A 230,686-nucleotide genomic window follows, 5' to 3' on the forward strand; every position below is an offset into this window, starting at 1 on the left:
CGGGGCCGAAGCCGCCGTCGATCTGGCCGAGCAGCCTCTTCGCATCGGCGTCGTACACGTAGATGCGCCCGTCGGTCATCGACGGCATCGAGATGTCGACGATATAGACCTCGTGCGGATGCCATGGCGGCATCTTCTGCACGACCAGCTCCTCGGGCTGTTCCGTCGCGTTCGCGCTGCCGGCCCACGCCGCCGCGCACGCCAGCGTCGCCGCGAGCGCCGCGCTTCGTCGCCTTGTCCTCATGTCGCCTCCAGTTGGGGATTCACGTAATGTGGGGCGACTGTAGTTCGACAATAAATCCGGTCAGCACCCGGACCGGCAACGCGTGCGTGCCGATTCGGGATATTGGAAATGCGCGTGAAAGCCTCGGCGGCGGGACGCCTTCCGACCCTCTGAAGAATGCGCGCGGAATCGCGCTCCCCCTTATTGCGCCGACCGCTCGGCCGGTTTAATCTTTCGCGGTCCTGCTCGACACCCCCGGAGGCGCTGTGTTCGTGTTTCACGAGATGTTCGACGACGCGGACCGGCATGCCGAGGCGCTGCGCGGCTGGAACCAGCGCTACGACCAGATCGGCCCGGGTTCGTACCGCAGCGCGGTCAAGCATGCGATGCTCGACGGCCTGCAGCTGTTCCAGGAAGCCGCGAACGTGCGCATCATCCAGCGCGGCCGGCTGCCGCCCGGCGATACGGTGTTCGGCATGCCGCTCACCGGCGCCGGCGCGTTCGCGTTCGGCGGCGCACGGATCGAACGCGGCACGATGGTGGTGGCACGCGGCGGCGTCCCGTTCGAACTGCATTCGCCCGACGACATGTCGCTGATCGGCGTCGTCGCCGATGCCGACCTGCTGCAGCAGGTCGAGGATGCCGCCGATGTGCGCCTCGACGAAGCGACGCTGCGGCGCGGCGTCGTCGACATGCCGACGGCGGTGCTGATGCGCGCGAGCGTGCAGATCGCGACGCAGCTCGAACGCGTGCTGTCCTCCCCCGAGACATACGCCGACGCACGCGTGCAGCGCGAGCTGCGCGGCGAAGTCGGCAACGTGCTCGTCGATCTGCTCACGTACCGGATGCCCGAGCCGTCGAACCGGCTCACGCATGCATGCCGCGCCGACATCGTGCGCCGCGTGCACGACTACGTGATCGGGCACCCCGAAGCGCCGGTCGACGTGCTGAGCCTGTGCGCGCAGTTGCGCGTGAGCCGGCGCACGATGCAGAACAGCTTCCAGTCGGTCGTCCAGACGAGCCCGTTGCACTATGTGCGCTCGCTGCGCCTGTCGCAGGTGCGACGGATGCTGCTCGACACGCGGCAGGCCGAGGTGCCGATCAGCGATGCCGCCGCGCGCTGGGGCTTCATCCATCTCGGTCATTTCGCGAACGCGTACAAGGCGCAATTCGGCGAACTGCCGTCGACCACCGCGCGCCGTTCCATGCGCGGCACAAAAACGCGCTGACGCGCGCAAAACCCGCGATAATCTCCCGCTGACCGTTCGGCGCGAGCGAACCGGCGCGACGCAGGCCCGCCCGATCGCCTCCCCGTGCGACGCGAGACGACCACCGGATTCGATCCCCTGCCCCGATGCCCGAGGATTTTCACTTCCTGTTGCTGCCCGGTTTCTCCGCGCTCGGCTTCATGTCGGCGGTCGAACCGCTGCGCGTCGCGAACCGCTTTCGCACCGAACTCTATCGCTGGCACGTGATCAGCGCCGACGGCGCGCCCGTCGCCGCGAGCAACGGCATTCCGGTCGCGGCCGAAGCCGCGTGCGCGGACGTCGAGCAGGTCGACACGGTGTTCGTCGTCGCGGGCTTCGATCCGCTCGTGTGCTACACGCGCGCGCTCGGCGACTGGCTGCGCCGCCAGCACCGCCACGGTGCGACGCTCGGCGGCATCGATACGGGCAGCTTCGTGCTCGCGGAAGCCGGGCTGTTCGACGCGTCGCAACCGCTCACGCTGCACTGGGAAGCGCTCGCCGCATTCCGCGAGCGCTATCCGGGCCTGAATGCGACGCAGGAACTGTTCGAGATCGACGACCGGCGCATCACGTGCGCGGGCGGCACCGCGTCGATCGACATGATGCTCGACCTGATCGGCCGCCGGCATGGCGCCGACCTCGCGGCGGCGATCTCCGAGCAGTTCGTCGTCAGCCGCATCCGGCAGCGCTCGGACAGCCAGCGGCTCGAGATCGCCGCACGCTACGGCGTGCACAACCGCAAGCTGATCCAGGTCATCGGCACGATGCAGCAGCACATGGAGAACCCGCTCGGCTCCGACGCGCTCGCGCAGGATGTGTCGATCACGCGGCGCCAGCTCGAACGGCTGTTCAGCGCGACCTTGAACGACACGCCGACGCACTTCTATCTGAACCTGCGCCTCGATCGCGCGCGCGAACTGCTGCAGCAGACCGACATGAGCATCACGTCGGTGTGCGTCGCCTGCGGGTTCGAATCGCCGTCGCATTTCTCGCGCACGTATCGCGCACGGTTCGGAGTCAGCCCGCGCAGCGATCGCCGCGCGACGCGCTGATCGTCGCGGCTTTTAATCACAATCCGGCGCGGTATTACGCGTTCCGGCAGCGTTTCCCGCCGTTCGCTGAACAATGCCGGCGATTGATCGGCCAACCGAGGCGATCATCGAAAATAATTTGGAATGTCGCTGAAAATATTCTGTAACATACCTCGCAATTAGATAGGCAGCCTAACGAGGCGCGCGACGTGCGCGACGCATCTCGTCCCGCACGGGCCGCCACCGATATCAATATCGATCCGAGGGGTAAGACATGACGATGCTCGATTCGCCGTCGCCGCACCTGCCTGCCGTTCGCTTCTCCATCGCCTCTTCCGCCTGTTTCTTTTCGACCTGACATTTAGGTTTCCTTAGTCAGTCGACACTCCCAACACCGCTTCGCCGCACCGGTTCCATCGAACCGGCGCGCGGGCCGTGTCGTGCCTGCGCGCCACGAGCGCGCGGGCGTGTCCAACCGTTGAGATGAGGATCACGTATGCAGACATCACGCAACGCATTGCCGCTCGCCCTGGGTCTTGCGCTCGGCTTCGGCATCGTCGGCGGCACCCTGGCCGATACGAAGGTGTCGAACCCGCAGGCCGCGAGCCTGCGCGAAAGCCTGACGCGCGGCGTCGCGCCGCCGGCCGCGAAATCCGATACGGCCGGCGGGCAGTTCCGCGCGGACGGCGTCGCCGTCACGCTGTACAACCCGGCCTATCGCGCCAGGAAGGCCGCCGCAACGCCCGCCGCGACCGCACGCGACTTCGTCGCATCGCAGGCGGCGCAACTCGGGCTCGACGCGACCGCGCTCGCGAGCCTCGTCGTCACGTCCGAGCGCAACGACGCCGACTTCACCGTCGTACGCCTGCAGCAGCAGGCCGCCGGACTGCCCGTGTACGGCAGCGACATCGCCGTGACGGTCGCGAAGGACGGCCGCATCCTGTACGTCGCGAGCAACACGATCAACGGCGTGGTCGCGACGACGCGCAAGTCGCAGGCCGTCGACCAGCAGCAGGCGCTCGACCGCGCCCGTGCGTATCTCGGCGTGAGCGGCTTCACGCATCTCGACGCGCGGCTCGTCGCGTTCGTCGACCAGGCCGGCACGCACACCGCGTGGAAGGTGCGCGGCCGCCCGCAGGACGGGCCGAAGGGCGACTGGGAATTGCTGATCGATTCGGGCAGCGGCGAAGTGCTGCGCGCCGAGGACAAGGCGTTCTACGCGACCGACGGCACCGGCTTCGTGTTCCGGCCCGATCCGCTGTCGCCGACGAAGAGCAGCTACGGCAGCACGGGCTACAAGGACAACAACGACGCCGATTCGACGCAGCTCACGGCCGCGCGCGTGCGCGTGACGCTGAAGGATCTCGCGCAGTCGGGTTCGCGCTACACGCTGACGGGCCCGTACGCGGCGTGCATCGATTTCGATGCGCCGCTCGACAAGGCATGCCCGTCGCAATCGACGCCCACGTTCGAGTTCACGCGCGGCAACCTGTACTTCGAGGCCGTGAACGCGTACTACCACATCGACACGTTCCTGCGTTACGTGAACCAGACGCTCGGCATCAAGGCGCTCCCGTACCAGTACACCGGCGGCGTGCAGTACGACCCGCACGGCGAATCGGGCGACGACAACTCGTCGTACTCGTCGAGCAGCGGCCGGCTGACCTTCGGTCAGGGCGGCGTCGACGACGCGGAAGATGCGGACGTCGTGATCCACGAACTCGGCCACGGCATCCACGACTGGGTGACGAACGGCGGCCTGTCGCAACAGGAAGGCTTGTCCGAAGGCACCGGCGACTATCTCGCCGCCGCGTACAGCCGCGACTTCAACCAGTGGAGCCCGTCGGACGCGCAGTACCACTGGGTCTACAACTGGGACGGCCACAACGAATACTGGGGCGGCCGCGTGACCAACTGGAACGTCGGGCGCACCTATGCGCAGGCACGCGGCGCGGAGATCCATACGGCCGGCCAGTACTGGGCGTCGTGCAACCTCGTCGCGCGCGACGCGATCGGCGCGCAGGCGATGGACAAGGCGTTCCTGAAGGGGCTGTCGATGACCAACAGCTCGACCAACCAGAAGGCCGCCGCGCAGGCCGTGCTGACGGCCGCATCCGCGCTCGGCTACAGCAACGCGCAGCTCGCCGCGATCGGCAACGCGTACAACAAGAGCTGCACGTACGGCGTGACCGTCCCGCAGAAGTCGTAATTCCGCAGCAGGCGGGAGTGCGGCGCACGACCTGCGGCGCGCTCCCTTCATCGACATCGACATCGCCATCCTCACGAGATCGAACATGCCTACTCTGAAACCGACCCGCCTGAGCGCCGCGCTGGGCGGCATGCTGCTGACCGCCGCCGCGCACGCGACCCCCGTCTGGATCACGCTCGGCGACACCGCGTTGCGCCAGCTTCGGCGCATCGATGCAAGCGTCACCGTGCAATACAGCACGACCGTCGATGCCGGCAAGACGGCCGACGGCGCCGCGCGCCGCGAAACCGTTCACGTCGTCGAGATCGACGATTCACGGCTCGGCGACCTCGCCCATGCCGTCCACCATACGCGCGGCCACGGGCCCGGCTACGTCGTGCACGATTCGTTCGACGACGCGCGGCAGGCACTGCAGCCGCTGCCCTTGACGCTCGCGAAACAGGCGGCGGCGCCTGTGTACAAGGTGTCGAACGCGCCGCAGATCGGTACCTGGATCCAGCAATTGCAGGCCAGCAACATCGTCGGCACGATCACGTCGCTGTCCGGCTTCACGAACCGCTACTACACGACGTCGCACGGCGTCGCCGCGTCGGACTGGCTCGCGCTGCAGTGGAAACAACTGGCCGGCCCACGCGCCGACATCACCGTCGAGCAGTTCGCGCACACCGGCTTTCCGCAGAAATCCGTGATCCTGACGATTCGCGGCAGCGATCCCGCCGCCGGCACGATCGTGCTCGGCGGCCACCTCGATTCGACGGTCGGCCGCACGACGGAGAACACGCGCTCGCCCGGCGCGGACGACGATGCATCGGGCATCGCGAGTCTCACCGAAGCGCTGCGCGTGCTGATCGCGAACGACTACCGGCCGAAACGGACGATCAAGTTCGTCGGGTATGCGGCCGAGGAAGCCGGCCTGCTCGGCTCGAAGGCGATCGCGAAGCAGTTCCGCACGCAGAACGCGAACGTGGTCGGCGTGCTGCAGCTCGACATGACGAACTACAAGGGCGATCCGAAGGATATCTACCTGATCACCGACTACACGAGCGCGGCGCAGAACACCTACCTGACGAACCTGGCGAAGACCTACCTGCCGGAACTCGCGATCGGCACGTCGCAGTGCGGGTACGCGTGCTCGGATCACGCGTCGTGGAATGCGCAGGGTTATCCGGCATCGTTCCCGTTCGAGGCCGACCAGAACGACAGCCCGTATATCCACACGGTGAACGACACGCTGGAGAACTCGGACCGGCAGGCGAACCACGCGCTGAAGTTCGGCAAGCTGGCGCTGGCCTATGCGGTCGATCTCGGCGGGAACGCCGCAACGACGACCAAGCCCTGACCGATCCGCGGCGCGCGGCCGTTCACCGTCACGCCGGAACGGGTGGCGCCGCGCGCCCCCGTTCCGATGCCGCGGGCCCTTCCGGATAGAATCGCCGTTCGACCACTACCGCACCCCGGTGCTCCGCCATGACCGATTTTTCCCGCTCCGTCGACGATCTGTCGCCCGCGCGCGTCACGACCGCGTTCGACCTGCCCGGCCACACGACCGTTCGTTCGCTCGGCGTCGTGCAGGGCATCGTCGTACGCTCGCGCTCGATCGTCGGCTCGTTCGGTGCGTCGCTGCAGACGATCTTCGGCGGCAACATCACGCTCTATACGTCGCTGTGCGAGAAAGCGCGCCAGCAGGCCTTCGACAAGATGCTGACCGACGCGCGCAAGCTCGGCGCGAACGCGATCGTCGCGATGCGCTACGACTCGACCGAAATCGGCTCGGGTGTCACGGAAGTCATCTGCTACGGCACGGCCGTGCGCGTGACGCAGGACGCGTGACGCCCGTCACGCGTCGCGCTCGAGCGATTTCATGTTCGTGAGCTGCGGGAACAGCCGCATCCACGTGAGCGCAACCGCGATCGTCGCCGCGCCTCCGACGACGATCGCCGTCGGCGCGCCCCACCACGCGGCCGTCACGCCCGATTCGAATTCGCCGAGCTGGTTCGACGTGCCGATGAACAGCGCGTTGACCGCGCTCACGCGACCGAGCATGTCGTCGGGCGTGCGCAACTGCACGAGCGACAGGCGCACGACGACGCTGATCACGTCCGACGCGCCGAGCGCGGCCAGCGCGACGAGCGACAGCGCGAAGTGCCGCGACAACCCGAACACGATCGTCGCGATGCCGAACGCGATCACGCCGCCGAACATCGCGCGGCCCGGCCGCCCTTTCAGCGGAAAGCGCGTGAGCCACAGCGTGCCCGCGAGCGCACCGACCGCCGGCGCCGCGCGCAGCGCGCCGAGCCCCCACGGGCCAACCTGCAGGATGTCGCGCGCGTAGATCGGCAGCAGCGCGGTCGCGCCGCCGAACAGCACCGCGAACAGGTCGAGCGACAGCGCGCCGAGGATCGCCGGCTCGCGCCGGATGAACGCGATCCCCGAGAACACCGAGCGCAGCGTGACCGGCTCGCGGGCAGGCGGCGCGCCGCGCAACGGAATCGTGCTGCTCAGCATGGCCGCGATCGCGAATGCGGCGACGCTCGTCCCGAACGCGACGGGCGCACCGACGCCATAGAGGAGCCCCCCGAACGCGGGCCCGAGGATCTGCGCGGCCTGGTTCGCGGACGTCGACAGCGCGGTCGCGCGCGGCAGGTCGGTGCGCGGCACGACGGCCGGCAGCAGCGACGACACCGACGGCGACTCGAACGCGCGCGCCGTGCCGACGATCGCCGCGAGCGCATACACGGCCGGCGCGGCCAGCCACCCTTGCACGGCGCCGAGCAGGAACACGCCGGCGGCCAGCGCCTCGACACCCTGGCAGATCGTCGCGATGCGCCGGCGGTCGTAGCGATCGGCCACCTGCCCGACGACGAGCGTCAGCGCGAACATCGGCACGAACTGCGCGAGCCCGACGAGGCCGAGCGCGAACGCGCTGTGCGTGAGCGCGTAGACATACCAGCCGATCGCAACCGACAGGATCTGGAAAGCCAGGGAAGACATCACGCGCGTGCCCCAGAAACGCTGGAACGGCGCGTGGCGGAACAGGTTGGCGGGTAACGGAGACGGCGAACTGGAGTCGGGTAACGGGGCGGTCATCGGCGAGACGTCATCGAAGGAAGGCCGGCGATCGCCGATACGCGATGCGGCCAAACCGCGATGATAGCTTCAACCGCCGAAACCCTGCCGCACGCCCGGCCGAGGCAGGCGCGGCCGGCATGCGCCGCGCGACGCCGCATCGAATCGCACCATGAAAAAAAAAGCGCGAACCTCGGTTCGCGCCAAAGAGAGATCTCGCTGAAGACGTCGCTGCCCTGCTCCACCCCGCTCAGAACGAATGCCGCATCCCGATCCGCACGTCGGCCTGCGTCTGCGTCGTCGACGGCGTGAAGCTGTAGCCGACCACCGCATCGACGCCCTGCGACGCGCGCAGGTAGTCGCCGGAGATATACACGTCGGTGCGCTTCGACAGCAGGTAATGCAGGCCCGCCGTGCCCTGGTTCCAGTGATGGCCTTCGAAGCGCGTGTGCTGGTAGCCCGCGATCAGGCTGAGCGCCGGCGTGAACTGGTACAGGCCGCCGCCTTCATACACCTGCATGTGCGACGACTGGCCGAAGCCCTTGATCGTCGTGTACGAGAAGTTGGCGTCGAGCGTCAGCTTGCCGATCGTGTAGCTCGAGCCGATGCCGAACGTGCCCTGGCTGTCGACGTCCATCGGCGTGTTCGCGAACAGGTCGGTGCGCGCGCCGGTCGCCGGGTCGACGGTGACGGTCTGCTGGCCGAGGAACGTGTGCGTGCCGATCATCGCGTACGGGTCGAACGCGTAGATACCGTTCGGGTTGTTCAGGCGCGTGTACGCGGCGCCGATCGAGAAGTCGCCCTTCGTGAAGCTCGCGCCCGCGCTCCATGCGCTGTTGCGATGGAAGTTGCCCGCGACGTTGCCGAACGAGTACATCGCGCCGACCTTGAAGCCGTTGAGGTCGTTCGACAGGAACTTCACCGAGTTCGGCAGGCGGTCGCCGTTGAAGCGGTCGAAGTCGCCCTGGTGGATCGCATAGCCGCTGCCCCACGCCGAGATGTTGTAGATCGACACGAGTTCGTTCGTGATGTCGAGCTGGTTGCCGAACGACAGCGTGCCCCAGTCGTTCTGCAGGCCGACATACGCCTGCCGGCCGAATTCGGCGCCGCCGAAGCCGAGTTGACCGTTGCCGAGGCGGAAGCCGCTCTCGAGCGTGAACACGGCTTTCAGGCCGCCGCCCAGGTCTTCGGTGCCCTTCAGCCCGAAGCGGTTCCCGTACGCGACGCCGTCGTCGAACTTGACGACGTGCGAGCCGCCCGTGTTGTTCACGTACGTGATGCCCGCGTCGAGAATCCCGTACAGCGTCACGCTGCTCTGCGCGTGCCCGATGGCGGGAATGCAGGCCGCGCATGCAAGCGCGGCGGCTACGGCAACTTTCGTGTGCTTCATTGTCGACCACCCTCCCTGAACCGTTCGATGGATAGAATCTCGTCCCGGCGCGTGCCGCGATGCGCCGGCGGATTCGAATTCAGACCGCCAGCTGGCTTCGGCATTTCGTTTTCCGCAATAACGCAGCCATTGGCGAAAAATACAAACCCATATTTCTCGCCACCCGTCTGAAGGCGACACTAAATGGTCACGATGCGACCGGTCGGGAAAACACGTAGACGGGCGGCACGGCGAAAACGGCCGCCCGGCGGGAGGGAATCAGCGGCCGTCGAGGGCCGCGCGCACCGCCGGCAGGCCCGGTGCGCCGGCCGCCGTCGTCACGCCGTCCAGCCAGCCGGCGACCAGCGCCGGGTCGGCCTTCAGCGCATGCTGCGCCGCGAGCGCGGGCGACGTCTTGTTGTCGAGCATGTCGGCGATCATCCGGTTCTCGACGTCGACGGAGAAGGTCATCTGCCGGAACAGGCGTGCGAGGTTCGCGCACTGGCCGGCGAACCCGGCACGCGTGACCGTGTTGACCGTCGCGCCGCCGTAGTTCGGGCCGAAGTACGCATCGCCGCCGGACAGATAGGTCAGATGGAACTTCGTGTTCATCAGATGCGGCTCCCAGGCCAGGAACACGATCCAGCGCTTGTCGCGCACCGCCCGCTCGACCTGCGTGAGCATGCCCGTCTCGCTCGATTCGACGAGCGACCAGTTCGACGGGCCGAGCGCGTGGTCGGTGAGCATCCGCTTGATGTTCTGGTTCGCGGGCGCGCCGGGCTCGATCCCGTAGATCTTGCCGCCGAAGCGGTCCGCATGACGCGCGAGATCGGCGAACGTATGCACGCCGGCGGCCGCCACGTAGTCGGGCACCGCGAGCGTGAACTTCGCGCCGCTCAGGTTCGCGTGCAGCACGTCGATCGACTTGTCGTCGACGAACGGCTTCACGAGCGGCGCCTGCGCGGGCATCCAGTTGCCGAGGAACACGTCGACCTGCCCTTTCTTCAGCCCCTGGTACGTGATCGGCACCGACAGGTTCGCTACCTCCTGCCGGTAGCCGAGCGCCTTCAGCACGACACCCGCCATCGCGTTCGTCGCGTCGATGTCGGTCCAGCCGGGCGCCGCCATCTTCACGTCGCCGCACGTCCGAGGGTCGGCCGCCCGTGCGCCCTGCGTCGTCACCAGGCACGCGGCCGCGGCGAGCGCCGCGCCGATCCGGATTGCTGCATTGCATTGCCGTTTCATCGTCCGCTTCCTCCGTCGTTCGTTCATGTTCGCGAGGCGGGACGCTCAGCGCCCGACCCGCGGAAAACGCGCCATCGCCTCGAGCGTGTCGAGTTCGATGTGATTGCGCATGTAACGCTGGCTCGCGTCGGTGAACGGCTGCCAGTCCCACGCCTGGATGCGGCCCTGCGTCGTCGCCGCGTAATGGAAGCGCCGGCGCCGCTGGCTCGCGCGCACCTGCCGGTCGAGCTCGGGCAGGTTCCAGCGCCCCGCGGCTTCCGCGCGGAACGCGGCGAGCACGTCGGCGGCCTCGGGCACGCCGGCCAGGTTCGTCAGCTCGCGCGGGTCGTCCGACAGGTTGTAGAGCTGGTCGGGATCGAGCGGGCAATGCACGTACTTCCAGTCGCCGCGCCGGATCATCACGATCGGCGCGAGCGCGCCTTCCGCGAGGTATTCGCCGAGCGCGACATCGTGCGCGGGCGTGCCGTGCAGGTGCGGCACGAGGCTCGCGCCGTCGACCGGGTCGGGCCAGCCGCCGGCGGGCGCGGCGCCGGCCAGGTCGACGAGCGTCGGCAGCAGGTCGAGATGCGACACGGGCCCGCGCACGCGCGCGGCGCCGAAGCGGCCCGGCGCATGGACGATCAACGGAACGCGGCAGCCGCCCTCGAAGAACGTCATCTTGTACCAGAGCCCGCGCTCGCCGAGCATGTCGCCATGGTCGGACGTGACGATCACGATCGTGTCGTCGGCGAAACCGCACTGCTCCAGCGCGGCCAGCACGCTGCCGAACTGCGCGTCGACATAGAACGTCGCGCCGTAGTACGCATGGCGCGCGGCGCGGATCTGCGCGTCGGTGGGCGGCGTGCGATCGTTCTCGCAGACGACGCGCAGCCGCTGCGAATGCGGATCGCTTTCCGCCGCATCGAGCCGCACGGCCGGCATGTCGATCTCGTCGTCGCGGTACAGATCCCAGTATTCGCGCGTGATCGCGTACGGGTCGTGCGGATGGGTCAGCGACACGACCATGCAGAACGGCCGCGCATCGTGCCCGGCCGCGCGCTCGCGCGCGACGTCGTAGAGCTTCTGCTTCGCGGCGAACGTGACTTCGTCGTCGAAATCGAGCTGGTTCGTGCGCACGCACGGGCCCGCCTCCAGCACCGAGCTCATGTTGTGATACCAGCTCGGCCGCTCGCCCGGCTGGTCCCAGTCGGGCACCCAGCCGAAATCGGCCGGATAGATGTCGGTCGTGAGCCGTTCCTCGAAGCCGTGCAACTGGTCGGGCCCGCAGAAATGCATCTTGCCGGACAGCATCGTCCGGTAGCCGCCCGCGCGCAGGTAGTGCGCGAACGTCAGCGTTTGCGCCGGCAACTCGGCGGCGTTATCGTAGGCGCCGATCCCCGACGGCAGCTTGCCGGTCAGCAGCGAGAACCGCGACGGTGCGCACAGCGGGCTCGCGCAGTAGGCGGCGTCGAACACCACGCCTTGCGCGGCGAGCCGGTCGAGCGTCGGCGTGCGTGCGACGCGGTTGCCGTAGGCCGGCAGCGCGAACGGCGTCAACTGGTCGGCCATCAGGATCAGGATGTTGGGTGTCGGGTTCGTCATGAGCGGTCGTGGGGAAAGCGGTGTTCGAACGGAGCGGCGCGCCGCTCCGGCGGCGGGACGTCCGGCATGACGGAGACGGCCCGCAGAAACCGCCGCGCACGCGGGCCGCGCTGGCTAGAATCGCGGAACGCATTGCCCGGCGGCCGCGAAGCGCGTGTGCCGCACCGTCCGATGCACTATCGCCCGCCCGAATTCGCGCGGGTAGGCGTCCGGCCCTTATGGGGCCATTAGAGAGACTTATGTCGAAACCGGAACCGTTACCGTCGATGCAGGCGCTGCGCGCGTTCGAATCGGCCGCCCGGCTCGCGAGCTTCACGGCCGCCGCGCGCGAGCTGGGCTCGACGCAGCCGGCCGTGAGCCAGCAGGTGTACCAGCTCGAAGCCGAACTGGGCGTGCCGCTGTTCGAGCGCAGCCCGCGCGGCGTCACGCTGACGGCCGACGGCCAGTGCCTGTACGAAGCGGTGCGGCTGAGCCTCGACACGCTGCGCGGCGCGACCGCCACGCTGCGCGCGCGCCGCGAGCACGGCGCGCTCACGATCGTCACCGACTTCGGCTTCGCGACCTACTGGCTGATGCCGCGGCTCGCCGGCCTGAAGCGCGTGATGCCGGACGTCGACGTGCGCGTCGTCACGTCACAGGATTACGACCCGCAGCGCGACCACGCCGACATCGCGGTCCTGTTCGGCGACGGTCACTGGCCGTCGTGCACGGCCGCACGGCTCTTTCCGGAATCGGTCACGCCCGTGTGCTCGCCCGCGTTCCGCGCCGCGCACCGCGACGTCGCGCGGGCCGACCACCTGCTCGCACTGCCGCTGCTGCACGTGCAGCCGACGCGCCCCGAGCGCTGGCTGTCGTGGTCCGGCTGGTTCGACGCGCATGGCCTCGAGCCGCCGCCCGCCGCGCGCGGCGTGACCTTCAACAGCTACGCGCTCGTGATCCATGCGGCGCTGCTCGGCGAAGGCGTCGCGCTCGGCTGGTCGCCGCTCGTCGACGAGCTCGTCGCGTCCGGCCAGCTCGTGAAGCTCGTCGACGCGCCCGTCGTCACGTCGCGCGGCTACTTCCTGGTGCGCCCGCCGCAGCGGCCCGAGCCGGATGCGACCCACGTGTTCCGGCGCTGGCTGCTCGACGCCTGCGCCGGCGTCTGACGGGCCCGGCCGGCCCGCACGCGCTGGCGCGCCGATACCAGCCACACGGCGCGTTGGTTCTATCCGCCCCGGAATCGTCCTGATTTACTTGAGCCTCCCGCTACCCGCGCGGTGCGGCGCCGTCGTGCGCCGCCGCACGGCCGTGCGCCCATGCCAACCGAGGAGTCTCATGACCGCCGAGCACCGCCCCGATCAATTCGTCCTGACGCTGTCGTGCCCGAGCGCGGCCGGCCAGGTCGCCGCCGTCGTCGGCTTTCTCGATCGCCATCGCTGCTACGTCGATGCGCTGAACGTGTTCGACGACGACCTCAGCAACCGCTTCTTCGTACGCTGCGTGTTTCATCCGACAGATGAAACGCTGCAGATCGACGCGCTGCGCCAGGAATTCACGCCGATCGCCGCGAGCCTCGGCGGCGCGCAGGGCGACATGCAATGGGCGATCCATGACGTGAACGCACGGCCGAAGGTGCTGATCATGGTGTCGAAGCTCGAGCACTGCCTCGCGGACCTGCTGTTCCGCTGGCGGATGGGCGAGCTGAAGATGGACATCGTCGGCATCGTGTCGAACCACCCCGATTTCGAGCCGCTCGCCGCCCAGCACGGGCTGCCGTTCCGGCACTTCCCGATCACGGCCGACACGAAGGCGCAGCAGGAAGCGCAGTGGCTCGACTTCTTCGAATCGAGCGGCGCCGAACTCGTGATCCTCGCGCGCTACATGCAGGTGCTGTCGCAGGAAACGAGCGCGAAGCTCGCGAACCGCGCGATCAACATCCATCATTCGTTCCTGCCCGGCTTCAAGGGCGCGAAGCCGTATCACCAGGCGCACACGCGCGGCGTGAAGCTGATCGGCGCGACCGCACACTTCGTCACCGACGATCTCGACGAAGGGCCGATCATCGAGCAGGTCGTCGAGCGCGTCGATCATGCGCTGCGCCCCGAGCAACTGCTCGCGGTCGGGCGCGACGTCGAAAGCCTCACGCTCGCGCGCGCGGTGAAGGCGTTCATCGAACGGCGCGTGTTCCTGAACGGCGATCGGACGGTGGTGTTTTCGTAGGCATGCGAAACGGCGGCCGGCTCGCCCCGTGCCTCACGCCGAGGCGGAAGGCACGCGCGCCGGCGCCGTGCCGATTCCCCGCGCCCGGCGCCGCAGATACAGGTTGTTGAGAATCAGCGCCGCGCCGGTCAACCCGGCGCCCGCGATTTGCGCGCGAGTGGGCACCACGCCCGTGGCGGCGGACACGATGAACGCGGTGATGGGCAGGACGTCCATGAACAGCACGCCGTTCATCGGCCCCAGGATCCGGTTGCCCGTCATCCACAGCAGGATCGCGCCGAAGCCGGCCACCGGCCCCATGTACGCGAGATGCGGCAGCACCGCGTGCACGGCGCCCCATGACGGCGCCGCGATCCGGTGCGTTGCGACCAGCATCAGATTGACCGTGACGATCGTGGTCAGTCCGAGCCACGTCGTGAAGGTCGTGTATTTCAATGCCGACCAGCCGGAGAAACGCGCCGCGCCGAACGTATAGACGACCCAGCACAACGCACCGACGACGATCAGCGCACTGGCCGCATGGTGCTGCGGTTCGTGCAGCGCGGCCACCACGTCGCCGCGCGTGACGACGAGCGCCACGCCGGTGAACGACAGCACCACGAACAGCACCGACACCGGCGCCGGCGGGACGCGCCGCACCAGCGCGTTGAGCAGCAGCCCCATCATCGGCTGGGTCGCCATCATGATCGATGCGGTCAGCGCGCCTTCGTCGCCGGCCAGCTGCTGGCCCAGGAACACGAACGACCCGAACCCGCAAAAGCCGATCGAGCCGAGCAGCCATGCAAGCGGCACCGATTCGCCGGCCGCGCGGAACGCGCCGGGCCCTTCGACGACCCGCAACAACACGAGGAATGCGCTGCCCGCGATCAGGTAGCGCAGCGACGTGAACGTGAATGGATCGATGTGTCGCAACGCGTCGGTCATCACCGGAAACATCACGCCCATCAGGATCGTCGCACCGACACATGCCGCGATCCCCTTCCCGTACGCGCCCGCGGCCGGCACTGCGTTATTTGCGCCATTCATGACCGATCATTCCCAAATTAATTGAACAATGAGGCCGGTGCGGCTGCGCGCAGCGGCGGCGTTTTTTCAGCTGCTTTTTCGAATCGGCTTGCCCGTCAAGGTTTCGACTGCCGTCCGTGGAACACGCATCATTTGAAACTGATCATTCTCAAAATAATCAAAAAATCAGGTCAGCGCCCGCATCGCGATTTCGACGATCGAAGCCAGTTCCGCCTCCGACGCACTCGATTTGCCCAGCACGCGCATGCCCTGGATCAGGCACAGCAGGAACCGGCCAACCTCTTCCGGATCGAGGTTCCGGTCGAAATCGCCCGATTGCTGGCCGCGTGCGACCGCAAGGCTGAATTGCGTGCCGATGCGCAGCAGCGTCGATTCGATGTACGGTCGCAACACGTCGTCGCCGGGTAGCAATTCGACGGCCGAATTCGTGATGAGGCAGCCGCGGCGCTCCGACAGCCGCACGCCGATTTCCGTGTAGTACAGCAGCGCTTCCCTGAGGGCCTGACGCGGCGGCAAGTCCGCCGCGAGACGTTCCTTGAGCCGCGCGATCGCGCCTTCCGCATAACGGTCGAACGCGGCGACCAGCAGCCCGTGCTTGTCGCCGAACGTCCGGTACAGACTGCCGCGAAACACGCCGGTCGCCTCGCACAGCGTATCGATCGACGTCGCGTGATATCCCTGCGCCCAGAACACGCGCGCCGCGGCGTCGATCACCTCGTCGGTGTCGAATTCGCGTGGGCGCCCCCTGTCACGGGAGCCGGGAGAAGTTGGACTCATGAGCCAGGATATTAGAACCGATCATTCTCAAAATCAAGCGTCGTCGCTCGCGGGCGGGCGCCGTGCACGCCGGCCATGCCGCCGGCCCTGAATGACGGAAGCCCGGCCGGTTGCAGCCGATCGGGCTTCGTTGCGGGCGGCGAGATCGCACCGCCGTATGCGGTTTCCGGGTGATGTGCGCCGTTACACGGCCTGACGCGTCACTTCACCCATGCGAGGTAATACGACAGCCAGATCGTCAGCCCCGCGCCGATCAGCGCGGCATACGGCATCAGGTTCAGCCACATCGCGCGCTTCGGCACTTCGAGCTCCATGTCGCGCTGCATCTGCTCGGGGAAGCGGCCGCGATCCTGCCAGTAGTGGCGATACAGGAAGACCGGCACGATCAGCAGCATCGCGATCAGTCCGTTGCGCAACGTGCCTTCGCCCTGCAGGTTCGCACCCGCGCCGACGTAGACGAGGTTCGCGTAGCCGCAGATCGAGCCTGCGACGAGCAGCCAGGTCGGGCAGCGGAACGGCCGATCCCAGTTGCCGCGATCCATCCGGTGGATCCAGCCCGACTGGAGATTCAGGAATACGAACAGCATGTAGCAGACGTTCGAGATCGACAGCACCGTCATGTAGTCCGACATCATCAGCAACACGAGGTTGAAGCCGAGGTCCGTCCACATCGCGCGGGTGGGCGAGCCGTGCTCGTTCACGTGCGACAGGTACTTCGGCAGCCAGCCGTCGACCGATGCCTGGTACAGCGTGCGCGACGAGCCCATCATCGACGTCATCACGATCAGCAGGATCGACAGCATCAGCATCACGACGACCGCATTCGCGACCCACGCGCCGCCGCCGACGATCTTCGCCATCGCGGCCGCGACACCCGTGCCGTCGCCGATCGACGGATCGAGCATCGCCTGCGTGCCGAGCGCGCCCTGGAACGCCATCGGCACGAGCGTCATCACGACGAGGCACAGCGCGCCCGACCAGAAGATCGCCTTCGCGGTATCGCGGCGCGGATCGCGGAATTCACGCGTGTAGCAGACGGCCGTCTCGAAACCATACGACGCCCAGCCGGCCATGAACATCGCGCCGAGCGCCATCGTGACGCCCTGCCCGTTCCACGAACCGAACGTCGCGGTCGTGAGGTTGCCTTGCGCGTCGTGACCGAGCGGCAGCAGCGGAAGCAGGTTCGACATCGGCACGTCGCCGGTGACGAACGGCACGATGCCGACGATCAGCAGCGGCGTGAGCGACGCGATGCCGAGGATGCGCTGCGTGCGTGCCGCCTTCGATGCGCCGCTGTGCTGAAGCTTGAACGTGATGAGAAGCAGGATCGTCGCGATGATGAACGTCGCATTGATCCGCAGGGACAAACCCGGCTTGATGAAACCGAGATCCGCGATCTTGAGCTGCCATTGCAGCACCGCCGCGTTGGCGGGAAAGAGACTCGTGAGCGCATAGCTCGCCGCGAGGCCGCAGCCGAGCGCAAGCATCGGCGACCACGCGAGCCAGTTGCACCACACGGAAACCGGGGCAATCAGCTTGCTGTAACGGACCCATCCGATCGCGCCATATACGGACGCGCCACCCGATTTATGAGGAAATAGCCCCGAGATTTCCGCATAAGTCGCGCTTTGAATCAGCCCCATCGTGATCGCGGCGATCCAGATCGCCCACGCGGGCTGGCCGATCGTCGCGCATACGCCGCCGATCGTGAACAGCACGCCTGCCGGCACGCCGCTCGTCACCCAAAATGCGTCTTTCCAGGTCAGGCCACGATGCAGCGTGTGGCCCGTCGAATCATGTGAGATGGTTGCCTCAACGTCACTGGTGCGATTCGCACGCAGTCCTGCCTGACTCATCCAATTCCTCCTCTCGATCGGAGTTGGCGCTTTAGCGCTTACTCTGGTTCGATGCAAGCTGTGATGATTTTGCACAAGCGCCGTAGTGTAACAATTTACGGGCTTTTTTGCAGAATCCGAAAAAGAATTCCGGGATATGGCCGCATTGAATCTCGATTATTTCGGATTCCTGCAAACCATTCCCGGCATGTTTTTATGATGATTCGTACGACGTATTGGGTGACGCTTACTGCGCGCCTTCCGTCCACGCATTCACGCGGTCCGGATGCGCGGCAATCCACGCGTCCGCGGCCGCTTCCGGCTTCGAACCGTTCTGGATCGCCAGCATCACGCTGTCGATTTCACCCGGCTTCCACTGGAATTTCTTCAGGAACGCGACGACCGGCTTGGCCTTGGTTTCGAGCCCCGGATTCACGACGCTGTCGACGTGCTCCGCGCCGCCGAACACCTTCTTCGGATCCTCGAGGAAGCGCAGCTTCCACTTCGCGAACATCCAGTGCGGCGCCCAGCCCGTCACGATGACCGGCTTGCTCGCACCGACCGAACGCGACAGCTCGGCCGTCATCGCGCTGCCCGAACTCGGCATCAGCGTGTAGTTCAGCCCGTAGCTCTTGATCGCGTCGTCGGTCTTGCGCATCACGCCGGCGCCCGCATCGATGCCGACGATCCGGCCGCCGAAGCTGGCCTTCTCCGCATTCAGGTCGTCGATGCTCTTCGCCTTCACGTACGCCGGCACGATCAGGCCGATCTTCGCATCGGGAAAATTCGCGCCGAGGTCGACGACCTTGGCCTTGTATTCATCCCAGTAGGAGCCGTGCGTGACCGGCAGCCACGCGGACAGCGTCGCATCGAGGTCGCCGCGCGCGACACCCTGCCACATGATCCCGGCCGCGACCGGCACGAGCTTCACCTCGTAGCCGAGCTTCTTCTCGATGACGCGAGCCGCGACGTTGGACGTCGCGACGCTGTCGTCCCAGCCTTCGACGTAGCCGATCTTCAGCGTCGGCTTCGTATCGGCGAGTGCCGACGTGCTCAGCGCCACCATCGCCGACAGTGCGCCGGTCCACAACAGTTTTCCGAACAGTTTCATGGTCGATCTCCTTGATAAGCGCACCGTGCGCGTTGTCTCTCTAGGTTCTTCAACCACAAATCCGCGGTATCGTTGTTTTCCGACGGATGCTTGTCCGGACGCGACGTGTCCGGACAAGCGCCGACACATCGCGACTACTTGTCGATCACGAGATCCGACAGCGGCTTGCTGCAGCACAGCAGCACCATTCCCTGGTCGATCTCGCGCTGGCGGATGCCGCCGTTGTGCTTCATTTCGACTTGCCCCGACACGAGCTTCACCTTGCAGGTGCCGCACATGCCCTGCGTGCACGAGGCCGGCAGCCGCACGCCCGACTGGCGCGCCGCGTCGAGCACGTGCTGCTCCGAGCCGCACGAAATCTCGCGGTTGCTCTTCGCGAAGCTGACGGTGTACTGCTTCGTGTCGGTGTCGCCGCCTTCGGCCGGCGGTACGAGATCGGCAAGCAGCTCGTCGCTCGCGGTCTGCGCGAGCGTCTCGAACGAGAAGCTTTCCTCGTGATACTGCTTGCGATCGAAACCGGCTTCGTCGAGCAGGTCGCGCACGGCCTTCATGTACGGCGCGGGGCCGCACGTGAAGACCTCGCGCTCCATGAAGTCCGGTGCGATCAGCTTCAGCAGCGGCAGCGTCAGGAAGCCCGTGACACCCGGCCAGTTCGTGCGCGCGCCCACGCGCTCGACGACGAACGACGTGCGGAAGTTCGCATGGTTCGACGCGATCAGGTCCAGCTCGCGCGCGAAGATGATGTCGTCCGGCGTGCGCGCACTGTGCACGAACAGGATGTCGCGATCTTCCGCGAGATCGTGGTGCGCGCGGCTCATCGACATCAGCGGCGTGACGCCCGAGCCGGCCGACAGGAACAGGTACTTGCGCGCCGGATGCCGGGCGCACGTGAACTCGCCGGCCGGGCCGAGCACGCGCACCGAGGCGCCGGGCTGCAGGTTGTCGTGCAGCCAGTTCGACACCTTGCCGCCCGGCACGCGCTTCACCGTGATCGACACCGTGTGCGGTCGCGCCGGCGACGACGAGATCGTGTAGCAGCGGTTGATCGTTTCGCCGTCGATGTCGAGCTCGAGCGTGAGGAACTGCCCGGGCTCGAACGAGAACGTGCGGCCCTGCGGCGAACGGAAGAAGAAGCTCTTCACGTCGTGCGTTTCCTGCCGCACGTGACAGCACACCAGCGTTTCCTCGACGTCGCTCGTCCAGCGCTCGGGCAGGCCGTTCCAGAATGCCGGGCGCGTGACCCGGCTGTCCGTCGGCTCGAAATTGGCCGCGTCTCGCATCATGTCAGCCTCCGCAGGGCCGCCCCAAGGAGGCTGACCGCCCCCGTGGGGGGCAGGGAACGCAGTGAGCGTGGGGATCGTTTCATCAGTTGCTCCGCTTGTCCGCTGCTATGACCTATTCGCCGGTTTTTTCGGCGAGCCGGCCGATGTACCATGCCGAGAATTTTTCGACGAGACCTTCCGTGTACGGCGAATACGGGCCCGGCTCGTACGCGCTGCTGCTCGCGCCGCGCTGCGAGAACTCGACGAGCGCGCGATCCTGGTCGTTGGTCGCGTTCCACACGGCCGTCAGGTTCTTCACGTCGTAGTCGATGCCTTCCTTCGCGTCCTTGTGCACGAGCCACTTCGTGCGCACGAGCGTCTTGCCGGCCGACAGCGGGATCACCGAGAACGTCACGATGTGATCGCTCATGAAGTGGTGCCACGAGTTCGGCTGCGTCCAGAACGACAGGCCGCCGAGGTCGGCCTTGTCGAAGCCGCCGAGCAGCTTCTTCGACGCGACCTTCGCGTCGAGCGTCTGCGATTCGCCGCTGCGGTCGAGCGGCAGGCGCTGCGTGCGGAAACCCGTCACGTCGAGCAGCTTCTCGATTTCGGCGGACGGCAGGCCCATCTCGGCCCACTCCTTGCCGCGCCGCACGCACGTTTCGGCGAATGCGTCCATGCCTTCGGCGTTCGCGTCGGAACGCTGGTAGCCGAAGCCGTATTCGTACAGCGAGATCGTCAGCTCCGGATGGTTCGCGACGCAGTGATAGCACTCGCGGTTGTTCTCCATCGTGAGCTTCCAGTTGCCTTCCTCGATGATGTCGATCTGCGCGGCGATCTTCGTGCTCGGCAGATCGTGCGGCAGCAGGTACGGCTCCATCTCGGCGCGCATCTGCGCGAAGTCGACCGGCGGCTCGTCGGCGAGGCAGATGAAGATCAGGCCCGCGAGGTTCTCGACGTGCACCGACTTCAGGCTGTGCTTGCAGCGGTCGAACTTCTCGCCCATGTGCTCGGCGAACATCAGCTGGCCCGTCAGGTTGTAGGTCCAGCTGTGGTACGGGCACACGATGTTGCCGACCGAACCCTTGTCCTCGTTGCAGAGGCGCGCGCCGCGGTGACGGCACACGTTGTGGAACGCGCGGATCGCCATGTCGTCGTCGCGCACGATCAGGATCGAATCGCTCCCCAATTGGACCGTCACGTAGTCGCCCGGCTCGGGAATGTCCGGTTCGACCGCCACCTGGATCCAGTGCTGGCGGAAAATCGCCTCCATGTCGAGCGCGAAGATGTCCTCGCTCGTGTAGAACGGCGCCTCGAGGCTGTGCCCTTCCTTGCGCCGCTCGATCAGTGCACGAATGTCTGCCGATACTTTCATCGTTTGCTCCGGATTCCTTGCATCCCTGGGTTCTTGCCGACAGGCATCAAAATCAGTAGTCGATGAGCTGATGCTCGCGCAAATACGCGAGGATCACTTGTGCTTTTTCGACCGAACTCCCTTCATTTACGACGTTGCCGCCCCGGCTTTCGGTCGTCGTCGCGGACAGCATCCGGGCATGCCCGGAACGCTTCTCGGCGGCGACCAGCTTGACGGGCTTACGCTCGACCGGGCCGACCGTCCACGCGGCCGCGTCGGCGTCCGCGCCGGGCGCCGCAAGCGCCGGCCGGATCGCGCCGGCGCGCAGCCGCGCATACGCGTAGCGCGGCTCGGCATTGGCGAGCGGATGGACGGCAATCACGGCCGGCAGCGCGGCATCGACGCGCCGCCGCAACCCTTTCGGCAAAAATTGCCGGACAGCCGCGCGGCCGCCTTCGACCGTCACGTCGACGGCCGAGCCGACCAGCGGATAACCGAGCGCCGCGGCGATGCGGTACGGCAGCATCCCGGTGTCGTACGCGCCCTCGGCGCGCGTGCCGGTCAGCACGAGGTCGTAGCCTTCGATACGCGCGGCGAGCGCGTGGACGGCATCGTCGCCGTCGCGGCAGGCCAGCACTTCGACCTCCCGCGCGCCGAGCGCGAGATATTCGGCCAGCGCCGCATTCGCGGGATCGCCGGCATGGATCACGTCGAGCGTCGCGCGATGCTGCTCGGCGAGCTGGCGACCGGTTTCGAGCGCGGCCGCGTCGTTACGGCTGTAGCGCGCGACGCCGCTGACCGGATGCCGGCCGACGGACACGAGCACCGCGATGCGTTGCAAGAGGCGGGGGGCGTTCATGCGGCCACTCCTTCCGGTTCACGGGCGCCGACCGCGGCCGGCGATTCGCCGCGCGCGGCACGCGCGGCCTGTACCTGTTCGATCAGCGCGGCGATCGTCGCCTGCGCGTCGCCAACCACCGTCAGGTTCGCGCGCTTCGCGATCGGCGCACTGCCGTCGAGGTTCACCGCGATCACGTGGCGGCAGTCCTTGATCCCCTGCAAGTGCTGTACCGCACCGGAGATGCCGAACGCGATGTACACGCTTGCCTCGACCGTCTTGCCGGTCGCGCCGACCTGCTTGTCGCGCGTGAAGTGGCCGTTGTCGACCGCGACACGGCTCGCGCCGATCGCCGCGCCGAACGCACCGGCCAGCTGCTCGAACGCGCCGATGTCCGACACGCCGTTGCCGGCCGACACGATGAAGTCGGCTTCCTCGAGCGCGACCTGGGCCGCGTCGATTTCTTCCAGGCCGAGATCGCGGTACGGCTGCGCGGCGTCATGCGCCGGGCGGATGAAATCGGCGGCCAGCCGTTCGCCCGCGCCGACGAACGGCAGCTTCGCGTCGGCCGCGTTCGGCGCAAGCAGGATCACGTCGGGCAGCGCACGCGTGGCAAACGCCCGCCCGGCCTGCGCATATGCGCCGACATGCTTCGCGTCGATCTCGACGACGTGGGTCGCGACGCTCGCGCCGGCGGCCGCCGCGTAACGCCGGCCAAGATCGCCGTCGCCCGTCGCGTTGTCGGGCACGAACACGTGTTTCGGTGCGAGCGCGGCCACACAGGCCTGCAACGCTTGCAATTCGCTTTCGGGATCGAACGCGCGGCGATCGAAGCCGGTCAGCTCGAGCAGCTTGTCGACGCCGAGTTCGGCCGCATCGTCCTTCAATTCGCCGAACGCGAGCAGCGCGACTTCGGTTTGCGCATCGGCGAGCACGGCGGCGGCGGCGATCGCCTGCCGCGCATGGTCGTCGAGCGCGCCGCGCTCACAGTGCGCGACCACCAGCATCACGTGTTTCGGATCCTGCAGCGCGCGGCGCGGCTTCGCGGCCACCGCGCCATGGCCGTGCACGGACCCGTGCGCGGCGTTCGCATCGGCGCTGCCTTCCTCGCCGAGCGTGATGCGCTTCAGGCCGGCGGCCGTGATGATGAACGGCCGGCGCGGATCGATTCGTTTGATCGTATTCATCGATTCACTCCAGCGAGGCGGCGACGAGTTCGGCGACGTCGAGCACGTCGGGGCGCGGGCCCACGACGCCTTCGAGCATGGCCGTGCAGTTCGGGCATGCAACCGCGACCACGTCCGCGCCGATCGTGCGTGCGTCGGCGATGCGGATGTCGGGAATGCGCTGCTTGCCGGGGATGTCGGTCAGCGGCGCGCCGCCGCCACCGCCGCAGCAGCGCCCGCGCATGCCGTTGCGCTCCATCTCGACGACCTGGATGCCGATCGTCTTCAACAGCTTGCGCGGCGCTTCCGTCTCGCCGTTGTAGCGGCCGAGGTAACACGGGTCGTGATACGTCGTGCGCTTTTCCTGCAGCGACTCGACGGCCTTCGGCGCGATCTTGCCGCTGTCGGCGAGTTCGGCGAGATAGGTCGTGTGATGCTTGACCGTCACGCGCAGCCCGAGCGCACGGTATTCGTTGCGCAGGCTGTGCATCACGTGCGGGTCGGCCGTCACGATCTGCTTGTACGACAGCGTGCCGAGCGTGCCGATCAGGCGCTTCGCCATCTGCTGGAAGGTCGCTTCATCGCCGAGCCGGCGTGCGACGTCGCCCGTGTCGGTCTCGGTCGAGCCGAGCACCGCGTAGTCGACGCCCGCCTTGTTCAGCACCTTGACGAACGCGCGCAGCGTGCGCTGGTAGCGCATGTCGAATGCGCCTTCGCCCGCGACGAACAGCACGTCGACCGGCTTGCCCGGCTGCGCGACGGGCGCGCTCAGGTCGACCGACCAGTCGTAGCGCGCGGCCGTGTCGTAGCCGCCCATCGTGCCCGTTTCACGCAGGTTCGCGAGCACTTCCTGGCCCTTGCCGGGCACCGTGCCGTGCACGAGCGTGCGATTGCGGCGCATGTCGACGATCGCGTCGACGTGTTCGATCAGCATCGGGCACTCCTGCACGCACGCGCGGCAGGTCGTGCACGACCACAGCGTCTGCTCCTCGATCAGCCCCGACACGATCGGGCCGTTCGGCTCGCCGCGATGCTGGCCGACCGCGAGGCCCGGCGACGGGCTGCCCGCGTATGCCGCATCGGTACCGCCGGCCATCCCGACGACGAGATCCTGGATCAGCTTCTTCGGGTTCAGCGGCTGGCCCGACGCGAACGCGGGGCACGCGGCCTCGCACTTGCCGCACTGCACGCAGGCGTCGAAACTCAGCAGCTGGTTCCAGCGGAATTCGACCGGCTTCGCGACACCGTATTCCTGATGCTCGATGTCCGGCAGCTTCAGCGCGGTCGGCGGCGTGGCCGTGCCGTTGCCGGTGAACGATTCGCGCGTGGCGGCGAAACGCTCCTGGCGCGGGTGGAACGCGAGGTGCAGCAGGCCGGCGATCGCATGCTTCATCGGGCCGCCCTTCGCGGCGCCGATCGTCATCGTGAACGCGCCGACGCCGATCAGCAGCGCGCAGAGCACCGCGAACGCACCCGACATCGCGCCGGTCGGCACCAGCATGAACAGCACGAGGCCGAGCGCGAACGAGCCGAGCAGCCAGGGCAGCGTGTTCCACGGGCCTTTCGACAGTCGCGCGGGCACGTCCCGGGCCGCGCGGCGGCGCCACACGAACACCGCGCCAACCAGCATCGCGAGCGCCGCGAGGAAAATCAGCTTGTCGAGCCAGGGCGAATAGATCGCGAGGCCGTAGTTGACGAACACCAGCGCCAGCGCGCCGATCGCGCCGCCGGCCGTCGCGACGTGCGTCTTCGCGATGTACGGATCGCGGGCGACCACGTGGTGCAGGTCGACGAAATAGCGCTTCGGAATCGCGAACAGGTTCGCGACGCCGAACGAGCCGGGCGCCGTGGCGCGGCCCAGGCGCCAGTAGGACGAGCGCTTCGCGACCGCGAACGCGAGCCCCGCCACCGACAGCCACAACAGGGCGGTAATGAGGAAGGACGGGTTCATCGTTCAGAAATCCTTCACGAGACGCAGCGAGTCGTAGATTGCCCCGTGGACGTTGTGCATCGAGATGCAGTCGCCGACACGGAACAGCAGGAAACGGCCGTTGCCGAGTTCTTCCGACAGGCACGGCTGCGGCTCGGCCGCGAACAGCGTGTGCGGATCGATCTGGCCGCGGTTCACCGATTCCGGCTTGAGCTTCCAGTACAGCTCGTCGTTCGGCGACGAACCGTTCTCGATCACCACCTGGTCGACGGCGCGCTCTTCCAGTTCTTCCGTGTACTCGTTGCGCAGCACGGCGATCATCTTGCCGTTCTCTTCATAGACGCGGTCGAGCATCGTGTTCGGCGTCGGGATCACGCCGAACGCGTACAGGCGTCGGTAGAAGATCGGGAACGTCGTGCCGCCGCAATCGTCGGCGACCTTCACGTCCGGCGTGACGACCTCGACCTTCGAGCCGCGGCTCGCCATGAAGTCGGCCACGCCCGCACCCGCATGCGTGCTCACGCCGTCGAACAGCAGCACGTTCTGCTTCGGCTCGACCTTGCCGGTCAGGATGTCCCACGAGCTGACGGCGAGCCCCTCGGCCACGCCCCAGCCCGGCACCTGCCACGTGAAGCTCGACCCGCCCGTCGCGAGCACGACGATGTCCGGCTTCTCGGCCATGATCATCTTCTCGTCGGCGGCCACGCCGAGACGGCGGTCGACGCCCAGGCGCTTCGTCTCCATGTCGAACCAGCGGATGATCCCCGACATCTGCTCGCGCTGCGGCGCCTTCGCGGCGATCATCACCTGGCCGCCCACTTCCGCGTTCTTCTCGAACAGCACGACATCGTGGCCGCGCAGCTTCGCGACGCGCGCCGCCTCGAGGCCCGCCGGGCCCGCGCCGACCACCACGACCTTGCGCTTCGGGCCGCGCGACTTCTCGATGATGTGCGGCATCGTCGCTTCGCGCGACGTCGCCGCGTTCTGGATGCACAGCACGTCGAGGCCGTTGTACTGGCGGTCGATGCAGTAGTTCGCGCCGACGCACTGCTTGATTTCGTCTTCGCGGCCGTCGCGGATCTTGATCACCATGTGCGGATCGGCGATCTGCGCGCGCGTCATGCCGACCAGGTCGATCATGCCGGTCGCGAGCAGGCGCTCGGCCTGGCCCGCGTCGCGGATGCTCTGCGCGTGCATCACCGGAATCTTCACGACCGACTTGATGCCGGCCGCGAGGTGCACGAACGGCTCCGGCGGCAATGCCATCGGCGGCATGCAGTTCGCGATCGTGTTGTGCGTGTCGCCGCCCGAGCCGACCACGCTCAGGTAGTCGATCAGGCCCGTCTCCGACATCGCCTGCGCGATTTCCTTCAGCGCTTCGTGATCGAGGCCGTCCTCGTGGAATTCGTCGCCGCACATGCGCAGGCCGACGCAGAAATCCTTGCCGACCGCCTCGCGCACGGCCGTCAGCACTTCGATGCCGAAGCGCAGGCGGTTTTCGAGGCTGCCGCCCCATTCGTCGGTGCGATGGTTCGAACGCTTGCTCCAGAACTGGTCGATCAGGTGCTGGTGAGCGGCCGAGATCTCGATGCCGTCCATGCCGGCCGCCTTCACGCGCTTCGCGGCCGCCGCGAAATCGCCGATGATGCGGCGGATTTCCTCGATCTCGATGATCTTCGCGTTGCCGCGGTGCACGGGTTCGCGCACGCCCGACGGCGACATCAGGTGCGGCCAGTGCTCGCCGTGGAACGACGAGCGGCGGCCCATGTGCGTCGCCTGGATCATGATCTTCGCGCCGTGCTTGTGCATCGTGTCGGCCAGGCGCGTGAGCGGATCGATGATCTTGTCGGTCGACAGGTTCACCGATTTCCACCAGCCTTGCGGGCTGTCGATCGACACCGGGCTCGACCCGCCGCAGATGGCCAGGCCGACGCCGCCCTTGGCCTTTTCCTCGTAGTAGCGGATATAGCGGTCGCCCGGCAGGCCGCCCGGCTCCGCATACACCTCCGCGTGCGCGGTGCTGACGATCCGGTTGCGCAGCGTCAGCTGGTTCAGCTGCATGGGTTTGAACAGGTGGGGATAACGCATCGCTGGCGACCTCTGGCGTTCGAATGTCTCGTGTTGCGGGTGTTGTTCTGCTTCAGTGAAACGAGGCGTCAGTGCGCGATCGGCGACACTTCGAAGACGCAGTGGTCGTGATGCTCGGCCGCGCACTGCACTTCCTTCGACTGCGCGCGCGGTGCACCCTTGCCTTCCGGCGTCGTGTCGTTGACCCAGTCCATCGCGCCCGCGAACCAGCCCGCGAACATGTAGCAGAGCTTGCCTTCCTTGCCCGGCTGCTGGAGCACGAACGACGAGTGGCGCAGCTCGATCTTCGCGCGTGCGGCGGCCGGATCGGCCTCGATGATCGAGAACAGGCCCCAGCCACGCTGCGACAGGCGCTTCAGGTAGTGCTCGAACACGGCCATGCCGGTCAGGCCGTGCAGCTTCGCTTCCTTGTCGCACCAGTGGTAGGCGGATTTGTAGCCGGCCTTGTAGAGGATCTCGGCATACGCGTCGACGCCGAGCGCTTCCTCGACGGCGACGTGGTTGTTCGTGAAGAAGTGGCGCGGCACGTACAGCATCGGCAGCGCGTCGGTGGTCCAGACGCCGGTATCGGGATCGACGTTGATCGGCAGTTGCGGTTGCATCGTGGTGACTCCGTGAGGAAATTGGCCGCGCGGTTCAGCGCGCAGGCGCGACATCGTCCGCGCGCCCGCGCGGCTTGCGCGGGCGCGTCCCGATTTTTCTAATGTTGAATCGCGGGTAGCGGTTCGGCGCGATGCGGCGCTTACGCGCCCCACACGTCCTTGAACACGCGCACCCAGTTCTCGCCCATGATCTTGCGGATCCGCGACTCCTTCCAGCCGTGACGTTCCATCGCCGCGGTCAGGTTCGGGAATTCGCCGATCGTGCGGATGCCGTCCGGGTTGATCACCTTGCCGAAGTTCGTCAGCTGGCGATAGCGGCCCTTGTCATGCGTCAGCATGTCGAAGAACTCCTTCGCGAAATCCTGCGTGAAGTCCGTGCCGATGCCGACCGCGTCTTCGCCGATCAGGTTCACGACGTAGTCGATCGCCTCGATGTAGTCGTCGATGTTCGCTTCGATCCCGCGCTTCAGGAACGGCGCGAACATCGTCACGCCGACGAAGCCGCCCGCATCGGCGATCTCCTTGAGCTGCGCGTCGCTCTTGTTGCGCGGATGCTCCTTCAGGCCCGACGGCAGGCAGTGCGAGTAGCACACCGGCTTCTTCGAGAACGCGATCGCTTCCGACGACGTGTTGCCGCCCACATGCGACAGGTCGACCATGATGCCGACGCGGTTCATCTCGGTGATCACTTCGCGGCCGAAGTCCGACAGCCCGCCGTCGCGCTCGTAGCAGCCGGTGCCGACCAGGTTCTGCGTGTTGTAGCAGAGCTGCACCACGCGCACGCCCATGTCGGCGAACGCTTCGATGTAGCCGAGGTTGTCCTCGAATGCATGCGCGTTCTGGAAGCCGAGGATGATCCCGGTCTTGCCTTCCTTCTTCGCGCGGAAGATGTCGTCCGTCGTGCGCACGAGCGTCAGCAGCTCGCCGTTGTCGCGGATCTTCTTCTTCATCACGCCGATGTTGTCGACGGTCTTGGTGAAGTTCTCCCACACCGACACCGTGCAGTTCGCGGCCGTGATGCCGCCCTTGCGCATGTCCTCGAACACCGGCTTCTCGAACTTCGAAATGTTCAGTCCGTCGATGATGATGCTGTCCTGATGCAGCGTGCTCATATCCGCTCTCGCTCGTGGGTCTGTTCTTGTGGGATCGATCAGTAGATCGGGAAGCGCTCGCAAAGCGCGAAGATCTCGCGGCGCACGCGCTGTTCGGTCGCGGGGTCGCCTTCCGGATTCGCGCGCAGCGCGTCGAACACCTCGAGGATCAGGCGGCCGATTTCGCGGAACTCGGCCACGCCGAAACCGCGCGTCGTGCCCGCCGGCGTGCCGAGACGGATGCCCGACGTGACGGTCGGCTTCTCGGTGTCGAACGGGATGCCGTTCTTGTTGCAGGTGATGCCCGCGCGTTCCAGCGCCTGCTCGACCGGCGCGCCCTTCAGGCCCTTCGGGCGCAGGTCGACCAGCAGCAGGTGGTTGTCGGTGCCGCCCGTGACGAGATCGACGCCGCCGGCCTTCAGCACTTCGCCGAGCGCCTGCGCGTTCGCGAGCACGTTGTCGATGTAGGTCTTGAAATCGGCATGCAGCACTTCGCCGAACGCGACGGCCTTGCCGGCGATCACGTGCATCAGCGGGCCGCCCTGCAGGCCGGGGAACACGGCCGAGTTGATCTTCTTCGCGATGTCCTCGTCGTTGGTCAGCACGAAGCCGCCGCGCGGGCCGCGCAGCGTCTTGTGCGTGGTCGACGTGACGACGTGCGCGTGCTCGACCGGGTTCGCGTGGCGACCGGCGGCGATCACGCCGGCGATGTGCGCCATGTCGACCATCAGCTTCGCGCCGACGCTGTCGGCGATCGCGCGGAAGCGCGCGAAGTCGAGCGCACGCGGGTAGGCCGAGAAACCGGCGATGATCAGGTTCGGCTTGTGTTCGTGGGCAAGCGCCTCGACCTGGTCGTAGTCGATCCGCATCGTGTCGCGGTTTACGCCGTACTGAACGGCGTTGAACCACTTGCCCGACAGCGCCGGCTTCGCGCCGTGCGTCAGGTGGCCGCCGGCATCCAGCGACATGCCGAGCACCGTGTCGCCCGGCTTGGCCAGCGCGAGCATCACCGAGCCGTTCGCCTGCGCGCCCGAGTGCGGCTGCACGTTCGCATAACCGGCGTTGAAGATCTGCTTCACGCGCTCGATTGCCAGCGCCTCGACTTCATCGGCGAACTCGCAGCCGCCGTAGTAACGCTTGCCGGGATAGCCTTCCGCGTACTTGTTGGTCAGTACCGAGCCTTGCGCCTCGAGCACGGCGCGCGACACGATGTTTTCCGACGCGATCAGCTCGACCTGCGACTGCTGACGCTCGAGTTCCTTCAGGATGGCGCTGCGCACCGGCGCGTCGCGCTCGGCAAGGGGCTGCGAGAAGAAAGGCTGGGTGTTCGACATAGTGCGTCCGTGACGAAGAATAAAGGGCTGCAACCGAAGCTCAAGGCCCGCCCTGCCTGGGTTTCCCGCTACGCCAGTGCAAGGCTGCCGACGGCTCTATTCTTGTCGTTCGGATTTTCGGCGGATTGATGAATTTAGACGCGTTCTTTGCCTTTTCCGCCATGCGCGTCCGTTTTGTACAAGTGACCGGTCGTGCTTTTCGGGATGACCAACCCAAACGGTATCGGCCGTTCACCTATGGATACGCACACCGGCAGTGCGTTTGCCGCCCGGTCGGGGTGCGGCATGTCACGGTTACGGTGCAGTGCAGCATGGGCCTGACGCCCAGGCAACGTATGGAGCTAGGGTTTAGCCGTATGGCACGCTTGTTGCGCTCGCTCACACAATACCGCAGCCCGATGCGTGCCCTTCGGGCATAAAGCTATTAGAGATTCTAGGAACGCTCCCCATGTCGCCCGACCGCACAGCGTCGCTGTCCCACTTCGCGTTCATGCCGTTACCGAATTTCACGATGATCGCGTTCACCAATGCGATCGAGGTGCTTCGGATGGCGAACTACCTGAGCGGCCAGCCGCTCTACCGCTGGTCGGTGATCAGCCCGGACGGCGGCCCGGTCACGGCGAGCAACGGCCTGACGGTCGACACGGGCCCGGCCGAATGCGCGGGGCAGCCCGACATCGTGTTCGTGTGCGGTGGCGTCGACGTGCAGCGTGCGACGACGCCGGCCCATCTGTCGACGCTGCGCCGTTTCGCACGCTCGGGCATCCCGCTCGGCAGCCTGTGCACGGGCACCTATGCACTCGCGAAGTCGGGACTGCTCGCGGGCTACGCGTGCGCGATCCACTGGGAGAACATGTCGGCGCTGAAGGAAGAGTTTCCGGACACGCGCTTCCTGAAGGAACTGTTCGTGATCGATCGCGACCGCATCACGTGCACGGGCGGCGTCGCGCCGCTCGACATGATGCTGAACCTGATCGCCGCGCGCGTGGGCACCGCGCGCGTCACGCAGATCGCCGAGCAATTCATCGTCGAACACGTGCGCGACACGAGCGCGCAACAACGCATGCCGCTCGTCGCGCGGCTTGGCTCGGCGAACAAGTCGCTGTTCGAAGTGATCTCGCTGATGGAGAACAACATCGAGGAGCCGCTGTCGCGCGAGGAACTCGCGCGGCTCGCGAACATGTCGCAGCGGCAACTGCAGCGCCTGTTCCGCGAGCACCTCGGCATGACGCCCACGCATTACTACCTGACGCTGCGGTTGCGCCGCGCGCGCGAGTTGCTGCTGCAGACCGACATGTCGATCATGCACATCACGATGGCGTGCGGCTTCCAGTCGGCGTGCCACTTCAGCAAGAGCTATCGCGACGCGTTCGGCGTCGCGCCGACGCGCGAGCGCCGCAAGCAGGTCGCGCCGCTGTCGCAGGGTGCGGCAAGCGGCGGGTCGAGTTTTCCGGTCCATTCGCTCCATGCCTGAAGCCGGAGCCGAGCCGGGTGTGCAATCAGGCGGTTGAACCGGATTTTTCGGACGACATCGAGCGCGCGCTGCCGCCGCGGCTTGCGATGCCGATTACCTTGTCGGTACATCCGGCCGGCCTGCCGCTCCCGCTCAGTTGTACTGGATCACGAAGTTCAGCGTGGCATTGCCGCTGCCTGCGGTGATCGTGCCTGTCGTGGGCGCATACTTCGCCTTGCCCGAAAAGCGGTAGACCTCGCCGTCCGGGCTCGAGCGGTTCCAGTCCATCGTCAGCGCGTCGGCCTGGGTGAATGGCAGCTTCACGCCCTTGTCGCTCGTCAACGCAATGCCGACACCGGCGGCGACACCCGGTGTGCCGCGTCCAGTCAGACGCAACAGGCCCGCAGCCTCCTTGTCGCCTTCGAAGTACACCTTCACCGGAAGCGGATTGCTCGGCTTGTTGGTCCCGCACGCGACTTCAAGCGAGAACGGATGTTCCGCTGCCCGGCCGCCCTTGATCCGTTCGATCGGCTCCTTGTCCATCCGCACATTGGTGACGGGCGTCGTGGTCTGGCAGCCGCCGAAATAGATGTTGTTCGTCACCTGTGTCGTGCCCCTCCCATTGATAAGGCGACGGAGGATCTTGCCGGACGGATCCTTGGCGGCATCGAAGACCGCATTGAACGCGAGCGATACGGTGCCGCCCGGCCCCACATTCTTCGCCGTTCTGACCAGTTCCGCTCTCACCTTGTGCGGCGGATACAAAACGGGCGCACCGCCTCCCAGAATCGTGGATCCACTGGGATAGGTCATCGGCGGAATATCTCCTGCCGCGTTACCGAAGTCGACAAATACAAATCTCACGCCAATGCCGTCCACGCTGGTTTTGTATACGCCTTTGTATCCGGAAACCAGTTGACCATCCGGTACCGTCATCGACAATGTAGCCTTGGTGTCCCAACACGCGGTGCTGATTCCGGTCCCCGCCGCCGCAAACGTAACCTCGGCGCGCGCCAGCACGTCGCCAACAGGCGCCGCCGCGACGTTCATCGTTGCGGGAAACGTCACGTTGTAGGTGCCCCCGGCCCACTCACCGTCGTTGTCACAATAGCCCAACGCGGTCCCCGACCAGATCAACGAGCCGACAACCATTGCCGCTCGAAGCCAGCGAAGCTTTTTATCAAAAATGCCATTCATTTCGACAAAATCCGTGATGTTGAAACGTGCTAAAAACGTCACGCGCCGGTTGGGCCTTGACGGCATGACACCGCAAGGCGACATCGTGTGACGCCTCGGTTTGTCAACGCGGACGAGAGATGAATCAGGTATCACGGGAAAGTCATTGCCGTTTCCCGTTCAGCCTATCTCGCGCGTGGCTTCCAGTCGGCGAGCCATTCCAACAAACGCTGTCGCGACGCGTTCGGCGTCACGTCGACGCGAGAGCGCTGCACGCAGGTCGCGGCGCTCTCGCGGGGGGGCGAACGGTGTTCGAGCTTTCCGGGCCATTCGCTTTATGCCTGGAGCCCATGCTGAGCCGAATGTTCAATCAGGCGGCTGAACCCTATTTTTTCGGACGATATCGCGAACACACTATCGCCGCGGCTTGCGACGCCGATTACCTTCTCGGTACATCCTGCCTGTCAACCACGCTCAGTTGTACTGGATGACGAAGTTCAGCGTGGCATTGCCGCGGCCGGCAGTGATCGCGCCTGTCGTGGGCGCATACTTCGCCTTGCCCGTAAAGCGATATACCTCGCCATCCGGGCTGGAGCGGTTCCAGTCCATTGTCAGCGCATCACCCTGGCTGAACGGCAGCTTGACGCCCCTGTCGCTCGTCAACGCGATGCCGACACCGGCGGCAACACCCGGCGTACCGCGCCCGGACAGGCTCAACAAGCCTGCTGCCGCGTTATCGCCTTCGAAGTACACCTTCACCGGCAGCGGATTGCCCGGCTTGTTGGTTCCACATGCAACTTCGAGCGAGAACGGATGTTCCGCTGCCCGGCCGCCCTTGATCCGTTCGATGGGCTCCTTGCCCATTCGTATATTGGTGATGGGTGTTGTCGTCTTGCAGCCGCCGAAGTAGATGTTATTGATTACCCGCGTCGTGCCTCGCCCGTTGATGTAGAGCTGGGTCATCCCGGCAGCACCGAAGGCTGCGTTGAACGCGAGCGACACGCTGCCGCCGGATGCCACATTCGTTGCCGTTCTGACCAGTTCCATTCTCACCTTGTATGGGGCGATATAATAGGAAGTAGGGTAGTTGGGATTCCCCCGATGGCAGACCACGGCGGAACATATTCTCGCGTTCCTACAAACACGAATCTCACGCCAATACCGTCTACATTGGTTTTATAGACACTGTTGTACCCGGGCACCAGTTGGCCATCCTGCACCGTGATCGTAAAGTCGATCCGATCCGGAGACCAACACGCGACGGTCTTGCTGGCGTCGAGCGCCATGTATTCAATCTCGGAACGCGCCAGCACCCCGCCCACCGGGGCAGCCGCGATGTTCATCGTTGCCGGCAATGTCACGTCGAAAGTGTTCAGCCTCCAAGAACCACTGTATCGGCATTCGCCAAACGCAGCCCCCGCCCAGATCAACGAGCTGGCAACCATTGCTGCCCGCATCCAACGCAGTTTCTTTTCAGACATTCCGTCCCTTTCAATAAATTCCATCACGTGCAGACGTGTGATGTGTGTCATCCGGTGGTCGGTAAGCGACAGCATGGCCGCGCGAAGCAGAACGGCAGCGAGGTTTTGGAAATGGTTCGATGATGCAGCGTCGTTTCCCGTATCTCCGGATGGAGAAGTGCCGTTCGAATGCGCTTCAGCGCGCGCCAACAACCGTACCGGCACGCATGCACATCGCCGCCTGCCGCTCGTAGGCCAGTTCCTTGTTCTGCGTCGGCAATTGATAGGACAGCTTGCAGCTGTTGTCGCCCCACCGCACGTCGATGCTGCCCTTGTCCTCGATGCCGAACACCAGCAACCGCGACTGGTTGTCCACCATGCCCAGCAGCTTGCCCTTCGCGTCGTAGGCTTGCGCGCCGAACGGCACCTTGCCGCCTCCGTCCTGACCCAGCTCGAACTGCACCCGGCGCCCCGATTCCGCTTCGAAGCGGGTCCTCACGATGGCCCCGCGAGTCGGGACCACCGACTTCGCGTTGTCGGTGATCTCGGTCTGCGTGCCGATGCTCGACGGATCGATGTTCAGCCAGTTCTGGCGATACGGTTGCAGATACGGCACGACCGCGTAGCCGCGCCGGTCGGTGCGGATCGTCGACGCTCCGCCGAACGTCACGTCGCGCACCTTCGGCACCTCCACCACCGCGAACGTCTCGCCGAGCGGCTGGCCGAGCGTGATGCCGCCGCCATGCACGACGACGGAGCCCGATACGCCCGCGTCGAAATGGCGGCCCGAACGATCCTGCGTGAAGTTGCCGGTCAGCTTCGCGTTCCGCGTATCCCAGCCCGCGCTCACGCCGCCCGAGCCGCCGCCGCTGCGGCTGTAGCCGGTCTGCACGCCGTAGTTGATGGTGTTGCTGTCGTTCAGGTAACCCGACGCGCCGGCCTGCACGTTGAATTCGCCGCGCGTCGACGACACCGCGTTCGCGTACAGGCGATGCGAACTCGACGCCTTGCCCAGCGGAATGCTCACCGACACGTTGAACTGCGTGTCCGGGCGCCCGAACGGCCCCGACTCCTGGATGTGCGACGCCGACACGCTGTAGCTGACGTTCTTGTAGCTGTTGCTGTAGCCGACCTGCAGGCGCCGACTGTGTCCTTCACCGTTCCAGTAGGTCGTGTCGCCGATGCCGGCGAACATCGAGCCACTGCCGAGCGGCTGGTTGACGTTCACGTCCAGCCGGCTTTTCTGACGCGCGATGCGCGGCCCGTAGGTGCGATCCGTGTCTTCGACGTGCTGGCTCAGCGTGCGGTAGCCATCCGTCGAATAGCGGTAGCCGACCATCGTGAACGTCGTGTTGGTCGAATGGAGCGTCTTCGAATACAGGAACCGCAAGCTCTGCCCTTGCCGGGTGCCCGACGACGTGCGCGACCGGCTCGTCGTGACATCCAGCGACATGCCGCCGATGCGCGTATTCACGCCGATACCGAGAGCGGCCGCCACATAGTTTTCCGCGGCGATGATGCCGCCATAACCGGTGAAGTTGTCGGACATGCCGTACACCAGCGTGCCCTGCGTGAACTTCGGGCTCGACTGGCCCTGGACGCGATACTGACCGGCGGAAAACGCGTACCGCAGGCTGCCGCGCCGAACCATCACCGGCAGGTACGAGTACGGCTGGGTGAACCGGCGCACGCGGCCGTCGGCTTCGGTAATCCGGATCTCGAGGTCGCCGTTCGAACCGCTCGGATAGATATCGGTGATTTCGAACGCGCCAGGCGGCACGGGCGTCGAATAGATCACGTAGCCGTTCTGCCGCACCTCCACGACCGCGTTGCTCTCGGCGATCCCGCGCACGATCGGCGCAAAGCCGACTTCGCTGTCCGGCAACATGCCGAGATCGGTGCCGGCCTGCGCACCGACGAAGCGCACGCTGTCGAAGATGTCGCCCGACGTATACAGTTCGCCGGCCGCCACCTTGCTGCGCAGACGCCGGATGTCGCGCTCGACGTAGGTACGGTTGCTGGTGAAGCTGCTCTTCGCGCCCTTGGTGCCGGTAAGCGTCGATTCGTTGCGGAAGCGCCAGCCGCCGGCATTGAAGCCGCTGCGCAAGCCGACGAAGTAAGACTCGTTGCCGTAGCCGCTGCCATCGTTGCGGCTGTAGTTGGCCTGGTAGTCGGTGTACAGCGCGGGGATGCCGTCGTCCCACAGCGACTGGTCGACGTAGCCGCGCGACGTGCGCGACACGTAGAGCTGCGGAAAGCTGATGTTCAGCGAGAGCGTATTGGACTCGAACTCCACCGAAGCGCCAACCGCCGCGGCGGGCAAGTCGACGATCGTCTCGTCGTCCGCGCCTGCAGCGATACGCCCGTCCTTTTCCAGCCGCGCGATGTTGACGCCGGCCGTGCGCAACAACCCGAGCGTCACCATCGGCTTGACGGTGCCGTCGGCGTCCGCGCGGAACGCGACGTCCTGGCGCTTGGCCAGCGTGTGATTCAGGTAGATGTCGACGTCGTAGCGGCCGGGCGACACCGCGCTGCCCTTCTCGAAGTAGCTCAGCTCGACCGGCCCTTCGCCCTTGCGCAGAAAGGACTCGTTGAACTCGACCGCGTGGCCGGTCGCAGGCAGTACCAAACCGATCAATGCAAGGCACGGCGCGCCGATTTGCGCGGCGGTCCAGACATCGACTTCCTTCCTGACGTTCTCCATACCCTTTCTCTATGTTGATTCACCTCCCGAGTGGCATCGCAGGCGCGAACGGTCCACTCCCCACGGCAAGGGCCCGGGGATGACGAAGTTGAGGAGCAATACGACCTGCGGAACCGGCGATGTCAGCCGGCAGTGCCGTCATGGGCTTCGACGGCACCGTAGTCGTTGATCGATTCGAAGTGGACCTTGACGCCGGTCTCCGCGACGGAGGCCGGCAGGCCCTTGACGGCGAAATGACGCGTGGCGGAAGGCGGCACCATCTCGGCTTGCGCGTCATAGTCGCGACCGCCGCTCTGCACCTTGACCGATGCCAGCGACACGAAGAAGGGCGACGGATTGTTGACTTCGAGTTGTGTCTGGCCGTCGCGTTGAACGACCTTCCAGCGCAGTTGCGCGGGCGCTTCCTCGACCTTGCCGGGCAGTCCGGCGGGCCGGTAGAAGAACTTGATGCGCTGACGCACCGCAATCTGCAAAGTGTTGTCGTCCCTCGCTTTCTGCGGAATCTCCTGCACGTTGAGCCAGAACACCGACTCGCGATCGCCGGGCAGGCCCTGACCGTAGTAAAGGACGCGCAGCGTCTGCTGCTTTTCGCCGCCGAGGCGGTTCAATGCCGGCGTGATCGCGAAAGGCACGTCCCCTTTGCCGTCGCTCGTGTCCATCCACGACTGGATCATGACGTCGGCCGACGCGCGGTTGCGAACCAGAATCGACGCCTCCTTGCTCGGCGCGGCCAGCACGACGCGGGTTCCGTCGAGCGTCACGCCGGCGAGCGAAGCCGCCGAAGACAACAGCAGGGAGCCGGCCAGCGCCAGTCCTGCAAAGTGGAATCGTTTCATGTCGAACAGAAAGTCGTTGATCGGGCGGGAAAGCAGCGCCTCCCCGCCCGGAGGTGGATTACTCGTAGGTCAGCGTGAACGGCAGCGTGCCGTTTGCGGTGCCGGCCACGATGTCGACGCCGTTCTTCACGTAGCCGGCGCGCATCGCCAGGTTCGCCGTGTAAGTCGGCGCCGCATCCGTCCCGCCCTTCACCAGCGGTGCGTCGAACGTCTCGTTGGCGTTCAGGTTCAGCAGCGTGCCGGCGGTGTTGTAAATACCGATGCCGACGCCCGCGGCCGTGCCGGTGGTCTTCAGCAGCTTGTTGTTGGTGCTGTCGACGCCCGAACCGCTGGCCGGGTCGAAACGCACCTTCACCGTGGTCAGGCCCTTCGCGGTCGAGCCGCAATCGAGGACGAGGTTGATCGCGGTGCCGGCCGCGATGCCGCCGCCGGCCGTGCCGCCCAGCGCGTCGGTGCTGACCTTGCCCAGCTTGACGTCGATCGACTGCTCGCCCTTGCCGCCGGTCACCGACGTGCCGTTGCCACCCGTGATGCCGCACGATGCGGCCACGATCTCGCCCGTGAAGTTGATCGTGCCGTCCGCCGCGTGAGCCGCGTTCATCGCCGCGAATGCCAACCCCGCTGCCGACATCATCATTGCAATCTTTTTCATTTCTGGTTCACTCAATCGTTAAATGAGAATCTTGAGCGGCCTCGTTCCGATCGGATACGCGCCGCTCAATCATATGTACAACTAACTTCATGAAGATTTACAATTCCTTCGTTTCCTCCACCGGCTGAAAATGAGTGAATGGAATCCCTACCCGTTTGACAGGGCCCCGCCGCGAACGTACAACTCGCGGATGTCGAACGTGCCGAGCGCCGCGCGGCTCGATCTCGTCATCGAACACGCGTGTGATTGCCGTCGACAAATAATTGTCGACCCATCACTCCAGTGAATCGTCGTGACGATGTGGCCGATGCCGTCGAACTTGCTGATGATGCTCGACAGGCCCCGAGAAAGCGTCGAGCGAACGATCATCCGTTCTCGTTGGTGGCGAGCACGGAAACGCCCTGATTACATTCGTACAGCTCGCGTCAAACCCCATCCCCCATCGTCGTCCCGCTTTCCGGAAGACGTCGCACAGCGATATCGATTTCTTGTATGCAATTTTAGGGATCGCTCTATCTGCGATCTATGGAACTCGAACTATATTTTCTTGAAAATAAATAGTACAAGTACGATATTTGAAATTTCCGGCTGCACTCCCGAGCCATTACGTGAAACGTTATAAACGGAGCACGGTAACCGTCGCCCGCACCCGCTTCGGGCCGTCGGTTCTTGATGCCGGACCTGGTCGTCGTATCCGCTTCGAACAGGTTCCGGCAGATGCGACGCAGGATCGCAAAGTGTCGGGCGGCGTTTTTACGCGAATCCTGCACGGGTCTTCACCGCAGGTCACGATCTCGAAAACAAAAATGCCGTTCAGTTTCATCAACTGAACGGCATCCGGTTTGCCAGACTGATTTCTTCCCGCGCTTACGATCCCCACACCTGCATTTCGTAGAGCGAATAGCCCCACTGCGTCGCGCGCTTCGTGCCGAGCATCCGCACGTAACGACCGCTTCCGTTGAGATTCGGCAGCGTGACGTGGTTATATGAACCGCCGTTGCTCGTCGAATAGAGCGTCGTCCAGTTGACGTTGTCGTTCGATGTCTGGATCTGATAGACGAGCGCGCCCGCATCCCAGTACAGGTCGACGTGATCGATGTGCTTCGTCGCGCCGAGATCGACCGAGATCCATTGCGGATCGACGCCCGCGCCTTCCGGTGAATCCCAGCGCGTGCCCGTCGCGTTGCCGTCGAACGCCTTGTCCGCCGTGAACGACGCGTTGTAGCTCGCCGACGCCGCGGCCGGACGGCCCTGCGACAGCAGCGTCATCTGGGCGGTGGATGGCCCGCCGTAATAGCTCGACCCGAGCTTCGCCTTCGTCGTGTCGGCGTTCACGCCGAACTGCGACAGGCTCCAGCGCTGGCCGGTCGTCACGTCGCCCACATAAAGCTGATAGCCGCCCGCGGTCGTCGACGAGAAGAACAGGTAGTTCGTGCCGCTCGCCGGCGCCGGATCCGAGTTGTTGCTCATGCAGTCGTTGAGCGCCAGCGCATTCGGCACCGACGCCGGGTCGGCCGTCTTCGCATAGATCTGGTCGGCCCCGCCGCTGTCCTTCCAGCGCGCGTAGTACACCATGCCGTCCGCACGCACGATCGGGTAGTACGTCTGCAGCCCGGCCGGATGATCGAACACGGCGGTCGCGCCGGTCGCGATCGTGCGCTTCATCAGCCCCATGCTCGAGCCGGTGCCGGTCGCGTAGTACACGGCGCTCGCGTCCGGCGCGAGGAACGGCATCGAATACTCGGCGCCGGCCGGCGCGTTCGTCAGGCTCACCACCGACGTGAACGCCGGGCCCGCGCTCGTATACGACAGCGTCGCCTGCTTGATGTCGCCGTTCTGCTTGAACACGAGCGTCTTGCCGTCCGCGCTGAACTTCGGGTCTTCGTTGCGCGTGGCGCCCGTGCTGTTCGTCATGTTGACGGGCGGCGTGCCGGCGCCGAGCTGCAGCATGAAGACGTTCCATGCGCCGTTGCTGATGCCCATGAACGCGAGCCACTTGCCGTCGGGGCTGAACACGCCGTTCATCGGATCGGTGATGCCCCACGTGCTCTTGCTCAACTGCGTCAGCGTATGCGCCGAAAAATCGTAGAGGAACAGCTGGCTCGTGCCGTCTCCGTACTTGACATAGCTGTGATAGACGAGCTTGCCGGTCAACGCGGCGGGAAACGTCGCGTTCGGCTGGGCAGCGGGATTGCTGGTACAGGTTGCGGCTGCGGCGCCGCTGAACAGGTTGAGGGCGAGGCCGGCCACGAGACCGGCGACGAGAGTTTTCAATTTCACGCTGGATGCTTCCGAGTAGGGTCAGGATGCCGCGGACGAGAACCCGCGCACGCCACTGGGTCATGGAGCCGCGGCCGTACGGGGTGGATTCCGTCTCGGTCGGTCATCGGGAATGGAACGTGCTGGAGAATGCCTGTTTATCAGACGAAAGAACAGCATCAGAGCACTCAAAAAACGTGCGGATCAGCGATTGGGGGCGCGCTTGCACGCGACGGGTGCCGTGCCCTACTCTGTTTTTCAGCGAGGCTTCGAGCGGCCGGGGGGCAGGCATGAAGCGATATGCGGCGCTGGCACAGACGATCGCCGACGCGATCCGGCGCGGCGACCTGGCAGCCGGTGCGCGCATCCCCACCGTGCGTGCGGCATGCCGCGCGCATCGGGTCAGTCCATCCACCGTGTTTCGCGCGTACTACGCGCTCGAAAGCGAGGGTCTGATCGTCGCGCGGGCACGGTCCGGCTATTTCGTGGCGGACCTCGACGACAAGCACGTGCGGTTCGGCCACGATCCGCCGCGCAAGCCGGGCACCGCGCCAACCGGCGAAAAAGACGTGCTGTTCCGCCTGCTCGACTCCCTCCGACGCGAGGACGTCGTGCCGCTCGGCTCGGCGTTCGCCAGCTATTCGCTGTTCCCGATGAGCAGCCTGTGGCGTCACGTCGCGTCCGCGGCCCGCAACATGGACCTTTCGAAGCTGCTGTCGGGATTGCCGCCCGGCAACGACGCATTGCGACGACAGATCGCATTGCGTTACTTGAACGCGGGCGCCGCATTGCCGATGGACGAAATCGTCATCACGACCGGCGCGCTCGAAGCGCTGACGCTCAGCCTGCAGGCGCTGACGCGCCCCGGCGACCTCGTCGCGATCGAACGGCCCGCGTTCCACGCGGTGCTGCAGACCGTGCAGCGCCTGCACCTGAAGGCCGTCGAGATTCCGGTCGACCCGCGCGCGGGCCTCGACCTCGATGCGCTTGCCGCGGCGCTCGACGCGCATCCGGTACGCGCGTGCTGGTTCATGACGTCGTTCCACAACCCGACCGGCGCGACGTTGACCGACGAACGCAAACGCGCGCTGATCGACCTGCTCGCGTCGCGCGGCGTGCCGCTGATCGAGGACGACGTGTATGGCGAGCTGCATTTCGGCCTGTCGCCGACGCGGCCCGCGAAACTGTATGACGACAGCGGGCTCGTGCTGCATTGCGGGTCGTTCTCGAAGTGCCTCGCGCCCGGGTTCCGGATCGGCTGGGTCGCGGCGGGACGCTTCGCGCAGCAGATCCGGCAGGCCCAGATCACGCGCGTGCCGGCTGCCGACGTGCCTGCGCAACTGGCGATTTCGAGCTACCTGCGCGACGGCGCGTACGACCGCTTCCTGCGCAAGCTGCGACGCAATCTCGCCGCGCACCAGGCGCAGATGCTCTCGGCCGTACGGGCCTATTTTCCGGCGGACACCGAAGTGTTCGCGCCGCGCGGCGGGTATTTTCTATGGATCGAACTGCCGCCGCACGTCGATGCGATGCACCTGTTCGACGCTGCCATGGAAAGCGGCGTCAGCATCGCGCCGGGGCCGATCTTTTCCGCGACCGGCGGATTCCGCCGCTACCTGCGGCTCAACTACGGCCGGCCGTGGACGCCGGCCGTCGAGCGCGCGATGGAGACCGTCGGAACGCTCGCGGCCCGGCAACGACACGACGGTTAGCGCGAAACATGCGGCCCGCGACGACCGACATCGTCCTTGCGTTTCGCGTGCAACCGGCCAAGAATGAACGTCGGGTAGCCGCGGACGAACGGGTTCCACAAGTCCGATGTTATGGAGAATCGCATGAACACCGACTGCGAGCGACGGCCAGCATGTGCTCCGGCGGCGGCGCCCGCCCGCCGCTGACGATGCGCGTCCTGCCCAACCGGCACGTTCGCGCGCGCGATGCGTGGCGCGCCGTGCTGAATGCGCGCGTCGAATCGCGACCGTGCACCGCTTGCCGCTGCAGGGAATGCGGTTTCGTGGCTCTCCACGCACTCGAGCATTGCCCCGTCTGCGGCCAATGGGACTGGCCGTTCGATCCGGTTCGCAGCACGCCCCGCCACGCACACGCGATGCATGCGCGGCGATCCTCACACACGTGGCCGTCGCGCATCGCGCGTACGTTGCGCGACGCGGCCTTCCGGCAGCCGAGCGCGTCGAGCACACCGATCCTGAGCATCGTGACACTCGTGCTGCTGGTCGGCGGTTATGTGATGGTCGACCGCACCTGCAAGACCGATCCCGTCTGTAAAGGATCCGGCGCACCGTCCGCGTCGGCGACCGAGACGCATCCGCTTGCGGCGAACGATCCGGTGCTGCCCGTGTTGCCGGCGCCGGCCTATCCGTTTCATTCGACTGACGGCGCGCAGCAGGCGGCCATTCCGCCCCGCGGCGACGCGAACGCCACTCCGCCGGCAAGCAAGATGCAGGTTGCACAAGCCGCGCCGTCGATGCGCGCCCCCGACCGGAAACGCGCCGACACGGTTCGCGTGGCGGACTGGAAAAGCAGCCGCGATGCCGCGCATCGCACGCATCCGATGCGTCGCGTGAGCCTGCCTGTTCGCCACCGACGGTACACCGCATCCGGCCACGCCGAGATCGCGAAACTCTATCGCGGCCACTGAGCGCGGGCCTCGCCGCTCGCGCTGGACGATTCGCGTTCCGAACCGATCTTCCGCCCCCCTCGATCGCCTCGGGCCCGCAACAAAAACGGGCGGCCCGTTTCCGGAGCCGCCCGTTTCCTTCGATGCGCAGCGAACGAACGCTAGCGCATCAGGCCGCCAGCAACCCGTGCGGGTCGATGACGAATTTGCGCGGCGCGCCGCCGTCGAACTTCTTGTAGCCTTCCGGCGCCTGGTCGAGCGAAATCACCTCGACGTTGACGATCTTCGCGATCGGCAGCCGGTCGAACAGGATCGCCTGCATCAGGTTGCGGTTGTACTTCAGCACCGGCGTCTGGCCCGTGAAGAACGAGTGCGACTTCGCCCAGCCGAGGCCGAAACGGATGCTCAGGCTGCCGTGCTGCGCGGCCTTGTCCTTCGCGCCCGGATCGTCCGTCACGTACAGGCCCGGGATGCCGATCGCGCCGGCCGGCCGCGTGATTTCCATCAGCGAGTTCAGCACCGTCGCGGGCGCTTCCTCCGCGTGGCCCGACGAACCGTGGCCGTGCGCCTCGAAGCCGACGCAGTCGACCGCGCAGTCGATCTCGGGCACGCCGAGGATCTGCTCGATCTGCTCGCCGAGCGATGCGTCCTTCGACAGGTCGACCGTCTCGAAGCCCATCGCGCGCGCATGCGCGAGCCGTTCCGCGTTCATGTCGCCGACGATCGTGACGGCCGCGCCGAGCAGGCGGGCCGACGCCGCAGCGGCCATGCCGACCGGGCCCGCGCCCGCGATATAGACCGTCGAGCCCGGCTTCACGCCCGCGCTCACCGCACCGTGATAACCGGTCGGCAGAATGTCGGACAGGCAGGTCAGGTCGCGGATCTTCGCCATCGCCTGGTCGCGGTCCGGGAATTTCAGCAGGTTGAAATCGGCGTACGGCACAAGCACGTACTCGGCCTGGCCGCCGATCCAGCCGCCCATGTCGACGTAGCCGTAAGCGCCGCCGGCGCGCGACGGGTTCACGTTCAGGCACACGCCCGTATGCGTGTCCTTGCACATCGCGCAGCGGCCGCAGGCCACGTTGAACGGCACCGACACGAGATCGCCGAGCTTCAGCGTCTCGACGTCGCGGCCCACCTCGACCACTTCGCCGGTGATCTCGTGACCGAGCACGAGGCCGACCGGTGCGGTCGTGCGGCCGCGCACCATGTGCTGGTCGGAGCCGCAGATGTTCGTGCTGACGACTTTCAGGATCACGCCGTGGCCGATCGCGCGGCCGCTCGGGTCGACCATTTTCGGATAATCGATTTTCTGGACTTCGACCTGGCCCGGTCCAAGATAGACGACACCTCGATTGCTGCTCATCGTATTGTCTCCATGTCTCGTTGGATGACGCCGCGGCGCGCCGGCTCGTGCGGCGCACGCGCGACGTGCTGTTCGAGAGTAGTCCCGGAGGCAGGGGCGCCGATGTCTCAAACGCGACATGCGTTTGATCGACGCCGACATCGATGGCGGAAATACGAAAGTCGGACGGGAACCGCCGGGCAGGATCCGGACCGGACGCGCGGGGGTCGGACCGGCCCTCGCGGCCGGCTCTACCCCTTTCCGCGACGGGCGCTACCCGCCCAGATTCTCGCGGACGATCGAAGCGGCCGCCGCCTCCGCGTCGCTCGCGACGCCATCGTGCACGCGCGTGCTGACGGCCGGCGTCGGCGGCTCGCTGTCGAGCGCATGGCCGTTGCGGTCGTGCGTGTCGACCGTCGCACGCATCGACAGCCCGACGCGCAGCGGATGCGCGGCGAGATCGCGGGCATCGAGCGCGATCACGACCGGCACGCGCTGCACGACCTTGATCCAGTTGCCGGCCGCGTTCTGCGACGGCAGCATCGAGAAAGCGCTGCCCGTACCGGCCGAGAAGCCCTGCACGCGGCCGCGATAAGTGATCCGCGAGCCGTAGAGATCCGACACGACCTCGACCGGCTGGCCGACGCGCATGTGGCGGATCTGCCCTTCCTTGAAATTCGCCTCGATCCACAGCCGGTTGAGTTGCACAATCGACATCAGCGGCACGCCGGGCCCGACCTGCTGGCCGACCTGTACCGAGCGCTGCCCGATCGTACCGTCGACGGGCGCGACGATCGTCGTGCGCTTCAGGTTGCGGTACGCGAGCTTGAACTGCGCGGCCGCCTGCACGACGGCCGGGCTTTCGTCGACGGGCAGCTTGCTGCCGAGCGCGCGCGCCGCGTCGAGCTGGGCCTGCGCGGCCGCGAGGTTCGCCTGCGCGCCGGCCACCGCCGCGCGCGCACGCGCGAGTTCCTCGGGCGCGACGATCTCGACCGACGCGCCCGAGCGGGCGGCAAGCGCGCGCTGCGCGAGCGACAGATCGGCGCGCCGCGCATTCACGGCCTCGACGTACATCGTGTTCGAAATCCTCGCGTTCGCAACCTGCCGCACGGCCTGCGCGAGCTGCGCCTTCGCCTGCGCGAACGCGACGGACGCTTCGGTGTCGTCGAGCTTCACGAGCGTCTGCCCGGCGCGCACGGCCTGCGTATCGGCCACCAGCACGTCGGTCACCGCGCCCGGGATCTGCGCGGCAACCTGCACGATGCTGCCCGCGACGTATGCGTCGTCGGTGTCTTCGTAGTAGCGGTCGCTCAACAGCCAGTAAGCGATCCACGCGATCGCGGCCAGCAGCACGATCGCGAAGAACACCGTGAAGCGCTTGCGGCGCGTCGCGCGGCGCGCATCGAGTGCCGGATCGGTCGGTTCAGCCGGCGGCGCGGCGGTATGAAGGTTGTCGTGGTGCATCAGTCGCTTTGCGTGACGATCAGTCGATCGTGCTGGAACAAGGGGATCGGCTGGGTAACCGACGGGGCCGGCGCCGCGTTCGTCGCTGCCGTGCGCGCCAGAACCGGCGTGCCGCGCAACGCCGCGTCGTCACGCCGCACGGGTGCGGTTGCAGGCACGGCCGCGACACTTGCGACGGTAGCGGCCGGTGACAGGGACGCGCTCCCCGTACGCGCATCGCTCGACGGTGCGCCCGCCGCGGCGCGGTTCGCCGCGGCAGACGCCACCGGAGCCGGCGCCCCGCGCCTGGCCGCCCCGCTGCGCGCCCGATGCTCGGCCGGCGCCTGCGCCACCGTTGCGCCCGCATCGAACCCGCCGCCGAGCGCGCCGATCAGACCGACGCGCAACGCCCGCTGCCGGCCGAGCAACGCGATCATCTGCGTGCGCTCGTCGATCAGCGTGAGATCCGCGACATCGACGTCCTTCTGCATCAGCACGCCGCGCCGGTGGCGGTCAGCCGCGATCTGCACGATCTTCTGCGCGGCCGCGACCGCGTCCTGTTGCTGCGCGACGAGCGTCTGCGACGTCTGCAACGACGTGACGAGCTGCGCGACCTGCCCGAGCGCGTCGTCGACGGTCTTGTTGTACAGCCCGATCGCGACGTCGGCCTGCGCGACGTCCGCGCCAAGCTTCGCCTTCAGCCGGCCGCGATCGAAGATCGGCAGCGAGATCGCCGGGCCGACGGAGCCTGCGAGCGAATCGCGCGAGAACAGCGACGCGGGCGTCAGCGCGAACACGCCGCCGAGCGCGACGAGGTTCACGTCCGGATAGAACTGCGCGCGCGTCGAATCGGCATTCGCGAACGCGGCTTCGACGCGCAGCCGCGCGGCGACGATGTCGGGCCGGCGGCCGAGCAGATCGGCCGGCAGCCTGGCGGGCACGGCGCCGCCCGCGAACGCGCCGACGCGCGGCCGCTGCAGCGCGAGCCCGCGCTCCGGGCCGCGGCCCGACAACACGCCGAGCTGCAATTGCGCGAGCTTGATCTGCTCGTCGTTCAGCGCGATCTGTTCGAGCAGGCGGCTGCGCTTGATCGACGCGTCGCTCGCGTCGTACGCGTTGTCGAGGCCGCGCGCGGTGCGCTCGCGCAGCACGGCCGTCACGCGCTGGCTGATCGCGAGCTTCTGCTGCAACAGGTCGCGCACCGCGTACGCCTGGTCGAGCTGGCAGTACACGGTGACGATCGCGACGGCGAGCGTCAGCCGCACCTGCTCCGCTTCGACGCCGGCCGCGTCGCGCAGCGACATCAGGCTCCTGGTCGCCGCGCGGTTCTTGCCCCACAGGTCGAGCTGGTAGTTCAGGCCGACGAAGATCGACGACGGCGATACGTTCGGATCGCCGAAGATCTGCACCGGCACGCGATAGCCGCCGGCCGTCACGTCGGCGATGTCGCCCGGCTTCGGCATCCGCGCGCGGCTGATCGTGGCGCCGGCCGTGCCCGTCAACCCGGTCAGCGAATCGAATTGCTGAAGCTGTGCCTGTGCGATCCGCAACCGCGCCTGTGCGACCTGCACATCGGGACTGTTCCGCGACGCCTCGGCCACCAGCTCGTCGAGCTGCGGATCCTGGAGCTGCTTCACCCAGTCCGGTGCCGGCCATGCGCCGTTCGCACCGGGCCCGGCCGTATGCGCGAGCGCGTCGTCGGCCGGCGCACGCAGCGACAGCGAAGGCAGGAACCCCGACGGCACGCATCCGCTCAACGCGAGCAGCGCGGCCGCCGCCGCGATCGTCGCGCCGCCCCTCACGCCGCGCGCCGGCCCCGCCGCTTTCCTCGAACGCCGCATCGTCACCCCTGCCGAACGCGCTGCGCACGCGCGGCCAGACGCGGCCGCGTGCGTTCGAGCGGGCCGAGCCGGCCGAACAGGCCGTCCGCGACGCCGAACAGGATGCCGGCCAGCTTCGCGCGCTTGTCGCGCTCGACGAGCGCGATCTGCACGACCTGCCACACGGTCAGCAGGTTCGGCACGATCGCCACCGGAAAGCGCAGCCCGTACTGCATCCCGAGCTGCACCGCATTGCGTGCGCTGTAGTAGCGCCGTTGCCACGAATGATTCATCGACGTCATTTCAAAAGGGCCGATCGCGTGCCGCTGCTTCGCGCCGATCCGGTGCGGCAGCACCAGCGACGGCACGACATAGAGCGGCACGTTGCGCGACAGCGCGCGGAAACTGTATTCGGTGTCGACGTGATCGATGAACAGCGTCTCGTCGAAGCGGCCGAGCAGGTCGAACGCGTCGCGCGACACGACGCAGCCCGACGAGATCAGGAACGCGCAGCGCTGCAGCGGCGCGCCCGGCTCGATGCGCAGGCGGCGCAGACCGATGCCGTTCGTCGCGAGTTCGGGCAGGAAGCTGCGCGCGTTTTCGTCGAAGATGCGCGGGCCGGCCAGGAACGCGCGCCCCGCGAGCCCCGCACAGACGTCGCGCATCACCGGGAAATAGGCGGCCGGCACCGACGAATCCTGGTCGAACAGCGCGACGGCGTCGATGCGATCGCGAAACAGCGCCGCGAGCCCCGCGTTGTACGCGCCCGCGATCCCGCCGCGATTGCCGTGATGCAGCAGCGCGATGCCTTCCCTGTCGCACAGCGCGCGCGCCCGCGCATCGGGCCGCGGCGTGTTGTCGACGACGAGCAGCGCATCGCACGCGTGCCGCCACGCACGGAGCGCGTCGAGCTGCGCATCGCTCGGGTGATACAGGATCACGAGTGCGCCGAGTGTCGTCATGGTCTTCTCCTCAATGCCCGAACGACGCGGCTGCGCCGCGCTTCGGCCGCGTCAGCCACATCATCGCCGCGAGTGCGAGACACGTCATGCTCGCCATCCAGAACATGTCGTTGGTCGCCATCATGTACGCCTGCTGCATCACGACGTGGTGCAGCGTGGACAACTCGCGCACGCCGTCCACGCCCATCGCGTTCAGCGCGTGCACGAAGCGCTGCGTGTTCGCCGACGCGTGCGTGACCGATTGCGACACGGTGTCGTAGTGATAGGTCGCGCGGTTTTCCCACAGCGTGACGCTCATCGCGGTGCCGAACGCGGCGGAGAGCGTGCGCAGGAAGTTCGACAGGCTCGACGCGGCGGCGAGCCGGTCGTCCGGAATGCGCGACAGCGTCGCCGCGGTCAGCGGAATGAAGAAGCACGGCAGCCCGATCCCCTGGATCAGCCCCGGCGCCGCGATCTGCGCGAACGTCATCTTCAGCGTGAAGTGCGCATCCCACGCGAGTACGGCCGCGAACACGAGGAAGCCGAAGGTCGCGAGCACGCGCGCGTCGAAGCGGTGCGCGTGAATCCCGACGAGAATCGAGAACACGAGCGCGAGCACGCCGAGCGATGCGGTCGCGAGCCCCGCATGAAACGCGTTGTAGCCCATCACGGCCTGCATCCACAGCGGGAACACGACACCGACCACCGAGAAGCTCATCATCCCCAGCGAGATGATCAGCACGCAGAACGAGAACGTGCGGTCGCGAAACAGGCTGAGATCGACGACGGGGTGCGCCTCGCCTGCTTCCCAGATCAGCAGCGACACGATCGCGAGCGTCGCGACCACCGCCAGCGTGACGATCAGCGGCGAACCGAACCAGCCGCGGTCGTGGCCGAGGTCGAGCATCGCCTGCAGCGAACCGACGCCGATCACGAGCAGCACGATGCCCGGCACGTCGATCGGGCCGGCCGCGCCGCGTTGCGCGTCGGGGCGCAGCATCGCGGTGCACACCACGAACGAGAACAGCCCGATCGGCAGGTTGATCAGGAAGATCCACGGCCACGAGAAGTTGTCGACGATCCAGCCGCCGACCACCGGCCCGAAGATCGGCGCGAGCAGCACGGTCATCGCCCACAGCGCGAGCGCGATCGTGCGCTTGTCCGGCGGGAACGTGCGCAGCAGGATCGTCTGCGACAGCGGCACCATCGGCCCGGAACACAGCCCCTGCAGCGCGCGGCAGATCACCAGCACGTGCAGGTCGCGCGCCAGCCCGCACAGCAGGGACGTGAGCGTGAACAGCAGCACCGCGCCGACGAACAGCCGCAGCTCGCCGACGCGGCGCGCGAGCCAGCCCGTCAGCGGCACCGCGATCGCCGCCGCGACCGAGTACGAGCTGATCACCCACGTACCCTGGCTGTTCGATACGCCGAGACTGCCGGAGATCGCCGGCACCGCGACGTTCGTCACGGTCGAATCGAGCACCTCGATGAAGGTCGCGAGCGACAGCGCGAACGTCAGCAGCGCGAGGCGGATGCCGCGCACCGGCTGCGCGGCCGGCGCGGGCGCGGGCGTGTCGAACGCGGACGGCGCGACCGGCCCGTCTTGAAGCGGCGACGCGGTGCTCATGCGCCGGCCGCCGCGAGATCGGCCCGCGCGGCCAGCCGGCCGCGCTTCGGCACGAATCGTTCGATGAAATCGGCGGCCGCCTCGCAACCATCCGGCGCGGCCGCGAGCAGCGCGCGCATGCGCTTCGCATGCACCGCGAACGCCGGTTCGTCGAGCGCGCGAGCGAGCGCCGCGCCGAGCCGCGCACCGTCGACCGGGCCGTCGACGCGCACGCCGCAGCCGTTCGCGACGACGCGTTGCGCGTTGTCGAACTGGTCGTGCGCGAACGGCGTGACGACCTGCACGATCCCCGCCTCGCACGCGAGCGCCGCGGTGCCGATCCCGCCGTGATGCACGAGCGCGCGGCAACGCGGCAGCAGCGTACGCATCGGCACGAAGCGGCGCACGAGCAGCCGCTCGTCGCCCGGCGCCGCATCGTGCGGCGTCAGCAGGATCCCGCGCGCGCCGGTCGCGCGCAGCGCGTCCGCCACCGCGCGCGCGTAGGCCGCGTGATCGACGCGGGTCGAACCGGCCGTGAACACGACCGGGGGCTCGCCGGCCGCGAGAAACGCATCGAGTGCCACATCATCGTCGGGCGTCGCAATATCGTTGAACAGCGGAAAACCGCTCTGCAGATGGTTCGACGGCCAATCGGGCTGCGGCGGCGCGAACCAGGCCGGAAACAGGCACAGCACGCCGTCGGTGGAATGCAGCCAGCGGCCGAGCACGCGCCGCGCGGGCGCGAGCCCGAGCTCGCGGCGCACCGCGTCGAGCGCCGGGCCGCACACACGATCGAGCACTTGGCGCTCGATCAGCGTCATCAGCGCCGATTTCACCGGCAGCGGCCAGCGTGCGGGAATCGTCAGGCGCGGGTGCGTCGGCGGCGCATGCGCGGACAGCAGCGTCGACGGCGACACCTGCACCGACACGTAAGGCGTGCCATGCAGTTCCTGCATGAAGCGCGCGGAGAACGCCCACAGCGTGCCGACGAGCACCGTGTCGGCATCGGTCAGCGCATGCAGCGCGTCGTAATGCGGGCGCAGCGTCGGCGCGATCACCTGCCACAGCGTGCGGAACGACGTGCGCGGATCCCACAGTGCCGGGTTCTCCATCGCGGCGTCGTATTCGGCCGCGGTACCGACCGGCACGAACGCGAACCCGCAGCGGCGCACGGCCGCCTCGAACGGCGCGTGCGTGCAGAACACCACGTCGTGACCGCGCGCCGCGAGCGTGCGCGCGACACCGAGCAGCGGATGCACGTCGCCCGCCGAGCCGATCGCGGTCACGATCATCTTCGCCATCGCGCGCCTCGCGGAGGTCAGTAGAAACCGGGGATCAGCGCCGCCACTTCGCGGCGGTACTGCGTGTACGCCGGCCCGAAATGACCGGTGAGCCAGCTCTCCTCGACGCGCACCTTGTACGCGAGCGACGCGAACACGAGCAGCACGCCGACCGCGCCGCGCCATTCGCCGCCGATCAGCGCGGCGCCGGCGAGCGCGACCAGGCAGCCGGTATAGATCGGGTGGCGCACCAACGCGTACGGCCCCGTGCGGACGAGCTCGTGGTTCTCCTTCAGCGTGACCGACACGCTCCAGTTGGTGCCGAGATGCAGCCGCGCCCACACCGAGAACAACAGGCCGGCGGCCAGCACCGCAAGCCCGCACTGCGCCTGCAGCCCGAAGCGCTGCCAGTCGGGCACGAGCGCCTGCCACGATGGATCGGGCAGGATGATCAGCGCGCCGCCGACGATCAGCGGAATCGACTGCAGCGTGCGCGAGCGCGACGCTTCCTTGCGCACGGTCGTCTTCACGCCCTGCGACGTGGCGATCCAGTAAGCGAGCCATGCGGCCCACGGAACGACGATGGCGATGGTCTGAACGATATTCACGGCTGGCCTGCCTCGTTGGGATGGGAATTCGGATGTGCGGGGCGAACCCGGTGCACGACGGTTGGCGTCACGACGACAGCGCGTGCATCGGCGCGGGCACGCACGCATGCGCGGCGGCGCGCGCCATGCCGGCCGCGACGCTGGCCTCGCCGCAGAAGAACTCGAGCAGCGCCGTGCGCGTGCATTCGCGCTGCGCGCGGCCTTCGATGTCGAGGAAATGGCCGGCGTCCGGCACCGTCGCGAACCGTGCGCGCGACACGTGCGCGCCGAGCTGGCGCACGTCGGCCGGCGTCGTGTATTCGTCGCGCTCGCCGTTCAGGAACAGCAGCTCGCAGCCGATGTTCGAGAACTCGCTGAAGTAGCGCTCGGGCCGCAGCGACAGGATCTGGTCGACGTGGAACGCGACCTGGTCCTGCTCGTCGCGCGGCAGGCGCGTGAGATACCGGTAGTTGTACAGCTTCATGATGCGCGGCAGGTAGCGGCCGACGGTGTCGTTCAGCAGCTGCGCGGCCTTCAGGTTCTCGCCGGCCGCGATGTGATCGCGGGCGCGCGTCACGTAGTCGACCATCGCGTCGTTCAGGAACGGCGAGAACGAGCAGATCGCCGCGCGACGCACGCTCGGGCAGCCGCGCGCGAGCGCGAACAGCGACGCGACGCCGCCCCACGACACCGACACGAGGAACGCCGGCGCGAAATGCTCGACCAGGTACTGGAGGATCGCGGCTTCGTCGTCCTTGGTCAGGATGCAGCAACCCGGGTTGTACTGACGCGACTGGCCCGCATACGGCAGATCGAAGCAGATCGTGTTCATCCGCTCGCCGAGGTACTGGACGGTCTGCCCGAACGACGCCGTCGTCGCGAGCGCGCCGTTGACGAGCATCGCGGTGTCGAACGCCGGGTCGAACACGTTCCGTTCGACATAGACCTTCAGGCCATTCGGTAGCGGGACTACGTGTTTTTCGGTCGGCATCGTCGTTCTCCGGTGGATGCGGCGTCTCGACGTCGCGGCATGCTGCAGGTGCGCAATGACAGGTGACGGCCCCGTGCGCGATCCGTCATCGCGCCCATTGCCGACGCACCGCGGCAAATGCCGGCGGCGCTCATTGATTCCTGATGGTGCGGCGCCATACTAATACGGTCGATATTACTTACTCAAGTCATTCCAACGATCCCCTCTACTCTGTTAGAAAATGCCCATGATTCAAATTTTTTCGTCAACTTCTATGGTATGCGGATTCTCCACGCGGGCGGACGCAATCGTTTGCGAGCAATCTGGAGAAGCGCTCAAAAAATCGATATTCTTGTTTTAATTCAAATACATAATATGTTTTAATCGACTGATTAAAACGATTTCATGAAAGCTGCACGCATTCACGATCCGAATTGACGATTTCACATTGCGAATAATCTTACATATTTCGACACTCTTTCGTTTTGTAATGTACCGGAAGTGGAAATTTTCCCTCGCATTGCGTCATCTTTTCGGAATCCGTTTTAAACAGATTTCAATTTAATTAACCTTCTTTCAATGCATTTTTCCGCACCTGCACATGACCGCGGAGGCGACGCGGCACCCGTCGCGGTGTGCTGTTTCGCCGTCGGACCCCGATTTTTTGTTGATTGAACGATCAATAAAAAACCGCTAAGCTTTCGACTTCCATGAACGGCCCCGTCCGGGCGAAGGGAGTCGCGATGCCGAAAGTCGGAATGCGGGAGATCCGTCGCGCGCAGTTGATCGATGCCACGCTGCGCTCGATCGACGAAGCGGGCCTGCCCGGCACGACACTCGCCTCGGTCGCGCAACGCGCGAACATCTCGACGGGCATCGTCAGCCACTACTTCGGCGACAAGGACGGCCTGCTCGAAGCGACGATGCGGCACGTGCTGCGCGACCTGTGGTCGGCCACCACGCGCCGCCGCACGGCCGCGCGCAAGGATCCGCGTTCGCGGCTGCGCGCGATCGTCGCCGCGAACTTCGACGATACGCAGGTCAGCGCCCCCGTGATGAAGACGTGGCTCGCGTTCTGGTCGCAGAGCATGCACGACCCGATGCTCAAGCGCCTGCAGCACGTCAACACGCGGCGCCTCCATTCGAACCTGTGCGCCGAGTTCGCGAAGGCCTTGCCGCGCACGAAAGCGCGCGAAGCCGCCAGCGGCCTCGCCGCGCTGATCGACGGCCTGTGGCTGCGCGGCGCGCTCGCCGGCGGCCCGATCGACACCCGGGCTGCACTGAAGCTCGCCCACGATTACATCGACCTGCTGCTCGCGTCCGCCTGACGCGTCACGCAGTCGCCTACCAGGAGATCCTCATGTCCGTATACGGTTTGCAGCGCCTCTACATCGGCGGCGGTTACGTCGACGCCACGAGCGGCAAGACTTTCGACACCTTCGATCCCGCCACCGGCGAACTGCTCGCCCAGGTGCAGCAGGCAAGCGCGGCCGACGTCGAGCGCGCCGTCGCGTCCGCGCAGGAAGGCCAGCGCGAATGGGCCGCGATGACCGCGATGCAGCGCTCGCGCATCCTGCGCCGCGCGGTCGACCTGCTGCGCGAACGCAACGACGAACTCGCGGCGATCGAAACGCGCGACACCGGCAAGCCGATCGGCGAGACGCTCGCGGTCGACATCGTCACCGGCGCGGACGTGATCGAGTACTACGCGGGCCTCGCGACCGCGATCGAGGGGCTGCAGGTGCCGCTGCGCGCCGAGTCGTTCGTCTACACGCGCCGCGAGCCGCTGGGCGTGTGCGCGGGCATCGGCGCGTGGAACTACCCGATCCAGATCGCGTGCTGGAAGACCGCGCCCGCGCTCGCGGCCGGCAATGCGATGGTGTTCAAGCCGAGCGAGGTCACGCCGCTGACCGCGCTGAAGCTCGCGGAAATCTATACGGAAGCCGGCGTGCCGGCCGGCGTGTTCAACGTCGTGCAGGGCGACGGCTCGGTCGGCGCGCTGCTGACGGGCCACCCGGACATCGCGAAGGTGTCGTTCACGGGCGGCGTCGAGACGGGCAAGAAAGTGATGTCGCTGGCCGGCGCCTCGTCGCTGAAGGAAGTGACGATGGAACTCGGCGGCAAGTCGCCGCTGATCGTGTTCGACGATGCGGACCTCGATCGTGCGGCCGACATCGCCGTGACCGCCAACTTCTTCAGCTCGGGCCAGGTCTGCACGAACGGCACGCGCGTGTTCGTGCACCGCTCGATCAAGGATGCGTTCACGCAAAAGGTGCTCGAACGCGTGAAGCGCATCCGCGTCGGCAAGCCGACCGATGCCGACACCAACTTCGGCCCGCTCGTGTCGGCCGCGCAGCTCGACAAGGTGCTCGGCTTCATCGAGAGCGGCAAGGCCGAAGGCGCGAAGCTGCTCGCGGGCGGCACCCGCCTGACCGACGGCCACTTCGCGAACGGCCAGTACGTCGCGCCGACCGTGTTCGGCGATTGCCGCGACGACATGAGGATCGTGCGCGAGGAAATCTTCGGGCCGGTGATGAGCATCCTCGATTTCGAATCGGAAGACGAAGTGATCGCCCGCGCGAACGACACGCACTACGGCCTCGCGGCCGGCGTCGTGACCGAGAACCTGTCGCGCGCGCACCGCACGATCCATCGCCTCGAAGCCGGCATCTGCTGGATCAACACGTGGGGCGAATCGCCGGCCGAAATGCCGGTTGGCGGATACAAGCAATCCGGTGTCGGACGCGAGAACGGCATCACGACGCTCGAGCACTACACTCGAATCAAGTCGGTGCAGGTCGAGCTCGGCCGCTACAACCCGGTGTTTTGAGGATCACGAAAGGAGATTGACCGTCATGACGACACGCGAATACGACTACATCATCTGCGGCGCCGGTTCCGCGGGCAACGTGCTCGCAACGCGCCTGACGGAAGATCCGGACGTCACGGTGCTGCTGCTCGAAGCCGGTGGCCCCGACTACCGCTTCGACTTCCGCACGCAGATGCCGGCCGCCCTCGCCTACCCGCTGCAGGGCCGCCGCTACAACTGGGCGTACGAGACCGACCCCGAGCCGCACATGGACAACCGCCGGATGGAATGCGGCCGCGGCAAGGGGCTCGGCGGCTCGTCGCTGATCAACGGGATGTGCTACATCCGCGGCAACGCGCTCGACTACGACAACTGGTCGACGCACAAGGGCCTCGAGAACTGGACGTATCTCGACTGCCTGCCGTACTTCAAGAAAGCCGAGACGCGCGACGTCGGCCCGAACGACTATCACGGCGGCAGCGGCCCCGTGTCGGTCACGACCAGCAAGCCGGGCGTGAACCCGCTGTTCGAGGCGATGGTCGATGCGGGTGTGCAGGCCGGCTATCCGCGCACCGACGACCTGAACGGTTACCAGCAGGAAGGCTTCGGCCCGATGGACCGCACGGTCACGCCGAAGGGCCGCCGCGCGAGCACCGCGCGCGGCTACCTCGACCAGGCGAAGGTGCGGCCGAACCTCGAGATCGTCACGCATGCGCTCGCCGACCGCATCCTGTTCGACGGCAAGCGCGCGTCGGGCGTCACGTACCTGCGCGGCAGCGAGCGCGCGAGCGCGCATGCACGCCGCGAAGTGCTCGTGTGCAGCGGCGCGATCGCGTCACCGCAGCTGCTGCAACGCTCGGGCGTCGGCCCCGGCGCGTGGCTGAAGGAACTCGACATCCCCGTCGTGCTCGACCTGCCGGGTGTCGGCCAGAACCTGCAGGACCACCTGGAGATGTACATCCAGTACGAGTGCAAGGAGCCCGTCTCGCTGTACCCGGCGCTCAAGTGGTGGAACCAGCCGAAGATCGGCCTCGAATGGATGCTGAACGGCACGGGCCTCGGCGCGAGCAACCACTTCGAGGCGGGCGGCTTCATCCGCACGCGCGACGACGACCTCTGGCCGAACATCCAGTATCACTTCCTGCCGGTGGCGATCAACTACAACGGCTCGAACGCGATCGAGATGCACGGCTTCCAGGCGCACGTCGGCTCGATGCGCTCGCCGAGCCGCGGCCGCGTGAAGCTGCGCTCGCGCGACCCGAACGACCATCCGAGCATCCTGTTCAACTACATGGCCGAAGCGCTCGACTGGCGCGAGTTCCGCGACGCGATCCGCGCGACGCGCGAGATCATGCGCCAGCCCGCGCTCGACCGCTATCGCGGCCGCGAGCTGAACCCGGGTGCCGACTGCAAGAGCGACAAGGAACTCGACGCGTTCGTGCGCGCCCGCGCGGAGACCGCGTTCCATCCGTCGTGCTCGTGCAAGATGGGTTACGACGACATGGCCGTGGTCGATGAAGAAGGCCGCGTCCACGGGCTCGAAGGGCTCCGTGTGGTCGATGCGTCGATCATGCCGATCATCACGACCGGCAACCTGAACGCGCCGACGATCATGATCGCCGAGAAGATTGCCGACAAGATCCGCGGCCGCCAGCCGCTCGCGCGGGTCGACGTGCCGTACTTCGTCGCGAACGGCGCGATGGCGAGGAACGTCGCGAAGGCCGTGCGGCAGCCCGAGACGGTCTGACGACGACGGGCGCGCTGCCCGAACCTGGATGGTGTCCTGATGAAACGCCGCCGATCGCGATGGTCGGCGGCATCACATACTGCGTCCGGTCGATGGAGCGCGGAACTGAGGCGTTGCGCGGCCGGTCGGCGCGGCAGTCGTGCGGTCGCACGACGCGGCCCATGGCGTGACGCCGCGCCCGCACGTGCCAACGCGGCCCGGGATGTCGCCCCGGGGCGAGCGCCTGCGCGCGAGGCGGTGCGGGCCGTTTCATCCCGGCCAAGCCCCCCGTCAGCCGGCCTTGCTCCCGTCTTCGCCTGAGCGGGAAATCGTCACGCCCCGCGTGCGCACCCGCTTGCCGCGGACGATCGGATTCCAGCGCGACGTCAGGCTCATCGCGTCGCGCAGGCGGTCGAACGCGACATCCTCCGTCGGCCCGAAGCGGCTGACCGCCGGCCACGCGAGCACGTGGTCGAGCCACGCCTGCCAGGTATCGCCGTGGAAGCGACCGCCGATTTCCCGCACCATATCCGGTGCGGCGATCGCGATGCCCGCCAGCAGGTAGCAGGCCCAGAAGCTGCCCGCGCCGACGAGTCGATCGAGCCGGCAAACGGCGAGCGCGGCAAGCAGCCCGTCCATCGACGCGAGATCGGCGCGATGCGTACGGATCGCCCGCGCGACGAGATTGTGCTGCCCGCCGTACGCCTGAACCGACACGCCGTTGCCGGCCGCGAGCCCGGCCGAGAACATCGCGAGCGCGGCCATCTCGTCGATGCGCGCCGCGTCGTCTCGCGGGCCGCATGCGCGCAGCACGATCGCGTCGATGACGGCACCGGGGTGGGTCGGCGTTTCTCCGTTCGCTGCCGCGATAGCGGTCAGCCTTTCTCTCAGGTTCTTCGCAGGCGGCATCTCGCGCGGCCCGTCAGGTGGGTTCGCGACGCGTTCTCGCGCGTCTTCGCCGTGGCGTTCGACGCCGCCGACAATGCGTTCGAGCGCGGCCCAGCCGATGTCGGGATCGTCGAATGCGCACACCTCGATCACGCCGTGCGCGGAGTCGAATACGGCACGCGAGCCCGGGCAGCAACGTTCGGCCTCAGCGAGTTGACGGACGGAAGGCACATGCGAGCACGCGCCGAGCGGATCGGCCGGGTCGCACGCGCAGCCGCCGCCGTCCGACGCGCTCCACGGGACGAGCCGGTGGAGCGCGGCCGCCGCTTCACGCGACAGGCGCGCGACGGTTCCCGCGCGCGTCGTGTACGACGCGGCGACGGCCGTGTCGCCGGCATCGCGCGCGGTCATCGTGCAGGACGCCGTGTCGAGATGGTCGATCAGGTATTGCAGCCACGCGGCGGTGCGCAGCCGGTCGAGCGTCGCGTCGCGGGCATCGCCATACTTTGCTGGATCGGTAAGCATGGTTCCGGCCAATTGGAATCGTTTTGTTTCGATCGAATCGGGGAAGCGCAGTACGTCACGCCCGCCCCGCGGGTCCGCCCATGCCGGATCGCGACACGGGCGGCTCGGCCGGCACGCGGATAAGCGCGACGACGCGAATACATCGAGGAAGCGAACATGGCCGCGTGCGAACTGCACGATCCTCGCGCACGGCTGGCGCTCCGGGACGGTTACTGCACGTGGAGCTTCGGCGACGCGACGAGCGTGCCGGCCAACCTGCAGTCCGGCGCCCATTCGGCCTGGTTGAAGGTCAGCGACGCGTTCGAATCGTTCCACGCCGCCACAAGCTTGTCGGGACCGCAAGAACCCAGCAGCGTGAAGGTCACCTGCGCATCGTTGATCGACAGCTGTGTCGCGCCGTCCACCTGCCCCGTCCACGGCGTGGCGCTGCTCGCCGTACTGCTGATCAGCGGGCACCAGTTGCCTCCGCCGAACTGCGCCGACGTGATGCGGATCACGCCCGCCGGCGTGATCGTTCCGTTGAACGTCACCGCGCAGTTGGTGTTGATCGCCTTCTTGCCGAGCGTGGTCATTCCCGTCGCGGAGAACGGTTCGCCGTTCGGATTCATCGGCTGACCGTCCGCGCGAGAAACCGTCACGGCAAAGGCGGGCGCGGCCAAAACCGCGGTGAATACCACGGCAGCGACACGCGATGCGATTGGACGAATGTTCATCTGCATTGCCCTCTCTCTTTTTTGATATGAATGGCGGCACACCGGCAGAAACGACCGCGCCACCGAATGAATCCGGCCGCCGCGCCGATACACGCGACGGCACGAACCCATCGAAGCCGCGGAAACCCGCCGCACATGCCGCGCGGCCCTCGTGCGCGGCGGGTTCCGCTTCGATCGCCCGGCGTTTACTGCACGTGGAACTTCGGCGACGTGGCGACCGTGCCGCTCACCGTGCAATCCGGCGTCAGCGCGGACTTGTCGAAGGTCAGCGACGAGTTCGAATCGCTCCACGCCGTCACGACCTTGCTCGGCCCGCAGGTACCGAGCAACGTGACGTTCACCTTCACGTTGTTGATCGACAACTGCGTCGTGCTGTCGGCCTGGCCCGTCCACGGCGACGTGCTGCTCGCGCTGCCGCTGATCAGGCCGCACGTCGCGCCGCCCGAGAACGTCGTCGACGTGATGTTGACGATGCCGGTCGACGTGATCGTGCCGTTGAAGGTCGCGTTGCAGTTCGCGTTGATCGACCCCTTGGCCAGCGCCGTCAGCCCCGACGCCGAGAACGGCTCGCCGTTCGGATTCATCGGCTGGCCGTCGGCACGCGAAACGGTGACGGCGAAAACAGGCGCGGCCGAAGCCGCGGTGAAAGCCACTGCAGCAACAAGCGATACGATTTTGCGAATGCTCATTTGAACTGCCCCCTCTCTTCACAAATGGCGGCACGCCGCCAGGAACGCGACCTTCCGGCCGGAACGATCCGGCCAGCCGGGCGCAGGAAACCGCCGGCGCGCGTCATGCGCGCCGGTCGGCTCAGAACTTGTAGGAAATCCCGACGAACGTGATCAGCGGATCGGCCTTCAGCCGCGTGCGCGTGGTCGCGAGCGTCGACCCGTCGGCCGCCTTGATCACGAGCGACGAGTAGGTCTTCAGCGGCATATAGGTCAGCGTCGCCGTCAGCCCCCAGTGCTTGTCGATCGCATAGCTCGCGCCGACGTTGTAGACCGGCGTGAACGACGACGACGCCTTGCCCTCCACCGACGTCGCGCCCGGCTTGCCGGCGCCGGCCGCGAGCACGCTGCCGAGGTTCTCGTTGATGTCCTTCGCGAAGTTGCCGTTCAGTTCGATGTTGCTGAACCAGCTGTAGGCCACGCCGATCCCGACGAACGGGCGGAACTTCGCCGTCGGCGCATTGAAGTAGTACTGCAGGATGATCGTCGGGCTCCACTGCCGCGCGTTCTTCACGGCCGGCTGGTTCGCCGACTTGTCCATGTCGACGTTGCCGAGCGCGCCGGCCGGGCCCGGCGGCTTGATCACGCCGTGGCCGGTCAGCGTGAACTCGGGCGGCACGCCGAGCACCGACGTCACCGCGATGTGGTCGGTGAAGAAGTGCGTGAGCGTGAGGCCGACCGTATCGGCATTGTTGACCGTCAGGCTCGTGCCCGGCGACGTGAACGAGCCCGGCAGGCGCAGCGGCCCGTTGATCGGCATGCTCGCGAGATTCGTCGTCAACCCGTTGGTCGAATCCTGCGGCATGATGTGCAGCCAGCCCAGCGTCGCGACGTTGTCGCCCGCCTGCTGGGCCGATGCGAGCGTCGACGCGACTGCGGCGACACCCGCGACAATCAGCTTCTTCATGAAGTCTCCCCCTCGTTCTGTCGGGGCGCCGCGCATCCGCGCGCGGCGCCACCGTGTCTCCATCCAGGCGTGCGTCACTGCACGAACGCGCCGACCGTGAAGTACGGGTTGCTCGTATCGGCCATGTCGAGGAACCCGAACACGCCGCCGGTGAACACGAACTTGCCGGTTGCCGGCCCCGACGCCGCATCCGCGTGCACGGTCGTCACGACGCCCGGCACCTTCTGCGTGTAGTCGAGGTTCAGCGCGCGCGTGAGCGCGGCCTGCGACGCGTTGAACGGATCGAGCAGCGTGGCCTGCGCGCCGACGAGCGCGGTCGCGCGGTAGTTGAACGCGCTGTCGACGCCCGTGTACTCGCCGTCCTGCGAGCCCTGCGCGATCGCCGTCTGCGGGCTCAGGAACGAGATGCCCGATTCGTCGTCCGCGCTCGGCGGGCCTTGCGTGAGGTCCGCGTTCGCGGCGCCGGTGCGGATGAAGATCGGCACGAGCTGGTTGCGCAGCTTGCCGACGATCAGGATCCCCTTGCCGGCCTTCGCCGGATCGAGCGCGGCGAGCGTCGGCGGAATCTGCGGCTGGTAGTTGAGCGACTGGAACGCCGGCGCATCGGGGCGCAGCGTGAACGGCTGGTTCACGGTCGCGCTCGACGCGAGCGGCAATCCGCCGTTCTTCTTGCCGAAGTTGTCGGTTTCCGTATAACTGCCGTCCGCGTTGATCGTCACCTTCTGGTCGAGCGCCACCGGCTGGAAGTTCTGCGACGGCACCTGGTGATAGCCGAGCTGGTTGTACGTGCCGGCGATCTTCGTCAGGTCGGTTTCCAGCGACGAGAAGCTGATGAACGGGTAATACGGGAACGTCGTCTTCGGGATCTTGCCGACGCCGATCACGCCGTCGAACTGGATCGTCGCGCCGGGAATCGCGCCGCCCAGCACGCCTTCGCCGAGGAACAGCCGCGCGGGCCGGCTCGGGTCGAGGCTCGCGTTCTGCATCCGGAACGTGCACTGGTTCAGCTTCACCGTCGGCAGCCCCGTTTCGTCGGCCAGCGTGCCGTCGACCACATTGGCGGGCGCCGTGTCGCGCGTCGGCTGCACGGTGCCGGTGGTGGTCGGCACCGGCGACGCGAGGTAGGTCATCCGGTACGTCATCTTCGTCGTGTCGAGCTGCACCTTCACGAGCTCGCCCGACCCCGACCCGCCGATGAATACCGTGTTGTAGTCGATCGTCTGCGGACACAGCCGGACCACCGGCGCGGGGGGCGGGTCGCCGTCGCCGCCGCATGCGGCCAGCACGGGCGCGAGCGATGCCGCGGCCATCCATTGCTTCACATTCATAGGAATCCTCTTGAAATTCGATTCGCCGGCGGCGACGCATGCGCCGCCGGTGTTACGTGTTCAATGCAGGGTTACTGGACGAACGCGCCGACCGTGAAGAACGGGTTGACCTTGTTGTTGTTGACGACCATCGCGTAGACGTTGCCGGCCGTCACGAGCCAGCCGGTGTCGCCCTTGCTGAAGATCGCCACGTTGCCGTTCGCGCCCTTCGCGTTGAAGTCCTGCGTGGCGGTCACCTTGATCTTGCCGGGCGTGGCCTGCGTATAGTCGAGCGCGAACTGCGAGGTGACCGACGACGTCTGCGGATCGATGAATGCCGCGGTATTGCCCTGGAACAGCGTGGACGTATAGTTCGCAGCCAGCGTCGACACGGCGGTACCGTCGTTGCAGGTGCCCGCTTCCGTCAGGAAGGTGCCGTTGACGAAACTGCCGGGCAGCTCCGGATGCGGCACGTTCGGATTGAAGCTCGGGCCCGCCGTCGGGAAGAAGGTCGTCGTGCCGGGAGACGTCACGATGCCGCAGGCGGAGGCGCTGGTCGCGCCGATGTAGCCGCCTTTCAACGAATTCGCGGCGATCGCGGTGGTCGACGACAGCATCGAGATACCAACTTCGGCATCGGCGACGGAGGCGAGCAGATTGGTCGCATCGACATACGTGTAGCCGACGCGAATCACGACCGGTATCCGTACGCCATTCAGCTTGCCGACGATCATGATGCCTTTGGCCTGGCTCGACGCAAGAAGGATGAGCGACGACCCCTGCCCCGCGATCGGATACGAGAGCACGCCAAACGCGTTCGGCAGCCCGTTGCTCACGAACACGTTGTCGGCCGACCCGTCCGCATTCTTGCGCAGCGTCCACGGCGTCCCGGTCGTCTGGCACGAGTAGTCGCTGCCCGGGGTGATCGTGCACGAACCGTCCGCATTGAGCGTCTGGTTCCAGTTGACGACGTCCGGTTCCCAGCCGATTGGCCCGGGCGCGCTCTGCCCGCCCCCGCCGAGCGGCGACACATGGATGCCTACCTCGTTGTAATTGCCCGCAACCTTCGAAAAATCGGTTTCCGTTTCGATGAAGCCGATGAACGGATAGAAATCGAACGTGCGCGACGGCACGTAGCCGATAGGCAACGGAGCGCCGAGGTCGATGCCCTTGAACGCGATCGTCGCCCCCGGAATCCCGCCGCCCACGACACCATTGCCGACGAACAGCATCGGCGGATCGGCGCGATTGATCGTCACCGCATACGCGCCGTCGCTCGTCGCGCCGCTGTCGAGCACGAACGCGCAGCGGTTCTGCTCGGCCGTCGGAAGGTTGGTCGGATGATGGAACGCGCCGCTGATCGTCAGGCCCGCGCGCGTGTTGTTGACTTGCCCTGCCGACGTCGGCACCGACGATTCGATGAACTGCATCTGGTAGGTGAGCTTCGTCGTGTCGAACTTCACCTTCACGTACTCGCCGCTGCCGGCGCCGCCCGTATACGTCGTCGTGTAATCGAGCGCGTCCGGACACAGCTTCGCCACGACGGGCGGCGTCGTTTCGGCGCCGCTCGGCCCGCAGGCGCTGCCCGAGCACTGCGGCACGTTGATCGGCCCCGGATCGTCGCCGCCGCCGCAACCGGCGACGAACGGCAGCACCAGCACCGCGCACGACAGGATCGCCTTCCGCCATTCAGGAATGCAAATCATCAACCCCTCCTTTTGAGGTACGACAAGTCTCGTCCGGCCAAGCTGCATGGCCCGCCGGTTGGTATCGCGCCGCCGCCCGAACGCGCGGCGCATGACAATGCGCGCCAGACGGCCGCGATGCCGGTCAGGCATGTGCGGCACACGCCGCGGCGGCAGACAAGCGCGGTCCCGCAGCGCCGTCTGCGGCACGGCGCCGTCGGAACGATCGGAACGGAAAGTGGTTCGCCGCGCTACACGGCGAGGTGACGACGCAGGCACGCGACCTGCGTCGCGCCTGCATGCAGCGAAAAATCGGGAAACGGCAGTCCGGCTGGCCCCGCGGATGGGCGTCTCATGGTGTGGTCTCCATACGTACGCTTGATTCGTTATCGTGATGCGTCGTTTGTCGAGACTATGATCGGACCATTCAAACAAGTAAATGGATGCAGAGTTCCAAACGAATGAACCCGCGCGATCCTAGCGTTTACACGGTATTTAACAGATTTTCAAACAGCCTTCATTTTATTTGCTCAGACAAATACCCGGGCTGTGGAACACGCGTTTGAACGGCACTCGCGCAATCCGCGCCGAGCCAGGCCAGGCGGCCTTCAGCGGCCCGCACGCATGTTGCGGCGCAACCTCATACGTCGATGATCGCGAGCGTGCCGTGGCTGCCGGGCAGCACCGCGTGACGTATCCCGGCGCGCGCGAGATACATCTGCCCGGCCCCGACCACCACCGTCCCACCGTCAACCTCGAGCATCAGCGTGCCGTCGAGCACCAGCAGCCCCTCGTTGTAGTCGTGCACTTCCGCGTCGTACGGCTGCGCATCCATGCGCAGCACCTTGATCCGGGCCGGCCCGACCTCGCCGACGATCGTGGATTTCCATGCGGCGGCCTGCGCGGCGGCCACGGACTTGAAATCGACCAAAGACATGCGCCCGCTCCATGAACGATGAAAGGAACGCATTATCGCGAGCGCGATGCGTGCCGTCCCGGTACGGCGCAAGGGTCTTCCGGCAGCACAGTCGAGGTGCCGCAACGGCGGAACCACGGTCGCGGCGGGAATCATGAGAAATGCGGCAAATTGTTCGCTCAATTTAAATAAAGCACGTATTTGCTGATCGATGCACGGCCGATTCATGCAAATCCGGCGCCGGCAATACGCGGCCTTTCCACCGGAATGCATTTCGATCTACCGATTGCTAATATGGCGGTCCTGCGATCCCGCACCACAACGTCGTTCGACATGACGCCCGACCGCCATGCCGTCCCCGGTCCCGGCCGCTTCGCAGCGGCGGCGACGCCGGGCACGCGCGGCGCGGCGTCGCGCCGGCCGGCCGTACCATCCGTGAGCATGCAACCGATCCTTTCCGTCTCCGACCTCTCCAAGACTTACGCGTCCGGCTTCCAGGCGCTGAAGCACGTGACCCTCGACATCCGCCCCGGCGAGATCTTCGCGCTGCTCGGGCCGAACGGCGCCGGCAAGACCACGCTGATCGGCTCGATCTGCGGCATCGTCACGCCGACCGAAGGCCGCGTGACGGTCGGCGGTCACGACATCCGCGATCAATACCGCGCGGCCCGCGAAATGATCGGCCTCGTGCCGCAGGAGCTGACCACCGACGCGTTCGAAAGCGTCTGGGCGACCGTGTCGTTCAGCCGCGGGCTGTTCGGCAAGGCGCCCGATCCCGCGTATATCGAGAAGACGCTGAAGGCGTTGTCGCTGTGGGACAAGCGCGACAACAAGCTGATGACGCTGTCGGGCGGCATGAAGCGCCGCGTGATGATCGCGAAGGCGCTGTCGCACGAGCCGCGCATCCTGTTCCTCGACGAGCCGACGGCCGGCGTCGACGTCGAGCTGCGCCGCGACATGTGGAAGCTCGTCGATTCGCTGCGCGAAAGCGGCGTGACGATCCTGCTGACCACGCACTACATCGAGGAAGCCGAAGAGATGGCCGACCGGATCGGCATCATCCTCGGCGGCGAGCTCGTGCTCGTCGAGGAAAAACGCGAGCTGATGCGCAAGCTCGGCAAGAAGCAGCTGACCGTGCAACTCGAGCACCCGCTCGCGGAGGTGCCGCCCGCGCTCGCGCCGTTCGGGCTCGAACGCGCGGACGACGGCGCCGCGCTCGTCTACACGTACGACTCGCAGCGCGACGACGCGAGCATCGCGAAACTGATCGGCGCGCTCGGCTCGGCCGGCATCGGCTTTCGCGACCTGCACACGACGCAGAGCTCGCTCGAGGACATCTTCGTCAGCCTGATCGACAACCGCCGCAACGGCGTGCAAGGAGCCTGACGCATGAACTGGCATGGAATCCGCGCGATCTACCGCGCAGAAATGGCCCGCACGCGCCGTACGCTGATGCAGAGCATCATCGCGCCGGTGATCTCGACGTCGCTGTATTTCGTCGTGTTCGGCTCCGCGATCGGCTCGCGCATCAGCGACGTGAACGGGATCGGCTACGGGTCGTTCATCGTGCCGGGGCTCGTGATGCTGTCGCTGCTGTCGCAGAGCATCTCGAACGCATCGTTCGGCATCTACTTCCCGCGCTTCACCGGCACGATCTACGAGATCCTGTCCGCGCCCGTGTCGTACTGGGAGATCGTGATCGCCTACGTCGGCGCGGCCGCGTCGAAGTCGATGCTGCTCGGCGTGATCATCCTCGCCACGGCCGGCCTGTTCGTGCCGCTGCACATCCTGCATCCGTTCTGGATGGTGCTGTTCCTCGTGCTGACGGCGATCACGTTCAGCCTGTTCGGCTTCGTGATCGGCATCTGGGCCGACAGCTTCGAGAAGCTGCAGCTCGTGCCGTTGCTGATCATCACGCCGCTCACGTTCCTCGGCGGCAGCTTCTACTCGGTCGACATGCTGCCGCCCGCATGGCGCGTCGTCACGCTGTTCAACCCGATCGTCTACCTGATCAGCGGCTTCCGCTGGTCGTTCTACGGGCTGGCCGACGTGCACGTGTGGATCAGCCTCGCCGCGACCGGGCTGTTCCTCGTGATCCTGCTCGCGATCGTCGCGTGGATGTTCCGCACCGGATACAAGCTGAAGAATTGACGGCGCACGCGCCGCCGCGCCGATGACGCATTTGGGCAAGCAGGCGGCGTTTTTCCTCTGATGCGGCAGTTTGTGGTCGCGTCTACTGAACGTGAAGCATCGGGGCCCTGGAGCATGCGCTGCGCGGCCCCTTTTTCATTTCAGAGGACGCCATGCCCGCCGCCACCGCTCCCGTCTCCGCCGCCGCCCGGCTCGAACGCCTGCCGTTCTCCGGCTATCACAAGCGCATCTTCTTCATCATCGCGATCGCGTTCTTCTTCGACTCGGTCGACCTCGGCACGATGACGTTCGTGCTCGGCTCGATCCGCAAGGAGTTCGGGCTGTCGACCGCGGCCGCCGGCCTCGTCGCGAGCGCGAGCTTCTTCGGGATGGTGCTCGGCGCGGCCGTCGCCGGCCTGCTCGCCGACCGCTTCGGCCGCCGGCCCGTGTTCCAGTGGAGCATGGTGCTGTGGGGTGCCGCGTCGTACCTGTGCTCGACCGCGCAGAGCGTCGACGCGCTGATCGTCTACCGCGTGCTGCTCGGCATCGGGATGGGCATGGAATTCCCGGTCGCGCAGACGCTGCTGTCCGAGTTCGTGCCGACCGAGAAGCGCGGCCGCCTGATCGCGCTGATGGACGGCTTCTGGCCGCTCGGCTTCATCACGGCCGGCGTCGTCGCGTACTTCGTGCTGCCGCAGTTCGGTTGGCGCACCGTGTTCGCGCTGCTCGCGATTCCCGCGGTATTCGTGCTCGTCGTGCGCCGCATCGTGCCCGAATCGCCGCGCTGGCTCGAGCACGCGGGCCGGCACGCGGAAGCCGACACGGTGATGCACGCGATCGAGGCGAAAGTGATGCGCTCGGCCGGCGTCACGACGCTGCCGCCGCCGTCGCGACTCGCGGAACCGGTCGTCGCACGCGGCCACGGCGCGCTGCGCGAGATCTGGAGCGGCGTGTACCGTCGCCGCACGGTGATGGTGTGGCTGCTGTGGTTCTTCGCGCTGCTCGGCTTCTACGGCCTCACGTCGTGGCTCGGCGCCCTGCTGCAGCAAGCCGGCTTCGAAGTCACGAAATCGGTGTTCTATACGGTACTGATCTCGCTGGGCGGCGTGCCGGGGTTCCTGTGCGCCGCATGGCTCGTCGAACGCTGGGGGCGCAAGCCGACCTGCATCGCGTCGCTGATCGGCGGCGGCGCGATGGCGTATGCCTACGGCCAGAGCGCGCTGTACGGCGGCAGCACGACGCTGCTGATCGTCACGGGCCTCGCGATGCAGTTCTTCCTGTTCGGGATGTGGGCCGCGCTGTACACGTACACGCCCGAACTGTACGGCACCGGCGCGCGCGCGACGGGGTCGGGCTTCGCGTCGGCGATCGGACGCGTCGGTTCGCTGATCGGGCCTTACGTGGTCGGTGTCGTGCTGCCGATCTTCGGCCAGGGCGGCGTGTTCACGCTCGGTGCGCTGTCGTTCGTCGCGGCGGCGATCGCCGTGTGGACGCTCGGGATCGAGACGAAGGGCCTCGCGCTGGAACAACTGGCGGCCGGCGACGCGGCCGGGGGCAGCGGCCGGTATCCGGCGGCGGCGGCGGATAAGGTGTCGTGATCGCCGGGGTTCGCTTTCAGGCCGGGAACGCGTTCAGCGCCGTTCCCGGCCGCTGCGTCAACCGTCAGGCTTCGCGCCCGTGGCCGGTCATCCTCGAATCGATCCGGCGCCCGGACGACCTGCCGTCGCTCGCGCACGTGGCGAACGCGCCGCGGCGGATCCCGACACCCGATCTCGGCCTCTTCCTGCCGATACCCGGCGCGACGATCGCGCACTGCGAAGCCGCCGCCGCGTAAGCCGCGGAGGCGGCAATTCAACGATGAGGGCGCGGCCGGTGCCGGTCAGGCACCGGCGACGACGAACTCTTCGGCCGCCTTGCGCTGGACCGCGGCCATCACGGCCAGTTCGCGCTTGCTGCGCGTGTCGCCGGACACGACACCGGTCGCGTGCTTCGCCTTCGCACCCAGCGGGAAAAACACAAACGACGCGCCGGCCGGCGCGGCCGGTTCCGCACGCAGGCGCTTGTTCAGGATCTTCAGGTACTTCTTCTTCGAGACTTCCTTAGCAGCCATGGCACCCTCCGCGTCAACGTGGTGAAGATCAGCATACCAGTTTTGGCGATGCGCTCCGCGGCGGCGGCCGCCAGTTCGCCCTTCGCGGAAAATTCTTCGCGCGCGCTGTCGATACGCGTCCTTCTCGTACGTCGTGTTGTCGTAACCGATCGTTTTGCCGTCGATGCGGCCGGCGGTTCCCTCATTCATTTTTCAGGAGATACGACAATGCGCGTCATGGTCATCGTCAAAGCCACCGCCGATTCCGAGTCCGGCCGGATGCCCGACACCGAAAGCATGGCCGAAATGGGCCGCTTCAATGAGGAACTGGTCAAGGCCGGCATCCTCCTCGACGCGGACGGGCTGCGCCCCAGCAGCCACGGCAAGCGTGTGCATTTCTCCGGCACGCATCGCTCCGTCGTTGACGGCCCGTTCGCCGAAACGAAGGAACTCGTCGCCGGCTACTGGCTATGGCAGGTGAAATCGATGGAAGAAGCCGTCGAATGGGTGAAGCGCTGCCCGAACCCGATGCCGGGCGACTCCGACATCGAGATCCGCCCGCTGTTCGAAGCCGAGGATTTCGGCGACGCGCTCACCCCCGAACTGAAGGAACAGGAAGCGCGGATGCGCGCGGAAGTCGACGCGCGGCAGAAATCCTGAGCAGCAGGCGGGCACGCGCCTCGCGCGTGTCCGGAGACGCCGGTTGACGAGCACCCGATTGGTAACGTATCGTTTTGATACGTTACCAATCGAAACCCGTTCGTCATGCATTCCCGTTTCGACCGTTTCCGCACGACCGCGCTCGGCGCCCAGCTCGAAGCGTTGATCGAACAGCCCGAGCGCTATCTCGAGTTCGCCGCGCTGTCGCGCGTCGGCGTCGCCGCGATCGGCGCGATCCAGGACGAGATCGCGCGCAAATTCCCCGAAATCGAAGCGGACACGACGGCTCGCCAGTTCTGCGGCGCGATGGTCGCGGAAGTCATGCGCCGTCACGGTCACGAGGTCGTGCAGGCGCGCGGGCGGCTCGGCGGCGCGCTGTTCAGCTACGGTGCGGTGTTCAGCCCGTTTCCGCGGCGGCTGCCGGTCGCCGACGTCGTCGCCGCGCTGGCCCGCATGCCCGACCGGCTCGCCGCGTATGCCGCGCGGGTGCCGGTCGCGCTGCGCACGCGCCGCCCGACCGGTACCGGCTTCTCGCTCGTCGAACACGCGTACCACCTGCGCGACCTCGACGCCGTGTTCGCCGAGCGCATCGACGTCGTGCGTACGGCCGAATTGCCCGTGATCGAGTCGGTCGACGGTACCGCCCTCGCCGCGCAGCGCGACTATCTTGCGCAGCCGCTCGCCCCCGCGGTCGACGCATTCCGATCGGGTCGCGCCGCGCTGTGCGCCACGGCCGCCGCGCTGGAACCGTCGCAACGCGCGCGCTGCGGGCTGCGCGACGGGATCCGCCGGATGTCGCTCGACGAACTCGTGCGCGAACTGCTCGACCACGACCGCACGCACATGCTCGAACTCGACGAACTGCTCGCCGAACTCGCGTTGCCGCCCCTGCCCTCCGTATCCGCCGAATGACCCAGCCCGCGCCCGTCGTCTTCATTCACGGTTTCATCGGCACGTTCGACGTGCGCGGATGGAACGGCCCGCATCTCGCGCCCGACCTGCTCGGCTACGGCGCGCATCGCGCAACCCCGTTCGATGCGATCTCGCTTGCCGCACAGGTCGAACACGTGCGCCGGACCGTCGCCACGCATTTCGGCGCGCAGCCGGTCGATATCGTCGGCCATTCGGTCGGCGGCGCGATCGCGATGCTGTTCGCGCATGCACATCCTGAATGCGTGCGGCATGTCGTCAACGTCGAAGGCAACTTCACGCTCGACGATGCGTTCTGGTCGGCGGCGGTCGGCCGCATGACGCCCGACGAGGCCGACGCGATGCTCGACGGCCTGCGCGCCGCCCCGCTCGACTGGCTGCGCGGCGCGATCGACGCACCGTCGCCGAGCCAGCTCGACGCCGCACGCCGCTGGCTCGCGCATCAGCCGGCATCGACGCTGCGCGCGATGGGCCGCTCGGTGGTCGCGACGACCGGCGCTCCCGGCTACCTGCAGGCGCTCGCGCAAGTCTTCGAGCGTCACGGCGTCTGGCTGGTCGCCGGCGAACGCTCGCGCGCGGGCTGGCACGTGCCCGACTGGGCGCTCGCGCGCTGTGCGGGCTTCGACACGATCGCAGGCTGCGGTCACCTGATCGCGGCCGAGCAGCCCGATGCGTTTCGCGCCGCCATCGAGCGCATCGTCGCCGCGCCGCCCACCTGACAACCCGTAGGATTCACCGAAATTTGTCTGAAAGGCACGGTTGCTAGAGTCGCCTGAACAGGGTTTTCCCGGTGCCCGGCGCCGGACCGAGTCGACACATGCGAGGATCGATGAACCTGGCACGTACCTTCTGGCTGCTTCTGCTGCTCGCCGTCACGAGCCCTGCGTTCGCGTTTCACGCGCGGGTCGTCGCGATCCCGAGCGCCGCGATGCACGAGACGCTGAAGGCGACCGTCGTGCTGCCCGACGATTACACGCACGGCAACCGCGGCGACGAACGCTATCCGGTCGTCTATCTGCTGCACGGCTCCGGCGGCGACCATACCGACTGGACGTCGAACACGCGCATCGCCGCGCTGGCCGACCGCTATCACGCGATCCTCGTGATGCCCGACGGCGGACACGAAAGCTGGTACATCGACAGTCCGTTCGATTCGGGCAGCCGATACGAAACCTTCATCGGCGACGAAGTCGTGTCCTACGTCGATCTGCATTTCCGCACGATCGCGACGCAGCACGCGCGCGCGATCACGGGGCTCAGCATGGGCGGCTTCGGAGCGCTGCGCATCGCACTCGACCGGCCCGACACGTTCGGCGCGGTCGGCAGCATCAGCGGCGCGGTCGATCCGCGCTGCTGCGCGGACGAGCCGGGCATCGACCACGTGTTCGGCGATCCCGTGCGCCATCCGTCGTTCTGGAACAGCAACGTGATCGTCGAAAGCGCGCGCGCGTTCGTCCGTGCGCATCTCGACCTGACGATCGATTGCGGCCGCGACGATTCATTCGTCGACTCGAACCGCACGCTGCACGAACGGCTCGTCGCGCTCGGCGTGCCTCACGACTATACGGAACGGCCCGGCGGTCATACCTGGGATTACTGGGCGAACGCGATCCGCTACCAGATGCGGTTCTTCGCGACGTCGTTCCAGCATCGCGGCTACGCGTACCGCCCCGCGCCTGCCGCGCCGGGCATGACGCGCGCGGGCTGACGCACGCGCCGAGCGACAACCCGGCAGACCTGCCTGTCTTCGGCGCCGTCGCGCGCGAGCCCAGCTTCACGCGTGCGGCCGCCCGACTCGGCGTGCCGCAATCGGCACTCGGTTACACGATGATGGATTGACAGGCCGGGCAACCCGCTCGCATGAAGCGGTACGCACGCGGCCCGGCGTGCGAAGACAACGGCGGAGACGAATCGGTCAGTTGCCGTGCGTGGCGTGCGTGGCGTCCGCGCCGACGACGCGATCGAAGCATTCCTGTGCACGCGCCAGTTCGTCGAGCGCGCGATCGAGGCGCGACATCGCACGTGCGTATTCGGCCGACGAACCGTCGTCGTCGCTTTCGCCGCGCACCGCGCGAAACGCCTGATCGACGTTGCGCGTGGCTTCGACGAAGCGCTGTGCGGCCTGCGCTTCCCGCGAACAGATGTGGGTCGACATCGACACTCCTCCCTCAGGATTGCAGTGTGAAGCACGCCGACGCTCAGTGTACGTGGTGCGCATGTCGGCGGCGTGAACCACGACCCATCGCGTATCGACGCATCGGCCGCCGCGCAGCGCGCTTCGTGCCGATTGTCCCTCTGCGCTCGCCGATCCGCCACGGCGAGATTGCAACAAATTCTTGCGCGGCCTGCCGCGCGCCTGGCGTCACGCGCGCCCGATACGCGGATGCGCAAGCCCTGCAAACGCAGCCGCGTCGCCCGGCGACAGGTCGAACAGATCGCCGGTGAGATCGCGCGGATGCTCGACGGCCGGCCGGTTGCGCATACGCGCCACATGGGCGGGCGCAACATACGCGGCCGCCGTTTCGATCGGCGGCACGTCGAACAGATCGCGCGTGACGCCGCGCACGGCGTCCGTCGGCGAACGGCCGCGCAGGCGCGCGACGAGCTCGACGAAGCGATCGAAATCGCCCGCGCGCGTGGCCTTGTTCACTTCCGCGAGATCGCGCGCCTTCAGCACGCACGGCTGCGCGAGCCGCACGAAATACGGCGCTTCGAGCTCGACCGACAACGCGAGCGGATAGCTCTTGCCCGTCTGCTCCCTCGCCCGCCCGACGCAATCGACCACGGCCGCACCCTGTGCGGCGCCGAGCGGCTTGCCGGTGCTCACGCTGCGCAGATGATCGGGAAACACGCGCAGCTGCGTGCCGACCGTCAGCGCGGTGGACGACGCACACACGAGTGCGTAGTGCTGTTCGCGGCGCCGGCCCGACGGCAACGTCGAGCGGCTGGCGATGAACGTATGCGGCGGCAACGGCCGCACCTGCCCGCTTGCGTCGACCCATGCATTCCACAGCAGCGCGTCCTTGCGCTCGCCCGCGCGCGGGCGCGACGCGACCGGCGAAAACAACGCGAGCAACGAGCCCGTGCGATGCGCGGCGACTTGCGCGCTGCTGCCGAGCGGCTGGTTGATGCCCCACAGAAACGCCCGCCCCCGAGCCGGCGCTCCCATTCCTTGCGGAGCACGACGGTCGGCAGTTCCTCGCCGGACTCGGTACCGATCTTGGTCCAGCAGAACGTGGGAGGGAGGTGTTTCAGTGTCATCAACTTTCTCGGGATACAGCCTCGCTGGTGACAGCAAGCCCATTCAACAGCCGTAACTGTATAGGTATAATGCATCGCATGGAAGCCCCGGACCAAGATTTTCCCGTTCAAGACCTGTTGCGCCGCCTGCTGGCAGACACACGCTCGTCCAGTGAAATAGCGCGACTTTCCGGGGTCAGCCAGCCGACCGTGTCGCGCCTGCGGCTGTCGAACGGACGGCGGCTGCGCCGCAGCGCGCCATTCAACAAGCTATGCAGTTTCTATGGCGTCGATACGGAGCCGTCGCGCCGGCGCTACAACGACCTGCTGCGCGACGCGATCGTCGACGCGTGGGACGGGTCGGACGAGCACGGACGCGCGCTGCTGGTCGTGATCCAGGGGCTGAAGGATTTGCAGGCGAAGGCGGATGACGGGTGATGTCGCCAGAGTGCCCGGTCATTCATCGAGAGTGAACGTGATCGGCACGCGCGCCCGCATCGGCAGCGGCGTGCCGTTCTCGACCTGCGCAGCGCAGCGGCTCTCCAGCACCGCGTCGCGCGCCGCCGCATCGAGGCGCGGAAAACCGCTGCCGGTCACGACACGCGCAGCGACCACCCGGCCGGCCGCATCGGTTACCAGTTCGACGAGTACGGTGCCGTGCTCGCCCGTACGCAACGACTGCGGCGGGTAGCCGGGGGTGGCCAGCGCACAGTCGGGATGCGCGACGAAGCGCGGCGTCGCGGGCGCCGGTGAGGTCTGCGATTCGGATCGTGCCTGCCTGGTGTCGGGATGCGCGTCGTCGTGCGGCGTGACGCTTCGCTCGCTTGCCGTCGCGGACGGCACGGGCGGCGACGGCGCCGCCGCATCGCGTGCCGGCGGCCGGGTTCGATCCGGTGCGGCGGGTTGGATCGTCGGCAGCTTGCTGCTCATCGGCGAGCGAGGCGCGGACACCGTGCGATGCGTCGCGTGCGACGCAGCCCTCGAATTCGCCGCGGCAGCCGCCGCCGTCGGCACTGCCGGTGCCGGCGCAATCAGCGTCGCCACCATCACCCGGCGTTGCACGGTCACGCCGCGCACGGCCGGTTCGCGGGCGAGCAGGATCAATACGCCCACATGCAGCACACAGGTCGCGGCGATCGCCAACGCGATACGCACGCCGCCAGGGTCGACGCGATCGGGGAGGGCGCCGCGCGCCCCGTTCATCCTTCGCATACGCGCATCAGCCGCACGCATCACGCACTCCGTCCCGCGTTCAGCCTTCGTTGCGCGCGAAATTGCGCCAGATATATCCGGAGGACTGCGTATCGATCGTTCAGACATCCATTGCGTCGCGCTGCCTCACCCGCGCTCGTCCTGACCGCGCCCCGTCAGCCGTCGCACGCCGCGCCGCCTTGCGCAAGCGAATTCTCCTTGCTGCGAAACACCAGCGGTCGTTCGTCGCGCGGCGCGCGACGTCGCGCGAACTGCACGGCCTGTTCGACCTGGCCGTGATGGGCGGACTTCTCGCACACCGGATCGGCCTCGTTCGGATCGCCCGTCAGCAGGCATGCCTGACACCGGCAACCGCCGTGATCCGCATGCCGCTCGTCGCACGTGCGACACGTTTCGCGCATCCAGTCGTCGCCTCGAAACGCGTTGAACGCGTCGCTGTCGTACCAGATTTCCCGCAGTGACCGGTCACGCACGTTCGGCAACGCGAGCCCCGGCAGCGACCGCGCGGCATGGCACGGCAGCGCGGTGCCGTCCGGCGCGACGCCGAGAAACACCGAACCCCAGCCGTTCATGCAGGCCTTCGGGCGGCGCTCGAAATAGTCGGGCACGACGAACAGGATCTTGCAGCGCTCTCCGATCAGCTTGCGATAGCGGTTGACCGTATCCTCGGCCTCGCGCACCTGCTCGACGGTCGGCATCAACTGGTCGCGATTGAGCATCGCCCAGCCGTAGTACTGCGTGTTCGCGAGCTCCAGGTAATCGGCGCCGAGGTCGAGCGCCATCTCGATGATCTGTCCCACGTGCGGCAGGTTGTAGCGATGCAGCACGCAGTTGAGCACCATCGGGTAACCGTGCGCCTTGATCAGCCGCGCCACGTCGCGCTTCAGTTCGAACGTGCGCGTGCTGGTCAGGAAATCGTTCAGCTCGCGCGTCGAATCCTGCAGCGACAACTGGATGTGGTCGAGCCCGGCGGCCTTGAGCCGCTCGATGCGCGCGACGTTCAGCCCGATGCCCGACGTGATCAGGTTCGTATAGAAGCCAAGCCCGCGCGCATGCGCGACGAGCGTCTCGAGGTCGCCGCGCTGCAGCGGTTCGCCGCCCGAGAACCCGATTTGCGCGGCACCGAGCGCGCGCGCATCGCTGATGACCGTGCGCCACGTGTCGGTGTCGAGTTCCGCGCCGTGCGTCGCGAAGTCGACCGGGTTGTAGCAGAACGCGCAGTGCAGCGGACAGCGGTACGTGAGTTCCGCGAGCAGCCACAGCGGCGCGGACGGACGGGAGGTGTCGGACGTCATGTCAGTCGAGCCAGCCGCGCAGTCGCGCATGATCGAGGAAACGGTAGACGTCGGTCGCGAGATCCGATTGCATGAACAGGCGCTCGAGCTCGCCGATGATGTCGTCCAGTTCGCGCGTGCCGTCGCAGCGCGCGAGAATCTCGCCCGCACTCGGGTTCAGCTTGACCATGCCCTCCGGATAGAGCAGCACGTACGCATCCTGGGCCGCCTCCCATTGCAGGCGGTACATGCCCCTGAGGCAGGGGCGCAGCGGCACGCCGCTGGCGGCTTCGATCGCATTCATAACGGGTAGGCCTTTTCGACGGCGTCGAGCATCGACCACAGGATGTCGAGCTTGAATTGCAGAATGCCGAGCGCGCGCTGCTGCGCTTCCGGTGTCGTGAAATGCGCGAGCGTGACCGCGAGCCCGTGCTCGACGTCGCGCTGCGCGAGCGGCACGCGACTGCGGAAGTAATGCAGCCCGGCCGGCTCGATCCACGGGTAATGCGACGGCCAGCCCGCGAGCCGGTCGAGATGGATCTGCGGCGCGAACATCTCGGTCAGCGACGAGCACACCGCCTCCTGCCATGGCGCGCGCCGCGCGAAGTTCACGTACGCATCCACCGCGAAACGCACGCCGGGCAGCACGTGTTCGAGCGACCACAGTTCGTCTCGCTCGAGACCGCATGCCTCGCCGAGACGCACCCACGCCTCGATGCCGCCTGCGTTGTCGCCCTGCCCGTCGTGGTCGATCAGCCGCTGGATCCAGCGGCGCCGCGTCTCGCGATCCGGGCAGTTCGACAGGATCGCCGCATCCTTGAGCGGGATGCAGATCTGGTAGTAGAAGCGGTTCGCGACCCAGCCGCGAATCTGCGTGGGCGAACAGGCGCCGCCGTTGAGCCGCCGGTTGAACGGATGATGGATGTGATAGCGCGATTCGAGCGCACGCAGGCGCGCCTCGAATTCGGTCGCGGTCCAGGGCGTCGCGTGCAACGCCGTAGCGGGGATCGGTGCGTTCATCGTCAGACCTGGAATTGCATGCCGTCGTGCGCGACATCGATGCCATGCGCGCGCAGGTGCGCGTGTTCGACGGAATGCGGATCGAGAATCGGGTTCGTGTTGTTGATGTGCGTGAGCACCTTGCGCGTTCGCGCGGGCAACCTGTCGAGCCAGTCGATCATGCCGGGCCGCCCGTGTTCCGCGCACTGCGCGAGATGTCCCATGTCGGACGCGTGCTTGCCCGACAGGCCGAGATCGATCATCTCGGTCCCGGTCCAGAAGGTGCCGTCCACCAGCACGAGATCGGCGCCGTCCATTGCCGCGCGTACGTCGTCGGTGACCGACGCGAGCCCCGGCGCATAGAACGCGCGCCGCCCGCTCGCGACGTCTTCGATCGACAGCGCGATGTTGTCGCCGGGCGCGGCCGACGCGCGCCGCGGCGAATAAGGCGGCGGCTTGCTGTCGACGGCAATCGCGGTGAAACGGATCCCGCTCGCCGCCGGCACCGCAAACGGCTCGCCGGGCACGATCGTGTGCGCGGCAACGCCGCAGTAATGGCCGAGCAGCGGCACGAGCGGCAAGCCGGTCGACAGGTCGTCGAGTACCGGCGCGCTCGCGTAGAGCGGCAGCGGCGTCGAGCGCTCGCGCAGCATCAGCAGGCCCGTCACGTGATCGATCTGCGCGTCGCACAGCACGACGGCGGCGATGCCGCTGTCGCGGATCGCGCGCGCCGGTTGCAAGTCCGGCGCCGCGCGCAACTGGGAAAGGATGTCGGGCGACGCGTTGACCAGAACCCAGTCGATGCCGTCGTCGCTGACCGCGATCGACGACTGCGTGCGCGACAGCACGTGGCCGCTTCCGCTGCGCGCACGGCGGCAGTTCGCACAATTGCAGTTCCATTGCGGCAGGCCGCCGCCGGCTCCCGAGCCGAGTATCTTGATCTTCATGGGCGTCAGCTCCCGAGACCGCCCGCGCCGACCACGGCGAAGCGGGCGGCACGCGCGGCGATCAGCGGTTGGCGATGTACATCGTGATTTCGAAGCCGAAGCGCAGGTCGGTGTAAGACGGTGTCGTCCACTGCATGGTGTGTCTCCTGTCGAGTTGAGGATTGATGCGTTGCTGGATGAGTCGAACAACCGCGGCAATCGAGCGGTCGGTTACTCTTCAGCAAGGAGCGTGCCGAAGCCGTATTTCGGCGGTGCGGTGGCGGCAGACGGCCCTCGTCCGGGGATCGGGGCGCAATCCTTACGAATGGCCGACACGATTCGCGCGAATGCGGGCCGCCACCCCGGCGGCGCGATGTCCGCGAGTGGTGACAGGTGTTGAATCGTTGAACACCGGTGTTGCAACTTGACACACCGGCTGTGACAGGCCGCGCCCGGCGCGACGGCTGCGCGTCAGCTTTCGTCCGACGGCGGGCGCCCCGCGTCGGCTGCCGGCATCTTCCGGTAGATCGTGTTGCGCGAGACGCCGAGCGCGCGCGCCGCGGCGGACACGTTGCCGCCGTGACGGGCGAGCGCGGCGGCGATCGCGGACGCGGCGACGTCCTGCAGCCGCGCGTCGGCGGCCGGCAACGCATCCGCGATACAGGGCCCGGCGCCCGCCGCGGCGGACGAATCGGGCGCGGCCTGCACGGCCTGCGCATCGCCACGCCGCAGGTCGTCGAAGAAGTCGTCCGGCAGGTGCTCGCGGCGGATTTCGCCGTCGTCGTCGACCATGGCCGCCGCCGTACGCAGCAGGTTGCCGAGCTGGCGGAAGTTGCCAGGCCACGTGCAGCGCACGAACAGCGCCATCACGTCCGGCGCGACGGACAAGGGCGGACGCCCCGGGCCCGCGAACGCTTCGCGCTGCAGCATCTTCTGCACGACGACCGCGAGATCCGTGCGGTCGCGCAACGGCGGCAGGCGCACCACGAGGCCGTTCAACCGGTAGTAGAGATCCTCGCGGAAACGGTTATGCGCGATCATGTCGCGCAAGTCGCGGTGCGTCGCGCAGATGATCGCGATATCCACGGCGATCGTCTTCGTCGAGCCGAGCGGGTTGACGAGGCGCTCCTGCAGCACGCGCAGCAGCCGCACCTGCAGCGGATACGGCATGTCGCCGATCTCGTCGAGAAACAGCGTGCCGCCGTTCGCCTGCAGCAGCTTGCCGATCGCCCCCTTGCGGCGCGCGCCGGTGAACGCCCCCTCCTCGTAGCCAAACAGCTCGGACTCGATCAGCGTCTCCGGAATCGACGCGCAGTTGACCGCGACGAACGGCGCGTCGCGGCGCGGCGAGTCGTTGTGGATCGCCTGCGCGAGCAGTTCCTTGCCGGTGCCGGTCTCGCCGGTGATCAGGATCGGAATGTCCTTGCCGATCACCTTGCGCACTTTCGCGATCACGCTGGCGACCTGCGCATCGCCGGTGTCGAGATAGTTGAGCCGCGACAGGCCGGCCGACGTGCCCGCCGCCGGCGCGGGCACCGCGTTCGCGCGCGCGGCCGGCGCCCCCGCATCGTGAACGTCCGTCGGCCGGCTGCCTTCGGCGAGCGTCGCGCGGCGAAAGTGCACGCGCGCGCAGACCACCGCGCCGTTGCCGAGATTGAGCATCAGGTGCCGGTCGGTGCTCGCGCGCATGCGGTCGATCAGCTGCGCGCTGGTGACGTCGAACAGCGACGACAGCGTGTGCGCGCGCAGCACGGCGAGCGGCATGCCGAGCTGGAACTGCGCGCTGCGATTGGCCGACAGGAAGCGCCCGTCGGCGGTAAACGCGACGATCCCCTCCATCAGCGTGCCGAGGAACTCGGGGCGGCCATGGAACGATACCTGCAGCGTTTCCTGAAACGTCGTCGTAAACAGGTGATTCTCGATCATCTGCACCGACATCTTCGCGAGCGCCATCGTGTGCTGGTGATAGCTGCGGTGATCGCCCGTCACGTCGAGCACGCCGATCGCATCCCCGTACGGATCGAGAATCGGCACGCTCGAACAGGTCAGGAAGCGGTTCGCGGCCAGGAAGTGCTGGTCGCCGTGGACGACCATCGGGCACAGCTCGGCCAGGGCCGTGCCGATCGCGTTGGTGCCCTGCCGGTTCTCCGCCCAGTTCGCGCCCGGGCGCAGCGCGACCTTTTCCGCGCGGCGCAGGAAATCGTCGTCGCCGATCGAGTGCAGGATCAGCCCCTCCGCATCGGTGAGCACGATCATGCTCTGCGTATTGACGATCTGTTCGTGCAGCGTCTCCATCACCGGCATCGCGTGCACGCACAGCACCCGGCTCTGCTCGCGCTTGAGCACCAGCGCCGAGGTCGACAGCACGTCGTAATCGGGCCGCGCCGATACCTGCAGGCCGAATGTCTCCGAGCGCTCATGGGCCTTCTGGATCGACGGCGCGGGCCAGCCAGCGGGATGCACGGCCCGTGACCCGGCCGCCTGCTCTACGTCATCGCGCATTGTCTCCTCCGGGGGATCCTTCCGGTCAACTGCCGGACTCTTTGCCGTCATTGCAAGCAAGCATCGGGCCACGCCGACGCCGCTCAACTTCGTGAAAGGACAATGTAATCAGTCGTCCGGGCACGGCCGGGCGTGTCGCGTCGCGCGACGGCCTGCCTGCGTGATACCGTGATTTCCCGCCGCGTGACTACCCGTGCGAATCCGGATCTTCGCGGCCGGCGCGCCGCTGGCTCGCTTCTCGCTTGGTCGCAGGGCAGGCCCGGCGACTGCCCGGCCGCCGACGGTTACCGTTCCTATTCCGCGCGAACCCCATCGACATGACACGCCGCCCGCTTCGCTCCACGCCATCGCCCGCCTCGCCGGCCATGCCCGTTCGCCGGCGCCTGCATCGCGACGCGCAATCGATCGCGTTCGCCGTGGCCGGCGCCCCGCAGGGCCACCCGGTCGTCGTGCTGCACGGCGGGCCCGGCAGCGGCAGCCAGGCCGGCATCCTGCGGCTGTTCGACCTCGCGCGCATGCGCGTGGTGCTCGTCGACCAGCGCGGCGCGGGCGCGTCGGGGCCGCGCGGCGGCACGCGTCACAACCACACCGCGCGGCTGATCGCGGATCTCGAGGCGGTACGCGCGCAGCTCGGCATTGCACGCTGGGGCGTCGTCGGCGGATCGTGGGGCGCCGCGCTCGCGCTCGCGTATGCGGGCACGCATCCGGAGCGGGTGACCGGGGTCGTGCTGCGCGGCCTGTTCCTGACGTCGCGACGCGAAGTCCGCGGCCTCTTCGTGACGTCTCGCACACGTGCCCCGCGCGAATGGCGCCGCCTGCATGCGGCAGCCGGCGGCGGCCAGCCGGAACGCCTGCTGGCGCGCTGCGCGCAGCGGCTGCGCCGCGGCGCAAGCGCGGCCCGACAGCGCGCGGTGGCGCTCGCGTGGCACGCCTATGAAAACGCCCTCCTCGCATCGGTGCGCACGCGCCGCTCGCCCGTCCGCACGATCCGGTCGAACGAGACCGTCGGGCGGCTGATCGACAAATACCGGATCCAGGCGCACTACCTGCAACGCGATTGCTGGCTCGGCGAGCGCCGCGTGCTCGCGCTCGCGCGACGCGCCGCCCAGGCCCAGGTGCCGCTGTTCGCCGCGCACGGGATACACGATCCCGTTTGCCCGGTCCGCAACGTCGAGCGCCTCGCGCGGGCCGTACCCGAGGCGAAAATCGAACGCGTGCGGGCCGGGCATCTGGCCAGCGATCCGGCACTGGCGCGCAGCGTCGCACGCGCCGCGCATGCGATGTTCGCGACGGTGCCGTTGACCTGACGGCCCCGCGCCCGCTCGCGGCATGACGCCGCGCGACGACACGAGCGAACGCGCCGCGCTCAATCCCACGCGTAGCGCACGCCGACCCATGCGCCGCGCGGTGCGCCGGGCCCGACGAACTGCTCGTTCACCGGATTCGCGCCGTCGAAGGTGTGGTTCGGCCCGTTGAAGAAATTCTGGCCCAGTGCGCCGAAGCTCGCGTAGCGCCTGTCGAACAGGTTCGTCACGCTCGCGAACACCTCGAACCGCTTCGTGATCCGGTAACGCATGTCGAGATCGACCAGCACGTAACCTGCGATCCGGCCGTTGACGTCCTCGTTGTTCTCGTCGCCGCGCGCATACACGCCGCTGCGCCACGTTACGTTCGTACCGATGTCCCACGCGGACGTCGCCGCGTAGTCGAGCCGCAGCTTCACCGTATGCGCGGGAATGCCGGGGATGCGGTCGCGCGGCTTGACCGTCACGTTGCCGTTCGCGTCGGCCGCCGAATTCGCCGGGCTGTGTTCGGTCCACGAAGACCGGTAGGTCGCCTCGACATGGCTGTACGACAGCCCGACACCGAGCGGGCCGAACCGCGTGCGGCCGGCGAGCTCGATCCCCTGCCGCCGCGTATCGCCGACGTTGCGGAAATAGCCCTGCGCGCTGGCCGGGCTGCTGATGAACTGAATGTCGTCGCTCAGTGTCGTGCGATAGGCCGCGGCGCTCCAGGTCGTCGCCACGCCGACGCGGCCGCGCACGCCGGCTTCGAACGTCTTCGAAATCACGGGCTTGAGCGCCGGGTCGGCGATGAAGTCGTTCGGCAGCGAACACGGCGCGGACGGGTCCGCGCACGCGAGCTCGATCGCGGTCGGCGAACGCATGCCCTCGTTGTAGGTTGCATACGCGGTGAATCCCGCGACCGGATTCCAGTTGAGCCCGACTGCCGGGTTGAAGCGCGAGAACACATGGTTGCCGTCGAGCAGCGGCTGCACGCCGCTCTCGTCGCCGATTCGCGCTTTCGACCAGTCGTAGCGGCCCGACAGCGTGAGCGTCCAGTGCGGCGTCAGCGACAGCGCATCGCTCAGGTATGCACCGACGCTCGCGTTGCGCGTCTTCGCGCTGGTCTGCCGGACGAAATCGCCGATGCCGATCGCCTCGCGCGCATCGGTGAACGATGCGTCCTGCGACGACGCGACGTAGCTCGAGTTCGCGACATCGGCCGAGACGCCCGCGACCAGCCGGTTCGCCATTCCGCCGAGCTTGCCGAGCAGCGTGAGCTGCACGCTGCCGCCGTAGCTGTCGGTGACGATCGTCGATTGCGCGTTGCTGCCCTGCACCGTGTCGACCGTGCCGTCGTCGTTCACCGAACCGTAATCCGTATTGTTGTTGCTGCTCGTGTTCGCGTTGCGCAGGTGCCGGTAGTATGCGTTGCCGCTCAGCTCGACGTTCTCGCCGAAAAAGCGATCGCCCGACAGCGTCAGGTAGCCGGCGCTGTTGTGGTTCCGGTCCGGATACGTATACGCCTGCTTCGGGTTGTCGACGAACGAGCGCGGGATCGTCTGGGTGCCGGACAGCGTGTTGTCCGCGCCGCCTGCGGCGATCGACAGCGTCGTGTCCGCATCGGTGTAGCGCAGCTTGCCGAACGCCTGCCGCACGCGGCTCGCGTTATGGTCCGCCCAGCCGCCGTCGTTCGCGAGGTTCGCGGTCGCATAGTAGTCGAGGTTCGGGCCGATCGTGCCGCCCTGCTCGATGCTCGCGGTCTTGCGGCCCCACGCGCCGCCCGACACCTCCGCCTCGCCTCCCGGGCTCGATTTGCCGTTCTTCGTCGTGATCGCGAGCGCGCCGCCGAGCGTGTTGAGCCCGTACACCGGGTTGGAGCCCGGAATCAGCTGCACGCGGTCGATCGCCTGCACCGGCAGGATGTCCCAGTTCACGACGTCGCCGAACGGCTCGTTCACGCGCACGCCGTCGACGAACACCGACAATCCCTGCGGCGTGCCGAGGAGCGGCGACGCGGTGAAGCCGCGATAGTTGACGTCCGTCTGATACGGATTGCCCTGCGCATCCGAGATCGTCACGCTCTGCAGGTTCGCGGCGAAGAAATCGGCGAGCGTCGCGCGGTGCTGGATCTCGAGTTCCGCCGCGCGCACCGTCTGCACGTTCGCCGGCACCTTCGACAGCGGCGTGCCGATCCCGAGCAGCGGCGTGGTGCCGACCACCACCACCGCAGGCAGCATGACGGCCCGCGCGGGCGGCACGATCGCGGCGGCGTCCGGCTGCTGCTGCGCGCGCACGCCGCCGGGCGGCAAACCGAACAGCGCGAGCGCGCCGAGGGTCGAGCCGACGCATCGCGCACGCCGGCCACGTCGTGTCGCGCCGTCACACCCGGCGGCCTTTGGTCTCCTGATCATTTACGTTGTCTCCGCATTCCTATTCCGCCGGCGCGGGCGATGCACCGCGCGGCGACGAGTTGTCGCGAAGCGGGCGTGCGAGAACCGTGCCAGCGCAGCGCGGACGAGCGCAGCGTGCCGCGCCGCGCATCGCTGCGGAACGGCATGCGTGCAACCGGCGGCCCGCTGCGCCGCGGACTGCGCCACCTGTCATGTTTGGCAACACTTCGCGCGCGACGGTGTACCTGAATGCAACACCTGCGTCGACGTCATGGCACGTCTCGCCGATCGGCACATCACCCGCGATCCGCCGGTGCACCGCGCCGCACCGGCATCCCGCCGCGATGGCATGCGACTTGCGTAAAGGGCAGTGCACTCGGCCCGGACACCCCAACCGTGCCGGCGCGACGAATCGTTCGCGGCGGTGCGACCACAATGACTCAGGAGACAACCATGAAGAAACTCTCGGCTTCAGCGAGCCGGCTGGCGACGACCGTAGTCGCGGTGGCCGCCGCCATCGCACTGAACCCCGGCCTCGTCGAAGCGGCCGCGGACTACCCGGCCGTGACCTACCAGCGCCTGACCGATGCACACGGCGACCCCGGCTGGCTGACCTACTACCGCACCTACGACGGCCGCTCGCATTCGCCGCTCAAGCAGATCGACACGTCGAACGCGAAGGATCTCAAGCAGGTCTGGGCGTACAAGTTCCCCGCCGACCTGAAGCAAGGTTTCGAAGCCACGCCGATCGTCAACGGCAACTATCTGTTCGTGACGACGCCGAAGGACAACGTCTACGCGTTCGACGCGAAGACGGGCCGCCAGCTGTGGAAATACGAGCCGAAGCTCGGCGCGGCCTCGTTCAAGACCGCGTGCTGCGACGTCGTCAACCGCGGCGTCGCGCTGTACGGCAAGAACGTCTACATCGCGATGCTGAGCGGTGAAATCGCGGCGCTCGACGCGCAGACCGGCAACCTCGTGTGGAAGAAGCAGATGTTCGAGCCGGGCCTCGGCTACGCGTTCTCGCTCGCGCCGCTCGCGATCGACGGCGCGATCGTCGTCGGCACGTCCGGCGGCGAATACGGCATTCGCGGCTACATCGCCGCGCTGAACCCGGAGGACGGCTCGCAGGTCTGGAAGCGCTACACGATTCCCGCCGCCGGCGAAAAGGGCGCGGAAACCTGGCCCGACGGCATGCAAAGCCACGGCGGCGGCGCCGCGTGGCTCACCGGCACGTACGACGCCGCGTCCCGCACGCTGTACTGGGGGGTCGGCAACCCCGGCCCGTGGCTCGCCGCGCTGCGCCCCGGCGACAACCTGTATTCCGACTCGCTGCTCGCGCTCGACGCGAAGAACGGCAACCTGAAGTGGCACTACCAGTACACGAACAACGACACGTGGGACTACGACGGCGTGAATGCGGCCGTCCTCGCGGACATCAAGTACAAGGGCAAGGACTACGACGCGATCATCCACGCGGACCGCAACGGCTTCTTCCACGCGATCGACCGCACGACCGGCAAGCTGATCTACGCGACGCCGTTCGTGAAGGCGTTGTCTGTCACCGGCTACACGGCCGACGGCAAACCGATCCAGGACGCATCGAAGTTCCCGAAGGCCGGCACGACGATCGAAACGTGCCCGAGCTTCCTCGGCGGCAAGAACTGGTGGTCGATCTCGTACGACCAGGAACGCAACATCGCGGTCGTGCCGGCACTGCACGCGTGCATGAGCCTGACCGGCAAGTCGGTCAGCTACATGGAAGGCCTGCCGTATCTCGGCGAAGGCTTCGAGATCAAGCCCGAACCGGGCAGCGAAGGCTACGGCGAACTGACGGCCATCGATGTGAACACCGGCAAGAAGCTGTGGAGCCACTGGTCGAAGAAGCCGTGGAACGGCGGCGTCGCGACCACGGCGAGCGGCCTCGCGTTCAGCGGCTCGCTCGACGGCCACCTGTACGCATTCGACACGGCGACCGGCAAGGTGCTGTGGGAAAGCCCGCAACTGGCGAGCGGCATCATTTCGCAACCGTCGGTGTACGAGGTCGACGGCAAGGAGTATGTCGCCGTGCTCGCCGGCTACGGCGGCGCGAACCCGATCTGGGGCGGCCCGATGGCCGACATCGCGAAGGACGTTCCGCGCGGCGGCACGCTCTACGTGTTCGCGCTCGACTGAACGCGCGCCAGCCCCGAGTCGCGCCCGCATGCGCCCGATGCGGGCGCGACGCCCCACCCGCTTCAACCGGACACACGACCATGAATACTCGTCTCACCTCCGTTACCGTCGCCAGTCTGCTCGCCGTGGGCGTGGCGCTGACACCGGCAGCCGCGTCGGCCGGCGTGCGCGTCTGCACGCTGCCCGGCAGTCCGACCACGGCGCTCGACCGCGCCGTTGCGCGCGAAGTGTTCCGCACCGCGGGCATCGCCGCGACCTTCAACAAACGCGGTGTCGACGACAATGGCGACGACGACGGTATCTCCGCCAGCGAGCTGACGAAGTCGCTCGAACGCGACTGCGACGTGATCGCCGGCTTCCCGCGTTCGGCGATCGCCGATGCGTCGGGATCGAAAATGACGTTCTCGCAGGGCTATCTGCGCTCCGGCTACGTCAGCGTGTCGCTGCGCGATGCGCACGCACCGGCCGGCACGAAGGAAACGATCGCGGCCACGTACGGCAGCCCGTCGCAGCTGATCGCCGCGCAGCAGGCGAACGCCCGCTTCGACCTCGAGAACACGAGCGAGCAAACGATCGGCGCGCTCGCCGCCGGCCGCGCGCAGCGCGCGATCGTCTGGTATCCGAGCGTCGTCGCCTACGCGCACGCCCATCCGAAACAACGGTTCCAGGTTGCGGCGACGTCGTCGCCGTATTCCGACTGGCAACTGTCGTTCGCCTTCGGGCCGGGCAAGGACGCGCTGCAGAAGCGCATCGACGCCGCGCTGTCGCAGATGAGCGGTAACGGTCGTCTCGCGTCGCTCACGCGCGGCTGGACGCTTCCCGACGACATCGCGCAAGCCGCTGCCACGACCGCGCCCGGCCGGTTTCTCGACGGCGCGCTCGCGTCCGCGCAGCGGCCGGCAAGGAGCGGTTTCATCAAGGTGTCGACGGGCGAAGGCAGCGGCGTCCCGTCGTTCGACCAGACGCAGGTGCAGCACGGCAAGAAGCTGTACGCCGATGCGTGCGCGAAATGCCACGGCGACCAGCTCGAGGGCAATACCGCGCCCGCGCTGAGCGGGGAGGCGTTCGCTCCCGAGGGCAAGTCGCACATCACCGTCGGCGGCATCTTCCTGTACATGTCGAGCAACATGCCGGCCGATCGCCCCGGCAAGCTGACCGCGGAGGAATACGAGGACCTGATGGCGTTCCTGCTTTACTCGAACGGCTACGACACGTCGAAGAGCAAGCTGACCGCCGATATCGCCAACGCCTCGAAGGCGCCGCTCATCGCCGGGCCGCGCAAGTAAGCTCCCCGCCCACCTTCGCTTCGATCGACCGTCGCGCCGGGATGCACACCCGGCGCGCGGGCCGGACTTTTTTCCTTCATTTCATTCAGGACGACATCATGATCTCCCGCCATCGCCGGACCTTCTTCGTTCAGGCTGCCGGCCTGTGCGCCGCGCTCGCGGCCGGCACGCGCGCATTCGCCGCCGCACCGCCCGTCGACGAAAACGACGCGACAGCGAAGACGCTCGGCTACCGCGCAAAGGCGACGACCGTCGACGCAGGCAAGTTCCCGAAGTACCAAGCCGGCCAGACGTGTTCGAACTGCCGCTTCTACAAGGCTGCCGCGGGCGAATCCTTCGGTACGTGCCCGATGTTCGCGGGCAAGGCGGTTGCCGCCGAAGGCTGGTGCAACATCTATGCAAAGCTCGCGTGACGCCGGGCCCGGGCGCGACGGCGCGCCGCGTCGCGGCACGGACGCCGAATACGCGGTCCGTCTGCATGCGCTGATCGCGCTGGGCATCGACCGCGGATACGTGACACGCGGCGAAATCGCCGATGCGTCGCCCGGCGACGCGGCCGACGGTCCGGATTTCGATGCAGCCGCGTCGATTCTGCGCGAGCTCGGCATCGACGTGCGCGAGCATGCGGACGCGCGTACCGCATGGACGCTCGACCGCCATTTCGCGCGGGTGTCGGAAGTCGCGGCACCGCTCGCCGACGCATCGACGCCGCTCGCGGCCGACGACCTGCCCGCGGGCCGGACCAACGACCCGATCCGGCTCTATCTGCGGGAATTGAGCGCGACGCCGCTGCTCGAACGCGACGAAGAAATCGCGCTCGCGCTTCGCCTGGAAAACGGCCGCGCGGCATGCATCGGCGCCTTGAGCCGCGATCCGGCGGCGCTCGCCGTCATCGCGGCGATCGCGGACGACATCCGCGCCGGCAAGGTGGCGGCGTCGGTTTACGTGACGGGGTTCGTCGGTGATGCCGAGCCGTCAGCGCGTGCGCCGACGATGTTGCCGGGCGATCCGACCGTGGCATCGCCGGTTTCCGACGACGGCGCCGGTCTTGCCCTCGACAGCCCGGCGTGGCGCGATACGATCGTCGACGCGCTCGAGCGCGCCGCTGCGCCGGCATCGGCGATGCAGCACGCGTTGCATGCGAACGGTTTCGCGTCGGCCGCTTACCGGGCACTGCTGCGCGACGCAGCCGCATCGACCGGCAGAATTCGCTTCACCTCGCGCGCGATCGAACGTATCGCGCAAGCGAACGGCGCGCGCGCGACTCAGGCGCGCACGGTCGAAAAACGGCTCGCCGATACGCTGGCCGCCTCGGGCATACGGATCGAATCCGCGCGCCACGATTTGTTCACGCGATGCGACGACGTACGCGCATGGCTACACGCATGCAGCACCGCGCATCCCGGCTGCGCGGCCGCCCTCGCCCGTCATGCGCCGGCGCTGCTCGAAGCGCGCAGCGCGCTCGCTCGCCTGGCTGCCCAGTCGACGCTGCCGCTCGACATCGCGATCGCGCTCGATGGGAGGCTTTCGCGTATCGAGCGTGCGATGCAACCCGCGAGAACGAAGCTGTTCCAGAGCAATCTGCGGCTCGTCGTCTCGGTCGCCAAACGCTATGCCGATCGCGGCCTGCCCTTCTCCGATCTGATCCAGGAAGGCAATATCGGCCTGATGAAGGCAGTCGATCGCTACGATCACCGGCGCGGCTTCAAATTCTCGACGTATGCGACGTGGTGGATCCGCCAGGCGATCACGCACGCGCTCGCCGAGCTCGGACGCACGATACGCGTGCCCGCGCATACGGTCGATTCGCTCAACAAGCTGTCGCGGCTCGCACGACTGCACCGGCAGCGGACCGGCGACGTCGCGGACGCACGGTCGCTCGCCACGCAGATGCGGCTGCCCGTCGACAAGGTGCGCGAACTGATGAGCATCGTGCGGGAACCGATCTCCGCCGACCTGCCGGTTTCGCCCGATCACGACCTCACGCTGGGCGACGTCACGATCGACGCGGATGCGCCGACGCCGGAAGAAGCGGCGAGCGCCGGCCAGTTGCGCACCGCGGTTGCCGCGCTGATCGACTGCCTCCCGGTACGCGAAGCGTGGATTCTTCGCCTGAGGTACGGCATCGATGTCGAAAGCGAGTATTCGCTGCGCGAGATCGGCCGGCAACTGAACCTGTCGGCCGAACGCGTTCGTCAGCTCGAGGTATCCGCGCTCGAACGCATCCGGCAATTCCGGCACGCACCGGCGCTGCGCTCGCTGATCGCCTGACGCGGCGGCGCCGGGCGACCATCATTCTGCTCGCACGAAAACTGATCAGGACTGCAACACGATCTGCTGCATTTCTGAACGCTTCCTCGTGTCGCGTTACCGTCCGCGATGTCGCTGGGTCGACCAGGTGGTTCGCCACGCGCCCGGCTGTCGCGGCTTTCCCCGCCTGCACGCACCGGTCGCGCGCCTGGCATGCATGTTGCATTTTCCCGAGCGCCGTCAGGAATCACATTTGCGCCGGCAACAAGCATCGCCGTGCGTTCCCCGACGGCACGGCATGCAGGCGGCTCACATCGATTCCGTTACGGCGCTTTTAATTAGTAATACGTATTACAACACTCAAAAAAACGGAGACAGACGATGAAGAGTAGGACATGGACGATTTGCGCGGCGCTGCTCGGCGCGGCGGCAAGCACGAGCGGTTTCGCGCAGAGCAGTGTCACGCTGTACGGCGACCTCGACGCCGCCTTGCTCTATACGAGCCGATCGCTCGATTCGGCAACCGGCGGCAACGCCGGGCGCCAGTTCGCGCTGACCGACACGGGCATGACGCCGACCAACTTCGGCATCACCGGAAGCGAGGATCTCGGCGGCGGGCTGCACGCGAAGTTCAAGCTGGAGAGCGGCTTCAACGTCACGGATGGCGCGTTCGGGCATTCGAACGGAAACTTCTTCGGCCGCCAGGCGTGGGTCGGGATCGACGGCGGATTCGGCGAAACGAAGGTCGGCCTGCAGTTCTCGCCGTTCGTGCTCGCGATACTCGGATCGGACCCGCGCAACGTCTCCCACTTCGGCGCCGCACTGGTGCCGTACGTCGACAACGTGCTCGTCACGGGCCTCTTCAACCCGAACGCGATTTCGTATACGAGCCCGACGATCGCCGGGCTGACGGCCAGCGCGATGTTCGGCTTCGGCGGAAAGGCCGGCGACTTCCAGGCGGGACGCCAGTATTCCGGAAGCGTCACCTATACGAACGGCGGCTTCATGCTCAACGCGGCGCTCTACGACGGCAACGGCGGCACGTCCCCGACGCCGGTTGCGAGCACGGTCGCGTTCGTCGGCCGCACGATCGGTGCCGCCTATACGTTCGGCCCCGTGACCGGCAAGGCGTCGTTCACGAGCTACAAGGTCGCCGGCTCGTTCAGCAACAACGTGTATAGCGCCGGCCTCGACTATCGCGTCACGCCGGCTCTCGACCTGAATACCGGCGCGTGGTACACGACCGACCGCAACGATTCGCACAATCACTCGCTGCTTGCCGCGGTCGGCGCCGACTACAGCCTGTCGAAACGAACGGGCCTGTATGCGCAGGTCGGCGTCGTCAACAACCACGGCGCGATGAATACCGGCCTCGGCATCACGGGCGGCGCGTTGTACGGGTTGCCGGGCACGACGGTCGGCGTCAACGCCGGCATCCGCCACGTGTTCTGACGCAGCGCTCGCGAACGGGCGGCCGGCACGCGCCGCCCGTTCGGCTGCGCAAGTCGGCAAGGCCGGCACGGCAACGCGGCGCAAACCCGACGCAAACGCGCCCCGCCCGGCGCCGGTCCGGTCGTCCGGCACGCCGATCTCGATGTTTACCCGACCTCAAGTCCGCGACCGGGCGGCCGTCAAGTCAGGAACGCACGCCCAACCTCCGCCGGGAACCCGGCGCGCGTGCCTTCAAGGAGACCCACCCACGTGAACTTCTTCGGAATCGGCCGCGGCCGCCGTTCGACGAGCGCGCTCGTCGGCGACATCGCCGAACAGGCCGGCAGGCTCGGCATCGAGATCTGCGACGTATCGGGCCACGTCGAGGAAGTCGCGGCCCGCGTCGCCCGGCAGGCCGAGGTATGCCATACGCTGCGCGAATCGGCCGCCCTCACGCTGCGCGGCAACCACCGGATCGCCGAGGCCGCGCAGCAGGTGCGCGACGTCAGCGCCAATGCGTCGAATGCGGTCCGGCAGTCGCAGCAGACGATCGAGGCATCGCTCGCGGACATTCACGGCCTCGTCGAGGGCGTCACCACGATCGGCGACCAGATGGGCGCGCTGCGCGACGCGCTCGATCACGTGCGGGCCGTGTCCGAGGAAATCTCCGTCATCGCGCGCCAGACCCACCTGCTCGCGCTGAACGCCGCGATCGAGGCCGCGCGGGCCGGCGAGTCGGGCCGCAGCTTCGCGGTCGTCGCGGCCGAGGTCAAGAACCTGTCCGCGAAAACCGGGCAGGCGACGGCTCAGATCGAGACGACCCTCGCGCGGCTCGCCGAGCAGACCGAGCGCCTGCTCGCGGAAGGCACCGACAACGCCGCGCGCGCACATCGCGTGCGCGAGGGCACGCGCACGATCGGCGAGGTCGTGCACGCGACCGGGCACGCGATCACCGAGCTTGCCGGCGGGGCCGAACAGATCGCGTCGCTGACGGACGAGATCGAGGCGCAGTGCCACCGACTCGACGAGCAGGTAGGCGAGATGGCGTCCGGCGTCGAGAACTCGGCCGACAATTTCTCGCAGGCCAAGGACCGGCTCGGCAATCTGCTCTCCGTTTCCGAGACGCTCATCGAGCTCACCGCCGCAACCGGCATCGAATCGCCCGACACGCGCCTGATCGGCACCGCGCGGAGCACGGCCGCCGCGATCGGCAAACTCTTCGAGGAAGCGGTAAGCCGCGGCGATATCGCACTCGACGCGCTGTTCGACACGCACTACGAGCCGATTCCGGGCACCGACCCGCAACAGTTCATGACACGCTTCACGGCATTCACCGATCGCGTGCTGCCGGCCGTCCAGGAGCCGGTCCTCGCCCTCGACGAACGCATCGTCTACTGCGCGAGCTTCGACCGGCAGTGCTACCTGCCGACCCACAACCGGAAGTTCTCGCTGCCGCAGCGCGCGGACGCCGCCTGGAACGCCGCGAATTGCCGGAACCGCCGGATCTACACGGACCGGACGGCGCGCATGTCGGTATCGCATGACAAGCCGTTCCTGCTGCAGACCTATCGCCGCGACATGGGCAACGGCCAGTTCGCGCTGATGAAGGACGTCTCCGCGCCGATCGTCGTCGGCGCACGGCCGTGGGGCGTCCTGCGAATCGGCTACAGCGTCTGAACCGGGGCGTGCGGGCCGCGCCTATTGCTCCAGCCCCACTCCCAGCGGCCGCTGATCGCTGCGCCCGTGATCGTCGACCACCCGCACCGTATAGCTGCCGGCCGTCCCCGGCTGCCAGAACAGCGCGTCGCCCGGCGTACTGCGGCCGACATACGCATCGTTGACGAACCAGTACAACGCATGCGCGCTCGCATCGGCCGTCGCGTTGAACGCGATGCGCGTCTCCCCGGTGCGCGTCACCCGCATCGCATACGTACTGCCGCGCAGCGGCGACGTGATCCGCGGCGGGTCGCCCTCCACCTGCCCCGCATCGCGGCAGTCCGCATTCTGCGGCGGCCGCCTGCGTGGAATACCGGCCTGCGCGAACACCTGCTGCAGGTCCGACGGCCAGAACTCGAAGATCTCCGTATGCGTGCGCTTGCCGTCGTACGGCGGACACGCGGCCTTCCCCGTCGCATCGTCGATCACGACGGGCCGGTGCACGTTGCTCACGCGAATCGGCGACGTGCCCGGAATGAACCACGTCCAGCCCTGTTGCGGACACCATTCGTTCGGCAGATCGCCGCTCGCGAGACAGATCCGCACGCGCTTCAGCCGCGGCGGCATCGCGCGCGGCGGCTCGGCGAGCGGGCGCTCGGCGTTCATCGCATCGACGACCTGGAAGAACAGCGGCGCGGCCGCATCGACGCCGACGAAGGCCGTATTGGCCGAATTGTCGAAATTTCCGACCCACACGACCAGCACGTACGGGCCGAACACGCCGGCCGTCCACGCATCGCGGAACGACCATGACGTGCCGGTCTTCCAGTACACGGGCACGCTCGACGGCTGCGCGCCGCTCGTCTCGTCGGGGCGCAGGTGCTGGCGCAGCATGTCCATCGTCATGTAGCTCGCGTCGGCGCTCAGCAGGCGCCGGGCGGGCCGCGCCGGCTCGTCCGCGCGCAATCGCAGCGGCCGGAACTCGCCGCGATTCGCGAGCATCGCGTACAGCGCCGCGAGATCCTGCATCGTCACTTCGCCGCCGCCGAGCACGAGCGCGAGCCCGTAGTGCTGCGCGCTCGCGAGGCGGCGCACGCCGGCTTCCTGCAGGAACCGGTACAGATCCGGCGACTTGAGCTGCGACGCGACCCATACGGCCGGCACGTTGCGGCTGCGGTTCAGTGCGTCGGTCGCGGTGATCGGCCCGAGGAAATGGCCGTCGAAATTCTCCGGCGCGTACGGGCCGAACGACGTCGGCACGTCGCGCAGCACCGTCTGCGGATGCAGCACGCCCTGGTCGAAGCCGAGCGCATAGATGAACGGCTTGAGCGTCGAGCCCGGCGAGCGCCGCGCGAGCGTGCCGTTCACCTGCCCGTCGATCGTGCGATCGAAGAAGTTCGCGGAGCCGACCAGCGCCTTCACGCCCATGTCGCGCGTATCGACGAGGATCGCCGCCGCGTTGCGCACGCCGCGCGTGTCGTTGCGCGCGACATAGCGTGCAACCTGTCGTTCGAGCGTGCGCTGCAGGTCGAGATCGAGCGTCGTCACGAGCCGCGCGCCGGCCTCGCTGTCGTCCGCCGCACCGCCCGACGTCGTGCGCCACGCGCCGCGCGCGGCGAGCGCCTGGTCGACCGCATGCGGCGCGTCGAACGGCAGCGCGGACAGCGGCCGCATCGCGAGCGGCAACGCGAACAGCGGCTTCAGCGCTGCATCGCCGGGATGCGTCGTCAGCCAGCGCGCAAACAGCCGGTTGCGCGACGCGGCCAGCGCGCGGTTGATTTCGTCCTGCCCGCCGCGCACGCGCCGCGCCGGGTCCTGCGGAATCACCGCGAGCGCGAGCGCTTCGGGCAACGTCAGCGCATCGGGCATCCGGTCGAAATAGACGACGCTCGCGGTGCCCGCGCCTTCGACGTTGCGCCCGTATGGCGCGTCGTTCAGATAGGCTTCGAGGATCTGCCGCTTCGAATAGAACAGCTCGAGCTGCAGCGCACGCGCGACCTGCGCGAGCTTGCCGGCCGGCGTGCGCGTGTTCAGCTTCCACAGCGAGCGTGCGAGCTGCATCGTCAGCGTCGACCCGCCCTGCGGATTGCCGCCGCGCACGTACGTGATCCACGCGCCGCGCGCGAGCCCGTACGGGTTGAAACCCGGATGCCACCAGAACCAGCGGTCCTCGTGCAGCATCACGGCTTCGACGAGCTGCGGCGACATCCGGTCGAGCGGCACCCATAGCCGGTAGCGCTCGTCCTTCGCGAGCGTCAGGCGCAGCAACCGGCCCTGCGCGTCCGTCACCGCGACCGACGACGGCTTCCAGTCGCGCAGCGGCGGATGCGGCCACAGCCGGCACGCAACCAGCGCGCCGACCACGAGCAGCACGCCCACGAGCCAGTTCTGCCAGCGGTGCAGCCAGCGGCCGGCGCCGTGCAGCGCGCGCCGGACGGCAGAGGCTTCAGCCACGCGTGAGCACTCCCCGCTTTCGACGTGGCGCGCAACGCCGCGGCATCCGCCTCGTCATCGCACGCGCTCCACCGTCAGCGCCGTGCCGCCCGGCGCCTGCGCCTGCACCCGGCGGTCGTACATCGACTCGCCGTACGCGGGCGGCGCGACGAAGCGGCCCGCGTTGCTCGCCTTGATCCGGTAGACGAATTCGCGCACGTCGGTCGTCGCGGTGCCGTAGATCACCACACGATCCTCGCGCACATCCGCGAACTGCGGCTGCCAGGTCGACCCCGTCACGCCGATCGGCGACCGCCACGGCGCATCGGCCACCGGCGCCGACGCGCCGCCGTTGCCGTCGCCATCCTGCGTGTCGGTCGCGGGCGGCGGCGCGATCACCGGATCGAAGCCGCCCGGCAGCAGGTCGACGATCGCGATGTTGCCGACGTTCGCCGAACCCGTCGCGCGGATCTTCAGGTGCACGTCGATCTCCTGGCCGAGCGTGATCCTGTCGAGCGGCTTGCCGTTCGTGTCGGTGTAGTCGCGCACGATCTCCAGCCCGTTCCTGATCGCCTTCGTCGACGTGCCGCGGTCGTAGCCGGACTGGCTCGCGACCCACCACGCCGGCAGCGTGCTGCCGTTCACGAAGTCGACGCGCGACGCGCCGGCCGCCCACGTGCCCGAGCGCACGAGGCCCGCCTGGATCGACGACACGTCCTTCGCGCCGGCACCCGCACGCACCTCGTCGATCGCGAGCCGGTCGAGCTGGCCCGCGTTCGACGCCGCGTATGCGTCGAGCGCGAGAATCGTCATCGCCGACGACAGCGTGTTGTAGCGGTTGTCGACGAGCGGCGCGGCGAGGTTGTCCATCGCGCGCGGCGACAGCTTGCTCACGCGTTCGGGGAAGTGCTTCGCGAGCAGGTACAACACGCTCGCGTCGCGCGTCAGCGGGTCGATGTAGTAGCCCGTCACGTAATCGCCGTCCGACGCGCGCTTGCGTTCGAGCAACGCCTGCGGGCCCGCGATCAGCGCGGCGGCTTCCTTGTCCTGCTTCAGCAGCTGATACGACGCGGCGAGCCATGCGGCCGCGAGATCGTTGTTCCAGTCTTTCGGGTACGCCTCCTGCAACCGTTTCTGCACGGCCGCGAGGCTGTTGGTCGTCACGTTGCCCTGGCGCGTCAGCAGGTACACCGCGTACGCGCGCTGCCGCAGCAGGTCGAGCGAGCCGAGCGCGTCGTTCGCGGCGAGCTTCTGCAGATAGGCGTTGCCGGCATCGAGCATGTCCTTCGGCACCGCGATGCCGCGATCGCGCGCATCGAGCAGCACGTGCATCGCATACGCGGACACGAACGGATCGGCGTCGGGCGTCGCGCTCCACAGCCCGAAGCCGCCCTGCGCGTTCTGCCGGCCGCGCAGCACGCCGAGGAACTGCGCGATCGCGCTCGCGTTCGCCGCATCGGCGCCGGCTTCGGGCGCATGCATCGCGCTCGTCAGCGCGCGCACCGACAGCCACTTCGCCGTGAACACGCGCGGCACGACCGCGCTGACCATCTGCTCGCTGCAGGCGTGGTCGAAGTTCACGAGATACGACGACAGCCCCTCGGACAGCACGAGCGGCGCGGTCGAGATGCTCGCGTCGCGCGACGCGTACGCGTCGTACATCGACCGCAGGTTCGGCACGCTCGCCTTCTTGCCCGGATCGACGCGCGCGATGTCGAGCTGCGTGCGGAACGCGGCGGCCGGCCGCACCGACACGTCGACGCGCTGCTGCGCGCCCTTCGCGCCGTAGCGCGCGCCGAACGACAGCGCGCCCGAACCGAGCGTATCGGTCGCCTTCACACGGAACATCGCGACGCCTTCGTGCTGCGGCGCGAGCGCGACGCTCTGCGTCGCCGGACCGATCACCTGCAACTGCGGGCTCGTCTTCAGCGTGACCGCCACCGGCACCGGCTGGTTGCCCACGCCCGTCAGGTTGTTCGCGACGCCGACGCTGACATCGGCCTCGTCGCCCGGCGCGAGCGTCGTCGGCACGTTCGGCGACAGCACGAAATCGCCGCGCACCGTCGTCGCGCCTTCGAACGTGCCGACCAGGTCCGGCGACACCGACACGGCCATCACGCGCAGCTTGCCGTTGAAGTAGTCGGGCACCGTGTAGCTCAGGCGCGTGTCGCCGTTCACGTCGACGATCCCCGACCAGTAGACGACCGGCTTGTCGCGCTTGCGCTTGAACGGGTTCAGCTGCCGGCCGATCGCGTCGTCGGCGTCGCCGCCGGGCGCGGCCATCGCCATCAGCTTCTCGAAGTCCGGCAGGATCAGGTCGAGGATCTGCGACGTGCCGACTTCGAGCATCCGCTTGCGGAAGAAGAACTTCAGCGGATCGCCGAGCTTGTAGCGCGCGACCTGCAGGATGCCTTCGTCGACCGCGAACACGACGACCTTTGCCGGCTTCGCCGAATGCACGGTGAAGTTGACGGTATCGCCCGGCTTCACCAGCGCCGGCGCCTCGACGCTCACCGCGTTGCGGCGCGCGTCGAGATTCACCGAGAACGGCACGACGCCGTAGCTCAGCGGGCTCATGAAGATCTCGTCCGACGACGGATCGCGGATGTACTGCACGTTGATGTAGCCGTTGCCTTCGAAACCGGCCGGCACCGTGATGTGCTGGATCGAGCTCGTCGTGTCCGCATGGAACCATGCATGCGCGTACACCTTGTCGCGCTCGATCGTGATCAGCCCGCTGCCCGCATAAGGCGCGCGGATCGCGATCTCGACCTGCTCGCCCGGCCTGAAGTCGTGCTTCGCGAGGCTCACCTGCAGCTCGGCGTTGCGGTCGAGCGAGCGCGTGACGTTCGCGGCACCCGTGACCGAATACTCGATCCGGTTCACCGCGGTGCCGTCCGCGCGGCGGATCACGAGCGCGTAGCTGCCCGGCTTGTCGGTACGCAGCGCGAAGTCGAGCCCCGCGGCCGGAATCGACAGCGGCTTCTCGTCCACCGGCACTTCCTTCAGCCGCGAATCGTATTTGTATGCGCCGGAATCCTGCTTGGTCAGCACCGACACGTAGCGCTCCTCGACGAGCTGCGCACGCAGGTCCTTCACGTCGATCGCCTTCGCGCCCGGATCGATCGCGACGAGCCGCACCGAGCGCGGGCTGCCGCGCTTCACGTAGCCGAGATCGTCGACCGACTTGTAGCCGACGAGCCAGTCGTTGTTCGACACGAGCGTCTGCGCGTTCGCCGCGACGTTGCGCCCGCCCTCCGCTTCGTATGCCTTCGCCTGGAAGTACAGCTGGTAGGTCGCGTCCGCGTACTTGTCGAGATCGAGGTCGAACTCGGCATGGCCCTTGTCGTCGGTCGTGCCGTCCTGCAGCGTCGTCGTGTAGCCCTCCTTCGCGCGCCGCGCATCGAAGAAGTGATAGCCCTGCCAGCTGCGGAACGACGGCCATACGGGGCGCAGCGTCAGCGTCGCCGCGACGCGGCGCTTCTCGGCCGGCGTGCCGAACAGGTTCTGCGCATCGACGATGCCCTTCAGCCCCTTCGGCTTCACCCACCCTTCGACGACCTGCTGCGACAGCTTCGCGTCGACCTTCATCCGGTCGGGCAGGAACTCCTTCACCTGGACGGTCGTGCTGCCGATCGGCTCGGCACCCGGCTGGCCGTCCTTCACGATATACAGGTTGACCGTCCACGTGCCGGTCGGCGCCGTTTCGGCGGTCGTGTAGCCGAGTTCGGTGAAGCCCGTCGCATCGACGGTCACCGGCTTGCGCTCGACGGTGATCCCGCGCGGGTCGACGATTTCCGCCTGCAACGGCACGCCGGCCGGGCTGCGCGCCCAGCTGGCCGCGCGCACGATCAGGCCGATGTGGAGCGGATCGCCGGGCCGGTACAGGCCGCGATCCGAGAACAGGTACGCCGACAGTTGCCCCTGGCCCGTCGCGTTGCGCTCGCCGTCGACGTCGAAGCGCGAGAAGTCGAGCTGACGGTCGCGCCCGGCCACCGGCAGGAACGACAGGTCGGTGTCCTTCTTCACGACATACAGTTGCGGACGCTTCTCGCGGTCGAGCCCCTTGAACGCGGGAAAATGCACGACGCCGTCGGCGCTGGTCGTCTGCGTGAACAGTGCCTGACCGTTGACCGCGAGCACCGATACGGTTGCGCCCGCAACCGGCTTGCCGGTGCGGATCGACTGGATGAACACGTCCTGGCTGCCATCCAGCGCCTTCTTGACCAGCATCCCGAGATCGGTCACGACGATCAGGCGCGTGTCGCCGAGCGCGCTGTCGCCATCGTCGCCATTGCCGCTGCTGTCGCCCGCATCGGCGTTGTCGGACTGATCCTGGCTGCCGTCGGCGGACGATGCATCGTCATCCTTCGCGTCGTCGGTCTGCTTCTTCGCGGCCGCCGGATCGAACTTCGACAGGTGCAGCAGGAACACGCCGCGCTTGCCGCCCTTCAGGTACTGGCCGAGATCGATGCCTTCGTAATGGGCCTTGCCGGGCTCGCCGGCCGGGAACGCGCGCGTCTGCACGAAGCGCTCGACGATGTGATCCTCGCTGAACGAATAGGACAGCTCGGGCCGCGCGTACGTGCCGTTGTTGAAGCTCACGAGATGCTGGATCTGGTCGGGCAGCACGCGGCCGATCTCGACCTTCATCCCCGGCAGGTTGCGCGACACGACCGACAGCCGCTTGCTGCCGCTCATCGACAGCAGCGAGCCGTCCGCCATGAAACGCAGCAGCTTCGGATAGTCGGGCACCGTGAACGCGCTCGTCACGGGCTTGCCGAGCAGGTAGCCGCCGGCCGACTTCAGGTCGCCCTCGACCCGCACGACGACGCGCTCGCCCGGCGTCGCGTGGTACTTGAAGCTCTGCAGCATCGCGAAATCGTTCTCGGTCGGCACCGCTTCGAGCGGCAGCGGCTTCGACTGCTTCAGCACCGCGTCGCTGATGTCGGCCACGTTCCATTCGTACGGCGGATCGTCGTCCGACTGCTCGACGCCCGGCTTGCGCTTCGGCAGCACCCACGCCTTCGCGCGCGCGGCGAGATCGGCGCTGCGCACACCGTCGGACGTTTCGGCGACGAGCACCTGCTCGGGCTCGTAGCGCTCGTTGTCGACGAGGGTCGGCGCGACGTTGCCGATCGACAGGCTGTACAGCCCCGGCACGCCGACCGACGCATGCAGCACGTCCGGCGTGCCGTTGCCGCCGCGCGCGCTCTTCACGCCCTTGTCGACGTCCAGCCGCACCGACAGCGGATCGCGCGGGATCTCGAGCGGCTGCGAGTAGACCCACGCGCTCGTCTTCATCTTGTCGTAGTTGACCGTGTAGCGCAGCGGCGACGCGCTCTTGCCGTCGCGGCCGACCAGCACGAGGCCGATGCGCTTCTCGAACTCGGCCGGATCGACCGGGTAGTTGAAGCGCAACTGCAGCAGGGCCTGCTTCTCCGCCGGGTTGTCGGGGTTCTGGTAGAACTCGTTGTTGCCGAAGGTGGCGGCGAACGCCGGCAGGTCGAACGCGAAACGATCGTCGCGCATGATCACCTGCGGCGCGAACACGCGGTGCACCGCGAAACGCACCTCGACGTGCGCGCCGACCGGCCAGTCGGCCGCCGGCGTGAAGCGCAGCGTCTTGTCGTCGACCCACTCCCACGCGCCCTTCAGCGCGGGCGTCATCTCGATGCCGTCGCCGGCCGGCTTGCCGACCCGCTCGATCGGCGCGGCCGACTGCGCGAACGCCACTTCGAGCGGATGCACGGTGATCTTCGGCTTGTCGGTGTCGTCGACCTCGTAGGTCGTGATCGCCGGCGCCTTCACGGTGAAGCCGACGGTTTCGGGCTCGGGCGGCTTCGGACGATGCTTGAACCAGTAGCCGCCGTAGCCGAGCGCGGCCGCGAGCAGCACCAGGCCGCCGGCGTGCCACGGACGGCGGCGCACGGCCGCCGCGGTGATGCCCATCCACGCGGGCGCCGTCCACGACACGTCGCCGACCAGCGGCCGCAGCGCGCAGCCGAGCAGCCACCAGACGAAGCCCGCCACGCGAATCGGCAGGAGCAGCAGGAAGCGCAGCAAATCCATGTTGTTATTTCCTTGTTCAAGGACGTGCGGCCGGCTTCGGCGGCGTTCCCCGAGATTTATCGGTCTGTGGCGGCGCGGCCCTGGTTGCGCCGTAATGCTTGGAATGTTGTGTTCGACCGGATGCTGGCCGCCATTATCGATCAGACCCGAAAGGATGGAAATATCGGTGTGCCGGCGCGCAACGCCGCCCGACGACCGGCCGGACGGGCAGGTTTCGGCTCTCCGCCCCGACCTCGGGACACGGCCGCGCCGCGTTCGCTAGAATGCGCGGCTCGGCAGGATCGAATCGAAATGAAAGGAAACCGCTTGAAACTCCCGTTCGAATGGCAGATCGGGCTGCGCTACGCACGCGGCGGCCGGCGCTCGGCCGGCGACGGCTTCGTGTCGTTCATCGCCGGCGCCGCGATGGCCGGCATCGCGCTCGGCGTCGCCGCGCTGATCGTCGTGCTGTCGGTGATGAACGGTTTTCGCACCGAGGTGCGCGACCGGATGCTGTCGGTGCTCGCGCACGTGGAAATCTTCTCGCCGACCGGGTCGATGCCGGACTGGCGGCTGACCGCGCACGAATCGCTGCGGAACCCGGCCGTGCGCGCGGTCGCGCCCTATGTCGACGCGCAGGCGCTGCTGACGAACGCGGGCAGCGTGACGGGCGTCGCGCTGCGCGGCATCGACCCCGTGCTCGAACCGCGCGTGTCCGAAATCGCGCGCAAGCTGAAGACCGGCCGCCTCGACGCGCTCGTGCCGGGCGAGATGGGCATCGTGCTCGGCGCGGCGCTCGCCGATGCGCTGCACGTGAAGATCGGCGACCGCATCACGTTCTTCGCGCCCGGCCACGGCGCGCGCATCGGCGAGGCGCTGCCGCGGTTCCGCCAGTTCAACGTGGTCGGCACGTTCGAGTCCGGCCATTACCAGTACGACAGCGCGCTCGCGTACATCCACATCCACGACGCGCGGAAGCTGTTCAACGTGCCCGCGCCGACCGGCGTCCGGCTGCGCGTCGACGACCTGCAGCGCGCGCCGGAGATCGCGCTCGCGCTGTCGCGCACGCTGTCGGGCGACCTGTACATCCGCGACTGGACGCGGCAGAACCGCACGTGGTTCGAAGCCGAACGGCTGCAGAAACGGATGCTGTCGCTGATCCTGATGCTGATCGTCGCGGTCGCCGCGTTCAATCTCGTGTCGTCGCTCGTGATGACCGTCACGCAGAAACAGGGCGACATCGCGATCCTGCGCACGCTCGGCGCGCCGCCGCGCTCGATCATGAAGATCTTCGCGATCCAGGGAATGACGATCGGCCTCGCCGGCACGCTCGCGGGCGTCGCGTCCGGCTGCGCGATCGCGGTGAGCATCCCGTGGGTGCTGCCGGCGATCGAGCAGGTGCTCGGCATCCGCTTCCTCACCCCGTCCGTGTACTTCCTCAGCTCGCTGCCGTCGAAGCTGTCGGCGATCGACGTGATCGAGATCGCCGCGGCCGCCTTCCTGATGTCGTGCGCCGCGACGCTGTACCCGAGCTGGCGCGCCGCCCGGGTACGGCCCGCCGAGGCGTTGCGCGACGAATAGGCCGCGCGTTACGCGGTCTCGTGGAAGCCGACGCTGTGGCTGCCGTCCGGCGTGTAGGCGGCGAGCACGTCGAGGCCGACGTCGACGAGTTCCGCGCGCATGCCGGCCGTCTTGTGGCCTGACGGGTCGACCAGGATCGCGGTGCCCGACGACAACTGGCGCACGGTATTCAGCAACGCGAGCGTGCCGCGCGCGGTGCCGGCCGACTGCCCGACCGTCAGCGGCGTGCCGTCTTCCGCGACGAGGCGCTGGCCGGACGTCAGCGGCTGGTTGCGCGCGACGGACGCGTTGAGCAGGCTCATGAAATGAAAACGCGCATCGGCGTTCCGGCCGGCCGCCGCGCGGTCGCTGTCGGTGAACGTGTCGCCGCGCACGGCCGCGCCCTGCGCGGCGAGGTCGACCGCCTGGTCGTGAAACGCGTTCACCGCGGCCACGAGGCCGGCATTCGCGTTCAGCGTCGACTCGATCCACGCGCGGTCGCTCTCCGGCAGGCTCGTCGAGTCGACCTTGATCTGCCCGTTGTCGGTCGTGAAGTCGAACGACGCGTCGGCCAGATCCGGCCGCTTCGCGACGATCTCCTGCATGCTCGCCGCGAGCGGGTCGGTCACGCCGCGCAGCTTCATCGTCAGGTCGCCGACCATCGACAACTGTTTGGTCAGCGCCGCCTGCATCGCTTCAGGATCCAGCGCCCTGACCGTGAGCGGCTGGCCGGGCGGGTTCCCGGAATCCGCCGTATCCGTGCCCTGGCGCCCGTCGAGCGCCGCCTGTGCCATCTGCGCGAGCGACAGGCCGCCCGCAGCCGTAACCGAAATCGTCATTGCCCTCTCTCTCCTTTCAGACTGTTTTTCACGGTTTACGGACGGATTCCACGAAAGTTGAGACGGTATCGCGTCGACACATACAAACTTTGTTTGACTCAAGCTAAAAAAGTTTGACACGGACATTTCACTGAGATAACTTTTGCGCAAGCTTCCGGAAAGCAATCCGGCCCGCCGTGCCGGCTCGTTTCGCGCTTTCCTGCCATTGCCGCACCGCCGTTCGCAACATTCCCGCGTCACCGCATCGCGCCGTTCCGTTTCATCCGAAACCTGAAGGAAGCCCGGTCATGCCTGCGTTTGATTCGCATTCCTGCATTCATTCCGTGCCGCCGCCGCGCTGACGCGCCATTCGCGCTCCGTTCGGGGCGAGACGCCGGTGCGCGTCGCCCGCCGCTTTTGATGGTGCAGTTCCGCTTCATCCGATGCAGTACCCGGCCAGGCCGCAGGGGGCGTATCGCGAGCCGCGCCGGTTCCAGACAATCACAAGAGACGAGGTCGATCCAATGAACATTCATCGAACCGGATTCCGGCGCGCGTGGCTGCCCGCGCTCGTGGCAGCCGCGACGCTCGCCGCGTGCGGCGGCGACGACGGCGGCAGCGCGGCGGGGGTATCCGCACTCGCGCAGGGCCAACAGGAGGGGGCCGCCGCAGCGGCGGCCGATGCGCAGTCGCTGGCGTCGCACGTGTCGCCGTCCGGTGTCCCGTACGCGAATCCGGCCAGCAACGGACGCTACAAGCCGGTGATCAGCAACGGCCAGGTGCAGCCGTCGCTGTCGGGCGGCACGATCGAGGAAAACGCGTGGGTCGACACGCCGGTCGATTCCGACGGCGACGGCACGCGCGACCGCATCCACGTGCGCATCGTGCGGCCGTCCGAAACCGCGAACGGCGCACGCACGCCCGTCATCGTGCTCGCGAGCCCGTACTACGCGGGGCTCGCCGACAGCCCCGACCACGACGTCGACGTCGAACTCGACGGCACGCCGCATCCGGCCGCGAACGCCGGCGCACCGGCCTCGGCATCCACGCGCATTCTGGCCGCCGCGCCGCAGTCGCGGATGCTGCAGCAGGTCGAAGCGGCCGCCGCCGGCCGCTCGTGGATCGAGAGCTACTTCGTGCCGCGCGGCTTCACGATCGTCTACGCGGATTCGCTCGGCACCGCCGGCTCGGACGGCTGCCCGACGATCCTGACGCGCGACGAATCGGTCGCGATGGCGTCGGTGATCCGCTGGCTCGGCCGCGACGCGACCGCGAAGGACGCGAACGGCAAGACGGTCGTCGCGAACTGGTCGACGGGCCACGTCGGCATGTACGGCGTGTCGTACGACGGCACGCTGCCGAAGATGGTCGCGAGCCTGCGCACACGCGGGCTCGACGCGATCGTGCCGATCGCCGGGCTGACGAACATGTACGGCTACTACCGCTCGGGCGGGCTCGTGCGCGCGCCGGAAGGCTATCAGGGCGAGGACGTCGACGTGTACATCAAGGCGTTGCTGACGAACGCGCATCCGGAACGCTGCACGCATCTGATCGACGAAGCGTTGCAGCAGGAAGACCGCAAGACCGGCGACTATTCGCCGTTCTGGGCCGCGCGCGACATCCCGACGGGGTTCGCGGTCGCACCGGCACTCGTCGCGCAGGGGCTCACCGACGACAACGTGCGCGTCGACCAATCGACGTCGTGGTATCTCGCGATGCGGCGCCAGGGCGTGCCGACGCAGCTGTGGCTGCACCGCCTGAAGCACACCGACCCGACGCGCGTGCCGGCGATGGGCGAAGCGTGGACCGCGGAGGTGAACCGGTGGTTCACGCGCTACCTGATCGGCTACAGCAACGGCGTCGAGCGCGATCCGCGCGCGGTGATCGAGCAGGCCGACGGCACGCTGCTGAAGGAAGCCGACTGGGCCGCGCGCCGTGCGACGCCGGTCACGTACTTCGCGGGCGGCGACGGCGCAGGCACCGGCACGCTGCTGCGGCTGCCGAGCGGCGGCCCGCTCGCGCGCTTCACCGACGATGCGCGCATTCCGGCGCTCACGCTGGCGAACACGCCGACGGGCGAAAACCGCAGCCGCTTCGAAACCGCGCCGCTGACGGCCGCGGCGCGCCTGTCCGGCACCGCGACCGCACGCGTCAGGCTGACCTTCACCGGCGTCGCCAACGTGACGGCGCTGCTGGTCGATCGTGCACCGGACGGCACGGCCACGATCGTCACGCGCGCCTGGACCGACCCGCGCAACCGGCTGTCCGAGTGGCTGACGGAACCCGTGCTGCCCGGCCTGCCGTACGACCTGAAGCTGACGTTCATGCCGCGCGACTACAAGCTGGAAGCCGGCCACCGGCTCGGGCTCGTCGTCCTCTCCAGCGACTACGAGGCGACGCTGCGGCCGACGCCCGGCACGGGCCTGACGCTCGATCCGGCCGGCACGTCGGTGACGGTGCCGCTGGCTTCGACGTCGGCGGGCGTGTAGTCGCACGCCGGCTGCCGGCATGACGGCACGGCCGCCCCCGCCTGCGCGCCCGTCGGCGCGGGCGGGGGATCGCTGCAGGAACGGCACGCCTGCGCCAGGCTGCGAAAATCGAACGCCAACGGTGCCCTCCCATGATCCCCCTCAGCGCGAAAGCGATCGTCCGTGACGGCCGCTCGGTCCTGCTCCTGCGTAATCCACGCGACGAATGGGCGTTGCCGGGCGGCTGGCCCGAAGCCGGCGAATCGCTCGAGGAAACCGTCACGCGCGAAGTACGGGAGGAATGCGGGATCGTCGCCTCGGCGATCCGCCACGTGGCGAGCCGCTCGTGCGAGGTCGTGCCGGGCAAGCGCGTGCTCATCGTGTGCTTCGAGTGCCGGGTCGATCGTCATGAAATCGTCCTGAGCGACGAGCACAACCCGTTCGGCTGGATCGACCTCGATGCCGACAAACCGGCGAACCTGCCGGATTTCTATCGGGCATTCCGCAGGCAGGCGGGCTGATTCGCGCCCGCCCTTCGGCACTCACACCGGCGTCAACACCGGCTGCCCCGCGAAATGCCGCGCCGCGTTGTCGAGAAACTGCTGCACCGACCGATCGAGCGCCTCGGGCGACCAGCCGCCCATGTGCGGCGTCAGCACGACGTTGTCGAGATCCGTCAGCGCGCGCGGCGGCTCCGGTTCGCCTTCGTACACGTCGAGCCCCGCACCGGCGATGCGCCGTTCGCGCAGCGCGTCCGCCAAAGCAGCCGTATCGACAACACTGCCGCGCGACACGTTGACGAGAAAACCGCCGGGCCCGAGCGCATCAAGCACGGCGCGGTCGATCAGGTACCGCGTGCCCGCGCCGCCGGGCGTCGCGACGATCATGAAATCGGCCCACTGCGCCAGCGCGTCGACCCGGTCGAAATAGCGGTAGGGAACGGGCTTCTCGGACCGGTTGTGATAACCGATCTCGATGTCGAAGCCGGCCGCACGGCGCGCGCACTTCTCGCCGATCTTGCCGAGCCCGACGATGCCGAGCTTCCTGCCCGACACGTTCGGCGGCATCGGCAACCCCTCGCGCCACACGCCCGCGCGGGTTTTCGCATCGAGCTGCACGACGTTGCGCACCGCCGCGAGCAGCAGCGCGAACGCGTGATCGGCGACACAATCGTCGTTGGTGCCCGCGCCCGTGACGACCGTGACGCCACGCGCCTTCGCATGCGCGACGTCGATGTGCTCGTAGCCCGCGCCGAGCGCGCTGACGAACGTCAGTTGCGGCAGCCCGTCGATCTCGGCGGCGGTGAGCCCCGTGCTGCCGTTGGTCAGCACCGCGCGAATCGTGCCGCCGTGTTCGGCGATCGCGCGTGCGCGTTCGTCGGGCGTCGGAGCATGGCGCACGTCGAACGACGCGGCGATCTTGCGCTGCGCGTCGCCGCGCAATGCGATGAGGACCAGCAACTCGGGCTTCATGTCGGCAAGTGTCCGCAGGCAGGGAACGAATTTCAGTGTAACAAGCGCACGCGACGGATGCGGGTTATCCCCACACGGGCTGTGGACACACCGCCGCACGCGGTTTGCCAAAGCCGGCTCAGTCAAGTAACTTTCGGCGTACGCCCCCGTCCTGGAGATCGGCCCAATGAAGCTCGCCCTGCCCGCCCGGATCCTGGGCCTCGTGTTCGCCGCCGCCGTCGTCGCGCCCGGCGCGCACGCCGACACGCCCGTCGTGGTGTCGTCGAAGATCGACACCGAAGGCAACCTGCTCGGCAATCTCGTCGCGCAGGTGCTGAAGGCCCACGGCATTCCGGTCACCGAAAAGATCGCGCTCGGCACGACGCCGATCGTGCGCAAGGCGCTCACGAGCGGCGAGATCGACATCTACCCGGAATACACCGGCAACGCCGCGTTCTTCTTCAACAAGGCCGACGACCCCGTGTGGAAGAACGCCGCACAAGGCTACGACACCGCGAAGAAGCTCGACTATGCGGCGAACCACCTCGTGTGGCTCGAGCCGGCGCCGGCGAACAACACGTGGGGCGTCGCGCTGCTCGCCCCCGTCGCGCAGTCGCAGCACCTCAAGACCCTCTCCGATTTCGGCAAGTGGGTGGCCGGCGGCGGCAAGGTGAAGCTCGCGGCATCGGCCGAATTCGTGAACAGCGCGTCCGCGCTGCCGTCGTTCGAGAAGGCGTACGGCTTCAAGATGAAGCCCGAACAGCTCGTCGTGCTGTCCGGCGGCGACACGGCCGCGACGATCAAGGCCGCCGCGAACCAGACCGACGGCGTGAATGCCGCGATGGTCTACGGCACCGACGGCGGCATCGCGTCGAGCGGCCTCGCGGTGCTCGACGACGACAAGCACGTGCAGCCCGTCTACGCCCCGGCGCCCGTGATCCGCGAAGCCGTGCTGAAAGCGCATCCGCAGATCGCCGACTACCTGAAGCCCGTGTTCGCGAGCCTCGACCTGAAGACGCTGCAATCGCTGAACGCCCGCATCCAGATCAACGGTGAACCGGCCGCCGGCGTCGCGAAAAGCTACCTGAAAGCGAAGGGCTTCGTTAAATGACGGATCGCGCGGCCGCATCCGCGCGGCGCGTGACACTCGACAAGGTCGGCATCCTGATCGGGGTACTGACGATCGTCGCCGTGTTCGGCCTGTCGTTCGCGGTGCTGCGGCCGAACCGGATCGCGGCCGGCACCGGGCTGTCGGTGTTCGCCGCGCTGCCCGCGATGCAGGGCGCCGCGCTCGCCGCGCTGTGGACCGCCGGCGCGTTGTGGGCGATGACGGCGAGCCGCCCCGCCTGGCGGCTCGCGGCCGGCTGCGCGGGGCTCGCGACGCTGGCGTATGCGGTCGGCGCGGCCGCGCGGCATGTCGTCGCGCCCGACGACATGCTGGCCCGCGTGTCGCCCGACGCGGGCGTCTGGCTGCTGCTGTTCGCGTGGGCCGTGCTCGTCGCCGACGCGCTCGCACGACTCGCGTTCGGCCCGTGGCGGCGCCTCGTCGCGCTCGTCGTCGCGATAGCGGCGATTTCGGTGCCGCTCGCCAGCGGCTGGTGGGACGGCCTCTCGGTGATGCGCGAATACGCGGTGCGCAGCGACGATTTCTGGCGCGAGGCGATCCGTCACGTCTCGCTCGCGGGCGGCTCGGTGGCCGCCGCGCTCGTCGCGGGCCTGCCGCTGGGCATCGCATGCGCGCGCGTCGCGTCCGTGCGGACCCTCGCCATGCCCGTGCTCAACGTCGTGCAGACGATCCCCAGCATCGCGATGTACGGGCTGATGATGGCGCCGCTCGGCCTGCTCGCCGCGCACGTGCCGCTCGCGGCCGCGCTCGGCATCCGCGGGATCGGCGTCGCGCCGGCCGTGCTCGCGCTGTTCCTCTATTCGCTGCTGCCGATCGCCTCGAGCGTCGTGGTCGGGCTCGGGCAGGTGCCGCCGCACGTAACCGAAGCGGCACGCGCGATGGGCATGACGCGCGCGCAGCGGCTGCTGCGCGTCGATCTCGTGCTCGCGCTGCCGGTGATCCTGAGCGGCGTGCGCATCGTGCTCGTGCAGAACATCGGCCTGACCGCGGTGGCCGCGCTGATCGGCGGCGGCGGGTTCGGCACCTTCATCTTCCAGGGGATCGGGCAATCGGCCGCCGATCTCGTGCTGCTCGGCGCGATCCCGACGATCGCGCTCGCACTGGCGGCCGCCGTCGTGTTCGAAGCCGCGACATCGCTCGCGAAGGGGCGTGCAGGATGATCGAGATCGAACGGGTCGGCAAACGCTTCGGCGACGTGATCGCCGTCGACGACGTGTCGCTGACGATGCAGCGCGGCACGATCACCGCGCTCGTCGGTGCGTCGGGCAGCGGCAAGTCGACGCTCCTGCGCATGATCAACCGGCTGATCGCGCCGACCAGCGGCACGATCCGCATCGACGGCGTCGATACGGCGACCGTCGCGCCCGAGCAACTGCGGCGCGGCATCGGCTACGCGATCCAGGGGCACGGGCTATTTCCGCACTGGAGCGTCGCGCGCAACATCGCGACCGTGCCGCGCCTGCTCGGCTGGCCGCCCGGGCGCATCGACGCGCGCGTGAACGAACTGCTCGACCTGTTCCATCTCGCGCCGGCCGAATTCGCCGGCAAGCTGCCACATGAACTGTCGGGCGGCCAGCAACAGCGCGTCGGCGTCGCGCGCGCGCTCGCGGCCGAGCCCGCAATGCTGCTGATGGACGAACCGTTCGGCGCGCTCGACCCGATCATTCGCGGCAAGGCGCAGGACGACCTGTTCGCGCTGCAGCGCCGCCTCGGCATCACGGTCGTGATCGTCACGCACGACATCGAGGAAGCGCTGAAGCTCGGCGATACGATCGCGGTGATGGACGGCGGCAGGCTGCTGCAGGTCGCGCCGCCGGCCGAGATTCTCGGCAAGCCGGCGGCCGGTGTCGTCGAGCAGCTCGTCGCGGGGGTCGACCGGCCGCTGCGCCTGCTCGCGCTGACGCCGATCGATACGGTGGCCGAACCCGGCCACGCCGACGGCGAGCCGATCGCCGCGACGCGCACGCTGCGCGATGCGGTGTCCGAGCTGCTGTGGCGCGGCGTCGACGCGCTGCCCGTCGACGACGGCGGCGAGCGCAATGCGCGCCGCATCACGCTCGATGCGATCCGCGCGCATGCGAGGAAGCCCGCATGACGGCGCATGGCAGCGTGCGGCCGACGCGTTCGGCACTTCCCGCGTACGTCGCCCGCGCGGCCGCGCTCGCGCTGCTGCTCGTGCTGCTGTTGCGCCCCGCGTGGCTGCAGGGGGTATTCGCGCCGTTCGCGGACAACGGCGCGCCGGTCATCTACGATCGTGCGAGCCTGCTCGATCTCACGCTCGCGCATCTCGGCACGGTCGCGCTGTCGAGCCTGATCGGCACGATCGTCGCGGTCGCGGCCGGCATCGCGGTCACGCGGCCGGCCGGCGCGGATTTCCTGCCGGTCGCGCGCAGCGTCGTCGATATCGGCCAGACCTTCCCGCCGGTCGCGGTGCTCGCGCTGGCCGTGCCGGCCGTCGGCTTCGGCCTGAAGCCCGTACTGATCGCGCTCGTGCTGTACGGGCTCCTGCCGATTTTCGAAAGCACGATCGCAGGGCTCGAGGACGTGCCGCGCGACGTCGTCGACGCGGCGCGCGGGATGGGGATGAGCGGCTGGCAGCAACTCGTGTCGGTCGAACTGCCACTCGCGTTTCCGGTGATCGTCAACGGGATCCGGCTCGCGGTCGTGATCAATCTCGGCACCGCGACGATCGGCTCGACGGTCGCCGCGCGCGGGCTCGGCGACGTGATCATCGCGGGCCTGCAGACGTCGAACACCGCGTTCGTGCTGCAAGGTGGCGTGATCGTCGGGCTGCTCGCGGTGCTCGTCAGCGATGCGATCGGGTCGATTGCGCGAGTGGCGAGCGCGCGGCGCGCCTAGAAAACACGGCGACATTTTTCGAAGGAGAAGCCATGGGCGTCCTGGACACCGGCCCGTTTTTTCATGGCACGAAAGCGGATTTGCGGATCGGCGACTTGCTCACGGCGGGCTTCAGATCGAATTATCGGGATGACGTCGTGATGAATCACGTTTATTTCACGGCCCTGCCCAAGGGCGCCGGCCTGGCCGCGGAAATGGCCAAAGGCGACGGCAACCCGCGGGTCTATATCGTCGAGCCCACCGGGGCATTCGAAAACGACCCGAACGTCACGGACAAGAAATTCCCGGGCAATCCGACGCGCTCGTATCGAAGCACATCGCCTTTGAAGATCGTTGGCGAACTCGATCACTGGGAACCGTACGATCCGGCGTTCATTCAGCAGCTGAGAATCCGCATCGAAACCGGCATCGGCGAGATCATCAACTAGCGGTCATCCGGACTCCGATGCGTGTCCGCGCAACGATTGCCGCAACGATTGCCGCGTCGATCGCCGCGTCGATCGTTGCGAACGTCACAAGCCTACACATCGCTTTCATTCGAGCCGGCGCTCGACCGTCTTGCGCGATTGGCCGATATACTGTGCGCCTCCCATTTCCCCGCACTCGACCATGCGACGACGGTTTTTCTGGCTGATCGTGCTCTCGCTCGGCATTGCGCAACAGGTATCGGCCGAGCAAACGCCCGCTATGCCCGCCTCCGCGCCCGACGTGCTGGCATCGGCGCCGGCTGTCGCCTCCGCGCCGCTCGCGAACGCCAACGATCAGCCGAACGAAGCAAACCGCCGCATCACGTCCTACCTGACGAAGAAATTCGGCGTCGCAAGAGAAAAGGCCGCGAAGCTCGCCGATATCGTGAGCGTCACCGCGACGAAATATTCGCTGCCTCCCGCCCTCGTTTACGCCATCATCTCGATCGAATCGCGCTTCCAGGAAAAGGCGCGCGGCCAGCACGGCGCGACCGGGCTGATGCAGGTCGTGCCGTCCGCGCACCGCGGCATGCTGCGCAACGTGAAGGACCTGACCGAACCGAATGCGAACGTCGAGGCCGGCTCCCGGATTCTCTCCGGCTACGTGAAAGCGGCCGGCGGCAACGTCCAGGCCGGGCTGAAGAGCTACAGCGGCGGATCCAGCGCGTATGCGGCGAAGGTCATGCAACGGGTCGATTCGTTCCGGTTCGTGCTCGAACCCGATGACGATGCGAAAGCCGCGAATACCGCGAACGACGGGAAGGCGCAGATGGTGCCGGTCAGCGATCCGTCCGGCCCTGCGCCCGCCGCGAACCGCAACGCGAAGTAAGCAATGCGCACCCGCGTTCGCGCGTCGACGGTCCGACATATTGCGATTCACAGGCCGAACCATCAATTGTTCCGGTATTTCAGGAACACAAGCGCCAATGGGCGGCAACGTCACATTCTTCGCATATTTCAGGAACGATAAACGCGTGCGGCGGCGCATTCGCGCCGCCGCCCCGTGGAGTCTCCGGATCACCTCCCTCGTGCCTTGATCCAGCCCCCTTTGATCAAAGCTGCCCGGCCGCCCCGGTCCACCGCAAGTAATCCCCCCGCGTCCAGTCGAGCGACACGCCGACGCGTTTCGTCCCCGGCCGGATCTTCGGCTTGTACACCGACAGCGTGAGCGACTCCAGCGCCGGCCACTCGCGGAACGACAGCACCGCGATATCGGCGACGAGCGTCTCCAGCAGCCGCGTATGCGGCTTGTGCGACAGGAACGACGCGACACGCGCGCAATAACCGTCGTAATCGATCCACTCGCCCTGCTCGCTCGGCTCGCAGCGATACCCGAGCCGCGCGTCGATCACGATCGGCTGCGGCGCTTCATGCTCGTGCGCATGAATGCCGATCCGCGCGGGCACCTTCAGTTCGTCGACGAACACGCTCCAGCCGCGCCCGCGCAGGCGCGGCGCGTCGATCGCCACGAACGGTTCGTCGAACGGCTTCATGACACGAGCGGCGCCGCGGCGTCGAGCATGATGCGCACGAAATAGTCCGCGAAGCTGCGACGCAAGACGATCTCGAACGTGTCGTCGCCGGTCGGGATCAGCGTGATCGGCGACTTGAAGTAGTGCGACTGCGCGCACTGGCCCGGCTTGAACACGCGCGGATGCAGATCGAGCGGACAGCCGCGCGCGATCACGTCGCGCACGCGCTCGCCGCTGATCTCGACGACCGTATAACCGCTGCCGACATCGACGGCCGCCGCATACGAACCCTGCACGGCTTCCGCGAGCTTCGCCTCGAGCACGCCGGCCGGCACGGGCCCGTTCGAGCGCACGAGCCACTCGTCGGGGCCGAGCCACAGCACGTCGTACTCGGCGCCGCGCGCAACCGTGTTCGGCTCCGCGGGCGGCCGGCAGCCGACCACGCGCTCGAACGCGGCGACGAACGCCGGATCGCTCAACTCGCCGCGCACGTTGACGAGATCGAGGAAGGGCCGCTCGCGCAGCGTGAACTTCTTCGATGCGCGCGCCTGATGCGGCTTCAGCACATCGGCCGCGCCGACGAACGGCGATTCAAGCGTCACGCCGCCCGCGCCCGCCACCTGCGTCTGGTTTCTCGTTTCATTCCACATGCTGGCGCACCCCTTCGGTATCGTAGAAAACCGGGCTCGAGATCGTCGCGGTGATGCGCTTGCCGTTGGCCAGCGGAATCACGACGCTCTCGCCCATCTTGTTCAGGCCGCCCTTCACCACCGCGAGCGCGATCGAGCGCTTCAGGATCGGGCTGTAGTAGCTCGACGTCACGTGACCGATCATCGGCGTCGGATCGACCGCCGACACCTGCGTGTCCTTCGCGATGATCTGCGCGCCTTCCGGCAGCACGAACTGTTCGTCTTCGGTCAGCAGGCCGACGAACTGCTTGCGGCCTTCCTTCGCGGTGTCCGACCGCGCGAGCGAGCGCTTGCCGAGGAAGTCCTTCGACTTCGCGACGACCCCGCCCATCCCGAGGTCGTACGGCGTGATCGACCCGTCGGTGTCCTGGCCGACGATGATGTAGCCCTTCTCCGCGCGCAGCACGTGCATCGTCTCGGTGCCGTACGGCGTGATGTCGAACTCGGCACCGGCCGCCATCAGCGCTTCCCACACCGCGCGGCCCGCGTTCGCCGGCACGTTCACTTCATAGGCCAGCTCGCCCGAGAAGCTGATCCGCATCACGCGCGCCTTCGCGCCCGCGACGGTACCGTTCCGGTAGCTCATGAACGGGAATGCCTCGTTGCCGAAGTCGATGTCCTGGCACACCTTCTGCACGACCTTGCGGCTCTTCGGGCCGACCACCGCGAACGTCGCCCAGTGGTCGGTGACGGACGCGAGCCGCACCTTCATGTCGGGCCATTCGGTCTGCAGCCAGCGCTCGAGCCACGTGAGCACGCGCGCCGCGCCGCCGGTGGTGGTGGTCATCATGAAATGCTGGTCGGCGAGGCGCACGGTCACGCCGTCGTCGAACACCATCCCGTTTTCGTCGAGCATCAGCCCGTAGCGGCACTTGCCCACTTCGAGCTTGTTCCACGGGTTCGTGTACATCCAGTTCAGCAGCTTCACCGCGTCGGGGCCCTGGATGTCGATCTTGCCGAGCGTCGATGCGTCGAGGATGCCGACGCTGTTGCGCACCGCGAGGCATTCGCGCTTCACGGCCGCATGCAGGTCCTCGCCGTTCTTCGGGAAATACCACGGCCGCTTCCAGTTGCCGACGTCCTCGAACAGCGCGCCGTGCTCGACGTGCCATTCGTGCACGCAGGTCTTGCGGATCGGGTCGAGGAAATCGCCCGTTTCGCGCCCCGCGAACGTGCCGAACGACACGGGCGTGTAGTTCGGGCGGAACGTCGTCGTGCCCGTTTCGGGAATCGTCTTGCCGAGCGCGCCCGCGAGGATCGCCATCCCGTTGATGTTGCCGAGCTTGCCCTGGTCGGTGCCGAAGCCCATCGCCGTATAGCGCTTCACGTGCTCGACCGACTCGAAGCCTTCGCGCGCGGCGAGCAGGATGTCGGCGGCCGCCACGTCGTTCTGGAAGTCGACGAACTGCTTCGGCCCGCGTGCGGCTGCCTCGCGGCTGCCGACGAGCCACAGCGGCTGCAGTGCGCCTTCGACGGTTTCCGCGACCTGCGGCGCGACCGGGCGCTGCGCGGCCGTGAAGCCCGCGGCCTTCGCCGCTTCCACGCCCGCATCGACCGCGAGCCGCAATGCGCGCGCCAGCCCGAATTCGCCGGCCGCCGCGCCGACGCTCGCTTCCGCCTGCACGGGCTTGCCCGGCAGGAAGCAGGCCTTCTCGTCGTTCCAGCAAGCCTTGCCGCCCGACTGCGCGAACAGGTGCAGCACCGGGCTGAAGCCGCCCGACATCGCGACGAGGTCGCACGGGATCGTCTGCAGCTTGCCGCCCACCTGGCCGTTCGTGAGGGACGCGACGTCGACCGACGATACGCGCCACTTGCCCGACGCGGCCGTGACGACCGCCCCGCTCATCACCGTCACGCCCTGCCGCTTCGCGGCGGCCGGCAGCGCGCCGTTCGACGACGCGCGCGAATCGACGACCGTCACCTTCGCGCCGCACGCCTTCAGGTCGAGCGCGGTCTGGTATGCGCGGTCGTTGTTCGTGAACACGATCGCGTTGCGGCCCGGCAGCACGCCGAAACGATGCACGTAGGCGGACACCGCGCCCGCCAGCATCACGCCCGGCAGGTCGTTGTTGCCGAACACGATCGGACGCTCGTGCGCGCCGGTCGCGAGGATCACGCGCTTCGCGCGGACCTTCCACAGCAGCTCGCGCGTGCCCTTGCGCATCGACACCGGCAGGTGATCGGTCAGGCGCTGCGTGACCGTCACGAGGTTGTGGTCCTGGTAGCCGAACGCGGTGCTGCGCGACAGGATCGTCACGTCGGGCAGCTTGCGCAGCTCGGCCTCGATCTTCTCGACCCACTGCAGCGCGGGCTTCGCGTCGATCTCCGCGCGGCACGACAGCAGGCTGCCGCCCAATTCCCGCTGGTCGTCGACGAGGATCACGCGCGCGCCGGCCGTCGCGGCCGCATGCGCGGCGGCGAGGCCCGACGGGCCACCGCCGACCACGAGCACGTCGCAGTGCGCGTAGCACTTGTCGTAGCGATCGGCGTCGAGCACGTCGGGCGCCTTGCCGAGGCCGGCCGCTTCACGGATCTTCTCTTCGTATTTCGGCCACATGTTGCGCGGCCACATGAACGTCTTGTAGTAGAAGCCGGCCGGCATGAAGCGCGAGAACTTCTGGTTGATCGCGTACTTGTCGTTCTCGAGCGTCGGCTCGGCGTTCACGCTCGTCGCGACGAGGCCCTGATACAGCTCGATCTCGGTCGCGCGCGCGTTCGGCACGGTATACGGGCCGGACTCCAGTTGCACGACGGCGTTCGGTTCGGCCACGTCCGCCGTCACGATGCCGCGCGGACGGTGGTACTTGAAACTGCGCGCGACGAAGTGCACGCCGTTCGCGAGCAGCGCGGACGCGAGCGTGTCGCCCTGGAAGCCCTGGTACGTGCGGCCGTTGAACGTGAACGTCAACGGAATCGCGCGATTGATGCGGCCACCGGTGCCGAGGCGGTCTTTCTGGCTCATTTGCTCGTGCCCTCTTCGTGTGCGTTGCCGGCAGCGGCGCCGCTGATGGCAGCCCCACCGAATTTTTCGTAGCCCTTGATATCGTAGGTCACCGTGTCGCGCGTGACCTTGAACCAGCGGCGGCAACCCTGCGTGTGCAGCCATTGCTCCTTGTGCAGCCCGCGCTTGTTCTCGCGCATGAACACGTACTCGCCCCATTCGCGGTCGGTCAGGTTCTCGTTGTTGACGGGGCGCACGATGTCGGCTTCACCGCCGCACGAGAATTCGGATTCGGCGCGCGGCCCGCACCACGGACATTCGATCAGCAACATGTTGTTTCTCCTCGTTCAGTGCGCGACGGCGGCAGCGCCGTGCTCGTCGATCAGGTGGCCCGTGTAGAAGCGGTCGAGCGCGAACGGCGCGTTCAGCGGATGCGGTTCGTCGCGCGCGATCGTGTGCGCGAACACCCAGCCCGAGCCGGGCGTCGCCTTGAAGCCGCCGGTGCCCCAGCCGCAGTTGAAATAGAGGCCCTTCACGTCGGTCTTGGTGATGATCGGGCACGCGTCCGGCGACACGTCGACGATGCCGCCCCACTGGCGGTTCATCCGCACGCGCGAGAACACCGGGAACATCTCGACGATCGCCTGCAGCGTGCTTTCGATGATGTGGAAGCTGCCGCGCTGGCCGAAGCCCGTGTACTGGTCGATACCCGCGCCGATCACGAGGTCGCCCTTGTCGGACTGGCTGATGTACGCGTGCACCGCGTTCGACATGATCACCGAGTTGACGACCGGCTTGATCGGCTCGGACACCAGCGCCTGCAGCGGGTGGCTTTCGATCGGCAAGCGCACGCCGGCCATGTCGGCGAGCGTCGTCGTGTTGCCGGCCGCGACCACCGCGACCTTCTTCGCCTTGATGAAGCCCTTCACCGTATCGACGCCGACCACCGCGCCGCCCTCGCGGCGAATGCCCGTCACCTGGCAGTTCTGGATGATGTCGACGCCGGCGCGGTCGGCGCCGCGTGCGAAGCCCCACGCCACCGCATCGTGGCGCGCGACGCCCGCACGGCGCTGGATCGATGCGCCGAGCACCGGGTAGCGGCTGTTCAGGTTGATCGTCGGCTCGATTTCCTTGATCTGCGCGGGCGTCAGGAATTCGGCGTCGACGCCGTTCAGTCGGTTCGCATTCACGCGGCGCTCGGTGTCGCGCACGTCCTGCAGCGTGTGGGCCAGGTTCATCACGCCGCGCTGGCTGAACATCACGTTGTAGTTCAGGTCCTGCGACAGCCCTTCCCACAGCTTCATCGCCTTCTCGTACAGCGCGGCCGACTCGTCCCACAGATAGTTCGAGCGCACGATCGTCGTGTTGCGCGCGGTGTTGCCGCCGCCGATCCAGCCCTTCTCGAGGATCGCGACGTTCGTGATGCCGTGTTCCTTCGCGAGGTAGTACGCGGTCGCGAGGCCGTGGCCGCCGCCGCCGACGATCACGACGTCGTATTCCTTCTTCGGTTCCGGGCTCTTCCACTGCTTTTCCCAGTTCTCGTGATACGAGAGACCGTTGCGGAACAGGCTGAATATCGAGTAGCGGCTCATGTTGTGGTCCTTCGTTAGCATTCGATGACGTTCACGGCGAGACCGCCGCGCGACGTTTCCTTGTATTTCGTCTTCATGTCGGCGCCGGTCTCGCGCATCGTCTTGATCACGGAGTCGAGCGACACGTAGTGCTGGCCGTTGCCCTTGAGCGCCATGCGCGATGCGTTCAGCGCCTTGATCGCGCCCATCGCGTTGCGCTCGATGCACGGGATCTGCACGAGCCCGCCCACCGGATCGCAGGTCATGCCGAGGTTGTGCTCCATGCCGATCTCGGCCGCGTTCTCGACCTGGTCGGGCGTGCCGCCCATCACGGCGGCGAGCGCGGCGGCGGCCATCGAGCAGGCGACGCCCACTTCGCCCTGGCACCCGACTTCCGCGCCGGAGATCGACGCGGTTTCCTTGTAGATGATCCCGATCGCCGCGGCCGTCAGCAGGAATTCGACGATGCCGGCTTCGTTCGAGCCCGGCACGAATTTCACGTAGTAGTGCAGTACCGCGGGGATCACGCCGGCCGCGCCGTTGGTCGGCGCGGTGACCACGCGGCCGCCGGCCGCGTTCTCTTCGTTCACGGCCATCGCATACAGGTTGACCCAGTCGAGCATCGACAGCGGGTCGCGCAGCGACTCTTCCGAACGCGCCCGCAGGCGGCCGTTCAGCTCGGCCGCGCGGCGCTTCACGCGCATCGGGCCCGGCAGGTCGCCCTCGACCTTGCAGCCGCGCTCGACGCAGGCGGCCATCGTGCGCCAGATCGCGAGCAGCCCGGCGCGCACTTCGTCGGCGGGGCGCAGCGCGCATTCGTTGCGCATCATCAGCTCGGCGATCGACAGGCCGTGCTCGCGGCACTGGCGCATCAGGTCGTCGCCGGTGCGGAACGGGTACGGCACCTCGACCGCCGCGCGCACGCCGTTCACGCGATCGCCGTCGCGGTTCACGACGAAGCCGCCGCCGACCGAGTAATACTCTTTCTCGACGAGCAGCTGGCCGTGCTCGTCGAATGCCTGGAAGCGCATCCCGTTCGGGTGCACGATGCTCGTGCCGCTCATCAGCTTGCGATAGAAGCCGATGTGCTCCTTTTCGTCGAAGCGCACCGTCTGCCTGCCGAGCAGCGACAGCGTCTTCTCCGCGCGGATCACGGCGAGGCGCGGCTCGATCAGGTCGGGATCGATCGTGTCGGGCAGGTGGCCCTCGAGGCCGAGCAGCACGGCCTTGTCGGTGCCGTGGCCCTTGCCGGTCGCGCCGAGCGAGCCGTACAGCTCGACCCGCACGCGGCGCACGAAGCCGAGCAGGTTCGCGTCCTCGACGTGCGACGCGAAGCGGCACGCGGCGATCATCGGGCCGACCGTATGCGAACTGGACGGGCCGATGCCGATCTTGAACAGGTCGAACGCGCTGACGTTCATCTGGCTTCCTCTGGATGGGCGGTCGTGAAATGTCGTTGGGCCTCAGTACATCAAAGCGTAAAATCGGCCGATAGAACAAAAACGGCATCGGCGTGGGATACCGCCGCCAAGCGCCGCGCCGGCTACCCCGAAAGTGCGTTTTGGCGATGGTTGGCGACGAAAAACCACAAGTCCGGCCGCGGCCGATCGGCGACGCTGGCTGCATCCGCGTCGCCTCCGGCAGCCGCAACCCGCAAACAGTGTGAAACGAGTGAGACCGCCCGCCCGGCGTGACGAGATTGGCCGCGATGACCCCCGACGTACCCGCTTCCCCCTCGCAGAACCCGCGCCGCGGCGCATCCGCTTCGGCATCGTGCTGCTGCCGAACTTCACGCTGACGGCCTTCTCGGGCTTCGTCGACATGCTGCGTCTGTCGGCCGACGACGGCGACTACAGCAAGCCCGTGCGCTGCGCGTGGAGCGTGATCGGCGAGACGCTCGCGCCGGTGCGCGCGAGCTGCGGGATCCAGATCACGCCGTGGGAGACGTTCGACGCGGCCGAGCCGTTCGATTACGTGGTGGTGGTCGGCGGGCTGCTGCATTCGGGGCCGCAGGCCGGCCCTGAAACGCTCGACTTCATCCGCCGCGCGGCGGCCGGCGGCGCGACGGTCGTCGGCATCTGCACCGGTGTGTTCACGCTGATGCGCGCCGGCGTGCTCGACGGCTACCGGACCTGCGTGAGCTGGTTCCATTACTGGGATTTCATCGAGCGGTTCCCCGCGGCCGATCCCGACCTGCTGATCGCGGACCGCCTGTTCGTGATCGACCGGCGCCGGATCACCTGTTCGGGCGGCCGCGCGTCGATCGATGTCGCGGCGGCGATCCTGCTGCGCCATTTCGATCACGCCACCGTGCAGAAGGCGCTGCGCATCCTGCTCGTCGGCGAGATGCAGAAAGGCAACGCGCCGCAGCCGCACCCGCCGGGCCTCGAACCGGCGACGCACCCGAAGGTCAAGCGCGCGATTCTCCTGATGGAACAACACGTGGGACGCGCACTGCCGCTCGAGGAACTCGCGTGCAAGCTCGACCTGTCGACACGGCAGCTCGAGCGGCTGTTCAAGGCCGAGACCGGCAAAAGCCCGCAAGCATTCGCGAAGCAGGTGCGGCTGCGCACCGCCGCGTGGCTGCTGACGAGTTCGGACCGCACGGTCGCCGATATCGCGTCGAGCTGCGGATTCGCCGACGCATCGCACCTCGGGCGCGAATTCCGCAAGCAGTTCGGCGTGCCGCCGGCAGCCTATCGCGAGCGCGGCGGCGAAGGGGTCGAAGCCGGCGAGCTGGCCGCGGCCGATCCGGTCGAAGACGTCGCCGACTGACGGCGACGCACACCGCCCCTCTTTCCAATCGACCACGCAACCCCACGCGTTCGGGTCGGTTTAGGCGGCGTTGGAACCGGTTTCAGTCAACTTAGCCGAAGTTGGTCGTCCAAAATCGAGGGTTATCCCGGATGCTGATGCTCACTCAAATTTGTATGATGACCACATCACCTTACAAACCAGAGTGTCATGTTCGAGAAAATTCCCGCCCGTGCGATGAGCGACCACGTCGCGCAGCAACTGCTCAAGCAGATCGAAGTCGGCAGTTTCTCGGCCACCGGCAAGCTGCCGACGGAAGCCGTGCTCGCGCAGGAGTTCGGCGTGAGCCGCACGGTGATCCGCGAGGCGATTTCGCGGCTGAAGAACGAAGGCGTGGTCGAGCCGCGCCAGGGCAGCGGCGTGTTCGTGAACCAGCACGGCGCGATCCGGCCGCTGCGGATCGACTACGCGGAAGCGGTCGAAGCCACGTCGCTGCCGCACCTGCTCGCGGTGCGCCGCGCGATCGAGGCCGAAGTCGCGGCCGAAGCGGCGCTGCGCCACAGCGATGAAGACATGGCCGACATCGACGACGCGCTGCGCAAGATCGACGATGCGGTAGCCGTTGGTCGCGACGGCGTCGCGGAAGACGTCGCGTTCCACCGCACGATCGCGGCCGTCACCGGCAACCCGTATTTCCTGAAGACGCTGCAGTTCCTGAACCAGTACCTCGAAGCCGGCGTGAAGGTCACGCGGCGCAACGAAGCGACGCGCGAGGACTTCTCGCGCCAGGTGCGCGACGAGCATGCGGCGATTGCCGACGCGATCCGCGCACGCGACCCGATGGCCGCGCGCAACGCAGCGCGTACGCACATGTACAACGCCGCCCGCCGTCTCGCGGAAGCCGGCATCTGCTGAAGCCGGCGGCCGCTGCCCGCACGGGCGCCGCCGCCGTCACGAACCTCTCCCGAATCGATCAAGGTTGACCATGTCACGAAATGTTGGAGTCATCGGCCTCGGCGCGATGGGCCTCGGCGTCGCACGCTCGCTGCTGCGCGCCGGCCTGCGCGTGCACGCATGCGACGTGCGCGACACCGTGCTGCAGGCGTTCGCCGCCGAAGGCGGCGTGGCCTGCGCGACGCCGGCCGAACTCGGCGCGCAGTGCGACGTCGTCGTCACGCTCGTCGTCAATGCCGCGCAAACGGAAACGGTGCTGTTCGGCGAACACGGCGCGGTCGCGGCGATGAAGCCGGGCGGCGTCGTGATCGCGAGCGCGACCGTCGCGCCCGAGTTCGCCGTCGCGCTCGGCGCACGCATCGAGGCCGCCGGCCTGCAGATGCTCGACGCGCCCGTGTCGGGCGGCGCCGCACGCGCGGCCTCCGGCGAGATGACGATGATGACGTCGGGCCCGGCCGCCGCGTACGCGGCATGCGAAGACGTGCTGGCCGCGATCGCCGGCAAGGTCTACCGTCTCGGCGACGCGCACGGCATCGGCTCGAAAGTGAAGATCATCAACCAACTGCTGGCCGGCGTGCACATCGCGGCGGCGGCCGAGGCGATGGCGCTCGGCCTGCGCGAAGGCGTGGACGCCGACGCGCTGTACGACGTGATCACGCACAGCGCCGGCAATTCGTGGATGTTCGAGAACCGCGTGCCGCACATCCTGAACGGCGACTACACGCCGTTGTCGGCCGTCGACATCTTCGTGAAGGATCTCGGCCTCGTGCTCGATACGGCGCGCCGCAGCAAGTTCCCGCTGCCGCTGTCGGCCGCCGCGCACCAGATGTTCATGAGCGCGTCGAGCGCCGGCCACGGCGGCGAGGACGATTCCGCCGTGATCAAGACCTTCCCCGGCATCACGCTGCCGCCCGCCCGCTGATTCGAACGACGTTCCTGCCATGACCGCTTCCGCTTCCCGTCCCCTGCTCGGCTGCATCGCCGACGATTTCACCGGCGCGACCGATCTCGCGAACATGCTCGTCAAGAGCGGCATGCGCACCGTGCAGACGATCGGCGTGCCCGCCGGCGCTGCCACGCTCGACGCCGATGCGATCGTCGTCGCGCTGAAGTCGCGCACGATCCCCGCGGCCGACGCCGTCGCGCAATCGCTCGACGCGTACGCGTGGCTGCGCGCGCAGGGCTGCCGCCAGTTTTTCTTCAAGTACTGCTCGACGTTCGACTCGACCGACACGGGCAACATCGGGCCGGTGGCCGACGCGCTGCTCGACGCGGCCGGCGGCGGCTTCACGATCGCGTGCCCGGCGTTCCCGGAGAACGGCCGCACGATCTACCGCGGTCACCTGTTCGTCGGCGACGTGCTGCTGAACGAATCGGGGATGGAGAACCACCCGCTCACGCCGATGAAGGACGCGAACCTCGTGCGCGTGCTGCAGCGGCAGACGAAGTCGGCGGTCGGCCTGATCCGCTACGACACGATCGCGCTCGGCGCGGCCGCCGTGCGCACGCGGATCGAGCAATTGCGCGCGGAAGGCGCCCGCTTCGCGATCGCCGACGCGCTGTCGGACCGCGACCTCTACGTGCTCGGCGAAGCGTGCGCGGGCCTGCCGCTCGTTACCGGCGGCTCGGGCATCGCGCTCGGCCTGCCGGCGAATTTCCGCCGCGCGGAGCAATTGCCCGAGCGCGACAACGCGGCGTCGCTGCCGCGTCTCGACGGGCTGTCGGCCGTGCTCGCCGGCAGCGCGTCGAAAGCCACCCACGCGCAGGTCGCCGCGTGGCGCGCGACGCGGCCGAGCTTCCGCATCGATCCGCTCGCGGCGTCACGCGGCGAGCTCGTCGTCGATCAGGCGCTCGCCTTTGCACGCTCGCACCTGCCGCAACCCGTGCTGATCTACGCAACGGCGACGCCCGACGAAGTGAAGGCCGTGCAGCAGGCACTCGGCGTCGAGGCCGCCAGCCATCTCGTCGAAAGCACGCTCGCGGCGATCGCACGCGGCCTGCGCGCGCTCGGCGTGCGCAAGTTCGTCGTCGCCGGCGGCGAAACGTCCGGCGCGGTCGTGCAGGCGCTCGACGTGAAATCGCTGCAGATCGGCGCGCAGATCGATCCGGGCGTGCCGGCCACCGCCACCATCGACGCCGAGCCGCTCGGCCTCGCGCTGAAATCCGGCAACTTCGGCACGACGGACTTTTTCGACAAGGCGCTGCGCGCGCTGGATGGAGCCGCACGATGAGCGACGAAGCGAAACTGCGCGAAGAGATCTGCGTGGTCGGTGCGAGCCTGTATGCGCGCGGCCATGCGGTCGGCAGCGCCGGCAACATCAGCGCGCGCCTGCCCGACGGCTGGCTGATCACGCCGACCGACGCCTGCCTCGGCCGGCTCGACCCGAACGACATCGCGAAGGTCGGCCCGGACGGCCAGCCCGTCTCGGGCGGCACGCCGTCGAAGACGCTCGCGCTGCATCGCGGCATCTACGCGCGCAACGCGGCAGCGAACGGCGTCGTCCACACGCATTCGACGCACCTCGTCGCCCTGACGCTCGCGGGCGTGTGGCGCGACACCGACGTGCTGCCGCCGATCACGCCGTACTACGTGATGAAGGTCGGCCACGTTCCGCTGATCCGCTACCGCCGCCCCGGCGACCCGGCCGTCGCGGCCGAGGTCGCGGCGCTGGCCGACCAAGTGCGCGGCGTGCTGCTCGACCGCCTCGGCCCCGTGATGTGGGGGCCGTCGGTATCGCAAGCGTCGTACGCGCTCGAGGAGCTCGAGGAGACGGCGCGGCTGTGGCTGATGACGAACCCGAAGCCCGAGCCGCTGTCCGACGCGGCGCTCGACGCGTTGCGCCAGCGCTTCGGCGCACGCTGGTAACGCCGCGCACCGCGCGCGTCACGCACCGATTCCCATGCCCGCCGTGTGCGCGGGCCTTTCCGTCAGCACACACACGATCCGGCGGCGTACGCGCCGCCGGCACACGACATACATGGAGACGACGATGACTGCTCTCGACGCGGCCGCAAGCCGCTCGCCCGCCGCGCCCGCCCAGGCGGCCGAACTCGACCGCACCTACAAGAAGGTGTTCTGGCGCATCGTGCCGTTCCTGATGCTCTGCTACGTGGTCGCGTATCTCGACCGCGTGAACGTCGGCTTCGCCAAGCTGCAGATGTCGCAGGATCTCGCGTTCAGCGAAACCGTGTTCGGGCTCGGCGCGGGCATCTTCTTCCTCGGCTATTTCCTGTTCGAGCTGCCGAGCAACCTGCTGATGCACCGCATCGGCGCGCGCATCTGGATCGCGCGGATCATGATCACGTGGGGCCTGCTGTCCGCGCTGTTCGCGTTCGTGAAGACGCCGACGCAGTTCTACGTGCTGCGCTTCCTGCTCGGCCTCGCGGAAGCCGGCTTCTATCCGGGGGTGATCCTGTACCTCACGTACTGGTTCCCGTCGCACCGGCGCGCGAAGATCATCGCGGTGTTCATGTCCGCGATTCCCGTGTCGGGCATCTTCGGCAACCCGCTGTCGGGCTGGATCATGGAGCGCTTCCACGGCGGCTCGGGCTTCCACGGCTGGCAATGGATGTTCATGATCGAAGCCGTGCCGGCCGTGCTCGTCGGCATCGCGACGATCCTGTATCTCGACAACAGCATCCGCGGCGCGAAGTGGCTCGACGAGCGCGAGAAGCAGCTCCTCGAGGACGAAATCGCCGCGCAGCCGCAGGAACGGCAGCAGCACGGCCATTCGCTGAAGGCCGTGTTCTCGGACCCGCGCATGTGGTGGATGTCGCTGATCTATTTCGCGTTCGTCACGGGCCAGTACGGCCTCACGTTCTGGATGCCGACGCTCGTGAAATCGACCGGCATCACCGACACGCTGCAGATCGGCCTGCTGTCCGCGATTCCGTTCGTCGTCGCGATCGTCGTGATGAACCTGTTCGGCCACAGCGCGGACAAGCGCCGCGAACGCCGCTGGCACCTGATCGTGCCGGCGCTGATGGGCGCGGTCGGGTTTGCGGTCGCCGCGTCGTACTCGCACAATACGGCGGTGTCGATCGTGTTCCTGTCGCTCGCGGCAGGCGGCGTGCTGACCTGCGCGCCGCTGTTCTGGTCGCTGCCGACCGCGTTCCTCGCGGGCTCCGCGGCAGCGGCCGGGATCGCGATCATCAACTCGGTCGGCAACCTCGCCGGGTTCGCGAGCCCGTACGTGATCGGCTACCTGAAGGACGTCACGCACAGCACGTCGTCCGGCATGTACGTGCTGGCCGCGATGCTCGTGATCGGCGCGCTCGCCGTGTGGCTCACGCCCGCGAAACTCGTGAACCGCTGATCCGGCTGCCTTCATTCGACGCGGGGTGCCTGGCGCCCCGCCCCAATCATTCACAGGACCCGCTGCCATGCCACGCTTCGCCGCCAACCTCTCGATGATGTACACCGAGCATGCGTTCCTCGAACGCTTCGCCGCTGCCTCGTACGACGGTTTCAAGGCCGTCGAGTACCTGTTCCCGTACGACTTCGCGGCAGAGGACATCCGCGCGCGTCTCGACGCGCACCATCTCGAACAGGCGCTGTTCAACGCGCCGCCGGGCGACTGGGCCGCGGGCGAACGCGGCATCGCGTCGCTGCCGGGCCGCGAGGACGAGTTCCGGCGCGGCATCGACCAGGCGCTCGACTATGCGCGCGTGCTCGGCAACAAGAAACTGCACGTGATGGCCGGCATGGTCGCGCCGGGCGCCGACCGCGCGCGCCATCGCGACACCTACCTCGCGAACCTGCGCCATGCGGCGCAAGCCGCCGCCGCGCACGGCATCACGGTCCTGATCGAGCCGATCAACCAGCGCGACATGCCCGGCTATTTCCTGAGCCGCCAGGACGACGCGCAGGCGATCCGCGCGGAAATCGGCGCGCCGAACCTGAAGGTGCAGTTCGACTGCTACCACTGCCAGATCGTCGAAGGCGATCTCGCGATGAAGCTCAAGCGCGATTTCGCGGGCATCGGTCACATCCAGATCGCCGGCGTGCCCGAGCGCCACGAGCCGGATGTCGGCGAACTCAACTACCCGTACCTGTTCGCGCTGATCGACGCGCTCGGCTACGACGGCTGGATCGGCTGCGAATACCGCCCGAAGGCCGGCACGTCGGAAGGCCTCGGCTGGCTCAGGCCGTACCTGTAATTCACGCATTCCTCAGAGGGCAACGAACATGAAAGTACTGATCACCGGCGGTGCCGGCTTTCTCGGCCAGCGTCTCGCGCGCAAGCTCCTCGAGCGCGGCGAGCTGACCGGCCCGGACGGCCGGACCGGCAAGATCGACGAGCTGGTGCTGCTCGACGTCGTCAAGGGCAGCGATTTCGGCGATGCGCGCGTGACGTCGATCGTCGGCGACATCGCGGATCGCGCCGTGCTCGAAAGCGCGATCGACACGCGGACGGGCGCGATCTTCCACCTCGCGGCGATCGTCAGCGGGCAGGCCGAAGCCGATTTCGATCTCGGCATGCGGATCAACCTCGACGCGTCGCGCGCGCTGCTCGAAGTGTGCCGCGCACGCGGCCACCGGCCGCGCGTCGTGTTCACGAGCTCCGTCGCGGTGTATGGCGGCACGCTGCCCGACGTCGTGCAGGACGACACCGCACTGAACCCGCAATCGTCGTACGGCGCCGAGAAGGCGATCGCCGAGCTGCTGCTGTGCGACTACGCGCGGCGCGGCTTCGTCGACGGCCGCGTGCTGCGGTTGCCGACCATCAGCGTGCGGCCGGGCCGGCCGAACGCCGCCGCGTCGTCGTTCGCGAGCGGCATCATCCGCGAACCGCTGAACGGCGAGGAAAGCGTCTGCCCGGTGCCCGGCTCGACGCGGCTGTGGCTGCTGTCGCCGCGCGGCGCGATCGACGCGCTCGTCGCCGGTTGCGAGCTCGACGGCGCGGCGCTCGGCAACAAGCGCGTAATCAACCTGCCGGGCCTGTCGGTCTCGGTCGACGAAATGATCGAAGCGCTGCGCGAGGTCGCGGGCAACGAGGTCGTGAAGCTGATCCGTCATGCGCCCGACGAACGCATCGAGAAGATCGTCGGCAGTTGGCCGGGCCGCTGGGACACGTCGCGCGCGGAAGCGCTCGGGTTGAAGGGCGATACGTCGTTCGCCGACGTGATCCGCGGTCATATCGCCGACGCGCAGCGCTGACTCGCGCGTCGCGCCTCATGCGGCCGGGTCAGCGCGGCCGGGCGGATTCTCCGGCGGGCAACGACGCGGGTGTCGTGCCGCCCGGCCGGTTCGACGAACCGGCCGCCCATTGCCACGCCAGCAGGCCCGGCAGATAGAACAGCAAGTCGCGCACGCGGCGGGCGCCGGCCAGCGCCAGGCAGGTCGGCGGGTCGAACCCGAGCAGCCCGCCGATCAGCACGAACCCGCCCTCCTGCACCCCCAGGCCGCCCGGCATCAGGAACGCGATGCTGCTCACCAGCTGGATCAGCGCCTCGATCGCGAGCGCCTGCGCAAACGTCGGATCGGCGCCGAGGAAATACAGCGCCAGCCAGATTTCCAGCGCGTAACCCGCGAACTGCAGCGTCTGCCAGATCGCCAGGTAGCGCACGACGACGCCCGTCTTTCTCCAGATCAACCGGATCGACTGATCGGTCCGCGCCGATTCGCCGACCAGCGCCACCACCTTGCCGCTCATGACACGGTTGAGTACGCGCATCGCGCGCTCGAACGGCCGCGCATGCTGCACCAGCGCGAACAGCAGCAGCACCGGCACCAGCGCGGCCATCCCGATCGCGAGGTGCGCGGCCACCCGCGCGGCATCGGACGACACGCGTTCGAGCACGTAGCCGATCGCGACCAGTGCGAAGACCAGCTGACTGATCAGCGTCAGCTGCATGTCGGCGACGAGGCTCGCCACGACGGTCGCCGGACGCACGCCGGCCTGCCGCAGCAGGCCGAACGACACGATCTCGCCGCCGATGCGCGCGACCGGCAGCAACCCGTTGACCGATTCGCGGATCCACACGAGCTTCAGCATCGTCACGAACGACGGCCGGCGCGGGCCGCGGATCAGCATCCGCCAGTCCCACGCATTCGCGAGCATCGGCAGGATGTGCGCGAGCGCGGCGACCAGCAGCCCCGCGCCGGCGATCCGCAGGCGATGCAGGATATCGAGCGGATGTTCGCGCCAGATCAGCCACACCGCGAGCGCCAGCCCGCCGAGCGCGGCCGCGCGCCCCGCCTGCCGCAGCCGGGCGTCGCCGCGCACGGCGCCCGGTTCCGCACGGGCGGCGTCGGTGTTGGTGCCGGTGGTCACGATTCAGCGGCCGGCGACAGCAGGCCTTCCCGGTCGACGTGAAAGCGCGTGCCACGCCACACGACATGCGACGAAAAGAAGCTCGATACGAACACGACGAACTGGAGCAGATCGACGAACGGCAGCTGGAACGCGCCGCGCAGGCCCGCGCCGGTCGCGCGGCTCGTCTTCACCATCAGCAGCACCCGCGCGGCGAGTGCCGCGATCGTCAGCGCGCATGCGGCGGCCGCGCCGCCCGAGAACAGCAGCGCCAGCAGCGCGAGCGGCAGCGGGTGCATCAGCACCGACCCCGCATGACCGAGCCGGTCGGCCGCGCGAATCGTGCAGCTCCAGCGCAACTCGTGTGCGTACAACCGCGCGAACGTCTCCTCGACACACGCGTGCCCGACGACGAACGGCGGAATGACGACCTGCGCGCCCGCCTGCCGCACCGCCTCGCCGAGTGCGTGATCTTCCGCCAGGTGATGCGCGAAACGCGCCAGCCCGCCGATGCGTTCGAGCGTCTCGCGCGTGATCGCAATCGTCTGCCCGAAGCACGGCCGCGCGCGCCCGATGACGAGCCCGGTGATCACGCCCGGCAGGAAATGGTAGTTCGTCATCGCGACGGCGACGCCGGGCCAGAAGCCTGGCGACGCGACGCCGCGATACACGCTCGTCACGATGCCGACATCCGGCTGCTGTAGCGCGCCGACGACGGCGCGCAGATAATCGCGCTCGACCACCACGTCGCTATCGGCGAGACAGAGCACCGCATGCTCCGCATGTTCGAGCATGTTCACGAGATTGGCGATCTTGCGGTTCGGCCCGTACAGCCGCGCATCGGCGACGACCTTGATGTTCGCGTCCGGGTAGCGTGCGCGCAGCGTTTCGACGGCCGCGAGTGCCGCGTCGCCGGCATCGTGCACGCCGAACAGGTGCTGGATGGGCCCCGGATAATTCTGCACGAAGCCGCTTTCGAGATGCTGGACGAGATTCCATTCGTCGCCGTGCAGCGGCTTCGCGACGGTGACGCCCGGATACGCGCGCGGCTCCGCCGCCGCCCGGGAAAAGAACCGGCCGACCAGCACGCTGGCCGTGATCGTATACGCAATGCCCAGCACCACGCCCAGCCCGCAGACGATCGACATTGCCCCGGCCAGCGCGTGCAGCACATGCAGCAGAATCATGCTTCTCCCCAGTGGTGACCCGTACGACCGCGACGCCCGGGAACGGCGGCGCGCACGCGGGCTCACCCGTGCACGCCGCCGTATCGGTTCCCGTTGAGCCGGATATGAAGGACGACCCAGCGACGGTACGCGCAATCAGATGACACAACTACCGTGCGGCGATCGATACCCGTCATGCGCACATCGCCACATGCCAGCGCGGACCTGAACGCCGCGCCGGCGAGCTTGCGAACCGAAAGAATGGCGGCGGCGAGCGCCACGACGATCGAGAGGCGAAACGTCATCGTGGTAAAAAACGCTTCCGGTACGCGCCATGCAAGCAACGAGACCAGCACGAAACACTGGATGAACATGCCGGCCAGTGCGGCGATCAGCAGGTAGGCACGCCATCGCTCGATCGTCGAGGATGCCATCAGGATTGAACCTCCCGTACGGGCGACACGCATCGACCGTAGGTCGATCGAAAGGATCGCGGATTGACGGGCGGGTGCGTCCGGCTCGCGCCGCACGCACCCGCCCGGTTCGGGATCTGGGGAAACGGAGAACCGCCCGAGAAATGTCGTGGCCGATGGTAGCGGGATTAACGGCGCCAAACCTTAAGCGTTCTTCAGAATCGCGCGACATTCGCACGGGGTCCGATTACATTCCATTGCACGGCGCGCGTGGTCAGGCTCGTACAATCGCGCATGTCCGTACACGAATCGACCATGCGACTCCTCCTTGTTGAAGACGACGACCTGATCGGCAGCGGCCTCGAGATCAGCCTCAGCCAGGCCGGCTATCACGTCGACTGGTTGCGCGACGGTCATGCCGCCGCCACCGCACTCGCGACGACGCGCTTCGCGCTCGTCGTGCTCGATCTCGGCCTGCCCGGCAAATCGGGAACGGAACTGCTGCGCGCGCTGCGCGAGGCGGGCGAGACGGTCCCCGTGCTGGTGCTGACCGCGCGCGGCACCGTGGCCGACCGCGTGCGCGGCCTCGACGACGGCGCGGACGACTATCTCGCGAAGCCGTTCGAGCTGTCCGAAGTGCTCGCCCGCTGCCGCGCGCTCGTGCGACGCTCGCAGGGCCGGGCCGGCGATGAAATCGTGTGGCGCGACATCACGATCGACCTGACCGCGCATACGGTGACGCGCGATGCGGCGCGCATCGCGCTCACGTCGCGCGAGTGGGCGATCCTCGTTCAGCTCGTCAGTCACCCGGGCGTTCCGCAGTCGCGCGCGCACCTCGAGGACAGCCTGTACGGCTGGCAGGAAGGCATCGAAAGCAATGCGATCGAGGTTCATGTTTCGAACCTGCGCAAGAAGCTCGGCGCGGAACTGATCCGCACCGTCCGCGGCATCGGCTACGTCGTCGACCTCCGATGATCGCGCGCTCGATACGACGCCGCGTGTCGCTGATGGCGATCGGCTGCGTGACCGTCGTCTGGCTCGTCGCCGTGTTCGACAGCATCCACTACGCGACGCGCGAGATCGGCGAATGGGAAGACGCCCGTCTCGCCGAATACGCGTCGCTGCTGGTCAATCTCGCGCCGGCCGACCTCGACCGCCTCGCCCGCGTGCCGCCCGACGCACGGGTCGAACTCGCGTTCGGCGCGTCGGCGCACGGCGCCGCCAACGACGGCGATCGCTTGCCGCGCGACGTGCTGTTCGATGTGCGCGACGCGCAAGGCAACGTCGTTGCGTCGAGCCTGCCCGCGACCGCGGCAGCGTTGCCCGATGCGCGCGACCCGCTCGGTGCGCCGCGGACGATCGTCATCGGCGATACGCCGTGGCGCACGTACGCACTGCGCGACAGCACGTCGGGGCGCCGCGTGCGCGTGATGGAGACCGTCAATACGCGCAGCGACCTGGCGACCGGCATCGCGCGCGGCATCGTCCTGCCGTTGATCGTCGCGTTGCCGGTGCTCGCGCTGCTGCTCTGGGTCACGATCGCCCGCAGCCTCGCGCCGTTGAAGACCCTGTCCGCGCTGATCGGCGCGCGCGATGCGCGCTCGCTCGAACCGCTCGGCATCGCGACCGTGCCGGACGAAGTGCGCACGCTGGTCGACGCGATCGACCGCCTGATGGCGAGGCTGCGGCAATCGATCGTGCGCGAGCGCGCGTTCACGTCCGACGCCGCGCACGAACTGAAGACGCCGCTCGCCGCGATCAAGGTGCAGGCGCAGGTGGCGATCGCGACCGACGATCCGGCGCACAAGCAGCTGGCGATGCAGCGCGTCGTGCAAGGCGTCGACCGCAGCGCGCGGCTCGCCGAGCAGTTGCTGCTGCTCGCCCGGCTCGACGAGTATGAACGCATTCCGACGCGCGCGGTCGTCGTGCGCGAACTCGTCGACGCCGCCATCGACCGCCATCTGGCGAAGGCCGCCGACAAGGACATCGCCATCGCGGCCGGCGGCCTCTCCACGCGCGCAATCGGTGCCGATCCGATCCTGATCGGCATCCTGCTCGACAATCTCGTCGACAACGCCGTCAAGTACGGCCGCCGTGGCGGGCGCATCGACATCGGCGTGTACGACGACGGCGCATGGCAACGCATCGTCGTGCGCGACGACGGGCCCGGTGTCGCGCCCGGCGAGCACGAACGGCTTGGCGACCGTTTCTATCGCGGCAGCGGTGCGCAGTCGCCCGGCAGCGGGCTCGGGCTGTCGATCGTCACCCGCATCGCGCAGTATTTCGGCGGCACCGTGCAGTTCGAGTCCGGCATCGGCGGGCAGGGCCTCGGCGTGGCGATCGCGCTGCCGTCGGCGGATGCGGGCGGATCGACGCCGCGTGCTTAACGTTTCGTTAAGGATTCGACCGTAAAATCCCCCCGAAACCGTGTCCCTTTCATCCGTCCGGAGTCTCCATGTCCGCACCCGCCCGTTATGACGCCGTCGCCCGTTTTCTTCACTGGCTGATCGTGGCGCTGATCGTCGCGCAATACGCGATCGGCTGGACGATGCCCGACGTGCATCGCGACACGCAACCGGTCGGCCTGATCGCCGCGCACCTGATCGTCGGCACGGCACTGCTCGCGGCGATGGCATGCCGCGTGCTGTGGCGCGCGACGCATCGACCGCCTGCCAGCGACCTGTCGCCCGCGATGCGCGTGCTGTCGGGCGCCACGCATGGCGCGCTCTACGCGCTGCTGATCGCGGTGCCGCTGCTCGGCTGGATCAACGCGTCGTCGCGCGCGTGGGCCGTGACGCTGGTCGACGTCATTCCGTTGCCGGCGCTGTCGGCGGCCGGCTCCGGATTCGGGCACGCGATGGGCGACGTGCACGGCGTCCTCGCGTGGGTATTGTTCGCCGGCATCTGCCTGCACGTGGCGGCCGCGCTGTTGCACCGCTTCGTGCTGCGCGACCAGGTCGTGCAGCGCATGATGCCCTGGTGATCGACCTGCCGGCTCATCGGAGCCGGTCGACCCGCTGATCGCGACGCCGCGCGAAGCGGCGTGCAATCAGCGGCACGACAACCGGCGCCCTTCGGCCACGTCGCGTGGCGCGCAGAAGGGCATGCGGCTTGCCGCCCCGTGAACACGACGGCCGGACCTCACACACGATCACGTCGGCACCTAGTTGCTGGTTTGCACCGGCATGCCGGCAGCCGGCGCATGCGCGGCGGACGCCGCCATTCGCGCGCGATCCTGCTCGGCGAGCTTCGCCTCCGCGGCCTGGATGTCCGCCGGATACTCGCCGTCGTCGCCCTTCGCCGGGTCGTACCCGGCCGCTTCCAGACGCATCAGTTCGTCGCGAACCTGCGCGCGCGTCAGCGGCGCGGCCGCTTGCGCGAATGCCGACTGACCGACGATCGAGCCGATTATTGTCAGTAGTGCGATATATGTTCTCATCATGAACTCCTTCGATGTTGCGTATCGATCAACCGCGGGGAATGCGTGACCTGCGGAGGCAGGCCGGTCAGTCAGCTGCCGAAATAGATCGTGCAGAAGCTCGCGGGGCCGACGCATGCGGCCGCGCGCGGATGCGACAGCATCGTCGCCGGCCTGCCGGCTTCGGACGACACGGCCGGATCGCCGCCGATCGCGGTGCTCGCCTGGCGCTGCGGCATCCGTTCGGCCTGTTGCCGGAACAGCGGGCTCACGTCCGGATACGACGTATCGGTCACGAAGCGCAACCCGTTGTGTTCCGCGTCGATCAGTTGTTGCGTGACCTGCGCGCGCGTCAGCGCCTGTGCCGACGCTTGCGTCGCGACACCCGCGACGGACATCGCCACCACCGTGGCGGCCACCAGCCAATGCGTATTCATGTTTCACTCCTTCAGAAGTCAACGAGACGACGTGCTACACCCGTATGACGACGGCCGGGCTGCGTTTATTCCCTGCCGGTCGATCCGCGCGACGGGCGTCCGTCAAACTGTCATTCATTCGTCAGCCGGCGTAACCTGACGTAACGCAGCGCCCGTTGCGGATCGGGCAGACTGACGTCACCTTCTGCGGATCGCACCCCGATCGACCATGTCCGTCGCTTACGACTATGCAGCCGGCCTGCTGCGCACCCTGTACGACCGCCATCTCGATGGCGGCGCGGTGCTCGACACGGCCACGTTCCCGGACGCCGAACGTTTCGTGCGCGCATGGCCCGCGATCCGGGCCGAAGCGCTCGCCGTCGCGCGCGACATGCCGCGCATCCCGCGCTTTCACGAAATCATGCGCGAGCAGTACGACATCTCGGCCAACGATGCACGCGACTGGCGGATGTTCATCATGCAGGCGTACGGCCAGCGATTCCCGCGCAACCTGGCGCGCTGCCCGACCATCGCATCGATCGTCGCGGCCTCGCCGGACGTGCTGTCGGCGTCACTGTCGTTCCTCGCGCCCGGCAAGCACATCCCGCCGCATCGCGGGCCGTTTCGCGGCATCCTGCGCGGCTATCTCGTGCTGTCGATGCCGAAGCGCGCGGACGGCTCGCCGGCCGCGGTGCTGAAGGTCGACGGTCGCGAATACCGGCTCGACGAAGGCCGCTTCCTGCTGTGGGACGACACGTTCACGCACGAGGTGTGGAACGACAGCGAGGCAGTGCGCATCGTGCTGCTGCTCGACATCCGCCGGCGCGGCATGCCGCGCCTGCTCACGTGGCTGTCGAATGCGGTGATCGGCGTCGTGCGGCTCGGGATCCGGATCCGCGGGCGGTCGATTCCGGTCTAGTTCCAGCGCGCAAGCGGCGCGCGCATGCCGGCGCAGCGCCCCCTCCCCCGACTTTCGGCTTCCTGCGGATCGCCTACACTACAGACCGTCCCTTCCGCACGGCTCCTGACAGCCACCGCCATGGCGCACCTCTTCTTCGCCGCGTCGATCCAGCGGCATATCGAAACGCCCGAACGCGACCTCGACGCGCGCACGGTCGGCGAAGCGTTCGACACCGTTTTCAGCGAGCAGCCGCGGCTGCGCGGCTACATCCTCGACGACCAGGGCGCGCTGCGAAAGCATCTGTCGGTGTTCATCGACGGCCAGCCGATACGCGACCGGCAGCGCCTGTCCGATGCGCTCGACGACGCCAGCCGCGTGTATGTCGTCCAGGCGCTGACGGGCGGATAAAGGGACGGATGCATCGAACCGGACCCGGCGCCCGAACGCCGGGCCGCCCGCTCAGGAGACATCGCACATGAACGATCGACTGCTCGTCGCCACCCGCAAGGGCCTGTTCATCCTGCATCCCGACGGGGGCGGCGGCTGGACGCCCGGCGAACCGCACTTCATCGGCGAACCCGTCAGCATGGTGCTCGCCGACCCGCGCGACGGCACGCTGTATGCGGCGCTCAACCTCGGCCACTTCGGCGTGAAGCTGCATCGGCTGCGCGCCGGCGCCGCCGACTGGGAAGAATGCGCGGTCCCCGTCTACCCGCCGCGACCGGCCGACGCCGTGCCCACCGGCACCGGCGACGCGGACGACGAGCCGTCCGGCACGCCGCAGCCGCCGTGGACGCTTCAGCAGATCTGGTCGCTCGAAGCCGGCGGCGCGGACGAGCCGGGCGTGCTGTGGGCCGGCACGATTCCCGGCGGGCTGTTCCGCTCCGACGACCACGGCGATTCGTGGGTACTCAACCGCGCGCTGTGGGATCGCCCCGAGTGCGCCGAATGGGGCGGCGGCGGGTACGATGCGCCGGGCATCCACTCGGTGATGGTCGATCCGCGCGACAGCCGGCACGTGACGGTCGGCATCTCGTGCGGCGGCGTCTGGCAGACCGCGGACGGCGGCGCGACGTGGCGCGTGACCGCGCAAGGCATGGAAGCCGACTACATGCCGCCCGAGCGGCGCGGCGAGCCGAACGCGCAGGATCCGCACCGCGTCGTGCAATGCGCGGCCGATCCGGACGTGCTGTGGACACAGCACCACTGCGCGATCTTCCGCTCGACCGACGGCGCCGAGCACTGGCGGCGAATCGACGCGCAACCGTCGAGCTTCGGCTTCGCGGTGGCCGTGCATCCGCGCGAACCGGACACCGCGTGGTTCGTGCCGGCCGTGAAGGATGCGTGCCGCATTCCGGTGAACGGCCGGCTCGTCGTCACGCGCACGCGCGACGGCGGGCAAAGTTTCGAAAGCCTGTCGAACGGATTGCCGGCCGCGCCGGCCTACGACCTCGTGTACCGGCACGGGCTCGCGGTGGACGATACCGGCATGCGCCTCGCGATGGCGTCGACGACCGGCGGGTTATGGACCTCCGCCGACGGCGGCGACCACTGGCGCCAGGTATCCGCGCATTTGCCGCCGGTCTATTGCGTCAGCTTCGGGTAACGACGCGACGGTCGCCGGGCGCCATCCGCGCGACCGCCGCGCGCGTCTGCGCGATTTCCGCGTCGAGCCAGTCGAGAAACCGCGCGATCTGCGGCTCGCGCTCGCGCCCGGGGCGGCACAGTGCGACGAAACGCGCGCCGTCGAGCCGCACCGAAGGCTCGATCGGCATCAGCGCACCGCGCTCGACGTGCTCGGCGGCCAGCACCGAACTCAACAACGCGACACCCTGCCCGTGCAGCACGGCCTGCAACGCGTAATGCTCGTCGTCGTAATGGCGAAACACCGCGCGTTCGAGCCACGTTTCGCGGCCGGCCGCGCGACACCACGACGCCCAGTCGACCGACACGGGCAGCGGGGTATCCCACACGGTCTCGATCAAGTCGAGCGGCTCGTCGGTGCGATGCGCATCGAAGCCGGTGGCCGCAAACGCGCCGAAATACTCGTCGATCAACGCGATCTCGTGCAGCGCGGGAAACGTGCGCGACGTCGCGCGAATCGCCAGATCGATCCGCGCCTCGCGTTCGAGATCGACGAGCGTGTTGCCAGTCTCGACCTTGATGTGCAGCTGCGGATCGATGCGGCGAAACGCGCCGAGACGCGGGATCAGCCACATCGCCGCGAAGGCGGGCGTGGTGGTCAGCACGAGCGGGCGCTCGCCGGCGGTATCGGGCCGCAACGCATCCAGCCCGCGGCTGAGCGCGAGCAACGCATCGTGGCTCGCGCGAAACAGTTGCGCGCCTTCCTCCGTCAGCCGTACGCCGCTCGCGCCGCGCTCGAATAGCAGCACGCCGAGCCGGCTTTCGAGCGACTTGATCTGATGCGACACGGCGGCCGGCGTCACGGACAGTTCGTCCGCGGCGGCCTTGAACGTGCCGAGCCGCGCCGACGACTCGAATACACGCAATGCGGTCAGGGGGATTTTCGAGAACACGGGGCCTCGCGGGCCGGATACGGCCGGGTTGAATTCGATTCAATCCGGGTGAGATTAGGTGAATTGAAGCGGGTGTGCAACGCGGCTAGCCTTGCGGGACGTCGCGGCACACCGCCCCGACGATTACCGTCCAACCGGAGAAACACCGTGCAAGGCCTACCGCGCAGAATCACGCAGGCGGTGCTCTACGAAGCGATCGCCATCTCCTGCATCTCGCCCGCGATCGCGGCGATCTTCAGGCAGGACCTCGTCTATTCCGGCGCGCTGTCGGCGACGATGTCGGCGATCGCGCTGCTGTGGAACATGATCTTCAATGCGCTGTTCGAGCGCTGGGAAGCGTCGCGCCGACAGCCGTCGCGTACGCTCGGGCGGCGGCTCCTGCATGCGACCGGATTCGAAGGCGGGCTCATCTTCATGCTCGTGCCGGTCGTGTCGTGGTGGCTCGACATCTCGTGGTTCGACGCGTTCGTCGTCGATATCGGGTTGTTCGCGTTCTTCTTCTGCTACGCGTTCGTGTTCCAGTGGGCGTTCGATCGCGTGTTCGACGTGCCGGCGGCGACGAAGACGTCGTGAGCCGGACGCTTACGCACCGGCCGCGATTTTCGGCAGTTGCCAGCCGAAGCGCACCGCCGCCATCCGCAGCGCGAAACAGCCAAGGCCGCCGAGCACGGCCGCCACGACGGGCGGACACCCGAGTCGCCTGCACGACACGACGACGACCGCGCCGAGCAGTGCCGCGCTCGCATAGATATCCGTAACCAGTACGACCGGTATCCGCGCGAGCAGCACATCGCGTACGACACCGCCCCCGCATCCGGTCACGGCGCCCATCAGCGTCGCGATGAACGGATGGACGCGGAATTCGAGCGCCTTCACCGCGCCCGCGACCGCGAACAACGCCAGGCCGGCCGCATCGAGCGTCGTGAGCAGCGACGGCGAGAACGCGGCGACCCGCGCATGAAAGACGAACGCGACCAGCCCGGACGCGAACGCGAGGGCCGGATAACGCCAGTCGCTGACGGCGCTGGGCGGCCGTGCGCCGATCAGCAGGTCGCGGATCACGCCGCCGCCGAGCGCGACGACGAGCGACAGCACCATCACGCCGAACAGGTCGAGTCCCGCGCCGATCGCCGCATTGGCGCCCTCGATCGCAAACACCGCCGTGCCCGCGAGGTCGGCGGCGAGCACGATGTGCTCGATGCGCTTCATGCGAGTGCCTGGCCGCGGTGCGGCATCGTCCGGCTGCACCCTGCGTCGAAACCTGCCGACGCGCCGTTCGGCCGCCTGCGGGCTTCCTGCCGCCATCCGGATACCTCATGCGCACTGCGGATCATGGCCGTCTCCTCGATCGGGATCGAGCAGTCTAGCGCATCGTCCGTTCACCGGCGGCCCGACCGTGCAGTGGAATGCAAAAAAGCCGGCGGAAGCAGGATGGGCGTCCTGCTTCCGCCGGCCCGGAAAGCGCGTCAGGTCTCCGGCCGAAGCCGCGAGTCTGGCGCGTCAGCGTCAATGCACGCCGAGATACGCCTTCACCGCCGGCAGACCCGGCTTGCCGTCGAGCGTCGTCACGCCGGCGAGCCACTTGTCGAGCGCCTGCGGGTTCGCCTTCAGGTACTCGGCGGCCGCCTTGTTCGGGTCTTCCTTGTTCATGATCGGCAACATCACGTGGTTCTCGATCGTCGTCGTGAACTGGAGGTTCGACACGAACTTCGCGACGTTCGGGCAGCGCTGCGCATAGTCGGGCGGCGTGGCCGTCAGCACCTTCGCTTCGCCGTAGTTCGGGCCGAACACGTCGTCTCCGCCGCTCAGGTAGTCGATCTTCATCTGCACGTTCATCGGATGCGGTTCCCAGCCGAGGAACACGATCCACTGCTTGTCGCGGATCGCACGATTCACCTCGACCAGCATCCCGGCCTCGCTCGACTCGACCATCTTGAACTTGCCGAGGCCGAACTTGTTGCCGTCGATCATCTTCTTGATCAGCAGGTTGCCGTCGTTGCCCGGCTCGATCCCGTAGATCTTGCCGTTGAGCTTGTCCGCGTACTTCTGGATGTCCGCGAACGACTTCAGGCCGCCCTGGTACACGTAGTCGGGCACCGCGAGCGTGTATTTCGCGCCGGTCAGGTTCGGCGTCGACAGCACCTTGATCGTGCCGGCCTTCGTGAACGGCTGGATGATCGGGTCCATCGTCGGCGACCAGTAGCCGAGGAACACGTCGATCTGCTTGCTCTTGATCCCGGCGAACGTGATCGGCACCGAGGCGATCGTCTTCGTCGGGTTGTAGCCGAGGCCCTGCAGCATCGTCGACGCGAGGCCCGTGGTCGCCGCGATGTCGGACCAGCCGACATCCGCGAAGCGCACGTTCTTGCATACGGGCGGATCGGCCGCATAAACGGCCGACATCGGCGCGGTTACCCCGATTCCGCACACCGCTGCGATCAATAGGCGCTTCATCTTGCTTCTCCTCAAAGTGATGTCGTTTGCTTGAATGCGGGATCGTTTATTGAAGCCGCGCGCCGCGATCCCGGCGACGTCGCGGACCGAATGTTGCGTGGCGGCGCCGTTCAGCGCCCCGGCAACCGTCTCTCGTAGCTCGGCGCATGGCCGAACTGCGCACGGTAGGCCTTGCTGAAATGACACGGCGAATGAAAGCCGCAGACCATCGTCACGCGCGCGATCGACGCGTCGGTCGTGCGCAACAGGTCACGCGCGCGCTTCAGGCGCAGCGTCAGGTAATAGTGGGTCGGCGACACGTTCAGGTACACCTTGAACATCCGCTGCAGGTGCCGCTGCGACAGCCGCACGAGCCGCGCGAGTTCCTCGAGCGACAGCGGCTCCTCGATGTTCGCCTCCATCAGCCGCACGACCTCGATCAGCTCCGCGCGCGAGAAGCCGACGCGCGCATCGACCGGAATCGGCTGCGTGTCGGTCGAACTGCGGATGCGCTCCAGGATGAACTGCTCGGACACCTGCGCGGCCAACTGCTGGCCGAAGCGCATGCCGACGAGGTTCAGCATCAGGTCGAGCGGCGCGGTGCCGCCCGTGCAGGTCAGCCGGTCGCGGTCGACGACGAACAGCTCGTCGGCGAAACCGACCTGCGGAAACTCCGAATGCAGCGCGGACAGGTTCTCCCAGTGCACGGTGCAGCGATAGCCGTCGAGCAGCCCGCTCGACATCAGTGCGTACGCGCCCGTGCAGATGCCGCCGAGCGGCAGCCCGCGCTCGGCAAGCGCCGCGAGCGTATCGCGCGCGCCCTCGTCGACCACGTCGCGGATGCGGATGCCGCCGCACACGATCATCACGTCGGGCAGGTTCTCGTAGTCGAGCGCCTGCGTGGGCCGCACCGCGATGCCGTTGCTGGCATGCGCGGGCGCGCCGTCGAGCGAGTAGATCGACCACTGGTAATGGTCGGCACGCCCGACGTAGTTCGCCATCCGAAGCACCTCGACCGCGCTCGAGAACGCGATCATCGAGAAGTTCGGCAGCGTCAGGAAGCCGAAATGGGCGAGGGACGAAACCGGTGAAACGCAGGCGGCGGGCGCCACAGCGACGGCAGACGTCACATCGGTCTCCTGGCGAGGAGGTTGCAGGGGGCCAGCCCCGCGGCTCGGGCCGCGGAAGCCGTCATCTGTTCAGGGTAAGCGGCCGGCGGGTGTACCGGCCGCCGGAGATCAGGCCTGTGCGGGCGCGGTCTTCACGCGAAAGAGCTGCTTGAGACCGGCGAACAGCGGCGCCTTCACCGTGCCCGGCGCACGGCCGAAGCTTTCGGTGATGCGGTCGAGAATGATCGCGAGCAGCACGACCGACAGACCGCTTTCGAAACCGAGGCCGATGTCGAGGCGCTGGATACTCGCGAGCACGTCGTTGCCGAGACCGCCCGCGCCGACCATCGACGCAATGATCACCATCGACAGCGCCATCATGATCGTCTGGTTCACGCCCTGCATGATCGACGGCAGCGCGTTCGGGAACTGCACCTTGTACAGCAGCTGCCAGGGCGTGCAACCGAAGGCCTGGCCGGCTTCGACGATCTCGCGGTTCACGTGGCGGATACCAAGGCTCGTCAGGCGCACCGCCGGCGGCATCGCGAAGATCACCGTCGACAGGATCCCCGGCACGCGGCCGAGACCGAACAGCATCGCGGCCGGAATCAGGTAGACGAAGGCCGGCATCGTCTGCATCAGGTCGAGGATCGGGCGCACGATCGCGGCGACCCACTTGCTCTTCGCGGCCCAGATGCCGAGCGGGATGCCGAGCACGAGGCTGATGATCGTCGACGACAGCGTGAGGCCGAGCGTGATGATGGTCTGATCCCAGAAGCCGGTGGCAAAGATCAGCAGCAGCGACGCGGTGGTGAACAGCGCGAAGCGCCAGCCCACCCGCCACAGTCCGACGCCGATGAAGATCGCCATCATCAGCCACATCGGGATCGCCTGCAGGCCATGCTCGACGAATGCGGCGAGCCCCTCGATCGCTTGACCGATCGCGTCGAACGTCTTCGCGTCGTGGTCGAGCAGGTAGTGAACGGACTGGTCGACCCAGGTACCGAGCGGAATCATTTCAGACATGGGAACCTCGCGAACGCGTGATGGCTTTCAGGATGAGCGCACGATCGACCGAGCCGCAGTAGCAGCCGTCGTCGTCCACGACGGGCAGCGCATTCGGGCTCGCGACCACACGTGCGACGACATGTTCGAGCGACGCGTCGTGCCGGATGCTTTCGATCGGCCGCACCGACGGCGTGTCCTGGCCGATCGCTTCGCGCGTGACGAAGCCGCGGATCTTGCGCTGGGCGTCGAGCACGAACGCATAGTCGGCACTGCCGTTCAGCGTCGCCGCGACGTTCGCGGCATCGCACTTCGACACGATCGGCACGGCGCCCGTCTGCATCAGATCGCCGGCCGTCAGGTAGCGGCTCGTGTCGATGCCGTCGAAGAACGCGCGGACGTAATCGTCGGCCGGGTTCGCGATGATGTCCTGCGGCGTGCCGACCTGCACGAGCCGGCCGCCTTCCATGATCGCGATGCGGTTGCCGATGCGCAGCGCTTCCTCCAGATCGTGCGACACGAACATGATCGTGCGGCGCTGTTCCTTCTGCAGTTGCAGCAACACGTCCTGCATTTCGCGGCGCTTGAGCGGATCGAGCGCGGAGAACGCCTCGTCCATGATCATCAGCGACGGGTTCACGGCCAGCGCGCGGGCCAGGCCGACGCGCTGCTGCATCCCGCCCGACAGCTCGGACGGCAGCTTGTGCGAGAACGGCGCGAGGCCGACCTGCTCGAGCACTTCCATCGCCCGGCGCTCACGCTCCTTCTTGCCGACGCCGGCGACCTCCAGGCCGAATGCGGCATTCGACACCACGGTGCGATGCGGCATCAGCGCGAACGACTGGAACACCATGCTCATGTCCTTGCGGCGCAGCGCGGTCAGCGCCGAGCGGCGCGCCGATGCGACGTCGAGCCCGTCGATCATCACCTTGCCGGCGCTTGGATCGACCAGCCGGTTCACGAGGCGAATCAACGTGGACTTGCCGGAGCCGGACAGGCCCATCAGCACAAAAATTTCGCCTTCCTGCACATCGAAGGAGACGTTGTGCACGCCGACGACCTGACCGGTGCGCTTGAGCACATCGTCTTTCGTCGCGCCGGCGGCGAGCATGTCGAGCGCCTGCTGCGGGTTGCTTCCAAACACCTTGCACAGACCTTCGACCACGACCTTGGGGGCATCCATCGAAACCTTCTCCTCGTGTAGCGGGGACTCGCGCTTGTCATAGCGTGCCTACATAGTTGCCAGAAAAAACCCCGACCTGCCGACGAATTACGACAAACGCTTGCGCAAATACGACACACCCTCCAGCCCCGCCTGGCGGGCCGCGCCGCGCGGCGGCACCCGATTGCGGCGGTGCAATACGCGCACACCCAGCAACGACGGGCATCCCCCGCCGGACTTGTGCGCAGCAGCGCGGCACGCATCGCATGAGTTTTTGCGCCAACGCGCCTCGGCCGCGCGTCGCTTTGCGACAAATCCGCGTCCGATCCGGCGGCGCTCTGTTCAGACGAAAACACCCATCGCATTCACCGGTAAAAAGCACGACCGTGCAAAAAGCCGCGCGACGACACCGGACGGCGCACGCCGCGATACCGCGCCCACCCCGGAAATCCGCGACGGTCCGCTGTGTTACATTCCCCGCAAGCACGTTGAGCGCGACGTCGCCGCGGGCCTTTCGCACGAGAGGCCACCCACGCGGCACGCGCCTGCCGGTTCGCCTGCCGGCCGTGCTGAAACCGCCTCGATCCGGTGCGATCCGCGATCGAAGGACGATAACGATAGCGAGAGGGAGCAAGGCGTTGAACTGGGCATTCGCCGTAATCGGTTTCGTCGTGGGCGGCATCGCCGCCTTGATCGGGGATTTCTCGGCCGCGAGCGGTGCGCTGCTCGGAGCCGCCGCCGGGTTCGCCATCGGTCGCGCACTTCAGCAACGCCATCCCAGGAACACGCCCGCCGCTCGGGATGCGTTCGCGCTGTCCGCGACATCGCCCTCCGCGCCCTTGCCGCTCGCCGATCGCGTCGCGCGCCTCGAGGCGACCGTCGACACGCTCACGCGCGAACTCGACTCGCTGCGCGCCCAACTGGCCGGCGCGAAGGCCGGTGCGGCGACCGCCGGAAGCGTCGCGCAAACGGTGCCGGCCGGTGCGGCAACCGCGCCGCCGTGGACGCCCGTCCCGCCACCGCCGGTACAGTCCGCACAACCTGCCGCCGCACGAGCAGACACATCGGCCGCCGCCTCGATCCCGGCGCCTGCCGCGACGCCCGCGCCGGCCACCGCGGCGCGTCCGGCCGTACCCGCGTCGGCTCCCGTCGGCCCGACGGCAAGTCCCGCCGCCGCACCCGCCCGCCCTGCCCCGCCCGCGCCGCGCGAACCCGGCCTCGTCGACCGCGCATTCGGCGCCGCGCGCGACTGGCTGCTCGGCGGCAACACGGTCGTGCGCGTCGGCATCATCGTGCTGTTCTTCGGCGTCGCGTTCCTGCTCAAGTACGCGGCCGACAACAACATGCTGCCGATCGAATTCCGCCTCGCGGGCACCGCGCTCGCCGCGGCCGCGTTGCTCGCGATCGGCTGGCGCGTGCGCGCACGCCGCGCCGCGTACGGCCTCGTGCTGCAAGGCGGCGGCATCGGCATCCTGTACCTGACGATCTTCGCCGCGACCAAGCTTTACGCGCTGCTTCCGGTCGGCGCCGCGTTTCCGCTGATGGTCGCGGTCTGCGCGCTGAGCGCGTTCCTCGCGGTGCGGCAGAACGCGCTGCCGCTCGCGTTCATGGGCAGCGCGGGCGGCTTCCTCGCACCGGTGCTGCTGTCGACGGGCCAGGGCAACCACGTCGCGCTGTTCAGCTACTACGCGCTGCTGAACGCGGGCATCTTCGCGATCGCGTGGTTCAAGGCATGGCGTCCGCTGAACCTGCTCGGCTTCGTCTTCACGTTCACGATCGGCTCGGCCTGGGGCGTGACGGCCTACCGTCCCGCGCTGTTCGCGAGCACCGAACCGTTCCTGATCCTGTTCTTCCTGATGTATGTCGGCATCGCGCTGCTGTATGCGCTGAAACGCGAAATCGCGTTGCGGCACTACGTGGACGGCACGCTCGTGTTCGGCACGCCGATCGTCGCGACCGCGCTGCAGGCGTCGCTCGTGAAAGGCATGCCGTTCGGGCTCGCATGGAGCGCGGTCGCGCTGTCGGCGTTCTACGTTGCGGTCGCGGCCTGGCTCGCGCGGCGCCGCGACCGCCTCGGGCTGCTGTTCGAATCGATGCTCGCGCTCGCGGTGATCTTCGCGACGCTGGCCGTGCCGCTCGCGTTTTCGGGGCCGACAACGAGCGCCGCGTGGGCGATCGAAGGCGCGGCCATCGTGTGGCTCGGCGTGCGCCAGAAGCGTCTGCTGCCGTTCGGCTTCGGGTTGTTGATGCAGATCGCCGCGGCCGGCGCGTTCTTCACGAGCCTGCTCGGGCCGGCCGACGCCACCGCGCTGCCGGTGCTCAACAGCCCGTACATCGCGATGCTGCTGATCGCGCTCGCCGGGCTGTTCACCGGCTGGTGGCTGCACGGGCGCGACGAAGCGCGCGCGTGGCACGCGTGGATGCCGGAAATCGGCGTCGCGGCCGCTGCATGGGGGCTGCTGTGGTGGGTCAGCGGCGGGCTGCACGAGATCCTCGTCCATGCAAGCCGCCACGTCGATCTGCATGCCGACCGCTTCGTCGTCGACACGACCGCGCTGTTCGCGGCCGGCACCGCGTGGCTCGCGCACGTCGCGCGCCGCAAGCTCGCGTGGCCGTTCGCCGAATGGCCCGCGCTCGCGCTCACGCCGGTGCTGGCGCTGCTCGCGCTGCGCGCGTTCGATGCGCATGAAGCCCCGCTGTCGGGTATCGGCGCATTCGCGTGGCCCGTTGCCGTCGGCGCGGGGCTTGCATTGCTGTGGCGGCAGGCGCGCGGCCCGGCTCGCGCCGATGCCGGGAGCGGCACGGTGCCATCGATTGCCGCCGGCATCGTCGCGCCGCTGCATACGCTGATGTTCTGGACCCTGTGCGGGCTGCTGTCGCTCGAAGGCTTCTGGCGCCTGCGCGCGTTCGTCCCCGAAGGCGCATGGAGCTGGAGCGCATGGGCATACGGCTTCGGCGCGCTGCTCCTGCTCGTGTCGGGCCCCGGCGCGCGGCTGCGCTGGCCGGTCGCGGCGTTCCCGCGCGCGTACCAGGTGTGGGGCGCCGCGCCGCTCGCCGCGCTGCTGTGGTTATGGAGCATCGCGAGCACGGTCAGCGACGGCAGCGCGGCCCCCCTCTTCTGGCTGCCGCTGCTCAATCCGCTCGACATCGCGCAGTGTCTCGTCTTCGTCGCGTTCGCCGCGTGGCTGCGCCGCCTGAAAGCGCTCGGCATCGCGTGGCATCCGCGCGTGGTCGACTATGCGGCGATCGCGACCGTGTTCCTGTGGTTCAACGCGCTGATGCTGCGCACGCTGCATCACCGCTTCCACACCGGTTACGACCTCGACACCGTGCTGTCGTCGTTCGGCATCCAGCAGGTGTTCATGGTCGGCTGGAGCCTGTTCGCGTCCGCCGGGATGTGGCTGACGCGCCGCGACGGCATCGCCCGTATCTGCGCATTCGCGTCGCTGCCGCTGATCGTCGTGATGTGGATGTGGACCTTCTATGCGAACTTCACGCAGGACGGCGGAAGCTGGGCGCGCGTGCCGCTCTTCAACCCGCTCGATCTCGTGCTAGCAGTCGTCTATGCGCTCGCCGCGTCGTGGTTCATCCGCGCGCGCAAGCTCGGCGGGTCGTTCGGCAAGTATCGCGTCGCGCTGCTGAGCGCGGCCGGCGCCACCGCGTTCCTGTGGCTGAACGCGATCCTGCTGCGCACGCTGCATCACTGGGCAGGCGTGCCGTACGAATTCGGCGCGATGGCGGAATCGACGCTCGTGCAGGCCTCGGTATCCGTGTACTGGACGCTCTGCGCGCTCGCGATCGCGATCTGGGCCACGCGCCGCGGGCTGCGTCCGCTGTGGTTCGTCGGCGCCGCGCTGCTCGCGCTCACGGTCATCAAGCTGTTCCTGTTCGACCTGTCGCACGTGACCGGCATCGAGCGCATCGTGTCGTTCATCGGCATCGGCGTGCTGCTGCTGTTGATCGGCTATTTCTCGCCGCTGCCGCCGAAAGCCGCCACACAACAGGACGAGCAGCCATGAAGCGACTCGCCGCCCTGCTCGGACTGGGCCTGCTCGCGTCGTTCGCGGCGGCCGACGGCATGCCGGACGTCGCACGCGTGACACAACGCTTCGCGCTCGACCTCGACGGCAGCGCCGCGTATTACCAGCTCACCGTGCCGCAGCTCGTGTATGCGGCGAGCCGGCGCGACGATCTCGGCGACGTGCGCATCTTCAACGGTGCGGGCGAACCGGTGCCGTATTCGCTCGACGCCCCCGTCGCGGCCGCGCTCGCGGTACCACCGACGCGCACGCCGGTGCACTGGTTTCCGCTGCCGCCGGCCCGCACCGACAACGGCGGCGCGCCGCTCGGCGTGACGGTCGGCCCGGACGGCGCGCTGCGCGCGGCAAGCACCGCGCCGGCGCGCACGAAACATGGCGCCGATCTCGTCGACCTGTCGCATACGGACGGCACCATCGACGCGCTGCTCGTGCATGTGGGCGACGACCGCTACCAGGGACGTGTCGCGATCGAAGCGAGCGACGACCTGCGCAGCTGGTGGTCGCTCGGCAGCACGCAACTGCTGAAAGTCGGCCACGGCGACGACATGCTGGTGCAGGAGCGCATCGCACTCGAAGGCGCGGCGCCCCGCTACCTGCGGCTGGACTGGCTCGACGACGCACCCGCGATCGCGTCGATCGACGTCGAGACGCATCCGCGTGACGCTCGCGGAACCGACACCGCATCCGTGCCGCGTCAGTGGCGCGAGGCCGTACGCGTGCGTGCCGGCGGTACGGCCGGCGAGTATCTGTTCGACACCGATGGCGCCTATCCGGTCGATCGCGTGCGCATCGACCTGCCGCAACCGAATACGGTTGCGCGCGCGACGTTGCAGAGCCGCTCCGACGCGCAGGCGCCGTGGCGCGACGTCGCGGGCGCCGTGCTGTTCCGGCTGCAGGGCAAGGCCGGCGAGCAGCGCAATCCGCCGCTCGAGTTCGCGGCGAATACGGACCGTGCATGGCGCATCGTCGTCGACATGCGTAACGGCGGGTTCGGCGGCGGGCAGCCGGCCGTCGCGATCGGCTGGCATCCGGCCGCGCTGACCTTCGTCGCGCGCGGCACGCCGCCGTTTACGCTCGGTGTCGGCGACGCGTCGCTCGTGTCGTCGGCGGTGAGCCGCGAGGCGCTGCTGGTCGGCATGGCGCCCGAAGTGCGGCCCGCACGGGTCGGCGCGGCACTGCCGGTATCGGCGGTCGCGCCGGCGCCCGCCGATACCGACGCGACTCGCCGCTTCGTGCTGTGGGGCGCGCTGGTCGTCGCGGTCGGCGTGCTCGGCACGATCGCGTGGCGACTCGCGAAAGGCGGCGGCGACTCGCGCGGCCGCGACGCGTGACGCCGCGCGTCTTTATGCAGCGTTTATTAGGCACGCCCGTTTCTTTCGACGCTCGCAACGCGTAACTGCGTACAGTCGTCGCATCGGAACCACGACGCGACGACATGCAGGAAACCTATCCATTGCACGACCGGCCGGCACTGCGCACGCGTCCGTGCCCGACGCTGCCGTTGAAACGGCTTGCGCTGCTTTTCCCGTTCGCGCTGTCGGTCGCGCTGCCCGCGCACGCCGACGACGCGCCGGCCGTGCCCGTGACCGCCGCCAGCACGCCCGCCGCGTCGCCGTCGCCCACCCTCGACACGATCGTCACCGCACTGCGCAACCGCTTTCACGTCGCGTATGCCGAAGCCTGCACGATCGCGCGCGCGGTGCAGACCGAATCGGACCGCTACGGGCTCGCACCGGCGCTGCTGCTCGCGATCATCGCGGTCGAATCGGGCTTCGATCGCCACGCGACCAGCGTCGCGGGTGCGCGCGGGCTGATGCAGGTGCTGCCCGCCGCGCACCGCGACCTCGTCGCGCATGTGAAAGACCTGTCCGATCCGGCAACCAACGTGCGGATCGGTGCGGCGATCTTCCGCGGCTATCTCGACGATGCGGACGGCGACATCGAAACCGCGCTCGTGCGCTACAACGGCGGCACGAAACGCTATGCGCAGCGCGTCGCGCTGCGCGTGCAGCAATTCGATGCTCAATTGCGCCGGTCGAACGGCACCCCGGCCGATGCACTGCGGACGGCCGCTAATCCCTGAACGCGACGCGCGACACCAGGGGGCGCCGAAAGCGTCTTCGCGGCCCCGCCGTGTTTCGCGCTGTGCGGTAATGCAGCCGGCGCTTCGACCTGGATGAACAGCGCGGCGCTCCGAGCAAGCGTCGGCGGGATGCTGCCGACGTACGTGCAAAACATCACCGGATGGCGGAACAGCGCACGCGGCGCGAGTCATGTCACATGAGCCACATGAGCGAGAGGCATGGTGGGCGTCCTCTTGCCGGTGCGTCGCGCGACGGCTGCCTGCGTGCAACCGCACGAGCCGCGTCCGGGTTCCATACGACCATCTTATGAAGGTTCGCGTGAAGACCGCGGCAAAGGATCACGCCAGCGCATAAAAAGCGCGTAAACGTCCGTTCGCCGCGACGCGGCGGGGGTGTATCGAGGGCCGTACACGAGCGGGAGCGCCACACTCCGCTCACGTGACGCCTACGCGGCAAAAACCGGAAAGGGAGCCGGGGCGCGGCGCTCAGCCGAACGTGTAGCGCCCGTGCTGGCGCGGCCGCCACGGCGACGAGCGGCAGCTTGCGGCGCCGGCCGCACGACGCGCGGCCCAGCCCGCGCCGCGGCGCACGTGCAGATCGCGCCGGGCCACCGCGGCCACGCGCGACGGCAACCCATACGCAAGACGCCGCACGGCCGCGACCCGTGCGGCCAGCCGCGACACCGGCGACACACGCCGCGCAACGTGCGCGACGGGCCGCTTGCAGAGAATCGCGCTGTCGTAGCGCTTGCCGGCAAAACGCATCACGTCGACGACCTCGAAGCCCTGCGCGCCGTAGAACGCCAGCAAGTGCGCGGCGGGATGCGGCGTATCCAGTGCGAGCAGCGTGTAGCCGCGCAACGCGGCCCACTGCTCCGCGAACGACAGCAGCAACGCGCCGATCCCGCGGCTTTGACAATCGGGGTCCACCGCCACCTGGCGCACGCTCGCGACGCCTTCGCGCCGGTACAGCGAGCATGCCGAGGACGGATCGGTCGCATACAGCGTCGCGGTGCCGACGACGCGCCCGCCACGGACGGCGACGTAGCACTCGCCGGCTTCCGCGCGGCGGCGCGTGACGTCCTCGTCCTGATCGACGCACGTGCAGTTCAGCCCCATCGCGCCGAGCCGCGCGAAGGCGCGATGCAGCATCGGCGTGAGTTGCGCATAGCTGTCGAATGCCGGATCGAAACGCCGTACGACCACCCGGTCGGCGCTCACGAAAGGCGGCGCGACGGAAGGACGTTCGGCGATCGCGTTCCAGGGTATCGACATGGCCATGCTCCGTGATGGGGATGCCCGAAGTCTATGAGCGCGCCAGCCGCTGTCGCAAGAAAAAATGTCGTAAAAGTTTGGGGAAGCGGGCGTGGCGGACGCGATGAAAACGGTACGTCCCGCAACACCGCACGTGTCGTTGCAAACCCCTGAAATCACACCGATCGTTGTTCGCGCAAGCACCCCGTCACGCGGCGATATCGATGCCGGGCACGCATGCCGTTGACACGTGCGGCGACGCGCTCCAGACTCGCTGCTCCCATACCGCAATGCGAGTGTTCATGGTCACCTGCTTCCTTCGCTACGTCATCGATCCGTACAAGCTCGCCGAGTTCGAAACCTACGGCAAGATGTGGATTCCGCTCGTCGAAAAGTTCGGCGGCACGCATCACGGCTACTTCCTGCCGTCCGAAGGCGCGAACGACATCGCGCTCGCGATGTTCTCGTTCCCGAGTCTCGCCGAATACGAGCGCTACCGTGAACGCTCGATGGAGGATCCGGCCTGCCAGGCCGCGTTCCGCTACGCGGAGGAAACGCGCTGCATCGTCCGCTATGAGCGCAGCTTCTTCCGGCCGGTATTCGAATAACGCGTCACGACCGAAAGCATCGCGCCCCGTTTTCCGGCCATCCTCGATGAACCAAAAAAAAGCCCCGCCTGCATCCGCGCGGCGGGGCCAACCCATGTCAGTAGAGACATCATGGAGGAGACGGATTCATCTTATCGACCTTGGCGCACCGTCCCAACCAAGCATTTCTGCTATCGATTTGCGCGGCCTCGCACACGTTTGCCCCGTCGCGCGGCATATCGATAGAACGAAAAGTCGTTTTCAGAGTGGCGGCGGGGTCGTTACCATCTGGTTTTAAGCCTGTGCTTAGCCGGGCAAGCCATCCCCCAGGAGCGCCCCTTGACTGCATTCGATCAACACCGCCGCCCGTTCGTCGTCGGTATCGGCGGCACCACCCGAGCCGCGTCGTCCACCGAACGCGCGCTGACGTTCGCGCTGCGCGGTGCACAGGCTGCCGGCGCACGAACGCGCCTGTTCGACGGCCCGTTCCTGCATACGCTGCCGCACTACGCCCCCGAACACAAAACGCTGACCGACGCGCAGCGCGAACTGATCGACGCCGTGCGCCAGGCCGACGCGATCATCATCGCGACGCCCGGCTATCACGGCGGCGTCTCCGGTCTCGTGAAGAACGCGCTCGACACGCTCGAGGAACTGCGCGCCGACGAACGCCCCTATCTCGACGGCCGCGCGGTCGGCCTGATCGTCACCGCTTACGGCTGGCAGGCGGCCGGCACCGTGCTCACGTCGGTGCGGTCGATCGTCCATGCGCTGCGCGGCTGGCCGACGCCGTTCGGCGCGACCGTGAACACGCTCGAAACACGCTTCGAAAGCGCCGACGACTGCTCGGATCCGAAAGTCGCCGCGCAGCTCGAGACGGTCGGCGCGCAAGCGGCCGAGTTTGCGCTCGCCTTCGCATCGCATCGGGCGGCGTCGCACGCGGCATCGGTCGATGCGCTCGCCCCCGTGCTGAAGATCGCCAACCAGTAATCTCCGCCGCCTTACGTCGCGCGCGCCCGGCCGACAAGGTTCGACGGGCGCGCGCGGCGCGTTTTCCGATGCGCGACCGCCGGCCGCGCACGCCGTCGTCTCCCCTGCGTCGCCCTTCCCCCGCGTCCCCCCTCGATAACGATTCGGCCTGCCGCGTGATTAGCATTGGCCGAAAGATTGGTTCACGGCGCCGGCAGGTTTTCGTACGCTGAAAGTCCGAACTTTCTCCGCGCATGCCATGAACCGTACGATCCGCTACAAGGGCTATGAAGTCGCTCCCGCCGCTGCCCGGTTGCCGAACGGGCTGTTCGCCGCCAACCTGACGATCGAGCGGGCGAGCGGCGGGCCGTCGCCGCGCTCCGTGTCGTTCGATGCAATCGATTTCTTCTTCGAGGAGGAGCACGCGCTCGCCTATGCGTCGCGCTGGGGCCGCCTCTGGGTCGACACCAACGCGTGACGTCCGCCGGGCCGGCGTGCACATGGCCACTCGAAAATACGCGATTACGGAAGCTGTGCAAGAATCTTTCGATCCGCAATCGCATAACAATAGCCATGAGTGACACGCTGCAGGAAGAGCACGCAGCCGCAGATCACGCAATGCGCAACTGGACCTTCGAGAGGCAAGGTCCGGTCCGGATCGGTTCCGATGCGCACATGCAGATGTTCTGCCGCATGCTGCTCGACACACACAATCCGTACAAGCCGGCCGTGATCGACTGGCCGCCGCTCAAGCCCGACGAACTTCGGCGGCTCACGTCGCTGCCGATCTGGGACATCGCGGTGCAAACCGAAGGCCGTGCGTCGATCCGCGTCGCGACCTACGCGGCGACGGTCGGCGATCCGCTGCTGCGCCGCGCGCTCGAGATGGACGGCAACGAGGAAGCCCGCCACAAGGTCGTGCTGTCGAAGCTCGTCGAGGCTTACGGCATCCGGCTCGCGCCGGAGCCGCCCTACCCGGCGCCGACCGATCCCGAATGGTCGTGGATGATGACGGGCTTCAGCGAATGCATCGACAGCTTCTTCGCATTCGGCCTGTTCCGCTCCGCGCAGCGCTCCGGTTATTTCCCGCCCGAGCTCGTCGACACCTTCGAGCCCGTGATCCAGGAAGAAGGCCGCCATATCCTGTTCTTCGTGAACTGGTATGCGTGGTACTGGCGCACGATGCCGTGGTGGCGCCGGCCGTGGTTCTTCGCGCGTGTCGCGGCGGTGTGGGTGCAATTGATTCGCGACCGCATGAACATCGCGCGCGGCATCGATGCGAATGGCGCCGCGCGCGACGCGAACTTCCCGGCGACCGGCACCGCGGATATCGGCGACGCGCTGAACCCGCGCGAGCTGATCGAGCTGTGTCTGGCCGAGAACGACCGGCGGATGGCCGGGTACGACGAGCGCCTGCTGCGCCCGATGTTCGTGCCGCGCATGGCGCGGTTCGCGCTGCGGTTTCTGAAGAAGTAAGACCGGAGGATTGCCCGGTTGCCGGGTCCGGCAACCGGCGATCGCCGCGTCTGCGGAACACCGTCACAGGCACGCTCGAGGTTCGCAAATGCCGCCCCTCGGCCGGCACTCGCTACCGCTACGACCGAATCGCTTTCAGGCCCTGCATTTTCTTGACATGCGTCGTCACGCCAACGTACGTTATGTTGCGCGATGACAGGCCGGCGCTGGCCGTACCGGGGATGTCGCCGCACGCGTCGCGACAGGGCTGACGGTTCGTGAGTCAGGCCATGGCGCGGCCGGATCGTCAAGCCCCCCCTATACTACTCAGGATTCCAAATGAAATCGATTTCCCATGCCGTGGCCGGGATCGTCCTTGCCGGCGCCGCCGGCACCACATTCGCCGCCGGCTCCTCCATCTCGTTGCAATGCAGTTCGCCCTCCGGTGGCCAATGCACCGCCACCGGCACGACAACGCCTTTGAACATCCCGTCGACGAACCTTGTCTTCATGTGGCAAGGCCGCAATATCACGATGACTCCAATCGACGCGCATACGGTCAACGTTCAGTGCCTGACCAATCAGGCCGGGTTGCTGACCGCGCTGGCCGGATCGAGTGCGACGCAGGGGCCGTCCGCCACCGTGGCCATCGACTGTACGCCCGCAGTGAGACCGTGACGGCGGCCACGCTCGTTCGGCAAGTCGGCATGTAGACACAAAGGATCGCCCGTGCTTCCGGGACGGGGCACGGCATCGAACCCGCGTTGTTCCGCCTTGGCCAGCAGTTGTCGGTTTGAAGCTTCGACGCGTCGAGCGCGCGTAGCCGCCATCTGTCGCGTCCCCGACACAGGTGTACCCGCCCTTTTTTATGCGGCACACGGGCCAATTGTCACCCCTGATCTGACAATTTGGGGGGCCCTGCCGACATGCCCTGCCGGCGCGTTCAACAATCTGTCGTTACCCGACAGGAGACCGCCACAGGGCGGCCTCCCGCCGATTGTCCCGCCCATCCCGCTCCACTTACACGCCGATATCGTCAATAGGACAAATCCGAAAAAGAATGCTTGGGCGCTGATCAATTGCTCCGTAGCACTTTTTTACAACTTTGGCGAACCTGCCGGCCCGGAACGCCCGTCAGACGGGCACCGGCGTCGGTCAGGATGCGCAATTCAGCACAGTCGGATATTCAATATTTTCAATTAAATTGATTTTCACGAAATCAATTAAAATAAAAATCAATTTGAGATAAATCTCAAATTAACAGGTTAACAAGATTTCAAAGACATTATCCATCGGCCGGCAAATAAACCTTACATTGCTGAAAGAATTTGCCGATGCGCAAACGTTTGCTATTTCATTTGTCTTACTTTTGAGGCGTTCGCCTGTGTAACCCAGCCCACACAACAAGTGTAAGTACATGATTTTCATAAAAAAATAATGATAACCCCAAGCAAGCCAGAACCCAACGAGACACATTCTTACATCTTTCAAAATCATTCTTCATTGACACACGGAAACACGGTTCATTAACCATCTTTTAACTTTCAAAACCGCCTATTTATCACTTTTTATCAATCTATAAAAACCACCTCCAATAAACTCCGCCCATCAATTTTGAGATTCGCGCGAGCGCACGGAGCATTCCTCTAACAAAAGAGACCGGTGTGTGGCGTGCACATTTGGAGGTAGCAGGACATGAATCGCACATACCGCTCGATCTGGAACGAAGCTCTTGGCGCCTGGGTCGCGGCATCGGAACACGATTCGGCCCGGGGCAAGCCGAACAAGTCGGCCGTCGTGAAGGCCGTTGCAGCCGCCGTTCTCGTCGCGGGGGCGGGCGTCGGCAACGTCGCGCATGCGCAGTACAGCGCGGGGGGCGGTAATGCGACCAATGCAACCTCGATTGCCATCGGCGCCGGATCCAGCGGGGTGACCGTTCCCGGCCAAAGCCCGACCGCCTCCGCCGCCGGCGCGGTCGCCATCGGCGCGAACTCATCGACCAACACGGTCGCCAGCGGTTCGAACGCGACGGCATTCGGCACCGGATCCTCGGCGACCGCAACGGCTGCATCCGCGTTCGGTCAAGGTACGTCGGCTACCGGCCAGTTCGCGACCGCAGTCGGCAGCGGCACGAAGGCGACTGCAAACTATGCGACCGCCGTCGGTAGCACCAGCGCGGTCAACGGTATCCAGACGCAAGCATCGGGCGTCGGGTCCACTGCGATCGGCAGCAATGCCACGGCAGGCGCTCAGGCCGCCGCACAGGATTCGATCTCGATCGGTGGTCAATCGTCGGTCGCGTCCGGCGCAACGTCCGGCATCGCCATTGGTCGAGGTGCGACGACGAGCGGCGCATACGGCATCGCGCAGGGCGATGGCACGACATCTGGCTCGACCGGACAGAACGTCGCGATCGGTTCGTCCGGCACAACGGCGAACGGCGGCTCCTCTTCCGGCGGCGCAGTGGCCATCGGCCGCGCGCAGACCGTTAGCGGCGACGGCGCAGTCGCAATCGGCAACGGCAATTCGGCAAGCGGCACGGGCTCCGTCGCGCTCGGCAACAGCAGCACGGCAACCAACAGCTCTGTTGCACTCGGGAGTTCGGCGACGGCAACGGGCACGAATGGCGCGGTTGCGGTCGGCAATGCAGCCACTGCGACGGGCACCGGCGCAATCGCACTCGGCAACGTCGGCAGCTTCGCCGCCAAGTCGCTGGCCACCGGTACCGATGCGCTCGCACTCGGCAACGGCTCGACGGCCAGCGGCAGCGCAGGCGCAGTCGCCGTCGGCGCAGCCGCCGTGGCGTCGGGCACCTACGGGACGGCGCTCGGTTCGAATTCGACCGCAAGCGTCGCAAACTCGGTCGCCCTCGGCTACAACTCCCTGACGACCAGTGCGTCGACGTCGACGTCCGGCGGCACCACTACCGTCAGCAGCGCCACGATCGGAGGTCAGACGTTCGGGAACTTTGCGGGCTCCACTTCGGCGGGCGGTGTCGTCAGTGTCGGGCAGGCTGGTTCGGAGCGCCGCATCCAGAACGTTGCGGCAGGCCTCGTCACCTCTACCAGCACCGATGCGATCAACGGCAGCCAGCTCTACTCGGTTGCAAGCACGACGACGTCGAGCATCACAAGCCTGTCGACGTCGACGTCAACCGGTATCAATTCGTTGTCGACGGGTCTGTCATCGGCCAATAGCTCGGTTGCGTCGCTTTCGTCGTCCACTTCGACCGGCCTCTCGTCGGCCAACAGCTCGATCGGCTCGCTTTCCACCGGCCTGAGTTCGGCTCGAAGCTCGGTTACGTCGCTGTCGTCGTCCACGTCGACGGGCCTGTCATCGGCCAACAGCTCGATCACTTCGCTGTCGACCTCGACTTCGACCGGCATCAACTCGTTGTCCACGGGCATCAGTTCGGCCAATAGCTCGGTCACGTCGCTTTCGTCATCCACTTCGACGGGTCTGTCATCGGCCAACAGCTCGATCACTTCGCTGTCGACCTCGACTTCGACCGGCATCAACTCGTTGTCCACGGGCATCAGCTCGGCAAACAGCTCGGTCACGTCTCTGTCGTCGTCCACGTCGACCGGCCTCTCGTCGGCCAACAGCTCGATCACTTCGCTGTCGACCTCGACTTCGACCGGCATCAACTCGTTGTCCACGGGCATCAGCTCGGCAAATAGCTCGGTCACGTCTCTGTCGTCGTCCACGTCGACGGGCTTGTCGTCGGCCAACAGCTCGATCACTTCGCTGTCGACCTCGACTTCGACCGGCATCAACTCGCTGTCCACGGGCATCAGCTCGGCCAATAGCTCGGTCACGTCTCTGTCGTCGTCCACGTCGACCGGCCTCTCGTCGGCCAACAGCTCGATCACTTCGCTGTCGACCTCAACCTCGACCGGCATCAACTCGTTGTCCACGGGCATCAGCTCGGCAAACAGCTCGGTCACGTCTCTGTCGTCGTCCACGTCGACGGGCCTCTCGTCGGCTAACAGCTCGATCACCTCCCTGTCGACCTCAACCTCGACCGGCATCAACTCGTTGTCCACGGGCATCAGCTCGGCCAATAGCTCGGTCACGTCGCTGTCGTCGTCCACGTCGACGGGCCTCTCGTCGGCCAACAGCTCGATCACCTCCCTGTCGACCTCAACCTCGACCGGCATCAACTCGTTGTCCACGGGCATCAGCTCGGCCAATAGCTCGGTCACGTCGCTGTCGTCGTCCACGTCGACGGGTCTGTCATCGGCCAACAGCTCGATCACTTCGCTGTCGACGTCGACTTCGACCGGCATCAACTCGCTGTCCACGGGCATCAGCTCGGCTAACAGCTCGGTCACGTCGCTCTCGTCGTCCACGTCGACGGGCCTGTCGTCGGCCAACAGCTCGATCCTGTCTCTGTCCACGTCGACCTCGACTGGTATCTCGTCGCTGTCCACCGGTCTCAGCTCCTCCACCAGCTCGATCACCTCGCTGTCCACGTCGACCTCGACCGCGATCGAAGCCGCCAAGACGCATTACTACAGCGTCAACGACGGTGGTACGCAACAGGCCAACTACAACAACAACGGCGCGACCGGCGTCAATTCGCTCGCCGCCGGCGTGGCCGCCAGCGCCGCGGGTACGAGCAGCGTCGCAGTCGGCGACACCGCGAACGCGAAGGCAAACGGTGCAGTCGCAATCGGCCAGAACGCGACGGCCAACAACGCCGGCGACGTTGCACTCGGCAGCGGCTCCACGACGGCGGCGCCGAACCCGACGCCGACCGGCACTGTCGGTGGCGTGACGGCGACGTTCCAAGGCGGCAATCCGACCAGCGTGGTCAGCGTGGGTGCGCCTGGCGCCGAGCGTCAGGTGACCAATGTCGCGGCCGGTCGGATCGCCGCGAACAGCACCGATGCGATCAACGGCTCGCAACTCTACGCTACCAATTCGGTCGTGGACTCGCTGTCGACGACGGTGTCGACGTCGGGCAGCGCCATCGCGTCGCTGTCGACCGGTATCACGTCGCTGTCGACGGGCCTCAGCTCGACCAACAGCTCGGTTACCTCGCTGTCGACCTCGACGTCGACGGGCCTCTCGTCGGCCAACAGCTCGATCACGTCGCTGTCCACCTCGACCTCGACCGGCTTGTCGTCGGCCAATAGCTCGATCACCTCGCTGTCCACCTCGACGTCGACGGGCCTCTCGTCGGCCAATAGCTCGATCACCTCGCTGTCCACCTCGACCTCGACCGGCTTGTCGTCGGCCAATAGCTCGATCACCTCGCTGTCCACCTCGACGTCGACGGGCCTCTCGTCGGCCAATAGCTCGATCACTTCGCTGTCGACGTCGACGTCGACGGGTCTGTCCTCGGCGAACAGCTCGATCACGTCGCTGTCGACCTCGACGTCGACGGGTCTCTCGTCGGCCAATAGCTCGATCACCTCGCTGTCGACTTCGACCTCGACTGGCCTCTCGTCGGCGAACAGCTCGATCACGTCCCTGTCCACGTCAACGTCGACGGGCCTGTCGTCCGCGAATAGCTCGATCACGTCGCTGTCGACCTCGACCTCGACCGGTCTCTCGTCGGCTAACAGCTCGATCACCTCGCTGTCGACTTCGACCTCCACCGGCCTGTCCTCGGCGAATAGCTCGATCACGTCGCTGTCCACCTCGACTTCGACCGGCTTGTCGTCGGCAAACAGCTCGATCACTTCGCTGTCCACGTCGACCTCGACGGGTCTGTCGTCGGCTAACAGCTCGATCACGTCCCTGTCGACCTCGACCTCGACCGGCCTCTCGTCGGCTAACAGCTCGATCACATCGCTGTCCACGTCGACCTCGACGGGCCTCTCGTCGGCGAACAGCTCGATCACTTCGCTGTCCACATCGACCTCGACGGGCTTGTCGTCGGCCAACAGCTCGATCGATTCGTTGTCGACCTCGACGTCGACTGGCCTCTCGTCGGCGAACAGCTCCATCACTTCGCTGTCCACCTCGACCTCGACAGGCCTGTCGTCGGCAAATAGCTCGATCGATTCGCTGTCGACTTCGACCTCGACGGGTCTGTCGTCGACGAATAGCTCGATCACTTCGCTGTCGACCTCGACCTCGACTGGCCTCTCGTCGGCGAACAGCTCGATCACCTCGCTGTCCACGTCGACCTCGACCGGCTTGTCGTCGGCCAACAGCTCGATCGATTCGTTGTCGACCTCGACGTCGACGGGCCTCTCGTCCGCGAACAGCTCGATCACGTCGCTGTCCACCTCGACCTCGACGGGTCTGTCGTCGGCGAACAGCTCGATCACCTCGCTGTCCACGTCGACCTCGACCGGCCTGTCCTCGGCGAACAGCTCGATCACCTCGCTGTCCACGTCGACCTCGACCGGCCTGTCGTCGGCAAATAGCTCGATCACTTCGCTGTCGACGTCGACCTCGACGGGCCTGTCCTCGGCGAACAGCTCGATCACTTCGCTGTCCACCTCGACCTCGACCGGCCTGTCGTCGGCGAACAGCTCGATCACGTCCCTGTCGACCTCGACCTCGACCGGCCTCTCGTCGGCTAACAGCTCGATCACGTCCCTGTCGACCTCGACCTCGACCGGCCTCTCGTCGGCTAACAGCTCGATCACGTCCCTGTCCACGTCGACGTCGACCGGCCTCTCGTCGGCTAACAGCTCGATCACGTCCCTGTCGACCTCGACCTCGACCGGCCTCTCGTCGGCGAACAGCTCGATCACCTCGCTGTCGACTTCGACCTCGACGGGCCTCTCGTCGGCGAACAGCTCGATCACGTCGCTGTCCACCTCGACCTCGACGGGTCTCTCGTCGGCGAACAGCTCGATCACTTCGCTGTCGACCTCGACGTCGACGGGCCTGTCCTCGGCCAACAGCTCGATCACTTCGCTGTCCACCTCGACCTCGACGGGCCTCTCGTCGGCGAACAGCTCGATCACTTCGCTGTCGACTTCGACCTCAACGGGCCTCTCGTCCGCGAATAGCTCGATCACGTCGCTGTCCACGTCGACCTCGACCGGCTTGTCGTCGGCCAACAGCTCGATCGATTCGCTGTCGACTTCGACCTCAACGGGCCTCTCGTCCGCGAACAGCTCCATCACGTCGCTGTCCACGTCGACCTCGACCGGCCTGTCCTCGGCGAATAGCTCGATCACGTCGTTGTCCACCTCGACTTCGACCGGCTTGTCGTCGGCGAACAGCTCGATCACGTCGCTGTCCACATCGACCTCGACCGGCCTGTCGTCCGCGAACAGCTCGATCACGTCGCTGTCCACCTCGACCTCGACCGGCCTGTCCTCGGCAAATAGCTCGATCGATTCGCTGTCGACCTCGACTTCGACCGGCTTGTCGTCGGCGAACAGCTCGATCACGTCGCTGTCCACTTCGACCTCGACCGGCCTGTCCTCGGCAAATAGCTCGATCGATTCGCTGTCGACCTCGACTTCGACCGGCTTGTCGTCGGCGAACAGCTCGATCACGTCGCTGTCCACCTCGACCTCGACCGGCCTGTCGTCCGCGAACAGCTCGATCACGTCGCTGTCCACTTCGACCTCGACCGGCCTGTCCTCGGCAAATAGCTCGATCGATTCGCTGTCGACCTCGACTTCGACCGGCTTGTCGTCGGCGAACAGCTCGATCACGTCGCTGTCCACCTCGACCTCGACCGGCCTGTCCTCGGCAAATAGCTCGATCGATTCGCTGTCGACTTCGACCTCGACTGGCCTCTCGTCGGCAAACAGCTCGATCACGTCGTTGTCGACCTCGACCTCGACCGGTATCAGTTCGCTGTCCACCGGCCTGAGCAGCACGAACAGCTCGGTGTCGTCGCTGTCGACTTCCACGTCGACGGGCCTGTCCTCGGCAAACAGCTCGATCACCTCGCTGTCGACCTCGACCTCGACCGGCATCAACTCGCTGTCCACCGGCCTGAGCAGCACGAACAGCTCGGTGTCGTCGCTGTCGACTTCCACGTCGACGGGCCTGTCCTCGGCGAACAGCTCGATCACCTCGCTGTCGACCTCGACCTCGACCGGCCTTTCGTCGGCAAACAGCTCGATCACGTCCCTGTCGACCTCGACCTCGACCGGCCTCAACTCGCTGTCCACTGGCCTGAGCAGCACGAACAGCACGATCCTGTCGCTGTCCACGTCGACATCGACCGGCATCGGCTCGCTGTCCACCGGCCTGAGCAGCACGAACAGCTCGGTGTCGTCGCTGTCGACCTCGACGTCGACCGCGATCAACGCAGCGAAGACGCACTACTACAGCGTCAACGACAACGGCACGCAGCAAGCCAACTACGACAACACGGGCGCAACCGGCACCAACGCCCTCGCCGCCGGCGTGAACGCCAGCGCGGCGGGCGCCAGCAGCGTGGCCGTCGGCGACGGCTCGAACGCGCAGACCGCAGGCTCGGTCGCGATCGGCCAAAACGCATCGGCAACGGGCGGCAAGGCAGTGTCGATCGGCTCCGGCAACACCGCGTCCGGCGACGGCGCGGTCGCGATCGGCGATCCGAACGTGGCGACGGGTACCGGCGCGGTGGCGATGGGTGCGAACAACACGGCGACCGGCGACGGCGCGGTGTCCCTCGGCAACCAGAACACCGCAACCGGCGCCAGCGCGCTCGCCCTCGGCAGCTCGAACCAGGCCACCGCGGACAACACGATCGCGCTGGGCAACCAGGCCACGGCCAGCGCCACCGGCGCCCAGGCCTACGGCTCGGCCGCCAAGGCCACGGCCGCCGATGCGCTCGCCTTCGGCACGAACGCCCAGGCGAACGTCGCGAACTCGATCGCACTGGGCGCCAACTCGGTCACGGCCGCGGCCGTCGGCACGTCGAGCGCCACGATCGGCGGCGTCCAGTACTTCTTCGCGGGCAGCTCGCCGGTCGGCGTGGTCAGCGTCGGTGCACCGGGCGCGGAACGCCAGATCACGAACGTCGCCGCCGGCCGGATCTCGGCCACGAGCACGGACGCGATCAACGGCAGCCAGCTGAACGCGACGAACAACGCGATCAACACGCTGTCGACGTCCACCGCGTCGAACGTCGCGTCGCTGTCGACCGGCATCAACTCGCTGTCGACCGGCCTGAGCACGACGAACAGCAACGTGGCATCGCTGTCCACGTCGACCTCGACCGCGATCAACTCGCTGTCGACGGGCCTCAGCACGACGAACAGCAACGTCAACTCGCTGTCGACGTCGACCTCGACGGGCATCGGTTCGCTGTCCACCGGCCTGAGCACGACGAACAGCAACGTGGCCTCGCTGTCGACCGGCGTGACGAACATCAACAACACGCTGAACTCGCTGTCGACGTCGATCAACAACAACACGACGCGGACGGCGAACAACAACGGCGTCGCGGCCGACATGAACGGCAAGGGCACCGACGTCCCGACCGTCACCGCCGGCTCGAACTCGGTGGCGATCGGCGCGAATTCGAACGACGGCGGTCGCTCGAACGTCGTGTCGGTCGGCAACGACCAGCAGCAGCGCCAGATCACGAACGTCGCGCCGGGTACGCAAGGCACCGACGCGGTGAACGTGAACCAGTTGACGCAGGTGCAGACGACGCTGTCGACGGCACTGTCGGGCCAGCAGGCGCAGATCAACTCGCTGGGTTCGCAACTGCAGCAGACCGACCAGATGGCGAAGCAGGGTATCGCGGCCGTCGGCGCGATGGCATCGATCCCGCAGCTCGATCGCGACGCCAACTTCGGGATGGGCGTGGGCACGTCGACCTTCCTCGGCCAGAAGGCGATGGCGGTCAACATGCAGGCGCGCATCACGGAGAACCTGAAGGCGTCGATCAACGGCGGCTTCAGCGGCGGTCAGAAGGTGATCGGCGCCGGCATGCTCTATCAGTGGAAGTAACGCGTCGCGCCACGCGGCCGTCCGGCTCGCCAGCCGGACGGCCCGTGGCGGCCCCGACGGCCAGACGAACCCGCCGCGCAACCCGTGGCGGGCTTCAGTCAACCCAAGCATTGAGGATGTAACCGTGAACAAACTCGCTCTTGCGCTCGCGCTCTCCGCAACGGCCCTCGCCGCATGCTCGACCGCATCCGGCCCGACCTTCAGCGCCTCCGAACTGCAGCCGCGCGACGGCGTGCGTACCTTCCAGGTGGACTGCCACGGCTTGCTGTCGGGCCCGCAGACCTGCATGAAGGCCGCCCGCAAGATCTGCGGCGAAGAGCCGGTACGCGCCGTCGACTCGGCCCGCGCGCTGCGCGACAAGTCCGATCCCGCGACGCTCGTGTTCCAGTGCGGCGCCGCACCGGCCGAAGCGGCCTCGGCCGCCACGCCGGCCACCGCCGCCGTTGTCGAACAGGTGAACCTGTCAGGCGACGCGCTGTTCGCCACCGACCACGCAACGCTCGCACCGACGGCGCGCGAATCGCTCGACCGCCTGCTGAACGAGCGCAAGGACCACACGTACTCGCAGGTGACGGTCACCGGCTTTACCGATTCGGTGGGCAGCGACGACTACAACCTCGCGCTGTCGAAGCGCCGCGCCGAATCGGTCGCCGCCTATCTGAAGGCACACGGCCTGAAGGCCGACTCGATGACGGTGTCGGGCCGCGGCAAGGCCGATCCGGTCGCGTCGAACGCGACGCCCGAAGGCCGCGCGAGCAACCGCCGCGTCGAAATCCGGCTGCAGCACTGAGCAGCCGGCCGCCGCACGTGCGGCGGCCCGGTCCGGCAGGCCGCCAGCGCCGCGCCGGGCAACGCGGGCGCCGCTTCGCCGGCGCCCCGCCCCCGTGGGCCGGCGGGTATGTCAAAGTTCGTCACGGCCTGCCAAAAACGGCGATTTCCATGCCACAATCGCCGCAGACAGTCGCCGGGGCAGCCTGCCCGAATCGCGCGCCGTGCCAGGCGTGCCCGACGACACGCCGGAATCCGGCTGCCGCCCTCGCGAACCACGTCGCCCGATTCGCGTGCCGCGGCGCACCGGCGCGAATCCAACCATGACAACCCACGGCGCGCCGCTTCCAGGCCAGACGCTCGACGCGATGCCCGGACGCACGACGCCGCAGAGGAAACCAACCGGTGACGGACATCAATGAAGCCGCCGCGCGCGGCACCCGCAAGCAACGGCCGGCGGTCGGCATCTCGCTGTTTGCGCGCGACGGCCAGGCGATCTGGGAAAACGGCATTCACCAGAACATCGCGTTCCTCGCGATGATGCTCAAGCGCTCGGATCGCGTCGGTCCCGTCTATTTCCTGAACGGCGGCGACGCGAACGCTCTGCCGGCCGGCCTCGAACTCGACGGCCTCGACATCCCGCTCGTGAAGCCCTCCGACGTCACGCACGAACTCGACGTCGTGATCGAAATGGGCGCGCAGCTGCCGGTCGAATGGCTCAGGCACATGAAGGCGCTCGGCAAGAAGATCGCCGCGTTCTTCTGCGGGCACGTCTATGCGGGCCTGTGCGAAACGCCGATCTTCGGAAAACCGTCGGGACACGTGTTCAACGGCGCGCCGTTCGACGAAGTGTGGCTGCTTCCGCAATACGACAAGACCGCGGCGCCGATGCTGCAGACGATCCTGCGCGCGCCCGTCCACCTGATGCCGCACATCTGGTCCCCATACTTCCTGGAGCGCCGCGCCGCCGTGCTCGCCGGCGAAGGCGCATCGTTCGGCTATCGGCCGGGCCAGCGCCCGTGGCGCCTCGCGATGCTCGAGCCGAACATCTCGGTCGCCAAGTCCTGCCACTACCCGATGCTGACGTGCGACGCGTTCTACCGCGCACGGCCGGACGCGGTGCAACACATGTTCGTCGTCAACTCGATGCACATGAAGGAACATCCGACCTTCGTGCACTTCGCGAACAGCCTCGACCTCGTCCGCCAGCACAAGGCGACGTTCGAACCGCGACTCGACCTGCCGGGCTTCATGGCGCGCCACGCGGATGCGGTCGTGTCGCACCACTGGGAAAACGGACAGAACTATCTGTATTACGACGTGCTGTACGGCGGCTATCCGCTGATCCACAACTCGACGCTGATCGGCGACGCCGGCTATTACTATCCGGACTTCGACGCCGCCGCGGGCGGCCGCGCACTGCTCGAAGCGTGGCTGCATCACGACGAACGCCTCGACGATTACCGCGCGAAAGCCGGCCGGCTGCTGCAATCGGTCTCGATCGACAACCCCGCGAACCTCGACGCGTTCGTCTCGCGTCTGGTCGCCTGAACCGGAGCATACGCATGTCGGACTCCAATGCCCGTCAAGCGCCCGGCGAGGGCAAGCGTCTCGTCGTCGGCGTGTCGCTGTTCGTGCGCGGCGCCGGCCAGTCGCTATGGGAAAACGGCATCTTCCAGAACTGCCTGCTGCTGATCCTGCTGCTGCGCCAGTCGCCGCTCGTCGCACAAGCCGTGATGGTGAACGGCGGCGAACAGGTCGCCGATCCGCAAATGATGCTCGGCGAGTGGGACGTGCCGCTGCTGTCGATGGACGAAGCGCTGGAACGCTGCGACGTGCTGATCGAAATGAGCGCGCAGTTCGGTGCCGACTACCTGCGCGCGTTCCGCGACCGCGGCGGCAAGGTCGTCACGATGCGGGTCGGAAACGACTACGTGATCGACATCGAACGTGCGATGTTCAACAAGCCGTCGGGCTTCCTGTTCTCGGGCGCGCCGTACGACGCGGTCTGGACGATTCCCGAGTTCGAGCGCTCGTGCCTGCATTATTACCAGACCGGCCTGCGCGCGCCCGTCACGATCGTCCCGCACATCTGGCATCCGATGCTGTTCGACAAGGCGCGGGCGACGCTCGGCGCCGGCCTGACGTTCGGTTATCAGCCCGGCAAGCCGCGCTGGCGCGTGACAATGTTCGAGCCGAACATCTGCATGGTGAAGACGAGCGTCATCCCGATGCTGGTGACCGAGGAGGCATATCGCGCGAAGCCCGATTTCCTCGAGTTCGTGCGCGTGTGCAACACGATCCACCTGAAGGAACATACGACGTTCGTCCACTTCGCGAAGAGCCTCGACATCGTGAACCACGGCATCACGACGTTCGAAAGCCGCTACGCGGTGTACGAATTCATGGCCGCGTACGGCGATGCCGTGGTGTCGCACACGTGGGAAAACGCGCAGAACTACCTGTACTACGAGCTGCTGTACGGCGACTATCCGCTGATCCACAACTCGCCGTTCCTCGGCAAGGCCGGGTATTTCTATCCGGACTTCGACTGCCAGGCCGGCGGCCGCGCGCTGCTGCAGGCGTTCGCCGAGCACGACGCGAATCTCGACGCGTACCGCGAGCAGTCGAAGCACGTGCTCGACTCGGTCAGCATCTACAACCCCGAGAACGTCGCGGCCTATACGGACGCGATCGCCACCCTCTACCGCGACGCGTGACGCGCCGCCCTTTCCGGACTCCGACATGAACGCACGCCTGCCTCTTACCCGCGCCAGATGGCTGATCGGCTGCGCCGCCGCTTCGATCGCACTCGGCGCGCACGCGCAATCGGCCGGCGACTCCGCCGACGCACTGCTCCGCGATTCGGATGCCGTGTTCAAACAGCTCGACGCCGGCCAGTACGGCGCGGTGTGGACCGACGCCGCCGCATTCGTGAAGGCGCGCATCAAGCAGGATCAGTTCGCGGCCGAGTTGCAGCACGCACGCCAGTCGGTCGGCACGGTCAGCCGTCGCGGCTGGGCGCAGGTCACGCGAATCCGCTACACGAATGCGTCGACGACGCCCGATGGGCTCTACGCGAACGTCGACTACACCACCACGCTGACGAGCGGCGCAACGGTCTACGAGAAGCTGAGCTTCCGCCTCGAAGACGACGGCCGCTGGCACCTGACGGGCTACGTGCCGCGCCAGTCGCAGAACTTCGCGCAATAAGCCGCCCGCCCCACGGAGCCGCCCCGATGAAACTCAATGTCGCGATTACGATGAACGTGCAGCGCGACGCAACGCAGTCGATCTGGTACAACGGCGCGAACCAGCACTGCGTGTACCTGTACATGCTGCTGAAGCAGTCGCCGCTGATCGGCGAAGTCTGGCTCGCGCACGACAACGGCATCACCGAGTATCCGCAGGCGTTGATGATGGACGCGTTCGGCGACGCGCTGCGGCCGCTGTCGGCCGTCGTCCACCAGACCGACCTGCTGATCGAGATGAATGCGTTCGTCGATCCGTCGCACACGGACGCCGTGCGCCGGCGCGGCGGCAAGTGCGTGTCGTACCGCTTCGGCAACGACTACGTGATCGCGGTCGAGACGATCAACTTCGAGAAGAACGACTGGAAGCCGAACCCGCACCGCGTGCAGTTCGACGAGATCTGGACCAACCCGCAGCACATGCACACGTGCGCGGCCTATTTCCAGGCCGTGTACCGCGCGCCGGTGATCGAGCTGCCGCACATCTGGTCGCCGTATTTCATCGAGCGCAGCCTCGACGCCGATCCCGAACTGAAGGCGCGCTTCGGCTACCGCAATCACGGCACGGCCAAGCGCATCGCGTTCTTCGAGCCGAACCTGAACGTCGTGAAGAGCGCGATCGTGCCGATGCTCGCCGCGAACGCGTGCTACGTCGCGCATCCGGAGCTCGTCGAGCACGTGTACATGACCAACACGTTCGACAAGAAGGAAAACGTCGCCTTCAAGCATCTCGCGCTCGGGCTCGAGATGGTGCGCGACGGCAAGGCGACCGCCGACGTGCGCGCGCCGTTCGTCGCGTGGGCCGCGCATCACACCGACATCGTCGTGTCGCACCACTGGGAAAACGGCCTCAACTACCTGCTGTACGACGCGCTGTACGGCAACTACCCGCTCGTGCACAACTCGCCGTTCCTGCGCGACGTCGGCTATTACTATCCGGACTTCGAGATCTTCGATGCGGCGCGCGCGATCGCGACCGCCGCGCAGACGCACGACGCGCATCTCGACGACTACGCGGCGGCGGCGCGCCGATGCCTGCACCAGGTCGACGCGCTCGCGGAGCACAACGTCCGCGCGTACTCGGAGCAGATCCGGAAACTGTTCGCCGACCGCGCACTCGGCTGACCGCCTTCGCTCGCGTTCACGTCCATGAACCAGACCATCCGCAACTTCGTCGTGATCGATTCGATCCACGGCCCGTTTCTCATCAACCGGCACTGCGCGCTGCAGGCCGAGGCATTGATCAAGACCGGCCGGCCACATATCCAGGGCGAACTCGACACGATCCTGCACGTGATCGAGCAACTGCCCGACGGCGCGATCGCGGTGGACGGCGGTGCGAACGCGGGGCTCGTGTGCGTGCCGGTCGCGCACCGGCTGCGCGCGCGCGGCGGCCGCGTGTACGCATTCGAGCCGCAGCGCACGCTGTTCCATGCGCTCGGCGGCACCATCGCGCTCAACGAGCTCGACAACCTCCACCTGCTGAACATGGGGCTGGCCGCCGCCAACGGCACGATGAAGGTGCCCGATGTCGACTACGGGCAGGATGCCGATTTCGGTTCGGTGTCGCTCGTCGACGGGCAATCATCGGGCGGCACGCCGACGCCGGTCGTCCGGCTCGATTCGCTCGGCCTGCCGCGCCTGGATTTCCTGAAGCTCGACATCGAAGGGATGGAGATCGACGCGCTGCGCGGCGCGCGGCGGCTGATCGAGACGCATCTGCCGTGGTGCTGGATCGAATACTGGAAAGTCGGCGAGGCGCCGATCATCGATACGTTCGCCGGTCTCGACTATACGTTCTACCGGATCGACGGACTGAACATGCTGTGCGTGCCGAACGCACGCTGGGACCGGCAGCGCCTGCTGATCTCGGGCGACCCGCTCGCCGTCGGATCGGCGACCGGAAACGGCGCGGATCGCGCGGCGGCCGCGCCCGCCGACGCCGACGCGCCCGAAACGAACTGGAACCGCGCACTCGACCACGAGTCGCGCGGCGAGTGGGGACATGCGATCGATCGCTGGCAACGCGCACGCGGCCGCGGGCTCGACGACGATGCGATCGCGTTGCAGCTTGCGTCGTGCTACGGCTTCGCCGGCGCACCCGAGGCCGGGCTTGCGGCACTCGACCATTTCGGGGACCCGGCCGCACTGCCCGACGCGGTGCGCGGGCGCATCGAACTGGCGCGCTCGGCACTGCTGCTGCGCGCCGGCCGGCGCGACGAGGCCGCGCGCGCCACCATCGACAGCGAAAACGTGCTGACGTCCGCACAGTTCGGGCTGCCGACGGAGCGGCTCTACCAGGGCCAGCCGCTGCACGGCAAGCGGCTGCTCGTGCTCAGCTACGGCGGCATCGGCGACCAGCTTCAGTACGCCCGCTACCTGCATGCGCTCGACGCGCTCGGCTGCGCCGGCGTGACCGTGGTCGTGCCCGACGCGCTGGCCGGCCTGCTGCGCCATACGTTCCCGCGTATCGAATTCGTCGGCGCGCACGGCGCGTGGGTCGACACATCGCAGATCGCACACGACTACTGGTGTTCGTTCCTGATGCTCGCCGCGCAGTTCGGCTACGCGCCGGCGCCGGAAGGTGCGCCACCCGCTTACCTGGCGTGTCCGCCCGCGCATGCCGACGCATGGCGCGAGCGCGTGGCGCGCGACGGCCACGCAGCCGGTACGCGCCGCATCGGGCTCAACTGGCGCGGACGCGACGAAAGCGACGCACGCTTCCATCGCGCGGCCAGCCTGCGCGACTTCGCCCCGCTTGCCGGGATGCACGGCTACGCCGCGTACTGCATCAACCGCGACCTGTCCGCACAATCCGAACAGTCGGACCTGCCGGTCACCTTCCCGCATCAGGCGATCGGCGATTTCAGCGATCTGGCCGCGCTGATGCTCGCGATGGACGCCGTGGTGACCACCTGCACCGCGCACATCCATCTCGCCGGCGCGCTCGGCGTACCGGCCGTGCTGCTGCTCAGCCCGAAAGCCGACGCCCGCTGGGAAACCGGTTCGCGCAGCGCGCTCTATCCGGGCATCCGGATCGTGCGCGCCGCGCACGTCGGCCGATGGGACGATGCAGTCGACCGCGCGATGGCGCTGGTGCTGGGCGGTTTCGGAAAGGATTGACCGGCTTGACTGGCCGCGTGACCGAGCCGCCGCGGCGCAGCGGGCCCGCACGCGCGGCGGCTGCCCTACACCGGCACGCGATCGCCGCTTTGCGCGGCGAACACGCGGCCATGCCGCCGCCCCATGCGGGCGAGCACGGCAAAACAACGGACCGCCTGCCCGCTTGCACTGCCGGATTGCCTGGCGAGGCTGTCGGACACGCCGCGCGCGATCGCCGAATCGTCGCCGCACGCGCCGGCGATGACGCCCGCGTAATAGTGCCGCGCCGCCAGCTCGCGGCCGTTGGCATCGATCGGTTTCATCCGCTGAATGCGACGCGCGACGGCCTTCAGGCCGTCGAGGTACGGCGCGACATCGATCGGCACATCGGTCGACTCGGCGCCGAGTTGCCACAGCATGTCCGCCAGTTCGGCGATCGCGACCAGGTCGCGCGCATCGGTTGCCTGCGTGCCCGTTCCGGCTCCGGCCTTCGTCCCCGCCATGCCACACCCCTTTGCGATTCGTCTCACCCTCGCCCGGCACCGGCGCGTCGTGCGCGCCGCCCCGCCCGTTCCCGCGCCGTCACACTGCGGCCGGCGACCGCCATGAAAAGCGGATGCCCTGCGCCCAGGCGACACCGGCATCCACGATGATCTGCCGGTCGATCTCGCTCTCCACGCCTTCGACGACGACGTGCCGCGCGCCTTCGTGCGCGAACGCGATCAGCCTGCGGAACTGGTAACGCCCGATCGCGTTGCGCTTGATCATCGACAAGACCGACCGGTCGAGCTTCACGATGTCGGGATTGCCGACCACCAGATTGTTCAATGCGCTGAAACCGACGCCGAAATCGTCGATCGCGATCCGGCAACCGGCCTGCCGGAAGCGGTTCACGAACGACCGGCCCGCGACGGGGTTCAGCGGCCCCGTCTCCGTGATCTCGACCACCAGCCGCGCCGCCACCGACGGCTCGCGCTCGAGCCGCCTGAAAATCGCCAGCCACGCGTCGTCGACGACCGCGCTCGCCGCCGCGACGTTGCAACCGAGCACCGCGGCCGGATCGGCGCGCAGCGCGTCGATCGTCCGGCCGACCACCAGCCGGTCGAACCAGCGCATCAGCCCGAGCGCCTCGAGGCGCGGCAAGAATGCGAGCGGCGGCAGCGCATCGCGCTCGCCCCAGCGCAACCGCGCCAGACGCTCCTGATACAGCACACCGCCCGACAGGTCGGCCCGGCACACCGGTTCGTGCGCGAACCCGAGCCGGCTTTCCACGAAACTGCGTACCGACGCGAGGTCGGCATGATCGTCGGGGGCGCCGAACACGAGATCGATTTCGTCACGATTCGCTTCCCGATTCGCCTCCAGGCGAGCTTCGACCGCATTCATCCGGCGCTCCGGCAAATGGCGAGCCGCCGATCGCGGCTCGACCTCAACAAACACGCGGAGCAAACCTACCCTGACGCGCTCCGCCGCCTACCCGGCCCATCCTGTTATGACGATTTTTTCCGGGAGCGTACTTTTCGCTTCGGCGCGCCGTCAAATTCGATATTTTCAGTGATATTCAACTACTGCCAATACACCATGCACGCATCATGCCGACAGTGCGACAGGTTACACAACACAAAATACGGAACCTCGAATCCAGCTCGCTTATCTTCATCGCCCGGACAGTTTTATCCGAATCGATTTCTTTCACGACATTACGGGACTGCAAATCGAAAAATCGTTAATTGATCAGACTAAAGCAGATGCACGAATCACCGTTTTCCATTGATGCACGGGCCCGCGACGCAGGCCCTCGACCCGGGCAGCCATCCGCCGGAAACCGGCCGCCGCGCATCATTCGATCACCGCAGCATTCAATTTTCTCGCTGCAAACGACATTATTTAATCTCGAAACAGAATTCACCGCGTCAAATCAATAATATCAAGTTTTATTTATATGATGATTATGAATTGAACCATATTTAACAATCTTAAAGACTTGTTAACCTATAAAATTGTTTCCGACGGACTTCCCTCGGAGCCGTCAATTTCGTGCCTTCAAAACCGTCGAACCGATCGGGTTCGGCGGTTTCTTTTTTAACGGCACCATTTCGTCAGACATTAGGGCGGGACAACCCCGATGGCGGCCGACGGCGTCATGAAAGTACGCCGTGGAAAATCGGGCCTTATGCGGCCGGCGTGCCGATCAGGTTCGCGAGCAGCGCGTCGTACTCGGCGACGAGCGCCGGATTCGCCGACGTGTAGCGGCCGAGGATCTCCCGTTGGCGCCGCGTGTATGCTTCCCAGTCGTCGTCGTGCGTATGCAGCGCACGCAGCAGCGCGTCGGCGCCCTGCTGCACGTCGTTGTCCGGATAGTAGTAGCCGAGGTCGGGCGCGAGGCTCGCGTTGTGCACGAGCGGATAACCCTGCCAGCACACGTCGAAATAGAAGTAGTTCAGCGGGTTCGACCATTGGTGCGACACGACGATGTCGGTCAGGTCGGCCAGGAACACCGGCGTGTCGAAGCGACCGACGAAGCTCGCCTTGCCCGCGCGCACGATGTCCAGGTAATTCATCAGCATCACGAACTCGGGGCTGTCGTGCGCGAGGCGATCGGCGTTCGTCACGTGCGTGAAGCAGATCGCGTCGGGGTCGCGCCGATACGCTTCGTCGATGATCAGCATCGGATACACGCAGAACTTCACGACGTTGTGGTTCGGCTCCATCACCGTCAGCCGCTTGCCGGGCTCGCTGCGTGGCCGGTATTCGCCGTGCTCGGGCAACGTCTGCGCGCGTGCGGTGAGGAACATCGGATCCCACACGAACGGCACGACGCGCCCCGGGCAGCGGCGCAGCGACTGCAGGAACGGCAGCGACGAAGGCGCGATCTGCGGAATCGCCCATACCTCGTCGTAGCCGCGGTTGATGAACAGCGAATCCCACAGCCGGCGGCCGAACAGCATCGACTCCATCGCGTTGATGTACTCGACGCCGCAGCAATAGCTGACGAGCTTCGCGCCGCGTGCTTTCAGGTAGGCCGTCTGCTCGCCGTCGATCTGGCCGCCGAGCTCGATCACCACGTCGAGCGCATCCTTCATGTCGGCGAACGCGCGCGTGTCGTACACGTTGCGGTCCCACGGCAGCGCGTCGGTGAGCGGCACGTCGGTGGTGTTGACCAGCGTCACGCGGTAGCCGTGCGGCGACGCCATCAGCAGCTTCGCGAGAAACAGCGCGTTCTGCTTGATGCCGTTGATCCACAGGCTTTCGTCAGGGGCACGCAGTCCGATCGTGATACCGATGCGCAGGCCGTTCAGGACAGGAGACGTCATCGTCGGCAGGATGGAAGGTTGAATGGGAGCGGCATGGCGCAGTGTAGCGCGCGGAGCGCCGCCCGCGTCAAGCGGCGGCGGCCAACCCGGCATTCTAGCGGAGCGCCGTCCGCACACTGTCAGACATGGTCAGCGCCCGCCGCGGCCGTGCAAATCCGCCGGATCGTTATGCGATACTCATGCCACCCGCTGCGCCACCGGCCGGCAGGCTTTTCCGGGGTATTCGAGCGGGCACGCACACGACCACGCCGCACCTCGATGACAAGAAAGGCTGACAGAATGGACCACGATGCCGCGCAAGTCTTCCAGAAGATCCACGACGAACAGGGGTGGCACTCGCAGGAAAGCGTGTCCGGGTGGGGTTCGGAGCTGAAAAACACCGTGCAGGTCATTCGCGAGCTGCCGGGATTGCTGCGCCGCTTCGGCGTGCGTTCGATGCTCGATGCGCCGTGCGGCGATTTCAACTGGATGCGCCATGTCGACCTCGACGGCATCGACTACATCGGCGCCGACATCGTGCAAAACCTCGTGGCGGCCAACCAGGCAACGTGGGCGGCGCCGAACCGCCGGTTCGTGCATCTCGACCTGTTGCGGGATCCGTTGCCGGATGCCGACCTGATCCTCTGCCGCGACTGCCTGTTCCACTTTTCGCACGCCGACGTGTTCCGCGCGTTCGAGCGTTTCGCCGCGACCCGCGCGCGCTACCTGCTGACCACGACCTTCATCTATCGCAGCTATCCGCGCAACGCGGCAATCGCGACCGGCCAGTGGACGCCCATCAACCTCGAGATGCCGCCGTTCGACCTCGCCCCGCCGCTGACGCTGCTCGTCGAAGGCAGCAACGAATGCATCATCTACGGGGGCGACATCGGCACCGTGCCGATGTCCGATCGCTGCCTCGGGCTCTGGAACATGGAGAGCGTTCGCGAACGCTTGCGGCGCAGGCCGCTTCCCGGCCTGCGGAGCGCGCGATGATCGTCCTCAGCCATTTCAGCCAACCCGCGCCCGCCAGTCTCGAGAATCACCGCTGGTACGCGCAGGCGCACGGCTATCGTCACGAGATCGTCGATGCGTCCGCGATGCCGCAGGCGCTGCCGTTGCGGCCGCTGTATCGCTACGAATCGCTGCTCCACGTACTGCGCGGCGCGCAGCCCGACGCACTCGTGCTGCTGCTCGGCGAAGACGCGGCGATCATCGAGCCCGTCGCGCTCGAACGCCTGATGGCCGGGCGCGACATGCTGCTGGTCGACGCGTTCGCGCCGCCGCTGCCGCAGGTCGACGTGCAGATCTGGCGCAACACGGCGGACGTGCGCGCGATCGTGATGCAGCTCGTGCAGCGCTGCAAGCTCGGCAGCGAGCCGAAGCTGACGTCGGAGGCCGCGCTGTTCGACGGGCTCGACACGCATCGCTACCTGGAATTGATCGACGGGTTGTACGCCGTCATGCCGTGCGGCCCCCATCTCGATCCGATGTGGAGCCGCGAGCCCACCTTCGCGATCAGCATCGACGACACGCCGCACGATCCCGCGCGCAAGGGCGCGACGCCACGTTTTCGCGACACGCTCGTCGCGTACGTCAATCGCTGCCGCGCCGCAGGCCGGCCGATGTTCTCGTTCGATCATGCCGCGGCCGCACCGGACGAAGCCGCCGAGCGCTGCACGTACAATCCCGGCCGGCCGATCGCGCTGATGATGCTGTACACGCCGAACATCGGCAGCTACGCCCGCGTCGCCGAACGCAATTTCCGGCGCTACTGCGACACGCACGGCTACACGCTCCACGTGCATCGCGACATCCCCGCGGAGATCGGGCTGAACGCAACGGGCAACTGGTTCAAGCCGTGGCTGCTGCACGCGTACCTGCAGCATCATGAATGGGTCGTGTGGCTCGATGCCGACGTACTGATCGCGAATCAGCAGCAGCCGCTGGAACCGTTGCTCGACGGGCGCGACTGGCTGCTTGCGCAGGATATCGGCCAGTGGGCGTTCAACTCGGGCGTGATGGCGTTCCGCCGCACCGAACGCAACGACGCGATGCTGCGCGACCTGATGACGACGATCGCCGCGCTGCACGACCGGTCGAGCGTCTACGCGAGCGACGGCGACCAGCTGCATTTCATTCGCGCGATGGAGCGCGACGGGCAGCTGCACGGCGAAGGCGTGGCCGATCTCGTCAGCCTCAACACGCCCTGGCTGTTCCGCCGCGCGGACAGCTACATCGTGCACTACTACGGCATGTGGTCGGCGATGCGCGCGCTGATGATGGCGCATGACGACGGGCTGCCGGGCTGACACCGCCGCTTCGGCATCGAACCCGCAAGGACGACGCACCGGATACCGTCAGATCGGCGTGATCGTCGGCGCGACGGCCGCCGGATCGGTGACGCTGGCCCTGCCGGTTTCGACGTGCCCCGCGATGCGGCGCGTCCAGCCCGCGTTGCCGGCCACCGCGAACTGCAGGTCGTACCACTGGCTGCTGCACGACAGGTCCCAGCGCGCTTCGATGCGCTGCCCGGCGGGAATCGTCAACGTGCGCGCCGCGCCGCCGTACGCGACATCGGTCGCCGTGACCGTGAGCGTGCCGGTGCCCGCATTGGCGATCGTGACATAGACGTCGCCGTTCGCCACGTCGTAGCACGGCGTGATTTCAGGCTTCGCGGCGGCATCCGCGGCGGCCGAACCCGCAAAGCGCCGGAAATAGCCGTTCGGCCCCCACACGCTCACCAGGTAGTTGCCGTTCGCGTCGAGCGCCCACGTGTCGGTCAACTGCTTGCCGGCCTCGACCGTATAACGGCGCGGCATCGCGGTCGGATCGCCCGTATAGACCCAGAAGTGCGCGCCCTGCGTGCCCGAATTGGCGAACGTCACCGCATAACCTTGCGCCTGGAGCCGGCCCGTCACGTGCAGCTCGTACGGCAGCGCGCGAGCCGGCCGCGTGCCGGGTTCCTGCGCCGTCACGACCTGCTGCGCGGTGCTGGCCGGCGCCGTCTGCGACGACGCGCGCGAGCATTGCAGGTCCGCCTGCGCGACATATGCCTGCGTACTCGGCAACGTCGGCAGCGTGGCATCCGATCTGGAGAAATCGAGCGCCGACGTCAGGTCGCCGCAGATCGCGCGGCGCCACGGCGAGATGTTGGTTTCGATCACGCCGAAGCGCTTCTCGATGAATTGCAGCACCGACGTGTGATCGAAGACCTGCGAGCACACGAAGCCGCCCTTCGACCACGGCGACACGACGAACATCGGCACGCGCGGGCCGAGGCCGTACGGCAGGTTGTCGGCCGTATACGTGCCGGCCTGCGTCGACGTCACGACATTGTGCCGCTCGAGCGACACGTCCACCGTGCTCATGCCCGAGCCCGGCAGCGTCGGCGCCGACGGCGGCACGACGTGGTCGAAGAAGCCGTCGTTCTCGTCGTACATGATCAGCAGGACGGTCTTGCTCCATACGTCCGGGTTCGACGTCAGCGCATCGAGGATCGTCGACAGGTAGTACGCGCCGTACAGCGGCGTGAACTTCGGATGCTCCGAATACGCGGCGGGCGGCAGCAGCCACGAGACCTGCGGCAGCGCGTTGGCCTGCACGTCGGCCTTCAGCTGCGTGATCGGGCGCGTGCTCATCCCGCGCGTCTGCAGCGACGAACCGGCCGGCGCATTCACGAAGTTGTTGAAGCACGCGAGCATGTTCGTGCCGTAGTTGCCGGTGAAGTTGTCGAACCCGGTGCCCTGCTGGTAGATCTGCCACGAGATGCCGGCCTTCTCGAGCCGCTCCGGGTAGGTCGTCCAGCTGAAGGGCGGCAACTGGACCTTGTCGAACGGGTTGTCGATGTAGTCGGTATTGTCGAGCAGCGGGCCGCCGCCCGTGCCGAGCGGATCGACCATGCCCGTCATCAGGTACATGCGGTTCGGGTGCGTGTTGCCCGGAATCGAGCAGAAGTAGTGGTCGCACACCGTGAACGCATCCGCGAGCGCGTAATGGAACGGGATGTCGTCGCGAACGTGATAGCCCATCGTCATGTTCGACTTCTGTACGGCCCACTGATCCGCGCGGCCGTTGTCGATCGCGCCGTGCGTCGTCGCCCACGTATGCGGCAGGCCGCCGATACATTGCGCGTTGACGCCCGGGTTGGTCGTGTCGTAGCGGAACGGCGCGATCACGCTCGTCTTGTCCTCCTGCCGCGGCTGGAACCACACCGGCTTGCCGTTCGGCAGCGTGACGGGGAAGCGATCGTTGTAGCCGCGCACGCCGCTCAGGTGGCCGAGGTAGTGATCGAACGAGCGGTTCTCCTGCATGAACACGACGATGTGCTGCACATCCTGGATCGTGCCCGTCACGGAATTCGGCTCGATCGCCAGCGCCTTGCGGATCGACTCGGGAAGCAGCGCGGTGGCGGCGGTCGCGCCGGCGAGACCGGCGGAGAACTTCAGAAAATCGCGTCGCGAATGGTTGGCCATGCTGGTTGCTCGTGATTGGATTTCTGGTGAAAACAGCCGGTATCAGGAAGCGGGCGACGATGCCGGTGCGGTGAAACCCGGCGGGCAATGCATCTGCGCGGTGGCGACGACGGCGCCGCCGCACGCGGCCTTCTGCTGCGCGACGGGCGCGGCGGGTGCGGTCAGGTCGTCGTTGCAGGCGCCGAGGAGGGCTGTCAGCGCGATCAGGCCAACGACCGCGAAAGGCCGCAGGGCCGACTTTCGCATAACGGTTCTCCGTGGGGGTGATGACGTGACACGGACGCGAACCCGCGTCGGTCATATCGACGCCGAGATGCTATGTTCGACTTGTTACACGACGGTGTCGAGTAAAGGGAGATCGACGCGCACGCGGAGCGCGGCACGTGGTGGCCTGGCCGGAATGACGCGATTCGTAAGTCGTTCGAAAGATTGATGTTGGCTGAACGTGCGGCTTCGCGGGCCGACGACATCGGGGCGGCGCGGCCTAAACGGCGCGCGCACCGTGATTCGAGAAGCATTCTTGTGCGGGCCGGCCGCAGCGCGGCCGGCTTGCACACGGCGTGCAGACTGGCGTCAGCCTTCCGCCATCATCAGCAACTGCGCGCCATCCGCGACCTGGTCGCCGACGCCGTACAGCACTTCCGCGACGACGCCCGCGCTCGGCGCGCCGATCGTGTGTTCCATCTTCATCGCTTCCATCACGATGAGCGGCGTACCGGCTTCGACCTTCTGGCCCGGTTCGACCAGCACCGCGATCACCTTGCCCGGCATCGGCGCGGTCAAACGTCCGCCGCCCTGCTCCGCATCGCCCGCATGCGCGAGCAGGTTGCGCCATTCGAACGTCTCCGAGGTGCCCTGCGTGAACACATGGAACGTGTCGCCGTCCGCATACACGCGGCCGCTGCCGCGCACGCCACCGAGTATCACGTCGAAATCGAGCGGCGTGGCGCCGCGCGTCCATGCGAACGGTTGCGCGGCGTCATCGCCGGTCGCGAGTCGCGCGCCGGCGCCGTCGTCCTCGTAGGTGACCGTCACGTCCGCTTCGCGATCGGCCGCATGCCATTCGAGCGTGCGGCGATAGCCGCCGTTCAGCCGCCAGTCCGGCAAGGCGCCCCACGGCGATGCACCTTGCGCGGCCGCGCCGCGTTCGCGCGCGAGCAATGCCGCGCACGCAAGTGCAAGCGCCGCGCGCGGCGGCTGTTGCGGCGCGAACAGCGCATCGTGGTTGCGCTCGATCAGCCCCGTGTCGAGATCGGCCGTCGCGAACGGTTCGCACGCGACGATCCGCTGCAGGAACGCGGCGTTCGTATGCAGGCCGACCACCTCGCACGCACGCAGTGCACGCAGCATCAGGCCCAGCGCTTCCGCACGGTCCGCGCCGTGAACGATCAGCTTCGCGATCATCGGATCGTAGAACGGCGTGATCGCATCGCCTTCGCGCACGCCGCTGTCGACGCGCACCGCCGCGCCGATGTCGAACTCGACGCCTGCCGGCAGCCGCAGGTGCTTGAGCGTGCCCGTCGACGGCAGGAACCCGCGCGCCGGATTCTCCGCATAAAGACGCGCCTCGAGCGCATGGCCCCGCACGCGCAGATCGTCCTGCTGCAGCGGCAGCGGCTCGCCGGACGCGACGCGCAATTGCCATTCGACGAGATCGAGCCCCGTGACCATTTCGGTGACCGGATGCTCGACCTGCAGGCGCGTGTTCATTTCCATGAAGTAGAACGCGTCGCCCGTCATGATGAATTCGACGGTGCCCGCGCCGACATAGCCGACCGCGCGCGCCGCCGCGACGGCCGCTTCGCCCATCGCGCGGCGCACGTCGTCGGGCAGGCCCGGCGCCGGCGCTTCCTCGAGCACCTTCTGGTGACGGCGCTGCACCGAGCAGTCGCGGTCGAACAGGTACACGGTATTGCCGAGCGTGTCGCCGAACACCTGCACTTCGACGTGACGCGGGCGCGTCAGGTATTTCTCGATCAACACGCGGTCGTTGCCGAAGCTGCTCGCGGCCTCGCGCTGGCACGACGCAAGCGCCGCCGGGAAATCGTCGGAGCGCTCGACCACGCGCATCCCCTTGCCGCCGCCGCCCGCGCTCGCCTTCAGCAGCACCGGATAGCCGATTTCGTCGGCTTCGCGATGCAGGTTGCCGGCATCCTGGTCGTCGCCGTGATAGCCGGGCACGAGCGGCACGGCAGCCGCATGCATCAGCGCTTTCGCGGCGGCCTTCGACCCCATCGCCGCGATCGCGTCGACCGGCGGCCCGATGAACACGATGCCGGCCGCTTCGCACGCGTGCGCGAAATCTTCGTTTTCCGACAGAAAACCGTAGCCGGGGTGAATCGCCTGCGCGCCGGTCGCGCGCGCGGCTTCGATGATGCGCTCGATGCGCAGGTAGCTGTCTGCCGCGGCCGATCCGCCGATGTGCACGGCTTCGTCGCACGCGGCCACGTGTTTCGCGTTCGCGTCCGCGTCGGAATAGACGGCGACGCTCGCGATCCCGAGACGTTTGCACGTCGCGGCGACGCGGCACGCGATTTCGCCGCGGTTGGCGATCAGAATCTTGTCGAACATGGCTTCGATGTCGTCCGGAGAGTGGGGGTCACGCGATCATTCACGCCACGACGGCGTGCGCTTTTCGAGGAAGGACGCGATCCCTTCGCGCGCTTCCGCGCCGGCACGGGTCCGCGCGATCCAGTCGGCGGTCTGCTCGATCAGCGTCGCATCGAGCGGGCGGCCGGCCACGTCGGCGACGAGCCGCTTGCACGCCTTCACCGCGTCGGGACCGTTCGCGACGAGCGTCGCGGCCAGCTTCGCGACCGTTTCGTCGAGCGTATCGGCCGTTACCGCGTCGTGAATGAAGCCGAGCGACGCGGCCCGCGCGCTGTCGAACACCTCGGCCGTCGTGAAATAACGGCGCGCCGCGCGCTCGCCCATCGCCCGCACGACGTACGGCGCGATCGTCGCGGGGATCAGCCCGAGCCGCGCTTCCGACAGGCAGAACTTCACGCCGTCGGCGGCGATCGCGATGTCGGCCGCCGCGACGAGGCCCACGCCGCCCGCATAGGCGTCGCCGTGCACGCGCGCGATCACCGGCTTGCCGCAGCGATGGATCGCCTCGAGCATCCGCGCGAGCTTGCGCGCATCGGCACGGTTCTCGTCGTCCGAGTAACCGGCCATCTTCTTCATCCAGTTCAGGTCCGCGCCCGCGCAGAACGCGGCGCCTTCCGCCGCGAGCACGATCGCGCGCACGCCTTCGTGCGCATCGAGCCATTCGAACGCGGTGGTCAGCTCGGCGATCGTCGTCTCGTTGAACGCGTTGCGCACGTCGGGGCGTGCGAGCGTGACGGTCGCCACGCGGCCGGCTTCGCTTACCTTGATCGTTTCGTATCGCATCGGTCGGTCCTCCCGGGCGTTACATGCGGAACACGCCGAAGCGCGTGTCTTCGATCGGCGCGTTCATCGATGCGGCCAGGCCGAGGCCGAGCACGTCGCGCGTCTGCGCCGGGTCGATCACGCCGTCGTCCCACAGCCGCGCGCTCGCGTAATACGGATGGCCCTGGCGCTCGTACTGGTCGCGGATCGGCTGCTTGAACGCTTCCTCTTCGTCGGTCGACCACGACCCGCCCTTCGCCTCGATGCCGTCGCGACGCACCGTCGCGAGCACCGACGCGGCCTGCTCGCCGCCCATCACCGAGATGCGCGCATTCGGCCACATCCACAGGAACCGCGGGCCGAATGCGCGACCGCACATCCCGTAGTTGCCGGCGCCGAACGAGCCGCCGATGATCACCGTGAACTTCGGCACCTTCGCGTTCGACACGGCCGTCACCATCTTCGCGCCATGCCGCGCGATGCCTTCGTTCTCGTACTTGCGCCCGACCATGAAGCCCGTGATGTTCTGCAGGAACACGAGCGGGATCTTGCGCTGGCAGCACAGCTCGATGAAATGCGCGCCCTTCACGGCCGATTCGGAGAACAGGATGCCGTTGTTCGCGACGATCCCGACCGGATGGCCCCAGATGTGCGCGAAGCCCGTGACGAGCGTCGTGCCGTAGCGCGCCTTGAATTCGTCGAATTCCGAATCGTCGACGATGCGCGCGATCACCTCGCGCACGTCGAACGGCTTGCGCGTATCGACGGGGATCACGCCGTACAGGCTCTTCGCATCGTAGCGCGGCGGCTTCGGCTCGCGCAGCGCCACCGGCGACGCGATCTTCGGCGCGAGATGATCGACGATGTTGCGCGCGATCGACAGCGCATGCGCGTCGTTCTGCGCGAGATGATCGGCCACGCCCGACAGGCGCGTGTGCACGTCGCCGCCGCCGAGATCCTCGGCGCTCACTTCCTCGCCCGTCGCGGCCTTCACCAGCGGCGGGCCACCGAGGAAAATCGTGCCCTGGTCCTTCACGATGATCGACTCGTCGCTCATCGCCGGCACGTAGGCGCCGCCGGCCGTGCACGAGCCCATCACGACGGCGATCTGCGCGATCCCCGCCGCCGACATCGTCGCCTGGTTGAAGAAGATGCGGCCGAAGTGGTCGCGATCGGGAAACACGTCGTCCTGGTTCGGCAGGTTCGCGCCGCCCGAATCGACGAGGTAGACGCACGGCAGCCGGTTTTCCGCGGCGATTTCCTGCGCGCGCACGTGCTTCTTCACGGTGATCGGGTAGTAGGTGCCGCCCTTGACCGTCGCGTCGTTGCACACGATCACGCATTCGCGGCCGGCGATGCGGCCGATCCCGGTGATGACGCCCGCGCCCGGCGCGTCGTCGTTGTACATGCCGTTCGCCGCGAGCTGCGACAGCTCGAGGAACGGCGCACCCGGATCGAGCAGTTGCGCGATGCGATCGCGCGGCAGCAGCTTGCCGCGCGACAGGTGCTTGTCGCGTGCGGCCTGGCCGCCGCCCTGCGCGAGCTGTTCGATCTTCGCGCGCAGGTCGGCGACGACCGCCTCGAGCGCGGCGGCATTCGCGCGGAAGTCTTCCGAACGCGGGTTCAGTTTCGATTCGATGATCGGCATCGACGAGGCTCCGTTCGCGTGACGTGGGGCGTTACATCGTTTCCGCGAACAGCTCGCGGCCGATCAGCATCCGGCGGATCTCGCTCGTGCCGGCGCCGATCTCGTACAGCTTCGCATCGCGCCACAGGCGGCCGACCGGATATTCGTTGATGTAGCCGTTGCCGCCGAGGATCTGGATCGCCTCGCCGGCCATCCACGTCGCCTTCTCGGCCGTGTAGAGGATCACGCCCGCGCAATCCTTGCGCACCTGGCGGATATGGTCGCTGCCCGCCGAGTCGAGATGGCGGCCGACCGCGTACAGGTACGCGCGGCACGCCTGGAACGTGGTGTACATGTCGGCGACCTTGCCCTGGATCAGCTGGAATTCGCCGATCGACTGGCCGAACTGCTTGCGGTCGTGGATATACGGCACCACGGCGTCGAGGCACGCGGCCATGATGCCCGTGGGGCCGCCCGACAGCACCGCGCGCTCGTAGTCGAGGCCGCTCATCAGCACCTTCACGCCGCCGTTCAACTGGCCGAGGATATTCTCTTCCGGCACCTCGACGTCCTGGAACACCAGCTCGCCCGTGTGCGAGCCGCGCATGCCGAGCTTGTCGAGCTTCTGCGCGACCGAGAAGCCCTTCATCCCCTTCTCGACGATGAACGCGGTGATGCCGCGCGAGTGGGCTTCGACGTCCGTCTTCGCGTAGACGACGAGCGTGTCGCAATCCGGGCCGTTGGTGATCCACATCTTCGTGCCGTTCAGCACGTAACGATCGCCGCGCTTGTCGGCACGCAGCTTCATGCTGACGACGTCGGAACCGGCGTTCGGCTCGCTCATCGCGAGCGCGCCGATGTGTTCGCCCGACACGAGCTTCGGCAGGTATTTCCGCTTCTGCGCTTCGGTGCCGTTGCGGTGGATCTGGTTCACGCACAGGTTCGAGTGCGCGCCGTACGACAGGCCGATCGACGCCGAGGCGCGCGAGATCTCCTCCATCGCGACCATGTGCGCGGTGTAGCCCATGTTCGCGCCGCCGTATTCCTCGGCGACCGTCATGCCGAGCACGCCGAGATCGCCGAACTTCTTCCACAGATCCATCGGAAACTGGTCGGTGCGGTCGACCTCCGCCGCGCGCGGCGTGATTTCCTTCGCCGCAAACGTCGCGACGGCGTCGCGCAGCATCTCGATGTCTTCACCGAGCATGAATTGCACGCCGGGCAGGTTGATCATGTCTCCTCCGTCTCCAGAAAGTGTGTCGCACTCATCCATTTCTGAGTTTCGCTCAAATCGAATGAATGCACCAATTCATTAACCAATAAAGCGGAAATTTTGCACAGTTTCGCGCCTCGCCGGGTTCGGCGTCAATAGTTTTTTGAGTGACACTCAGATATCATGTGGACATGACAGCCGCTCCCGCCGACACCATGACCGACACCGCCAAAGCCGATCGCGCCGACGCGCCGCGCGCGCCCGCCGGGCGCAAATCCCAGCAGCGCGTGCAGGACATTCTGCGCGCCGGCCGTGAAGTGTTCGCCGAAAAAGGTTACGAGCATGCGACGGCCGCCGAGATCGCGCAGCGCGTGGGCGTGTCGGAGGCGACGGTGTTCAGCTACTTCCGCGGCAAGCGCGAGCTGTGCGCGCGCGTGATCGCGGACTGGTACGACGAAATCATCGCGGCGTTCGAGCACGGCATGCCGCGGGATGCATCGGTGCAGCAGCAGTTCGCGTTCATCGTGCGCACCCACCTGCGGCTGATGCTGGTGAACGGCACGGGGCTGTGCGCGCTGGTGCTGTCGGAAGGCCGCGCGAAGCAGCATGCGCTGAGCGACGAGCTGACCGCACTGCAGCGCCGCTACACGGCGCCGCTGATGGACGTGCTCGCGCGCGGCCAGGCGGCCGGGCAGGTGCGTGCGGACCTGCCGCTGAGCCTGTTGCGTTCGATGGTGTTCGGGCCGATGGAGCACGTGCTGTGGGATGCGATCCTCGGGCACCGCAAGCTCGATACGGAAACGACGGCCGCGCAGCTGATCGACATGCTGTGGGCCGCCATGCAGCCGCCGGCGCCGGAACAGGCGGCGCTCGTGCGTTTCAGGAATGAAGTCGCGGAAGCCGTGCGGCGGCTGGAAGACGAAAACGCGCGCGCGTGACGCGCGGCGGGCGGCGCGCCCGCCACCCCGGTGCCGCGCGCTGCCGGGCGAGCTCGGCGCCGCTACGACTCCTCGCCGACGCGCAGCGGCGCGCGGCTTTGCTCGTTGTTCAAATGGACGAATTTGCGCAACAGGCGCATCAGTTCCTGCGAATCGTCCTCTCCCATTCCGTCGAACAGGCCGGCCCGCAGCTCCTTCACCGACGGAATCAGGTGCGTGAGCAGTTCGACGCCCGCCGGCGTCAGCAACAGGCGGCGCTGACGTCGCGGCAGCACTTCGCGCACGATCAATCCTTTCGCTTCGAGCCGGACCGCGAGATCCGCGGTCGTCGACGTATCGAGCGCCACCCGCTGCGCGAGCGTCACCTGATCGAGCCCCGGGCTTTCGTAGAGCATCCGCAGCACCGCGTACTGCACCGGCGTCACGTCCCGGCCCAGCTTCTCGTAGAACATCGCAACCGCGATCTGGTGTGCGCGCCGGATCAGGTGCCCGGGTTCGTCGTACAGATCGAGCGGGAAAGCCGGCGCGACGGCGGGATTCGTTTTTTCCATGAATGAGTCGATGACATAGGCGACGCGCGCCGGTTGCGCGCGCCGACGGCATGGCGCTGCCTCGCGCCATTTCCCGGGAAAACCAGTATACCGCCCGCCTTGCTCCAGCCAAGCTCGATGAGTACACTGAATCTCATTCAGTACACGGAATGAAGAGATGCCGCGTACCGGCGGCATCGACCTGAAGGAGACGACGAACGTGTTTCTCAAGAATGCTTGGTACGTGGCGTGCACGCCCGATGAAATCGACGGCAAGCCGCTGGGCCGCACGATCTGCAACGAGTCGATGGTGTTTTACCGCGCGGCGGACGGCCAGGTCGCCGCGCTCGAGGATTTCTGCCCGCACCGCGGCGCGCCGTTGTCGCTGGGTTTCGTGCGCGACGGGGTGCTCGTGTGCGGCTATCACGGGCTGGAAATGGGCTGTAACGGCAAGGCGGCCGGCATGCCGGGCCAGCGCGTCGGCGGCTTCCCGCCGATTCGCAGCTTTCCGGCGGTCGAGCGGTACGGCTTCATCTGGGTCTGGCCGGGCGATGCGGCGGCGGCCGATCCGGCCAAGCTGCCCGCGCTGGCGTGGGCCGAGGATCCGGCCTGGGCCCACGGCGGCGGCCTGTATCACATCCGTTGCGACTACCGGCTGATGATCGACAACCTGATGGACCTCACGCACGAAACCTACGTGCATGCGACGAGCATCGGCCAGAAGGAAATCGACGAAGCGCCGCCGAAGACGACCAGCCACGGCGACGAAGTCGTCACGAGCCGCTTCATGGAGAACGTGATGCCGCCGCCGTTCTGGCGGATGGCATTGCGCGGCAACGGGTTGGCCGACGACGTGCCGGTCGACCGCTGGCAGATCTGCCGCTTCTCGCCGCCGAGCCACGTGATGATCGAAGTCGGCGTCGCGCATGCGGGCCACGGCGGCTACGACGCGCCGGCCGACCTGAAGGCGTCGTCGATCGTGGTCGACTTCATCACGCCCGAGACGGACACCTCGATCTGGTACTTCTGGGGCATGGCGCGCAACTTCCGGCCCGACGACCCCGCGCTGACCGCCGAGATCCGCGAAGGCCAGGGCAAGATCTTCGCCGAGGATCTCGAGATGCTCGAGCGCCAGCAGCGCAACCTGGAGAAGTGGCCCGATCGCAAGCTGCTCAAGCTCAACATCGACGCCGGCGGCGTAATGTCGCGCAAGGTGATCGAGCGGCTGCTCGCCGACGAGAACGCGTCGAACCCGCAGCGGCCCGTGATCCCGGTCGCGCCCGTCAAGGCGGCGTCATGAGCGCCGCGACCCTGACGGTGCGCGTCGCGCGCAAGTGGCAGGAAGCGCGCGACATCTGCGGCTTCGAATTCGTCAGCGACGACGGTGCGCCGCTGCCCCGCTTCGACGCCGGCGCCCATATCGACGTGCATCTGCCGGGCGGCCTCGTGCGCCAGTATTCGCTGTGCAACCACCCGGAGCACGGTGATCGCTATCAGATCGCCGTGCTGCGCGACGCCGACGGGCGCGGCGGGTCGCGCGCCATTCACGACGCAGTCCGCCAAGGCGATATCGTACGGATCGGCGTGCCGCGCAATCAGTTTCCGCTCGCGCCCGACGCGCCGCACCACCTGCTGCTCGCGGGCGGGATCGGCGTCACGCCGATCCTCAGCATGGCGGAACGGTTGTTCTCGTCGGGCCAGCCGTTCGACATGCACTACTGCGCGCGTTCGACCGATCGCATGGCGTTCGTCGCGCGAATCCACGCAGCCGGGTTTCACGATCGCACCCGCTTCCACGTCGACGACGGCGACCCCGCGCAACGCTTCGATCTGGCCACCGTGCTTGCCGCCGCGCCGGAAGGCACCCACCTGTATGTATGCGGCCCGCGCGGCTTCATGGACGCGGTACTGAACGCCGCGCGCGCGCGCCACTGGGACGAAGCGCGGCTGCACTACGAGTTCTTCGGCGGCACGGTTGCGTCGTCCGGTGCGGACCGCGCGTTCCGGGTCCGGATCGCGAGCAGCGGCCAGGTGATCGACGTGCCGGCCGAATGCACGGTCGTCGCGGCGCTGGCGGCGAACGGCGTCGACGTGCTGACGTCGTGCGAGCAAGGCGTATGCGGCACCTGCGTGACGCGCGTGCTGCAAGGCGAGCCCGATCATCGCGACTCGTATCTGACCGAAGAGGAACAGGCGGCCGGCGACCAGTTCATGCCGTGCTGTTCGCGATCGCGAAGCGACCTGCTGGTACTCGATCTGTAGACGGACCGCCCGATCCGCGGCGGCCAACCACAATACTGGAGACGATCCATGGAGCAACGTGCCCGGCCACCGGTCACTACCACGCCCTTCCCGCTCGACCGATGGTGGGTCGCCGCGCTGTCGTCCGAACTGACGGACCAACCCGTTGCCCGCACGCTGCTCGGCCGTCCGGTCGTCCTGTTCCGGTTGCCGTCCGGGGAAGTCGGCGCGCTGGAGGATCGCTGCTGCCACAAGTCGCTGCCGCTGTCGTGCGGCTCGCTCGAAGCACGCGGCCTGCGCTGCGGCTATCACGGCCTGCTGTTCGACCGCGGCGGTGCATGCATCGAGATCCCCGGCCAGGACCGGGTTCCGGCGAAAGCGTGCGTGTCGTCGTATCCGGTGCAGGAGCAGGATGCGATCGTGTGGATCTGGATCGGCGCCGACGCGCACGCGAAACCGGCCGGCGCACCGCCGCGCTACGCGTTCCACGCGGATCCGCAATACCGGTTCGGCGGCGGCAACTACCATTACGATGCGCCGTATCAACTGATTCACGACAACCTGATGGACCTGAGCCACCTCGGCTATGTCCATCTGAAAACGATCGGCGGCAACGCGTCGCTGCACATGGGCGCGGAAACCCGCGTCAGCAGCGACGGCGACACGGTGACGCTGGTTCGCCGGATGCCGGATTCCGACCCGCCGCCGACCTACACCGCCGCCTGGCCGTTCGCGGGCCGCGTCGATCGCTGGCAGGAAATCGAGTTCCACGTGTCGCACATCCGGATCTGGACCGGCGCGATGGACGCCGGCACCGGCGACCTGCACGATCCGGCGCGCGGCGGCTTTCACATGCGCGGCTTCCACGGCATCACGCCCGAGACGGAAACGACGACGCACTACTTCTGGACCGTCGCGACCAACCCGCAACACGACGTGGAGCGCGTCGCGCAAACGGTCATCGAGCAGTCCGCGGCGACGTTCGACGAAGACAAGACCGTGATCGAAGCGCAATACCGGAATCAGCTGCGCTTTCCGGGCAGCCGCCAGATCGACATTCATGTCGACGCGGGCCCCAATCGCGCGCGGCGCGTGATCGAGCGGCTGCTGCAACCGGAACCCGCGTAAGCGTCGCGCCGGCGCGCGAATCACACCTACCGGACACAACGGGCGTTCGCCGGAAGGCTCGTCCGCCCAGGCATTCGCTTTCGTCCCATTCGTTGCCGCCGGTTTCGATTTCATCCCATTTAATTAGTCATACTATTTTTCAAGGATCTTTGACGTGAGCGCAAGTATCCGCAATACGATCGACGAATCCCCGATGAGCGTGTTCCAGACGATGGCGGTCACGGCCTGCGTCGTGCTGAACATGCTCGATGGCTTCGATGTGCTGGCCATCGCGTTTGCCGCACCGCATCTGGCGGCCGAATGGAAACTGAGCGGCAAGGAAATCGGCCTGCTGCTGAGTGCCGGGCTGGCCGGCATGGGAATCGGCTCGGTGCTGATCGCGCCGTTGGCCGACCGCGTCGGCCGCCGCCGCATCATCCTGCTCTGCCTCACGGTGATCTCGACCGGGATGCTCGCCTGCGCGGCCACCCACAGCACGCTGCAGCTCGCCGTCGCGCGCGCGTACACGGGGCTCGGCATCGGCGGCATGCTGGCGAGCCTGACCGTCATCAGCGGCGAGTACGCGTCGAACAAGTGGCGCAGCGCCGCGATCGGCATGCAGTCGACCGGTTATGCGATCGGCGCCACCGCCGGCGGCGTCGTCGCCGGCTACCTGCTGTCGACGTGGGGATGGCGCAGCGTGTTCGCGTTCGGCGGCATCCTGACCTTGCTGGCGATCCCGATGGTGCTCGCGATGCTGCCGGAATCGCTCGACTTCCTGCTGGCGCGGCGTCCGGACGACGCGCTGCGGAAAATCAACCGCATCCTCGCGCGAATGAAGCGCTCACCGATCGCCGCGCTGCCGCCCTCGTCCATCGACACGGCAAGCCCCGCGTCGGGCTGGACCGCCGTGCTGCGCGCACCGCTCGCGCGCCGCACGATCGCGTTGTGGATCGCGTTCTTCCTCGTGATGGGCAGCTTCTACTTCGTCGTGAGCTGGACGCCGAAGCTGCTGGTCCAGGCCGGGCTGTCGACATCGCAGGGCGTCACCGGCGGCGTCCTGCTCAACCTCGGCGGCATTGCGGGCGCGTCGCTCTTCAGCCTGCTGTCGACAAGGTTCGGCCTGCGCAACCTGCTCGCCGCGACCCTGCTGCTCGGCGGCGCGCTAATGGTCGTGTTCGGCGCGAACACCGGCTCGCTCGGCATCGGGATGATCGTCGCGGTGTTCCTCGGCGCCGTGATCAATGCGTGCGTGGCCGGCATGTATGCGCTGTCGCCAACGCCGTACCCCGCGGAAATCCGCACGACCGGCATCGGCCTCGCGGTCGGCATCGGCCGCCTCGGCGCGATCCTGTCGCCGATGACCGTCGGTGCGCTGCTGGACGACGGCTGGGCTGTCTCCCATCTCTACCTCGCGTTCCTCGTACCGATGGCCGGCGCGGCGATCGCCGTCGCCGTGGCGGGCACGCGCGCCGCGGCACCACGCCGGCAACGCGACCCGGCGCTGTCGTAACACGGAACGCCCGCAGCCCTGCCGATACCCGTCGGCCTCCCGGACACGCCCGGGGCACTCAAAAAAATCGATAAGCATATCTACATACTGTTTGGAGACAGCCATGAAAACGAAACTGGGCGTCGCACTCGCGACGGTGATGGCGCTGGCCGGGCCGGCCTGCGCGCAAAGCAGCGTCACGCTGTACGGGATCATCGATACCGGTGTGTCCTACTACAACAACGCCGCGCGCGGCGGATCGTTCACGGGCATGCCGACGCTGACCGGCGAGGTGCCGTCACGGTGGGGGCTGAGAGGCACCGAGGATCTCGGCGGCGGCTACCAGGCCTTCTTCGTGCTCGAGAACGGTTTCCAGCCCGGCACCGGCGCGCTGAATTACGGCGGGCGCCTGTTCGGGCGACAGGCGAACGTCGGCGTGAGCGGTCCGTTCGGCGCGCTGACGCTTGGCCGCCAGATGAACATGTCGATGATCGTGCTGACCAATGCCGACGTGATCGGCCCGTCGATTCACTCCATGGCGGATTTCGACTCCTATCTGCCGAACGCGCGCAGCGACAATGCGATCGGCTACAAGGGCACGTTCCACGGCGTGACGCTCGGCGCCACCTACAGCTTCGGCCGCGACGCGGCCGGGCCGGCAGGGCCGTCGGCGACAGGCTGCGCCGGGCAGGTGCCCGGCGACATCGTCGCCTGCCGCCAATACACGGCGATGCTCGCGTACGACGCGAGCCATTTCGGGCTCGCCGCATCGCACGACGTGATGCGCGGCGGCGGCGGCGCACTCGCGCCGCTGAACAATCCGGCGTACACCGACACGCGCGACATCGTCGCCGGCTACGTGAAGATCGGCCCCGCGAAACTGGGTGCCGGGTGGATCCGCCGCAACCTCGCGGCGGCCGAGCACCTGCAGGCCGATATCGTGTTCGCCGGCGGGACGTATTACGCGACGCCTTACCTCGCGCTCGATCTCCAGGGCGTACGCTACCTGCAACGCCGCGAAAACAGCGAAGGCGGCACGAATGCCACGCTGCTCGTCGGCCGCGCGAACTATTTCCTGTCGAAGCGGACGACCGTCTATACGTCGGTGGGCTACATGTTCAACAGCGCGCTGGCCGCGAACGCGGTCGCCGCCGGCGGGACGGTCGGTACCGGAATGAACCAGCTCGGCGTGATGGCCGGCATCCAGCAGAAGTTCTGAACGCCGGACGCCGCACCGGCGCCTCGTCAATCGGCGAGCCGGCAGTGCGAGAGCTTCAACCCCGGCAATACGGGCGCATCGATATAGCCTTCGTTCACGCAGCTGAACCGGAACGCCGCCGACGTGACGAACGGCTTGATCTCCCCGCCGGGGAATTTCGGCTTCAGCGCGGCCTGGTCGGCCACGTCGAAATGCGTATCGAACTGCTCGCCGTCGGCCGTCAGCGCGCCGAAGTACGTGCCGGCCGGGTCGCTGCCCATCCGGATCACGGCGCCGACGAACACGAGGCGCCGGCCGTCGTATTTCGTCTTCGCGGCGGCCATGTCCTGCGTATAGGCCTCGATCACGGCGCCGTAATGCGCATCGATCGCGGGTTCGGCGGCCGAAGCCGCGCAAGCGACCTCGTGAACGCCCGCCAGCAGCGCGCAGGCCGCAAGCGCGGCCGCCGCAAACGGCGCGGAAATCTTCTTCATCGGTGGTCTCCCGTCCAGCGTGGTGGTTGAAGTCGTCGAAGCCCGGCGCTTGCGCCGGTTGCATTCGCTTTCGTTGCTTTAATCGTTCGAATGGCGGAACACGGCTGCGATCACTTCATCACGCGCAGGGTCGTGCGCGGTGCACGGCGCCGCGCGGAACGCGACGTGACTGGAAGATGACATGGTGCGGCCCCCGGCTCTCTCGTTGATTTTTACTGCGTCTGATTTTGGCCGCTACGGTAGCAGACGGTCGATGGCCCGGCAACTGGGTCCCGTGCATTGCCGGCCATCCCATTACAATTGCAAATGATTCTCATTAAATATATCATGCGCAACCTGGCCGCAACCAAATGCCGCGGCCCGCAACACGATCCTTGGTATTCCTCCTGCCTCGATTCATGCCATCCCGTCGAACGCCTCGCCGTGCCCGGACCCAGCGTCCGTGGCGCACCCGCCTGCCTGCCCTGCTCACCCTTTGCGTCGCGAGCGGCGTGCATGCGGCCAACGCCGAACCCGTCACGCCCGCATCGACTCCCGCGACGCCAACCGAACATGAACTCCCGGCGATCAGCGTCAGCGCGTCGGCAACGGCCGATCCGACGGTCGGCTATCAGCCGCGCACCACGCGCATCGCGGGCGGCGACGACCGTTCGCTGAAGGAGATTCCGCAATCGGTCGCGGTGGTCAGCAGCAGCGTGATGCAGGACCAGCAGGCGCGCTCGCTCGACGACGTGCTCGGCAACATCAGCGGCGTCACGCAGACGAACACGCTCGGCGGCACGCGCGACGCGTTCATCAAGCGCGGCTTCGGATCGAACAACGACGGCTCGGTGCTCGTCGACGGCGTGCGCACGCCGGTGCTGCACAGCTATCTCGCGACGATCGATCGCGTCGAAGTGCTGAAAGGGCCCGCGTCGCTGCTGTACGGGATGCAGGATCCGGGCGGCGTGATCAACCTCGTCACGCGCAAGCCGGAAGACACGTTCGGCGGCTCGATCTCCGCGTCGCGCACGAGCCATGGCGGCAGCAGCGCGCAGTTCGACCTCACGGGCCCGCTCGGCAAGCCGGGCCAGGTCGCGGGCGGCACGCTCGCGTTCCGGCTGACCGGCGAATACGACACGAGCCGCTACTGGCGCAGCTTCGGCCGCGAACGCAATGCGCTGATCGCGCCCGCGCTGTCGTGGCACGACGCGAACACGTCGATCGACGTCAGCTACCAGTACGTCGACTACACGACGCCGTTCGATCGCGGCACCGTGCTCGTGAACGGCCAGCTCGACGATACGCTGCGTTATCGCCGCTACGAGGAAGCGTGGTCGCAAAGCAGCGGCATCCAGGAAACGCTGCGTACGCGCATCGAGCACCGCTTCTCCGACGCATGGCGTGTACGCGCGACCTACGGCTGGGGCCGCGACCGCTACGATCAGTACATTACGCGCGCCACCGCGTTCAACAGCAGGACCGGCGCGCTGACGCGCTCGTCCGACGCGAACCTGGGGCGCAACGATTCCGACCAGATCGCGACGCTCGGCCTGCTCGGCAACGTGACGCTGGCGGGGATGAACCACGCGCTCTACATCGGCGGCGAATACGAGCGGCAGCGCAGCTTCCGCGGCGACACGATCCGCGGCAAGGCGACGACCGGTTTCAATCTCTACGATCCCGTGTACGGCCTGCTCGCACCGGGCGGCACGCCCAACGCGAAGCAAAGCGATTCGCGCTCGGTCGTGCATGCGTATTCGACGATCGTTCAGGATACCGTGAAGATCACCGACCGCCTCACGGCAGTGGGCGGGCTGCGCTGGGAAAACTGGCAGCAGGAATCGGGCATGGGGCGCCCGTTCGTGTTCGCCGACCGGTCGCGCGGCAGCGTCTGGCTGCCGCAGTTCGGGCTCGCCTATGCGCTCACGCCCGAGCTGACCGCGTATGCGAACGTGAGCCGTTCGTTCAAGCCGAACGTCGCATCGAACGTCGCGGCACCGCTCGCGCCGGAATACGGCCGCGTGCTCGAGGCCGGGCTGAAGTTCAGCCTGAAGCCCGCGATCACCGGCACGCTCGCGGTCTACCAGATCGACAAGCGCAACGTCGCGGTCACGGTCGGCGACCTCACGTCGACGATCGGTACCGCGCGCTCGCGCGGGATCGAGCTCGACGTCGCCGGGCAGATCACGCGTCACCTGAGCGTGATCGGCAGCTATGCGTATACGAACGCGAACGATCGCGACAGCAACACACCGCTCGTCAACGTCGCACGCCACACGGGCAGCCTGTTCGCGGTGTACGACACGGCCATCGCGAACCTGCCGGGCCGCTGGCGCTTCGGCGGTGGCGCGCGCCTCGTCGGCGCACGCCCCGGCGATACGGCGAACAGCTTCACGCTGCCCGGCTACGTGACCGTCGATGCGTTCGCCGCCTACGAAACGACGATCGGCAAGTTCCCGACGCGCTTCCAGCTCAACGTGAAGAACCTGCTCGACAAGACCTACTACCCGTCGAGCAACAACAACCTGATCGTCGCGGTCGGCGAACCGCGGCTCGTCACGTTGACGACGACGGTATCGTTCTGACGCAACGGGATGGCCGGCGCGGTCACGGGCGCCAGCGATAAACGACGATGTTCGACCCGTTGTAGTTGTCCTTCGTGATCACGTACTCGCCGGTCGAGCGCAGGTAGGCACGCACGCCGTACATCGAATCGACGTCGTTGCCGACGTCCATCGCCGACGTGTTCGAATTCGTCAGCGTCGTGACGAGCGCGCCGGTGTTCAGGTCGAACACGTCGATGTTCGGCACCGTGTGCACGTAGCCGACGAACAGATAGTGGCCGGCCGCCGCGATCGATTTCGGGTTCGCGCTCGTCAGGTTGATCACCGGGTTCGGCGCGCTCGTGTTGCCGCTCTTCCAGCCGTGATAGACCTCGATGTGCCCGTTCATCGCGGTCCAGTCCCAATTGCCCGCGAGGCCCTGCGCGAGGATCATCGTGTCGCTGTCGGCCTGGTAGATGATGCGCGTGACCGGCGCGACGCCGGTCGGCACGGGCGTCGTCGTCGGCTTGCCCCACGACGGCTTGCCGGTCGCGTCGAAGCCCGTCATCGGGTAGCGCGCGATCACGTTCGATCCGTTCAGCCCGGCCCACACGTCGCCGTTGCCGTCGATGTCGAAACCGGCCGTCACCTGCAGCGTCGTGTTGAACGGCTTGCCCGGCAGCGAACCGGCCGGGATCGCGATGTAGCCGCTCGCGGTGTTGAAGTAATAGAAGTTGAAGTTGCCCGGGTTCTGGCCCGACGCGACGAGGATCCGGTTGCCGCCGACGTTCACGAGCTGGCCGAAGTGCTGGCCGCGCTGATAGTCGTTCATGTCGAGGCGCGGGTCCTTCGGGTAGGTGAACGGGTCGACCGTGTTCGCGACGAACGCGCCGCCCGCGGTGCCCGTGTACACGTTGTTGCCGCTGAAGAACAACGTGCCGTCCGTCACCGGATCGGGCGCGGCGATTCCCTCGAAGTTCAACGCCTGCAGCTTCCATTGCAGCGTGCCGACCGGGCTGTACGAATGCAGATCGGTGCTGCCATTGCGGCCGAGATCCCAGCCGCCGCCCCACGCGTTGTTCAGCACGTACAGGTTGCCGGCCGCATCCTTGCCGAGCGCCGCGACGCGCGTGAAGCGCTTGTCGCCGACCTGCCCCTTGATGCCCGTCGTCGTGTCGAGATAACCGCCCTGCACGCCGAACGTGCCGACCTGCACCGGCATCCCGGGCAGCCCGCCGTACACCTTGATGTTCATGTCAGGCCCTTCGTCGCCCACCATCAACTGGCCCATCGACGCATCGAAGTACAACGACGCCGGCCGCGCGCCGGCCGCCATCTGAAGCGTGTTCATCGCCGCACCGGCCGCGCTGAACTGCGCGACGACGCCCGCGCTCTTGCGCGCGACCCACAGATTGCCGGCCGCATCGAGCGCCAGCGCGCCGGGACCCGTGACGCCGATGTCGCGCTGCCATACGCCGTCGGTCGTATAGACGCGCACGCGGTTGCCGTAGAAGTCGCTCACGTACAGCAGGTTGCCGCCCGTCGCGAGGCCCGTGATCACGTCCGCGTACTGGATGCCCGTCCACGTGCTGACCGGGATGCGCAGGTCGCGCTGGTTCGAGCTTCGGTTGTAGCGCCCCACCGAGCCGCTGCCGAACGTGCGGTTGTAGCCGAGCGCGACGAACAGCGACGTGGCATTGCCGGTGATCGCTCCGCCCTGGAATTCGTCGTGGATGCCGATCGTGCCGAGCGGCTGGCCGTTCTGGTAGATCGCGACGCCGCCCGCGTTCTCGTCCCAGCGCGACGCCGTGTAGATCACGCCTTCGGGCGCGACCCACATCGAGCGTGCGCCGTTGCCGACGTGGGCGGCCAGCGTGCCGTACGTGTTCGCAAGCCAGTCGGTCGAGTATTGCGCCTGCGCGTGGCCCGCCGGCGCCAGCAGCGCCATGCACATTCCCAGCAACGCCGCGCGGATTTGTTTCATTGACATGAATAATGCTCCCAGACGAACAATGGTCGACACTGTAAATCGCGGCGCATGAAATATTGGTGATTCAGAATGGTCGACACTGTAAATCGCGGCGCATGAAATATTGGTGATTCAGGCAAATGCGCATTCGCCGTTACTCCGAATTATTCACTCCACGCCTTTTGCCGTCCGGCGCTTTTTCGTCAACGATCGCAAAATCTGCAAAACCGCGCCACGACGGCCTGACGGTCACGCGATCTCGACGTATACGCCGGCATTTTCTTCCGAATCACCCGATACAAATGCGTCATTTTTCCTTATATGACCGCATTGCCTTTTCATCCCGGAATTCTTTTCGATTATTACAAATAGAAATCAAAATGAAAGGAGAAAAATATTATTCGATGCGATCGGCTGTTCGCGATTTCGCGCGCGGAAGGGAAAACGGGAGGGAAAGGAGGAATGCGGCGGGAAAAACCGCGCGCGGCCGGACCGGCACGCGGCGGCGATCGCTCAACTTGCCGGGTCGAGCGTCGGGCCGCCCCAGCCGTCGACGTATTTCGGCAGCGCGTCGGCGACGTCGATCACGCGTGGCCCGTAGAACAGGGGCATCGACGGTTGCAAGTGGTCCGGCAGCGGCCCGCCATGCGCACCCGCGGTCAAGCTGTTCGGCACGACGCGCATGCCGGGCCGGTTCGTCCCGAACACGATCTCGCCGCGCGATGCGCACCACGCCCGTGACATCGACATCGACGGATGCGGGAACGTCGCGTGACCGCCGTCGATCGTCACCTGCTCCGGCGGCCATGCAGTAGCCGACAGCATCGGCGTGCCGTAAAAATCGCGGCACGTCGCGCAATGACAGTTCGCGCGCGCCGCCCGCTCGCCGCGCAGCGTGACCGTCACGGCACGCACAGGCAGCGCGCGGAAAGCGTTCGGGTCATGTCGTCTCCTCGAAAAGGGAGGCGACGGTATAGGAGCATGCCGGCAACGATGCCCGCAGCAGCAGTGGGCCCCGTTGCCCGCGCAACGATCGCCGCGTCAGAACTTCTGGCGCAGCCCGAGGCTCACGATCGCCTGCGATCGCGAATCGGACGAATGACCGTTCGCCTTGTCCGACACCGACGCGGTCGCGGCCACCGGCCGACCGAGTGCGTCGAGCGTCGTGCCGGACGCATGCTGGTACGCGCCGAGCAGGTACACGCTGGTGCGCTTCGACAGGTCGTACACGGCGCCGAGCGTGACGTTGTGATACTGCGCACGGTTGTCGATGCCGTCGACGTCGCTGCCGCGCGTGTAGCTGTAGCCGGCAAACAGCTGCGTCTGCGGCTGCACGTTCCAGCGCGTGAACACGCCGGCGACGTTGAACGTCGCATGCCCGGAGAACAGCGACTGCGCGCCGCCGCGGTACTGCACGTTGCTGTAGTTCACGCCGACGACGGCCGGGCCGAAGTCGTACGTCGCCCCCGTCGCGATCACCTGCTGCGATTGCGCGCTTGCATAACCTTCGTTGATCGACGAATTGAACAGGCCGTCGTCGGTGCTCTGCCACTTGCCGGCCGTCGGGTCGGTCGCGCCCGTCTTGCTGTTGTCCGAGCGCTCGTAGCCGACGCCGACGCGCAGCGGGCCAGCCGCGTACGCGGCGCCGACGCTCCACGTGTTGCGCTGCTTCATGCTCCCCGGCTGGCCGCCGAAGCCGTACAGCGCGCCGAACGTGAAGCCCGAGTAGTTCGCGCTCGTGTACTTGATCGAGCTGTCGACGCGGGCGGTCTGGTCGAGATCGTCGATGTCGCCCGGGTGCGCGCCGAAGCCGCCGATGAACGACGATGGGCCGACCGGGCTCACGAAATCGTCGAGCGACGTGTACTGACGGCCGAGCGTGATCGTGCCGTAGCGGTTGCTGCCGACGCCGACGAACGCCTGGCGGCCGAACTGGCGGCCGCCCTGGCCCGACGTGCCGTTCGCGATGTCGAAGCCGTTCTCGAGCACGAACAGCGCGCGCATGCCGCCGCCGAGATCCTCGGAACCCTTGATGCCCCAGCGGCTGCCGGACAGGTTGCCGGTCGTGAGACCGACGCTCGAATGGCCGGTGTACGCACCCGCCGAGCCAACCCGTTCGTTGCTGCGGTAGGTCACGCCCGCGTCGACGATGCCGTACAGCGTGACGGAGCTTTGCGCGGCGGCGATACCCGCGAGCGAGAGCAGCAGCGGCGCTGCGATCAGTTGCTTGTTCATGATGTTATGTCTCCGGGCGTCGAACCCGTTGTTCTGGCTGACTGTTGCGAGTAGCGCGCACGGGCGCCGACATCCGCCGGCGGTGCGAGGCCGGCCGCGTCCGCGCGCGACGACGCGGCGGGCATGCCCGCTGCGGCCGCCATGGTAGTTGGAACCGGTTCCGACCCAAAGCGGAATAATGACAACAGTTTTTTGCCAAAATCGAGATAGTCGCGACACGGCCGTCGTTGATCGCTGCCGCGCCTGTACAGCATGGGGCGGCGCCCCCGATAATCGAACGCACCCTTTCCCCAGGAGTGCCGTCATGCATGAAACGACCCTGCTGATCTTCGCCGCCGTCGCGTTCGTCGGCATCGCGACACCCGGCCCGACCGTGCTGCTCGCGCTGACCAACGGCTCGCGTTACGGCGTGCGCCGCGCGGCCTATGGCTTCGCGGGCGCGATGCTGTCCGACGTCGTGCTGATCGTCGCGGTCGCGCTCGGCCTCGGCGCGCTGCTGATGGCATCGGCGTTCTGGTTCTCGGTGGTGAAATGGCTCGGCGCCGCGTACCTCGCGTATGTCGGCATCCGGCTGCTGATGTCGAAGGGTTCGCTCGACGTCGCCGCCGCGTCCGCCGGCGCGGCGCCCGATCGCAACGCGTCGATCTTCGCGAAGAGCTTCCTGACCGCTGTCACGAATCCGAAGGGCTATCTGTTCTTCTCCGCGTTCCTGCCCCAGTTCCTCGATCCGTCCGCGCCGCTCGCGCCGCAGTACGTCGCGCTCGCGGTCACGTTCGCGCTGCTCGACGGCGCGGTGATGTTCGGCTACGCGCTGCTCGGCGCCCGCGCGGTGCGGCTGCTGAAACGCGCGGGTGCGCTGTGGCTCGAACGCACGTGCGGCGCGATGCTGCTCGCGCTCGCCGGGTCGCTCGCGCTGTACCGGCGCCATGCGGCATAGAAGCCGGTTGCGATGAAAATCGATCGACCGCCCCGCTCCGGCTTCCCCGGCCTGTCGCTCCGGCAACTCGACCGCGCGGACCTCGACGCGTGGTACGCGTACCTGTCCAACCCCGACGTCTTCCGCCACACGAGCTGGAACCTGCGCGCACCCGACGATCTGCTGCCGCTGTTCGACAACATCGAATCGGCCGACCCGGATTCGATCCGGCGTCTCGCGATCGTCGACACCGCATCGGGCACGCTCGCCGGGACGGTCGGGCTGCATACGGTGTCCACCGTGAACCGCTCGGCGGAGATCGCGTACGACCTCGCGCCGTCGCACTGGGGGCGCGGCATCGCGAGCGCCGTGTGCGAAGCCGTCACCGCATGGGCGTTCACCACGGGCGGCTTCATGCGGATGCAGGCCGTCGTGCTGACCAGCAACGCGGGCTCCGCGCGCGTGCTGCAGAAGTGCGGCTACCGCTACGAAGGACTGTTGCGCGCCTACAAGATGGTGCGCGGCACGCCGGGCGATTTCGCGATGTACGCGCGCCTCGCGACCGACTGACGCACCGTACGCGGCATCGCGCGCCGGTGCCATGATGCGATTGTTGGACGACCCGCACCGAATTGGCGACAATCGCCGTTCCCCTCATCGACGCTCCGCCATGAAGATCGCCGCGCTTTCCGACATCCACGGCAACCTCGCCGCGCTCGACGCGGTGCTCGACGACGTCCGCCGCCGCGGCGCCGACGTGATCGTCAATCTCGGCGACATCGTGTCGGGCGCGCTCCATCCGGCCGAAACGGCCGACCGCCTGATCGCGCTCGATCTGCCGACCATCAAGGGCAATCACGAGCGGCAGTTGCTCACCTGCGACCGCGCAGCGATGCGGCTGTCCGATCGCTGGGCGCACGACACGCTGCGCGACGACCAGCTCGACTGGATCGCCGCGCTGCCCGAACGCATGATGCTCGACGACGACGTATTGATGGTGCACGGCACGCCGGCCAGCGATCTCGTCTACTTCCTCGAGACGGTCACGCCCGACGGCTGCCGCGCGGCCACGCCCGACGAAGTCGCGCGGCGCGCGGGCCACGAAGCGGCGTCGCTGATCCTGTGCGGCCACACGCACGTGCCGCGTACCGCGAAGCTCGACGACGGCCGGCTGATCGTCAACCCGGGCAGCGTCGGGCTGCAGGCGTACGAGGACGACCTGCCGCATCCGCACCGCATCGAAACAGGCTCGCCGCATGCGCGCTACGCGATGGTGTCGCGCACGGCGGCCGGCTGGAGCGTCGAATTCCATGCGGTCGAATACGACTGGCACACGGCCGCCGTCACCGCGGCCTCGCGCGGGCGCGACGACTGGACCGTCGCGCTGCGCACCGGCCGGTGCTGAGACGCACGCGCCGCGCCGCCGCCCCGCTTCACGTCCCTTTCAGGAAAACCGAACGCCATGCCCGTTCCGTCGCAACTGCTCTTCCTGCCCGGCGCATCGGGCAGCACCGCTTTCTGGCAGCCGCTGGCCGGCCTGCTCACGCATCCGGCCGAACGGCGCATCGTCGCCTATCCGGGCTTCGGCGACACGCCGCGCGATCCGGCCGTCGACGATTTCGACGGCCTCGTGCGCGATGTCCTCGAGAAGATCGACCGGCCGACCGCCGTGATCGCCCAGTCGATGGGCGGCGTGATCGCGATGCGCGCGGCGCTCGACAAGCCCGGGCTCGTCACGCACCTCGTGCTGACGGTCACGTCCGGCGGGCTCGACATGGAAGGGCTCGGTGCGCAGGACTGGCGGGCCGGCTTCGCCGAAGCGAACCCGCAGTTGCCCGACTGGTTCCTGACGTTCCGCGCGGACTTCTCGCGGGACATCGGCCGCATCGCACAACCGACGCTGCTGCTGTGGGGCGACGACGATCCGATCAGCCCCGTCGCGGCCGGCCGGCGCCTGCTCGAACGGCTGCCCGATGCGCGGCTGCATGTCGTGGCGGGCGGCCGGCACGACCTCGCGGCCGTGCATGCGCAAGCGCTCGCCCCGCTCGTCGACGCGCATCTGCAGCGCACGTAACGTCGCGCGCGCCGGCATCCGCTTCCATCCACGCTTCAGCTTCGGCGCGCACCCGGCACCGCGACGCTCACGCGCCGCGTCGGCTCACCCCGCGCGCCTCAGCGTGAGCCGTGCTTCGAGCCCGCCGCCATCGGGCCGGTTGTTCAGCGTCAGCGTGCCGCCCATCGCGAGCGCGAGTTGCTTCGCGATCGCCAGACCCAACCCCGTGCCGCCCGTGTCGCGGTTGCGCGACGTCTCCACGCGCCGGAACGGCTCGAATACCGCGTCGAGCTGATCGGCCGGAATGCCAGGCCCGCGGTCGAGCACGGCAATCACCGCGCCGCCGTCCGGCGCGGCCTGCACGTCGATCTCGGCCGCGCCCGCGAACTTCAGCGCGTTGTCGACGAGGTTGCCCACGATGCGGCGCAGCGCCTTCGGCCGCGTGACGAGCGCGAGCGGCGCGCGGCTGTGCAGCGCGACGTCCTGCCCCGCATCCGTGTAGTCGCACACGATGCTGTCGAGCAGCGCGTCGAGATCGATGCGGCGCGCGGCTTCCTCGGTGCCGTGCAGCGTCCGCGCGTACGCGACGCCCTCCTTCACCAGGTGCTCCATCTCGATCAGGTCCTGGCGCAGCTTCGCGCCCTGCGTGTCGTCGTCCATCACGTCGACCCGCAGCCGCATGCGCGTGATCGGCGTCTGCAGGTCGTGCGAGATCGACGCGAGGATCTGCATGCGCTCGGCCATGTACTGCGCGATGCGGTCCTGCATCGCGTTGAATGCCCGGGCGGCACGCGCGACCTCCGACGGCCCGCCTTCGTCCAGCCGCTCGCCCTTCAGGTCCGGGCCGAGCGCGTCGGCGGCCTGCGCGAGCTGCTTGAGCGGCCGCGTCGCGAGCCGCACCGCGAGCCAGCAGCACGCGGCCAGCACCGCGAGCTGCAGCACGAGCACGACCGGCAGCCAGCCCGACAGCGGCACCGTCGACATCGGATGAATGTCGATCGTCAGCGGCGACCCGTCGGTCAGGCGCAGGTGCACCTGCAGATGTTCGCGGTCGCCGGGGATCGCGTTCGCGGTCAGCGGGTAGTCGCCGCCGATGCCGTCCGAGATCGAACGCTCGACGCGCGCCGACAGCCGCGCTTCCGGCGGCGTGCCCGTCTCGCCGGGCCCGAGGATGAACGCATAGCTGCGCCGCGCGAGACGCGGCAGCCACGCGGCGCGCTCGGCCGGCGGCAAGTGGTCGAGCAGCGCGACCGAACTCGCGACCTCGCGCTCGATATAGCCCATCATCAGGTTGGTGGTCGCCTGGTCGCGCTCGGTGACGGTGAGCCAGAACGACAGCGTCTGCGCGAGCGCGAGGCCCACGCACAGGATCAGCGCGAGCCGCGCGAACAGCGAGCGCGGCCAGTGCCACGGCGTACGCGCGCTCATGGCGTACCGTCGACGGCGGTCACGGCCGACGAGAACACGTAGCCCTCGTTACGCAGCGTCTTGATGTAGCGCGGTTCGCGCGCGCCGTCGCGCAGCCGCTGGCGCAACCGGCTCACGAGCAGGTCGATCGAGCGGTCGAACGGGTCGGACTGCCGCCCCTGCGTGAGGTTGAGCAACTGGTCGCGCGTCAGCACGCGCTGCGGGTTGTCGAGGAACACGCGCAGCAGCCGGTATTCGGCGCCGCTCAGCGCGACCAGCGTGCCTTCGGCGTCGAGCAGGTGGCGCCCGGTCGTGTCGAGCCGCCATTCGCCGAACGCGAGCATCTCGGCCGTTTCCGTCACCTGCATGCCGGGCGGCAGCATGCGCGCGCGGCGCAGCACCGAGCGGATCCGCGCGAGCAGTTCGCGCACCGCGAACGGCTTGGCCAGGTAATCGTCGGCGCCCATCTCGAGGCCGATGATGCGGTCGGTTTCCTCGCCGCGCGCGGTCAGCATCAGCACGGGTACCGTGCGGAACTTGCCGGCCCGCAGGTCGCGGCACAGCGTGAGACCGTCCTCGCCCGGCATCATCAGGTCGAGCACGATCAGGTCGGGCGCGCCGTCGTCCAGCACGTTGCGCATCTCGCGGCCGTTCGCGGCCAGCGACACGCGCATGCCGTTCTTCTCCAGGTAGTCCGCGATCAGTTCGCGGATCGCGCGATCGTCGTCGACGATCAGCACGTGGTCGATCTTGTCCATGAGTCGTGGTCGGTGTCGTGGTTCGGGCAGGCGATGTCCGCTGTTATACCGCATGGCAGGCGCGCGTTTGTATCCCAATGTATCGCGCGGCCGCGGCGACACACAACATTGCACACGCGCCGCCGGCCGGACACATCGCGGATACGTCGGCGCCGCCTAATGGGGCCTGTCGAAACCCGTCCGGCCGCCGCCGTCCAGCCGCGGCCACCCCGCTCAGGAGAACGCCATGCTGCCCCGACTCAAGACCGCCGCCATCGTCATCGCCCTCGCCGCCACGGCCGGGCTCGCCGCCTTCGCCGGCACCCGCGACGATGCGGGCATGCCGGCGTCGCTGGCCGGCACGCCGGCCCCCGATTTCACCGGCATCGACCGCTGGCACAACAGCGCGCCGCTGACGCTCGGCCAGTTGCGCGGCAAGGTCGTGCTCGTCGATTTCTGGACGTACTCGTGCATCAACTGCATTCATACGATTCCGTACGTGAAGGAATGGGACCGGAAGTATCGCGACCAGGGGCTCGTCGTGGTCGGCGTGCACACGCCCGAATATCCGTTCGAACGCGATGCGAAGAACGTCGCCGAGGCGGTCAAGCGCTTCGGCATCTCGTACCCGGTCGCACAGGACAACCGCTACGACACGTGGCGCGCATACGGGAACCAGTACTGGCCCGCGCTGTACCTGATCGATGCGAACGGCAAGGTCGTCTATACGCGCTATGGCGAAGGCGGGTACGACAAGACCGAGGCCGCGATCCGCGGGGCGCTCGCGCAGACCGGCACACCGGCGAAGGATGCGACGCGCACGCAGTGACCGGCGCGGCGGGCGCGGCGCGCATCTGCACATGCGTGCACGCCCGTCATGCGCTCACTCGCTCACGTGCGTTTCGCGTCCGCCGCCGCGAGCATCGCCTCGCCGATCGCGAGGTTGCCGTCCGCGACCAGCGCTTCACCGGCGCCCCGGATATCGGCCCCGGCCTTGTTCTGCCCGAGCTTGCGCTTGCCGACGAGCCGCGTGATCTCGATCCGCAGCCCGACGATCGACTGCACCATCGTGTCGATGTAGTCCTTCGGCGCGTCGCCCATCTTCCACGGCACCGGCTGCGACGCCTCGTGCGTGCGCGTCAGCCGCGCGACCACGCCGCGCACGAACTTCTCGTCGTCGCGCACCGTGATGCGGCCGTGCGCATGCACGACCACGTAGTTCCACGTCGGCACTTGCCGGTGCGCGACGTGCTTGCTCGGGTACCAGTTCGGCGAGATGTACGCGTCGCCGGCGCGGAAAATCACGAGCACTTCGTCGCCGTCCGCGACGTCCCGCCAGACCGGATTCGCGCGGGCGACGTGCGCATGCAGTTCGCCGAGCCCGCCATCGTCGGGCAACAGCTCGAACGGCAGGTGGTTCGCGTCGAGCCCGTTCTTGCCCAGCGTGATCAGGCTACCGAACGGATGCTGCACGATCAGCTCGCGCAGCGCGTCGGGATCGGGCTCGTTGAAATCGGCGGGGACGTACATGTCGGCTCCACGGTCGAACGGGATGGGAAATGGCGCGGGCGCAGGCCCGTCATGCGGCGATTGTGACCCCAAACTGGTTTATGCTGTAGAGCCGGTTTGGAACAATTTCAGCAGACCAGAATCATGGCAAGAACGGCCCGGATCGTCGAAATCCCGTCACTCGGCACGCTCGACCGCGCGGCCGGCGACCTGAGCCGTCAGCTCGCGCAGGCGCTGCGCGACGCCGTGCGGCGCGGCGACGTCCGGCCGAGCGACGCGCTGCCGTCCACGCGACTGCTGGCGGCGGCGCTGCAGCTTGCGCGCGGCACGGTGGTCGATGCGTATGCCCAGCTCGTCGCCGAGGGCTTTCTCGAGTCGCGCGGCGGCGCGGGCACGCGGGTCGCGAACGCGCTCGCGGAACCGCCGTCCGGCGACGCGCCCGCACCGCCCGCGCGACGCCAGCGCCCGGCGCACGCCGGCCTGCCCGAGCCCGCCGCCACCTTCGCGCGGATCGCCCGCGAATTCAGCCCGCTGCCGGCCATGCCGTTCGCGATCTCGGTGCCGGTCGGCCTCACCGCCCCCGACGACATCTGGCGCCGGCTCGGCAACCGCCTGCGCGCCCGCGGCGCCGGTGCGCCGTCCGGCTATGCCGATCCGCAGGGCGCGCTGCCGCTGCGCGAAGCGATCGCCGACTACGTGCGCCGGTCGCGCTCGGTGCGCTGCGATGCCGGCCAGGTCGTGATCACGAGCGGCACGCAGCAGGGGCTGCATCTCGCGCGCCAGGTGCTGCTCGGCGACAACGACCGCGCATGGGTCGAGAATCCCGCCTATCGCGGCATCACCGCGCTGCTCGAAAGCACCGGGCGGCGCGACGCGATGGTGCGCGTGCCGGTGGACGCCGACGGCCTCGACGTCGACGCCGGCATGCGGCTCGCGCCGGAGGCGCGCGCCGCGTTCGTCACGCCGTCGCACCAGTACCCGCTCGGCATGCCGTTGAGCATGGCGCGGCGCAACGCGCTGCTCGCCTGGGCGCGCGCGCAGCGCGCGTGGGTCGTCGAAGACGACTACGACAGCGAGCTGCGCTATGAAGGCTACCCGTTCCCGTCGCTGCAAGGGCTCGCCCCCGATCGCGTGATCTACCTCGGCACGTTCAGCAAGATCCTGTTTCCGTCGCTGCGGCTCGGCTACGTGATCGCGCCCGAGGATCTCGTGCCCGCGTTCTGCGGCGCGCGCGTGCTGATGGATCGCCATGCGCCGACGGCCGATCAGCACGTGCTGGCCGCCTTCATCGCGGAAGGCCATCTCGACCGCCACATCCGCCGTGTGCGCGGCGTGTATGCGGAACAGCGCGCGCTGCTGATCGACACGCTCGGCGCGCGGCTGCCGCGCGAACGCGCGTGGGTGCAGCCGGGCGACCAGGGCATGCACGTCGTGCTGTGGCTTGCCGAAGGTATCGACGATCTCGACGTGGTCGCCCGTGCCGCGCAGGCCGGCGTCGCGGTACGCGCGGTGTCGCCGATGTTCGCGCCCGGCACGGCCCGCCCGGGGCTCGTGCTCGGCTTCGGCGGGTTCGACCGCGCGCAGATGGAAGCCGCCGCGCAACGGCTCGCGGACGTGGTTTCGTCGGCGCAATCGCGGCCGCGCGCACCTTAAAAGGTTGTCGGCGGGCAACAAACGTAATCGTCTGTAAATCCTGCAAGCAAACGGCCGTTTCTGCCGCCGGTGTGCGGGCGCCGTTTGCTAGGATCGCGCGTCTTCCATCCGCCCTTGCCGCCTTGAATCGCTTCGTGCCGTTTCTCCGAGATGCGTGGCTCCGCTACCGCGCCCGTGTCGCACCGCTCGCCGCCGCCTGCCGCGCGCGCCTGCGCACGCTGTGCGCGGCCGTGCTGCAGCGCCTGCGCCATCCGACGCGGCGCGGCGTGGCGCTGACGCTCGCCGCGATACCGGTGCTGGGCCTGCTGGGCCTGCTCGCGTTCGTCCCGTTCACGCCGAGCATCGGCGACATCCGCAAGGCGCGCATCGACCGCCCGGCGCGCGTGCTGTCCGCCGACGGCCAGCTGATCGCCGAGTTCCGGCCCGTGAACCGCGAATGGGTGCCGCTCAAACAGATCTCGCCGCACATGGTCGACGCGCTGATCGCAACCGAGGACCATCGCTTCTATTCGCATCACGGCATCGACTTGCGCCGCACGCTCGCCGCCGGGCTGCATACCTTCTCGGGCAACCGCCAGGGCGGCTCGACGATCACGCAGCAGCTCGCACGCAACCTGTATCCGGACGAAGTCGGCCGCGCGCCGACGCTCACGCGCAAGGTGAAGGAGCTGATCACCGCGTTCAAGATCGAATCGGTGTACAGCAAGGACGAGATCCTCGAAACCTACCTGAACACGGTGCCGTTCCTGTACAACGCGTACGGCGTCGAAATGGCCGCGCGCACCTACTTCGGCAAGTCGGCGGACCAGCTCGACATCGCGGAAAGCGCGACGCTCGTCGGGATGCTGAAGGGCAACAGCTACTACAACCCGGTGCTGAATCCGGAGCGCGCGGTCCAGCGGCGCAACATCGTGCTCGGCCGGATGGCGCAGATGGGCATGCTCACGCCGCCGCAGCTCACGAAACTGCAGCGCCAGCCGCTGCGCGTCGACTTCGAACCGCAGACGGCGCAGCCGAGCCTCGCGCCGCACTTCGCGGTACAGCTGCGCAAGTGGCTGATCGCGTGGGCCGACCGCAACAACTACGATCTCTACGCCGACGGCCTCGTCGTGCGCACGACGCTCGATGCGCAATTGCAGGACATGGCCACGCAGGCGCTGACGCGGCAGACCGAGCGGCTGCAGGCGGTCGCCGACGGCGCATGGCGCGGCCCGTCCGGCTGCGGGTTGCGCAACGACCTGTTCCGCGGCTTCATCCGCCAGACGCCCGAGTATCGCCAGGCCCGCGACACCGGGCTCGCCGACGTGCCGGCGCTGAAGCAGCTCGGCGCCAACCGCGCGTTCATGCGCGCGCTGTGCGAACGCAAGACGCAGGTGCAGGCCGGTTTCGTCGCGATCGATCCGCGCAACGGCGCGATCCGCGCGTGGGTCGGCAGCCCCGATTTCGGCAGCGAGCCGTTCGACCACGTCTTCCAGGCGCGGCGCCAGCCGGGTTCGACCTTCAAGCCGTTCGTCTATGGCGCGGCGTTCGCGGACGGCATGCGGCCCGACGATACGTTCGTCGATCGTCCCGTCGCGATTCCGGTCGACGGGCGCGCCGTGTGGCGCCCGACCGATGCGGAACCGCCGACCGGCGAGCCGATGACGCTGCGTGACGCGCTCGCGCTGTCGCGCAACCGCGTCACCGCGCAGGTGATGCAGCACGAAGGCGCCGCGAAGGTCGCGCAGCTGGCGCGCGCGATGGGCGTGCGCGACAGCCCGCTCGATGCGGTGCCGTCGCTCGCGCTCGGCACGAGCCCCGTGACGCTGAAGGAGATGGTGTCCGCATACGGCACGATCGCGAACCGCGGCGTGTACGTCGCGCCGCAGATGATCACGCGCATCGAGGACCGCGACGGCAAGGTGCTGGCCGCGTTCGGCAGCGCGCCGCCCGAACGCGCGCTGCCGGCGCCGGCCGCGCAGACGCTCGTCGACGTGATGCGCGACGTCGTCGATCGCGGCACCGGCGCCGACATCCGGTCGCGCTACGGGATCCGCGTCGACGTCGCCGGCAAGACGGGCACGACGCAGGACAACGCGGACGGCTGGTTCATCCTGATGCATCCGCAGCTCGTGGCCGGCGCGTGGGTCGGCTTCGACGACGGCAGCGTGACGCTGCGCAGCGACTACTGGGGCGCGGGCGCGCACAGTGCGCTGCCGATCGTCGGCTCGTTCTACGAGGCGGCGCTGCGGGCGCGCGCGATCGATCCGCACGCGCAGTTCTCGCCCGATTTCCGGCCACGCAGCGCGCCCGCGCCGAGACGGCGCGTGCAGCATCCGGGCCTGTTCGACTGGCTGAGATTCTTCCGCTGATCGCGGCGCCCGCGGCCCGTTTTACCGGCGCGTCGTCAGCGCCCGGCGACCGGCGTCACGGCGCCGGCGGCGACTCGCCGCTGCGCGCGACCGGATGAAGCTCGATGCCGTCGACCTGAAAGCCTTGCACGATCAGCAGCAGGACGCCCGTGGTCGAATGCTTCGTCGTGAAACTGCTGCCGGTGATCGACGTGACCTGATAGGGCGAGCCGATCGGCATCCGGATCAGTTGGCCGCCCGGCACGTCGAGCACGCACGCGTCGGCGGGCGGCTTCTCCGGACCGTCCATGTCGAGCTCCGCCACCTGCGCCGGGGCCGTTTCGACGCTCCAGCGGCCGGCTTCACGCGCGCGCAGCACGAAGTCGTCACCCGCCTTCTCGACGCGCAGGGTCGCGGGTTTGCCGGCGGCCCGCGCGTAATCGCCGAGCAGCCCATCGCAGGCACTGCCGGCTCGCGCGGACAGCGAGACGCACAACATCAGACAGAAAACGGGAATGCGCACGGCGGGCCTCTCAGCGTTCGTATTGTTGTCGGAATGCCGGCGCGGGCGCGCGCGGCGGCGGCGACACGATCGGGCGCCGCCGGGCGCCAATATAGCGAACGCGACCGAGGTATGCCAGCCCGCGGCGCACAGCGGCCCGGGAAGACGCCGGGACACGTGCGCGGCATCCTGCTTCGGCCGGGCACGGCCTGAACCCATCCGGACGAAGCGCCGACCGGTCGAGCTACCGGCCGAACAGCGTGCGCGCGCGTACTCAGCCCGCCGCGAGCGTGGCGGCCAGCGCGTCGAACTCCGGCGCCCATGCGGCGCGCCACGCAGCCTTCGTCACGTCATCGACCCACGCGCCGTCGATCCCGTTCAGCATGAACTGCTTCAGGTCGGCCACGGTGAAGCCGAAATGGCTGAGCATCAGTTCCCACGCTTCGCTCGGATTGACCTTGTGAAGCGTCGGGTCGTCGGTGTTCGGATGGATCTTCAGCCCGAGGCCCGGCATCTTGCGCATCGGATGCCGTTCCGCCCATTGCTCCGGCGGCAGCGTGCGCAGATAGTACGAATTCGTCGGCACGACGGTGAAGACGATCCCGCGCTCCGCATAGCGCGCACACAGGTCGGGGTTGTCGACGATCGTATAGCCGTGATCGACGCGATCGACCTGCAGCAGATCGACGGCCGTCTCGACGTTGCGCCACGGCATCCCGAACTCGCCCGCGTGCGCGGTCGTGCGGAAACCGGCCGCACGTGCATTGCGGTACGCCTTCCAGAACAGTTCCGGCGGCCGGTCGTTCTCGCGATAGTCGATGCCGATCCCCGCGACTTCGTCCGCGCGATTCGCCTTCATCCACTCGACGATTTCGACCGCCTCGTCGGGATCCTGCTCGCGGTCGATGCTCGGGATCAGGCGCGCGCCGATCCCGAAATCGCGCGCGGCATCGCGGATCGCCGTCACGATCGCGGCCTGCGCATCGGCATACGCGATGCCCGACACGCGCACCGTACCTGTCGGATTCCAGAAGAATTCCGCATGCCGGACATGGTGCGCGGCCGCATCTTCCAGATACTCGTAAGCGATCCGCCGCAAATCGTCGGGCTGCGTGAGCAGATACTTGTCGAGCGCCCGCAGCACGTGCAGCACGCCGACCGGCTTCTCGCCGCGTGCGTAGAACGCATCGATCTCCGCGCGCTCGATCGGCGCGCCGCTGCGCGCCGCGAGCGCGACGAACGTGTCGTGCCGCACCGCGCCGAGCAGGTGGCAATGCAGCTCGACCTTCGGCAGCGCGTGGAAGAAGGCCCGGTGGGCCGGCGTGATCTCGATGCCCGTGCGCGCGGGCGGGACGTTGCCTGGTGTTCCCTTCATGTCAGTCTCTTTTTTCGGTAGTGCCTGTGCGTCGCGAAAGCCGTCCCTCAGTGCGGCTTCACGACGGTCCAGAAGTAATAGCCGAGCGGAATCGCGAGCACGACGAGCCCCCACGACACGTCGCGCCAGCGGCCGGCCAGCAGCTTGACGAGCACGTAGCACAGCAGCCCGCCCGCGATGCCGGTGCCGAAGCTGTTCGACATCAGCGTGAGCAGCACCATCGACATCACGGGCAGCGTATCGGTGAAATCGTCGAAATGCGTATGGCGGATCGTCGCGAACATCGACAGCCCGATCAGGATCAGCGCCGGCGCCGTCGCCTCCTTCGGGATCGCGAGCGCGACCGGCACGAACAGCAGCATCGCGGCGAACAGCACGGCCGCGGCCAGCGACGACAGCCCGCTGCGGCCGCCGGCCTCGACGCCCGCGGCCGATTCGATCAGCGCCGTGAGCGCCGGGATGCCGAACACGGGCCCGAGCGTCGCGGCGAGCGAGTCGACGAGGAACGGCCGGTTGATGTTCGGCAGGTTGCCCTGCTCGTCGAGCAGGTTTGCCTTCGCGCCGACCGCGAGCGCGGTGCCGAGCGTCGAGAAGAATTCCGCCGCGAAAAACGCGAACAGGTACGGCGCGGCCGCAAGGCTCAACGCGCTGCCGATATCGAGCTTGAACGCGATCGGCGCGATGCTGTGCGGCAGCGACACGAACGACGCGGGCAGGTGCGTGACGCCCAGCGGCACGCCGGCCGCGGCCGCGGCGAGGATCGCGATCAGGATCGCACCGGGCACCTTGCGCGCCTGCAGCACGATCGCCACCGCGAGGCCGGTCAGCGCGACGAGCGCGCCCGGCCGCGAGAAGTCGCCGAGCGCGAACGCGTTGGTCTTCGCATTCGCGACGACCATCCCCGCGTTGCGCAGCCCGAGCATCGTGACGAACAACCCGATCGACGCGCCGAGCCCGAGCTTGATCTGCACCGGAATCAGCCGCACCACCACGCCGCGCGCGCCGAGTATCGTCAGCAGGAAGAACAGCACGCCCGACACGCATGCGATGCCGAGGCCCGTCTGCCAGCCGACATGTTCCGTCGTCGCGAGCGTCACGCCGATGATCACCGAGCCGCCGATGCCGGGGCCGACGAGGAACGGCAGGTTCGCGTAGAGCCCCATCAGCGTCGTGAACAACACGAACACGACGATGGTCGCCGTCGTCGCCGCGCCGCGCTCCATCCCGCCGGTAGCGAGCAGCGACGGAATCACGACGAGCAGGTACGCGGCCGCGAGGAACGACGTGACGCCGGCGATCGTCTCGGTGCGCACGCTCGTGCCGCGCGCGGCGAGCGCGAAGCGGCGTTCGAGCCAGTTGGCCGGCGCGCGCGCCGGGATCGTGTCAGTCGCTGACATGGTGGTTCTCCTGTGATTCCGAATATTGTCCTGTGTCGGTTCCCGCGGCGCGGTCTTATACTGCCGCGTACCGCATCCCGACCGTTATTGCCCGATGTCGTCCGACCGCTCGTCGCTGCTGCCCGCGCTCACGCTGCGGCAGGTCCAGCACTTCGTCGTGCTCGCCCACGCACGCAGCTTCACGCAGGCCGCGCAGGCGCTGTCGCTCACCCAGCCCGCACTCACCGCGTCGATCCGCCAGATCGAATTCCTGCTCGGCGGGCGCCTGTTCGCGCGTACCGCGCATCGCCTTACGCTCACCACCGCGGGCGAAGCCGTGCTGCCGCTCGCCGAACGACTGCTCAACCAGGCCCGCGGCACCTTCGACGACATGACGCGGCTCATCGGCGAACGCATTCAGACCGTGCGCATCGCGTTCATCCCGTCGGTCGCGGGCCGCCTGCTGCCCGCGCTCAACACGCTGCGCGGCACGCGTCCGACGCTGCGCTTCACGCTCACCGACCTGCCGAACAGCGCGCTCGTCGAAGCCGTGCGCGACGGCGTCGCGGATCTCGGCATCGGCGTGCGCGAGCCGGACAGCGACGACGGCACGCTGCGCTACCAGCAGCTGTTCGAGGACGAGATCGTGATCGTCGTGCGGCACGACGATCCGCTCGCCCGCGCGAAGAGCGTCACGTGGGCGAAGCTCGTCGATCGCGAGCTCGCGGTGTTTGTGCGCGGCAGCGTCAGCGAATCGCTGCATCGCACCGGCGGCGCCGGCAAGTTGCGCCTGAACGTCACGTACCGGATGGAATACACCGAACCGCTCTACGCACTTGCGCGCAACGGCCTCGCGACCGCCGTGCTGCCGAGCCTCTACACGATGCATCTGCACGATCCCGAACTCGTCGCGCTGCGCGTGGACAAACCGCGCGTCACGCGAGCGATCTCGCTGATCTCGCTCGCCGCCGACGATCGCGGCCCGCATGTGCGCGCGTGCCGCGAGTGGATTGCGAAGCACATCTGATCGCGTTCACCGCGCGGCGCCCTGCGCGCTGGGCTCAAGGCAGCTTCGCGATGCGCTCGACGAGCGTCGCGTAGAAGCGGTCCGCATCGACCTCGTTGATCCACGTTGCATTCGCCGCACGGCCGCTGCGCCCGTTCCAGTCGACGATCGTCTCGCCGAGCGTCCACTGGCCGGTCGTCTCGACCACCACGTTCACCTTGCGCCCGCCGAACAGCGTCGGATCGACGAGATAGCCGACGGCCGTCGGGTCGTACATCGGCGCCTCTTCGACGCCGCGCCGCTTCTTGTTGTATGCGAGCTCGGCATCCATGATGTCCGCGACGATCGCGCCGCAGCGGTTGCCGAGCGCGCGGAACGGCGCGACGCGCGCCGGCGTGATCGGCGCCTTCACCGCGACGTCGCGCGGCAGCACGACGATCGGCACGCCGCTGCCGAACACGACTTCGGCCGCCTGCGGATCGACGTAGATGTTGAACTCGGCGGCCGGCGTGATGTTGCCGCGCTCGAAAAACGCGCCGCCCATCAGCACGATTTCGCGCAGCGCGCCGCGAATCTGCGGCGCCTCGACCAGCGCGGTCGCGAGGTTGGTCAGCGGACCGAGCGCGCACAGCGTCACGCTGTTCGGCGCCGCGCGGCTCAGCGTATCGACGAGGTACGACACGGCGTGGCCGGCAGCAAGCGGCGCGCGCGGCTCGTGCAGTTCGACGCCTTCGAGCCCCGTCCTGCCGTGCACGTTCGCGGCCGTCACGAGATCGCGCACGAGCGGGCGCGGGCAGCCCGCATAGACCGGCAGCGTCTTCGTGCGGCCGGCCCAGTCACGGATGATCCGCGCGTTGCGTTCGGTCAGGTCGAGCGGCACGTTACCCGCGACGGCCGTCAGCGCTCGCACGTCGAGCCGGTCCTGCGCGCCCAGCGCGAGCAGGATCGCGATGGCGTCGTCCTGCCCCGGGTCGGTATCGATGATCACCGTGCGGCGCGCAGCGTCGCCGCCGGCCGCGAACGCGCCCGCCTCGGGCAGCAGCGCGGTGCCGGCCAGCGCGGCGGACAGTTTCAGGAAGGTGCGGCGGGATGCGATCGGATGAGTCATGGTCGGGCTCTCGAGAAAACGCCGGGCCGCCCCACGTTTTCCTGCCTCCGGGGGGCCAGGCGCGAGGCGGCAGGATTGGGGGCGCTCAAAATACGTGCCGGACGCCGAGCGTCGCCATCATCTGGCGCGTGCCGGTCGAGCGCGCGTACGCGAAGATCTGCGCGTGGTCCGCGTCGCCGGCCGCCTGCTGCGCGATCACCGTCAGCGCGACGTCGGTGCGTTTCGACAGGAAGTAGTCGGCCTGCAGGTTCACCTGATGCCATTTCGGACGCTTGTCGATCACGTCGTACTTGCCGTTCGTGAACGCGTACGCGGCGCCGAGGAAGAGCTGCGGCGTCATCGTGTAGACGACGTTCACCCCCAGGTTCTGCAGGTGCAGATGCGAATTGTCGAGGTAATCGTAGCGCACGTCGGTGAACATCGCGGCGAACTGCGCGCGGCCGATCGTGTAGAAACCGCCCGTGCCCGCGATCCGCTGCCGGCTGGCATACGCGGCCGGCGACATCGCGCTCTTGCTGAAGATCAGCAGCGGCGACGCATAGTCGTTCGCGATCGCGCCGTCCTGGTTCGTCGCGCTGTACGGATGGTTGTACTGCGCATAGACGGCGCTCCAGCGCAGCGCGCCCTGCTCGTAGCCGAGCCCGAAGCTGTACGCGCTGTTGTTCGCGAAGCCGGTCGCGTTGCTGAAGCCGTACAGCGCGGTGAATTTCAGGCCGTAGTAGACGGGACTCACGTACTTCACCGAGTTCTGCACGCGGATGTCGTTGTAGCCGTTGTCGTTGTCGCCGATGTTCACGCCGTTGCTCGCGATGATCACCGGCCCGATGTAGTCGTGGATCGCATCGTACTGGCGGCCGAACGTCAGCGAACCGTAGGTGCGGTCGGCGAGGCCGACATAGGCCATGCGCCCGAACTCGCGGCCGTTCTGCGCGGCCGTGCCCGTCATCACGTTGAAGCCGTTCTCGAGCTGGAAGACCGCGGACAGCCCCTGCCCCAGATCCTCCTTGCCCTTCAGCCCCCAGCGCGGGTTCTGGTTCGTGCCGGACAGCGCCTGCCAGGCGTTCTTGCCGCCCTGGTTGGTCGCGAACCCGACGCCGGCCGAGATGAGACCGTACAGCGTGATGCTGCTTTGCGCACCGGCATGGGTCGCGAAGGCGCCGAGCATCGCGAGCGGAGCGAGCTTGTAGAGAGTTTTCATGCGGGTCGTGTGGTCGGTGGTGGGCCAGGCGCGGCAGGGTTCCGCGAAACTGGACTCGACTATACGAACCCGGATCGGACAATAAAAGTTTGCTTTTCTTATGTATCAATAAAACGGATTTATTCTCATCCCTGCATTCCCTCCGCGTTCGGCGGCCGGCGATCAGTCCGCCGTGTCGCCGCCCTTCGGCACCTTCGACCATGCGTTGCGCCCCGGCATCGGCGCCCAGGCCGGGCGCGCCTTGCGCGCGCTGTCGATCACGACCAGATAACGACCCGCGATCGGCGTGATGTCGCGATCGCGCGGCAGCACCCACAGCGACTTGCCGGCTTCGACACGCGCCTGGTAATCGTCGTCGAGCAGGCCGTGGTGGTCGAAAAATGCGTTCAGCGACGCGGGAATCCGCACGCAGCCCTTCGAATGCCGGATGCCGAGCAGCGCTTCGAGGCGGTCGGGATCGGTCGCATGCATCTGGAAGCGCATCGGCGACACGCCGCCCTTGCCCCAGCCGCGTTCTCCGTCCACCCAGCCGAAGTCGTAGATGCGCATGTCGCGGCGGCCATAACCGCGAATGCCGTTCTCGTTCGTCGTGCCTTCGGCGCGGAAATCCATGTTGTCGGGCGAGTGATGGAACACGCCGAGCGGCGTCAGGAAATGGTCGTACTTGCCCGGCAGCCCCGTGCCGACCGGCGAGGCGCCGATCATCAGCCACGCATTGGCCGGCGTGGCGCGGAAGTAGATGAACAGCGCCTGCACGTTCGGTGCGCGGTCGACCATCGCGACGTATTCGCCGGCGAGGTCGCCGAGGTCCGCGTCGACGAGCGCCTTCTGGAGCCGCTCGCCGTAGGCGCGCTGTTCGCTCGCGGGCACGTTCAATCGGCGGGTGACTTCCTGCGTGAAGCGCTTGCGCATGTCGACGGCGCGCGCCGTCGCGTTCTTCGCTTCCTCGGCCGATAGGGGCGGATGCCGCCGCGGCGGGGTCGGCGCGGGGGCTTCGGCCTCGCTGGCGGTGGTGGCGGATGCGGCCGATGCGGGTTCGGCTGTAGAAGCTGCGGAAGAAGCGCCGGAAGCGGCCGATGCCGCGCTGGCCGGCGCTGCATGATGCACGTGCGATGCCGCGGGGGCGGACGGTGCGGGCGATGCACCTGGCAACGCATGCACGGACGAGCCCGGGTGCGCATGAGAAGCCGTCGACGCGGGCGATGCCACTGATGAGGATGACGGAGCAACGGACGACGAAGCGTCGGATGCGGCGAAGGCAGGCAACCCGGCAAGAATGGAAACGGGCAGCACGACAGCGAGCGACGCATACGCGGCGACTGTGCGGGTACGACGGCGCGACTTCGAAATTCGCCGCGACAAGCTGGAAAGCATCATACGTTCGAAGCCATCGGCCGATCCGGCCGCCGCGTGGTGCTGTTGCGAGCGGCGCATCTTCCGCGCAAGCCATCGACACGTCTGGCGCATCATGCGCGCCCGGCGCCGACGCCTCTTCGCGGCGGAGCCGTTCGCTGATGCAACGCGTGCGGTCCGATGGCGGCTAATGAGTCGTCAGGCCCTTCATTTTACGCGCCGACGGAAGAATCGGCAGCGACGGAAGTCGTGGTTTGGCGGTGGATTTGCGCTTCGTCACGCTTTGTTTCAACTCGTTGCCGTTTGCGGCTTCGTTGCGTGTCACGCTTGTGGATTCGGCGGTTCGGCGCGTTCGATATGAAACGACTCCCCGTCAAATCAATTTGCATGCCAAATCATCCCGGCGACGCGTTGTCCCCATCGAAACCGTATTGCACGCATGTCGCACAAACGAAGCGACACGCGTGCGTACCTGCCGACTACTTCGAAATGGTTTCGAGCGCGACGCCCTTCGTGCGCGGGCCCATGAACCCGATCGCGACCATCACGATCACCATCGCGCCCGCGATGAACGCGAACACGCCGAACGTGCCGAAGCCTTTCAGCACGGCCGCGATCACGAACGACGAGAAGATCGCCGAGAAGCGGCTCCACGAATAGACGAAGCCGACTGCCCGTGCGCGGATCGACGTCGGGAACAGCTCGGCCTGGTATGCGTGGAAGCTGTACGACATGATGTTGCTCGCGAGCGTGAGGCCGATGCCGAGCACGATCAGGAACGCGCCCACCGTCGTCTGGCTGAACAGCAGCCCGCAGACGACGATCGCCGCCGCCATCGCGACGATCACCGACTTGCGCTCGAAGCGGTCGGCGATCACGAGGCCGATCAGCGGGCCGATCGGCGCCGCGAGCGCGATCACGCTCGAATACATCAGGCTCGACGTGATCGTGATGCCTTGCTTGATCAGCAGCGTCGGCACCCAGTTCGCGAAGCCGTAGAAGCCGACCGTCTGGAACACGTTGAAGATCGTCATCATGATCGTGCGGCTGCGATACGGCTGCACCCACATGTCGCGGAAGCTGCCGCGCGGCGGCACGGGTTCGGCCGGTGCGGGCGGTGGAAGCGGCCGCCCGTATTCGGCTTCGACCTTCGCCTCGAGCGCGCGCATGATGCGGTCGGCTTCGTCGACGCGCCCCTGCTGCGCGAGCCAGCGCGGGCTTTCCGGCAACTCTCGGCGAATCCACCACACGAACAGCGCGCCGTGCGCGCCGATCAGCACGACCCAGCGCCAGCCGTCGAGGCCGAGCGGCGCATGCGGCACGAGCAGGTACGCGAGGAACGCGACCACCGGCACCGCGACGAAGCCGACCGCCTGTTCGCACGCGAACGCGCGGCCGCGGATCTGCTTCGGCACGAGCTCGGAGATGTACGTGCCGATCGTCACCATCTCGACGCCGAGGCCGAGACCGACGACGAAGCGCCAGAAGTTCAGCCCGGCCGCGGTGTCCTGGAATGCCATCACGACGTTGGCGGCCGTGTACCACAGCAACGACCACGTGAAGATCGCGCGGCGGCCGAAGCGGTCGGCAAGGAAGCCGCATGCGATCGTGCCGATGAACAACCCGGAGAACAGTGCGGCGATGAAGCTCGCGACGCCCGTGGTGCCGAACAGGCCGTGCGTCGTCGCCGACAGGATGCCGCTTTTCACAAGGCCCGGTGCGACGTAGCCGCTGTACAGCAGGTCGTAGAGTTCGAAGAAGAAGCCGAGGCTCAGCAGCACGACGAGCTTCCAGACGCTGCGGGTCGGCGGCAGGCGGTCGAGGCGCGCCGAGATGGAGCCGGGGTCGATCGCCGCGGGGCGGGCGGTGCCTGCTGCCGTGAGCGGGTCGGGCTGGGTGGATGCCATGGTGGCGAGTCTCCGGATTCTTGATTGTCGTTGGCGCCAGCAGAGGGGAACTGGCGAGCGGCTTCGCGCATTTTAGCGAGGCGGGGGGCTGAGCACATCAATCAATTGACGCACGGGCGCATCGGCCGCATTGGAACAGATGTAGCGAGCCGGTTCGTTATAGCTGGCTGACCGGGCACAACGTCGAACAAGATTCCCTATCGTCCAATCGACGTTGCCAGAAGCGGCCGCGCCGTGAGGCGCATGGGCGCCAGTACGGGCGGAAATGGAATCACGCCGATCAGGTTGATCGCGAGTCCGAGATAGTCGAGCAGTTCGCCGCCTCGCTTGCGGATGATCGAGACGATGTCGGTGAGCGCATCGGCCAGCGCCATCAGGTTGTTGAGCACCGGAATCATGCTCGCGACCGTTTTCAATCGATCGACGTCCACGTAGCCATGCGTCACGCTGATCAGCCACGCGTTGAAACCTTCACCGGATGCGACGACGTCGTCCGGATGAACATCGGTCAGCCATGCTCTCAGGATTTCTTTTCGTTGTTCGTTTTTCGCCGCGCGGCAGGCGGCCCACCCTTCTCATGTCCCGGACGCCTGCCAGCGACCCGCGGCATTTTACCGACGATGAAGCGACAGGGAAATGAAAGCTCAGCATCGGCAGCGTATGCCGCCATGACTCGCGCCCCAATTAGCACGAACCGCCGTCGGGCCAACTTCATGTAAATTTCGTAACCATCTGTCCGGCCGCCTGCCGCGGCTGAACGACAACATCGCGCGGTTTCGGACGCGATTCGGTCGGCACACCCTTAACAAGACAGGGGCGAGCAGGATTTCCCGCGGTCGGCCCCTCCTGCCCGGCGCCGAAACGTCGCCCATGCGGATTCGGAAATCGATGGCCCGCGCCCCGGTAACATGCAGTCGGGCCAACCACCGGCTTCCGGCTGCTTTTCGGCACCCGGCATCGTCGGCAAATCGTAAGCATTCCATGTCCATACAACGACTATCCACGTACGCCTGTCGAATCGCGCTGATCGCGCTGCTGCAGTTCGCGGCGGTCGCGACCGCGTCGGCATTTCCGTCGGCCGCTTCGGCCCCCGGCGCAAGCGGCGTCGGCGCCCCCGTCCCGGCCATCTCGCTGAACGACGCCATCGCGCAGCTCAAGCAGATGCAGGTCGAACTGGACCGCATCAAGCAGCAGACCTCGACGACGTCCAACAGCAAGGAACTGGACGCGCTCGACGACTCGGCCCAGGAACTGAGCACCGATATCGCGAAACTGCAAAGCGATCTCATGCCGCAACGCGCGCAGATCCAGGCGCAACTCGACGTGCTCGGGCCGCCGCCTGCCGAGGGCGCCGCGCCGGAAACGGCAGCCGTCGCGAAACAACGGGCCACGCTCGACGCACGCAAGACGCAGATCGATGCGGCGCTGAAGCAGGCGGCCGACCAGAAAGCCAGCCTTACGAACCTGACCGAGCAGTTCGCGAAACTGCATCGCGGCCTGCTGAAGAACCAGCTCGCGTTCCGCTCCGGCAGCATCTTCAGCGCGCAGTTCTGGTTGCCGCTGTTCCACCTTTCGCCGGACGATCGCCAGCGGCTCCAGGATTTCGACGACGAGCTGCTCGACATGCTGCATTCGTCATGGGTACCCGGGCAGCGGGCGCTCACGACGGTGCTGCTGATCGCCTCGTTCGCGGCGTGGCTCGGCGGCCGCCGGCTCATCGAGCGCGGGCTCGCGTGGATCGCGCTGAACCGTCTGCCGCCCACGCGCCTGCGCCGCAGCGCGCTGGCGCTGTCGACCGTGCTGTCGACGTTCCTGGCCACGGCCATCGCCGTTCAGATCCTCTACCTCGCCGTCGCGCGCCGCTACGAGCTCACGCCGTCGCTGACCGATCTGTGGGACCAGTTCGCGAAGCTCGCCGCAACCTGCGCGCTGATCGCCGGACTCGGCCGCGCCCTGCTCTGCACGAAGCATCCGTCGTGGCGACTGCCCGCGCTCGCCGATCCCGTCGCGCTCGCGATGAAACCGTTCCCCAGCATCCTGGCCGCGCTGCTGCTGGTGTCCGGCACGCTCGAATCGATCAACCGGATCGTCGACACGAGCCTGTCGGTCACGCTGTTCGGCCGCGGCATCGTCTCGCTCGTCGTGGCGCTGACGGTCGGCGCGTCGCTGTTGCGCGCGAACCGCGCACGCAGCGCGCTCGCGGCGGCCGGCGAAGCGCCCGAGCAGCGCTCGACGCTCGCGGGGCTGATCCATGCGGGCGTCACGCTGGCGATCGTCGTATCGTTGATCGCACTCCTGATCGGCTACATCACGGTCGCGCGCTTCATCACGTACGAACTCGTGTGGTTCGAGATCGTGCTGTGCGCGACCTACATCCTGATCCAGCTGACGCGCGATGCGAGCGAAAGCCTGTTCTCGTCGGGCCTGTCGACGGGCCAGCAGATCAAGCACCTGTTCGCGCTCGAGGACCGCCACCTCGATCAGGCGCGCACGGTCCTGTCCGGCTTCGGCACGAGCCTGCTGATGCTGATCGCGGCCATCGCGCTGGTGACGGGCGGCTTCGGCACGACGCCGGGCGACCTGCTCGACAGCGCGGTCGCGATGATCGGCAGCCAGCGGCTGCAGAGCCTGAACATCATGCCCGACCGGATCCTGAACGCCGTGATCGGGTTCGCGATCGGCTTCTACCTGCTGCGCTCGCTGCGCCGCTGGCTCGACAGCGAGTTCATGCCCGCGCTCGGCATGGATACGGGCATGCGCGTGTCGCTGATCACGCTGTTCACCAACGTCGGCTACGTGCTGCTCGTGCTGATGACGCTCGGGCTGCTCGGCGTGCGGTGGAGCAACCTCGCGTGGATCGTCAGCGCGTTGTCGGTGGGGATCGGCTTCGGCCTGCAGGAGATCGTGAAGAACTTCGTGTCGGGGCTGATCCTGCTGACCGAACGCCCCGTCAAGGTGGGCGACATGGTCAGCATCGCGGGCGTCGAAGGCGACATCCGCCGCATCAACGTGCGCGCGACCGAGATCCAGCTCAGCGACCGCTCGACCGTGATCGTGCCCAACTCGCAACTGATCTCGCAGAACGTGCGCAACGTGACGATGGGCAACAGCACGCAGGGCGTCGCGACGCTGGTGCTGACGTTCCCGCTGAACACCGATCCCGAGCAGGTGCGCGACCTGCTGCTCGACGCGTATCGCGAGCATCAGGCGATTCTCGAGAAGCCGGCGCCGTCGGTGACGTTCAGCCAGCTCACGCCGGACGGGATCACGCTGAGCGTGACGGGCTACGTGTCGAGCCCGCGGATCGCGAGCTCGACGAAGAGCGACCTGCTGTTCGAGATCCTGAAGCAGCTGCGTGCGGCGGGGATCACGCTGTCGAGCCCGCAGATGCTGGTCGTGCAGAACATGCCGGCGGCGGAGCAGTGAGCATCGCCTGAGCGGGCTTGTCATCGACGATGGCGCCGCCCGCGCCGAAACACGAAGGGCCGGTCACCGCATCCGCGGCAACCGGCCCTTCTCACTCGTACATGGCGCCCATTCGGGCAACCGACGTCAAACGTCGAACTTCACGCCCTGCGCCAGCGGCAATTGCCGGCTGTAGTTGATCGTATTCGTCGCGCGGCGCATATAAGCCTTCCATGCATCCGAACCCGACTCGCGCCCGCCGCCCGTTTCCTTCTCGCCGCCGAACGCGCCGCCGATTTCCGCGCCGCTCGTGCCGATGTTCACGTTGACGATCCCGCAATCGCTGCCCGCCGCCGACATGAACTGCTCGGCCTCGCGCATGTCGTTCGTGAAGATCGCCGACGACAGCCCTTGCGGCACCGCGTTGTGCAATTCGATCGCATCGTCGAAGTTGTCGTAGATCATCACGTACAGGATCGGCGCGAACGTTTCGCGCTCGACCACCGCCGACTGCTTCGGCATCCGCACGATTGCCGGACGCACGTAGTACGCATCCGCATGACCGACGTCGACGCGCTCGCCGCCCTTCACTTCGCCACCCTGCTCGCGTGCATCGGCCAGCGCCTTCTGCATCGCGTCGAACGACGCACGATCGACCAGCGGGCCGACCAGCGTGCCTTCTTCCAGCGGGTTGCCGACCTTCACCGACGTGTAGGCCTTCTCGATGCGCGGCAGCAGTTGCTCGACCAGGCTGCGATGCACGATCAGGCGGCGCAGCGTCGTGCAGCGCTGGCCGGCCGTGCCGACCGCCGCGAACGTGACCGAGCGCACGACGAGATCGAGATCCGCGCTCGGCGCGACGATCATCCCGTTGTTGCCGCCGAGTTCGAGGATGCCGCGCGCGAGACGCTGGCTCAGCACCTTCGCGACTTCCTGGCCCATCCGCACGCTGCCCGTCGCGCTGACGACCGGCACCTTCTTCGACGCCGTCAGCACCTCGCCGACATCGCGCATGCCGAGCACCAGCTGGCTCAGTTCCGCCGGCGCGACGCCCGGATGAGTCTTCTCGAACTCGCGGATCGCCTTCTGGAGCAGCACGTGGCACGCGATCGCGGTGAGCGGCGTCTTTTCCGACGGCTTCCACACGACCGAATCGCCGCACACGAACGCGAGCGCCGCATTCCATGCCCACACGGCAACCGGGAAGTTGAACGCCGAGATCACGCCGCACACGCCGATCGGGTGCCACGTTTCCATCATCCGGTGGCCCGGGCGCTCGGATGCGATCGTCAGGCCGTAGAGCTGGCGCGACAGACCGACCGCGAAATCGCAGATGTCGATCATTTCCTGCACTTCGCCGAGGCCTTCCGACGTGATCTTGCCGGCCTCGAGCGTGACGAGACGGCCCAGTTCGGCCTTGTGCTCGCGCAGGACATTGCCGAACACGCGCACGAGTTCGCCGCGCACCGGCGCCGGCACCGTGCGCCACTTGAGGAATGCGTCGTGCGCGGCATCGATCTTGCGCTCCGCGTCGGCCGGCGTGTCGACAGCCAGCGTCGCGAGCGTCGCGCCGTCGAGCGGCGAACGCGCGGTCAGCGCATTGCCTTTCCACTGGGCGAGATCGATATCGAGCGCGGCAAGAATGTCGTTGAATTGCATCACTTCCTCTTCAGGGACAGATTGATCGGTGCGGCGGCAGCGCCGCCCGCGTGATTCGATTGGAGCGCGTTCGCGCGCCCTGTGCAAGCGGATGCGCCGCGTGGCCGGCCCGGTGCGCCGCATACGGCGCATCGCGCCGCGCCGCCGCCGGAAGCCCGGCCGGACGGCGCGCCCCAGCCTCGCGAGGCACGATCCATGAAACACATTGTCGGTGGCCACAAGTCGGGCCGCTATTGATATTAACTCACGACTTCATTCCCAAAACGCAACACCCTGGCAGGAAGAACGCGTGCGCTCCCGTCCCGACACGAGACTTTTCCAAGGCTCGTGACCGGGCCACGGGACGCGTCCCGACGTGGCGCGAGTTGATGACAAAGCTGCATCACCCTGTTCGGAAATATCGTTTGCCGCCCGTACATCGGGCACCCACAATCGGGGCGGCGTCGAGGTGCCATGCACCCGGCGCGCCGCCGGCCGCCATGACAAGCGGCCGGACGCCCGACGAAGGCGACACGCCCCGCGGCCCGGCTCATCGGGCCCCCGGCGGCCCGTTTCGCACCGCATCACCGCTGCCCCGGCCCGCGTCCGGCAACGCGTCGCGCTTCGTCACCGAAAAAACAATCCCGGAGACAGCGCCCAGCGCCCGCCATGCATTCAGACGCCCGCCCCGATTCGCCCCGTCCGTCCGGCTCGCCGCCCGCGAAGCCGTCCCTTCACCGTGCGCTGCAGGCCCGTCATCTGCGGATGATCGCGATCGGCGGCTCGATCGGCACGGGCCTGTTCGTCGCATCCGGCGCGTCGATCTCGCAGGCCGGCCCCGGCGGCGCGATGATCGCGTACATGGTGATCGGCCTGATGGTCTATTTCCTGATGACGAGCCTCGGCGAAATGGCCGCGTTCATGCCGGTGTCGGGCTCGTTCGCGACCTACGGCGCGAAATTCGTCGACGAAGGCTTCGGCTTCGCGCTCGGCTGGAACTACTGGTACAGCTGGGCCGTGACACTGGCGGTGGAACTCGTCGCCGCGCAGCTCGTGATGCACTACTGGTTCCCGCATGTGCCGGGCGTCTGGTGGAGCGCGCTGTTCCTCACGCTGATCTTCGCGCTCAACGCGTTGTCGGTGCGCGGTTTCGGGGAAGCCGAATACTGGTTCGCGCTGATCAAGGTGCTGACGGTGCTCGCGTTCGTCGGCGTCGGCCTGCTGATGATCTTCGGGATCATGCAGGGCGGCCCGAGCGCCGGCTGGAGCAACTTCACGATCGGCGACGCGCCGTTCGCCGGCGGCTGGGCAACGATGCTCGGCGTCGCGATGATCGCGGGCTTCTCGTTCCAGGGCACCGAAATGATCGGCGTCGCGGCCGGCGAATCGGAGAACCCGCGCACGACGATCCCGCGCGCGGTGAGCCAGATCTTCTGGCGCATCCTGCTGTTCTACGTGCTCGCGATCTTCGTGATCGGCGTGCTGATTCCCTACACCGACCCGAGCCTGCTGAAGAGCGACGTGACCGACATCGGCGTAAGCCCGTTTACGCTCGTATTCCGCCACGCGGGCCTCGCGTTCGCGGCCGGCGTGATGAACGCGGTGATCCTGACGGCCGTGCTGTCGGCCGGCAACTCGGGCATGTACGCGTCGACGCGGATGCTCTACACCCTCGCGGTCGAAGGCCGTGCGCCGAAGATCTTCGCGAAGCTGTCGCGGGGCGGCGTGCCGCGCAATGCACTGTATGCGACGACGGCCGTCGGCGCGCTGTGCTTTCTCACGTCGCTGTACGGCGACAAGACCGTGTATCTGTGGCTGCTGAACACGTCGGGCATGGCCGGCTTCATCACGTGGCTCGGCATCGCGGTCAGCCACTACCGGTTCCGCAAGGGTTTCCTGAAGCAGGGCTACCGGCTCGATCAGCTGCCGTACCGGTCGAAGTGGTTCCCGTTCGGCCCGCTGTTCGCGTTCGCGCTGTGCGCGGTCGTCGCGCTCGGCCAGGACTACCAGGCGTTCCTCTCCGACAAGATCGACTGGGCCGGCATCGCCGCGACCTACATCGGCCTGCCGTTCTTCGTCGCGATCTGGCTCGGCTACGCGCTGGTGCGCAAGTGCCGCCTCGTACGCTACGAAGACATGGAGATCGCGCCGTGGATCGAACGCAACGCTCCGCCCGAAACGGCCCCGCAGGCCGACATCGGCTACGCGGGCTACGTCGCGCGCCCGGCCAACCCGACGCCGGGCGCCTGAAACCTGAAGCCTGACGTCACGCATTGCGCCGGCTGCCGCCCGAACGCGGCGGCCGGCGCCCTGACAAGCGCCATTCGACGCGGCGCACGCGTTCAGGCAAGATCGACGCGCGCCGTCCGTTTTCCCGTCGTCACGAATCAACGAAATCGCATGCAGAACTTCTACGAAGCCACCGTTACCCGCCAGCCCTACCCGCAACTGACCGGCACGATCGACACGCAGGTCTGCATCGTCGGCGGCGGCCTCGCCGGCCTGTGCACGGCGCTCGGCCTCGTCGAGCGCGGCGTGCGCGACGTCGTCGTGCTCGACGGCGAACGGGTCGGCTTCGGTGCGTCGGGCCGCAACGGCGGCTTCGTGTTCGGCGGCTACAGCCTCGACAATGCCGACCTGCTGCGCACGCTCGGCCGCGACGAAGGGCGCCGGCTGTACCGGCTCACCGTCGATGCGGTCGACCTGATCCGCGCGCGGATCGCCCGCTACGGGATCGACTGCGACATCGTCGACCAGGGCGTGATGCTCGCGAACTGGTTCGACGATCCGTCGCGGCTCGACGGCGTGCGCACGCTGATGAAGCAGGAACTCGGCGTCGACTGGGCACCCGTCCCGACCGGCGCGCTGCGCGAGCGGTTGAAGACGCAGCGCTATTACGGCGGCCTGTTCGAGCCGAACGCCTTCCACTTCCATCCGCTCAAGTACGTGCTCGGCGTCGCGGCGGCCGCCTCGCGCGGCGGTGCCCGCGTGTACGAACGCTCGGCCGCGCTCGGCATCGCGCGCGAAGGCGCCGGGTACGTCGTGCGCACGGCGCAGGGCGCGGTGCGCGCGAAAGACGTCGTGTTCGCCGGCGGCGGTTACGCGCGCGGCGTGTCGCCGCGCATCGAGCGCGCGGTGCTGCCGATCGCGACCTACGTGATCGCGACCGAGCCGCTCGGCACGCGGCTGCCCGACGCGATCGACGCGCCGTACGCGATCTACGACACGCGTTTCGCGTTCGACTACTACCGGCCGCTGAAGGACACGCGCATCCTGTGGGGCGGCCGGATCTCGGTGC

At 67.5% G+C, this 230,686-nt stretch carries 185 protein-coding genes and 5 pseudogenes (2 of these 190 cut by a window edge); 90 read left to right on the forward strand and 100 right to left on the reverse strand.

Annotated features, from left to right (window positions below; genetic code table 11):
* Positions 1-244: the 5' end (the start) of an amine dehydrogenase large subunit gene (locus VXM69_RS12730; RefSeq protein WP_059556896.1), read on the reverse strand. 914 nt of this gene lie to the left of the window's left edge; the window shows 244 of its 1,158 coding nt (coding positions 1-244); the start codon lies at positions 242-244; the stop codon falls past the left edge of the window.
* Positions 245-489: 245 nt separating this feature from the next.
* Between VXM69_RS12730 and VXM69_RS12735 the strand changes: the two genes are divergently transcribed.
* From VXM69_RS12735 to VXM69_RS12755, 5 genes are all read left to right on the forward strand, one after another.
* On the forward strand, positions 490-1,452 hold the full coding sequence (locus tag VXM69_RS12735) for a helix-turn-helix domain-containing protein (RefSeq protein ID WP_034186109.1): 963 nt from the start codon (positions 490-492) through the stop codon (positions 1,450-1,452).
* Between the two features lie 125 nt (positions 1,453-1,577).
* Positions 1,578-2,522 (forward strand): GlxA family transcriptional regulator, encoded by a 945-nt coding sequence (locus tag VXM69_RS12740; protein ID WP_034186108.1) that lies wholly within the window; start codon positions 1,578-1,580, stop codon positions 2,520-2,522.
* A gap of 475 nt (positions 2,523-2,997) precedes the next feature.
* On the forward strand, positions 2,998-4,710 hold the full coding sequence (locus tag VXM69_RS12745) for a M36 family metallopeptidase (protein ID WP_367188704.1): 1,713 nt from the start codon (positions 2,998-3,000) through the stop codon (positions 4,708-4,710).
* 85 nt (positions 4,711-4,795) lie between these two features.
* On the forward strand, positions 4,796-6,049 hold the full coding sequence (locus tag VXM69_RS12750) for a M20/M25/M40 family metallo-hydrolase (RefSeq protein WP_367188705.1): 1,254 nt from the start codon (positions 4,796-4,798) through the stop codon (positions 6,047-6,049).
* Positions 6,050-6,177: 128 nt separating this feature from the next.
* On the forward strand, positions 6,178-6,540 hold the full coding sequence (locus tag VXM69_RS12755; RefSeq protein ID WP_034186105.1) for a YbjQ family protein: 363 nt from the start codon (positions 6,178-6,180) through the stop codon (positions 6,538-6,540).
* A 6-nt stretch (positions 6,541-6,546) separates the two neighbouring features.
* Here VXM69_RS12755 and VXM69_RS12760 read toward each other — a convergent pair whose 3' ends face one another.
* The 4 genes from VXM69_RS12760 to betC form a co-directional block, all read right to left on the reverse strand.
* Positions 6,547-7,797 (reverse strand): MFS transporter, encoded by a 1,251-nt coding sequence (locus tag VXM69_RS12760; protein ID WP_034186104.1) that lies wholly within the window; start codon positions 7,795-7,797, stop codon positions 6,547-6,549.
* Positions 7,798-8,026: 229 nt separating this feature from the next.
* Positions 8,027-9,166: a porin gene (locus tag VXM69_RS12765; RefSeq protein ID WP_034186103.1), complete on the reverse strand. Its 1,140-nt coding sequence runs from the start codon at positions 9,164-9,166 to the stop codon at positions 8,027-8,029.
* A 258-nt stretch (positions 9,167-9,424) separates the two neighbouring features.
* Complete coding sequence (choX, locus tag VXM69_RS12770; protein ID WP_034186214.1) at positions 9,425-10,390, reverse strand: choline ABC transporter substrate-binding protein; 966 nt, start codon at positions 10,388-10,390, stop codon at positions 9,425-9,427.
* A gap of 45 nt (positions 10,391-10,435) precedes the next feature.
* Entirely contained in the window at positions 10,436-11,971 is a 1,536-nt protein-coding gene (gene betC, locus VXM69_RS12775) for a choline-sulfatase (protein WP_367188706.1), read from the reverse strand.
* A gap of 239 nt (positions 11,972-12,210) precedes the next feature.
* Between betC and VXM69_RS12780 the strand changes: the two genes are divergently transcribed.
* Positions 12,211-13,116 carry a LysR family transcriptional regulator gene (locus tag VXM69_RS12780; RefSeq protein WP_124669619.1) on the forward strand — a complete coding sequence of 302 codons (906 nt, stop codon included), beginning with the start codon at positions 12,211-12,213 and terminating at the stop codon, positions 13,114-13,116.
* Between the two features lie 169 nt (positions 13,117-13,285).
* Positions 13,286-14,170 (forward strand): formyltetrahydrofolate deformylase, encoded by an 885-nt coding sequence (purU, locus tag VXM69_RS12785; RefSeq protein ID WP_034186100.1) that lies wholly within the window; start codon positions 13,286-13,288, stop codon positions 14,168-14,170.
* Positions 14,171-14,203: 33 nt separating this feature from the next.
* On the opposite strand, the gene VXM69_RS12790 is transcribed toward purU, so the two are convergent.
* The 13 genes from VXM69_RS12790 to VXM69_RS12850 form a co-directional block, all read right to left on the reverse strand.
* On the reverse strand, positions 14,204-15,196 hold the full coding sequence (locus VXM69_RS12790) for a DMT family transporter (RefSeq protein ID WP_367188707.1): 993 nt from the start codon (positions 15,194-15,196) through the stop codon (positions 14,204-14,206).
* Positions 15,197-15,361: 165 nt separating this feature from the next.
* Complete coding sequence (locus tag VXM69_RS12795; protein WP_069705485.1) at positions 15,362-15,973, reverse strand: TetR/AcrR family transcriptional regulator; 612 nt, start codon at positions 15,971-15,973, stop codon at positions 15,362-15,364.
* Positions 15,974-16,173: 200 nt separating this feature from the next.
* Positions 16,174-17,829 carry an APC family permease gene (locus tag VXM69_RS12800; RefSeq protein ID WP_034186097.1) on the reverse strand — a complete coding sequence of 552 codons (1,656 nt, stop codon included), beginning with the start codon at positions 17,827-17,829 and terminating at the stop codon, positions 16,174-16,176.
* Positions 17,830-18,055: 226 nt separating this feature from the next.
* Positions 18,056-18,919 carry a glycine betaine ABC transporter substrate-binding protein gene (locus VXM69_RS12805; RefSeq protein ID WP_175903607.1) on the reverse strand — a complete coding sequence of 288 codons (864 nt, stop codon included), beginning with the start codon at positions 18,917-18,919 and terminating at the stop codon, positions 18,056-18,058.
* 134 nt (positions 18,920-19,053) lie between these two features.
* Positions 19,054-20,202, reverse strand: coding sequence for a hybrid-cluster NAD(P)-dependent oxidoreductase (locus tag VXM69_RS12810; protein WP_124607601.1), 1,149 nt, complete (start codon positions 20,200-20,202; stop codon positions 19,054-19,056).
* 112 nt (positions 20,203-20,314) lie between these two features.
* A complete protein-coding gene (locus VXM69_RS12815) occupies positions 20,315-21,556 on the reverse strand; it encodes an SRPBCC family protein (protein ID WP_034186094.1) in 1,242 nt (413 codons plus the stop codon).
* Positions 21,557-21,608: 52 nt separating this feature from the next.
* On the reverse strand, positions 21,609-22,394 hold the full coding sequence (locus VXM69_RS12820; protein WP_034186093.1) for an electron transfer flavoprotein subunit beta/FixA family protein: 786 nt from the start codon (positions 22,392-22,394) through the stop codon (positions 21,609-21,611).
* On the reverse strand, positions 22,391-23,560 hold the full coding sequence (locus VXM69_RS12825) for an electron transfer flavoprotein subunit alpha/FixB family protein (RefSeq protein ID WP_124669615.1): 1,170 nt from the start codon (positions 23,558-23,560) through the stop codon (positions 22,391-22,393). The genes VXM69_RS12820 and VXM69_RS12825 overlap by 4 nt, the downstream gene beginning before the upstream one ends.
* Before the next feature lie 4 nt (positions 23,561-23,564).
* Entirely contained in the window at positions 23,565-25,490 is a 1,926-nt protein-coding gene (locus tag VXM69_RS12830) for a (Fe-S)-binding protein (RefSeq protein WP_124607599.1), read from the reverse strand.
* Between the two features lie 3 nt (positions 25,491-25,493).
* Positions 25,494-27,557: an NADH:flavin oxidoreductase gene (locus VXM69_RS12835; RefSeq protein ID WP_034186090.1), complete on the reverse strand. Its 2,064-nt coding sequence runs from the start codon at positions 27,555-27,557 to the stop codon at positions 25,494-25,496.
* Positions 27,558-27,625: 68 nt separating this feature from the next.
* Positions 27,626-28,159, reverse strand: a complete 534-nt coding sequence (locus tag VXM69_RS12840; protein ID WP_034186089.1) for a DUF5943 domain-containing protein — start codon at positions 28,157-28,159, stop codon at positions 27,626-27,628.
* 140 nt (positions 28,160-28,299) lie between these two features.
* Positions 28,300-29,271: a dipeptidase gene (locus tag VXM69_RS12845; protein WP_034186088.1), complete on the reverse strand. Its 972-nt coding sequence runs from the start codon at positions 29,269-29,271 to the stop codon at positions 28,300-28,302.
* 38 nt (positions 29,272-29,309) lie between these two features.
* Positions 29,310-30,584: a serine hydroxymethyltransferase gene (locus tag VXM69_RS12850; protein WP_034186087.1), complete on the reverse strand. Its 1,275-nt coding sequence runs from the start codon at positions 30,582-30,584 to the stop codon at positions 29,310-29,312.
* A gap of 448 nt (positions 30,585-31,032) precedes the next feature.
* On the opposite strand from VXM69_RS12850, the gene VXM69_RS12855 reads away from it, so the two are divergent.
* A complete protein-coding gene (locus VXM69_RS12855; protein ID WP_034186086.1) occupies positions 31,033-32,058 on the forward strand; it encodes a GlxA family transcriptional regulator in 1,026 nt (341 codons plus the stop codon).
* A gap of 132 nt (positions 32,059-32,190) precedes the next feature.
* On the opposite strand, the gene VXM69_RS12860 is transcribed toward VXM69_RS12855, so the two are convergent.
* The 7 genes from VXM69_RS12860 to VXM69_RS12890 all read right to left on the reverse strand — a co-directional run bounded on the left by VXM69_RS12860 (position 32,191) and on the right by VXM69_RS12890 (position 39,234).
* The gene (locus VXM69_RS12860; RefSeq protein WP_195761831.1) at positions 32,191-33,276 is read right to left on the reverse strand and encodes a fimbrial protein; all 1,086 of its coding nucleotides are present in this window, start codon (positions 33,274-33,276) and stop codon (positions 32,191-32,193) included.
* Positions 33,277-33,687: 411 nt separating this feature from the next.
* Positions 33,688-34,260, reverse strand: coding sequence for a fimbrial protein (locus tag VXM69_RS12865; RefSeq protein WP_367188708.1), 573 nt, complete (start codon positions 34,258-34,260; stop codon positions 33,688-33,690).
* 2 nt (positions 34,261-34,262) lie between these two features.
* Positions 34,263-34,769, reverse strand: a complete 507-nt coding sequence (locus VXM69_RS12870) for a hypothetical protein (protein ID WP_367188709.1) — start codon at positions 34,767-34,769, stop codon at positions 34,263-34,265.
* Positions 34,770-34,869: 100 nt separating this feature from the next.
* The gene (locus VXM69_RS12875; protein WP_367188710.1) at positions 34,870-37,377 is read right to left on the reverse strand and encodes a fimbria/pilus outer membrane usher protein; all 2,508 of its coding nucleotides are present in this window, start codon (positions 37,375-37,377) and stop codon (positions 34,870-34,872) included.
* A gap of 122 nt (positions 37,378-37,499) precedes the next feature.
* Positions 37,500-38,213, reverse strand: a complete 714-nt coding sequence (locus VXM69_RS12880; protein ID WP_049030638.1) for a molecular chaperone — start codon at positions 38,211-38,213, stop codon at positions 37,500-37,502.
* Between the two features lie 58 nt (positions 38,214-38,271).
* The gene (locus tag VXM69_RS12885) at positions 38,272-38,865 is read right to left on the reverse strand and encodes a fimbrial protein (protein ID WP_034186082.1); all 594 of its coding nucleotides are present in this window, start codon (positions 38,863-38,865) and stop codon (positions 38,272-38,274) included.
* Positions 38,866-39,012: 147 nt separating this feature from the next.
* Complete coding sequence (locus VXM69_RS12890; RefSeq protein ID WP_034186081.1) at positions 39,013-39,234, reverse strand: hypothetical protein; 222 nt, start codon at positions 39,232-39,234, stop codon at positions 39,013-39,015.
* A gap of 239 nt (positions 39,235-39,473) precedes the next feature.
* Here VXM69_RS12890 and VXM69_RS12895 point away from each other — a divergent pair, with 239 nt between their 5' ends.
* Positions 39,474-39,695 carry a hypothetical protein gene (locus VXM69_RS12895; protein WP_367188711.1) on the forward strand — a complete coding sequence of 74 codons (222 nt, stop codon included), beginning with the start codon at positions 39,474-39,476 and terminating at the stop codon, positions 39,693-39,695.
* Between the two features lie 37 nt (positions 39,696-39,732).
* Here the strand turns inward: VXM69_RS12895 and VXM69_RS12900 are convergent, their stop codons facing one another.
* Positions 39,733-41,145 carry a discoidin domain-containing protein gene (locus tag VXM69_RS12900; RefSeq protein WP_124607594.1) on the reverse strand — a complete coding sequence of 471 codons (1,413 nt, stop codon included), beginning with the start codon at positions 41,143-41,145 and terminating at the stop codon, positions 39,733-39,735.
* 269 nt (positions 41,146-41,414) lie between these two features.
* On the opposite strand from VXM69_RS12900, the gene VXM69_RS12905 reads away from it, so the two are divergent.
* Together VXM69_RS12905 and VXM69_RS12910 are read left to right on the forward strand one after the other, a co-directional pair.
* Entirely contained in the window at positions 41,415-42,836 is a 1,422-nt protein-coding gene (locus tag VXM69_RS12905) for a PLP-dependent aminotransferase family protein (RefSeq protein ID WP_367188712.1), read from the forward strand.
* Positions 42,837-43,024: 188 nt separating this feature from the next.
* Positions 43,025-43,783 (forward strand): hypothetical protein, encoded by a 759-nt coding sequence (locus VXM69_RS12910; RefSeq protein WP_367188713.1) that lies wholly within the window; start codon positions 43,025-43,027, stop codon positions 43,781-43,783.
* Between the two features lie 148 nt (positions 43,784-43,931).
* Here VXM69_RS12910 and fdhA read toward each other — a convergent pair whose 3' ends face one another.
* The 8 genes from fdhA to VXM69_RS12950 form a co-directional block, all read right to left on the reverse strand.
* Positions 43,932-45,128 carry a formaldehyde dehydrogenase, glutathione-independent gene (gene fdhA / locus VXM69_RS12915; RefSeq protein ID WP_006488979.1) on the reverse strand — a complete coding sequence of 399 codons (1,197 nt, stop codon included), beginning with the start codon at positions 45,126-45,128 and terminating at the stop codon, positions 43,932-43,934.
* 252 nt (positions 45,129-45,380) lie between these two features.
* Positions 45,381-46,571, reverse strand: coding sequence for an HlyD family efflux transporter periplasmic adaptor subunit (locus VXM69_RS12920; protein ID WP_034186078.1), 1,191 nt, complete (start codon positions 46,569-46,571; stop codon positions 45,381-45,383).
* Positions 46,571-48,391, reverse strand: coding sequence for an efflux transporter outer membrane subunit (locus VXM69_RS12925; RefSeq protein ID WP_367188714.1), 1,821 nt, complete (start codon positions 48,389-48,391; stop codon positions 46,571-46,573). Before VXM69_RS12925 ends, VXM69_RS12920 begins: the two co-directional genes overlap by 1 nt.
* A gap of 2 nt (positions 48,392-48,393) precedes the next feature.
* The gene (locus VXM69_RS12930) at positions 48,394-49,332 is read right to left on the reverse strand and encodes a glycosyltransferase family 2 protein (protein WP_034186076.1); all 939 of its coding nucleotides are present in this window, start codon (positions 49,330-49,332) and stop codon (positions 48,394-48,396) included.
* 10 nt (positions 49,333-49,342) lie between these two features.
* Positions 49,343-50,938 carry a DHA2 family efflux MFS transporter permease subunit gene (locus tag VXM69_RS12935; protein ID WP_069705495.1) on the reverse strand — a complete coding sequence of 532 codons (1,596 nt, stop codon included), beginning with the start codon at positions 50,936-50,938 and terminating at the stop codon, positions 49,343-49,345.
* Positions 50,935-52,218: a nucleotide disphospho-sugar-binding domain-containing protein gene (locus VXM69_RS12940; protein ID WP_059556913.1), complete on the reverse strand. Its 1,284-nt coding sequence runs from the start codon at positions 52,216-52,218 to the stop codon at positions 50,935-50,937. Before VXM69_RS12940 ends, VXM69_RS12935 begins: the two co-directional genes overlap by 4 nt.
* A 17-nt stretch (positions 52,219-52,235) precedes the next feature.
* Entirely contained in the window at positions 52,236-52,805 is a 570-nt protein-coding gene (locus VXM69_RS12945) for an isoprenylcysteine carboxylmethyltransferase family protein (protein ID WP_034186073.1), read from the reverse strand.
* Between the two features lie 67 nt (positions 52,806-52,872).
* Positions 52,873-53,775: an alpha/beta hydrolase gene (locus VXM69_RS12950; protein WP_034186072.1), complete on the reverse strand. Its 903-nt coding sequence runs from the start codon at positions 53,773-53,775 to the stop codon at positions 52,873-52,875.
* 722 nt (positions 53,776-54,497) lie between these two features.
* Here VXM69_RS12950 and betI point away from each other — a divergent pair.
* The 3 genes from betI to betA are packed head-to-tail and all read left to right on the forward strand — an operon-like array spanning position 54,498 to position 58,310.
* Positions 54,498-55,082, forward strand: a complete 585-nt coding sequence (betI, locus tag VXM69_RS12955) for a transcriptional regulator BetI (RefSeq protein WP_034186211.1) — start codon at positions 54,498-54,500, stop codon at positions 55,080-55,082.
* 32 nt (positions 55,083-55,114) lie between these two features.
* Complete coding sequence (gene betB, locus VXM69_RS12960) at positions 55,115-56,584, forward strand: betaine-aldehyde dehydrogenase (RefSeq protein WP_034186071.1); 1,470 nt, start codon at positions 55,115-55,117, stop codon at positions 56,582-56,584.
* A gap of 25 nt (positions 56,585-56,609) precedes the next feature.
* Positions 56,610-58,310, forward strand: coding sequence for a choline dehydrogenase (gene betA, locus VXM69_RS12965; RefSeq protein ID WP_059556914.1), 1,701 nt, complete (start codon positions 56,610-56,612; stop codon positions 58,308-58,310).
* Between the two features lie 270 nt (positions 58,311-58,580).
* Here the strand turns inward: betA and VXM69_RS12970 are convergent, their stop codons facing one another.
* The 7 genes from VXM69_RS12970 to VXM69_RS13000 form a co-directional block, all read right to left on the reverse strand.
* The gene (locus VXM69_RS12970) at positions 58,581-59,702 is read right to left on the reverse strand and encodes a hypothetical protein (RefSeq protein WP_367188715.1); all 1,122 of its coding nucleotides are present in this window, start codon (positions 59,700-59,702) and stop codon (positions 58,581-58,583) included.
* 209 nt (positions 59,703-59,911) lie between these two features.
* Positions 59,912-60,415, reverse strand: coding sequence for an activator protein (locus VXM69_RS12975; RefSeq protein ID WP_069705536.1), 504 nt, complete (start codon positions 60,413-60,415; stop codon positions 59,912-59,914).
* Between the two features lie 185 nt (positions 60,416-60,600).
* Entirely contained in the window at positions 60,601-61,104 is a 504-nt protein-coding gene (locus VXM69_RS12980; protein ID WP_034186068.1) for a hypothetical protein, read from the reverse strand.
* A gap of 121 nt (positions 61,105-61,225) precedes the next feature.
* Entirely contained in the window at positions 61,226-62,050 is an 825-nt protein-coding gene (locus VXM69_RS12985; RefSeq protein WP_034186067.1) for an OmpW family outer membrane protein, read from the reverse strand.
* Positions 62,051-62,124: 74 nt separating this feature from the next.
* Complete coding sequence (locus VXM69_RS12990) at positions 62,125-63,378, reverse strand: DUF2957 domain-containing protein (protein WP_049035971.1); 1,254 nt, start codon at positions 63,376-63,378, stop codon at positions 62,125-62,127.
* A gap of 71 nt (positions 63,379-63,449) precedes the next feature.
* A complete protein-coding gene (locus tag VXM69_RS12995) occupies positions 63,450-65,063 on the reverse strand; it encodes a DUF2957 domain-containing protein (RefSeq protein WP_367188716.1) in 1,614 nt (537 codons plus the stop codon).
* 619 nt (positions 65,064-65,682) lie between these two features.
* Entirely contained in the window at positions 65,683-65,979 is a 297-nt protein-coding gene (locus VXM69_RS13000) for a cupin domain-containing protein (RefSeq protein WP_226227894.1), read from the reverse strand.
* 420 nt (positions 65,980-66,399) lie between these two features.
* Here VXM69_RS13000 and VXM69_RS13005 point away from each other — a divergent pair, with 420 nt between their 5' ends.
* The 4 genes from VXM69_RS13005 to VXM69_RS13020 all read left to right on the forward strand — a co-directional run bounded on the left by VXM69_RS13005 (position 66,400) and on the right by VXM69_RS13020 (position 69,922).
* Positions 66,400-67,344 (forward strand): ABC transporter ATP-binding protein, encoded by a 945-nt coding sequence (locus VXM69_RS13005; RefSeq protein WP_034186209.1) that lies wholly within the window; start codon positions 66,400-66,402, stop codon positions 67,342-67,344.
* A 3-nt stretch (positions 67,345-67,347) separates the two neighbouring features.
* Complete coding sequence (locus VXM69_RS13010; RefSeq protein ID WP_034186063.1) at positions 67,348-68,109, forward strand: ABC transporter permease; 762 nt, start codon at positions 67,348-67,350, stop codon at positions 68,107-68,109.
* Positions 68,110-68,261: 152 nt separating this feature from the next.
* Positions 68,262-69,686 (forward strand): MFS transporter, encoded by a 1,425-nt coding sequence (locus VXM69_RS13015; RefSeq protein ID WP_034186062.1) that lies wholly within the window; start codon positions 68,262-68,264, stop codon positions 69,684-69,686.
* Positions 69,683-69,922, forward strand: a complete 240-nt coding sequence (locus VXM69_RS13020) for a hypothetical protein (protein WP_367188717.1) — start codon at positions 69,683-69,685, stop codon at positions 69,920-69,922. The genes VXM69_RS13015 and VXM69_RS13020 overlap by 4 nt, the downstream gene beginning before the upstream one ends.
* Positions 69,923-69,967: 45 nt before the next feature.
* Here VXM69_RS13020 and VXM69_RS13025 read toward each other — a convergent pair whose 3' ends face one another.
* A complete protein-coding gene (locus tag VXM69_RS13025; RefSeq protein WP_034186060.1) occupies positions 69,968-70,198 on the reverse strand; it encodes a hypothetical protein in 231 nt (76 codons plus the stop codon).
* A gap of 207 nt (positions 70,199-70,405) precedes the next feature.
* Between VXM69_RS13025 and VXM69_RS13030 the strand changes: the two genes are divergently transcribed.
* The 5 genes and pseudogenes from VXM69_RS13030 to VXM69_RS13050 all read left to right on the forward strand — a co-directional run.
* Positions 70,406-70,837, forward strand: coding sequence for a YciI family protein (locus VXM69_RS13030; RefSeq protein WP_034186059.1), 432 nt, complete (start codon positions 70,406-70,408; stop codon positions 70,835-70,837).
* A 105-nt stretch (positions 70,838-70,942) separates the two neighbouring features.
* Positions 70,943-71,749, forward strand: a complete 807-nt coding sequence (locus VXM69_RS13035; protein ID WP_367188718.1) for a DinB family protein — start codon at positions 70,943-70,945, stop codon at positions 71,747-71,749.
* A complete protein-coding gene (locus tag VXM69_RS13040) occupies positions 71,746-72,486 on the forward strand; it encodes an alpha/beta hydrolase (RefSeq protein WP_034186057.1) in 741 nt (246 codons plus the stop codon). The genes VXM69_RS13035 and VXM69_RS13040 overlap by 4 nt, the downstream gene beginning before the upstream one ends.
* 110 nt (positions 72,487-72,596) lie before the next feature.
* Complete coding sequence (locus VXM69_RS13045) at positions 72,597-73,475, forward strand: alpha/beta hydrolase (protein WP_367188719.1); 879 nt, start codon at positions 72,597-72,599, stop codon at positions 73,473-73,475.
* A pseudogene (locus VXM69_RS13050) lies at positions 73,472-73,603 on the forward strand (LysR family transcriptional regulator); the annotation flags it as partial. The gene VXM69_RS13045 and the pseudogene VXM69_RS13050, both read left to right, overlap by 4 nt.
* Before the next feature lie 79 nt (positions 73,604-73,682).
* On the opposite strand, the gene VXM69_RS13055 reads toward VXM69_RS13050, so the two are convergent.
* Positions 73,683-73,922, reverse strand: coding sequence for a hypothetical protein (locus VXM69_RS13055; protein ID WP_367188720.1), 240 nt, complete (start codon positions 73,920-73,922; stop codon positions 73,683-73,685).
* A gap of 207 nt (positions 73,923-74,129) precedes the next feature.
* A pseudogene (locus VXM69_RS13060) lies at positions 74,130-75,028 on the reverse strand (hypothetical protein).
* A gap of 78 nt (positions 75,029-75,106) precedes the next feature.
* On the opposite strand from VXM69_RS13060, the gene VXM69_RS13065 reads away from it, so the two are divergent.
* Positions 75,107-75,445 carry a helix-turn-helix transcriptional regulator gene (locus tag VXM69_RS13065; protein WP_006493567.1) on the forward strand — a complete coding sequence of 113 codons (339 nt, stop codon included), beginning with the start codon at positions 75,107-75,109 and terminating at the stop codon, positions 75,443-75,445.
* Between the two features lie 18 nt (positions 75,446-75,463).
* On the opposite strand, the gene VXM69_RS13070 is transcribed toward VXM69_RS13065, so the two are convergent.
* From VXM69_RS13070 to VXM69_RS13100, 7 genes are all read right to left on the reverse strand, one after another.
* Positions 75,464-76,219 carry a TonB family protein gene (locus VXM69_RS13070; protein WP_367188721.1) on the reverse strand — a complete coding sequence of 252 codons (756 nt, stop codon included), beginning with the start codon at positions 76,217-76,219 and terminating at the stop codon, positions 75,464-75,466.
* 155 nt (positions 76,220-76,374) lie between these two features.
* Positions 76,375-77,514 carry a pyrroloquinoline quinone biosynthesis protein PqqE gene (gene pqqE / locus VXM69_RS13075; protein WP_367188722.1) on the reverse strand — a complete coding sequence of 380 codons (1,140 nt, stop codon included), beginning with the start codon at positions 77,512-77,514 and terminating at the stop codon, positions 76,375-76,377.
* Position 77,515: 1 nt separating this feature from the next.
* Positions 77,516-77,797: a pyrroloquinoline quinone biosynthesis peptide chaperone PqqD gene (pqqD, locus tag VXM69_RS13080; RefSeq protein ID WP_006480620.1), complete on the reverse strand. Its 282-nt coding sequence runs from the start codon at positions 77,795-77,797 to the stop codon at positions 77,516-77,518.
* Entirely contained in the window at positions 77,794-78,513 is a 720-nt protein-coding gene (gene pqqC / locus VXM69_RS13085) for a pyrroloquinoline-quinone synthase PqqC (protein WP_034186052.1), read from the reverse strand. The genes pqqD and pqqC overlap by 4 nt, the downstream gene beginning before the upstream one ends.
* Before the next feature lie 2 nt (positions 78,514-78,515).
* Positions 78,516-79,439 carry a pyrroloquinoline quinone biosynthesis protein PqqB gene (gene pqqB / locus VXM69_RS13090; RefSeq protein WP_049035953.1) on the reverse strand — a complete coding sequence of 308 codons (924 nt, stop codon included), beginning with the start codon at positions 79,437-79,439 and terminating at the stop codon, positions 78,516-78,518.
* Positions 79,440-79,500: 61 nt separating this feature from the next.
* Positions 79,501-79,575: a pyrroloquinoline quinone precursor peptide PqqA gene (gene pqqA, locus VXM69_RS13095; protein WP_006485436.1), complete on the reverse strand. Its 75-nt coding sequence runs from the start codon at positions 79,573-79,575 to the stop codon at positions 79,501-79,503.
* Positions 79,576-79,889: 314 nt separating this feature from the next.
* Positions 79,890-81,920, reverse strand: coding sequence for a sigma-54-dependent Fis family transcriptional regulator (locus VXM69_RS13100; protein WP_367188723.1), 2,031 nt, complete (start codon positions 81,918-81,920; stop codon positions 79,890-79,892).
* 317 nt (positions 81,921-82,237) lie between these two features.
* Here VXM69_RS13100 and VXM69_RS13105 point away from each other — a divergent pair, with 317 nt between their 5' ends.
* Positions 82,238-83,227 (forward strand): alpha/beta fold hydrolase, encoded by a 990-nt coding sequence (locus VXM69_RS13105; protein ID WP_124669598.1) that lies wholly within the window; start codon positions 82,238-82,240, stop codon positions 83,225-83,227.
* 59 nt (positions 83,228-83,286) lie between these two features.
* On the opposite strand, the gene VXM69_RS13110 is transcribed toward VXM69_RS13105, so the two are convergent.
* Positions 83,287-85,617 carry a TonB-dependent receptor gene (locus tag VXM69_RS13110; RefSeq protein ID WP_367188724.1) on the reverse strand — a complete coding sequence of 777 codons (2,331 nt, stop codon included), beginning with the start codon at positions 85,615-85,617 and terminating at the stop codon, positions 83,287-83,289.
* 432 nt (positions 85,618-86,049) lie between these two features.
* Here VXM69_RS13110 and VXM69_RS13115 point away from each other — a divergent pair, with 432 nt between their 5' ends.
* The 6 genes from VXM69_RS13115 (at position 86,050) to VXM69_RS13140 (ending at position 94,415) form a co-directional block, all read left to right on the forward strand.
* Complete coding sequence (locus VXM69_RS13115) at positions 86,050-87,771, forward strand: methanol/ethanol family PQQ-dependent dehydrogenase (RefSeq protein WP_034186047.1); 1,722 nt, start codon at positions 86,050-86,052, stop codon at positions 87,769-87,771.
* A gap of 80 nt (positions 87,772-87,851) precedes the next feature.
* Positions 87,852-89,057, forward strand: a complete 1,206-nt coding sequence (locus VXM69_RS13120; protein ID WP_049033822.1) for a c-type cytochrome — start codon at positions 87,852-87,854, stop codon at positions 89,055-89,057.
* A 98-nt stretch (positions 89,058-89,155) separates the two neighbouring features.
* A complete protein-coding gene (locus VXM69_RS13125; protein ID WP_367188725.1) occupies positions 89,156-89,470 on the forward strand; it encodes a high-potential iron-sulfur protein in 315 nt (104 codons plus the stop codon).
* Complete coding sequence (locus VXM69_RS13130) at positions 89,454-91,328, forward strand: sigma-70 family RNA polymerase sigma factor (protein WP_367188726.1); 1,875 nt, start codon at positions 89,454-89,456, stop codon at positions 91,326-91,328. The genes VXM69_RS13125 and VXM69_RS13130 overlap by 17 nt, the downstream gene beginning before the upstream one ends.
* 360 nt (positions 91,329-91,688) lie before the next feature.
* Positions 91,689-92,759, forward strand: coding sequence for a porin (locus VXM69_RS13135; protein ID WP_069246006.1), 1,071 nt, complete (start codon positions 91,689-91,691; stop codon positions 92,757-92,759).
* 249 nt (positions 92,760-93,008) lie between these two features.
* Positions 93,009-94,415 (forward strand): methyl-accepting chemotaxis protein, encoded by a 1,407-nt coding sequence (locus tag VXM69_RS13140; protein WP_034186043.1) that lies wholly within the window; start codon positions 93,009-93,011, stop codon positions 94,413-94,415.
* 21 nt (positions 94,416-94,436) lie between these two features.
* Here the strand turns inward: VXM69_RS13140 and pbpC are convergent, their stop codons facing one another.
* Both pbpC and VXM69_RS13150 read right to left on the reverse strand, forming a co-directional pair.
* Positions 94,437-96,848, reverse strand: a complete 2,412-nt coding sequence (pbpC, locus tag VXM69_RS13145) for a penicillin-binding protein 1C (protein ID WP_367188727.1) — start codon at positions 96,846-96,848, stop codon at positions 94,437-94,439.
* A 54-nt stretch (positions 96,849-96,902) separates the two neighbouring features.
* Positions 96,903-102,899 (reverse strand): MG2 domain-containing protein, encoded by a 5,997-nt coding sequence (locus tag VXM69_RS13150; protein ID WP_367188728.1) that lies wholly within the window; start codon positions 102,897-102,899, stop codon positions 96,903-96,905.
* 291 nt (positions 102,900-103,190) lie between these two features.
* On the opposite strand from VXM69_RS13150, the gene VXM69_RS13155 reads away from it, so the two are divergent.
* Complete coding sequence (locus VXM69_RS13155; RefSeq protein ID WP_124669592.1) at positions 103,191-104,459, forward strand: lipoprotein-releasing ABC transporter permease subunit; 1,269 nt, start codon at positions 103,191-103,193, stop codon at positions 104,457-104,459.
* Positions 104,460-104,467: 8 nt separating this feature from the next.
* On the opposite strand, the gene VXM69_RS13160 is transcribed toward VXM69_RS13155, so the two are convergent.
* Positions 104,468-105,277, reverse strand: a complete 810-nt coding sequence (locus VXM69_RS13160) for a hypothetical protein (RefSeq protein ID WP_069246009.1) — start codon at positions 105,275-105,277, stop codon at positions 104,468-104,470.
* 503 nt (positions 105,278-105,780) lie between these two features.
* Between VXM69_RS13160 and VXM69_RS13165 the strand changes: the two genes are divergently transcribed.
* The gene (locus tag VXM69_RS13165) at positions 105,781-107,745 is read left to right on the forward strand and encodes a Xaa-Pro dipeptidyl-peptidase (protein ID WP_367188729.1); all 1,965 of its coding nucleotides are present in this window, start codon (positions 105,781-105,783) and stop codon (positions 107,743-107,745) included.
* 131 nt (positions 107,746-107,876) lie between these two features.
* Entirely contained in the window at positions 107,877-108,245 is a 369-nt protein-coding gene (locus VXM69_RS13170; protein WP_124607571.1) for an NUDIX domain-containing protein, read from the forward strand.
* Between the two features lie 21 nt (positions 108,246-108,266).
* Here the strand turns inward: VXM69_RS13170 and VXM69_RS13175 are convergent, their stop codons facing one another.
* Positions 108,267-109,196 (reverse strand): 2-hydroxyacid dehydrogenase, encoded by a 930-nt coding sequence (locus VXM69_RS13175; RefSeq protein ID WP_367188730.1) that lies wholly within the window; start codon positions 109,194-109,196, stop codon positions 108,267-108,269.
* 166 nt (positions 109,197-109,362) lie between these two features.
* Here VXM69_RS13175 and VXM69_RS13180 point away from each other — a divergent pair, with 166 nt between their 5' ends.
* The 6 genes from VXM69_RS13180 to VXM69_RS13205 all read left to right on the forward strand — a co-directional run bounded on the left by VXM69_RS13180 (position 109,363) and on the right by VXM69_RS13205 (position 114,456).
* Positions 109,363-110,286, forward strand: a complete 924-nt coding sequence (locus tag VXM69_RS13180; protein ID WP_049036449.1) for an ABC transporter substrate-binding protein — start codon at positions 109,363-109,365, stop codon at positions 110,284-110,286.
* Positions 110,283-111,461: an ABC transporter permease gene (locus VXM69_RS13185; RefSeq protein WP_069705517.1), complete on the forward strand. Its 1,179-nt coding sequence runs from the start codon at positions 110,283-110,285 to the stop codon at positions 111,459-111,461. The genes VXM69_RS13180 and VXM69_RS13185 overlap by 4 nt, the downstream gene beginning before the upstream one ends.
* On the forward strand, positions 111,458-112,396 hold the full coding sequence (locus VXM69_RS13190; protein WP_049036446.1) for an ABC transporter ATP-binding protein: 939 nt from the start codon (positions 111,458-111,460) through the stop codon (positions 112,394-112,396). The genes VXM69_RS13185 and VXM69_RS13190 overlap by 4 nt, the downstream gene beginning before the upstream one ends.
* Positions 112,393-113,160 carry an ABC transporter permease gene (locus VXM69_RS13195; protein ID WP_034186035.1) on the forward strand — a complete coding sequence of 256 codons (768 nt, stop codon included), beginning with the start codon at positions 112,393-112,395 and terminating at the stop codon, positions 113,158-113,160. Before VXM69_RS13190 ends, VXM69_RS13195 begins: the two co-directional genes overlap by 4 nt.
* Before the next feature lie 32 nt (positions 113,161-113,192).
* Complete coding sequence (arr, locus tag VXM69_RS13200) at positions 113,193-113,588, forward strand: NAD(+)--rifampin ADP-ribosyltransferase (protein WP_367188731.1); 396 nt, start codon at positions 113,193-113,195, stop codon at positions 113,586-113,588.
* Positions 113,589-113,769: 181 nt separating this feature from the next.
* Positions 113,770-114,456, forward strand: a complete 687-nt coding sequence (locus tag VXM69_RS13205) for a lytic transglycosylase domain-containing protein (protein WP_034186033.1) — start codon at positions 113,770-113,772, stop codon at positions 114,454-114,456.
* Between the two features lie 223 nt (positions 114,457-114,679).
* On the opposite strand, the gene VXM69_RS13210 is transcribed toward VXM69_RS13205, so the two are convergent.
* Genes VXM69_RS13210 through VXM69_RS13235 form a run of 6 tightly spaced genes read right to left on the reverse strand, consistent with a single transcriptional unit; the run spans position 114,680 to position 121,721 of the window.
* Entirely contained in the window at positions 114,680-115,120 is a 441-nt protein-coding gene (locus VXM69_RS13210) for a dihydroneopterin aldolase (RefSeq protein WP_034186032.1), read from the reverse strand.
* On the reverse strand, positions 115,117-115,749 hold the full coding sequence (locus VXM69_RS13215) for a sarcosine oxidase subunit gamma (protein ID WP_049036441.1): 633 nt from the start codon (positions 115,747-115,749) through the stop codon (positions 115,117-115,119). Before VXM69_RS13215 ends, VXM69_RS13210 begins: the two co-directional genes overlap by 4 nt.
* Positions 115,739-118,750: a sarcosine oxidase subunit alpha family protein gene (locus VXM69_RS13220; RefSeq protein WP_059556933.1), complete on the reverse strand. Its 3,012-nt coding sequence runs from the start codon at positions 118,748-118,750 to the stop codon at positions 115,739-115,741. Before VXM69_RS13220 ends, VXM69_RS13215 begins: the two co-directional genes overlap by 11 nt.
* Positions 118,747-119,061 (reverse strand): sarcosine oxidase subunit delta, encoded by a 315-nt coding sequence (locus VXM69_RS13225; protein WP_049036437.1) that lies wholly within the window; start codon positions 119,059-119,061, stop codon positions 118,747-118,749. The genes VXM69_RS13220 and VXM69_RS13225 overlap by 4 nt, the downstream gene beginning before the upstream one ends.
* 15 nt (positions 119,062-119,076) lie before the next feature.
* Positions 119,077-120,321: a sarcosine oxidase subunit beta family protein gene (locus VXM69_RS13230; RefSeq protein WP_006480591.1), complete on the reverse strand. Its 1,245-nt coding sequence runs from the start codon at positions 120,319-120,321 to the stop codon at positions 119,077-119,079.
* 14 nt (positions 120,322-120,335) lie between these two features.
* Entirely contained in the window at positions 120,336-121,721 is a 1,386-nt protein-coding gene (locus VXM69_RS13235) for an L-serine ammonia-lyase (RefSeq protein WP_034186028.1), read from the reverse strand.
* A 287-nt stretch (positions 121,722-122,008) separates the two neighbouring features.
* Between VXM69_RS13235 and VXM69_RS13240 the strand changes: the two are divergent.
* The 8 genes and pseudogenes from VXM69_RS13240 (at position 122,009) to denD (ending at position 130,168) form a co-directional block, all read left to right on the forward strand.
* Positions 122,009-123,075: pseudogene (locus VXM69_RS13240) on the forward strand (GlxA family transcriptional regulator).
* A 189-nt stretch (positions 123,076-123,264) separates the two neighbouring features.
* Positions 123,265-123,969, forward strand: a complete 705-nt coding sequence (locus VXM69_RS13245) for a FadR/GntR family transcriptional regulator (RefSeq protein WP_034186027.1) — start codon at positions 123,265-123,267, stop codon at positions 123,967-123,969.
* 70 nt (positions 123,970-124,039) lie between these two features.
* Entirely contained in the window at positions 124,040-124,930 is an 891-nt protein-coding gene (ltnD, locus tag VXM69_RS13250) for an L-threonate dehydrogenase (protein ID WP_367188732.1), read from the forward strand.
* A gap of 19 nt (positions 124,931-124,949) precedes the next feature.
* Positions 124,950-126,239: a 3-oxo-tetronate kinase gene (gene otnK / locus VXM69_RS13255; protein WP_367188733.1), complete on the forward strand. Its 1,290-nt coding sequence runs from the start codon at positions 124,950-124,952 to the stop codon at positions 126,237-126,239.
* On the forward strand, positions 126,236-126,874 hold the full coding sequence (locus VXM69_RS13260; RefSeq protein ID WP_034186024.1) for an aldolase: 639 nt from the start codon (positions 126,236-126,238) through the stop codon (positions 126,872-126,874). The genes otnK and VXM69_RS13260 overlap by 4 nt, the downstream gene beginning before the upstream one ends.
* A gap of 124 nt (positions 126,875-126,998) precedes the next feature.
* A complete protein-coding gene (locus tag VXM69_RS13265; protein ID WP_059556935.1) occupies positions 126,999-128,324 on the forward strand; it encodes an MFS transporter in 1,326 nt (441 codons plus the stop codon).
* 67 nt (positions 128,325-128,391) lie between these two features.
* On the forward strand, positions 128,392-129,168 hold the full coding sequence (gene otnI, locus VXM69_RS13270) for a 2-oxo-tetronate isomerase (RefSeq protein ID WP_069705520.1): 777 nt from the start codon (positions 128,392-128,394) through the stop codon (positions 129,166-129,168).
* Positions 129,169-129,196: 28 nt separating this feature from the next.
* A complete protein-coding gene (denD, locus tag VXM69_RS13275) occupies positions 129,197-130,168 on the forward strand; it encodes a D-erythronate dehydrogenase (RefSeq protein ID WP_367188734.1) in 972 nt (323 codons plus the stop codon).
* 28 nt (positions 130,169-130,196) lie between these two features.
* On the opposite strand, the gene VXM69_RS13280 is transcribed toward denD, so the two are convergent.
* The 3 genes from VXM69_RS13280 to VXM69_RS13290 form a co-directional block, all read right to left on the reverse strand.
* Entirely contained in the window at positions 130,197-131,237 is a 1,041-nt protein-coding gene (locus VXM69_RS13280; RefSeq protein WP_367189241.1) for a lysylphosphatidylglycerol synthase domain-containing protein, read from the reverse strand.
* Positions 131,238-131,281: 44 nt separating this feature from the next.
* A complete protein-coding gene (gene hpnI, locus VXM69_RS13285; protein ID WP_083286538.1) occupies positions 131,282-132,451 on the reverse strand; it encodes a bacteriohopanetetrol glucosamine biosynthesis glycosyltransferase HpnI in 1,170 nt (389 codons plus the stop codon).
* 62 nt (positions 132,452-132,513) lie between these two features.
* Positions 132,514-132,897 (reverse strand): hypothetical protein, encoded by a 384-nt coding sequence (locus VXM69_RS13290; RefSeq protein ID WP_034186019.1) that lies wholly within the window; start codon positions 132,895-132,897, stop codon positions 132,514-132,516.
* A 261-nt stretch (positions 132,898-133,158) separates the two neighbouring features.
* On the opposite strand from VXM69_RS13290, the gene VXM69_RS13295 reads away from it, so the two are divergent.
* The 3 genes from VXM69_RS13295 to VXM69_RS13305 all read left to right on the forward strand — a co-directional run bounded on the left by VXM69_RS13295 (position 133,159) and on the right by VXM69_RS13305 (position 135,826).
* Entirely contained in the window at positions 133,159-133,818 is a 660-nt protein-coding gene (locus VXM69_RS13295) for a response regulator (RefSeq protein WP_034186018.1), read from the forward strand.
* The gene (locus tag VXM69_RS13300) at positions 133,815-135,230 is read left to right on the forward strand and encodes an ATP-binding protein (protein WP_367188735.1); all 1,416 of its coding nucleotides are present in this window, start codon (positions 133,815-133,817) and stop codon (positions 135,228-135,230) included. The genes VXM69_RS13295 and VXM69_RS13300 overlap by 4 nt, the downstream gene beginning before the upstream one ends.
* Before the next feature lie 68 nt (positions 135,231-135,298).
* The gene (locus tag VXM69_RS13305; protein ID WP_367188736.1) at positions 135,299-135,826 is read left to right on the forward strand and encodes a cytochrome b; all 528 of its coding nucleotides are present in this window, start codon (positions 135,299-135,301) and stop codon (positions 135,824-135,826) included.
* A gap of 180 nt (positions 135,827-136,006) precedes the next feature.
* Here the strand turns inward: VXM69_RS13305 and VXM69_RS13310 are convergent, their stop codons facing one another.
* Both VXM69_RS13310 and VXM69_RS13315 read right to left on the reverse strand, forming a co-directional pair.
* Complete coding sequence (locus tag VXM69_RS13310; RefSeq protein ID WP_059556975.1) at positions 136,007-136,282, reverse strand: DUF4148 domain-containing protein; 276 nt, start codon at positions 136,280-136,282, stop codon at positions 136,007-136,009.
* Between the two features lie 71 nt (positions 136,283-136,353).
* Positions 136,354-136,698 (reverse strand): DUF4148 domain-containing protein, encoded by a 345-nt coding sequence (locus tag VXM69_RS13315; protein ID WP_367188737.1) that lies wholly within the window; start codon positions 136,696-136,698, stop codon positions 136,354-136,356.
* 208 nt (positions 136,699-136,906) lie between these two features.
* Between VXM69_RS13315 and VXM69_RS13320 the strand changes: the two genes are divergently transcribed.
* The 3 genes from VXM69_RS13320 to VXM69_RS13330 all read left to right on the forward strand — a co-directional run bounded on the left by VXM69_RS13320 (position 136,907) and on the right by VXM69_RS13330 (position 139,184).
* Positions 136,907-137,596, forward strand: coding sequence for an aspartyl/asparaginyl beta-hydroxylase domain-containing protein (locus VXM69_RS13320; protein WP_034186014.1), 690 nt, complete (start codon positions 136,907-136,909; stop codon positions 137,594-137,596).
* Between the two features lie 120 nt (positions 137,597-137,716).
* Positions 137,717-137,986, forward strand: coding sequence for a MoaD/ThiS family protein (locus VXM69_RS13325; RefSeq protein WP_034186013.1), 270 nt, complete (start codon positions 137,717-137,719; stop codon positions 137,984-137,986).
* Positions 137,987-138,053: 67 nt separating this feature from the next.
* Positions 138,054-139,184: a WD40/YVTN/BNR-like repeat-containing protein gene (locus VXM69_RS13330; protein WP_367188738.1), complete on the forward strand. Its 1,131-nt coding sequence runs from the start codon at positions 138,054-138,056 to the stop codon at positions 139,182-139,184.
* Here the strand turns inward: VXM69_RS13330 and VXM69_RS13335 are convergent.
* On the reverse strand, positions 139,171-140,115 hold the full coding sequence (locus VXM69_RS13335) for a LysR substrate-binding domain-containing protein (protein ID WP_034186011.1): 945 nt from the start codon (positions 140,113-140,115) through the stop codon (positions 139,171-139,173). The genes VXM69_RS13330 and VXM69_RS13335 overlap by 14 nt on opposite strands.
* A gap of 147 nt (positions 140,116-140,262) precedes the next feature.
* On the opposite strand from VXM69_RS13335, the gene VXM69_RS13340 reads away from it, so the two are divergent.
* A complete protein-coding gene (locus VXM69_RS13340; protein WP_034186010.1) occupies positions 140,263-140,688 on the forward strand; it encodes a PACE efflux transporter in 426 nt (141 codons plus the stop codon).
* Positions 140,689-140,697: 9 nt separating this feature from the next.
* Here VXM69_RS13340 and VXM69_RS13345 read toward each other — a convergent pair whose 3' ends face one another.
* The 5 genes and pseudogenes from VXM69_RS13345 to VXM69_RS13365 all read right to left on the reverse strand — a co-directional run.
* The gene (locus VXM69_RS13345) at positions 140,698-141,324 is read right to left on the reverse strand and encodes a trimeric intracellular cation channel family protein (protein WP_069705524.1); all 627 of its coding nucleotides are present in this window, start codon (positions 141,322-141,324) and stop codon (positions 140,698-140,700) included.
* A gap of 297 nt (positions 141,325-141,621) precedes the next feature.
* On the reverse strand, positions 141,622-142,569 hold the full coding sequence (locus VXM69_RS13350) for a choline ABC transporter substrate-binding protein (RefSeq protein ID WP_034186006.1): 948 nt from the start codon (positions 142,567-142,569) through the stop codon (positions 141,622-141,624).
* Positions 142,570-142,679: 110 nt separating this feature from the next.
* Positions 142,680-143,678: a GlxA family transcriptional regulator gene (locus tag VXM69_RS13355; protein ID WP_059556943.1), complete on the reverse strand. Its 999-nt coding sequence runs from the start codon at positions 143,676-143,678 to the stop codon at positions 142,680-142,682.
* 108 nt (positions 143,679-143,786) lie between these two features.
* Positions 143,787-144,683, reverse strand: coding sequence for a choline ABC transporter permease subunit (choW, locus tag VXM69_RS13360; protein ID WP_034186004.1), 897 nt, complete (start codon positions 144,681-144,683; stop codon positions 143,787-143,789).
* Positions 144,676-145,967 (reverse strand): annotated as a pseudogene (locus VXM69_RS13365) (glycine betaine/L-proline ABC transporter ATP-binding protein); the annotation flags it as partial. The gene choW and the pseudogene VXM69_RS13365, both read right to left, overlap by 8 nt.
* Before the next feature lie 495 nt (positions 145,968-146,462).
* Here VXM69_RS13365 and VXM69_RS13370 point away from each other — a divergent pair.
* The 3 genes from VXM69_RS13370 (at position 146,463) to VXM69_RS13380 (ending at position 151,947) form a co-directional block, all read left to right on the forward strand.
* Positions 146,463-149,843 (forward strand): DUF2339 domain-containing protein, encoded by a 3,381-nt coding sequence (locus VXM69_RS13370; protein ID WP_367188739.1) that lies wholly within the window; start codon positions 146,463-146,465, stop codon positions 149,841-149,843.
* Positions 149,840-151,195: a DUF3999 domain-containing protein gene (locus tag VXM69_RS13375; protein WP_367188740.1), complete on the forward strand. Its 1,356-nt coding sequence runs from the start codon at positions 149,840-149,842 to the stop codon at positions 151,193-151,195. The genes VXM69_RS13370 and VXM69_RS13375 overlap by 4 nt, the downstream gene beginning before the upstream one ends.
* Positions 151,196-151,299: 104 nt before the next feature.
* Positions 151,300-151,947, forward strand: a complete 648-nt coding sequence (locus VXM69_RS13380) for a lytic transglycosylase domain-containing protein (protein ID WP_367188741.1) — start codon at positions 151,300-151,302, stop codon at positions 151,945-151,947.
* Between the two features lie 486 nt (positions 151,948-152,433).
* Here the strand turns inward: VXM69_RS13380 and VXM69_RS13385 are convergent, their stop codons facing one another.
* Positions 152,434-153,222, reverse strand: a complete 789-nt coding sequence (locus VXM69_RS13385) for a GNAT family N-acetyltransferase (RefSeq protein WP_049028849.1) — start codon at positions 153,220-153,222, stop codon at positions 152,434-152,436.
* Positions 153,223-153,503: 281 nt separating this feature from the next.
* Between VXM69_RS13385 and VXM69_RS13390 the strand changes: the two genes are divergently transcribed.
* From VXM69_RS13390 to VXM69_RS13445, 12 genes are all read left to right on the forward strand, one after another.
* Complete coding sequence (locus VXM69_RS13390; RefSeq protein WP_049028850.1) at positions 153,504-153,809, forward strand: NIPSNAP family protein; 306 nt, start codon at positions 153,504-153,506, stop codon at positions 153,807-153,809.
* Between the two features lie 318 nt (positions 153,810-154,127).
* Positions 154,128-154,778: an NADPH-dependent FMN reductase gene (locus VXM69_RS13395; protein WP_034185998.1), complete on the forward strand. Its 651-nt coding sequence runs from the start codon at positions 154,128-154,130 to the stop codon at positions 154,776-154,778.
* A gap of 238 nt (positions 154,779-155,016) precedes the next feature.
* Entirely contained in the window at positions 155,017-155,235 is a 219-nt protein-coding gene (locus VXM69_RS13400; RefSeq protein WP_006480563.1) for a hypothetical protein, read from the forward strand.
* A 95-nt stretch (positions 155,236-155,330) separates the two neighbouring features.
* Positions 155,331-156,233, forward strand: coding sequence for a hypothetical protein (locus VXM69_RS13405; protein WP_034185997.1), 903 nt, complete (start codon positions 155,331-155,333; stop codon positions 156,231-156,233).
* Positions 156,234-156,551: 318 nt separating this feature from the next.
* Positions 156,552-156,890: a hypothetical protein gene (locus VXM69_RS13410; protein ID WP_034185996.1), complete on the forward strand. Its 339-nt coding sequence runs from the start codon at positions 156,552-156,554 to the stop codon at positions 156,888-156,890.
* Between the two features lie 1,017 nt (positions 156,891-157,907).
* Positions 157,908-166,085, forward strand: coding sequence for an ESPR-type extended signal peptide-containing protein (locus tag VXM69_RS13415; RefSeq protein ID WP_367189242.1), 8,178 nt, complete (start codon positions 157,908-157,910; stop codon positions 166,083-166,085).
* A gap of 124 nt (positions 166,086-166,209) precedes the next feature.
* Positions 166,210-166,875: an OmpA family protein gene (locus tag VXM69_RS13420; RefSeq protein WP_034190563.1), complete on the forward strand. Its 666-nt coding sequence runs from the start codon at positions 166,210-166,212 to the stop codon at positions 166,873-166,875.
* A 383-nt stretch (positions 166,876-167,258) separates the two neighbouring features.
* Positions 167,259-168,404 carry a DUF2827 domain-containing protein gene (locus VXM69_RS13425; RefSeq protein ID WP_367188742.1) on the forward strand — a complete coding sequence of 382 codons (1,146 nt, stop codon included), beginning with the start codon at positions 167,259-167,261 and terminating at the stop codon, positions 168,402-168,404.
* A 14-nt stretch (positions 168,405-168,418) separates the two neighbouring features.
* A complete protein-coding gene (locus VXM69_RS13430) occupies positions 168,419-169,573 on the forward strand; it encodes a DUF2827 domain-containing protein (RefSeq protein ID WP_367188743.1) in 1,155 nt (384 codons plus the stop codon).
* 25 nt (positions 169,574-169,598) lie between these two features.
* Positions 169,599-170,066 (forward strand): DUF4019 domain-containing protein, encoded by a 468-nt coding sequence (locus VXM69_RS13435; protein ID WP_367188744.1) that lies wholly within the window; start codon positions 169,599-169,601, stop codon positions 170,064-170,066.
* 26 nt (positions 170,067-170,092) lie between these two features.
* A complete protein-coding gene (locus VXM69_RS13440; RefSeq protein ID WP_049030272.1) occupies positions 170,093-171,229 on the forward strand; it encodes a DUF2827 domain-containing protein in 1,137 nt (378 codons plus the stop codon).
* 24 nt (positions 171,230-171,253) lie between these two features.
* Positions 171,254-173,227 carry an FkbM family methyltransferase gene (locus tag VXM69_RS13445; RefSeq protein ID WP_367188745.1) on the forward strand — a complete coding sequence of 658 codons (1,974 nt, stop codon included), beginning with the start codon at positions 171,254-171,256 and terminating at the stop codon, positions 173,225-173,227.
* Between the two features lie 65 nt (positions 173,228-173,292).
* On the opposite strand, the gene VXM69_RS13450 is transcribed toward VXM69_RS13445, so the two are convergent.
* The 3 genes from VXM69_RS13450 to VXM69_RS13460 form a co-directional block, all read right to left on the reverse strand.
* A complete protein-coding gene (locus VXM69_RS13450) occupies positions 173,293-173,709 on the reverse strand; it encodes a hypothetical protein (protein WP_034190569.1) in 417 nt (138 codons plus the stop codon).
* A 79-nt stretch (positions 173,710-173,788) separates the two neighbouring features.
* Entirely contained in the window at positions 173,789-174,592 is an 804-nt protein-coding gene (locus VXM69_RS13455) for an EAL domain-containing protein (protein WP_034190570.1), read from the reverse strand.
* A 785-nt stretch (positions 174,593-175,377) separates the two neighbouring features.
* Positions 175,378-176,520, reverse strand: coding sequence for a DUF2827 domain-containing protein (locus VXM69_RS13460; RefSeq protein WP_034190571.1), 1,143 nt, complete (start codon positions 176,518-176,520; stop codon positions 175,378-175,380).
* A 279-nt stretch (positions 176,521-176,799) separates the two neighbouring features.
* Here VXM69_RS13460 and VXM69_RS13465 point away from each other — a divergent pair, with 279 nt between their 5' ends.
* Both VXM69_RS13465 and VXM69_RS13470 read left to right on the forward strand, forming a co-directional pair.
* Entirely contained in the window at positions 176,800-177,495 is a 696-nt protein-coding gene (locus VXM69_RS13465; RefSeq protein ID WP_051701046.1) for a class I SAM-dependent methyltransferase, read from the forward strand.
* Positions 177,492-178,811, forward strand: coding sequence for a galactosyl transferase GMA12/MNN10 domain protein (locus VXM69_RS13470; protein WP_034190572.1), 1,320 nt, complete (start codon positions 177,492-177,494; stop codon positions 178,809-178,811). The genes VXM69_RS13465 and VXM69_RS13470 overlap by 4 nt, the downstream gene beginning before the upstream one ends.
* A 48-nt stretch (positions 178,812-178,859) precedes the next feature.
* Here the strand turns inward: VXM69_RS13470 and VXM69_RS13475 are convergent, their stop codons facing one another.
* The 6 genes from VXM69_RS13475 to VXM69_RS13500 form a co-directional block, all read right to left on the reverse strand.
* The gene (locus VXM69_RS13475) at positions 178,860-180,974 is read right to left on the reverse strand and encodes a phosphocholine-specific phospholipase C (RefSeq protein WP_059557471.1); all 2,115 of its coding nucleotides are present in this window, start codon (positions 180,972-180,974) and stop codon (positions 178,860-178,862) included.
* A 42-nt stretch (positions 180,975-181,016) separates the two neighbouring features.
* Positions 181,017-181,220 carry a hypothetical protein gene (locus VXM69_RS13480; protein ID WP_034190574.1) on the reverse strand — a complete coding sequence of 68 codons (204 nt, stop codon included), beginning with the start codon at positions 181,218-181,220 and terminating at the stop codon, positions 181,017-181,019.
* 327 nt (positions 181,221-181,547) lie between these two features.
* Positions 181,548-183,545, reverse strand: coding sequence for an acetyl/propionyl/methylcrotonyl-CoA carboxylase subunit alpha (locus VXM69_RS13485; RefSeq protein ID WP_124609979.1), 1,998 nt, complete (start codon positions 183,543-183,545; stop codon positions 181,548-181,550).
* Between the two features lie 36 nt (positions 183,546-183,581).
* Positions 183,582-184,367 carry an enoyl-CoA hydratase/isomerase family protein gene (locus tag VXM69_RS13490; protein ID WP_367188746.1) on the reverse strand — a complete coding sequence of 262 codons (786 nt, stop codon included), beginning with the start codon at positions 184,365-184,367 and terminating at the stop codon, positions 183,582-183,584.
* 19 nt (positions 184,368-184,386) lie between these two features.
* Positions 184,387-185,994: a carboxyl transferase domain-containing protein gene (locus VXM69_RS13495; RefSeq protein WP_124609980.1), complete on the reverse strand. Its 1,608-nt coding sequence runs from the start codon at positions 185,992-185,994 to the stop codon at positions 184,387-184,389.
* Between the two features lie 31 nt (positions 185,995-186,025).
* Entirely contained in the window at positions 186,026-187,207 is a 1,182-nt protein-coding gene (locus VXM69_RS13500; protein ID WP_034190578.1) for an isovaleryl-CoA dehydrogenase, read from the reverse strand.
* Positions 187,208-187,377: 170 nt separating this feature from the next.
* On the opposite strand from VXM69_RS13500, the gene VXM69_RS13505 reads away from it, so the two are divergent.
* Entirely contained in the window at positions 187,378-188,124 is a 747-nt protein-coding gene (locus VXM69_RS13505; protein WP_034190579.1) for a TetR/AcrR family transcriptional regulator, read from the forward strand.
* A gap of 62 nt (positions 188,125-188,186) precedes the next feature.
* Here the strand turns inward: VXM69_RS13505 and VXM69_RS13510 are convergent, their stop codons facing one another.
* Positions 188,187-188,675 carry a MarR family winged helix-turn-helix transcriptional regulator gene (locus VXM69_RS13510; protein WP_034190580.1) on the reverse strand — a complete coding sequence of 163 codons (489 nt, stop codon included), beginning with the start codon at positions 188,673-188,675 and terminating at the stop codon, positions 188,187-188,189.
* Between the two features lie 199 nt (positions 188,676-188,874).
* Between VXM69_RS13510 and VXM69_RS13515 the strand changes: the two genes are divergently transcribed.
* The 5 genes from VXM69_RS13515 to VXM69_RS13535 all read left to right on the forward strand — a co-directional run bounded on the left by VXM69_RS13515 (position 188,875) and on the right by VXM69_RS13535 (position 194,713).
* A complete protein-coding gene (locus tag VXM69_RS13515) occupies positions 188,875-189,954 on the forward strand; it encodes an aromatic ring-hydroxylating dioxygenase subunit alpha (RefSeq protein ID WP_034190632.1) in 1,080 nt (359 codons plus the stop codon).
* The gene (locus tag VXM69_RS13520; protein WP_367188747.1) at positions 189,951-190,916 is read left to right on the forward strand and encodes a 2Fe-2S iron-sulfur cluster-binding protein; all 966 of its coding nucleotides are present in this window, start codon (positions 189,951-189,953) and stop codon (positions 190,914-190,916) included. Before VXM69_RS13515 ends, VXM69_RS13520 begins: the two co-directional genes overlap by 4 nt.
* A gap of 48 nt (positions 190,917-190,964) precedes the next feature.
* Positions 190,965-192,023 carry an aromatic ring-hydroxylating dioxygenase subunit alpha gene (locus VXM69_RS13525; protein ID WP_034190582.1) on the forward strand — a complete coding sequence of 353 codons (1,059 nt, stop codon included), beginning with the start codon at positions 190,965-190,967 and terminating at the stop codon, positions 192,021-192,023.
* A 154-nt stretch (positions 192,024-192,177) separates the two neighbouring features.
* Entirely contained in the window at positions 192,178-193,515 is a 1,338-nt protein-coding gene (locus VXM69_RS13530) for an MFS transporter (RefSeq protein WP_124609983.1), read from the forward strand.
* Positions 193,516-193,618: 103 nt separating this feature from the next.
* A complete protein-coding gene (locus VXM69_RS13535) occupies positions 193,619-194,713 on the forward strand; it encodes a porin (RefSeq protein WP_367188748.1) in 1,095 nt (364 codons plus the stop codon).
* A 26-nt stretch (positions 194,714-194,739) separates the two neighbouring features.
* Here the strand turns inward: VXM69_RS13535 and VXM69_RS13540 are convergent, their stop codons facing one another.
* Positions 194,740-195,186, reverse strand: coding sequence for a hypothetical protein (locus tag VXM69_RS13540; protein ID WP_069706707.1), 447 nt, complete (start codon positions 195,184-195,186; stop codon positions 194,740-194,742).
* Between the two features lie 398 nt (positions 195,187-195,584).
* Between VXM69_RS13540 and VXM69_RS13545 the strand changes: the two genes are divergently transcribed.
* Positions 195,585-197,753, forward strand: coding sequence for a TonB-dependent siderophore receptor (locus VXM69_RS13545; protein ID WP_367188749.1), 2,169 nt, complete (start codon positions 195,585-195,587; stop codon positions 197,751-197,753).
* A gap of 22 nt (positions 197,754-197,775) precedes the next feature.
* Here VXM69_RS13545 and VXM69_RS13550 read toward each other — a convergent pair whose 3' ends face one another.
* From VXM69_RS13550 to VXM69_RS13560, 3 genes and pseudogenes are all read right to left on the reverse strand, one after another.
* Positions 197,776-199,701 carry an SMP-30/gluconolaconase/LRE-like region family protein gene (locus tag VXM69_RS13550; protein WP_367188750.1) on the reverse strand — a complete coding sequence of 642 codons (1,926 nt, stop codon included), beginning with the start codon at positions 199,699-199,701 and terminating at the stop codon, positions 197,776-197,778.
* Between the two features lie 492 nt (positions 199,702-200,193).
* Positions 200,194-200,624 (reverse strand): annotated as a pseudogene (locus tag VXM69_RS13555) (GFA family protein).
* 97 nt (positions 200,625-200,721) lie between these two features.
* Complete coding sequence (locus tag VXM69_RS13560; protein ID WP_059557455.1) at positions 200,722-201,915, reverse strand: porin; 1,194 nt, start codon at positions 201,913-201,915, stop codon at positions 200,722-200,724.
* A gap of 304 nt (positions 201,916-202,219) precedes the next feature.
* Between VXM69_RS13560 and VXM69_RS13565 the strand changes: the two genes are divergently transcribed.
* From VXM69_RS13565 to VXM69_RS13580, 4 genes are all read left to right on the forward strand, one after another.
* Complete coding sequence (locus tag VXM69_RS13565; RefSeq protein WP_059557453.1) at positions 202,220-202,852, forward strand: LysE family translocator; 633 nt, start codon at positions 202,220-202,222, stop codon at positions 202,850-202,852.
* Positions 202,853-202,864: 12 nt separating this feature from the next.
* Positions 202,865-203,401, forward strand: coding sequence for a GNAT family protein (locus VXM69_RS13570; protein WP_049035485.1), 537 nt, complete (start codon positions 202,865-202,867; stop codon positions 203,399-203,401).
* A 100-nt stretch (positions 203,402-203,501) separates the two neighbouring features.
* The gene (locus VXM69_RS13575) at positions 203,502-204,236 is read left to right on the forward strand and encodes a metallophosphoesterase family protein (RefSeq protein WP_049035484.1); all 735 of its coding nucleotides are present in this window, start codon (positions 203,502-203,504) and stop codon (positions 204,234-204,236) included.
* A gap of 57 nt (positions 204,237-204,293) precedes the next feature.
* Positions 204,294-204,905, forward strand: a complete 612-nt coding sequence (locus VXM69_RS13580) for an alpha/beta fold hydrolase (RefSeq protein ID WP_034190593.1) — start codon at positions 204,294-204,296, stop codon at positions 204,903-204,905.
* 84 nt (positions 204,906-204,989) lie between these two features.
* Here VXM69_RS13580 and VXM69_RS13585 read toward each other — a convergent pair whose 3' ends face one another.
* Complete coding sequence (locus VXM69_RS13585) at positions 204,990-206,312, reverse strand: ATP-binding protein (RefSeq protein WP_034190594.1); 1,323 nt, start codon at positions 206,310-206,312, stop codon at positions 204,990-204,992.
* Positions 206,309-207,049 (reverse strand): response regulator, encoded by a 741-nt coding sequence (locus VXM69_RS13590; RefSeq protein ID WP_034190595.1) that lies wholly within the window; start codon positions 207,047-207,049, stop codon positions 206,309-206,311. Before VXM69_RS13590 ends, VXM69_RS13585 begins: the two co-directional genes overlap by 4 nt.
* A gap of 226 nt (positions 207,050-207,275) precedes the next feature.
* On the opposite strand from VXM69_RS13590, the gene VXM69_RS13595 reads away from it, so the two are divergent.
* Entirely contained in the window at positions 207,276-207,857 is a 582-nt protein-coding gene (locus tag VXM69_RS13595; protein ID WP_367188751.1) for a thioredoxin family protein, read from the forward strand.
* A gap of 62 nt (positions 207,858-207,919) precedes the next feature.
* On the opposite strand, the gene VXM69_RS13600 is transcribed toward VXM69_RS13595, so the two are convergent.
* Complete coding sequence (locus tag VXM69_RS13600) at positions 207,920-208,558, reverse strand: FMN-binding negative transcriptional regulator (protein ID WP_367188752.1); 639 nt, start codon at positions 208,556-208,558, stop codon at positions 207,920-207,922.
* A 123-nt stretch (positions 208,559-208,681) separates the two neighbouring features.
* Here VXM69_RS13600 and VXM69_RS13605 point away from each other — a divergent pair, with 123 nt between their 5' ends.
* Together VXM69_RS13605 and VXM69_RS13610 are read left to right on the forward strand one after the other, a co-directional pair.
* A complete protein-coding gene (locus tag VXM69_RS13605) occupies positions 208,682-210,190 on the forward strand; it encodes a PLP-dependent aminotransferase family protein (RefSeq protein ID WP_367188753.1) in 1,509 nt (502 codons plus the stop codon).
* 122 nt (positions 210,191-210,312) lie between these two features.
* Positions 210,313-212,541 carry a penicillin-binding protein 1A gene (locus VXM69_RS13610; RefSeq protein ID WP_367188754.1) on the forward strand — a complete coding sequence of 743 codons (2,229 nt, stop codon included), beginning with the start codon at positions 210,313-210,315 and terminating at the stop codon, positions 212,539-212,541.
* Positions 212,542-212,596: 55 nt separating this feature from the next.
* Here VXM69_RS13610 and VXM69_RS13615 read toward each other — a convergent pair whose 3' ends face one another.
* From VXM69_RS13615 to VXM69_RS13625, 3 genes are all read right to left on the reverse strand, one after another.
* A complete protein-coding gene (locus VXM69_RS13615) occupies positions 212,597-213,199 on the reverse strand; it encodes a hypothetical protein (RefSeq protein ID WP_226104067.1) in 603 nt (200 codons plus the stop codon).
* Between the two features lie 97 nt (positions 213,200-213,296).
* The gene (gene add / locus VXM69_RS13620) at positions 213,297-214,397 is read right to left on the reverse strand and encodes an adenosine deaminase (RefSeq protein WP_069706715.1); all 1,101 of its coding nucleotides are present in this window, start codon (positions 214,395-214,397) and stop codon (positions 213,297-213,299) included.
* A 47-nt stretch (positions 214,398-214,444) separates the two neighbouring features.
* Positions 214,445-215,794, reverse strand: a complete 1,350-nt coding sequence (locus tag VXM69_RS13625) for an NCS2 family permease (RefSeq protein ID WP_367188755.1) — start codon at positions 215,792-215,794, stop codon at positions 214,445-214,447.
* A 94-nt stretch (positions 215,795-215,888) separates the two neighbouring features.
* Between VXM69_RS13625 and VXM69_RS13630 the strand changes: the two genes are divergently transcribed.
* Positions 215,889-216,800 (forward strand): LysR family transcriptional regulator, encoded by a 912-nt coding sequence (locus VXM69_RS13630; RefSeq protein WP_034190603.1) that lies wholly within the window; start codon positions 215,889-215,891, stop codon positions 216,798-216,800.
* A gap of 34 nt (positions 216,801-216,834) precedes the next feature.
* Here VXM69_RS13630 and VXM69_RS13635 read toward each other — a convergent pair whose 3' ends face one another.
* The 5 genes from VXM69_RS13635 to VXM69_RS13655 form a co-directional block, all read right to left on the reverse strand.
* A complete protein-coding gene (locus VXM69_RS13635) occupies positions 216,835-217,887 on the reverse strand; it encodes a nucleoside hydrolase (RefSeq protein ID WP_226230327.1) in 1,053 nt (350 codons plus the stop codon).
* Positions 217,888-217,972: 85 nt separating this feature from the next.
* Positions 217,973-219,085 carry a porin gene (locus tag VXM69_RS13640; protein ID WP_034190605.1) on the reverse strand — a complete coding sequence of 371 codons (1,113 nt, stop codon included), beginning with the start codon at positions 219,083-219,085 and terminating at the stop codon, positions 217,973-217,975.
* 162 nt (positions 219,086-219,247) lie between these two features.
* Positions 219,248-220,552 carry a hypothetical protein gene (locus VXM69_RS13645; RefSeq protein WP_367189243.1) on the reverse strand — a complete coding sequence of 435 codons (1,305 nt, stop codon included), beginning with the start codon at positions 220,550-220,552 and terminating at the stop codon, positions 219,248-219,250.
* Between the two features lie 365 nt (positions 220,553-220,917).
* The gene (locus tag VXM69_RS13650) at positions 220,918-222,345 is read right to left on the reverse strand and encodes an MFS transporter (protein ID WP_367188756.1); all 1,428 of its coding nucleotides are present in this window, start codon (positions 222,343-222,345) and stop codon (positions 220,918-220,920) included.
* A 197-nt stretch (positions 222,346-222,542) separates the two neighbouring features.
* The gene (locus tag VXM69_RS13655) at positions 222,543-222,743 is read right to left on the reverse strand and encodes a hypothetical protein (RefSeq protein ID WP_226230331.1); all 201 of its coding nucleotides are present in this window, start codon (positions 222,741-222,743) and stop codon (positions 222,543-222,545) included.
* 583 nt (positions 222,744-223,326) lie between these two features.
* Between VXM69_RS13655 and VXM69_RS13660 the strand changes: the two genes are divergently transcribed.
* The gene (locus VXM69_RS13660; protein ID WP_367188757.1) at positions 223,327-225,771 is read left to right on the forward strand and encodes a DUF3772 domain-containing protein; all 2,445 of its coding nucleotides are present in this window, start codon (positions 223,327-223,329) and stop codon (positions 225,769-225,771) included.
* A 126-nt stretch (positions 225,772-225,897) separates the two neighbouring features.
* Here the strand turns inward: VXM69_RS13660 and VXM69_RS13665 are convergent, their stop codons facing one another.
* Positions 225,898-227,409, reverse strand: a complete 1,512-nt coding sequence (locus VXM69_RS13665) for an aldehyde dehydrogenase family protein (RefSeq protein ID WP_367188758.1) — start codon at positions 227,407-227,409, stop codon at positions 225,898-225,900.
* 744 nt (positions 227,410-228,153) lie between these two features.
* Between VXM69_RS13665 and VXM69_RS13670 the strand changes: the two genes are divergently transcribed.
* Both VXM69_RS13670 and VXM69_RS13675 read left to right on the forward strand, forming a co-directional pair.
* On the forward strand, positions 228,154-229,638 hold the full coding sequence (locus VXM69_RS13670; protein WP_367189244.1) for an amino acid permease: 1,485 nt from the start codon (positions 228,154-228,156) through the stop codon (positions 229,636-229,638).
* A 150-nt stretch (positions 229,639-229,788) separates the two neighbouring features.
* Positions 229,789-230,686, forward strand: partial view of an FAD-binding oxidoreductase gene (locus VXM69_RS13675; protein ID WP_051701047.1) — the 5' portion only. It continues 419 nt past the right edge of the window; 898 of the gene's 1,317 nt are visible here — the first part of the coding sequence; the start codon lies at positions 229,789-229,791; its stop codon lies beyond the right edge, outside the window.

This window comes from Burkholderia sp. Ed8 (genome assembly GCF_040761425.1).
Taxonomy (GTDB): Bacteria; Pseudomonadota; Gammaproteobacteria; order Burkholderiales; family Burkholderiaceae; genus Burkholderia; species Burkholderia seminalis.

Bases quoted from the DNA above. Each gene is read 5' to 3' on its own strand.
- VXM69_RS12740 (WP_034186108.1), top strand. From the start codon at position 1,578: ATGCCCGAGGATTTTCACTTCCTGTTGCTGCCCGGTTTCTCCGCGCTC.
- VXM69_RS12745 (WP_367188704.1), top strand. From the start codon at position 2,998: ATGCAGACATCACGCAACGCATTGCCGCTCGCCCTGGGTCTTGCGCTC.
- VXM69_RS12750 (WP_367188705.1), top strand. From the start codon at position 4,796: ATGCCTACTCTGAAACCGACCCGCCTGAGCGCCGCGCTGGGCGGCATG.
- VXM69_RS12755 (WP_034186105.1), top strand. From the start codon at position 6,178: ATGACCGATTTTTCCCGCTCCGTCGACGATCTGTCGCCCGCGCGCGTC.
- VXM69_RS12760 (WP_034186104.1), bottom strand. From the start codon at position 7,797: ATGACCGCCCCGTTACCCGACTCCAGTTCGCCGTCTCCGTTACCCGCC.
- VXM69_RS12765 (WP_034186103.1), bottom strand. From the start codon at position 9,166: ATGAAGCACACGAAAGTTGCCGTAGCCGCCGCGCTTGCATGCGCGGCC.
- choX (WP_034186214.1), bottom strand. From the start codon at position 10,390: ATGAAACGGCAATGCAATGCAGCAATCCGGATCGGCGCGGCGCTCGCC.
- betC (WP_367188706.1), bottom strand. From the start codon at position 11,971: ATGACGAACCCGACACCCAACATCCTGATCCTGATGGCCGACCAGTTG.
- VXM69_RS12780 (WP_124669619.1), top strand. From the start codon at position 12,211: ATGTCGAAACCGGAACCGTTACCGTCGATGCAGGCGCTGCGCGCGTTC.
- purU (WP_034186100.1), top strand. From the start codon at position 13,286: ATGACCGCCGAGCACCGCCCCGATCAATTCGTCCTGACGCTGTCGTGC.
- VXM69_RS12790 (WP_367188707.1), bottom strand. From the start codon at position 15,196: ATGAATGGCGCAAATAACGCAGTGCCGGCCGCGGGCGCGTACGGGAAG.
- VXM69_RS12795 (WP_069705485.1), bottom strand. From the start codon at position 15,973: ATGAGTCCAACTTCTCCCGGCTCCCGTGACAGGGGGCGCCCACGCGAA.
- VXM69_RS12800 (WP_034186097.1), bottom strand. From the start codon at position 17,829: ATGAGTCAGGCAGGACTGCGTGCGAATCGCACCAGTGACGTTGAGGCA.
- VXM69_RS12805 (WP_175903607.1), bottom strand. From the start codon at position 18,919: ATGAAACTGTTCGGAAAACTGTTGTGGACCGGCGCACTGTCGGCGATG.
- VXM69_RS12810 (WP_124607601.1), bottom strand. From the start codon at position 20,202: ATGATGCGAGACGCGGCCAATTTCGAGCCGACGGACAGCCGGGTCACG.
- VXM69_RS12815 (WP_034186094.1), bottom strand. From the start codon at position 21,556: ATGAAAGTATCGGCAGACATTCGTGCACTGATCGAGCGGCGCAAGGAA.
- VXM69_RS12820 (WP_034186093.1), bottom strand. From the start codon at position 22,394: ATGAACGCCCCCCGCCTCTTGCAACGCATCGCGGTGCTCGTGTCCGTC.
- VXM69_RS12825 (WP_124669615.1), bottom strand. From the start codon at position 23,560: ATGAATACGATCAAACGAATCGATCCGCGCCGGCCGTTCATCATCACG.
- VXM69_RS12830 (WP_124607599.1), bottom strand. From the start codon at position 25,490: ATGAACCCGTCCTTCCTCATTACCGCCCTGTTGTGGCTGTCGGTGGCG.
- VXM69_RS12835 (WP_034186090.1), bottom strand. From the start codon at position 27,557: ATGCGTTATCCCCACCTGTTCAAACCCATGCAGCTGAACCAGCTGACG.
- VXM69_RS12840 (WP_034186089.1), bottom strand. From the start codon at position 28,159: ATGCAACCGCAACTGCCGATCAACGTCGATCCCGATACCGGCGTCTGG.
- VXM69_RS12845 (WP_034186088.1), bottom strand. From the start codon at position 29,271: ATGAGCACGCTGCATCAGGACAGCATCATCATCGACGGACTGAACATT.
- VXM69_RS12850 (WP_034186087.1), bottom strand. From the start codon at position 30,584: ATGTCGAACACCCAGCCTTTCTTCTCGCAGCCCCTTGCCGAGCGCGAC.
- VXM69_RS12855 (WP_034186086.1), top strand. From the start codon at position 31,033: ATGTCGCCCGACCGCACAGCGTCGCTGTCCCACTTCGCGTTCATGCCG.
- VXM69_RS12865 (WP_367188708.1), bottom strand. From the start codon at position 34,260: ATGGAACTGGTCAGAACGGCAACGAATGTGGCATCCGGCGGCAGCGTG.
- VXM69_RS12870 (WP_367188709.1), bottom strand. From the start codon at position 34,769: ATGCTGTCGCTTACCGACCACCGGATGACACACATCACACGTCTGCAC.
- VXM69_RS12875 (WP_367188710.1), bottom strand. From the start codon at position 37,377: ATGGAGAACGTCAGGAAGGAAGTCGATGTCTGGACCGCCGCGCAAATC.
- VXM69_RS12880 (WP_049030638.1), bottom strand. From the start codon at position 38,213: ATGAAACGATTCCACTTTGCAGGACTGGCGCTGGCCGGCTCCCTGCTG.
- VXM69_RS12885 (WP_034186082.1), bottom strand. From the start codon at position 38,865: ATGAAAAAGATTGCAATGATGATGTCGGCAGCGGGGTTGGCATTCGCG.
- VXM69_RS12890 (WP_034186081.1), bottom strand. From the start codon at position 39,234: ATGATCGTTCGCTCGACGCTTTCTCGGGGCCTGTCGAGCATCATCAGC.
- VXM69_RS12905 (WP_367188712.1), top strand. From the start codon at position 41,415: ATGAAGCGATATGCGGCGCTGGCACAGACGATCGCCGACGCGATCCGG.
- VXM69_RS12910 (WP_367188713.1), top strand. From the start codon at position 43,025: ATGCGCGTCCTGCCCAACCGGCACGTTCGCGCGCGCGATGCGTGGCGC.
- fdhA (WP_006488979.1), bottom strand. From the start codon at position 45,128: ATGAGCAGCAATCGAGGTGTCGTCTATCTTGGACCGGGCCAGGTCGAA.
- VXM69_RS12920 (WP_034186078.1), bottom strand. From the start codon at position 46,571: ATGCACCACGACAACCTTCATACCGCCGCGCCGCCGGCTGAACCGACC.
- VXM69_RS12925 (WP_367188714.1), bottom strand. From the start codon at position 48,391: ATGCGGCGTTCGAGGAAAGCGGCGGGGCCGGCGCGCGGCGTGAGGGGC.
- VXM69_RS12930 (WP_034186076.1), bottom strand. From the start codon at position 49,332: ATGACGACACTCGGCGCACTCGTGATCCTGTATCACCCGAGCGATGCG.
- VXM69_RS12935 (WP_069705495.1), bottom strand. From the start codon at position 50,938: ATGAGCACCGCGTCGCCGCTTCAAGACGGGCCGGTCGCGCCGTCCGCG.
- VXM69_RS12940 (WP_059556913.1), bottom strand. From the start codon at position 52,218: ATGGCGAAGATGATCGTGACCGCGATCGGCTCGGCGGGCGACGTGCAT.
- VXM69_RS12950 (WP_034186072.1), bottom strand. From the start codon at position 53,775: ATGCCGACCGAAAAACACGTAGTCCCGCTACCGAATGGCCTGAAGGTC.
- betI (WP_034186211.1), top strand. From the start codon at position 54,498: ATGCCGAAAGTCGGAATGCGGGAGATCCGTCGCGCGCAGTTGATCGAT.
- betB (WP_034186071.1), top strand. From the start codon at position 55,115: ATGTCCGTATACGGTTTGCAGCGCCTCTACATCGGCGGCGGTTACGTC.
- betA (WP_059556914.1), top strand. From the start codon at position 56,610: ATGACGACACGCGAATACGACTACATCATCTGCGGCGCCGGTTCCGCG.
- VXM69_RS12970 (WP_367188715.1), bottom strand. From the start codon at position 59,702: ATGCTTACCGATCCAGCAAAGTATGGCGATGCCCGCGACGCGACGCTC.
- VXM69_RS12975 (WP_069705536.1), bottom strand. From the start codon at position 60,415: ATGAACATTCGTCCAATCGCATCGCGTGTCGCTGCCGTGGTATTCACC.
- VXM69_RS12980 (WP_034186068.1), bottom strand. From the start codon at position 61,104: ATGAGCATTCGCAAAATCGTATCGCTTGTTGCTGCAGTGGCTTTCACC.
- VXM69_RS12985 (WP_034186067.1), bottom strand. From the start codon at position 62,050: ATGAAGAAGCTGATTGTCGCGGGTGTCGCCGCAGTCGCGTCGACGCTC.
- VXM69_RS12990 (WP_049035971.1), bottom strand. From the start codon at position 63,378: ATGAATGTGAAGCAATGGATGGCCGCGGCATCGCTCGCGCCCGTGCTG.
- VXM69_RS12995 (WP_367188716.1), bottom strand. From the start codon at position 65,063: ATGATTTGCATTCCTGAATGGCGGAAGGCGATCCTGTCGTGCGCGGTG.
- VXM69_RS13000 (WP_226227894.1), bottom strand. From the start codon at position 65,979: ATGTCTTTGGTCGATTTCAAGTCCGTGGCCGCCGCGCAGGCCGCCGCA.
- VXM69_RS13005 (WP_034186209.1), top strand. From the start codon at position 66,400: ATGCAACCGATCCTTTCCGTCTCCGACCTCTCCAAGACTTACGCGTCC.
- VXM69_RS13010 (WP_034186063.1), top strand. From the start codon at position 67,348: ATGAACTGGCATGGAATCCGCGCGATCTACCGCGCAGAAATGGCCCGC.
- VXM69_RS13015 (WP_034186062.1), top strand. From the start codon at position 68,262: ATGCCCGCCGCCACCGCTCCCGTCTCCGCCGCCGCCCGGCTCGAACGC.
- VXM69_RS13025 (WP_034186060.1), bottom strand. From the start codon at position 70,198: ATGGCTGCTAAGGAAGTCTCGAAGAAGAAGTACCTGAAGATCCTGAAC.
- VXM69_RS13030 (WP_034186059.1), top strand. From the start codon at position 70,406: ATGCGCGTCATGGTCATCGTCAAAGCCACCGCCGATTCCGAGTCCGGC.
- VXM69_RS13035 (WP_367188718.1), top strand. From the start codon at position 70,943: ATGCATTCCCGTTTCGACCGTTTCCGCACGACCGCGCTCGGCGCCCAG.
- VXM69_RS13040 (WP_034186057.1), top strand. From the start codon at position 71,746: ATGACCCAGCCCGCGCCCGTCGTCTTCATTCACGGTTTCATCGGCACG.
- VXM69_RS13045 (WP_367188719.1), top strand. From the start codon at position 72,597: ATGAACCTGGCACGTACCTTCTGGCTGCTTCTGCTGCTCGCCGTCACG.
- VXM69_RS13055 (WP_367188720.1), bottom strand. From the start codon at position 73,922: ATGTCGACCCACATCTGTTCGCGGGAAGCGCAGGCCGCACAGCGCTTC.
- VXM69_RS13065 (WP_006493567.1), top strand. From the start codon at position 75,107: ATGGAAGCCCCGGACCAAGATTTTCCCGTTCAAGACCTGTTGCGCCGC.
- VXM69_RS13070 (WP_367188721.1), bottom strand. From the start codon at position 76,219: ATGCGAAGGATGAACGGGGCGCGCGGCGCCCTCCCCGATCGCGTCGAC.
- pqqE (WP_367188722.1), bottom strand. From the start codon at position 77,514: ATGACGTCCGACACCTCCCGTCCGTCCGCGCCGCTGTGGCTGCTCGCG.
- pqqD (WP_006480620.1), bottom strand. From the start codon at position 77,797: ATGAATGCGATCGAAGCCGCCAGCGGCGTGCCGCTGCGCCCCTGCCTC.
- pqqC (WP_034186052.1), bottom strand. From the start codon at position 78,513: ATGAACGCACCGATCCCCGCTACGGCGTTGCACGCGACGCCCTGGACC.
- pqqB (WP_049035953.1), bottom strand. From the start codon at position 79,439: ATGAAGATCAAGATACTCGGCTCGGGAGCCGGCGGCGGCCTGCCGCAA.
- VXM69_RS13100 (WP_367188723.1), bottom strand. From the start codon at position 81,920: ATGCGCGATGACGTAGAGCAGGCGGCCGGGTCACGGGCCGTGCATCCC.
- VXM69_RS13105 (WP_124669598.1), top strand. From the start codon at position 82,238: ATGACACGCCGCCCGCTTCGCTCCACGCCATCGCCCGCCTCGCCGGCC.
- VXM69_RS13110 (WP_367188724.1), bottom strand. From the start codon at position 85,617: ATGATCAGGAGACCAAAGGCCGCCGGGTGTGACGGCGCGACACGACGT.
- VXM69_RS13115 (WP_034186047.1), top strand. From the start codon at position 86,050: ATGAAGAAACTCTCGGCTTCAGCGAGCCGGCTGGCGACGACCGTAGTC.
- VXM69_RS13120 (WP_049033822.1), top strand. From the start codon at position 87,852: ATGAATACTCGTCTCACCTCCGTTACCGTCGCCAGTCTGCTCGCCGTG.
- VXM69_RS13125 (WP_367188725.1), top strand. From the start codon at position 89,156: ATGATCTCCCGCCATCGCCGGACCTTCTTCGTTCAGGCTGCCGGCCTG.
- VXM69_RS13130 (WP_367188726.1), top strand. From the start codon at position 89,454: ATGCAAAGCTCGCGTGACGCCGGGCCCGGGCGCGACGGCGCGCCGCGT.
- VXM69_RS13135 (WP_069246006.1), top strand. From the start codon at position 91,689: ATGAAGAGTAGGACATGGACGATTTGCGCGGCGCTGCTCGGCGCGGCG.
- VXM69_RS13150 (WP_367188728.1), bottom strand. From the start codon at position 102,899: ATGGATTTGCTGCGCTTCCTGCTGCTCCTGCCGATTCGCGTGGCGGGC.
- VXM69_RS13155 (WP_124669592.1), top strand. From the start codon at position 103,191: ATGAAAGGAAACCGCTTGAAACTCCCGTTCGAATGGCAGATCGGGCTG.
- VXM69_RS13160 (WP_069246009.1), bottom strand. From the start codon at position 105,277: ATGACGATTTCGGTTACGGCTGCGGGCGGCCTGTCGCTCGCGCAGATG.
- VXM69_RS13165 (WP_367188729.1), top strand. From the start codon at position 105,781: ATGAACATTCATCGAACCGGATTCCGGCGCGCGTGGCTGCCCGCGCTC.
- VXM69_RS13170 (WP_124607571.1), top strand. From the start codon at position 107,877: ATGATCCCCCTCAGCGCGAAAGCGATCGTCCGTGACGGCCGCTCGGTC.
- VXM69_RS13175 (WP_367188730.1), bottom strand. From the start codon at position 109,196: ATGAAGCCCGAGTTGCTGGTCCTCATCGCATTGCGCGGCGACGCGCAG.
- VXM69_RS13180 (WP_049036449.1), top strand. From the start codon at position 109,363: ATGAAGCTCGCCCTGCCCGCCCGGATCCTGGGCCTCGTGTTCGCCGCC.
- VXM69_RS13185 (WP_069705517.1), top strand. From the start codon at position 110,283: ATGACGGATCGCGCGGCCGCATCCGCGCGGCGCGTGACACTCGACAAG.
- VXM69_RS13190 (WP_049036446.1), top strand. From the start codon at position 111,458: ATGATCGAGATCGAACGGGTCGGCAAACGCTTCGGCGACGTGATCGCC.
- VXM69_RS13195 (WP_034186035.1), top strand. From the start codon at position 112,393: ATGACGGCGCATGGCAGCGTGCGGCCGACGCGTTCGGCACTTCCCGCG.
- arr (WP_367188731.1), top strand. From the start codon at position 113,193: ATGGGCGTCCTGGACACCGGCCCGTTTTTTCATGGCACGAAAGCGGAT.
- VXM69_RS13205 (WP_034186033.1), top strand. From the start codon at position 113,770: ATGCGACGACGGTTTTTCTGGCTGATCGTGCTCTCGCTCGGCATTGCG.
- VXM69_RS13210 (WP_034186032.1), bottom strand. From the start codon at position 115,120: ATGAAGCCGTTCGACGAACCGTTCGTGGCGATCGACGCGCCGCGCCTG.
- VXM69_RS13215 (WP_049036441.1), bottom strand. From the start codon at position 115,749: ATGTGGAATGAAACGAGAAACCAGACGCAGGTGGCGGGCGCGGGCGGC.
- VXM69_RS13220 (WP_059556933.1), bottom strand. From the start codon at position 118,750: ATGAGCCAGAAAGACCGCCTCGGCACCGGTGGCCGCATCAATCGCGCG.
- VXM69_RS13225 (WP_049036437.1), bottom strand. From the start codon at position 119,061: ATGTTGCTGATCGAATGTCCGTGGTGCGGGCCGCGCGCCGAATCCGAA.
- VXM69_RS13230 (WP_006480591.1), bottom strand. From the start codon at position 120,321: ATGAGCCGCTACTCGATATTCAGCCTGTTCCGCAACGGTCTCTCGTAT.
- VXM69_RS13235 (WP_034186028.1), bottom strand. From the start codon at position 121,721: ATGAACGTCAGCGCGTTCGACCTGTTCAAGATCGGCATCGGCCCGTCC.
- VXM69_RS13245 (WP_034186027.1), top strand. From the start codon at position 123,265: ATGTTCGAGAAAATTCCCGCCCGTGCGATGAGCGACCACGTCGCGCAG.
- ltnD (WP_367188732.1), top strand. From the start codon at position 124,040: ATGTCACGAAATGTTGGAGTCATCGGCCTCGGCGCGATGGGCCTCGGC.
- otnK (WP_367188733.1), top strand. From the start codon at position 124,950: ATGACCGCTTCCGCTTCCCGTCCCCTGCTCGGCTGCATCGCCGACGAT.
- VXM69_RS13260 (WP_034186024.1), top strand. From the start codon at position 126,236: ATGAGCGACGAAGCGAAACTGCGCGAAGAGATCTGCGTGGTCGGTGCG.
- VXM69_RS13265 (WP_059556935.1), top strand. From the start codon at position 126,999: ATGACTGCTCTCGACGCGGCCGCAAGCCGCTCGCCCGCCGCGCCCGCC.
- otnI (WP_069705520.1), top strand. From the start codon at position 128,392: ATGCCACGCTTCGCCGCCAACCTCTCGATGATGTACACCGAGCATGCG.
- denD (WP_367188734.1), top strand. From the start codon at position 129,197: ATGAAAGTACTGATCACCGGCGGTGCCGGCTTTCTCGGCCAGCGTCTC.
- hpnI (WP_083286538.1), bottom strand. From the start codon at position 132,451: ATGATTCTGCTGCATGTGCTGCACGCGCTGGCCGGGGCAATGTCGATC.
- VXM69_RS13290 (WP_034186019.1), bottom strand. From the start codon at position 132,897: ATGCGTGTCGCCCGTACGGGAGGTTCAATCCTGATGGCATCCTCGACG.
- VXM69_RS13295 (WP_034186018.1), top strand. From the start codon at position 133,159: ATGCGACTCCTCCTTGTTGAAGACGACGACCTGATCGGCAGCGGCCTC.
- VXM69_RS13300 (WP_367188735.1), top strand. From the start codon at position 133,815: ATGATCGCGCGCTCGATACGACGCCGCGTGTCGCTGATGGCGATCGGC.
- VXM69_RS13305 (WP_367188736.1), top strand. From the start codon at position 135,299: ATGTCCGCACCCGCCCGTTATGACGCCGTCGCCCGTTTTCTTCACTGG.
- VXM69_RS13310 (WP_059556975.1), bottom strand. From the start codon at position 136,282: ATGAGAACATATATCGCACTACTGACAATAATCGGCTCGATCGTCGGT.
- VXM69_RS13315 (WP_367188737.1), bottom strand. From the start codon at position 136,698: ATGAATACGCATTGGCTGGTGGCCGCCACGGTGGTGGCGATGTCCGTC.
- VXM69_RS13320 (WP_034186014.1), top strand. From the start codon at position 136,907: ATGTCCGTCGCTTACGACTATGCAGCCGGCCTGCTGCGCACCCTGTAC.
- VXM69_RS13325 (WP_034186013.1), top strand. From the start codon at position 137,717: ATGGCGCACCTCTTCTTCGCCGCGTCGATCCAGCGGCATATCGAAACG.
- VXM69_RS13330 (WP_367188738.1), top strand. From the start codon at position 138,054: ATGAACGATCGACTGCTCGTCGCCACCCGCAAGGGCCTGTTCATCCTG.
- VXM69_RS13345 (WP_069705524.1), bottom strand. From the start codon at position 141,324: ATGAAGCGCATCGAGCACATCGTGCTCGCCGCCGACCTCGCGGGCACG.
- VXM69_RS13350 (WP_034186006.1), bottom strand. From the start codon at position 142,569: ATGAAGCGCCTATTGATCGCAGCGGTGTGCGGAATCGGGGTAACCGCG.
- choW (WP_034186004.1), bottom strand. From the start codon at position 144,683: ATGTCTGAAATGATTCCGCTCGGTACCTGGGTCGACCAGTCCGTTCAC.
- VXM69_RS13375 (WP_367188740.1), top strand. From the start codon at position 149,840: ATGAAGCGACTCGCCGCCCTGCTCGGACTGGGCCTGCTCGCGTCGTTC.
- VXM69_RS13380 (WP_367188741.1), top strand. From the start codon at position 151,300: ATGCAGGAAACCTATCCATTGCACGACCGGCCGGCACTGCGCACGCGT.
- VXM69_RS13385 (WP_049028849.1), bottom strand. From the start codon at position 153,222: ATGTCGATACCCTGGAACGCGATCGCCGAACGTCCTTCCGTCGCGCCG.
- VXM69_RS13390 (WP_049028850.1), top strand. From the start codon at position 153,504: ATGGTCACCTGCTTCCTTCGCTACGTCATCGATCCGTACAAGCTCGCC.
- VXM69_RS13400 (WP_006480563.1), top strand. From the start codon at position 155,017: ATGAACCGTACGATCCGCTACAAGGGCTATGAAGTCGCTCCCGCCGCT.
- VXM69_RS13405 (WP_034185997.1), top strand. From the start codon at position 155,331: ATGAGTGACACGCTGCAGGAAGAGCACGCAGCCGCAGATCACGCAATG.
- VXM69_RS13410 (WP_034185996.1), top strand. From the start codon at position 156,552: ATGAAATCGATTTCCCATGCCGTGGCCGGGATCGTCCTTGCCGGCGCC.
- VXM69_RS13415 (WP_367189242.1), top strand. From the start codon at position 157,908: ATGAATCGCACATACCGCTCGATCTGGAACGAAGCTCTTGGCGCCTGG.
- VXM69_RS13430 (WP_367188743.1), top strand. From the start codon at position 168,419: ATGTCGGACTCCAATGCCCGTCAAGCGCCCGGCGAGGGCAAGCGTCTC.
- VXM69_RS13435 (WP_367188744.1), top strand. From the start codon at position 169,599: ATGAACGCACGCCTGCCTCTTACCCGCGCCAGATGGCTGATCGGCTGC.
- VXM69_RS13440 (WP_049030272.1), top strand. From the start codon at position 170,093: ATGAAACTCAATGTCGCGATTACGATGAACGTGCAGCGCGACGCAACG.
- VXM69_RS13445 (WP_367188745.1), top strand. From the start codon at position 171,254: ATGAACCAGACCATCCGCAACTTCGTCGTGATCGATTCGATCCACGGC.
- VXM69_RS13450 (WP_034190569.1), bottom strand. From the start codon at position 173,709: ATGGCGGGGACGAAGGCCGGAGCCGGAACGGGCACGCAGGCAACCGAT.
- VXM69_RS13455 (WP_034190570.1), bottom strand. From the start codon at position 174,592: ATGAATGCGGTCGAAGCTCGCCTGGAGGCGAATCGGGAAGCGAATCGT.
- VXM69_RS13460 (WP_034190571.1), bottom strand. From the start codon at position 176,520: ATGACGTCTCCTGTCCTGAACGGCCTGCGCATCGGTATCACGATCGGA.
- VXM69_RS13465 (WP_051701046.1), top strand. From the start codon at position 176,800: ATGGACCACGATGCCGCGCAAGTCTTCCAGAAGATCCACGACGAACAG.
- VXM69_RS13470 (WP_034190572.1), top strand. From the start codon at position 177,492: ATGATCGTCCTCAGCCATTTCAGCCAACCCGCGCCCGCCAGTCTCGAG.
- VXM69_RS13475 (WP_059557471.1), bottom strand. From the start codon at position 180,974: ATGGCCAACCATTCGCGACGCGATTTTCTGAAGTTCTCCGCCGGTCTC.
- VXM69_RS13480 (WP_034190574.1), bottom strand. From the start codon at position 181,220: ATGCGAAAGTCGGCCCTGCGGCCTTTCGCGGTCGTTGGCCTGATCGCG.
- VXM69_RS13485 (WP_124609979.1), bottom strand. From the start codon at position 183,545: ATGTTCGACAAGATTCTGATCGCCAACCGCGGCGAAATCGCGTGCCGC.
- VXM69_RS13490 (WP_367188746.1), bottom strand. From the start codon at position 184,367: ATGCGATACGAAACGATCAAGGTAAGCGAAGCCGGCCGCGTGGCGACC.
- VXM69_RS13495 (WP_124609980.1), bottom strand. From the start codon at position 185,994: ATGCCGATCATCGAATCGAAACTGAACCCGCGTTCGGAAGACTTCCGC.
- VXM69_RS13500 (WP_034190578.1), bottom strand. From the start codon at position 187,207: ATGATCAACCTGCCCGGCGTGCAATTCATGCTCGGTGAAGACATCGAG.
- VXM69_RS13505 (WP_034190579.1), top strand. From the start codon at position 187,378: ATGACAGCCGCTCCCGCCGACACCATGACCGACACCGCCAAAGCCGAT.
- VXM69_RS13510 (WP_034190580.1), bottom strand. From the start codon at position 188,675: ATGGAAAAAACGAATCCCGCCGTCGCGCCGGCTTTCCCGCTCGATCTG.
- VXM69_RS13520 (WP_367188747.1), top strand. From the start codon at position 189,951: ATGAGCGCCGCGACCCTGACGGTGCGCGTCGCGCGCAAGTGGCAGGAA.
- VXM69_RS13525 (WP_034190582.1), top strand. From the start codon at position 190,965: ATGGAGCAACGTGCCCGGCCACCGGTCACTACCACGCCCTTCCCGCTC.
- VXM69_RS13535 (WP_367188748.1), top strand. From the start codon at position 193,619: ATGAAAACGAAACTGGGCGTCGCACTCGCGACGGTGATGGCGCTGGCC.
- VXM69_RS13540 (WP_069706707.1), bottom strand. From the start codon at position 195,186: ATGAAGAAGATTTCCGCGCCGTTTGCGGCGGCCGCGCTTGCGGCCTGC.
- VXM69_RS13545 (WP_367188749.1), top strand. From the start codon at position 195,585: ATGCCATCCCGTCGAACGCCTCGCCGTGCCCGGACCCAGCGTCCGTGG.
- VXM69_RS13550 (WP_367188750.1), bottom strand. From the start codon at position 199,701: ATGTCAATGAAACAAATCCGCGCGGCGTTGCTGGGAATGTGCATGGCG.
- VXM69_RS13560 (WP_059557455.1), bottom strand. From the start codon at position 201,915: ATGAACAAGCAACTGATCGCAGCGCCGCTGCTGCTCTCGCTCGCGGGT.
- VXM69_RS13565 (WP_059557453.1), top strand. From the start codon at position 202,220: ATGCATGAAACGACCCTGCTGATCTTCGCCGCCGTCGCGTTCGTCGGC.
- VXM69_RS13570 (WP_049035485.1), top strand. From the start codon at position 202,865: ATGAAAATCGATCGACCGCCCCGCTCCGGCTTCCCCGGCCTGTCGCTC.
- VXM69_RS13575 (WP_049035484.1), top strand. From the start codon at position 203,502: ATGAAGATCGCCGCGCTTTCCGACATCCACGGCAACCTCGCCGCGCTC.
- VXM69_RS13580 (WP_034190593.1), top strand. From the start codon at position 204,294: ATGCCCGTTCCGTCGCAACTGCTCTTCCTGCCCGGCGCATCGGGCAGC.
- VXM69_RS13585 (WP_034190594.1), bottom strand. From the start codon at position 206,312: ATGAGCGCGCGTACGCCGTGGCACTGGCCGCGCTCGCTGTTCGCGCGG.
- VXM69_RS13590 (WP_034190595.1), bottom strand. From the start codon at position 207,049: ATGGACAAGATCGACCACGTGCTGATCGTCGACGACGATCGCGCGATC.
- VXM69_RS13595 (WP_367188751.1), top strand. From the start codon at position 207,276: ATGCTGCCCCGACTCAAGACCGCCGCCATCGTCATCGCCCTCGCCGCC.
- VXM69_RS13600 (WP_367188752.1), bottom strand. From the start codon at position 208,558: ATGTACGTCCCCGCCGATTTCAACGAGCCCGATCCCGACGCGCTGCGC.
- VXM69_RS13605 (WP_367188753.1), top strand. From the start codon at position 208,682: ATGGCAAGAACGGCCCGGATCGTCGAAATCCCGTCACTCGGCACGCTC.
- add (WP_069706715.1), bottom strand. From the start codon at position 214,397: ATGAAGGGAACACCAGGCAACGTCCCGCCCGCGCGCACGGGCATCGAG.
- VXM69_RS13625 (WP_367188755.1), bottom strand. From the start codon at position 215,794: ATGTCAGCGACTGACACGATCCCGGCGCGCGCGCCGGCCAACTGGCTC.
- VXM69_RS13630 (WP_034190603.1), top strand. From the start codon at position 215,889: ATGTCGTCCGACCGCTCGTCGCTGCTGCCCGCGCTCACGCTGCGGCAG.
- VXM69_RS13635 (WP_226230327.1), bottom strand. From the start codon at position 217,887: ATGACTCATCCGATCGCATCCCGCCGCACCTTCCTGAAACTGTCCGCC.
- VXM69_RS13640 (WP_034190605.1), bottom strand. From the start codon at position 219,085: ATGAAAACTCTCTACAAGCTCGCTCCGCTCGCGATGCTCGGCGCCTTC.
- VXM69_RS13645 (WP_367189243.1), bottom strand. From the start codon at position 220,552: ATGCGCCAGACGTGTCGATGGCTTGCGCGGAAGATGCGCCGCTCGCAA.
- VXM69_RS13650 (WP_367188756.1), bottom strand. From the start codon at position 222,345: ATGGCATCCACCCAGCCCGACCCGCTCACGGCAGCAGGCACCGCCCGC.
- VXM69_RS13655 (WP_226230331.1), bottom strand. From the start codon at position 222,743: ATGATTCCGGTGCTCAACAACCTGATGGCGCTGGCCGATGCGCTCACC.
- VXM69_RS13660 (WP_367188757.1), top strand. From the start codon at position 223,327: ATGTCCATACAACGACTATCCACGTACGCCTGTCGAATCGCGCTGATC.
- VXM69_RS13665 (WP_367188758.1), bottom strand. From the start codon at position 227,409: ATGCAATTCAACGACATTCTTGCCGCGCTCGATATCGATCTCGCCCAG.
- VXM69_RS13670 (WP_367189244.1), top strand. From the start codon at position 228,154: ATGATCGCGATCGGCGGCTCGATCGGCACGGGCCTGTTCGTCGCATCC.